The 230,686-nt window shown below is 49.5% G+C and carries 161 protein-coding genes, 4 tRNA genes and 1 riboswitch (1 of these 166 only partly in view); of the genes, 78 read left to right on the top strand and 87 right to left on the bottom strand.

Annotated features, from left to right (window positions below; genetic code table 11):
* The 5 genes from EL628_RS07085 to EL628_RS07065 all read left to right on the top strand — a co-directional run.
* Nucleotides 1–372, top strand: partial view of an ABC transporter permease gene (locus EL628_RS07085; RefSeq protein WP_126579262.1) — the 3' portion only. The gene continues 285 nt to the left of window position 1, outside the view; the window shows 372 of its 657 coding nt (coding positions 286–657); its start codon lies beyond the left edge, outside the window; it ends in the stop codon at nucleotides 370–372.
* 13 nt (nucleotides 373–385) lie between these two features.
* Entirely contained in the window at nucleotides 386–1,042 is a 657-nt protein-coding gene (locus tag EL628_RS07080; protein ID WP_126579261.1) for an ABC transporter permease, read from the top strand.
* A gap of 84 nt (nucleotides 1,043–1,126) precedes the next feature.
* Nucleotides 1,127–2,080 carry an ABC transporter substrate-binding protein gene (locus EL628_RS07075; RefSeq protein ID WP_126579260.1) on the top strand — a complete coding sequence of 318 codons (954 nt, stop codon included), beginning with the start codon at nucleotides 1,127–1,129 and terminating at the stop codon, nucleotides 2,078–2,080.
* A 190-nt stretch (nucleotides 2,081–2,270) separates the two neighbouring features.
* On the top strand, nucleotides 2,271–3,179 hold the full coding sequence (locus EL628_RS07070) for an LLM class F420-dependent oxidoreductase (protein ID WP_126579259.1): 909 nt from the start codon (nucleotides 2,271–2,273) through the stop codon (nucleotides 3,177–3,179).
* Nucleotides 3,180–3,208: 29 nt separating this feature from the next.
* Complete coding sequence (locus EL628_RS07065) at nucleotides 3,209–3,661, top strand: TIGR03668 family PPOX class F420-dependent oxidoreductase (protein ID WP_126579258.1); 453 nt, start codon at nucleotides 3,209–3,211, stop codon at nucleotides 3,659–3,661.
* On the opposite strand, the gene EL628_RS07060 is transcribed toward EL628_RS07065, so the two are convergent.
* On the bottom strand, nucleotides 3,658–4,236 hold the full coding sequence (locus EL628_RS07060; protein WP_126579257.1) for a 3'-5' exonuclease: 579 nt from the start codon (nucleotides 4,234–4,236) through the stop codon (nucleotides 3,658–3,660). The genes EL628_RS07065 and EL628_RS07060 overlap by 4 nt on opposite strands.
* Nucleotides 4,237–4,419: 183 nt before the next feature.
* Between EL628_RS07060 and EL628_RS07055 the strand changes: the two genes are divergently transcribed.
* Nucleotides 4,420–5,454 carry a hypothetical protein gene (locus tag EL628_RS07055; protein WP_126579256.1) on the top strand — a complete coding sequence of 345 codons (1,035 nt, stop codon included), beginning with the start codon at nucleotides 4,420–4,422 and terminating at the stop codon, nucleotides 5,452–5,454.
* 8 nt (nucleotides 5,455–5,462) lie between these two features.
* Here the strand turns inward: EL628_RS07055 and EL628_RS07050 are convergent, their stop codons facing one another.
* A complete protein-coding gene (locus tag EL628_RS07050) occupies nucleotides 5,463–6,377 on the bottom strand; it encodes a cation diffusion facilitator family transporter (protein ID WP_126579255.1) in 915 nt (304 codons plus the stop codon).
* A gap of 478 nt (nucleotides 6,378–6,855) precedes the next feature.
* Between EL628_RS07050 and EL628_RS07045 the strand changes: the two genes are divergently transcribed.
* Both EL628_RS07045 and EL628_RS07040 read left to right on the top strand, forming a co-directional pair.
* On the top strand, nucleotides 6,856–7,641 hold the full coding sequence (locus EL628_RS07045) for an RNA ligase family protein (protein ID WP_126579254.1): 786 nt from the start codon (nucleotides 6,856–6,858) through the stop codon (nucleotides 7,639–7,641).
* A gap of 40 nt (nucleotides 7,642–7,681) precedes the next feature.
* Nucleotides 7,682–8,833 (top strand): AAA family ATPase, encoded by a 1,152-nt coding sequence (locus EL628_RS07040; protein ID WP_126579253.1) that lies wholly within the window; start codon nucleotides 7,682–7,684, stop codon nucleotides 8,831–8,833.
* A 150-nt stretch (nucleotides 8,834–8,983) separates the two neighbouring features.
* On the opposite strand, the gene EL628_RS07035 is transcribed toward EL628_RS07040, so the two are convergent.
* Together EL628_RS07035 and EL628_RS07030 are read right to left on the bottom strand one after the other, a co-directional pair.
* Complete coding sequence (locus EL628_RS07035) at nucleotides 8,984–9,994, bottom strand: protein DA1 (protein ID WP_126579252.1); 1,011 nt, start codon at nucleotides 9,992–9,994, stop codon at nucleotides 8,984–8,986.
* Between the two features lie 11 nt (nucleotides 9,995–10,005).
* A complete protein-coding gene (locus EL628_RS07030) occupies nucleotides 10,006–10,890 on the bottom strand; it encodes a GNAT family N-acetyltransferase (protein WP_126579251.1) in 885 nt (294 codons plus the stop codon).
* Between the two features lie 209 nt (nucleotides 10,891–11,099).
* Here EL628_RS07030 and EL628_RS30110 point away from each other — a divergent pair, with 209 nt between their 5' ends.
* Entirely contained in the window at nucleotides 11,100–11,270 is a 171-nt protein-coding gene (locus EL628_RS30110; protein WP_170211133.1) for a hypothetical protein, read from the top strand.
* 72 nt (nucleotides 11,271–11,342) lie between these two features.
* Here the strand turns inward: EL628_RS30110 and EL628_RS07025 are convergent, their stop codons facing one another.
* A complete protein-coding gene (locus EL628_RS07025) occupies nucleotides 11,343–12,305 on the bottom strand; it encodes a DMT family transporter (protein WP_126579250.1) in 963 nt (320 codons plus the stop codon).
* A gap of 316 nt (nucleotides 12,306–12,621) precedes the next feature.
* On the opposite strand from EL628_RS07025, the gene EL628_RS07020 reads away from it, so the two are divergent.
* Nucleotides 12,622–13,902, top strand: coding sequence for an alkaline phosphatase family protein (locus EL628_RS07020; RefSeq protein WP_126579249.1), 1,281 nt, complete (start codon nucleotides 12,622–12,624; stop codon nucleotides 13,900–13,902).
* Between the two features lie 113 nt (nucleotides 13,903–14,015).
* Here EL628_RS07020 and EL628_RS07015 read toward each other — a convergent pair whose 3' ends face one another.
* Both EL628_RS07015 and EL628_RS07010 read right to left on the bottom strand, forming a co-directional pair.
* Entirely contained in the window at nucleotides 14,016–16,910 is a 2,895-nt protein-coding gene (locus EL628_RS07015; protein ID WP_126579248.1) for an ABC transporter permease, read from the bottom strand.
* Nucleotides 16,910–17,599: an ABC transporter ATP-binding protein gene (locus EL628_RS07010; protein ID WP_371859666.1), complete on the bottom strand. Its 690-nt coding sequence runs from the start codon at nucleotides 17,597–17,599 to the stop codon at nucleotides 16,910–16,912. The genes EL628_RS07015 and EL628_RS07010 overlap by 1 nt, the downstream gene beginning before the upstream one ends.
* A gap of 1,248 nt (nucleotides 17,600–18,847) precedes the next feature.
* Here EL628_RS07010 and secD point away from each other — a divergent pair.
* From secD to EL628_RS06995, 3 genes are all read left to right on the top strand, one after another.
* Nucleotides 18,848–20,218, top strand: a complete 1,371-nt coding sequence (gene secD / locus EL628_RS07005; RefSeq protein WP_126579246.1) for a protein translocase subunit SecD — start codon at nucleotides 18,848–18,850, stop codon at nucleotides 20,216–20,218.
* Nucleotides 20,219–20,227: 9 nt separating this feature from the next.
* On the top strand, nucleotides 20,228–21,661 hold the full coding sequence (gene secF, locus EL628_RS07000) for a protein translocase subunit SecF (RefSeq protein WP_218028880.1): 1,434 nt from the start codon (nucleotides 20,228–20,230) through the stop codon (nucleotides 21,659–21,661).
* A 143-nt stretch (nucleotides 21,662–21,804) separates the two neighbouring features.
* On the top strand, nucleotides 21,805–22,740 hold the full coding sequence (locus tag EL628_RS06995; RefSeq protein ID WP_161975321.1) for a VOC family protein: 936 nt from the start codon (nucleotides 21,805–21,807) through the stop codon (nucleotides 22,738–22,740).
* A 38-nt stretch (nucleotides 22,741–22,778) separates the two neighbouring features.
* On the opposite strand, the gene EL628_RS06990 is transcribed toward EL628_RS06995, so the two are convergent.
* The 3 genes from EL628_RS06990 to EL628_RS06980 all read right to left on the bottom strand — a co-directional run bounded on the left by EL628_RS06990 (nucleotide 22,779) and on the right by EL628_RS06980 (nucleotide 25,833).
* On the bottom strand, nucleotides 22,779–23,420 hold the full coding sequence (locus EL628_RS06990) for an HD domain-containing protein (RefSeq protein WP_126579244.1): 642 nt from the start codon (nucleotides 23,418–23,420) through the stop codon (nucleotides 22,779–22,781).
* A gap of 333 nt (nucleotides 23,421–23,753) precedes the next feature.
* The gene (locus EL628_RS30745; protein WP_126579243.1) at nucleotides 23,754–24,332 is read right to left on the bottom strand and encodes a CHAD domain-containing protein; all 579 of its coding nucleotides are present in this window, start codon (nucleotides 24,330–24,332) and stop codon (nucleotides 23,754–23,756) included.
* Entirely contained in the window at nucleotides 24,325–25,833 is a 1,509-nt protein-coding gene (locus tag EL628_RS06980) for a Ppx/GppA phosphatase family protein (protein ID WP_126579242.1), read from the bottom strand. Before EL628_RS06980 ends, EL628_RS30745 begins: the two co-directional genes overlap by 8 nt.
* A gap of 444 nt (nucleotides 25,834–26,277) precedes the next feature.
* Here EL628_RS06980 and EL628_RS06975 point away from each other — a divergent pair.
* The 3 genes from EL628_RS06975 to EL628_RS29640 all read left to right on the top strand — a co-directional run bounded on the left by EL628_RS06975 (nucleotide 26,278) and on the right by EL628_RS29640 (nucleotide 27,034).
* Nucleotides 26,278–26,361, top strand: a tRNA-Leu gene (locus EL628_RS06975).
* 172 nt (nucleotides 26,362–26,533) lie between these two features.
* A tRNA-Leu gene (locus tag EL628_RS06970) sits at nucleotides 26,534–26,617 on the top strand.
* Nucleotides 26,618–26,746: 129 nt separating this feature from the next.
* Complete coding sequence (locus EL628_RS29640) at nucleotides 26,747–27,034, top strand: DUF6022 family protein (protein WP_136626704.1); 288 nt, start codon at nucleotides 26,747–26,749, stop codon at nucleotides 27,032–27,034.
* Nucleotides 27,035–27,264: 230 nt separating this feature from the next.
* Here EL628_RS29640 and EL628_RS30275 read toward each other — a convergent pair whose 3' ends face one another.
* On the bottom strand, nucleotides 27,265–30,849 hold the full coding sequence (locus EL628_RS30275) for a hypothetical protein (RefSeq protein ID WP_176589862.1): 3,585 nt from the start codon (nucleotides 30,847–30,849) through the stop codon (nucleotides 27,265–27,267).
* Between the two features lie 463 nt (nucleotides 30,850–31,312).
* Here EL628_RS30275 and EL628_RS06955 point away from each other — a divergent pair, with 463 nt between their 5' ends.
* Nucleotides 31,313–31,849: a hypothetical protein gene (locus EL628_RS06955; protein ID WP_126579241.1), complete on the top strand. Its 537-nt coding sequence runs from the start codon at nucleotides 31,313–31,315 to the stop codon at nucleotides 31,847–31,849.
* Nucleotides 31,850–31,898: 49 nt separating this feature from the next.
* Here the strand turns inward: EL628_RS06955 and EL628_RS06950 are convergent, their stop codons facing one another.
* A complete protein-coding gene (locus EL628_RS06950) occupies nucleotides 31,899–33,236 on the bottom strand; it encodes an MFS transporter (protein ID WP_245994018.1) in 1,338 nt (445 codons plus the stop codon).
* 391 nt (nucleotides 33,237–33,627) lie between these two features.
* On the opposite strand from EL628_RS06950, the gene EL628_RS06945 reads away from it, so the two are divergent.
* The 4 genes from EL628_RS06945 to EL628_RS06930 all read left to right on the top strand — a co-directional run bounded on the left by EL628_RS06945 (nucleotide 33,628) and on the right by EL628_RS06930 (nucleotide 37,717).
* Nucleotides 33,628–35,253: a hypothetical protein gene (locus EL628_RS06945; RefSeq protein WP_126579240.1), complete on the top strand. Its 1,626-nt coding sequence runs from the start codon at nucleotides 33,628–33,630 to the stop codon at nucleotides 35,251–35,253.
* A 265-nt stretch (nucleotides 35,254–35,518) separates the two neighbouring features.
* On the top strand, nucleotides 35,519–35,920 hold the full coding sequence (locus tag EL628_RS06940; protein ID WP_126579239.1) for a GntR family transcriptional regulator: 402 nt from the start codon (nucleotides 35,519–35,521) through the stop codon (nucleotides 35,918–35,920).
* Between the two features lie 4 nt (nucleotides 35,921–35,924).
* A complete protein-coding gene (locus EL628_RS06935; RefSeq protein ID WP_161975320.1) occupies nucleotides 35,925–37,013 on the top strand; it encodes a DUF1648 domain-containing protein in 1,089 nt (362 codons plus the stop codon).
* Nucleotides 37,014–37,309: 296 nt separating this feature from the next.
* The gene (locus tag EL628_RS06930; RefSeq protein WP_126579237.1) at nucleotides 37,310–37,717 is read left to right on the top strand and encodes a hypothetical protein; all 408 of its coding nucleotides are present in this window, start codon (nucleotides 37,310–37,312) and stop codon (nucleotides 37,715–37,717) included.
* An 899-nt stretch (nucleotides 37,718–38,616) separates the two neighbouring features.
* Here the strand turns inward: EL628_RS06930 and EL628_RS06925 are convergent.
* From EL628_RS06925 to glpK, 4 genes are all read right to left on the bottom strand, one after another.
* Nucleotides 38,617–40,227 carry an alpha-amylase family protein gene (locus EL628_RS06925; protein ID WP_218028879.1) on the bottom strand — a complete coding sequence of 537 codons (1,611 nt, stop codon included), beginning with the start codon at nucleotides 40,225–40,227 and terminating at the stop codon, nucleotides 38,617–38,619.
* A 245-nt stretch (nucleotides 40,228–40,472) separates the two neighbouring features.
* Nucleotides 40,473–42,152, bottom strand: coding sequence for a glycerol-3-phosphate dehydrogenase/oxidase (locus tag EL628_RS06920; RefSeq protein WP_161975319.1), 1,680 nt, complete (start codon nucleotides 42,150–42,152; stop codon nucleotides 40,473–40,475).
* Nucleotides 42,153–42,251: 99 nt separating this feature from the next.
* The gene (locus EL628_RS06915; RefSeq protein WP_126579235.1) at nucleotides 42,252–43,181 is read right to left on the bottom strand and encodes an MIP/aquaporin family protein; all 930 of its coding nucleotides are present in this window, start codon (nucleotides 43,179–43,181) and stop codon (nucleotides 42,252–42,254) included.
* Nucleotides 43,182–43,327: 146 nt separating this feature from the next.
* Nucleotides 43,328–44,836 carry a glycerol kinase GlpK gene (gene glpK, locus EL628_RS06910; RefSeq protein WP_126579234.1) on the bottom strand — a complete coding sequence of 503 codons (1,509 nt, stop codon included), beginning with the start codon at nucleotides 44,834–44,836 and terminating at the stop codon, nucleotides 43,328–43,330.
* A gap of 570 nt (nucleotides 44,837–45,406) precedes the next feature.
* Here glpK and EL628_RS06905 point away from each other — a divergent pair.
* The 5 genes from EL628_RS06905 (at nucleotide 45,407) to EL628_RS06885 (ending at nucleotide 52,644) form a co-directional block, all read left to right on the top strand.
* Nucleotides 45,407–48,238: a serine/threonine-protein kinase gene (locus EL628_RS06905; RefSeq protein ID WP_161975318.1), complete on the top strand. Its 2,832-nt coding sequence runs from the start codon at nucleotides 45,407–45,409 to the stop codon at nucleotides 48,236–48,238.
* Nucleotides 48,239–48,511: 273 nt separating this feature from the next.
* Nucleotides 48,512–48,880, top strand: coding sequence for a response regulator (locus EL628_RS06900; protein WP_161975317.1), 369 nt, complete (start codon nucleotides 48,512–48,514; stop codon nucleotides 48,878–48,880).
* A gap of 344 nt (nucleotides 48,881–49,224) precedes the next feature.
* The gene (locus EL628_RS06895) at nucleotides 49,225–49,899 is read left to right on the top strand and encodes an RNA polymerase sigma factor (RefSeq protein WP_126579231.1); all 675 of its coding nucleotides are present in this window, start codon (nucleotides 49,225–49,227) and stop codon (nucleotides 49,897–49,899) included.
* Entirely contained in the window at nucleotides 49,896–51,299 is a 1,404-nt protein-coding gene (locus EL628_RS06890; protein ID WP_126579230.1) for a WD40 repeat domain-containing protein, read from the top strand. Before EL628_RS06895 ends, EL628_RS06890 begins: the two co-directional genes overlap by 4 nt.
* 19 nt (nucleotides 51,300–51,318) lie before the next feature.
* Complete coding sequence (locus tag EL628_RS06885) at nucleotides 51,319–52,644, top strand: ABC transporter substrate-binding protein (RefSeq protein ID WP_161975316.1); 1,326 nt, start codon at nucleotides 51,319–51,321, stop codon at nucleotides 52,642–52,644.
* Nucleotides 52,645–53,145: 501 nt separating this feature from the next.
* Here the strand turns inward: EL628_RS06885 and EL628_RS06880 are convergent.
* Entirely contained in the window at nucleotides 53,146–53,970 is an 825-nt protein-coding gene (locus tag EL628_RS06880) for a mechanosensitive ion channel family protein (RefSeq protein ID WP_161975315.1), read from the bottom strand.
* 325 nt (nucleotides 53,971–54,295) lie between these two features.
* Between EL628_RS06880 and chrA the strand changes: the two genes are divergently transcribed.
* Entirely contained in the window at nucleotides 54,296–55,534 is a 1,239-nt protein-coding gene (gene chrA, locus EL628_RS06875; RefSeq protein ID WP_245994016.1) for a chromate efflux transporter, read from the top strand.
* A gap of 135 nt (nucleotides 55,535–55,669) precedes the next feature.
* On the opposite strand, the gene EL628_RS06870 is transcribed toward chrA, so the two are convergent.
* The 3 genes from EL628_RS06870 to EL628_RS06860 all read right to left on the bottom strand — a co-directional run bounded on the left by EL628_RS06870 (nucleotide 55,670) and on the right by EL628_RS06860 (nucleotide 57,186).
* Nucleotides 55,670–56,182, bottom strand: coding sequence for a hypothetical protein (locus EL628_RS06870; protein WP_126579226.1), 513 nt, complete (start codon nucleotides 56,180–56,182; stop codon nucleotides 55,670–55,672).
* Nucleotides 56,160–56,426, bottom strand: coding sequence for a hypothetical protein (locus EL628_RS06865; RefSeq protein ID WP_126579225.1), 267 nt, complete (start codon nucleotides 56,424–56,426; stop codon nucleotides 56,160–56,162). Before EL628_RS06865 ends, EL628_RS06870 begins: the two co-directional genes overlap by 23 nt.
* A 160-nt stretch (nucleotides 56,427–56,586) precedes the next feature.
* Nucleotides 56,587–57,186 carry a hypothetical protein gene (locus EL628_RS06860; RefSeq protein WP_126579224.1) on the bottom strand — a complete coding sequence of 200 codons (600 nt, stop codon included), beginning with the start codon at nucleotides 57,184–57,186 and terminating at the stop codon, nucleotides 56,587–56,589.
* A 266-nt stretch (nucleotides 57,187–57,452) separates the two neighbouring features.
* Here EL628_RS06860 and EL628_RS06855 point away from each other — a divergent pair, with 266 nt between their 5' ends.
* On the top strand, nucleotides 57,453–60,053 hold the full coding sequence (locus EL628_RS06855; RefSeq protein WP_126579223.1) for a tetratricopeptide repeat protein: 2,601 nt from the start codon (nucleotides 57,453–57,455) through the stop codon (nucleotides 60,051–60,053).
* A gap of 53 nt (nucleotides 60,054–60,106) precedes the next feature.
* Here the strand turns inward: EL628_RS06855 and EL628_RS29735 are convergent, their stop codons facing one another.
* Nucleotides 60,107–60,277 carry a hypothetical protein gene (locus EL628_RS29735; RefSeq protein ID WP_161975314.1) on the bottom strand — a complete coding sequence of 57 codons (171 nt, stop codon included), beginning with the start codon at nucleotides 60,275–60,277 and terminating at the stop codon, nucleotides 60,107–60,109.
* Between the two features lie 2,032 nt (nucleotides 60,278–62,309).
* Here EL628_RS29735 and EL628_RS06850 point away from each other — a divergent pair.
* From EL628_RS06850 to EL628_RS06840, 3 genes are all read left to right on the top strand, one after another.
* Nucleotides 62,310–63,731 carry an MFS transporter gene (locus tag EL628_RS06850; RefSeq protein WP_126579222.1) on the top strand — a complete coding sequence of 474 codons (1,422 nt, stop codon included), beginning with the start codon at nucleotides 62,310–62,312 and terminating at the stop codon, nucleotides 63,729–63,731.
* A gap of 39 nt (nucleotides 63,732–63,770) precedes the next feature.
* Nucleotides 63,771–64,547, top strand: a complete 777-nt coding sequence (locus EL628_RS06845) for a hypothetical protein (RefSeq protein ID WP_126579221.1) — start codon at nucleotides 63,771–63,773, stop codon at nucleotides 64,545–64,547.
* 85 nt (nucleotides 64,548–64,632) lie between these two features.
* Entirely contained in the window at nucleotides 64,633–65,679 is a 1,047-nt protein-coding gene (locus EL628_RS06840; RefSeq protein ID WP_126579220.1) for a methyl-accepting chemotaxis protein, read from the top strand.
* A 123-nt stretch (nucleotides 65,680–65,802) separates the two neighbouring features.
* Here the strand turns inward: EL628_RS06840 and menE are convergent, their stop codons facing one another.
* From menE to EL628_RS06795, 9 genes are all read right to left on the bottom strand, one after another.
* A complete protein-coding gene (gene menE / locus EL628_RS06835) occupies nucleotides 65,803–67,368 on the bottom strand; it encodes an o-succinylbenzoate--CoA ligase (RefSeq protein WP_126579219.1) in 1,566 nt (521 codons plus the stop codon).
* Nucleotides 67,369–67,376: 8 nt separating this feature from the next.
* Nucleotides 67,377–68,492, bottom strand: coding sequence for an o-succinylbenzoate synthase (menC, locus tag EL628_RS06830; RefSeq protein ID WP_161975313.1), 1,116 nt, complete (start codon nucleotides 68,490–68,492; stop codon nucleotides 67,377–67,379).
* A gap of 140 nt (nucleotides 68,493–68,632) precedes the next feature.
* Entirely contained in the window at nucleotides 68,633–69,451 is an 819-nt protein-coding gene (gene menB, locus EL628_RS06825; RefSeq protein ID WP_126579217.1) for a 1,4-dihydroxy-2-naphthoyl-CoA synthase, read from the bottom strand.
* A 116-nt stretch (nucleotides 69,452–69,567) separates the two neighbouring features.
* The gene (gene menH / locus EL628_RS06820; RefSeq protein ID WP_218028878.1) at nucleotides 69,568–70,419 is read right to left on the bottom strand and encodes a 2-succinyl-6-hydroxy-2,4-cyclohexadiene-1-carboxylate synthase; all 852 of its coding nucleotides are present in this window, start codon (nucleotides 70,417–70,419) and stop codon (nucleotides 69,568–69,570) included.
* A gap of 4 nt (nucleotides 70,420–70,423) precedes the next feature.
* On the bottom strand, nucleotides 70,424–72,232 hold the full coding sequence (menD, locus tag EL628_RS06815; protein ID WP_245994013.1) for a 2-succinyl-5-enolpyruvyl-6-hydroxy-3-cyclohexene-1-carboxylic-acid synthase: 1,809 nt from the start codon (nucleotides 72,230–72,232) through the stop codon (nucleotides 70,424–70,426).
* A 7-nt stretch (nucleotides 72,233–72,239) separates the two neighbouring features.
* On the bottom strand, nucleotides 72,240–73,727 hold the full coding sequence (locus EL628_RS06810; protein ID WP_126579216.1) for an isochorismate synthase: 1,488 nt from the start codon (nucleotides 73,725–73,727) through the stop codon (nucleotides 72,240–72,242).
* A gap of 357 nt (nucleotides 73,728–74,084) precedes the next feature.
* Nucleotides 74,085–76,550, bottom strand: a complete 2,466-nt coding sequence (locus EL628_RS06805) for a DNA polymerase domain-containing protein (protein ID WP_245994011.1) — start codon at nucleotides 76,548–76,550, stop codon at nucleotides 74,085–74,087.
* 979 nt (nucleotides 76,551–77,529) lie between these two features.
* Nucleotides 77,530–78,012, bottom strand: coding sequence for a CoA-binding protein (locus tag EL628_RS06800; protein WP_126579215.1), 483 nt, complete (start codon nucleotides 78,010–78,012; stop codon nucleotides 77,530–77,532).
* Between the two features lie 35 nt (nucleotides 78,013–78,047).
* Nucleotides 78,048–79,355 carry an O-acetylhomoserine aminocarboxypropyltransferase/cysteine synthase family protein gene (locus EL628_RS06795; protein ID WP_126579214.1) on the bottom strand — a complete coding sequence of 436 codons (1,308 nt, stop codon included), beginning with the start codon at nucleotides 79,353–79,355 and terminating at the stop codon, nucleotides 78,048–78,050.
* 305 nt (nucleotides 79,356–79,660) lie between these two features.
* Between EL628_RS06795 and add the strand changes: the two genes are divergently transcribed.
* Nucleotides 79,661–80,722 (top strand): adenosine deaminase, encoded by a 1,062-nt coding sequence (add, locus tag EL628_RS06790; RefSeq protein WP_126579213.1) that lies wholly within the window; start codon nucleotides 79,661–79,663, stop codon nucleotides 80,720–80,722.
* 298 nt (nucleotides 80,723–81,020) lie between these two features.
* Here add and EL628_RS06785 read toward each other — a convergent pair whose 3' ends face one another.
* Together EL628_RS06785 and EL628_RS06780 are read right to left on the bottom strand one after the other, a co-directional pair.
* Nucleotides 81,021–81,971, bottom strand: coding sequence for a diacylglycerol kinase catalytic domain-containing protein (locus EL628_RS06785; RefSeq protein ID WP_126579212.1), 951 nt, complete (start codon nucleotides 81,969–81,971; stop codon nucleotides 81,021–81,023).
* Nucleotides 81,972–82,021: 50 nt separating this feature from the next.
* Nucleotides 82,022–82,894, bottom strand: a complete 873-nt coding sequence (locus EL628_RS06780; protein ID WP_126579211.1) for an SPFH domain-containing protein — start codon at nucleotides 82,892–82,894, stop codon at nucleotides 82,022–82,024.
* 244 nt (nucleotides 82,895–83,138) lie between these two features.
* On the opposite strand from EL628_RS06780, the gene EL628_RS06775 reads away from it, so the two are divergent.
* Nucleotides 83,139–83,549, top strand: coding sequence for a hypothetical protein (locus tag EL628_RS06775; protein WP_126579210.1), 411 nt, complete (start codon nucleotides 83,139–83,141; stop codon nucleotides 83,547–83,549).
* Nucleotides 83,550–83,592: 43 nt separating this feature from the next.
* Here EL628_RS06775 and EL628_RS06770 read toward each other — a convergent pair whose 3' ends face one another.
* Nucleotides 83,593–85,737: a protein kinase domain-containing protein gene (locus tag EL628_RS06770; protein ID WP_126579209.1), complete on the bottom strand. Its 2,145-nt coding sequence runs from the start codon at nucleotides 85,735–85,737 to the stop codon at nucleotides 83,593–83,595.
* Between the two features lie 299 nt (nucleotides 85,738–86,036).
* Here EL628_RS06770 and EL628_RS06765 point away from each other — a divergent pair, with 299 nt between their 5' ends.
* The 4 genes from EL628_RS06765 to EL628_RS06750 all read left to right on the top strand — a co-directional run bounded on the left by EL628_RS06765 (nucleotide 86,037) and on the right by EL628_RS06750 (nucleotide 87,422).
* Nucleotides 86,037–86,423 carry a response regulator gene (locus tag EL628_RS06765; protein ID WP_126579208.1) on the top strand — a complete coding sequence of 129 codons (387 nt, stop codon included), beginning with the start codon at nucleotides 86,037–86,039 and terminating at the stop codon, nucleotides 86,421–86,423.
* 169 nt (nucleotides 86,424–86,592) lie between these two features.
* Nucleotides 86,593–86,679, top strand: a tRNA-Ser gene (locus EL628_RS06760).
* 5 nt (nucleotides 86,680–86,684) lie between these two features.
* Nucleotides 86,685–86,756, top strand: a tRNA-Trp gene (locus EL628_RS06755).
* Nucleotides 86,757–86,831: 75 nt separating this feature from the next.
* The gene (locus EL628_RS06750; RefSeq protein ID WP_126579207.1) at nucleotides 86,832–87,422 is read left to right on the top strand and encodes a class I SAM-dependent methyltransferase; all 591 of its coding nucleotides are present in this window, start codon (nucleotides 86,832–86,834) and stop codon (nucleotides 87,420–87,422) included.
* A gap of 15 nt (nucleotides 87,423–87,437) precedes the next feature.
* On the opposite strand, the gene EL628_RS06745 is transcribed toward EL628_RS06750, so the two are convergent.
* From EL628_RS06745 to EL628_RS06730, 4 genes are all read right to left on the bottom strand, one after another.
* Nucleotides 87,438–88,685, bottom strand: a complete 1,248-nt coding sequence (locus tag EL628_RS06745; RefSeq protein ID WP_161975312.1) for a sensor histidine kinase — start codon at nucleotides 88,683–88,685, stop codon at nucleotides 87,438–87,440.
* 293 nt (nucleotides 88,686–88,978) lie between these two features.
* On the bottom strand, nucleotides 88,979–89,935 hold the full coding sequence (locus EL628_RS06740; RefSeq protein ID WP_126579205.1) for an MBL fold metallo-hydrolase: 957 nt from the start codon (nucleotides 89,933–89,935) through the stop codon (nucleotides 88,979–88,981).
* A 29-nt stretch (nucleotides 89,936–89,964) separates the two neighbouring features.
* A complete protein-coding gene (locus EL628_RS06735) occupies nucleotides 89,965–92,193 on the bottom strand; it encodes a sensor histidine kinase (protein WP_126579204.1) in 2,229 nt (742 codons plus the stop codon).
* A 723-nt stretch (nucleotides 92,194–92,916) separates the two neighbouring features.
* Nucleotides 92,917–95,169 carry an ATP-dependent Clp protease ATP-binding subunit gene (locus tag EL628_RS06730; protein ID WP_126579203.1) on the bottom strand — a complete coding sequence of 751 codons (2,253 nt, stop codon included), beginning with the start codon at nucleotides 95,167–95,169 and terminating at the stop codon, nucleotides 92,917–92,919.
* Between the two features lie 881 nt (nucleotides 95,170–96,050).
* Between EL628_RS06730 and prfA the strand changes: the two genes are divergently transcribed.
* From prfA to EL628_RS06710, 4 genes are all read left to right on the top strand, one after another.
* Complete coding sequence (prfA, locus tag EL628_RS06725; RefSeq protein WP_126579202.1) at nucleotides 96,051–97,127, top strand: peptide chain release factor 1; 1,077 nt, start codon at nucleotides 96,051–96,053, stop codon at nucleotides 97,125–97,127.
* A gap of 409 nt (nucleotides 97,128–97,536) precedes the next feature.
* Nucleotides 97,537–100,746: an efflux RND transporter permease subunit gene (locus EL628_RS06720; RefSeq protein WP_126579201.1), complete on the top strand. Its 3,210-nt coding sequence runs from the start codon at nucleotides 97,537–97,539 to the stop codon at nucleotides 100,744–100,746.
* A gap of 429 nt (nucleotides 100,747–101,175) precedes the next feature.
* Nucleotides 101,176–101,919 carry an HAD family hydrolase gene (locus EL628_RS06715; RefSeq protein WP_126579200.1) on the top strand — a complete coding sequence of 248 codons (744 nt, stop codon included), beginning with the start codon at nucleotides 101,176–101,178 and terminating at the stop codon, nucleotides 101,917–101,919.
* A complete protein-coding gene (locus EL628_RS06710) occupies nucleotides 101,916–102,605 on the top strand; it encodes a hypothetical protein (RefSeq protein ID WP_126579199.1) in 690 nt (229 codons plus the stop codon). Before EL628_RS06715 ends, EL628_RS06710 begins: the two co-directional genes overlap by 4 nt.
* A gap of 276 nt (nucleotides 102,606–102,881) precedes the next feature.
* On the opposite strand, the gene EL628_RS06705 is transcribed toward EL628_RS06710, so the two are convergent.
* The 6 genes from EL628_RS06705 to EL628_RS06680 all read right to left on the bottom strand — a co-directional run bounded on the left by EL628_RS06705 (nucleotide 102,882) and on the right by EL628_RS06680 (nucleotide 108,523).
* The gene (locus EL628_RS06705; RefSeq protein WP_126579198.1) at nucleotides 102,882–103,061 is read right to left on the bottom strand and encodes a hypothetical protein; all 180 of its coding nucleotides are present in this window, start codon (nucleotides 103,059–103,061) and stop codon (nucleotides 102,882–102,884) included.
* 67 nt (nucleotides 103,062–103,128) lie between these two features.
* On the bottom strand, nucleotides 103,129–103,872 hold the full coding sequence (locus tag EL628_RS06700) for a cysteine hydrolase family protein (RefSeq protein ID WP_126579197.1): 744 nt from the start codon (nucleotides 103,870–103,872) through the stop codon (nucleotides 103,129–103,131).
* 123 nt (nucleotides 103,873–103,995) lie between these two features.
* Nucleotides 103,996–104,733 (bottom strand): NUDIX hydrolase, encoded by a 738-nt coding sequence (locus tag EL628_RS06695; protein WP_126579196.1) that lies wholly within the window; start codon nucleotides 104,731–104,733, stop codon nucleotides 103,996–103,998.
* Nucleotides 104,734–104,855: 122 nt separating this feature from the next.
* Nucleotides 104,856–105,800, bottom strand: coding sequence for a hypothetical protein (locus EL628_RS06690; RefSeq protein WP_126579195.1), 945 nt, complete (start codon nucleotides 105,798–105,800; stop codon nucleotides 104,856–104,858).
* Between the two features lie 1,265 nt (nucleotides 105,801–107,065).
* Nucleotides 107,066–107,467 carry a hypothetical protein gene (locus EL628_RS06685; protein WP_126579194.1) on the bottom strand — a complete coding sequence of 134 codons (402 nt, stop codon included), beginning with the start codon at nucleotides 107,465–107,467 and terminating at the stop codon, nucleotides 107,066–107,068.
* 675 nt (nucleotides 107,468–108,142) lie between these two features.
* Nucleotides 108,143–108,523 (bottom strand): hypothetical protein, encoded by a 381-nt coding sequence (locus EL628_RS06680; RefSeq protein WP_126579193.1) that lies wholly within the window; start codon nucleotides 108,521–108,523, stop codon nucleotides 108,143–108,145.
* Nucleotides 108,524–109,578: 1,055 nt separating this feature from the next.
* On the opposite strand from EL628_RS06680, the gene EL628_RS06675 reads away from it, so the two are divergent.
* Nucleotides 109,579–112,728: a helicase C-terminal domain-containing protein gene (locus EL628_RS06675; RefSeq protein ID WP_161975311.1), complete on the top strand. Its 3,150-nt coding sequence runs from the start codon at nucleotides 109,579–109,581 to the stop codon at nucleotides 112,726–112,728.
* Nucleotides 112,729–112,878: 150 nt separating this feature from the next.
* Here the strand turns inward: EL628_RS06675 and EL628_RS06670 are convergent, their stop codons facing one another.
* A complete protein-coding gene (locus tag EL628_RS06670; RefSeq protein ID WP_126579191.1) occupies nucleotides 112,879–113,565 on the bottom strand; it encodes a hypothetical protein in 687 nt (228 codons plus the stop codon).
* Nucleotides 113,566–113,954: 389 nt separating this feature from the next.
* Between EL628_RS06670 and EL628_RS06665 the strand changes: the two genes are divergently transcribed.
* From EL628_RS06665 to EL628_RS06645, 5 genes are all read left to right on the top strand, one after another.
* A complete protein-coding gene (locus tag EL628_RS06665) occupies nucleotides 113,955–115,130 on the top strand; it encodes a hypothetical protein (RefSeq protein ID WP_126579190.1) in 1,176 nt (391 codons plus the stop codon).
* A gap of 90 nt (nucleotides 115,131–115,220) precedes the next feature.
* Complete coding sequence (locus EL628_RS06660; RefSeq protein ID WP_126579189.1) at nucleotides 115,221–115,595, top strand: histidine triad nucleotide-binding protein; 375 nt, start codon at nucleotides 115,221–115,223, stop codon at nucleotides 115,593–115,595.
* 10 nt (nucleotides 115,596–115,605) lie between these two features.
* The gene (locus EL628_RS06655; RefSeq protein WP_126579188.1) at nucleotides 115,606–116,778 is read left to right on the top strand and encodes a glycosyltransferase family 4 protein; all 1,173 of its coding nucleotides are present in this window, start codon (nucleotides 115,606–115,608) and stop codon (nucleotides 116,776–116,778) included.
* Entirely contained in the window at nucleotides 116,775–117,929 is a 1,155-nt protein-coding gene (locus EL628_RS06650; RefSeq protein WP_126579187.1) for a glycosyltransferase family 4 protein, read from the top strand. The genes EL628_RS06655 and EL628_RS06650 overlap by 4 nt, the downstream gene beginning before the upstream one ends.
* A gap of 31 nt (nucleotides 117,930–117,960) precedes the next feature.
* Nucleotides 117,961–119,076: a glycosyltransferase family 4 protein gene (locus EL628_RS06645; protein ID WP_126579186.1), complete on the top strand. Its 1,116-nt coding sequence runs from the start codon at nucleotides 117,961–117,963 to the stop codon at nucleotides 119,074–119,076.
* Nucleotides 119,077–119,197: 121 nt separating this feature from the next.
* Here EL628_RS06645 and carB read toward each other — a convergent pair whose 3' ends face one another.
* The 4 genes from carB to EL628_RS06625 are packed head-to-tail and all read right to left on the bottom strand — an operon-like array spanning nucleotide 119,198 to nucleotide 125,696.
* Nucleotides 119,198–122,446 carry a carbamoyl-phosphate synthase (glutamine-hydrolyzing) large subunit gene (gene carB / locus EL628_RS06640; RefSeq protein ID WP_126579185.1) on the bottom strand — a complete coding sequence of 1,083 codons (3,249 nt, stop codon included), beginning with the start codon at nucleotides 122,444–122,446 and terminating at the stop codon, nucleotides 119,198–119,200.
* Nucleotides 122,443–123,540: a glutamine-hydrolyzing carbamoyl-phosphate synthase small subunit gene (carA, locus tag EL628_RS06635; protein ID WP_126579184.1), complete on the bottom strand. Its 1,098-nt coding sequence runs from the start codon at nucleotides 123,538–123,540 to the stop codon at nucleotides 122,443–122,445. The genes carB and carA overlap by 4 nt, the downstream gene beginning before the upstream one ends.
* A gap of 32 nt (nucleotides 123,541–123,572) precedes the next feature.
* Nucleotides 123,573–124,613, bottom strand: a complete 1,041-nt coding sequence (locus EL628_RS06630; protein WP_126579183.1) for an N-acetylornithine carbamoyltransferase — start codon at nucleotides 124,611–124,613, stop codon at nucleotides 123,573–123,575.
* A gap of 18 nt (nucleotides 124,614–124,631) precedes the next feature.
* On the bottom strand, nucleotides 124,632–125,696 hold the full coding sequence (locus tag EL628_RS06625) for a P-loop NTPase family protein (RefSeq protein ID WP_126579182.1): 1,065 nt from the start codon (nucleotides 125,694–125,696) through the stop codon (nucleotides 124,632–124,634).
* An 813-nt stretch (nucleotides 125,697–126,509) separates the two neighbouring features.
* Between EL628_RS06625 and EL628_RS06620 the strand changes: the two genes are divergently transcribed.
* Nucleotides 126,510–128,393, top strand: a complete 1,884-nt coding sequence (locus EL628_RS06620; RefSeq protein WP_126579181.1) for a TOBE domain-containing protein — start codon at nucleotides 126,510–126,512, stop codon at nucleotides 128,391–128,393.
* A gap of 62 nt (nucleotides 128,394–128,455) precedes the next feature.
* Here the strand turns inward: EL628_RS06620 and EL628_RS06615 are convergent, their stop codons facing one another.
* Nucleotides 128,456–130,258: an N-acetylmuramoyl-L-alanine amidase gene (locus EL628_RS06615; protein WP_245994009.1), complete on the bottom strand. Its 1,803-nt coding sequence runs from the start codon at nucleotides 130,256–130,258 to the stop codon at nucleotides 128,456–128,458.
* A 715-nt stretch (nucleotides 130,259–130,973) separates the two neighbouring features.
* Nucleotides 130,974–133,880 (bottom strand): phosphoenolpyruvate carboxylase, encoded by a 2,907-nt coding sequence (gene ppc, locus EL628_RS06610; protein WP_126579180.1) that lies wholly within the window; start codon nucleotides 133,878–133,880, stop codon nucleotides 130,974–130,976.
* A gap of 580 nt (nucleotides 133,881–134,460) precedes the next feature.
* On the opposite strand from ppc, the gene EL628_RS06605 reads away from it, so the two are divergent.
* The 7 genes from EL628_RS06605 to EL628_RS06575 all read left to right on the top strand — a co-directional run bounded on the left by EL628_RS06605 (nucleotide 134,461) and on the right by EL628_RS06575 (nucleotide 147,311).
* Nucleotides 134,461–136,026, top strand: a complete 1,566-nt coding sequence (locus EL628_RS06605) for an APC family permease (protein ID WP_126579179.1) — start codon at nucleotides 134,461–134,463, stop codon at nucleotides 136,024–136,026.
* A gap of 195 nt (nucleotides 136,027–136,221) precedes the next feature.
* Nucleotides 136,222–137,205 carry a serine/threonine protein kinase gene (locus EL628_RS06600; RefSeq protein WP_126579178.1) on the top strand — a complete coding sequence of 328 codons (984 nt, stop codon included), beginning with the start codon at nucleotides 136,222–136,224 and terminating at the stop codon, nucleotides 137,203–137,205.
* 835 nt (nucleotides 137,206–138,040) lie between these two features.
* Entirely contained in the window at nucleotides 138,041–142,561 is a 4,521-nt protein-coding gene (gene gltB, locus EL628_RS06595; RefSeq protein ID WP_245994008.1) for a glutamate synthase large subunit, read from the top strand.
* Between the two features lie 441 nt (nucleotides 142,562–143,002).
* Nucleotides 143,003–143,785, top strand: a complete 783-nt coding sequence (locus tag EL628_RS30105; RefSeq protein ID WP_126579177.1) for an RpnC/YadD family protein — start codon at nucleotides 143,003–143,005, stop codon at nucleotides 143,783–143,785.
* A gap of 198 nt (nucleotides 143,786–143,983) precedes the next feature.
* Nucleotides 143,984–145,366, top strand: a complete 1,383-nt coding sequence (locus EL628_RS06585; RefSeq protein WP_126579176.1) for a hemolysin family protein — start codon at nucleotides 143,984–143,986, stop codon at nucleotides 145,364–145,366.
* Between the two features lie 118 nt (nucleotides 145,367–145,484).
* The gene (locus EL628_RS06580) at nucleotides 145,485–146,375 is read left to right on the top strand and encodes a J domain-containing protein (protein ID WP_126579175.1); all 891 of its coding nucleotides are present in this window, start codon (nucleotides 145,485–145,487) and stop codon (nucleotides 146,373–146,375) included.
* 24 nt (nucleotides 146,376–146,399) lie between these two features.
* The gene (locus EL628_RS06575) at nucleotides 146,400–147,311 is read left to right on the top strand and encodes a dihydrodipicolinate synthase family protein (protein WP_161975310.1); all 912 of its coding nucleotides are present in this window, start codon (nucleotides 146,400–146,402) and stop codon (nucleotides 147,309–147,311) included.
* A 20-nt stretch (nucleotides 147,312–147,331) separates the two neighbouring features.
* Here EL628_RS06575 and EL628_RS06570 read toward each other — a convergent pair whose 3' ends face one another.
* Both EL628_RS06570 and EL628_RS06565 read right to left on the bottom strand, forming a co-directional pair.
* The gene (locus EL628_RS06570) at nucleotides 147,332–148,384 is read right to left on the bottom strand and encodes a hypothetical protein (protein ID WP_126579173.1); all 1,053 of its coding nucleotides are present in this window, start codon (nucleotides 148,382–148,384) and stop codon (nucleotides 147,332–147,334) included.
* A 292-nt stretch (nucleotides 148,385–148,676) separates the two neighbouring features.
* Nucleotides 148,677–149,657, bottom strand: a complete 981-nt coding sequence (locus EL628_RS06565; RefSeq protein ID WP_126579172.1) for a zinc ribbon domain-containing protein — start codon at nucleotides 149,655–149,657, stop codon at nucleotides 148,677–148,679.
* Nucleotides 149,658–150,001: 344 nt separating this feature from the next.
* On the opposite strand from EL628_RS06565, the gene EL628_RS06560 reads away from it, so the two are divergent.
* On the top strand, nucleotides 150,002–152,143 hold the full coding sequence (locus tag EL628_RS06560; RefSeq protein WP_126579171.1) for a sensor histidine kinase: 2,142 nt from the start codon (nucleotides 150,002–150,004) through the stop codon (nucleotides 152,141–152,143).
* A gap of 43 nt (nucleotides 152,144–152,186) precedes the next feature.
* The gene (locus EL628_RS06555; protein ID WP_126579170.1) at nucleotides 152,187–152,669 is read left to right on the top strand and encodes a response regulator transcription factor; all 483 of its coding nucleotides are present in this window, start codon (nucleotides 152,187–152,189) and stop codon (nucleotides 152,667–152,669) included.
* 108 nt (nucleotides 152,670–152,777) lie between these two features.
* Here the strand turns inward: EL628_RS06555 and EL628_RS06550 are convergent, their stop codons facing one another.
* The 5 genes from EL628_RS06550 to EL628_RS06530 all read right to left on the bottom strand — a co-directional run bounded on the left by EL628_RS06550 (nucleotide 152,778) and on the right by EL628_RS06530 (nucleotide 159,880).
* Entirely contained in the window at nucleotides 152,778–153,923 is a 1,146-nt protein-coding gene (locus EL628_RS06550) for a serine/threonine-protein kinase (RefSeq protein WP_126579169.1), read from the bottom strand.
* A gap of 163 nt (nucleotides 153,924–154,086) precedes the next feature.
* Complete coding sequence (locus EL628_RS06545) at nucleotides 154,087–155,358, bottom strand: FHA domain-containing protein (RefSeq protein ID WP_126579168.1); 1,272 nt, start codon at nucleotides 155,356–155,358, stop codon at nucleotides 154,087–154,089.
* A gap of 159 nt (nucleotides 155,359–155,517) precedes the next feature.
* The gene (locus tag EL628_RS06540; protein WP_126579167.1) at nucleotides 155,518–156,723 is read right to left on the bottom strand and encodes an FHA domain-containing serine/threonine-protein kinase; all 1,206 of its coding nucleotides are present in this window, start codon (nucleotides 156,721–156,723) and stop codon (nucleotides 155,518–155,520) included.
* A 323-nt stretch (nucleotides 156,724–157,046) separates the two neighbouring features.
* A complete protein-coding gene (locus EL628_RS06535) occupies nucleotides 157,047–158,000 on the bottom strand; it encodes a ribose-phosphate diphosphokinase (RefSeq protein WP_126579166.1) in 954 nt (317 codons plus the stop codon).
* Nucleotides 158,001–158,032: 32 nt separating this feature from the next.
* Complete coding sequence (locus EL628_RS06530; RefSeq protein ID WP_126579165.1) at nucleotides 158,033–159,880, bottom strand: S9 family peptidase; 1,848 nt, start codon at nucleotides 159,878–159,880, stop codon at nucleotides 158,033–158,035.
* 514 nt (nucleotides 159,881–160,394) lie between these two features.
* Here EL628_RS06530 and EL628_RS30220 point away from each other — a divergent pair.
* Together EL628_RS30220 and EL628_RS06510 are read left to right on the top strand one after the other, a co-directional pair.
* The gene (locus EL628_RS30220) at nucleotides 160,395–162,788 is read left to right on the top strand and encodes a beta-sandwich domain-containing protein (RefSeq protein ID WP_174719955.1); all 2,394 of its coding nucleotides are present in this window, start codon (nucleotides 160,395–160,397) and stop codon (nucleotides 162,786–162,788) included.
* Nucleotides 162,789–163,176: 388 nt separating this feature from the next.
* On the top strand, nucleotides 163,177–164,286 hold the full coding sequence (locus tag EL628_RS06510) for a lipase family protein (protein WP_126579164.1): 1,110 nt from the start codon (nucleotides 163,177–163,179) through the stop codon (nucleotides 164,284–164,286).
* A gap of 161 nt (nucleotides 164,287–164,447) precedes the next feature.
* Here the strand turns inward: EL628_RS06510 and hisG are convergent, their stop codons facing one another.
* On the bottom strand, nucleotides 164,448–165,326 hold the full coding sequence (gene hisG, locus EL628_RS06505) for an ATP phosphoribosyltransferase (protein WP_126579163.1): 879 nt from the start codon (nucleotides 165,324–165,326) through the stop codon (nucleotides 164,448–164,450).
* Nucleotides 165,327–166,307: 981 nt separating this feature from the next.
* Here hisG and argH point away from each other — a divergent pair.
* The 5 genes from argH (at nucleotide 166,308) to EL628_RS06480 (ending at nucleotide 172,039) form a co-directional block, all read left to right on the top strand.
* Nucleotides 166,308–167,723, top strand: coding sequence for an argininosuccinate lyase (gene argH / locus EL628_RS06500; RefSeq protein ID WP_126579162.1), 1,416 nt, complete (start codon nucleotides 166,308–166,310; stop codon nucleotides 167,721–167,723).
* A 5-nt stretch (nucleotides 167,724–167,728) separates the two neighbouring features.
* A complete protein-coding gene (locus tag EL628_RS06495; protein WP_126579161.1) occupies nucleotides 167,729–168,994 on the top strand; it encodes an argininosuccinate synthase in 1,266 nt (421 codons plus the stop codon).
* A 230-nt stretch (nucleotides 168,995–169,224) separates the two neighbouring features.
* Nucleotides 169,225–169,962, top strand: a complete 738-nt coding sequence (locus tag EL628_RS06490; RefSeq protein WP_126579160.1) for a metallophosphoesterase family protein — start codon at nucleotides 169,225–169,227, stop codon at nucleotides 169,960–169,962.
* Nucleotides 169,963–170,052: 90 nt separating this feature from the next.
* Complete coding sequence (locus tag EL628_RS06485) at nucleotides 170,053–170,790, top strand: metallophosphoesterase family protein (RefSeq protein ID WP_161975309.1); 738 nt, start codon at nucleotides 170,053–170,055, stop codon at nucleotides 170,788–170,790.
* Between the two features lie 211 nt (nucleotides 170,791–171,001).
* Nucleotides 171,002–172,039 (top strand): PP2C family protein-serine/threonine phosphatase, encoded by a 1,038-nt coding sequence (locus EL628_RS06480; RefSeq protein WP_126579158.1) that lies wholly within the window; start codon nucleotides 171,002–171,004, stop codon nucleotides 172,037–172,039.
* A 31-nt stretch (nucleotides 172,040–172,070) separates the two neighbouring features.
* Here the strand turns inward: EL628_RS06480 and EL628_RS06475 are convergent, their stop codons facing one another.
* Nucleotides 172,071–172,637 (bottom strand): L,D-transpeptidase, encoded by a 567-nt coding sequence (locus EL628_RS06475; RefSeq protein ID WP_126579157.1) that lies wholly within the window; start codon nucleotides 172,635–172,637, stop codon nucleotides 172,071–172,073.
* Between the two features lie 223 nt (nucleotides 172,638–172,860).
* Here EL628_RS06475 and EL628_RS06470 point away from each other — a divergent pair, with 223 nt between their 5' ends.
* A complete protein-coding gene (locus tag EL628_RS06470) occupies nucleotides 172,861–173,442 on the top strand; it encodes a nitroreductase family protein (protein ID WP_126579156.1) in 582 nt (193 codons plus the stop codon).
* Nucleotides 173,443–173,559: 117 nt separating this feature from the next.
* Here EL628_RS06470 and EL628_RS06465 read toward each other — a convergent pair whose 3' ends face one another.
* Both EL628_RS06465 and mscL read right to left on the bottom strand, forming a co-directional pair.
* Nucleotides 173,560–174,093 carry an adenine phosphoribosyltransferase gene (locus tag EL628_RS06465; RefSeq protein ID WP_174719954.1) on the bottom strand — a complete coding sequence of 178 codons (534 nt, stop codon included), beginning with the start codon at nucleotides 174,091–174,093 and terminating at the stop codon, nucleotides 173,560–173,562.
* Between the two features lie 328 nt (nucleotides 174,094–174,421).
* The gene (gene mscL, locus EL628_RS06460) at nucleotides 174,422–174,961 is read right to left on the bottom strand and encodes a large conductance mechanosensitive channel protein MscL (RefSeq protein ID WP_126579155.1); all 540 of its coding nucleotides are present in this window, start codon (nucleotides 174,959–174,961) and stop codon (nucleotides 174,422–174,424) included.
* Between the two features lie 727 nt (nucleotides 174,962–175,688).
* Here mscL and EL628_RS06455 point away from each other — a divergent pair.
* The 3 genes from EL628_RS06455 to EL628_RS06445 all read left to right on the top strand — a co-directional run bounded on the left by EL628_RS06455 (nucleotide 175,689) and on the right by EL628_RS06445 (nucleotide 179,921).
* A complete protein-coding gene (locus EL628_RS06455) occupies nucleotides 175,689–177,434 on the top strand; it encodes an ABC transporter ATP-binding protein (protein WP_245994005.1) in 1,746 nt (581 codons plus the stop codon).
* The gene (locus EL628_RS06450) at nucleotides 177,431–179,191 is read left to right on the top strand and encodes an ABC transporter ATP-binding protein (RefSeq protein WP_126579153.1); all 1,761 of its coding nucleotides are present in this window, start codon (nucleotides 177,431–177,433) and stop codon (nucleotides 179,189–179,191) included. Before EL628_RS06455 ends, EL628_RS06450 begins: the two co-directional genes overlap by 4 nt.
* A gap of 121 nt (nucleotides 179,192–179,312) precedes the next feature.
* On the top strand, nucleotides 179,313–179,921 hold the full coding sequence (locus tag EL628_RS06445; protein ID WP_126579152.1) for a hypothetical protein: 609 nt from the start codon (nucleotides 179,313–179,315) through the stop codon (nucleotides 179,919–179,921).
* Between the two features lie 319 nt (nucleotides 179,922–180,240).
* Here EL628_RS06445 and EL628_RS06440 read toward each other — a convergent pair whose 3' ends face one another.
* Together EL628_RS06440 and EL628_RS06435 are read right to left on the bottom strand one after the other, a co-directional pair.
* The gene (locus EL628_RS06440) at nucleotides 180,241–181,371 is read right to left on the bottom strand and encodes a V4R domain-containing protein (protein WP_126579151.1); all 1,131 of its coding nucleotides are present in this window, start codon (nucleotides 181,369–181,371) and stop codon (nucleotides 180,241–180,243) included.
* A gap of 940 nt (nucleotides 181,372–182,311) precedes the next feature.
* On the bottom strand, nucleotides 182,312–183,451 hold the full coding sequence (locus EL628_RS06435; protein WP_126579150.1) for a hypothetical protein: 1,140 nt from the start codon (nucleotides 183,449–183,451) through the stop codon (nucleotides 182,312–182,314).
* A gap of 348 nt (nucleotides 183,452–183,799) precedes the next feature.
* Between EL628_RS06435 and rlmB the strand changes: the two genes are divergently transcribed.
* On the top strand, nucleotides 183,800–184,555 hold the full coding sequence (gene rlmB, locus EL628_RS06430; protein ID WP_126579149.1) for a 23S rRNA (guanosine(2251)-2'-O)-methyltransferase RlmB: 756 nt from the start codon (nucleotides 183,800–183,802) through the stop codon (nucleotides 184,553–184,555).
* 90 nt (nucleotides 184,556–184,645) lie between these two features.
* Complete coding sequence (locus tag EL628_RS06425) at nucleotides 184,646–185,653, top strand: hypothetical protein (protein WP_126579148.1); 1,008 nt, start codon at nucleotides 184,646–184,648, stop codon at nucleotides 185,651–185,653.
* Nucleotides 185,654–185,743: 90 nt separating this feature from the next.
* On the opposite strand, the gene EL628_RS06420 is transcribed toward EL628_RS06425, so the two are convergent.
* The 9 genes from EL628_RS06420 to EL628_RS06380 form a co-directional block, all read right to left on the bottom strand.
* Nucleotides 185,744–186,481, bottom strand: a complete 738-nt coding sequence (locus tag EL628_RS06420) for an SDR family oxidoreductase (RefSeq protein ID WP_126581886.1) — start codon at nucleotides 186,479–186,481, stop codon at nucleotides 185,744–185,746.
* A 14-nt stretch (nucleotides 186,482–186,495) separates the two neighbouring features.
* Nucleotides 186,496–187,872: an FAD-binding oxidoreductase gene (locus tag EL628_RS06415; RefSeq protein WP_126579147.1), complete on the bottom strand. Its 1,377-nt coding sequence runs from the start codon at nucleotides 187,870–187,872 to the stop codon at nucleotides 186,496–186,498.
* A gap of 149 nt (nucleotides 187,873–188,021) precedes the next feature.
* A complete protein-coding gene (locus EL628_RS06410) occupies nucleotides 188,022–188,789 on the bottom strand; it encodes a hypothetical protein (protein WP_126579146.1) in 768 nt (255 codons plus the stop codon).
* A gap of 86 nt (nucleotides 188,790–188,875) precedes the next feature.
* Nucleotides 188,876–189,181, bottom strand: a complete 306-nt coding sequence (locus tag EL628_RS06405; protein WP_126579145.1) for a hypothetical protein — start codon at nucleotides 189,179–189,181, stop codon at nucleotides 188,876–188,878.
* Nucleotides 189,182–189,422: 241 nt separating this feature from the next.
* On the bottom strand, nucleotides 189,423–190,895 hold the full coding sequence (locus tag EL628_RS06400; RefSeq protein ID WP_126579144.1) for an NADH-quinone oxidoreductase subunit N: 1,473 nt from the start codon (nucleotides 190,893–190,895) through the stop codon (nucleotides 189,423–189,425).
* 81 nt (nucleotides 190,896–190,976) lie between these two features.
* Entirely contained in the window at nucleotides 190,977–192,569 is a 1,593-nt protein-coding gene (locus tag EL628_RS06395) for a complex I subunit 4 family protein (protein WP_126579143.1), read from the bottom strand.
* 10 nt (nucleotides 192,570–192,579) lie between these two features.
* Nucleotides 192,580–194,766 (bottom strand): NADH-quinone oxidoreductase subunit L, encoded by a 2,187-nt coding sequence (gene nuoL, locus EL628_RS06390; RefSeq protein ID WP_126579142.1) that lies wholly within the window; start codon nucleotides 194,764–194,766, stop codon nucleotides 192,580–192,582.
* A gap of 4 nt (nucleotides 194,767–194,770) precedes the next feature.
* Nucleotides 194,771–195,121, bottom strand: a complete 351-nt coding sequence (nuoK, locus tag EL628_RS06385) for an NADH-quinone oxidoreductase subunit NuoK (protein WP_126579141.1) — start codon at nucleotides 195,119–195,121, stop codon at nucleotides 194,771–194,773.
* A 5-nt stretch (nucleotides 195,122–195,126) separates the two neighbouring features.
* The gene (locus EL628_RS06380) at nucleotides 195,127–195,648 is read right to left on the bottom strand and encodes an NADH-quinone oxidoreductase subunit J family protein (RefSeq protein WP_161975308.1); all 522 of its coding nucleotides are present in this window, start codon (nucleotides 195,646–195,648) and stop codon (nucleotides 195,127–195,129) included.
* A gap of 409 nt (nucleotides 195,649–196,057) precedes the next feature.
* Between EL628_RS06380 and EL628_RS06375 the strand changes: the two genes are divergently transcribed.
* Nucleotides 196,058–198,334, top strand: a complete 2,277-nt coding sequence (locus EL628_RS06375) for a protein kinase family protein (RefSeq protein ID WP_126579139.1) — start codon at nucleotides 196,058–196,060, stop codon at nucleotides 198,332–198,334.
* 189 nt (nucleotides 198,335–198,523) lie between these two features.
* Here the strand turns inward: EL628_RS06375 and EL628_RS06370 are convergent, their stop codons facing one another.
* On the bottom strand, nucleotides 198,524–199,849 hold the full coding sequence (locus tag EL628_RS06370; protein WP_161975307.1) for a calcium:cation antiporter: 1,326 nt from the start codon (nucleotides 199,847–199,849) through the stop codon (nucleotides 198,524–198,526).
* Nucleotides 199,850–200,434: 585 nt separating this feature from the next.
* On the opposite strand from EL628_RS06370, the gene EL628_RS06365 reads away from it, so the two are divergent.
* The gene (locus EL628_RS06365; protein ID WP_126579137.1) at nucleotides 200,435–201,055 is read left to right on the top strand and encodes a hypothetical protein; all 621 of its coding nucleotides are present in this window, start codon (nucleotides 200,435–200,437) and stop codon (nucleotides 201,053–201,055) included.
* A gap of 579 nt (nucleotides 201,056–201,634) precedes the next feature.
* Here EL628_RS06365 and EL628_RS06360 read toward each other — a convergent pair.
* Nucleotides 201,635–203,620, bottom strand: a complete 1,986-nt coding sequence (locus EL628_RS06360; RefSeq protein ID WP_126579136.1) for a glycoside hydrolase family 15 protein — start codon at nucleotides 203,618–203,620, stop codon at nucleotides 201,635–201,637.
* Nucleotides 203,621–203,931: 311 nt separating this feature from the next.
* On the opposite strand from EL628_RS06360, the gene EL628_RS06355 reads away from it, so the two are divergent.
* A complete protein-coding gene (locus EL628_RS06355; RefSeq protein WP_126579135.1) occupies nucleotides 203,932–204,786 on the top strand; it encodes a hypothetical protein in 855 nt (284 codons plus the stop codon).
* Between the two features lie 198 nt (nucleotides 204,787–204,984).
* A complete protein-coding gene (rbp, locus tag EL628_RS06350; protein ID WP_126579134.1) occupies nucleotides 204,985–205,329 on the top strand; it encodes an RNA-binding regulator in 345 nt (114 codons plus the stop codon).
* A gap of 119 nt (nucleotides 205,330–205,448) precedes the next feature.
* On the opposite strand, the gene EL628_RS06345 is transcribed toward rbp, so the two are convergent.
* Complete coding sequence (locus EL628_RS06345) at nucleotides 205,449–206,411, bottom strand: aldo/keto reductase (RefSeq protein ID WP_126579133.1); 963 nt, start codon at nucleotides 206,409–206,411, stop codon at nucleotides 205,449–205,451.
* A gap of 723 nt (nucleotides 206,412–207,134) precedes the next feature.
* Here EL628_RS06345 and EL628_RS06340 point away from each other — a divergent pair.
* A complete protein-coding gene (locus EL628_RS06340) occupies nucleotides 207,135–208,166 on the top strand; it encodes a gluconeogenesis factor YvcK family protein (RefSeq protein WP_126579132.1) in 1,032 nt (343 codons plus the stop codon).
* Nucleotides 208,167–208,265: 99 nt separating this feature from the next.
* On the opposite strand, the gene EL628_RS06335 is transcribed toward EL628_RS06340, so the two are convergent.
* Nucleotides 208,266–209,777: a gamma-glutamylcyclotransferase family protein gene (locus tag EL628_RS06335; protein WP_126579131.1), complete on the bottom strand. Its 1,512-nt coding sequence runs from the start codon at nucleotides 209,775–209,777 to the stop codon at nucleotides 208,266–208,268.
* Nucleotides 209,778–210,013: 236 nt separating this feature from the next.
* On the opposite strand from EL628_RS06335, the gene pdxR reads away from it, so the two are divergent.
* Both pdxR and EL628_RS06325 read left to right on the top strand, forming a co-directional pair.
* Nucleotides 210,014–211,597, top strand: coding sequence for a MocR-like pyridoxine biosynthesis transcription factor PdxR (gene pdxR / locus EL628_RS06330; protein WP_161975306.1), 1,584 nt, complete (start codon nucleotides 210,014–210,016; stop codon nucleotides 211,595–211,597).
* A gap of 313 nt (nucleotides 211,598–211,910) precedes the next feature.
* A complete protein-coding gene (locus tag EL628_RS06325) occupies nucleotides 211,911–212,246 on the top strand; it encodes a DUF5522 domain-containing protein (RefSeq protein WP_126579129.1) in 336 nt (111 codons plus the stop codon).
* A 44-nt stretch (nucleotides 212,247–212,290) separates the two neighbouring features.
* Here EL628_RS06325 and EL628_RS06320 read toward each other — a convergent pair whose 3' ends face one another.
* Entirely contained in the window at nucleotides 212,291–213,103 is an 813-nt protein-coding gene (locus tag EL628_RS06320; protein ID WP_126579128.1) for a CHAP domain-containing protein, read from the bottom strand.
* 201 nt (nucleotides 213,104–213,304) lie between these two features.
* Complete coding sequence (locus tag EL628_RS06315) at nucleotides 213,305–214,354, bottom strand: CHAP domain-containing protein (protein ID WP_126579127.1); 1,050 nt, start codon at nucleotides 214,352–214,354, stop codon at nucleotides 213,305–213,307.
* A 499-nt stretch (nucleotides 214,355–214,853) separates the two neighbouring features.
* Here EL628_RS06315 and EL628_RS06310 point away from each other — a divergent pair, with 499 nt between their 5' ends.
* Entirely contained in the window at nucleotides 214,854–216,173 is a 1,320-nt protein-coding gene (locus tag EL628_RS06310) for a S53 family peptidase (RefSeq protein ID WP_126579126.1), read from the top strand.
* 132 nt (nucleotides 216,174–216,305) lie between these two features.
* Here the strand turns inward: EL628_RS06310 and asd are convergent, their stop codons facing one another.
* From asd to EL628_RS06265, 9 genes are all read right to left on the bottom strand, one after another.
* A complete protein-coding gene (gene asd, locus EL628_RS06305; protein WP_126579125.1) occupies nucleotides 216,306–217,379 on the bottom strand; it encodes an aspartate-semialdehyde dehydrogenase in 1,074 nt (357 codons plus the stop codon).
* Between the two features lie 11 nt (nucleotides 217,380–217,390).
* Nucleotides 217,391–217,858 (bottom strand): DinB family protein, encoded by a 468-nt coding sequence (locus EL628_RS06300; protein WP_126579124.1) that lies wholly within the window; start codon nucleotides 217,856–217,858, stop codon nucleotides 217,391–217,393.
* A gap of 60 nt (nucleotides 217,859–217,918) precedes the next feature.
* Nucleotides 217,919–219,412, bottom strand: a complete 1,494-nt coding sequence (locus EL628_RS06295; protein WP_126579123.1) for an aspartate kinase — start codon at nucleotides 219,410–219,412, stop codon at nucleotides 217,919–217,921.
* 143 nt (nucleotides 219,413–219,555) lie between these two features.
* Nucleotides 219,556–220,884 carry a homocysteine synthase gene (locus EL628_RS06290; protein ID WP_126579122.1) on the bottom strand — a complete coding sequence of 443 codons (1,329 nt, stop codon included), beginning with the start codon at nucleotides 220,882–220,884 and terminating at the stop codon, nucleotides 219,556–219,558.
* Between the two features lie 75 nt (nucleotides 220,885–220,959).
* On the bottom strand, nucleotides 220,960–222,111 hold the full coding sequence (gene metX, locus EL628_RS06285; protein ID WP_126579121.1) for a homoserine O-acetyltransferase MetX: 1,152 nt from the start codon (nucleotides 222,109–222,111) through the stop codon (nucleotides 220,960–220,962).
* A 448-nt stretch (nucleotides 222,112–222,559) separates the two neighbouring features.
* Nucleotides 222,560–222,679, bottom strand: a riboswitch (SAM riboswitch).
* A 158-nt stretch (nucleotides 222,680–222,837) separates the two neighbouring features.
* Complete coding sequence (locus EL628_RS06280; RefSeq protein WP_126579120.1) at nucleotides 222,838–224,019, bottom strand: thiolase family protein; 1,182 nt, start codon at nucleotides 224,017–224,019, stop codon at nucleotides 222,838–222,840.
* A 325-nt stretch (nucleotides 224,020–224,344) separates the two neighbouring features.
* Nucleotides 224,345–228,454 carry a beta-sandwich domain-containing protein gene (locus EL628_RS06275; protein WP_126579119.1) on the bottom strand — a complete coding sequence of 1,370 codons (4,110 nt, stop codon included), beginning with the start codon at nucleotides 228,452–228,454 and terminating at the stop codon, nucleotides 224,345–224,347.
* A gap of 535 nt (nucleotides 228,455–228,989) precedes the next feature.
* A complete protein-coding gene (locus EL628_RS06270) occupies nucleotides 228,990–230,024 on the bottom strand; it encodes a glycosyl hydrolase (protein ID WP_126579118.1) in 1,035 nt (344 codons plus the stop codon).
* 328 nt (nucleotides 230,025–230,352) lie between these two features.
* Entirely contained in the window at nucleotides 230,353–230,604 is a 252-nt protein-coding gene (locus EL628_RS06265) for a PLDc N-terminal domain-containing protein (RefSeq protein ID WP_126579117.1), read from the bottom strand.
* Between the last annotated feature and the right edge of the window lie 82 nt (nucleotides 230,605–230,686).

Below are 230,686 nucleotides of genomic sequence, written 5' to 3'. Positions count from 1 at the left end.
CAGCTGGTTCTGATCCGCAATACAGTGACGGCTATCGATAGCGTCGATCCACTTTTACTCGAAGTGGGACGGGCGATGGGCATGAATAGCTGGCAGTTGCTCTGGCATGTAACGCTGCCTCTTGCACTCCCTGTTGTAGTGGCCGGTATTCGTATCGCAACTGTCACCTCGATTGGTATTGCGACACTGGCTTCGCTGGCAGGACAGGGTGGATTGGGCGATGCGATCTTTAATAGCCTGAATACATTTGACTACGATTCGATCATTGGGGGGGCGATCTTAATTGCTCTCTTCGCTATCGTTGCGGATCTCCTCTTGTTAGGAGTACAGAGATTGCTCAACCGCGGACGCGGCAGTGTCTCGCTATCTTAGAAAGGGGAGTGCGATGTTCAATGCTGTCTGGAGCTTTATTACGAATCCACATAGCGATTTTTTAGGCCACACGCTTGACTATCTACGGCTATCGGCGATTCCGATTGTGCTCTCGCTGCTGATTGGTGTGACGCTGGCGGTGCTGGTCTCGCGCAGTGCGATTGCAGCCTTTATTGCGGTCAATCTCAGTGGTCTGATGCGCGCAATTCCAGTCATTGTCTTTATTATTTTGATGCTTCCTATCTTGAAGACTGGTGAGCGCCCGGGCTTGATTGCATTAACAATTCTGGGTATCCCTCCCATTCTCTTGAATACATATACAGGTATCCGCACAATTGATCCTGCTATTATTGATGCAGCTCGTGGCATCGGTATGACGAACTGGCAGATCCTGCTTCGCATTCAGGCTCCGCTAGTTCTCCCGGTCCTTGCCGCAGGCACGCGCACAGCAGCCGTTCAGATTGTGGCTACCGCAACGCTGGCAGCCTTTACGGGCGGCGGCGGCTATGGTGCCTACATCTTTGATGGCATCAGTACGTTTAAAAATGCTGAGATTCTCGCAGGGGCTATCCCTGTAACGATCTTGGCACTCTCGGTTGAGGTGCTCACAAGCGGGCTACAATGGCTTGTGACTCCGGCTGGTTTACGAGTTAAAGCTCTTGCAGAGTAGCAATGGCTTCTCACTATAAATGGTCTGTCTTTTTGTCTATTTTATTGTAGTACACTCTTGTAGTACAATCTTAAGGAGCATTTTATGTCATCACTGACTTCCCATGTATGGAAGGCACGCAAGCTCTCTCTTGCCTCGTTATTATTGTTGATTCCTATGCTGATCCTCTCTGCCTGTGGCGCTGACTCCGGTTCAACAACAACCCAGGATAAGGGGTCCATCACGATCGGTGGAAAGAAAGATGCTGAAGCTGAGCTATTTACCGAGCTGTATACTCTAATTCTGGAGCACAAAGGCTTTAAGGTGAACTCTAAGCTGGCGTTCGGTAATACTCCTCAGAACTTCGCCGCTATCAAAAGTGGGGATATTGATCTGTATGCCGAATTCACCGGGACGGCTTTGAATATTCTCAATCTGAACTCTACCTATGATCCTCAGAAGGATTATGATGCCATTAAGCAGCAATACAAAGATCAGTATAAAATTACCTGGCTGGATCGCGCCGCTGATCTGAACGATGGCTATGCTCTGTGCATCAATAAAAATGATCCTCAGACTCAGGGTATTACGACCATCTCTGAGCTGGCTTCCAAGGTCTCTCAGTTCCAATTGGAGACGGCCAGCGATGGCACTTCATTTGTGGATGGCCTGAAGAAGACCTACAACTTCGATAGCAATAGCTTCAAGAAGACTGAGACTGTAGACTATTCGGTCGCTCTGACCTCTGTTGGCAGCAAACAGGCTCAGGTTGCTGTCTGCTATGGGACCGATACTGGTGTGGATGCTCAGGGTCTGAAGTTCTTACAGGATGATAAGAATGGCTTCCCTGCCTTCAATCCTTCCCCTATCATTCGTGATGAGGTGTTGAAGAAATATCCTGAGATTGCAGACGATCTGAATCCGTTGGCCAAGGTGCTGACGACCGATGTCAGTATCTCACTCCAGAAACAGCTGGTTGAGAAGCAGAAGAGCGAGTCACAGCGTCAGGCGCTCAAAGATGTCGCTACCGACTTCCTGAAGAGCAAAGGCCTGCTGTAAACGTTCTTTCAACGTTCCCGGCACGAAGCAGCCCTCCCTCATTTGCACCACAGGAAAAATGAGAGAGGGCTGCTTCATGCCGGGAACGGCCTTTGCCGCTGAAAATAAGATATAATGTAGTGCTATCACTCTTGTCGATTGGATCTCTCGATAGCTATGAGAGCTTCCGATGTTCAGTAGGAGAGAAAATATGCGTCTGGGAATACAAATCCCTAACTTCACTTATACAAATGGTCAGGCACAGCTTGGCGATACATTTGCACAGATTGCCGAACGTGCAGAGCGCGCTGGCTTCTATAGCCTCTGGGTCATGGACCACTTCTTCCAAATTCATATGGTAGGACCTGCTGAGAATGAGATGCTGGAAGGCTGGAGCGCTCTCGCCTTTGCTGCGGCTCGCACCAACCGGATTAAATTGGGAACAATGGTAACTGGAGTTACTTATCGTCATCCCGGCCTGCTGGTCAAAACCGCGACCACGCTCGATGTGCTCTCGCATGGCCGAGCCTATTTTGGTGTGGGGGCAGCATGGAATGAGCAGGAGCATGCCGGATTAGGAGTGCCATTTCCCCCACTGGGCGAACGCTTCGAGCGCCTGGAGGAGACGCTCCAGATCGCTCACCAGATGTGGAAAGGCGATGAAAAACCCTTTGAAGGCAAACACTATCAGCTCACTCGTCCCCTCAATTCCCCTCAATCTGTCCAACGTCCCCATCCTCCCATCCTTATCGGTGGCACAGGAGAACGGAAGACCCTCCGTATGGTGGCACAATATGGGGATGGCTGCAATCTCTTTGCTCGCCTGGGTAAAGAGGGACTACAACAGAAGCTGGATGTTCTCCGTGGACACTGTGAGGCCCTGGGCCGACCCTACGAGGAGATTGAGAAGACGACGCTCGATAGCCTGAAGATTACACGCGATGGCCGCAATGGCTCTCTTTCAGCCAGCGCCGCGATTGACCTCTTTGGCTCATTGGCCGAACAGGGGATTGATCAGGCTATCTTTAGCCTACAAAACGTTGAGGATATCGAGGCCTTTGATATACTGGCCACTGAGATCGTTCCCGTCGTCGAGAAGATCGCTGTGGCTGGTCGTTAAACACGACTTTTAAAAAGGGGATAGTCAGCATGGCACAACGCACGCTGCTCACAGCACCTGAAGAGGCCTTTGTACAGCGGCAGCGTGTCGCCAGGCTGGCTACCGTAGATGAGCATGGGACGCCTTATCTTGTCCCCATCTGCTATGCATACCAGAGACCTGACTTCGCGATTGCCCTCGATGAGAAGCCCAAAACCGTTGCCGTCACTCAGTTGAAACGCGTCCGCAATATTCTTCTCCGCCATGAAGCGACGCTCTTAATTGATCAGTATTCAGACGATTGGTCACAACTGGGCTATCTGCAACTTTTCTGCCATGCAGACCTGATCAATCCCTCTGATGAGCGTCATAACAAGATGCTACCACTCTTGCGAGCACGCTACAGGCAGTATGAAGCTATGAATATTGAGCAGTCACCTATGATCCTATTGACACCACATCATATTACCCCCTGGGGACCCGCCATTTCGCTTCCAACTTAATCCTCGTCAGACAGCTCTTCCTCGCTGGGGATCTTCTGCAAAATAGTCTTCAACAAGGCGGCTGTATTCCAGGCATCATCATCTCCACGATGGTGCGTACCCTCGGGAGTTAGTTGAGCCATCTTTAGTGCCGCCATCATACCGATCTCTCGCGGGAGCGCATGCAAGAGGGCAAAGACGGTTTTCAGGTTCAGATGGCGAGAATTGAAAGGGTACTCAATCTTTCTTGCAAGACATTGCTGCTCAATAATGATCCGATCATAATCACCCCAGCTCGCCCAGACACGTTCTTTGGAGGCATACTCTGTACGCAATATGTTGCAAGCTTCAGCAAAAGAGATCCCCCCATCCACCTGCTCTTGCGTTAATGTCGTTAACTTTGTACAGAAAGGACTGACGACCGAGCGCTCAGGTCGAATTAAGAGGCTCCGTTTTTCGCCCCTGGTGTGCGTTGAGACCTCAAAAGGGCAGATGCCGATCTCAATAATCTCGTTCTCCTGTCCCTCTGGCACAGCACCATCCCAACAGGTTGCCTCGATATCAATTACTAGAACAACATCCAATAACTTTTTCATTGAAAATAGTGCCTTTCTTCCTCAAACTATACAAAACCATCAGGAATATGGTGTAATATGATCGGGTAATACTATGCACTGACGACAATGAGGAATTTCATAGTATTCCATTGCAATCATCTTTTTGGCCATGTACATTCTCAACCATACATGTATTCCCTGTTTATAAGGAGCTTCACATTTATGAATTGTCGCGTCTGCAATGCACTGTTACCACAGGGGGCAGCCGTCTGCCCACAGTGCGGAACCCGGATCAATGCCTATGGATTCCCAGCAGGCCAGCCACAACAACAATCTCCTCAGGTCGCAACGAACTATGGCTCAGATCCCTATAATGTCTTGCAACCTCCTCCTCCTCCTCCATACTATCCTAACGTACCACCAACTACTCCTCCAGTACAGCCAAAGAAAAAGAAGAGATCGTTGTGGCTCTACATTGGTATTCCGCTGATAGTCATCATGGCAATCTGTGGTCTGGGTGCCTATGGTCTGACAAAACTTGTTCAATATGGTACAGATATCTCTATTCATGAGACCGCTACAGCACAGGCAAACCAGCTAACTCCGACCCCTGGTTCATCACAGACCCCTACTCCCACGAATACCAATGCATTTACCCAGGCACTCCCCGCCGGAGCTACGCTACTCACACATGACACCATGGAGAATACGACGTCTGGCAATCTCTGGAGCAACTCAAGCACAACCAGCAAAACGAATGCGAATGATACTTATGCCTGCGGCTATAAGGATGGTAGCTATCATATTACACGCACAATCAAAGGAAGTTTATCTTGCCGGGCCGATGCAACAAATCTTACATTGAGTAATCTTGCGATCGCTGCCAAATTGTCTGTTGTCAAAGGAGAACGCATGGGGATCCTTGTCAGACTCTCACCTGTTCCAGGAAAAGGGTATCTCTTTTTTACAGATATTGAGGGCAACTACAATCTTGATCTGATCAACTATGCTTCGACCACCAATAACTTCACTGTCCTGACAACAGGTCAAAGCGCTGCCATTCATACTGGCCTCAATACAGAAAACGAACTGGGCTTGATCGCTAATGGAAGCACGTTAAGTCTCTATGCCAACGGACAGTTTCTGAAAAGTTTTACTGATACGACCTATACGACCGGTCAGGTCGCTGTCTATGGTGATAGCGGCATCGGCGATTTCGATATTCAGGTCACCGATGTGAAGGTCTGGCAGATCTAGACGAGATTTCACTCTAAGAGCGGTGCACGATCCAATTCGATATCAGCAAAGGTCAATGGATCTTCTTTTGGCTCCAGGTGCGTAAACACAGTACATTCAGGCAGGGCCGTCCGTATTGCTATCTCGATCTCTTCGCAGATCGTATGACCTTTAAGGACGGTCCAGCTCCCTGGCACAATCACATGGAAAGAGACAAAACGGCGCGAACCAGCCGCTCGACTGCGCAGTGCATGAAAACTAATCCCCTGCTGCCGATAACGCTCTAAAATGGTCTGGATCTGCGCCTGATCTTCCGCTGGCAAGGCGGTATCGAGCAGGCCCAATCCTGTCTGCCTTAAGAGCTTGACGCCGGTCCAGATGATATTCACTGCTACCAGCAGACCAATAATAGGGTCGAGGATATCCCAGCCCGTTATGACAACCAGGGTTACTCCAATCAACACACCAACGGTTGTATAGACATCAGCAAACAGATGGTGAGCGTCGGCCTCTAATGTGATTGAGCGCTGACGTTTTCCTTCACGAAGCATAAACCAGGCGAGAATACCATTGATGAAAGCTCCAGCCACAGAGAAGGCCAGACCAGGTCCAACCTGCTCCAATTTGACGGGATGGAAGAGATGCGGCACCGATTCAACGATGATGACCAGGGCCGCCACGAGGATGAGAGCTCCTTCAACCCCGCTCGAAAAATATTCAGACTTCGTATGTCCATAGGTATGGTCTTCATCTGCTGGACGAGCCGCCAGGGTCAGGGCCCATAATCCAACCAGGGCCGCCACCAGATTGACCACCGATTCGGCTGCATCCGAAAAGAGCCCCACTGAGCCCGTTAAGTAATACCCAATAAACTTTAAAGCCATTGTTACCAGGGCAGCCCCTACCGACAGAAGCATATAAAATCTTGGCGAGCGTTGCGTCATGACCACGTCCTTATCTATAGATATAAGCTTCGCTACATAGCGACTATTTATCTTACCACGCACAACAATACGTAGACCGATGTTCTTTACCCTTCTCAACCACGTGCGACTGTATCAAACGAAGATCAAACGATCAAGCGAGGTCTGGAATTTGTCTAAAAAATATGCTATAGTATTATGCGTAAACTATACAGTTTTACTTACTACTTACCCGAGAAAAAGGATTCACAGGCTACCTATATGTAGTTGCACATATCCTCTTATTCCGGCATACTAGCCGGCTCATACGCATCTTCCACTACCTGGAGTCTCCCTATCTCCAGAAATGATGGCTATGGGTCAGGCGAACAAGACGGCCTCCCAACCCGCTCTGTCTGCCGCATAATTTCTCCTTCTAAGAAATTTTGAGAGTCTCTTGCTGATCTCTGTTTGAAGGTATGCAGGGATGAGCTTCTGTGCAAACAATGAGGATAGCTCTATGGTATCGATCTATAAATATCCCCGCACGCCCCATATCGAAGGCTCTGGCCTCCAGTACGGCGATGATGAACAGACAATTTTGCCCATGGCAGCATTGCTCAATCGCCATCTGGTCATTGAGGAGAAGATGGATGGGGCCAATTGTGCCATTAGCTTCAGTGATGATGGCACTTTACTCTTACAGAGTCGTGGACATTATCTCTCCGGTGGCCCACGCGAGGCGCAGTTTAGCCTCTTCAAGACCTGGGCTTATAGCTACATGCTGCCACTCTATGAAGTGCTCGGCGAGCGCTATATTCTCTACGGTGAATGGCTCTATGCCAAACATACTATCTTTTATACTGAGTTGCCGCACTACTTTATGGAGTTCGACCTCTATGATAAAGAGCACGATCGCTTTCTAAGCACCGTTCGCCGACGCGAGCTTCTGGCTCTCCTTCCCTTTATCGTCTCTGTTAAAGTGCTTTACGAAGGTCAGATCGAGTCTTGCGAAGCCCTGTTAAAGTTGGTTGGACCCTCTCATTTTATCGGATCAGATCACCTTGAGATCCTGGAACAGATCTGCCAGCAGAAAGGTCTGGCTATCCAGCAGATCCTCAACGAGACAAATACCAGCCTTCTTATGGAGGGGCTCTATCTCAAAATTGAAGATGATGATGCCGTTCAGGAGCGCTATAAATATGTCCGAAAAAGCTTTCTTCAGAGTATCCTGAGCTCCGAAAGCCATTGGATGGAACGCCCAATTATCCCCAATCAATTGAGCCGTGACGCATCTCTGTTCTAAATTAGTAGTCTTTGTTTAGCAACCTTTGTTAGGAGACTATATGAATATCCATACTATTCATCACGCTTTTTTTTGCCCTTCAGGTCCTCTCTGGTCACTGGATTGGGATAGTCTGGTCCAGACCTTTCCCTGGTTACAGCGAATGGCCGGTGTGCCACAAAATCCAATCTATCACGCGGAAGGAGATGTTCAGATCCATACCCGGATGGTGGCTGAGTCCTTAATCTCACAAGATGAATGGCGTCAGCTGTCACTGGTCGATCAAACGTTGCTCTTTGCGGCTGCCTTATGGCACGATGTGGGAAAACCACTCTGCACAAAGATCGAAGAGGATGGAAAAATCACGTCGAGAGGACATGCTCGCAAAGGTGAACAGATTGCCAGGCAGTTACTCTGGACTGGTGAGGAGTCCACTCCTATCCTGCCTTTTGCTCAACGCGAATATATCGCGGCTCTGGTACGCTTTCACGGTCTCCCTTTACAATTTCTCGATAAGTATCAGCCAGAACGTATGCTTCTGGCTGCCAGCCTGCACATTCGTCTGGATCATCTGGCTTTGCTGGCTGAGGCCGATGTATATGGACGCATCTGTGCCGATCAGCAGGAGCTGCTCACACGCGTTGAGCTCTTTCGCTCCTATGCCCAAGAGCTTGGCTGCTATACTCAGCCTTATCCCTTTGCCAATCGCCAGGGCCGCTTTGTCTACTTTCAGAAGGAGCAAGGCGATCCCACTTATGAGGCATACGAACAAGCAAAATTTGAGGTGGTGCTGCTCTCAGGCTTGCCAGGAGCGGGCAAGGATACCTGGATTCGTAGCCATCTGGCTGAGTGGCCGATGGTAAGTCTTGATTCCATTCGACAGGAACTCAAGATCGATGCAGAAGGTCCACAGGGGCTGGTGATACAGACTGCAAAAGAGCGAGCGCGGACCTACCTGCGTCGGAAGCAGAGCTTTGTCTGGAATGCGACCAATATCAGCAAACAGTTGCGCCAACCGTTGATTGAGCTCTTTACAAGCTATGGAGCTTCTACCCGTATTGTCTATCTCGAGGCTCCCTTTACAACTATTCTGCAACGCAATCGCGAGCGAGCAGCCAGTGTGCCTGAAGCGATCATCTACAAATTATTGCATAAGCTGGAGGTCCCTGACTTAACAGAAGCTCAACAGGTCGATTATTATACAGAAAGTTGATCTTCCCCAAAGCCTATCCAGATGGCAGGGGAGAAAGATGAAACAGAACCATCAGGTGCCTCGTTCTTCAACGAGCCACCATCCAGGGTGTGCTCTCTCCATCTCATCGCGACAAAAGCATACAAGTACGAGGGGATGAGAGAGAGCTGGTTACATTTTCTTTGTTGTTTGCAGATTTGAGAGGAAACGCGCAAACCCCTCTCGATCCGCAATAGCTTTCACGCGCCGAAATCCGTCTCCATAGACAGGATCGCGATTCTGCTCAATATTCTTCGCAAAGTAGGCGCTCTCAGCACCTGACTGGCCTCCATAGTAGCGGTAAGCAAGCAGTTCGCAAAAACCTTCCTCTGCCCAGGAAGGAAGTCCACGTACCTCATGGACAATCAGCCAGACATGGCCCAGTTCATGAGCGGTTACACCCTGAAAAAGGACGGAGGGCATCCCATGCAGCACAGAGACGCCATCGATATCAGTCTTGAGATACTGTCCATTCCGGGTATAGGTTGTGCTCATCGTTACGCCCAATGAGTGGGGATCATGGCGCTCTTTTAAACGCTCGGATAATTTCACACGATCACATAACTCAAGACTGATCGGTTGATTATGATAGAGCAGGCCCTGCCCGTTCATCCAGCGTACAACCTGACCAAACAGGGGTCTGGCAATACTAATCTCCTCAATTGCGGTCGAGCGACAGATCTGGCAGCGTTGCAGGTCTGAACCATGTTCCTGCTGTGCTGGTGGAATCAAACGTCCACAGAACTGGCAGGCTGGAAATTGTTGCTTGTGCTCTTGACAAAACTTGTTGCCCCACTGATCGACCAGAAACTCTCCCATCAAAGGCTTATTGCAATAGGTGCAGCGAGGAACGACCGTATTCTGATAGCAGGACTCATGATAAGAGGAGTTTGTCCTGGGATCAATCACATATTTTCCACTTAATGGCTGACCACAGGCGGCGCAGCGAGGGAGAATTGTATTCTGATAGCAGGTCTGGTGATATGGCGCATCATTGTGCACCATAAAGCTCTCACCCTCAAAGGGACGCTGGCAAGCCGCGCAGACAAAATGCTGTGGATGCCAGGTCGCATTTAAAGCGGTAATATACCGACCCTGAATAGGCTGACCACACTGTTTACAGATAGGTGTCGTAGCTTGCATACACACATCCTTTAAGCAGATGGAAGATCAATCGCGTAATAATCAAAACGACTGGTTACGGCAAAACCACAGGAGGTATAGAGCCCAAGCGCATGCTCGTTCTCTACGGCCACTTCAAGGGCAAACGAACGATAGCCTTCGGTTAGATAGTGCTGGATCACCCAGGCCAATAACTGTCGTCCGTAGCCACGCCCACGATACTCTGGTAGCACTCCAAAGCCATAAATGAAGATTGTTTGATTGGAAATGGACACATCCAATTTGCCAACCACGATATTATCTAGCTCAACCACAAAGTACTGGCGCTGTTTGTCTTCTAAAATCGCCTCGGTATACCACTTGACCTCGCTCTCAAGCATATTGAAAGCAAGAGCTGTTATGCGGCTCAAGATTGGGAGGTCGCTTCTGTTAATAGCACGAAAGTGCAGTTGTGGGCTAAAGCTTTCAGGAATACGAGGCTCTCCCATCACCATCTTATACTCAGAATGATCAGATCGTGGCTGTAGCTTCTCCGCAAAGCCTTGACCAGATTTCGAAATATGCTCAACAATTAAGAGCAATACTTTGAGCTGGCGGCGCTCACACTCTACAAAAGCTGCCTGGTAAAGCTGAGTAAAGATGCCTTTTCTGCGATGGTCGGGGTGCACCATCCCACTTAGCTCAGCCTCTTTAGCATTAAAACTAAAGATAGCAAGAAAGCCAACGAGAGCTCCCTGATCATAATACAGAAAGTCATTTGTTAATTTGGTTGGACGGCTTTTGAGTGTCTCCCAATTCAGTTTAAGATCCAGATGCTCATATGCATTGCAGACCTGCGCTAACTGCTCAATCTCAGATAATTCACGTGTGGTCAATCCCTGAGCGGGATAAAGCCCATGGCGGTCAGAGCTTCTCATCAAAGTCCTTTTCTACCTCTATCGCTATTCGTTGAGAAATCCATCTCAATATGACATAGTTGAGAAATCTATCTCAATACGACATAGTTGAGAAATCTCTATCAATAAGTATATCTCACTTTCCAGTAGGATTGAACCTTTTTGGCGGGCGTAAACGTGTCATAACTACCATCAGTTCTTAAGCTCCAATGTCAAAGGAGGAAACTTTTATGCCAGAGAAAAAACCTCTCAAAGGTGTAGGAGAAAAGGAAGAGCGACAATACGAACACATTAAAGAGTCCGCGCAAAAAAGTGGTCGTTATGGGGATAGGGCAGAGGAAGTGGCCGCTCGCACTGTGCTGAAACATCATAAAGAAGAGCACCACAAAAAAGGTCAGTAAAAAACAGGGGCGTTTTCGAACCCGCCCCTGCTTTTTTGTCCTTGCTCACCATCAACATCTCAGCTTCACAAACTACTTACCAACAATTCCCATACGGGGATCAGTAAGCGGGCCATGGTCATCAAGAGCCTGTGCCGTCAGACGGTGAGTTGAAACAAGCTTTCCATATTGAGAGATAGCGATACCAACCAGCGTAATCAGTGCTCCCACCCACTGTAACGGTGTCATCCCTTCATTCAGCAGAAAGCTGGCAAGTAACATGCCTAGCAGTGGTGCAAGATAACTATAAATGGTCATACGGACGACACCGATATGAGCAATACCATAGTTCCAGAGAAGATTAGCCCCCGCAGTACCACCCAGAGCAGAGAAGAGAATCGCGATCCAGGCCTGCCAGGGCAGGTGCATCAGTAGACTCCCGTTTCCACTCGCTGCTCCTAACGGAAAGAAGAAGCAAGAGCCAAAGATGATGGTCCAGGTTGTTACACGGGAAGAGGAATAGCTCATCAGCGTTCTTCTATTTATCAGGGGTGCTGTGCCAGCTAGAATGCCAGATCCAATCACCAGCGCAAAACCCAGCAGGCTCTGTGAACTGAGCATCAATGCACTCTTTTTGCCCAGCACCACCCCTAAAACACCGAGACAGGCAACGCCAACTCCAAACAACATCAAAAAATTCAAGCGCTCTCTTGAAGCAATTGAGGTAAGAATCACCATAAAGGCGGTGGTAAACGCCGTCAGCAGCGCAACCATTGAGGCATCAATAAAATGCGATCCATACAGAAAACAGATCTGCTGTGCGCCAAAACCAACCAGACTTGCGACAATCATCCGTCTGACAGCAGGCCAGGTGACCCGAATCGAGCCTTCCATTGATCTTAACAGACAGACCATCGCAATTGAAGCAATCGCAAAGCGCAATAAGCCCAGCATAAAAGGAGTAAGATAAAATAACGCAATTTTTACAGATGTATAATTGAAACCCCATAAAAGACTGGCACCCAAAACGGCAAGATCGGTACGTTGTACTTTCATAAACCCAACCCCTCTTTGGTTGGAGACGGAAGATAATTGAACCTTCTGCTACCCTACTGCTTATTGGCGGTTTATAAAGACATATGGAAGAAAATGAAACAAAAAAACGGGCGTCCACCGCCAAGAAGAGACAAAAAGAAATAGTCCAGTATTCTGGATACTTATTCAGACGAATGATAGAGATAACTGGCTACAAAATTTTAGCGTGTTTCTCAGCAAATTCTAAGATTCCAGAAGATTCGTGATATACTGTTGCATAGTCAACGGGCACTCTTTTTCAGCGAATATCTCATTGCTTTAGGAAGCAGGATTGTATATGCTCAATTCGACATCAATCAAGGTGGTCAACCAGGCAAAGTTTTCACAGCGCTTTGTACGGCCATGCTATGCTTCATATTGCTTCTCGAGTATTCCCGCAACCATTGATTTTCTTCTGACTGGCACCCCCCAGCAGACTCTGCCGCTCGATGTCTTTGGCAAACTACCAACGAGATACAAAAAAGTGGTCCTGCTCTTCATTGATTCCTTTGGCTGGCGCTTTTTTGAGCGTTATTCAAAGCGCTATCCTTTTCTCAAGGCCTTTCTTCAGGATGGTGTGGTCTCGAAGATGACTTCACAGTTTCCTTCAACGACGGCTGCACATGTCACTTGTATCCATACTGGGCTCAATGTTGGGCAGAGTGGCATCTATGAGTGGAGTTATTACGAACCGCTTGTGGATGATATGATCTCCCCCCTCCTGTTTTCGTATGTAAACGATAAGTTCTCACACGAGACGTTAAAACGCTCTCCACAGCCAGCCGCCGCCTTTTTCCCCAGACAGACTTTCTATCAGATGCTCCAGAGCAAAGGGATTGAGAGTCATGTCTTTCAAAATGAGAATTATACAACTTCAACCTATTCAGAAATTGTGTTCCGTGGCTCTCAGGTTCATCCCTACCGTACTCTACAGGAGGCTCTCCGTTCTCTTAGCCAGGTGCTTCTCTCCCCAACAGAGAAACCTGGCTATTATTTTCTGTACTTTGATAAGATCGATACCACCTGCCATAACTTTGGCCCTTATTCAAAACAGCTCGATGACGCAGTCGATGTCTGCCTACGCCACCTCAATGATATTCTCTATCAAACGGTCGCTGGCAAGTGCACTGATACGCTATTACTGATGACTGCTGATCATGGTCAGGTAGAGGTCAATCCACAACAGACGTACTATCTCAATAAACAAATTCCCAATATCTCACGTCTGTTCAAAACGAATAAGCGCGGCAGTGTGATGGTCCCGGCTGGCTCAGCTCGCGATATGTTTCTCCATGTAAAAGAAGAGCATCTCACAGCCCTGGTTCCAGAATTGCGCCAGCGCCTGGATGGGCGAGCCGAGGTCTATCTGACACAAGATCTGATTGCACAGCAGTTCTTTGGTATGCAGCCCCCCAGCTCCACTTTTCTTGATCGCGTAGGAAATGTGGTCATCCTTCCCTATAAACATGAAACGGTCTGGTGGTACGAGGAGGGCAAGTTTGCTATGCATTTTCAGGGTCATCATGGCGGCCTGACGCCTGAAGAGATGGAGATCCCCTTTATGGCCCTCTCACTCTAAAAGCTCCCTTACGTCTCACAATGTAGAGAAGAAAGGCGGATCATTCATCGGCAATTGTGAATGATCCGCCTTTCTTCTCTATTTAGAACATGAGTCTGGAAGATGAGTCTCTGCTATTCGTAGCGTAACACCTCCAATGGTCGTACGCGAACAGCACCCCAGGCTACGAGCGCTGCCGTCAGCATAGCCAGGGCTGCCGAACCCAGAATCAATCCCAATGAGACAAGACTGCTGACTGTAAACGTGGATTTAAAGACATAAACACTTAGCAGCCAGGTAACGATAGCGACAATGAGCATCGCCAGTAGCGCACCAACGCCTCCGACAAGACCGTTCTCCAGCAGCACCTCACTTAAAATGGTGCGACTGGTATAGCCTACTGATTTGAGAATACCAAGTTCTCGCCGCCTCTCAAGCATGGCTAATGCGACAGCATTGGCAATAATGATAATGCCCGCAATCAGTGAGAGTGAGGCGATTGTGGTCAGGGTCAGCAGGATATCGTTCAACAACTGATCAATGAAGTCGCTGATACTGGCAAGATTGAGCACAAAGGCGTTAGGAACGGTATTGCCAATGATGTCAGTAGCACTATTGAGCTTATCGGGATTAACCTTGAGATAAAAGATGGACTGACTAAAACCTGCTGGCAAGAGCTTATTGACGCTATCGGTTGTGCCCAGAACAGGATAGAGCCCCCCTCCAAAGGTCGTGACATTCTTATAGATGCCAACAACGGTTACTGTATCGGTCGTCACGCGGTCGACACTGGCAAGCGTAATCTTATCTCCAACTTTCAGGTGGAGTGAATCACTCTTCGCCAGTTCCGCTGAGATCAAGACATTGCTGGTCCCCGCATCAGCCAGGGCAAGGTTGCGCCCCTGCACAATCTTGACGGTAGATTTATTAGGAATCTGGTTATTCCCAACATCATAGCCCTCGATCCCGCTCAAGAAGTAAAGAGCAGCCATCCGTTGCACTGAGCTTGATGAGTTATCCCCACCAGTTTTCTTCGGCAACACATCTTTGATTGGCCTCCCATTTACTGAAATGGGCGAAGACGAGACCAGTGAGTGCTGCTGATAGGTGCTCAGACCAGGCAGCCCTGGGAGCTTATTCTGGAGCTTTGTCGTATCGGCATTGGAGGTAATGGCAAAGACGTTATAGTTGAGTGAGTTGGTCAGAAGCTTGTTCACTTGATCGCGCAGATTCTGGCCAAGGACGAGAATCAGGCCGATGGTGAAGATGCCAACGAACAGGGCCAACATGGTCGTTGTGGTACGCGCCCGCTGTCGCCCTAGATTGCGGAACGCCATCTTAATCGTCGCTTTCCAGGTTCGTGGCAAGAAGACGACCACCAGTCCGAGCAGTGAGACCGCCAGAAACAGGACGCCAAAACTGGGCAATAGCCAGTAGATAACTCCTGAAATGACCAGAGCCCCCAGAATCAGTCCCAGATAGCCAGCATTGAGATTCTCCGGGACAGGCAACTTGCTAATGAGCAGAATAATCAGCCCAAAGAAGATACTTAGCAGAGCCAGGAAGAGGAAGGTCCCATAGACTGAGACGAGGCCCAGCACAATATCATTATTCAGAATGACGATAGCTAGCCCACAGAAGAGGATCGAGAGCACGAGCAAGAGCACACCAGTCAGGACAAAACTGCTGGCACCTCGCCCCTCAGGCATCTCACGAATCACATTCAATGGACGGATATTAGCTGCCTGGACAATTGGTAACAGACCAAAGATGAGGGCTGTTACCAATCCAATCACCACACCACCGCCAATCGTTACACCATCCAATAAAAACGGGATGGTAAGCTGAAAGGTCTGCTGAACAAGGTTACGCACCAGATAACTGACCAGAGTTGCAGCCCCGGCTCCAATAATTCCTCCGATCAGACCCAGCATACCCGCCTCCAGCCCAAAAAGCAGATACAGATCAAAGCGACGATATCCTGTCGTCTTGAGCATCGCAATCTCTGTCTTGCGGCGCGATAAGAGGACCTGCATCGTATTGACGATACCAACTCCACCAATCAGCAAAGCCAGAAGACCAGCAATCTCCAGGAACTTACGAATATTATCAATGGTATCCTGCTGCTGTTTGAGGGCATCATTGGCCGTCTGGGTATTGGCAATCGGAAATTGGTTCTGAATTTTCTTAGCGGCCCCATCAATCTGAGCAGCAGGGGCAACGATATCAATCGTGTCATAGACAAGCTCGCTCCTGGCCCCCGTTCCGGTCTGAGGAGAGGATGGCGTAGCATCAGACGGGGCAGTTCCCTGCGTGCCTTGCGCGGAAGGTGCTCCCCCCTGAGTTGCTCCCGCAGGCTGAGCTCCAGGGGTGGGTGAAGAGCTCGGCGCAACTGGCTGTACTGCTGCGTTTTTATAATCATTGATCGAGAGCAGCATAGCGCTTCCGGACTGAGCAAAGACGCCCGAAGCCGTGACAATACCAGCGATCTGGGCCTTGATAACCCTCCGATCGCCAGTCCTTCCCCCCATATGAATCTCAACCGTATCGCCGATCTTCTTTTTATACTGATCGATAAAGGGCTGAGTGACAATAATATGCTTATCTTTAAGAAGATCAGCCACATTTCCATTCGCCGGACTGGTAAAACTGGGCTGATTGACGACTGGATAGTTCTGAGGATCAACGACACGAACGCTAAATGAGGCTCGTAACGAGAGCTGAGCACCAGTTGAAGCCTGAGTAGTAATCAACGCTGTATAGTTATTGATCGAGCCGTCTTTTTTGAGCTGGTCAAAGTAGGCCAGATCGCTCTGCGTAAAGGGCTGATTCTGCGAGGTAACAGCGATATCGCCTCCATTGGCGTCTCGTACATTACTATTAAAAGCATTATTGATCATCAGACCAACAAGCTGCAAGGAGACAATGGCCATCACGCCCACGGCAACGCAGAAAATGGCCAGCACCGTCCGCTGTCCCCCACGCACAAGGGAACGCGAGGTGTAGTTAAAATAGATGGAGGCTTTCATTATTGGGTGATTCTCCCCCCAGTTGTATCGATTGTCGCAACCAGTCCATCAACGATACGAATAGCACGATCGGCATGCGAGGCTACAGCCGGATCATGGGTTGCAATGATAAACGTCTTCCCCGTCTGCTGTCGCAGGTCGGCAATGAGCTTCAGCACATTCTCGCCGTTGCGCGCATCCAGGTTGCCAGTGGGCTCGTCGGCAATCACAATGGCTGGATCAGTTGAGAGCGCACGAGCAATGGCCACACGCTGCTGCTCACCACCTGAGAGCTGACTGGGCCGATGATCCAGACGATGGGAAAGCCCAACCAGTGCCAGAAGCTCTCTGGCTCGGCTAGAAGGTGAGCCAGGATGTTTGCCTACATAGAGAGGAACTTCCACGTTCTCTTGCGCCGTAAGGGTAGGGATCAAGTTAAAAGCCTGGAAGACCATACCTATCTTCTGATTACGGACGGTAGCCAGCCTCCCCTCTGAAAGATGCGCAATATCGACGCCATCAATGATCACTTGACCAGCCGTCGGATTATCCAGACCGGCGATAATCCCTAGCAAGGTACTTTTTCCTGAGCCAGATGGACCAACGATAGAGACAAAATCCCCCTTCACAATCTGAAAGCTGATTCCTTTCAGAATATTGATCTGTTCTCTTCCCAGTGGAAGCGTTTTTGTAATGTTCCGCACATCCATAACAATGTCTTTAAGCCCATTATCCGCCACCTCTACCCCTGTATTCGATACAACAGTCGTCTCATCCATGGAAGCTAAAGCTCCTTCACCTGATACAGCTACACAATCATGCGATATATCGTTATATAAAAATGACGCAACTCCCCTCCTAAACAGGTACTTAAAAACAGATACTTAAAAGGTAGGAGAGATATGATGTGGACGCACCTTTTCTCTGTTGAAAGGCGAGAAAACGGCGAAGTCTTCCGCTCAGCGGTAGTCCACCATATGGACCTGCAAGTGATATGCTTGATAATCTCTCAATCGAAAGCAATCCTTTGCATGGTACATCAGAATAAACCGGCTTGCAAATTGAACTTTCCTCTCTCCCATCTTTGTAATGTGCCTTCACTCACAATAGAGCACCATCGCTTATATCTCATCAAAATACTGCCTCACAGCCCGCTCACAATAGTATCTTCAAAATTACGCGTAACGCTCCATATATCTACTATCTATCCACTATGCGAATGATCACAGAGTGGTTTGTAGATAGCTGTCATGAAAAAAGCATGGCGAGCAACATGAAAGGGCCAACCAGTGATCCATTATTACCAGGCCTCATACAGGAAAAACGGGCCCTTAAGTAAAAGGCATGAGATACAAAATATATTTTAAAAGCACAGAGGGAAATAGTACTGCCTACAAAAGGTTTGCCCGCTACCAGTAATGTATGTTATCCTTACGCTAAGCACAGTTATTCCTTTCTCTTTCTGTACACCGGTGTGCAAACAGTAAAGGAACATCGCAAACATTCTATCTATTGGACCCTCACAGTCCTCTTACCAGCAACATAGATGGGAATGCATTTAGAGAGGCGGCACACAGGACTCATCCTCAAAGAGAAAGGTCGGACGGGGTTGCAACTTTGTTGTTTCCCAACAAGGCCAATACGCAGCCAAGTATAACGACAGAGGCCCACCTGGCTGTATACTGATAAAGTAAGCATAGAGTAGAGAGGCCTGTTTACGCCGCGCGTAAAAAAATGCCTGGATCACTTTACCTGTCCTGTATGCTAATGCCTTCTTCTACAAGGAGGAGAAGACAGGATAGGCAACAGCAACCAACTATGCTATACTGCACAGAAAATAGTGTGGCGCATTCTGCGTTCTAGTCAGGGAATGCACTTTGTTGCGCCCTGAGGAAGATCATGGGAGCGTCTCGGTGCGCTTCCCAGAATACGACAGCCGAGTGAGAGGAAATTTATCTATGCGGCGAGGAACACTCACACTCCTCATCATCATTATTTTGTTAGCCGCGGGCGCAGCATTCGTCAACTTCTGGCCTAATGACAAGCCCCTCTATGGAGTAAAAAATCCGTTTACGCTAACATTAGGACTGGATCTGCAAGGTGGAACGCGTGTCACGCTCCAGCCTAAGCCCGGCACTTCTCCCACATTAGATGAGATGAATAATGCTCGCAATGTTATTGAGAACCGAATCAATGGTGGCCTGGGCGTCAAAGAGCCCAGCATCCGTGTGCAGAACGGAGCCACTCCCAGTATTGTAGTTGAGCTGCCACAATTTAGTGGTAACCAGCAGGACTTGATCTCAAATCTGCTGAAATCGGGGCATCTTGAGTTCTGGGATACAGGCCCTCAGGGATATGTTGCCAACAAAACACCCTTTGACCCCACCCAGTATACTCAGTACAATCCCGGCAACAAGCCACTCTTCGAAGGCAAAGACCTCGATCCCAATCAGCTTGCGATTGGACAGGATCAGACCGGAAAGGTTGCCATTGAATTTGGGATGCAGGGCAGCGCCTTTGGACGGCTCAGTAGTTTTACCGCAGCCAACATTGGCCATAATATGACAATCACTCTGGATCGTAGTGTTGTCTCTTCAGCCGTCATCCAGGGTCAGCTCCCCGGCCATGGTGAGATTAGCGGCACGTATACAACACAAGAAGCCAATGAGCTCCTGAATGTTCTCAAGTATGGTGCTCTGCCGGTTGATCTACAACAGGTGAGCGAAGAGAATATCGGTGGCACACTGGGCACCCAGGCTATCGATGAAAGTAAGGTCGCTGGCTTACTGGGCATTGGCGTAGTTATGCTCTTTATGCTACTCTACTATCGCTTGCCGGGCCTGCTGGCCGACCTCGCTCTGATCATGTATTCTCTGGTCACTTTCGCTATCTTTAAGATGATTGGCGTGACTATGACCCTCGCGGGTATCGCCGGTTTCATTCTCTCAATTGGTATGGCTGTTGACGCAAACGTGCTGATCTTTGAGCGTGTCAAAGAGGAGCTGCGCGATGGGCGTATCCTCTCATCAGCAATCGACATTGGTTGGAAGCGCGCCTGGTCGTCCATTCGCGACTCAAACTTCTCAACGATGATCACCTGTGCGATTCTTTACACCTTCGGTCAGAACTTTAACGCAACGCTCATTACCGGTTTTGCGACAACCCTGTTCCTTGGTGTTGTTATCAGTATGTTCACCGCCATTATTGTGACCCGTACTCTGTTGAACCTGCTGATCCCCACTGGCGTTATCAATCACCCCGCTCTCTTCGGGCTGCCAGCAAATTCAATCCCTGCTGCAACCCTGGCGCGGCGGAACAGTTCGGTATAGGAGGCTGCCGTGTTCAACCTGGTTAAACATCGTTACTGGTTTCTCGCAGTCTCGCTGATTGTGATTATCCCTGGCCTGATCTCACTGATCGTCTTTGGCCTCAATGTCGGTACCGACTTCCGTGGAGGAAGTAGCATCAATCTGCGACCACAGACCACTCTGACCGATAAGCAGATCCACGATATGATTGTAGCTCCACTGGGACTGAAAGATGCGCAGGTCGTTCGAGGCACTGATGCCAAGATCGCTGCTGGCACAACGGCCTGGATCAAGCTCAATACTCAGATTGATAACAACGTCAATACAGCTCTGCAAAATGCGCTGGATAAGAAGTACAGCGATACGAAATTGACGTACGATGTCAGAAATCTGACTGACTCTGGTGAAAAACCTTATACGCTGATCACTATCAGTGGCTTTAAGTCGCCTCCCAATGAGTCCGATATTAAAGATGCGCTGAAGAATCTGCCCAAAACAACGGGGGCAACCGTTACCGCCAGCGCTACTCCAACGGCTGCTGCAACTCCTGGTACTACTCCTACTGCTCAGGCCACACCTGCTGCAACAGGTACTCCGACTGCAACAGGCACGCCCGCTGCGACTCCAACAGCTACACCTGCTCCTACGCAGGGCACGATCGATGTCAATGTTGATGAGGTGAAGATTGGGACAACAGCTCAGTCTATTAATATCATTACGCTGACAAGCATCAAGGCCACGAAGTCTGACGACAAGAGTGCAATCACGACAGATACGTTGCAGGAGACGATTCTGCAACATGGTGGTCCATATGTACAGATCCTTGATAGCACCGAGATTGGTGGCACCATCGCTCAGCAGACTGAGGTCTATGCGGTCCTGGCCGTTCTGGCGTCTTCAGTCCTGATTCTGCTCTACGTCTGGTTTGCTTTCCGTAAGATTCCCAAAGCCTGGCGCTATGGAGCCTGCGCCATCATCGCTCTGCTGCACGACGTTCTCGTCGTCCTGGGTGTCTTCTCGATCCTTGGACACTTCTTCGCCATTCAGATCGATGCTCTGTTCATTACGGCTCTGCTGACCGTGGTCGGTTTCTCAGTGCACGATACCATTGTGGTGTTCGACCGCATCCGTGAGAATATGCGCCGCCGCTCAACGGAGTCCTTTGATGAGGTTGTGAACGCCAGCCTGATTCAGACGATGGCTCGTTCTCTGAATACTTCGCTGACAGTGCTCTTTACTCTGCTGGCCCTGACGCTCTTTACGTCGACCAGTCCCACCGTCCATACCTTTACGCTCACGTTGCTGATCGGTATCTTCAGTGGAACCTACTCGTCGATCTTCAATGCCAGTATGCTCCTGGTCATCTGGGAGAATGGCGAACTGCGATTCAATCGCAAACGCAATGCTGTCGCAACCGCCGACGGTCGCCGCGAGAAGCGCGAATTAGCCAGCACACGTAGCTAAAGGACTTTTTGAGAGCGAAACTCTCAGATCAATGTAAGGACCGATTGACAGACTGTCTCCCATGAGGCGACAATACCAGTCAATCGGTCCTTTGTTTGTGCAAATATATGCGTTACAAATATTCACAGGACAGGAGGGGCTCTATGATAACGGGCTTTGACCATGTGATTATCGGCGTGAATGATCTTGAGCAAGCAACTGAGGTGTTTCAGAAACGGCTCGGGCTCGCAGTGAGTGGAGGTGGAACCCATCCCTTTGGCGGGACTGCCAATCGGATCATCGTCATTGGAGAGACGTATCTTGAGCTGATTACCGTACAGAAGCCTGCTGAGGCCCAACAAAGCATGCTGGATCTCCTGGCACAAGGGGATGGCTATTTCAATTGCGTGTTTGCTTCAGATGCCATTGAGGCTGATAGCGAGGCCATTCGCACTCGTGGCTATCAGATCATCGGGCCCAATCCCGGCGAGCTTCGCAGTGGATCCGGGCGTACACGTGGCTGGATTCGCACCGATGTCGAGCGGCCCGATCTGGCGCAGCGCTACCCTTTTCTCATTCAACACGATAGCAGCGGCGAAGAGCGACGTTCGCGATTAGCTGGCTGGCAGGCCCCACCCTCTCACCCATTGGGAGCCCGGAGCGTCTTCAGCACCACCCTTGCAGTACAGCATTTAGCCGATGCATCTCACCGCTTTCAGCAGATCTATGCCTTTCCTGCACCCGCACACACATCTTCTGAACCTATCTGGCCAGATGTGACGCTCCACTCTTTTCCTTTGGGAACAGGTGAGCAATTTTTTGAGCTGGCTTCCCCCCATTCCGCACTATCGCAAGGCAGAGAAGATGTCGCCGAGGAGCAGATAATCCAACAGAGGATAGAGCACCAGGTGCAGCGTTGTGTCGAAGAACGAGGAGAGTATCTCTGTCGAATGACGCTCACAGTAGAAGATCTGACGCAGGCGCGCCATTATCTCGAGCGTCAGAATGTTCACTATCTTTATGAAACGTCCAGTAGACCTGCGATCTGGATCGATCCGCAGGACTCATGCGGGGCTCTTATTGTACTCATCCAGCATTGATAGAGCGTCCTGTACGCTCTACCATAGTGGCAAATTGATCAGGATTGGCTCATGAGACGCAGTTTGCAATGAAACATCTTCTCGAACAGATCAGCCTTTTCATAAGCATGCTGCATCTCAACCTCTAGATCTGCCAGAGGACGGACCCAGAGCTGAATGGTCCAGATATCTTTATCACAGGCTGGAAGGAAGGATGCCAGGCGTAAGACGCGGCCATCGTGATTATAGTCCAGAGCATCGGCTACACGCAAAAGAGCTGCCAGAGTTGAGACACGCTTCCGAGCTGCACCAGAGAGTACAGCATACTCTTCATGCTCTTTACTTGGCAGAGCACGCCGATGATAACGCGCAATACACGCGATCTCATAACGCTCGCTCTCACTAAAATCGGGCAACGGAGCCTCTTTGATCAGACGAAAGGAATGCTTATGATGACGTCTTGCCTCTACTAGCATCCCTGTATTATGCAGAAAGGCGGCTCTCTCGAGCATCTGGCGCTCTCGCTGTTTCCCTTTGTGCAATGGCTGCGTAGCATCAAAGAGCTGGCTTGCCAGTTGCATCACATGCCGGGCGTGCGGCCAATCTTCTACAAGCAGTCCACCACTCAGGCGCATCTCTTCATCTGTTGGCTGATCATAGTGTTGCCAGGAGATCTCTCCTAGTGATTCTTGCATCATCATGTGCGGTTTCCTTCTCAAAATAAACACAGTTCTTCTTTCGACTCAAACATTCGCTTCAAAAAGTGCTTCTGTGTTACGTCGCAGTCTGGCTACCATGGCTCTCTCAGCTTCTTTTCAGACGAACGCACAAAAGTGCACGTCACATTCGTGAGCTTTCGAAAAGAGAGCATAACTGCAACGGATCTACGACTTACTACTCCATTCTTTCAGAGTGCTCTTACTTCTCCTTATTTATCCTTATCCACTCTCAATCTCTCTACCACCCGCTCTTTCCAAAAAATTGATAAAAATGAATATAGTATCTATAGAGCTCTTTTTTATAAGCGTCCCAGGTCACCCATTCAATTGGAGAACTTGATGGTAAAAATCATGCCCTTTCAGCTGATACCAATGCTCTCTAAAGGTAAGGTAGAATGCTTTCCGCTTCTGCTGCAATTTCTGTAAAAGGATCTCCAGACCCTGCCGCTCCACAGCTGTTGGGGCCGCATGGGGAGCTAATAACTGTGAGACCAGGGCTGGACTAATGCTAAACATGCTTTTTCCCGGCTTGCGCGTTGAAGAGAGAAGGGCTTCTTCATAGCCTGTGCCTCCATCCAGACTCCCCAGCCGTAGACGTAACAGCGCAATCAAGACATCTGTATCGTGCAGATTGCCCAGTTCCTCTTGTATCTGCTCAACTTCTGTCAGGAGAAGAGCGGCATCTTCTGGCAATGCTTCTGCAAAGATCTCCAGCGTATAGCGCAAACGCTTGGCTGCAATGCGCAGATTATGCAGATTGGCGACCTCATAGGGCTCGTCGACATACTGCTCCCACTGGTAAAACTCTTTCAGGCGCACATGCAGAATCTTTTCTGCATTCTCAGCCACTGAAGCAGAAAGAACAAGATCTGCGACTGGTTTCGCTTTAGCCATGTTGATCCTCCTTCAGAAAAAGCTTCTCTTCAATCTGTCTTCGTAGCTCATGGTGATCCAGTGCCGATAAAAAGCAGGACAGCTTCTTCTGATACCGCTGGCGCTCAGCCTTTAAGTGCTCGATGAACCAGTCCAGACCAGCCTGTTCGACAGGATCGGCCTCTGCCAGACGGCTCTGCATGTTCAGAATCATCACATCTGTATCACGGGCCAGACCCAGATTACCGGCCAGAATTTTCACCTGTCGATAGACTTTTTTGAATTCTTTTGGCTTACAAATAGCTTCGTAAGCATCCAGTGCTGCTCGCAGACGGCGTGAAGCCACGCGCATCTTATGAACTGCCTCAATCTCTTCAGACTCTATCACTGCATCACGCCATTCGAGCATCTTCTCTGTACGGTCCAGAATGACTCTCCGCCCGGCTTCTGCAAAGGTTTCTCCTTCTCGCCCACCTTCTTCAGTCTGCTTCTCTAGCTGTTGAGAAACCTGTTCTGCTCGCTGCTGAACCTGTGCCAGCCACTGCTCTCCATAACGCGCGTACGCGAGAAGCACACCCTCGCGAATTCCATAGGAGCTCACTTCAATCTGCTCAAGTTGGAAGCGCTCCAGGACTGCAACCATGATCAGCACACCTGCTAAAAGAATACGGGCTCGCTTCGGCTCAATCTGATAACGCTTTGCAATCTCCTCAGCTGGCAATGCACAGAGCAATCCCTCACAGCGTACAAGATCTTCATGCGTTAACGCGAGCTGATCCTCAGGATGTCCAAATGCCCGTTGTGCTAACAAATGAACAACATTGGCACTCCCACCAGTAGCCAGTAGGATGGGGGGAGCATCTTTCTGCTTTATATCCTGAAAGAAATTGGCAAGAAACGTACGAGCAGCCGTCAGATCTTCTGATGTAGGAGGATCGTTCGTTAAATAACGATCATGAATCACCCCTGATCCTACAGGCAATGAGGTATGCCAGATAATCTGCAGCTCTCTGGCAAGAACAAGCTCTGTACTTCCACCACCCAGATCCATCACACCTATGCGCTCTGGCTGCTCCTCGCGCTGCGGTAGCGCATAGGTAGCACCGTAAAAGGTAATTGTGGCCTCAACCTCACCCTCAATGAGCTGCACTTCAATGCCCGTTTCTTGCTGAATAGCTGCCAGGAAAGCCTCGCGATTGCTCGCTTTCCGAATTGCTTCGGTCGCGACAGCAAAGATTCTGGTAGCTCCATACTTTTCACCCAATGCTCGAAACTGCTGCAACGTAGCGATCGTGAGCTCTTGTTTCTCTCCTGAGATCGCTCCTGTAGCATTCACACTCTCACCAATGCGCACTAATCGTTCGTCCACAGCCAGAATCTCTATCTGTTCTGAGCAACAACGGGCTACTACGACTCGTAACGTATTGCTACCGATATCTATTCCTGCAGCAACCTCATTCACAGGTTGAGAGAGAGCAGGTTGCTCCTGCACCTCCCCAGGTGGCACATTGTTTATGTGCATGCCAATAAACCCTTCTACTCCAGCCTATTCTGTGAGCACAATGGTACAAGCAACAAACGATCATTGGAACTTAACATTATTATAACATTTGTGACACATCCTTGCTGCTTGCTCGCTCTCTCCCTTCACAGCGTGCTCGGCGCCACAAAATTATTACCAATCCTCTTCAAACGCTCTTTGTACCTTCAGTACCAACAAGCTCATCCATAAAAAGGAGAGAAGAGAGGCTCAAAAAAGCGTCGGCATCAGGAGAGGAGGGAGTACTTTTTTCCCGGTTACTAGGACTCTTCTCCCGGTTCGTACAGCTCTTAGGAGAGAAGAGAACGAAAAAATCAGGCCACGCTCTCAGCGAGAAAATTTTGTTGAAATAAACTCTTGACATGATACAAAACTTACGTTAAGATAACCCTATCGCACGAACGATCAAACAAGATCAATGAACTGGCCGAAGTGGTGAAATTGGTAGACACGCAACGTTCAGGGCGTTGTGCCTTAACTGGCATGGGGGTTCGAGTCCCCCCTTCGGCACTTCTCTTAACTAGAAAGCACTCAAGTATTTTGCTTGAGTGCTTTCTTTTCTTCAGCTAATGACAAGCCCTTCTTGCAAAGATCGAAAAAAGTGCTTGACAACCCACAATACTTGCTGTATGATAAGCCCATCGAATGACAGACGAGATACAAAAACTCGCACTGGCAACTGGCCGAAGTGGTGAAATTGGTAGACACGCAACGTTCAGGGCGTTGTGCCTTAACTGGCATGGGGGTTCGAGTCCCCCCTTCGGCACCCCATATTATATATGAAGAGAAAGAACCCGCTTCAGAACAAGCTTGAAGCGGGTTCTTTCTTTTTGCTTTCTACTTGCTTTTCCACCCTAGAACACTGATCAAGTAATGGAGTGCAGAAAGCCGTCTGTTGGATGTAGGAGTAGCTGACGAATTAAAAGAGGCGGGATTCACTTGCAATCCAATGTTCCCAGGCACGTTTCCCCTTTCGCGAGAACAATGGGGGCCACAAGAGGAGCGCGAACGTCGCTCCTGGTGTGTGTTACATCAGCAGCAGACAGAGGATCTAGGGACACTGGTCACATCCTTTTTTCATGACCATACCAGGTTTCGTATTCCTCGGCAACCAGTCATACTGGCATCTACATTAACAGACCACACAATCATTGCTCAAATGATCGAAAAATCCGCAATATAACTGATTTTCAAAGATACAAGAAAAGAAGTTGAGAACGACGCTAGAGTAACATACCTTCTATTGTCTCAGAAGACAAAACCCATCATTCCAAAAGGTGAGTGGAGTGACAACTTCTCTGTAGCCACTCCACTCTTTCAATAAAAGCTCACTTTCAAGCCAGGGTCAAACGACACCATCAGGCCTAAGGCTCAAAACAAGCAACTCTTACCTGCAATATAACACTACCCAGACTAGAGATAAGCTAAAATGTTTATCTCTTGATCAGGGTCGCTACCCGTAAATGGCAACCCTGGAGAACTATTGTTGCTGTTGTTGTTATTGTTGTTATTGTTGTTATTGTTGTTGTTCTGGTTGTTCTGATGGTTGTTGTTCTGGTGGTTGTTGTTCTGGTTGTTCTGGTTATGATCATTGCTATTGCTGTGATTGTTGTTGTTATTTTCAACAAAAACGGTATCAATAGCAATATTATTCGTATCAAGATTGCCCGGAGTACTCACTACTGCTACATCTGTAACACTAGGCACAGCATCATTGGTCAAGGTCGCTGTGATTATGATTGGAGGTAAGGCCTCACCAGCATTTACTGGATATGTCCCCACATATGTGGCAGTAATCACTGCCGGGCTTACAGTTGAACTAAAGTGAATATCCCAGTCGGACCCGTAAGCATTCAAATCTTTTTCACCCACAGGAATAACATCTGACACAGTGATAGAATTAAACTGCACTACAGCAGCCGCATCTTGTGAGTTAGCAACACGAAGAACATAGGTAACCTGCTGTCCTATCTGGAAATTTTCACCACCCTGATTTACCTTAGAAATCGTTAGATCAGGGTCTGTCGGTGTGCTATACGGCGTCGCTGTTGGTGTACTATACGGTGTTGCTGTCGGCGTACCATACGGTGTTGGCGTTGGCGTACCATACGGTGTTGCTGTCGGCGTACCATACGGTGTTGGTGTTGGCGTACCATACGGTGTTGCTGTCGGCGTACCATACGGTGTTGGCGTTGGCGTACCATACGGTGTTGGTGACGGCGTTGGCGTACCATACGGCGTTGGTGTTGGGGACGGTGTCGGTGTCGGCGTCGGCGTCGGTGTCGGTGTCGGCGTCGGTGTCGGTGTCGGCGTCGGCGTTGGGGACGGCGTCGGTGTTGGCGTCGGTGTTGGCGTTGGGGACGGCGTCGGTGTTGGCGTCGGTGTTGGCGTTGGTGTTGGCGACGGCGTTGGCGTCGGTGTTGGTGTTGGCGACGGCGTCGGTGTTGGTGTTGGTGTTGGCGTCGGGGACGGCGTCGGCGTTGGCGTTGGTGTTGGCGACGGCGTCGGTGTTGGCGTTGGCGTCGGGGACGGCGTCGGCGTTGGCGTTGGTGTTGGCGACGGCGTTGGTGTTGGCGTTGGCGACGGCGTCGGTGTTGGCGTTGGCGACGGCGTTGGCGACGGCGTCGGTGTTGGCGTTGGCGACGGCGTCGGTGACGGCGTTGGTGTTGGGTATGGCGTTGGTGTTGGGTATGGCGTCGGTGTCGGCGTTGAAGGACATGATGTTTGATCAACAGCCTGATGGATTGTTCCGGGCGTATTGGATTGCAAAAGCACAATCTGATTTACGATCGGCGGAATATTCAGCGGAATATTCAATGTCAGGTTCGCCAGAGCGGTATCCGAAACGCTACTGGGACAATCAAGAATAGTGCCATCCACCAGGAAAGTTGGAAAATTAATTGTTACCGGGCTCTCGGCTGAAGGAATCCGTCCATCCAATAATGAGAGAAGGCTCGTTGTATAGGTGAACGTGGCCGTCCCATTGCCGTTTTGGTCGGGAGTTGTGGAACCCGTCAGCGCCCAGCCAGACGATGACGAGGCAGCATCCAGATGTACATTCGTATATCCTGTGGTCGCATCGATAACATTAAACGTCAGCAGTGACGGCAAGCTCAGTAATGCTGCCGGAAGAATGCCCACAATGGAGCCGCTCAAGGCAATTTGCTGTTGTACTTGCGCATTCACATTAGCTGGCGTGGTTGCGCTCGCTGGCGAAACCGGTGACTTAGTAACTGAAAGTCGAATAAGATTATCCAGCGTCGGTAAAAGCGGAGGCTCCGTGGCAGTGGCTGTTGCCGTTGCCGTGGCTGTCGCTGTTGGCGTGGCTGTCGCTGTTGGCGTGGCTGTCGCCGTTGCCGTGGCTGTCGCCGTTGCCGTGGCTGTTGCTGTTGCCGTTGCCGTTGCCGTGGCCGTGGCCGTGGCTGTTGCTGTGGCCGTTGCCGTTGCCGTGGCTGTCGCTGTTGCTGTCGCTGTCGCTGTGGCCGTCGCTGTTGGCGTTGAGGGACATGATGTTTGATCAACAGTCTGAGTAATAGTTCCGGGCGTATTGGATTGTAAGAGCACAATCTGATTCACGATCGGTGGAATATTCAGCGGAATATTCAATGTCAGGTTCGCCAGAGCAGTATCCGAAGCACTGGCAGAACACCCAAGAATTGTGCTATCTACCAGGAAGGTTGGAAAACTTAGCGTTACTGGGGTGAGAAGGGAAGGGACATGCCCATTTAGCAGTGCGAGAAGGCTCGTTGTATAGGTGAATGTGGCTGTCCCATTCCCATTTTGATCAGGGGTTGTCGAACCCGTCAGCGCCCAGCCCGATGCTGATGAGGCCGCATCCAGATGCACATTTGTATATCCTGTGGTCGCATCGACAACATTGAACGTCAGCAGTGACGGCACGCTCAGTAATGCAACTGGAAGAGTGCCCACAATGGAGCCGCTTAATGCAATTTGCTGTTGTACTTGCGCATTCACATTAGCTGGCGTGGTTGCGCTCGCTGGCGAAACCGGTGATTTTGCAATTGACAGTCGAACGAGATTATCCAACGTTGGTAAAAGCGGAGGTTCCGTGGCTGTTGCCGTGGCCGTGGCTGTTGGACTTGGCAGCTCCGTTGCTGTGGCCGTCACAATCTCCGTTGCCGTTGCTGTTGGCGTCGCTGAACATGATGTTTGATCAACAGTCTGAGTAATAGTTCCGGGCTTATTGGATTGCAAGAGCACAATCTGATTCACGATCGGCGGAATATTCAGAGGAATATTCAATGTCAGGTTCGCCAGAGCAGTATCCGAAGCACTGGCAGGACAACCAAGAATAGTGCTATCCACCAGGAAGGTTGGAAAACTTAGGGTTACTGGAGTGAGAAGTGAAGGAACATGTCCATTTAACAGTGCGAGAAGGCTCGTTGTATAGGTGAATGTGGCTGTCCCATTCCCATTTTGATCAGGGGTTGTCGAACCAGACAATATCCAGCCAGACGATGACGAGGCAGCATCCAGATGCACATTTGTATATCCTGTCGTCGAATCGACAACGTTGAACGTCAGTAATGATGGCACGCTCAGTAATGCCGTCGGAAGTAAACCCACAATAGAGCCGCTCAGGGCAACCCTCTGCTGTACCTGCGCGTTCACATTGGCTGGGGTGGATGCACTCGCCGGTGAAACCGGTGACTTGGCAACCGTAAGGCTAATGAAATTATCAAGAACAGTTGAGAGTACCTGTGAGCTTTTCTTCGTTCCCTTCTCTTTCGTACTCGCTGCTTTTACAGATGGGCTTAAGCCTTTTGTAGAGATAGTCATCTCGGGTGAAGACTGAACCTTTTTCACCATTGATGCTGCATGGGTAAATGGAGGATTCGTTACTCCACGAGCAGCAATAGCCGCCTTACCAGCAAAAAGTGTTAGCGCACTTCCAAAAAGGATCAAACAGATTAAGATCACTCTAAGCACTGGACCAGATCGAGATGCCTTGCTCCGGCTATCTTTAATCTTCCACATCTTCATTCTTTCTCCAAACTTTCTACATACTGGTATTTTAGAGAGCCTGGCACAGGCAAAAAATAGAGTATCATATTTTGCCATTTATGCGGCTACACTCAAAATTATATACATGCCATGAATAAGTAGATATAGAAAATTATTTAAAAATAATCATCTATATTACGCATTAAGAATTAGTAGATACAAGAAAATCACTTGAAAAGATTGGCTGCAGCTCTATTGGACGTGGGACGCAATGCATAGCAGACTACAAATGATAGCCATGGCTTTGAATAAAGCCAGATGCTCAACTTTTTGTCCTGGCATCGCGTGATATAAACAGAAGGAAAGTGTGTTCTGCAAAAAATGTAGGACGGGATGGAGAGGCTCACCTGAATGCTCTCTATTGTGGAAAAAACATACGACGCTTCTACGGCCACTACAACAAAAGACAGGCCAAAGCAGAAAGGTGAAAGAATTTATGACTGCTCTCTACAGAGATATGACAAATACTACGTTAAGCGAGACTGTTGATCGTCTGCTGAACCCACAGAATGAGGCAGGGCTCGATGTGTATCGCAAAGCATCTCTTCTTGGTCTGACCACAGGTCTGCGATCAATGCTGCCTCTGGCATTGCTGGCTCGCTCTGAAGAGAAACTCCCAAATCCCAGATTGAAAACATTGACGATGGTCCTGGCCATCGGTGAAGTGATTGGCGATAAACTCCCCACTACTCCCAGCAGACTCAAAACCGGGCCACTGGTTGGCCGATTGATAATAGGGGCAATCGCTGGCGCTTTTCTCTGCCAGCGGGCACATCAATCACCAGTCATTGGAGCGGTCCGGGGTGCTCTGGGCGCAGCTATTGGCTCGATCGCAGGGAGCGCCTATCGCTCGTTTATGCCATCTTTCACCGAGATTCCAGATATCTTCTGGGCAGCTATTGAAGATGCAGCTGCATACTCACTTGGAACGTGTGCTGTAACAAATAGTGAGAATGCTGCCAACGCACTCTAGCGATGACAGCATTCTCACAAAAATGATGTATAAGCGTCGGCTGGATGGTTCATTCTACCGGCGCTATAGCCTCTGGTTTCTCTTGACGTAACGTGCCCAGGCGGCGCATCTCTGGCCAGAGCAATGCGACAGCAAGGACAACGATGATCGTACCAATTCCTCCACCAACCACTGAAAACATCGGACCTAAGAGCTGAGCTGTCAGACCCGATTCAAAGCCACCCAGTTCATTGGAGGCTCCAATAAAGAGTGAATTGACAGCTGAGACGCGGCCACGCATCTCATCTGGTGTTCTCATGAGCAATAAGGTTCCACGAATGACTACGCTGATGTTATCCAGACCACCAAGACAGAACAGCATCGCGATTGAGAGCCAGAACCATTGCGAGAAACCAAAGATAATGGTTGCAATGCCAAAACCTGCCACCGACAGCAACAAAGTACGTCCAGCATGCTTAAATGGTGGTCGATGCGCCAGTAACAAAGCCACGCAGACCGCTCCTACCGAAGGCGCAGCTCGTAGCAACCCCAGCCCGGTCGGCCCCACATGCAGAATATCTTTAGCATAGATTGGCAACAATGTAGTCGCCCCACCTAGCAGAACGGCAAACATATCCAGTGTAATGGCCGCAAGAATCACCCGGGTCTTGCGCAAAAAGCTTAGACCTTCGACGATTGACTGCCAGGTCGTCCCCTCGCTCTTCGGCACTACCTTATGTTGATATCTCATCTGCAAGAGGCTGATCAAAATCAGAAAGAATAAGGCCGCTATTGTGTCTATAATATAGACCAGACCCGCACTATGAAAAAGAGCGATAATAATTCCACCTAGACCAGGACCCATCACTGAGGCCAATTGCCAGGAACTACTACTCCAGGTAGATGCATTCTCAAATGCCTCTTCTGGAATGATCTGTGATGTCAACGCTGAGCTAGCTGGACCATCAAAGGCATTTGCAACTCCCATTAAGAAGAGACAACCATACATTAAAAAGATCGAACCATGACCATATGCGAGCAAGGCCAGGCCCAGAATAGCAAGAACTGATAGTAATTGACCACATTGAATAATTCGTTTACGATTATATCGATCAGCTACATGACCAGCAGGGAGCGAAAAGAGAAATACTGGAATAACTAAGACAAGGCCAATGCCTCCTAGCACAAGAGCTGACCCCGTACGCTCGTAGAGGTCCCACCCCAATGCTACCTCCAACATCCTTGTACCTATCGAAGAGATAAAGTTTCCACTAATTAACAGACGAAAATCACGAAAACGTAATGCAAAATAGGGGTCATGAGTGGCTACTACCGGCTCCGTCACAGGAGGTGATACCGCCGAAGCACTGACCTCAGTCTCCAGCGTATCTTTGTCGAAAAGACTCACGTTGTTTACCTCGTTGAACTATTTCTCCGCTCTTCTTCCTGTTCATTCCATCCACAGCAGAGGAAGAAGATCTCCACTTCGGAGAACTGTTGACCTTACAAAACTATACCATATCAGCCAGAACTCTCCTATACAAAGATCTCATACAAAGATCTTGCATGCTTCCTAATGTCTACAAGAAAATACTCACAAATTTGAGAGAGCTCATAGATACACTCGACAATTTTCAAATAATGTATTAGTATGAGGTGGATATATACTGCTGCGATTACATTACCAGAACATACTATTTTTCAAATAGAGCAATCAGCAGAGAGGGGAATGTAAAAGTAGTGGTAGTAGACAGTTCAAACACGTTGTGCGCCTTCACTGGAATGTGGGAGTGAATTAGATGAATAAGTTTTCCTTTGGGCCTACTGACGAAGATGGCGGTAAACACGATCCCTGGCCACCACAAGCTCTCCAGCATCTATCGACCAATAAACAAAAAAATCTTCGTGAACGATGGTATGCCTTGACCACTCCTGCTATCTCATTACCCGATCCAGATCGCGCCCAACAAGAGCGCTTGCGCCAGAGCCGCCACACAAGCGTTGTGATTCTGCTGCTGGCCATTCTGACTATCGTGCTTGGAGCAAGCTGTGCCCTCTTACAACAATATTACCTGCTACCATTATTCAGCCTGCAATTGGCCAGCCTTTGTATCGGCCTGATCTTTAATCAGCGCGGCAACACAACAACGGCTGGTATTCTTGTGGTGACTGGAATTGAGTTACTCATTGCTGGAAGCCTCCTCTTGTCTGGAGATCTGACAGGCTCCGCATTGGGGATCTATGATCTTCTGATCTTAAGCGAGCTGGCTGCTCTTGTACTATTGCCGCTCTCCAGTATTTTCACTATCGCTGCGCTCAATAGTGCCTTTATTGCCGCAGATCTGACGCTACAACATTCGGCCGCCAATCTGACTATGATCCCACTTCTGTCACGGGTGGAGATTTATGCTCGCCCGATTCTGCTCCAGATCGTGGTGGCTTGCGTTGGCTATTTCTGGGTCCAGAGTCTGAAACGTGCCCGGGCTCGCGCCAGGCACGCGGAGGATGTTGCTTCGCTTCAACAGGAATTGGTAAAGCAGTACCATGTTATCAATGAAGAGAAACGGCAACTTGAAGGGGGTCTACAACAACTGGTAGATCTCTTTCATCGAGCAGTTACAAGTGATCTCTCGGTTCGAGCTCCACTCTCTTATAATGCTCAACTTCGCAGCCTTGCAGTCTCGTTTAATACGCTGTTAGTACGCTTTCAACAGGCACAACAGGCGGAGATAGAGTGGCAGAAAATGGGCCCACGCCTTCAACGAGCCAATCAATTGGAATATGCTTTGAGCGTTACGCATCACGAGGTGCTCCGTTTAACCTCCCTTGCTCGCAAAGCGAAAGCACAACAACAGCCATTCCTGATTGGCAAAAGTAATAGTCCGCTTCTTGATCCTCTCATTATTGAGCTCGTGGGTAATTATATCCAACCTCGCTCAACACAAGAGGCGTTGCCTCGCACCGATAAGGTTGAGAGCGTTCATCAAGCCACAAATCAACGTCTTGAAGAGATGGTCCAGCAGCTCCGTCAACCCACCAGTGGGCCTCTTTCATCTCCTGGCACCACTGGCCCTTTAACTGGGGGACAGCAGGCATATTCATCCAATCATGGCTATACCACATCTCAGCAGATACCAGCCTATCAGTATCCTGCTTCAGGAACGCGCATACCGACTCAGGGCTCCCCTTCCGCACATGGACAGCCTGGTCAGCCCACAAGCCATTCACATGCCCAGATCTCGGGACATGGGTATTCAACGGCACATCTGGCCGCTTATGGTCAACAGCCCGTTCAGTCACCTTATATAACAACGCCTCTTCCATATCCTGGCCGGTCCGAGGAACAGAGAGCACGATCCCATTCAACTATCTCTTCACCAGACTGGTTGACGATGCCACTACCCATACCAGAAAATCAGGACTGATCATTTCGCATACTCACCTCTCATAAGGGTGTTTCTGGACCAGATCCCCCTATTATCTCTGCACAGCAGCCTGCCTCTTTACGACGCACCAATAGCTGCCGGGCAAAGATAGTAGGGGAATCTACTGTGCTCAATCACAGATGACCTTTTCAAACAGAAACATTGCCCTGGTAGATGGTTGCTTTAGCAATATAACATATTGCAAATTAGCGATCTCTGTGTTATATTCAAAGTAGAACAAAGAGGCTGGAAGAAAGGATCATCAATGCTCTTACTGATCGAAATGGATAGCGCAAAACCGCTCTACCAACAGATTCGCGATCAGATTGTCCGAGGAATTGCCTCTGGTCAATTGCAGGCTGGAAGTAATTTACCTCCAATTCGACAATTGGCCGCCGATTTCGGCATTAATCTTCATACAGTGAATAAAGCCTATGAGCTCTTACAACAAGAGGGCTTGATCGAACTAAAACCAAAGATAGGGGCTGTGATTAAGATTCAGCCCACCCTGCCCGAAGCTTGGGACGACAATCTGAGCAACTTGCTGGCTGAGGCTGTTGCACACCAGATTCCGTCCGCAGACATCATGGAGCGATGCCGCACACTTCTCGCAGAGCTAGTTAAGCAACGTGCATACGGGACGCACGTCTTTGAGAAGGATGAGTAATACGATGGTTATCGAATATGTTCTACCTATTCTGTTGTTCTGTCTCATTCTCGTTCTGTTCTGGCTTATGCCATCCTGGATGCCTACCGATCTTCCTTTCGGTGTACGGGTTCCACCAGAACGAGAACAAGATCCAGCCATTTATGCCACACACAGCATGTATCGGCGCGGTCTCCTCATCAGCGCCGTGCTGCTTGCACTCTTGAGCACTTTAGTTGGAATCTTTACATCATTCTTCTGGATTGGCACTGGTAGCATTCTGGTGCTGGTAGCTTTATCGAGCTTCAATTATTATCGGGCTCATCGCCGTCTGGCACTGGTAAAAGCGCAGGAGAATTGGTATGCGGGCCTCCGTCAAGCAGTGGTAGCAGATACTGAGCCACATGTTCAGCGGCCATACTTCTGGCTCTGGCTACTCCCTTCTCTGGTGCTTTTATTGCTCATGTTTAGCATAGGCATAGCACGCTATCCTGAGCTACCCGCAACTATTCCAACGCATTTTAACGCTGCTGGAGAGGCTAATGCCTGGACACCGAAATGGCCCGGAGCCTTCTATCTTCCGCTCCTCGCAACGGTGTTAACAAGCTTTTTTGCCCTGGTTGCCTGGTTCATTCCAGGTTCGCGTCAGGCGCTTAATCCTATCAACCCTGTGGCCGATAAGGCTCGCCAACAGGATCAAGGCCAGCTCTGGAGCGCAGTTCTCCTCCTGACTGGTGGCTTTGTTAATGCTGGCCTCCTGATTGCTGCATTCATGACCTGGCAGTTGCTGCCCGCCAATACGCTGATAACCCTGCTGATATTCCTTATAACGCTCTGCCCTATCTTGCTCATTGCCATTGCGGCAACGGTTGCAGCACAGCGTACACGCAATCTGCCCCATGTCGCCAATAATGGCTATGTCTTGCGCGATGATGATCGCTATTGGCAGGCCGGGCTCTTCTATGTTAATCCAGATGACCCTTCACTTATGGTTCCCAAACGCTTTGGCATCGGCTGGACTCTCAACTTTGGACATCCACAGGCCAGACTACTGATCTTTCTCTTTGTTGTGTTTATGCTTGTGATCACTTTCCTGCCACTCATCCTTCGATAATTTCATACGGGGCATTATCAGATTAAATATAACAAATTGCAAATCTTTCACCACAGGAATATGCAGAGCTTTATGCTCTGCATCCCTTTCAGAGACTTCGACCTGTATCCGAGAGGAATGGGAGAGAGGCTCCAATTGACATCCCTCTTATCCCTATGGTAAGACTTCAGTGCATACGCAACGAAAAGCTTCGCTTATCTTGCGGCTGAACTGCCGGCGTTCAGTAAACAAGCTAGAGCATTCTAAAGATGTGGTCTTGTCGAGCTTGCTATTCAGGTAGCAAGAAAGGAACGCTTATGCGCCACCATTTCTATCTCAAAGTACTGGGTCTTGCTCTCTGGTGTGCCCTCACTGTTGTGACTGTGACTACGACTGCTCATGCCAGTGCAACCACACATAGCTCATCAGCGACAACGCACTCTCTCGCAATCCAACAGACGCATTCAATTGCCAACAACGAGGATGAGGAGAAATATCGGGAAGGCTATCGGGATGGGTACCGGGAAGGCTACCACGATGGATGGGAATATTGTCATATGAAGAAGGGCGAAGAGGGCCATAAGCATAAGCACTTTAAAGAAAGCAAGTACGAACGTGGCTATGGCGATGGCTACGATAAAGGCTTCCGCAGAAGCTATCATGAGTGCAAAGAACATGAACACGATCATGACCATGATCACGAGCATCAACACTCTCATAGTTAATGCCCGGGCCAGCATGTGGGGAATCCTGACTCTGTATCAGGATCCCCATCACGCAAAGACCCCTCCTATACAGTAGAGAAGGTTGCTTGTCTTCTTCCTAAATTTCCCGTTCCGCCATGCCAGCCCCTCCATAACATCCTTCCCCATTGTCCATTGTCCACTCGAGCTATGGAGGCGCTCACACAGCGGAGGGGGAACACAGGAAAGAGACAAGCTACTTTCCCTACTTGACAGCTTTTTACGTGTGAAATAGAGCAAGATACAACAATACAAGTAGGGAAGGTCGCTTGTCTCCTTCCTAAATTTCCCGTTCCGCCATGCCAGCCCCTCCATAACATCCTTTCCCATTGTCCATTGTCCACTCGAGCTATGGAGGAGCTCACAGAGCGGAGGGGGAACAGTGGAAAGAGACAAGCGACTTTCCCTACTTGAAAGCTTTTTACGCGCGAAATAGAGTAAGATACAACAATACAAGTAGGGAAGGTCGCTTGTCTCCTTCCAAATCGTGCAGCTCCACCATGCCAGCCCCCCCATAACATCCTTCCCCATTTCCAGTTTCCCGTTGAGCTATGGAGGGGCTCACACAGCGAAGGGGGAACAGTGGAAAGAGACAAGCAACTTTCCCTACTTAACAGCTTTTTACGTGTGAAATAGAGTAAGATACAACAATACAAGTAGGGAAGGTCGCTTGTCTCCTTCCAAATCGTGCAGCTCCACCATGCCAGCCCCCCCATAACATCCTTCCCCATTTCCAGTTTCCCGTTGAGCTATGGAGGGGCTCACAGAGCGGATCCCGAACACAGGAAAGAAACAAGCGACTTTCCCTACTTGGAAGTGCATGATGTGTATTTTCTTACATCAGTGAGTGTGAGAGAGGGCACACACGTTGATCAGAGCAGCTATTCAAAGGGATATTGAACACCTTCCGGTGCGTACCATTTGTACTGTACGTGCTCCCCATCAATGCTCCAATAGGCAGGTGTAGTGTTCTCTTGCCAGTCCAGAGGCTCGATCGGAGGCCGCTGCTGAGAGGCGATCAGAAAAGCATTGCGCAAAGCCTTCTCTTGCATTGGACCGATAGCATCCGGGGCTGCTGAGACAAATAATGGTGTCCCACTTCGCGCCAGAAGATCGAGCCACTGCTCATTCAAGGACCAGGGAACCTGTTGTGTCAGCCCAACACAGTCGGCATCGACGGCAAAAAAGGTTCCTTGCTGCGGCATACGGAAGGCCAGCGTGTTGATGCCCATCTTACGCGTCCGCTCCCAATCACGTCCACTGGTATCATCGCCTGTACGTTGAATAGCAAAGATGCCTGCGGCCAGATGTCCAACCGTATTACAACCAATCACCAGAGCATCACCTGCCGCCCGAGCAATGGTTCGATAAAACTCCAGGATAATTTCGGCGGTGGTCTTACTTGTATCAGCAAAGGACCACCCTGGCACAGTGAGCCGCGTTTTCATTTCAAAGCCCCACCGACCAAAAATATCGTAGGTACTAAAATCATGTTTGATCAGTTCATACCCCCAATCGACCAGACCCTGGATATCCTGTCTCACCTGCTCAAGAACCGCTGGTTGACTGGGATCAAGCATGACTCCAGGGGTGGTATAGGCATAACGACCTGCCTCTGGGAGATACCAGGACTCTGGTAGTTTCTCCGAGGTCAGCAACGGTCGCATCCAGATACCTGGCCGCGTCCCCAGGTCCTTCATCTCTTGCGCTAAACGGCCCATATCAGGGAAGTGAGCATTCCCAAAGCGCCAGGGGCCACCATTAAACTGACCGAAATTACTTATCTGCCAGCCATCATCAATGACCATAAAGGGGCGATTCTCGCTCTCAGGGGCCAGTGCTGCAATCAATTTAGAGTCATCCAGAATCTCTTGATGAGAACTGTTTCCGTATGCATAATACCAATTGTTCCCGCCATAGACTGGCTGTTTGGGCACAATGGGATTCGGGCAGAGCAGGCGACAAAAAGCCTGTGCCACCTGAAAAGCTCTCTCGCCCTGCTCTCCTGCGTGGGTAACAATCTGTGCCGCCAATAGCTCGCGCCCACCTAGCCGTACTCCGTTTCCACCATTCCGAACGTCGATCCACAGACTAATCCCCTGCGCATCGATCTGCCAGAAACAAAAAGCATTCGCTCCCGTTTTGACACCATATCCGTATGTATGATCATCCCTGGAGGCTAAAAAGTACCAGGGCATAATACGCTCATCAGCCATTGAACGCCAGCTCATATCTCCATAACCACGCTCCCAATGATCACCTAAATAGGTAAAGCCAGATGGGATCGCCATCTGCCAGCGTAGTCCGATTCTCTTAATGGCTTTATCTGGTGCCTGGAGATAGATATGCCGCTCATTCCCCTGCGGCACGATTCTCACCTCCAGACCACTGGCCTGCCAACTCTCATTGGGCGCTTGAGTAAGAGCAGACCAGCCATCCTCTCTCTGGACGTTGACAAGATCAGGGGCGCGCAAAATATCGAAATAGCTCATGTTTCGTTTTACCTCTTCGTTGTTCGATAAAATAGGGCTTCTTTGCTTTTAGCGAAAAAACTTCTTTCTAATCACAACGATGGACAGGCAAAATATTCACTGCTATGAATAGATCGTGTTGAAGCTATCATAGCGAGCCAACACCCACGACCGTTATCAAGAGAGCCAGCACAAAACAATCAAGACTCCATCAGCAGGGATGAAGTCTTGATTATTGGCAACCACCAACGATGAAGTCACAAAAACTAATGACGTTCGGCCAGTTCCTGACCATGAACGACGGCAAGATAGCTCTGCGCCTGAGCATTCTGCTCTGATGGCGACCAACCATGTTCTTTCGCCATCAAAGCCACAACGTCATCAACAAATGTCGTCCCTTGATGCCAATCTTCCAGAATAATCGAAGTGCGACGAGCCATAAAGTCGTAGGGAGTCATCGCCATCTCATACTGGCAGGCATAGGGGACCTCTGCCCGGATATAGGGCAGATCATCCACAAATGGCTGAGCAAGCGATGGATCTTGCTCGATCAGCTTGAGGATAACAGCGGCTTCTGTACCATAGCTATGACCCAGATGCTTGATGATGGATGGTTTAAGACCAGCCTGGGCACCACGACGATTGATATCATGCTGAAGACGATTCCAGCCTGCGCTCCCCTGCAAAGGCAGGTTAAGAGTAGGATGCACAGGTTTGGCACCATCGCGCTGACTAATCACATCAATCGCATCCTGCGCCATACGGCGATACGTGGTGAGCTTCCCACCTGTCACAGTCACCAGACCAGAAGACCCCTGTAAGACGACATGAGTGCGAGAAAGCTTGGCCGTCGAACCACCACCCTTGCCAAGCTTGACCAATGGGCGATAGCCTGCATAAGCACTGATGATATTCTTCTCCGTAAGGTTGACAGAGAGATAACGATTCAAGTACTTCAGCAAATAGGCAATATCTTCTGCCGAGGTGGTCGGATGATCAAGATCGCCAGTGCCGGTATCTGTAGTTCCAAAGACTACGCGCGACTCCCAGGGCACAATAAACAGAATACGCTTATCATCAGTCTCGGGTAGAACGACCGCCGAGTCTCCAATTGCGAGATCTTCACGCGAAAAGACCAGATGCACCCCTTTACTGGGCTCAATCTTGACCATTGCCTCCTCGCCCGTCAACTCTTCCACTTTGTCGGAATAGACTCCCGTGGCGTTAATGATATGACGAGCATAAACAGCATACGTCTGACCAGTCAGGGCATCGCGAACATGAGCACCGCGAGCAAGAGGCCCTTCCATGATAAATGAGGTAACCTCTGCATAATTGGCAATGGTCGCCCCATACTGTGCTGCCGTACGCAGAATAGCCATTGTCAAACGAGCATCATGCGTCTGTGCATCGTAATAGGTGAAACCTTCTTTGAGCCCTTGTGTCAATAACATCGGAGCAAGTCGCTCTACATCCGCAACCTTCAGGCGGCGATGGCGACCAATAGCACGCTTACCAGCCATAAGATCATACATCCAGAGCCCTATATCAAGCATAAACCCCAGACCAACTCCACCTGGAGTCGTAAAAGGCATGCCAACGGGATGCCGATCCCCTTCATAGAACGGAAGCACAAACTCCAATGGCTCAACCAGGAAGTTAGCATTCTGGACCAGGAGCCCACGCTCCACCAGAGCTTCATGGACCAGCGAGAAATCAAAGTTCGGAAGGTAACGAATGCCGCCATGAACGAGCTTGGTGGATTTGCTACTTGTTCCACTCGCAAAGTCTGCCTTCTCAACCAGGGCTACTTTGTAGCCGCGCACTACTGCATCCAGCGCCACTCCAGCCCCTGTAATTCCACCACCAATAACAAGAACGTCGTAACGCTTGCTCTCTAACTCTGAGAGATTACGTACACGCACCACAGATGATAGTGTTTCCATAGCAGCATCTATGAATGTGCGGATAGCTCTTCCCTCTTTCATTGAAAGAGAGCTCGTCCGCACATTCATCCTTTCTCATTGAATGCTTAGTAAGCCCAACTATTCCATAGATTCCCTTACAGATCTTCTACGTGTATCAGACGATCCAGGTTCTCGAACAGATTCACCGTGGGTAATGGTATCCCCAGACTGCGTTGCTCTACGAGCATCCAGGACTTTTCCAATAGTGTAGTCATAGATGAAGCCACCCGCTACTCCTCCTAAGAGAGGCGCAACAATCGGCACCCAGGTATAGGATGTGAGGCTTGCTCCACCAGTGACCAGTGCAATCCACAGGCGTGGGCCAAAATCACGAGCAGGATTGATCGCATACCCGGTATTCAAACCAAACGAGAGGCCAATGGCCGCAATTAAAAAGCCAATAATCAAGGGATTAAGGTTGGCCTGCACCGGCTGGTTTCGACCATCGGTAATGGCAAAGATCAGACCAACTAATAAAGCGGTTGCGATAAATTCTGTACAGAAGGCTCCAAAGAGACCAACAAAGGGTCTGGGGGCCGTATAAAAAACACCACCTACAGACTGGGCAATATTTGGCAGAGGCTCTCCTCGTACAGCCTTAGTAATAATATAGTGCTGAATCGCTCCCTGGTACACTGCGTAAAGGATAGCTGCCGCCACAAACGCTCCCAGTAACTGCGCTCCCATATAGGGCAGAATCTTATTGGTAGGCAATTTTCCACGTGCAGCCAGAGCCAGCGTTACCGCAGGATTAAGATGCGCTCCACTGACGGCTCCCGCCACATAAATGCCCAGCATGACGGCAAATCCCCACCCAAAAATGATGACGGTCCATATATTCGCAAAGGGCGTAGAAGCTCCACCAGTCCCCGTAGTGGTAAACAAAACAAATGTGGCTACACACCCATCACCAAACAGGATCAGAATGAGGGTTCCCATAAACTCGGCCAGGGCTTCACCTAACGTACCTGATAATGCAGGGGAGGCGGACCTCGTTGTGTTTTCCACGAGCTACACTCCTTTTCAAGTAAACACATCCGAACAAGATGACGTATCGTTGACTTTATTTATGATTGAGTGTAAAAGGACGATGCTACAAAAAGGTGAGAGAAGGAAGGAGCCAGCGCAAGAAAAAGCTGGCTCCTCAGCCGAGTTCAGGACTCCTGTACCCAATCCAATGAACGTTCTACAGCTCGCTTCCAGCCAGCATACAGGCTCTCACGTTCATCTTCGCTAATCTTTGGTTCAAAGGTGCGATCCAAAGCCCAGTAACTGGAGATCTCTTTCTCACTCTTCCAGAAGTTAACGGCAAGGCCAGCAAGATAGGCTGCACCCAGGGCGGTCGTCTCGGCAATCTTTGGTCGCTGTACAGGAATACCCAACACATCGGCCTGGAATTGCATTAAGAGATTATTGACCGATGCGCCGCCGTCCACGCGTAAGGTTGTCGCTTCAACTTTACTATCATTCGCCATCGCTGTCGCAACATCTCTGGTCTGGTAGCACATGGCTTCCAGGGTCGCTCGAGCGATATGGCCCATGGTGGTGCCACGGGTAATGCCCAGAATGGCACCGCGAGCTCGTGGATTCCAATGGGGTGCACCCAGCCCCACAAAAGCTGGTACCATATAGATGCCTCCGTTGTCTGGCACCGATAAAGCCAGCGACTCGACCTCAATGCTACTCGTTATTGCCTGAAGACCATCGCGCAACCACTGTACAGCCGCTCCTGTGACAAAGATACTTCCTTCCAGTGCATAGGTGATCTCTGGTTTCTTAGGATCGCCAAGGCCCCAGGCTATTGTGGTTAGAAGACCATGCTCCGATTGGATGCCCTTCTCTCCTGTATTCATCAAGAGAAAGCTTCCAGTTCCATAGGTATTCTTGGCCATACCAGTCTCATAGCAGGCCTGCCCAAAGGTCGCGGCCTGCTGATCACCTGCAACACCAGCAATCGGTAGAGCAGCTCCAAAAAACTCAGGATCGCTCTCGCCGAAGATTGAGCTCGATGGCATAACGGTCGGCAGCATTGAGCGGGGGATATTCAATTCCTTCAGGATGACATCATCCCAATCTTTAGTATAGATGTTGAAGAGTAAGGTACGAGAGGCATTTGAATAATCTGTCACATGTGAACGACCTTTGGTGAGTCGCCAGATCAAAAAGGTGTCAACGGTCCCAAAGAGGAGCTCGCCACGTTCGGCCTTCTCCCGCGCCCCTTTGACGTTATCGAGAATCCACTTGACTTTGGTGCCTGAAAAATACGCATCTGTTACCAATCCTGTGCGCTCACGGATCTCTTTATCAAAACCTTTGGCAGTCAGGGCATCACAGATTGGCACCGTCAGGCGGCTCTGCCAGACAATAGCATTAAAAATGGGCTTTCCGGTGGTCTTGTCCCAGACGATGGCCGTCTCACGCTGGTTGGTAATGCCAATGGCAGCAATATCATAAGCCTTTGCCTCCACCATGCTGACCGCACGTTGAGCGACACTCAGTTGAGTGGACCAGATAGCTTCGGGATCATGCTCGACCAGACCAGGGGCAGGATAGATCTGCGGGAATTCCTTTTGGGCAACACTGACAATTTTTCCATCATGATCAAATAAGATTGCACGCGAACTGGTCGTTCCTTGATCTAGACTGAGAACATACCTTGCCATGGCCAACCTTCTTTCTATCAGGCACCCTGCTCTGGTGCACGCTACAACTGCTCTGTTCTCCTGGCAATAGGCGGGGCCAACCTTCTCCCTACACTCCTATTTTAACGTGTATGGTCCATTCTCTTCTGATGACTCATTTGATGGGTTTTGAGGACATAGTTGCTGCCAAAAGGCATAGTCAGATCATACTCAGAAATGTTGGACGTTGTCAAGAAATGCTTTCAGTATTACTGAACTTTTCATTGATTTTTAGTTGAGGGCCATCGCCTGCACCACTTCAATGCCCCTGGATAAAGCGCAGGCTGCCAAAAAGCTACACGATTGGCTCTCCTTTGTGGGAAGAGGGGGTGGGAGCGGAAAGTGCTCCCCTCTTGCCCCATTCCCCTTATTCCCTATATAATGAACTCCAATGGGAATGAACGCCAAAAACCGCACCGGGCTGAAATAAAAATGTGATGGTACTGCAAAGCGTTGATCCTGAAGACGCAAGCAACTGACGAGGAGCCCCCGCGCATGTATGCCGGGGAGTCTCCATCACTAAAACTGTTCCAGGTAGAAGAGAGGGAGCATTTGGAGAATACCGATCCTCTAATCGGGCAGCGCATCGACAATTATCGCATTATCGCGCCAATCGCTGCCGGTGCTGCTGGTATTGTCTATCGCGCCCAGCACCATTATTTACACGAACGAGTTGTGGCCATTAAGCTCCTTCATCTCTTTCTTTCAACACCCGATGAGCATGAGCAGTTCTTGCGTGAGGCTCAGATGCTTGAAAAGCTCAAGCATCCCCATATCCTCCCACTGCTAGACTTTGGCTTCTTTAAAACGCAGCCCTATCTTATTACGCCTTACGCCGTTGGTGGGTCACTTCGTCAACGGCTGAAGCAACAACACCTTCCTGCCTGGCAGTGGTGCTTGAAACTGCTCACTCAGGTGAGTGAAGCACTCCACTATGTTCATCAACAACAGATTATTCACCGCGATCTCAAACCAGAGAATATTCTCCTGTCTGAGAGCAGTGAGGCTCTGCTGGCTGATTTCGGGATTGCGTCGATGCTATCGACAAAGAGTATCAAGTTCACTCAGATTAGTGGGACACCCACGTATATGGCCCCCGAACAGTTTCGGGGCAAGATCAGTATCCAGAGCGATCAGTATGCGCTGGCCTGCATTGCCTATGAACTGCTCACTGGACGCCCACCTTTTGAGAGCGATAATTTTATTTCGATGGGCTTCCTCCATACATCCGAACAGCCTGTTCCGCCCAGTCAGTTGAATCCTGAGGTTCCTTCCTCCGTTGAGCAGGCGCTTCTAAAAGCATTAGCGAAAGATCGCAATGATCGCTTTGAGGATGTGCTGCTCTTTCTTGAGGCACTCCAGACTGATGCGTTTGTTGAAACGACCGTCAAGAATAATCATACCGATCCTCCAAAGGCTACCTCCCACGCAACTGCTCAAAGCGAACAGCAAGCAACCGATACGTCAACTGTCCGTCATGAGGAGTTTTTGACGCAGGCGATCGTCTCTACGGAGTCTTTGCAAGAATGGCTGAATCAAGCGACTCTCTGGCTGACTGAGGATGACTATTCGGCTGCTCTGGAGGCTTATGAACATGCACTTCAGCAAGATCCTACCAATGCCGAAGCTCTGGATGGAAAGGCTCAGACGCTCTATCTTCTCGGACGTTTTCCTGAAGCTCTTGAATCCTGCCAACTCCATGCCTATTATCATCCCAATAGTGCGCTGGCTCATTATAGCCTTGGAATCCTCCTTTTTCGCCAGGGCCGCTATCAAGAGGCGCAACAAGCTCTGGAGCGAAGCATTCAATTAGATTCTCAGGATGAGGATACCTATCTCTGGCAGGGTCAGACGCTGCATGCGCTGAAACGCTATGAAGAGGCCGTCTGGGCCTTTAAGCAATCTATTCAGCTCGATCCTACCAATGCCGCCGCCTTACTCGGGCTGGGCTTTAGTCTTCTGCAATTGGATCGTCTGGAGGAAGCCCTGGCGATCTTTAACGATGCGCTCAAGATTGAAAGCTCCCACAGTGATGCCTTACTCACAAAGGCTCAGATCTTGCAACGTCTCCAGCGCGGGGCCGAAGCCCTTGCTATCTACGATCAACTCTTAGAGATCGAGCCTGATCATGAAGGGGCTCTCCTTGGAAAAGCTAATCTGCTCGCTAATCAGCAGGACTATGCTCAGGCGCTGGAGCTCTACAATCAGGTCTTGGAGAAGAATGATCAACAATGGGAGGCTCTTCGAGGCAAAGGTTGTATCCTCTACATGCTCCAACGTCCAGAGGAATCTGTGACCTATCTCTCCCAGGGTTTAACCGTCAATAGAAGCGATCATGGTGCTCTTACCGTCAAAGGGCTGGCTCTCCACCAGTTGCAACGCTATCAGGAGGCCAGTGATGCTTTTCAATCCGCTCTGGCGCTTAACCCTCATGATGAAAAAGCTCAACAAGGTCTGAATAAGGCAAAAGCCGCCTTAAAAGCTCAGCAGCAACAGACCAAACGTCGACAGAATCGGATTACCGAGCTGCGCCGCAAAGGACAGGAACAGGAGTTGCTTGGCCGCTCGCGTGAGGCGCTCAAATTTTATGAGCAGGCACTCAAACAAGATCCTCAGAATGTCCTTCTGCTCATCGATCAGGGGAATGCTCTCTACAGCCTGAAACGCTATCGCGAAGCCCTGGAATGTTATGACAAGGCTCTAACCCTTGAGCCGGAAGCTCATCGCGCCTATTATGAAAAAGCGATCGTCTGTGAAGAGCTTGGTCGTTCAGATGAGGCTTTAACTGCTTACGAACACGCTATCAGATACAATCCCAAGGATACCCTCTATCTGGTCCGGCAAGGTCTGCTCTTGAATAAACTGCAACGTTTTCAGGAAGCTCTCCCTATCTTTGTCAGGGCTCTGCAGATTAAACCTGATTTTTCTTATGCCCTTCAGGGGAAGGCTGAGGCACAGCTCAGCTTAAAACGGTATCGCGAGGCTTTATCTACTTATGATCAGATTCTACGGCATGATGGACAGAATGTGGCCGCCCACAATGGGCGCGGCGATGCTCTCTTCTTCCTGCAACGCTATGTAGAGGCATTACATTCACATGAACGCGCCGCTCATCTCGATGCCAGGAATATGGCCGCCTGGTACGGCATGGGGATCAATCTCTATCAACTGGAGCGTTACACAGAAGCACTGGCCGCCTACAATCAAGCCCTCAGTCTCTATCCGTATAACGCCGTTGTTCTTACAAGCAAGGGTCGGACTTTTGCTGCAATGGGCCGTTACCAGGAGGCCATCGCACTTTATGATCAGGCCCTGACGTTCGAACCCGATAATCAACATCTGCTGCACCTCAAACAGGAGGCCAACCAACAAAACCAGCCCTGAAGAGCTCTAGTAACTTTAGATACTAACCTCTTTATCTGGATAGCTCTGACACACAAGATTATGTCATGACCAGCAGCGCTTGAAAAAGTACCTGACAGCAAACGTTCAAAGTCAATCGAACATCTTCTGAGCTTCCATGGAATTTTTGACCACCAGGACTCTTTACCTCTACTATAAGAATAGCAGATGGACTTTTGGAGTCAATGCGTGACAGAAACTACCGAACCATTTATACTCTCTATACGATTTGATTATTTATTAAGGAGGGATACCATGGGCAAGCTTATTCTCGTGGTGGATGACGATCCTGATATTCGCGAGATACTCCAGAGCCTGTTAGAAGATGAAGATTATCTTGTTGAAGTGGCATCGGATGGAGAGGCCGCCTTACAAAAAATGGAGTCTGGACTTCGACCTCATCTCATCTTGCTCGATCTGCTTATGCCTCGTATGGATGGTATGACATTCGTGCAGGAAATTCAAAATCGCAATCTGCGCCACTCCCTTCCAATTATTTTGCTGAGTGCTCATGCTCGCTCCAAAGAACATCTGGGAAAGATTCATCTGGATGGCTTTATGAATAAACCATTTGACATCAATGCACTTTTAGCTCTTATAAGCACTCTCATTAACCGATCTTGATTCACGATCAGACCACAAAATAGAGAAGTAGACCCTCCCCATCCTGGATGCCTCTACTTGTTATGCATACAATCTCTCTCTACCCCTCAAATTCGCCCCAAAATCCCAGTAATCGCACCCTCCTTTAACGTTTTCTCAGTAGCAACATGTTCTTTGCCTGTATAGATAATCCCTGGCTACTGAAAGTCTGACTCTTATTACGTGTTCTGCAATCTTTCCAGGTTCTCCCCGACCTGGATTACAATGCAGCATACCGTCAACTTTTGGTTAACAAGAGAGAGATCTTTATCTGGGGGGATGCATTAACTGGCAAGAGAAAACTTTGGCCGAAGGGAGTAGGGATCTTGGATTCAGATGATTTCTCTAAGGGCAATATGGATGAGAAAAATCTCTCACCACACTTTCAGGATTTATTGCTCAACGATATTCATATGAAAGAGATCACTGATTTCTATGAAGAATATCACCAACGTGCATATATTGTGGCGCTTGCAAAATGCCATGATAAAGAACTTGCAAAAGATGCTATGCAGGAAGCTTTTACCTATTTCGTGAGGCATTGGTCTAAATATGGTCAGATGGATAAATCCACGCGTGTTAGCCATTTTTTTCGCTGCGTTAGAAGCCGGCTTATTGATATGGTACGCAAAAAGGATTTCAAGTGCTCTTCATTGCAAGAGTGCAATGAATATGATGATGCCTTAATCCAGCTAGATGGCATTGAAGAGCTGTATGATGATACGTCCATCGATCAGGAAAGACCAGTACCACCCAGAGATATGGTGAAAAAGGGCATGTTCAACCCATATATTGAAGAGGCATTAGCCAGACTCGCTCCAAAGGAATTTGAATGCCTTCTCTATGCAGTTCAGGGGTTCTCCACTGAGGAGATTGGAGAACTCTTGCAGTTAAAAAAAAATAGCGTCAGCAGTTATATCTCTGAAGCTAAACGAAAATTAAAAAAGTTTTACCAGCCTCCTAAAAAGGCTTCTCAGCCGAGGAAAGGACCTCAACCATGAAATTTTCATCTTCTTGTGAAGATTGGAGCGAGAAGTTGGCATTTCGGATGGAAGATCTTTCTCCTGAAGAGCTTGCTGGTCTTCAGGTTCATATCACTACTTGCCTGGCCTGCCGAGAACAATTTGAAGAATATCAGGATATGGAACAAGACCTACGGGAGTACGCTCAAACGCTACAGGCTCCCGATATTCTAGATATACTATTGGCTACACGTTACGAACAGATCCAATATGAACAACGCCGCCGAACAGGGGTCTCAAGGCTATTAAGACCCCTGTATCAACGATGGCAGCCGCACAGATCAGCAACGCGCGATCGCCCTTCCAGTCTGTGGGAACAAAAAAAGGTGATCTGGGCTACAATGGGGATTGCATGTCTCTTGCTGACGATTAGTATCCCTTTTGTGACAACGTACTATACAAGAAAATTTGATAATGCCTGGGCTCATCCTATGGCAAATAAACAGTTTTCCCTGAAATTACCATTGATCCATCATGGCTGGGCTCATGCTATCGCCTGGTCACCTGATAACAATTATATCGCTTCCCTCTGGGACGATGATAAACTACTGGTGCTCGATGCCCACAATGGTAATACCGTTATGGAGGAGCCTTCAGGCTGGGGCTCTGCTCTGGCCTGGTCTCCTGACGGCACAAAGATTGCGGCCATTGGTAGCAACGATCTGGTACAGATCTGGGATTTTTCCCATCGGCTCAATACGGCTCTACTCTCTTATAAACAGCACTCACTCCCTGTCAATGCTGTTAGCTGGTCACCCGATGGCACAAAGATCGCTTCTGCTAGCGATGATGGCACCGTCCATATCTGGAATGCACAGACGGGCGCTGATATCGCGGTCTATCAAGAACATGCGTCACGGGTTCGCTCAGTTGCCTGGTCCCATGATGGAAAATATCTTGCATCTGGTGATGAATTGGGCAAAGTATTTGTATGGGATGCAACGACGATCAAGACACTGGTCGTTTATACTGGCCATCGAGGGGCGATTACTACCGTTCTCTGGTCCCCAGCCTCAGCGGGCAGAGCGGCTGATACGTCAATTGCTTCCGCAAGCTATGATGGTACTGTACAGATCTGGAACTCCTTGACGGGCCAACTCATGCAGCCAATTTATACCAGTCATAAAACGGCACAGGACCCCAACGGGCCCATCTTCTCTATCTCCTGGTCGCCTGATGGAACAAAGATGGCTTCTGCCAATTACGATGGGACGGTTCGCGTCTGGATGATCCAGAATGATAAAGATCTCTCGATCTATCCTGATATTGCGGATATCGCCCGAAATCGTTCGAACTGGGTCTTCGCCATTGATTGGTCCCATAATGACAATCGCATTGTTTCGGCTGGGGCTGAGAACATTTTTATCTTCCAGCCTTAAGTACCAGGAGTTTAAGAGGATGGAGATTGCTAAACGAGATGCACTCACTGAGTTGGTAACATTAGTGAGAAAAGGGCGGCTCTCACGCCGTTCTTTTCTCGTCCGCACAGCTCTGCTTGGTCTCTCAACGACGACTGCTACATCGTTGCTAGCCAGTTGTGGAGATAGCCCTACCGCCCCTATATATCTCGTCTGGCAGAGCGAATATGATATCTCCGGGGTGTATCAGCGAATTGTAGACGACTTTAATGACTCTCAAACGGCCATCCATGTGATCTTTCAACTCGGACCTGGTGGCTCCAGCGACCAAACAGCAATTGAGCGTAATATGCTGCGCTCACATAGCACTGCGGTGGATATCTTCTCAATTGATGTGACAACGCCGCCGGAATTTGCTCAACAGAAGTGGTTGGTGCCAATTACCGAAGCACAATGGCCTCTTTCCGAGCGTCAAAAGTATCTTTCATCGCCATTAGAGGCCTGTATGTATCAGGAAAAGCTCTGGGCGGTACCCTTTAGAATGGACGTTGGGCTTATCTACTATCGTACTGATATTATCAACACGCCTCCTAATTCCTGGGAAGAGCTTACTGCTCAGGCCAGAGAACATATGGATGCTCAGCATAAAGGCTACGTCTGGGAGGCTGCTCAGTACGAGGGTCTGGTCTGTAATTTCGATGAGGTTCTCCATGGCTTCGGTGGGTCGGTCTTAGATCCCGAGCATGATCAGATTGTTACAGTCAATAGCCCTGAAGCTGAGGCAGCCTTAAATCTCATGGTAAGCTGGATTGGGACGATCTCTCCATCCGATATCTCCACCTATACAGAAGAGGTAGCACGCAAAACCTGGGAGATGGGAGAGGCAATCTTTATGCGCAACTGGCCCTACGCCTATCCCAGTACACAAAAAACTGACTATGCCCACAAATTTGCGATTCATCCCATGCTCTATGGTGGCTCCAATCGCACTGGTCATTCCTGTATCGGCGGCTGGCAGCTTGCAATCAATGCCGCAATTAGCAGAGCACAGCAGGAGGCAGCCTGGCAGTTTATCCACTATATGATTAGTGAACCAGTGCAAAAGCTGGCCGCTCTCCAGGCAGGCTGGATTGTGACGCATCAGGATGTCTATCGGGATAAAGAACTGTTGACAAAATATCCTTATTTTAAAGAGTTAACTCCTATTCTCAAAACGGCATTGCCACGCCCCAGGACACCTAAGTATGATGCGCTATCTACTGCTCTTCGTATCCACATACGTCAAGCCCTTACAACAGATCGCAAACCAGTCCCTCAGGTATTGAAAGAACTGGCCAGCGATCTGACGACGATCCTTACTTCCTGATGGGCGCTGGAACAAAGGAACGGCAAACGCTTGTCCGATCCGATAACTACACCATCCATCATGACGTCATTTGCATTTTTACCAGGGCGCGTTGTTGGCCCTCTCTCCTTCGGAAGTGACAGAGCATAAGTGGCAACTTTTTTCGGCCATCATAAATGATGGGCCCTCCTCTCTCAGGCAATAAATTGCATCTTATACGCGATTTATCACCTGAGGATGTAGGAGGTCACAGAGCATAAGTGGCGACTTTTTTCGGCCATCATGAATGATGGGCCCTCCTCTCTCAGGCAATAAATTGCATCTTATACGCGATTTATCGCATAAATAATGTAGGGCCCATCATTCATGATGGCTATCGTGACCCACTACACCCTGTTCCACCCTTCTCACCTCTACGGCTTGCTCCCTTCTTGACGCGCCCATCATGAATGATGGCCGCCGTGACCCACTCCACCTTATTCTACCCTTCTACGGCTTGCTCCCTTCTTGATGCACACGTCTTCATGATGGCCGATCCTGCTGCATGTCGTTGGAGAATGGGGGCGGTGTCTGCTGCATCTGATACTGGTTCGTCATATGGCCTGAACGGGGATAGCCGCTCTCTTGATTTGTCTGAAGCGGTGTAGTATAGCTCTCAGAGCTACCACCACTCAACGCTGCCTCTGAACGGTCCAGATAGCGTTTAGCTGAATCGCGTCCTCCCAGGCCAAAGGCCAGTCCAAAGGCCAATGCAGCCCCACCTAAAATGGCTGTGAAGAGTGTCTGGATCATTGCTGGAGCAATCTGTAGCTGGTAGAGGGCCAGGAGGGCGATAAAACCAAGGATGACGTAGCGTGTAATGTTGGCAAAAAGGTTGGGGTTTCCAAATCGACCACTCGCTGCTGCTCCTCTTACAATGTCTGCTGCCAGTTTAGCCAGTAGCCCTCCCACAAAGAGGATGATGATGGCTATAAACAGGTTAGGAATATAGCTAATCACCTTGTCCAAAAGCGAGCTGACGCTGGTCAGGCCCAATGCATCAACTGCTGGCACAAGAAAAACCAGGAAGACAAACCAGTAGACGATCTTGCCTAACAGATCCGGTGCATCCATCCGCAATCCCATCTGTTGCTCAAAACGCGTCAATCCTATTCTGCTAGAGATCCGATCAAAACCAACTTTACGCAGTAAGAATGTAACGGCTTTCGCTAGAGCACTCGCGACAAGCCAGCCAATGAGTAAGATGACGAGGAAGCCTAATAATTTCGGCACAAATGCAAACAGCAGGGCCAGGGCCGCTGCAAAAGAGGAGACAATGGCGCTCCCCCAATCAGTAACGGTACTCATAAGCGAACTCCTTTCCCAACACCACAAAACCAGACTGTACAATGAAAACAAGGTAACACTTTCTTCACTACTAAAAAGAGCAAAGAGACTCAATCTGTAACTTTTTTGTGTTTGCTTCTGTCTTATACATGATCTTATATACAGATGACTCATGCAGTTAAAAACTCTTTTATTCAGGTCAATGCAGTCCGGTTAGCACCAAAAACGGGCTCCTCTTATCCCTATAAGTGAGCATGCATACTTGTCTTGTCCAGGTCAATCTGGTACGTTCTGAATAAGATTTGTTGTTGGCTCAGGCTTGTAAACGATGGAGGAGATACCTTTTGTGAATGATAGCCGCTCAACCTTAGAAGCTTCTCTTCACTTGAACGAACATCCCCAGGGTTCGTTTCTGGAGGTCCTGGGGACGTTTACCAGGCTAGGCCTGACCTCCTTTGGCGGACCTGTCGCCCATTTAGGCTACTTCCGACAGGAAATTGTCGTCAGGCGTAAATGGTTGGATGAGGCTTCATATGCTGATCTCCTGGGTCTGTGCCAATTTCTGCCCGGTCCTTCCAGCAGTCAGATGGGGATCGCCCTGGGTATGACGCGAGCTGGAGTCTGGGGAGGCCTGGCTGCATGGCTGGGCTTTACGCTCCCGTCGGCTCTGCTATTAACTCTCTTTGCCTATGCCTCAACTTTTCTCACTGGTGCAACTCAATCTGGCTGGCTGCATGGTCTGCTGGTGGCTGCTGTGGCCGTGGTAGCACAGGCTGTCTGGGGCATGGCAACGAGCCTGTGTCCCGATCGACCTCGAGTTACCATAGCGATTCTCTCGGCTGCATGCATTCTCCTCTGGCCATCGGCTCTGATTCAGGTTGTTGTGATAGTAGTTGCCGGTCTGCTCGGTTGGCGGCTCTTTCAGGGAGCACATGCAACAAATCCAATACGACTTCCTCTTATGCTCTCACGTCGGTTAGCTCTCTGCTGCTTAGGGCTCCTATTTGGACTCTTAATTGGGCTTCCTCTCCTTCGGCACTTTACACATTCGCAAGCTCTGGATCTTTTTGATACGTTCTTTCGCACAGGCTCTCTGGTCTTTGGTGGTGGTCATGTGGTCTTGCCTCTTCTACAACGAGAAGTGGTACCGTCAGGATGGGTGAGCAATGAACAATTTATTACTGGCTATGCCGCAGCTCAGGCCATTCCAGGGCCCTTATTTACGTTTTCTGCATACCTGGGGGCCGTGAGCAAGCCCGCTCCCAATGGCTGGGCTGGAGCACTGATCGCTCTTATCGCGATCTTCTTGCCTTCATTTCTGATGGTTATGGGGATTCTCCCATTCTGGAATCATTTGCGCGAGATTGAGGGTTTTCAAGCTGCTCTCCGTGGCATCAATGCTGCGGTGGTGGGTATTTTATTGGCGGCTCTCTATCAGCCAATCTGGACAAGCGCGATCCACGCTCCCATTGATGTGGCTCTGGCACTTGTTTTCTTTGGGCTTCTGGTCTTCTGGAAGGTCCCATCATGGGTGGTGGTGATCGTGGCTGCTATCGCTGGAGCAGGTACAAGTTTTCTTGTGTAAAAAGAAAACAAAACGAGGTTGGAAGCGTGGGTACGACGCTCCAACCTCGTTTTGTTAACAGAGGGTAGGGGTAGGTAGGGACAAAAGGGTCGCAGTAGGTTTTCTGTTCGCAACACTCTTTTGAACACTGGATGGCTAGCGGCTCATAGCCTCTTCACGGATCGATTGTCCGCTCACGAGCAAGATATAGCCGGTGGCCAGAATCGATGAGATGTCTATGCCAAAGGCGCGAATCTTGAGCCGGGTACGAGAGAGGGCACAACGGATTGGCCGCAGCTCTTGATCCCAGGTTCCTTCAATTTCGGCCTGCTCCAGACGCTCACGACCGCGAGCCGTATTGGCTTCGCTGATCTTGCCATCACCGTAGAAGCTTCCATAAAGGACTTCATACGGGCAGTAATAAGGAAACATCTCCAGCAGTGGCATTAAGACGCTCATCTCTGTATTGGTGAATTGCTCTTGACGCACCAGGCGCGGCATCCCATTCTCACAGGAGAGATAGGAGAGCGTCCCAAACGTGGTATTCAGAACCAGCGTATGGCCTGCGGGTAAGGAATCCTGCAATGAGAAATGAAGGATCTTTTCATTGGCCAGGCTCGGATATTCCGCCACCTGTTTGGGCTTGTTACGCAAGTAAACTTTCTGCATTGTAGTATCCCTTCCTGCTAGTCTGTGGATGGATTAATTTTAAACGCATCTTTGCTGGGACTCGACCCACGCTACCACTCATCGCTACCTGAGGGTGATGGTTCGAAGTCACTGCTGGAGTCAGCTCTGTCTCCAGAGAGGTGCTTGCAACTTTTTTTGTTAAGATAAAACGTAATGAGACCATTAGTTTTGCTGGTGCTTGTGCTACTCTTTTCACGGGAATGCGCATCGTATAGATTGCCATCAATAAAACCTCCTTGTGCAACAAGGGTAACTTCCTTGCTCAGTACCTGCTTAATGACTTTCTGATCTAACGCAATCCTGCACGGCACTCTTTCTTGTCGGTCGAGGTCTTGCGCCCCGCGATCCCTGCGGAGCACAAGACCTCGACCGACAAGATGTGGCTAGGCATTCATGACAAGATAAGAGAAAACAACGGGCGTCACATGACCAGCTTCAGCAACGGTCATCAGATACCCAAACCCAATTCCACCGAGAATCCCTAAGGCCAATAGAGCTATCAGGAACCAGAGCAAGCGACTTTGTCTACGTTCATGTTCCTTCTGCTCACGCAACTGCGCCGACAGATCTCCGCTCCTTCGCCTGGCCGTCGTATTTTTCGTGAGCTCCACCCGATGTTTAAGCGAACCAGAAGCCAGTTTCATTGATGGAATCAGCTCGTGCTGTGTATATGCCAGAGGCTCAGTGTCACGCTGAGTGGCTCGCGAGCAGGCTTCCAATGAAGAGAAGACATTAAAGCCCTGACGACGTGCCCACTGTCGAAGGCGCTCGTTGCTGCTAATCACCAGATTGAGCGTATTCTGTTGCTGAGCGCTGATGCGACGAAGTTCTAGAAGATCGCCTGGGCGCCGAATGGTATCCTGCTCTGGCAAGATCATGACGACTGGTTTTCTCTGTCGAGCCAGCCAGCGTACAATATCGCCTTTCTCATCGCCAGGTTCCACCAGAACGGCGGCTCGGGTCTGATTTACTTCATATTGCATTTTGCACCTACTTCTGTTCTGAACCTGGTTGACTCTTGCAACACTGTATTATCCTAAAAGCTCGTTCACTCCATCGACAAGCTTCACTACAATGCTCTGAATAACAAAGCTATGATTTTTGATTAACTACTAGAATCTAGCATGTTTTCTATGCTAATTATGCCAGTAAATGGGGTATACTTTTAAGGACATTCGTTATCATTCACTTTATCAGTCTTACTTATCATCTTTATCATCTTATGCCACGGAAGGTTTGGTGACTGTGGATGCGTAATACAGAACTACCATCTCAACCTCGACTTCGCCTCGCCCAGGCGCGAATTGTCCGCAATTTATCTCAACAGGCCCTGGCTGACGCGATTGGGACCAATTATGTGAATGTGAGTCGTTGGGAACGTGGCATTACCAAGCCAAGCCCTTATTTTCGCACTCAGCTCTGTAAGTTCTTTGAGAAGAGTGAGGTTGAGCTGGATCTTGTTCCTGCATCTGCCGCTACGACTCCAGCCAGAGCAAATACCACAACCAGTCCAGATCACACTGAAAAAGCCGTTCCATCAGTTCCAACGCAGCCATCAGCCCTGTATGATCCTGCAATCCCACTCAAACCGGGCATCGATCTGGTGGGGCGCGAGCAGGATCTGTATCAGGTAAAGCAGCAGTTATGCGCTCCACAGCAAGTGGCAATGACAGCCCTCAATGGCTTACCCGGTGTTGGTAAGACCACACTGGCCATTACGCTGGCTCATGATCCACAGGTGCGTGATCACTTTCAAGATGGTATCCTCTGGGCTGGTCTGGGACCTCAACCCAATATTCTCGGTCTGCTGAGTCGTTGGGGCCACCTGCTAGGTATCTCGTCCAGTCAGATGGAGAAATTGAGTAGTACCGAGGCCTGGGCCAAGGCCATTCGCAATGCTATTGGGACACGCAAGATGCTCCTGGTCATCGATGATGCCTGGCAACTGGAAGAGGCTCTCACCTTTAAGGTTGGTGGACCGAACTGTGCTCATCTTGTCACCACACGCTTTCCATACATTGCTTCGCATATGTCGATCAATGGGACGATTCTTTTGCAAGAGCTTACAAAAGAGGCCAGTTTCAGATTGTTAGAGATGCTGGCACCTCAGGTCGTGACGCGCGAGATTCAGAAGGCCGAGACTCTCGTTCAGGCCGTAGGCGGACTCCCATTGGCTCTTACACTCATCGGTAACTATCTCCGCAAACAGGCCTATAGCGGGCAGTCCAGACGCATCAGTGCCGCCTTAGAGAAGCTTAATGATGCCGAAGTTCGGTTAGGCATTGAAGAGCCACACGTTCCCGCCGAGAGCCATCCCAGCCTGCCCATCGAGACCTCACTCTCTCTGCAATCTGTGATCAATGTCACTGATCAGCTACTCACTCCGGCCACCAGGACAACGCTCTATGCGCTCTCGATCTTCCCCTCCAAGCCAAAAACTTTCTCTGAAGAGGCGGCTCTGGTCATAGCTGCCTGCACCATTGATGAGCTTGATGCTCTTTCGGATGCGGGCCTGTTAGAATGCACTGGCGGAGATCGCTATACCCTCCACCAGGTCATTGCCGACTATGCCCGGGTCCACCTCAGCGATCCACATCCCATGCAAAGGCTGATCGATTATGTCGCCTCCCATGTCGAAGCACACAAAAAAGACTATGAGATCCTTGAACAGGATAACCATCTCATCGAAACCGCCCTCGAAGCTGCCCTCGTACAAGACAAACAGACTGAGCTAATTCAGATCACCAGCGCCTTTGCACCGTTTCTTATACTAAGAGGTTTTTATAGACAGGCCGAATACTATCTACAGAAAGCTCATGAGGCTGCCCTCCAGCAACAAGAGCCCAATGGCATCGCTGGTACCTTTCTTTACCTGGGCGAGGTCTCTCAAAAACAAGGTAACCTCGCCCAGGCCGAAAATTACTTCCAACAAGGCCTGGTCCTCGCTCGCCAGACTCAAAGTCAGGAACGTATCTGCACGCTCCTGAATGATCTAGGTTGGGTCAATTTAAAAAAAGGGGGCTTCGCACAAGCTGAGGCCTATCTACAAGAAGGGCTCGCTCTGGCGCGGCAAATTCAAGACCAAGAACAGATCTGTAGTCTCTTAAAAATATTAGGGTCTGTTGCAGCTGGACAGGGTATTTATGAGCAGTCAGAGAATTTCTTACGAGAAGGTTTAACAATTGCTAAACGAATTAACGATCGCGAACAAACCTGCGTTCTACTTATTAATTTAGGTGCAACCGTTGGAGGCCAGGGCAGGCATATAGAAGCAAAAGCCTATTACGAAGAAGGTCTAGAATTGGCTCGCCAACTTGGCTTAAGAGAACAAATCTGTGTCCTACTGATCAATCTAGGAGATATTGAGGCAGAAGAAAATCATTATAAGCAAGCGGAAGCGTATTTTAGAGAAGGTTTACGCTTGGCAGAACAGATAGAACATCGTGAATGGACAAGCGTTTTATTAATGAATTTAGGAATGATTTCACAAAAATCAAATGACTATGAACAAGCTGCTAATTACTTGCAACAGAGTCTTTCTTTAGCTCAAACAATTGGCAGGCCTCGTATAATTTGCATGGCTTTATATGAATTTGGACAACTTAATTTAGTGCAAAGGAAGCTTAATAATGCTAAGCACAATTTTGAGGAAATGCTAGAAAAGGTTCCATCTGGAGACCAAGAATCATTGGCATTGGCATATTACGGTCTATCAAGGACACTTGCCAAACTTGGAAACATCTTAGACGCGAAAAAATTTGGAGAAGAGAGCTATCGGACTTTTAAGGCAATGGGATATAATAAAGCTAAAGAACTGGAAAATTGGTTAGAAAACATAGAAAAGATTTAAAATTTTAGCCGAGTGGCTTATCGTCAATAGATAAAGCCACTCAATCTGAATAACTAGAAGTGCCACTGCACATCTGGAGTAACATGTGGTGTAGAAGTTGGAGTCACGCTGGGGCTAGTTGTGCCGGCGGCGTGGCTATTCACCAGGGGTGAGAGAACGATGACGGTTGCAATGACTAACAGGGCGATGATGGGAAGCAGCCAACGCAAGTACTGTTTACGCATGAGTTCGATTCCTTTCCTTCAAAAGTGGGAGGCGAGACCGCTTCCTGACGATAGTAAAGATCGTCTGGCCCGCTCTTCCCATACATTAACGGTGTAAGTTCAGTCAGGACGCCTTATTCTGCCTGGTAGTAACCTTTTCCTGATTGGGACTCGCTACAGCCCTGATCAGGGGGCTCTACCGCGCTCTGGTGAGGGGAAACGAGTCGGTTCTGGCCTCGGAGCCCTCTGTTACTCCGCGCCTGGTAGAGTCTCGGCTCTACCTCCTCGTGTCCGCGCTCGCTATGATCGGTCTCTCTGCGCACACATCCAACATTAAAATGGCGCGTACCGATCTATCGATCAAATAGTTACTGGAAGACAAGGCCGAACCCATGCATTCGTTCGTGCTCCTCTGTCCCCCCCTACCAATGAGACTTCTACCTGTACGTCGCTGTACCGCTTCTACTCATCCTTCTCATATTCTCTAAAACACTAAGTCAGCGAAATAAAGAAAGAATTGAAGGCTAGTAGTACTAATCACCAGTTGCGATCATTGCCACTAGAAGTCTTATACCACAATTAGTAGATATCATCAGTAGCTACAAACCGTATAGTATAAGATTTTTTTCAGATCATCATCTTTGCCTCAACTCTTCAAAAAAAAGTACTATCTCTCCATGCTCTCTTTTATCAATCTGTATAGAATGGCTCTACAGGCCGATGTAAGCACTATACCAGACAGCTAAACAGACCAGAAAGGAGGCGTTTTCTCCAAAAAGTTGACGATTGAAAAATATTAAAATTTTATTAAGATGACAAAACATCGCAAAAATTTGGGACGTCATGCCATGCGTAACCCTATCCACTCCCATTGTACAGGTCTCTCCTCGTGCCAGAAAAGATATTTCAGAATTAAAATTTATGTGATTAAGAAAAATTCTTATACACACAATTGATGATAACAAGCAGGGCGTCTCCTTTCTCCATCGTGAAGCTCCGCTATGCCAGTCTCACCATTGTGTCCTTTCCCGTTGAGCTATGGAGGTGGGACCATGGTGGAGGGGGAACGGAGGAAAGAGACAAGCTACTTTCCCTACTTTACAGTGTTTTATGTTTGTAAAGGTGCACTATGCCACAATACAAGTAGGGAAGGTCGCTTGTCTCCTTCCACATCTCGAAGCTCCACCATGGTAGCACCCCCATAACATCCTTCCCCATTGTCCATTGTCCACTCGAGCTATGGAGGGGCTCGCATGGTGGAGGGGGAACAGAGGAAAGAGACAAGCGACTTTCCCTACTTTACAGTGTTTTATGTTTGTAAAGGTGCACTATGCCACAATACAAGTAGGGAAGGTCGCTTGTCTCCTTCCACATCTCGAAGCTCCACCATGCCAGCACCCCCATAACATTGTTTCCAATTGAGCTATGGAGGGGCTCACAGAGCGGAGGGGGAACGGAGGAAAGAGACAAGCGACTTTCCCTACTTGGCATTGCATGATATGTTTTTTCTCTCATAAGATAACAAAAAAAGGAGGAGAGAGCTGCTCGTCTCCTTCTTCATGGTCTCTCGCTATGGTCTCTCGCTGAGGAGAAAATGTGGGAAGAAAAGAAGTGCATCATTCGTTGAACGTTAGCAGAACAAAGAGAGTTGAAGAAGACTGGCCATCATGAATGGACATTCACCATCTGGAGTGAAAAATGGCCCTTTTTTAGAAGAGCTAATGTTGCATATATATATCTGCATACCGATTCAATTTCTTTATATTCTTCATAAAAGAGAAGGACTAATTTCCTTTATATTCAAACGAATTATAGTGATGATATTGTATTTAATATTTTATTGTGGTAAAAATAGAGCAAGTGAACTTTTATTTATACACATTCGGCTGTGTTTTATGGAAGAGGGCTGTGCGCTACTAGCGGTTTAGCATTTTTTTCGATTACGCATTATACATCGGCTGCTTGATGGCAGCATTTTTGTATATGTCATCTGGTTACACTATAGAGTTACCATGTAGAGTTACCATATAGAAAGGATTCTTGTAGAAACGTTATGGATTATCATTCGTCATCTTCCACGACGCTCCCGTCTTCTCATGATGAGCTCTCTTCTGCTACCGCTCTGGTGGCTCGCCTTGAACGCCTCCCTTTCTTTGCTTTTCATCGGCGCTTGCTGATCTGGCTGGGACTGGGGCTCTTCTTTGTGGCCTTTAATACGCTGGTCGTCTCCTTTACGATTACGGCTACTGGATCAGCCTTCCAATTTGATCCTAATAAGAATGCTCCTGCCGCTGGCACGTTGATTGCCCTGGGCTTCCTGGCGCAGGGGGCAGGTGCAGTGGCCGCCGGGGTACTGGCTGAGTACTATGGTCGCAAACGGCTGGCGGTGGCGGCGTTGCTGCTCTCAGGCATAGGAATTATTGCGGCCTTCTCATGGTCGCTACCATCCTTAATTATTTTTCATACACTACAAGATCTAGGAATTGGTGCTTTCCTTCCGCTAGCACTAACCTGGTTTGTAGAGTATGTTCCTGCGCAGTCACGAGGCAAGACAGCTATCCTGCTAGCTACTTTCTATATCTGGGGCGACTTCCTTCTCCCTGTGCTCTCAACACGTGCTACGGCTCTCTTCGGAGCCGATGGCTGGCGAGCACTCTTTGTCTTTGGGGGGGCTGCACCCGTTCTCTGCGCACTTGCGATCTGGTTCTTGCTGCCGGAATCGGTTCGCTGGCTGGTTAACAAGGGAGACGAGGGGCAGGCTCAGCAGCTTATTACAAAGCTTGAAGCAGAGGCCGAAAAACGCAAGATCACGCTTGCCGATCCTGCGACAACTCGCTATTCGGCTGATACTCATCCCACACGACTGGGTGAGCTCTTCTCATCAACATATCGACGCTCAACAATCGTGAGTTGGACGCAGTGGTTTGTATGCTATTTTATTGCAACGGCCTTCTCAAACGGGCTTCCAACTCTCTTCGTTGCGATTGGCTATCAAAAAATATCGCTTCTGCTGATTATTGCCTATGGAACAGCCTCGCTGTTGATGACCTATGGGCTGGCCTTTATCTGGAAGCGCAGTGGTGCGCGCAGATTCTTTTTGAGTGGCAATTATCTCTCTTTCATCAGCGCTGTGATCGGGGCTATTCTGGTGGGTATCTTCCATCTACACAATGGTCTGCTCTTTATTGCCGATACGTTCACTGCGCTTGGTGCTTTTGTCTCAGTTGCTGGCCTCTATCTCTATACGGCCGAGCTCTTTCCCACGCGTATACGCGCCTGGGCACTCTCAACTAGCCGTGGTATGCAGTGTTTAGCTACTCTCATTGCACCATTCTTGACAGCTTACCTAATCGCTACGTTCGGTCTGATCAGCATTTTCGTGCTCTTTGGCACTCTGACTTGCGTTGGATTGCTGGTTTTCTGGCGCTATGGACGTGAGACGCGCCAGGAGATACTGGAAGAGCTGGCCAGCTAGGAAATCCATAAAGAAGAGTAAAGGGTGTGGGAGATTTCTATGTATGAGATCGAGATAGAGACGCTTCTCTATATACTGGGTGGAAGAAGCGGTCTGCTGACTGCAAATATTCACTCTCTGCCAGGCTGCAAGGGACGCTGCCAGGCTACTATCCAGCTATTAAGAGGGAAAATTACCGCTTGCACCGTTGTCGATAGCCGTGGGCAAATGATAAGCGGACAACCAGCATTTGGGCTCTTACAGCAAAAGGTCTTTACATGGACATACACAGAACAGGCTATACCCAGTCAACCTATCCCCCCACTCTCCGATTTCTCGGGCCAATCATCTTCAGCCGGGCCCTCGCCTCAGTACGAGCAGGCAAAGCAGAACTATTCGCCATATGCTACCGATAGAGCTGGCTCACAACAACCATTTCCAGACGAGCAATTGGGCGGGGCAGCTCCATCTCCCAACAAACCTGGGCCATCTCTCCCCGCCAGACCACGACAAACATTTCCAGGTGAGCGATCAGGAGGGCCATCTCAGGCAGATAAACCTGGATCATCTCCACGCCCATCGCAGCCGTTGAATCCAGAGAGGCCTTTACCACCTCTTCCGTTGCCCTTTCAGGAGATGATCAAGGCTGTTCCTAAACGGGCAATACAGCCTACTGCGCAGTTTGTCCAATCCTGGACACATGCACAGCGCTCGATCTTTCGTCTGGTAGATGGCAAGCGCTCTCTAGAGACGATCGCTCAGATTCTTAATCAAGATCTAGAAAAAGTTCTTCCAGTTGTTGTGGATATGTTGAAAATTGGATGGTTGACGTTGTAACGATATCTGTTACAACCCGTAGGGCGTATCCTACAACTGGTGTATGAAACAGACCTCTGTTGTAGAGAAGGGATTGCTATATTTCATGCAAAATTTTGAACAATCAATCACACCCAGAGAACAGGATGTCTGGTCCGAAAAAGTCTTGCCGCGCCGACAGGAGGTAGAGGCTGAACATCCAGGTTGGCTCAACTGGTGGTTTCGCTTCACTATGCCTAAAACGCCAACTGCTCATGCCTCTCTAGAGAAGCGTGAGGCCTATCGTCGGGCGCGGCTTGTAAGCTGGATGCTTCTATTACTTGTTGCTTTTTCTGCCCCTTCCATTGTCGTTTCGCTCCTTCATCCCTCGACATTCGCACTGGTACTGTTTGGAAGCATTGCCTTTTTCGTTGGCCTGACTTTGATCCTTAATCGGCTGGGGCTCTTAGCCGTTGCAGGGTGTATTATAGTGGGCCTCTATACTGTTGGCATGGCGATCTCTTATCTGGCACTTCCACACGGTGTCGATATTTCTAATGTCATTGGCTATGATATGCTTCTCATTGGACTCCTGCTGGCCGTTGCCTTCTTTCCACCCTGGAGCGTCTTTCCAATTGCTCTCTTCAATAGTGCTTTTATCTATCTGGACTATAGCTATGAACGCCATACACCACAGGTCGATCAGTTTATTGCTCAACATGGCTTTTCTATTGGTATTGAACGATCAATCGGGCTCCAGATTATCGCGGCCATCGTTCTCTATTTATGGTCTTCCAGCGCCAATCGGGCGCTCCGACGAGCAGATCGAGCCGAGGTGATTGCACGCTTACAGCATGATCTGGCTGAGAAAGATCGTGATGCTGCGCTCCAAAAAGAACGCCTTGATTACAGTATTCAGACCATTGTGGAGGTGCTCACTCACTATTCCAATGGTGATTCCAATGCTCGCATCCCACTTACACAGGATAATACGCTCTGGCATATTGGTGGCGCAATCAATAATCTCTTGGGAAGAGTGCAACGACTCCGAACGCTTGAGGCTGAGGTAGAAAAAGCTCGTCAGCTTCAACACTATGCTCGCCAACTTGAACGAGACAATGCGGCTCTGCGTGCGAATCAAGCCAATCCATCAAGTGGACCACTCTCAAGATAAGCTACGTACAAGCCATTTACCAGACACGCGGCCAGTCTCCAAATTGCTGGAGACTGGCCGCGCTGTAGAACAATCTAAGTTCATAGAGAGGGGCGATGTATTTGATACGATAGACACCAACAATTACGATGATGAGGGTGGCCGCAACTTGTTTAATTCGCGGCGCAGAAGTTTACCGGAGGCGTTACGTGGTAGCGGTCCAACAATATACAGAGCACGTGGGACTTTATAGCGAGCCAGGCGCTGTTCTGTATAGGCCAGAAGCTGCTCGGCTGTAGCAACACTTTGAGCCTGCAAATGCACAAAGGCGATAGGGATCTGCCCCCATCGGGTATCCGCTTGCCCACAGACTCCCGCCTCCTGGACGTCTGGATGTGCAAGGAGCGCTGCCTCGATCTCTGCTGGATAAATATTCTCTCCCCCTGAGATGATAAGATCACTCCGACGATCCAACACATACAGATACCCCTCTTCATCGAGATAGCCAATATCACCTGTCGAAAGCCAGCCATCGACAATGGCTTGAGCGGTAGCCTCGGGACGATGATCGTAGCCAGGGGTAATACCTGGTCCCTTAAGACAGATAATGCCTGGCTCATTAGGGGCAGCCACTTGTCCTTCATTGCGAATACTGAGCTGTACTGGCAGTAAGGGACGGCCCGCCGACCCAAGCTTACGGAGAGCATCGCCGGGCGCAAGCGTGACCGCCTGAGAAGCGGATTCAGTGAGCCCATAGGTCTGTACAACAGGTATCTTTCGGGATGCACAATCCTCTAATAAGGGGCGTGGAGCCGGTCCACCACCCAGTAATACGCAGCGAAGAGCTTCTGGATAGCGCCCTCCAGGCTCTCGTGTATCCAGTTCAGCGAGCATCCGCTGCAACATAATTGCAACCACCGAGATAATCGTGACCTTTTCATCGATAAGGGTCTGATTGACTACTGCAGGCTCAAATTTCTCCTGAAGAATCACACTGATACCATTGATCACACTACGCATCAGGATTGACAGACCCCCAACGTGAAAGAGCGGCATACAGGCCAGCCAGATATCATCCAGTTGATGGCCAAGATTAAGGGCGGAGCCAACGGCATTCCACCAGTGCATCCCATAGGTCAGTACAACTCCCTTGGGCGTTCCCGTTGTACCAGAGGTATACATGATGGCCTGGGTGTCCGCCAGGTTGATAGTCCAGTTTAGCGGTGCAACTGACTGGACCGGTCTCACAGAGAATGGTAATTGCTGATCAACAAGGGGGGTGAGTCCAACTTCTGGTGATGGATGATGAAGAAGGCCCAACGGGAGGTCAGGCAGCAGTTGCGCAAGCTGACGGGCCAGATCTTGATGGGCCAGATCGCTAAGAAGAGCTATGGCCTGCACATCTCGTAACTGCCAGCTAAGTTCTTGTGCCGTCAGCCTTAGATTAAGAGGCACAAGGATAGCCTTCAGGCGCATCAGGGCATGCACACAGGCGACATAAGGGAGGCCACTGCCCGTGAGGACAGCAATACGGCTCTGAGCGCCAATTCCGGCCAGCGCAAACTTTTCTGCCAGAAGGGTTGCCTGACGATCCAGTTCGCTAAAGGTCCAGCGCAGTCCATTGCAAGCAATAGCCAGATGTTGCGGTCGATTTTCAGCACTACGAGCCAGCCAATTTGATAAGATGGTCGATGAATCGGTTGTATTCATGGCATCTCTCATCTGTAATACTTCTGTAGAGCAACGCGATCCAGGGTAACCCCCAGGCCCGCTGCATCTGGAACGAAAAAGTTGCCGCCTGAAATAACTGGTGTCTCAACGATAAGATCATCAGCCAGAAGATTGAGCGTTGCGAGACCACATTCCAGCGTTATCTGCGGCGTGGCGGCTGCAAGATGGAGGGCGGCCATAATTCCAATCCCACTCTCAATACTGCTGGTAATCACACATTGTACGCCGCGAGCACTGGCCTCTTGAATGATCTGTTGACTACTGCGAATTCCACCCGCCAGTTGTGGCTTAATGATCAGGATATCAGCCGCCTGCATCGACAGGACACGATGGGCACTGGCAAGATCTGAGACCGCTTCATCAGCAGCGATCGGGATAGGAACAGAGAGCCGCAGCGCTCTCATTCCTGCAAGATCCTCGGCTTTGATTGGCTGCTCGATATACTGAATATCATAGCGGGCGCAGGCCATAAGAAAGGATTGTGTATGAGCGATATCCCAGGCTTCATTTGCATCTAACCGAAGTTTAATTTCAGATCCAATCGCTGCCCTTACCGCAGCAATACGCTTAAGATCTATCTTTGGCTCATGACCAACCTTTAATTTTAGGCACTGAAAGCCTGCCTCAACGGCCATCTGCGCTTGCTGAACCGTCTCTTCAAGGCTCTGAGCTCCAATGACGGTGTTAACCGCAACAGAGGATCGTGGCTCCGCGCCTAATAGACTACTGAGCGAACGCTGTTGCACATGCGCTGATGCGTCCAGAAGCGCCACTTCCAGCCCGAACAGGGTCGAACCAGATAATGGCGTCTGATACAGCAGATGTAATGCCTCCTGTAGCGAGCATCCTTTCATCTGTTCGAGAAACTGAGGCAAGGGCTGAAGAGCCTCATCCAGGTTCTCACCACGAAAACCCGGCAGAGGCGCAATCTCACCAAGTCCCGTCTGCCCTGCAGCAGTCTGTAGCTCAATAATAGCCCCTGTACGTCCAAACAAGGAGCCATGCGCTGTACGAAAACCGGTTGGAACAGGTATCTGATAGGGCCAGCATTGAAGCTGGGAGATCCTAGTAGCTGCATCACCAGACGATGTCTCTCTATTCAATCGCGCATCCTCCACAGCAAGTTCCAATATGCCTGAATAAATGAACCAGGATAGCTTGCTTGACTCAAAATGGTCTCTTTGTTCTGATACCTATCAACAGCTATCCTGGCAACCCTGGCTGGGCTCTTCTGCCACAGCGCTTAGGGGAGGCGAGGGAATTTTGAGAAATCTGGTTTGCGCTTCTCGAGGAAGGCGTTCTTGCCCTCTTTCCCCTCTTCGGTCATGTAATAGAGCATAGTGGCGTCGCCAGCCAGTGCCTGAATACCAGCCAGACCATCGGTATCGGCATTAAAGGCGGCCTTGAGAAAACGAAGGGCAATGGGGCTTTTCTCCAGGATCTCTTGTGCCCATTGAATGGTCTCTTCTTCCAACTGTGCCAGCGGCACAACTTTATTGACCAGCCCCATATCTAAGGCTTCCTGAGCATCATACTGGCGGCAGAGATACCAGATCTCGCGGGCTTTCTTATGACCAACAACGCGAGCAAGATAGGTTGCACCCCAGCCTGCATCAAAGCTTCCAACGCGTGGGCCTGTCTGACCAAAGCGTGCATTGTCTGCGGCAATCGAGAGATCACAGAGCAGGTGAAGCACATGCCCACCACCGATAGCATAACCAGCGACCATCGCAATCACAGGTTTCGGAATATATTTAATGATCTTCTGTAGCTCAAGTACGTTAAGACGCGGCACCCCATCAGTACCAACGTAGCCACCTTCTCCACGCACCCGCTGATCTCCTCCAGAACAGAAGGCCAGCTCTCCCTGACCAGTGAGAATAATCACACCAACCTCTTGATCATCGCGACAGAGGTTAAAGGCCTCAATAAGCTCGTCCACTGTCTGCGGGCGAAAAGCATTACGTACCTCTGGCCGATTGATCGTAATCTTGGCCATGCCTTCGTACTTCTCAAAAATAATATCGGTATACTCTTTTACTTGTTGCCATGCTACTGACATTAGCTGTGCTCCTTATACAATAGCGCTCATTTGGTATGAAGCGCAAATATCACAAGACAAGACAAGACATGTATCTGCATTTCATCTCTGCCGTCGGCAGACATGTGCTGGTTCTATCATAGCACTGATTGACAGAACGCCTGCACATGGATAAGAAACGCTGCTGGCTGCTCGAGATGAATCGTATGACCAGCCTCTGGGATGATCTGTAACTGTGCATGCGGCAGGCTTTGTGCCATCTGACGAGCAATGCCGCAGAACTTCTGATCCAGAGCTCCTGCTAACAGGAGTACTGGAAGATCGAGCGTTGCTAGCTCCATATGGAGGGCTGGTTGTGCTCCTGTGCCAATGCCGCGCAGACTATTGGCAAGCCCGACAGCACGATTTTGCATCCGCTGCGCATGAAGCCTCTCTCTAATAGCTGGTGAAAGGTGCTGCTGCGTGGCAAAGAGAGGAAGCCGCTCCCAATCCTCAACAAAGCGAGCAACTCCATCTTTTTCTATCCGTCCGGCAAGCGCTTCATCGCTCGCTCGACGCTCCTCTCGCTCGACTGCGGTGGACAAGCCAGGGGAGGCGCTTTCAAGAATCAGAGCGCGAAAGTATCCCGACAATGCACATCCCAATGCGATACGCCCTCCCATCGAATAGCCCAGCAGGATTGCTGTTCCCGCCTGAACACCGAGCTGTTGCAAAGCCAGGAGCACGTCCGTCCGCACATGATGCATTTGATAGCGCTCAGGATCGTCCGGGGCAGAAGATCGGCCATGTCCCAACATATCCAGAGCAATAACCCGCAGACCAGACTGCATCAGTGGCGAGAAAAAAGGCAGCCAGTTGTTGGCGCTACCTGTAAAGCCATGGAGCAGGACGATTGTTCCTCGCTCTGTCCCTATGCTCGCTTGCTGAAGAACGCTCAGCTCAGTTCCATTTATTGATAGCAATTCGTGCTGTGGTTCAGTTAGCTTCACGTTTTTAGCTCTCCTGTTGCAGCTCCGATTCTAGTGCTCGCCAGAGCTGACGATGCAAACTCACATTGCTGGCACGATCGGTCTGTAGCTCCAAAACTTGCAGCCCCTGCTCCTGAAGCGCAGTACGAAAGCTGTGGCGGAAAGAGCTCCAATCGGTAATGCGTTGAAAACGGCCACCATACATCTGTACAACAGGTGCAAAATCGAGGCCAGTGGGTGTGCCAAACAATTGCTCAAAATGTTCGGGATGCTCTGCTTGCGGCAAGAAGGAAAAGATTCCGCCACCATCATTATTGATCAGGACGATAATCAGATGAAGCTGATGCAGGCGAGCGGCTAAGAGTCCGTTGAGATCGTGGAAGAAAGAGAGATCACCAATCACCAGGACTGTTGGCTCTTTTTGAGCAGAACTGACTCCAAGAGCACTCGAGACAACTCCATCAATACCATTGGCACCACGATTGCCCAGAACGCGTACAGGATGAGCCACATTCCAGAAAAATGTATCGAGATCGCGCACAGGCATACTATTACCAGCAAAAAGCGTTGCGCCCTCTGGTAAGAGCGAGGCCAGTTCACGAAAGACGCGGCCCTCAAAGAGCGGGGTAAAATCCTCAATCACCCGATGGAGCGTCTGACGCGTCACCTGCTCAATCTTCAGCCAGCTCTGGAGCCAGCGATTGACCACTGGTTGATCGCCAAGCGTTTGCAGGAGCTCCCGACAGAAACTGGCGGGATCAGTATGCAGCATCTCTTCAGCCAGTTGCGTTGGTTCTTCCCAGCCAGATTGCCCATCCACCACAATCTGTGGACAATGAGCATACTTTTTCAGATAGAGCAGTAAGGGCTTGGCAACGGGCATTGCTCCAAAGCGGAGAACCAGCTCAGGCTCATGGGTATCTGTAAAAGAATCCAGACGTAGAAAAGCATCATAGCTTGCGATAATGGGGCTCTGCTCAGGTGTCCCTGAGCGTAGCTGCGACAATGGATCGGCCAGAAGCGGATAGCCGAGGCGAGCCGCAAGCTGAAGCAAGGGCTGCGTAAGCTCGGGTTGCACAATCGGGCCAACAACAATCAAACCTCTTTGAGAGCTTTGCATCTGGTCTGCTAACCGCGCAATAGTCTCAGCCGAAACTGAGCCTAGGGGAGCATCAGAGACAGCAATATAGGGAGCATTCTCTGAACGGCCCCCCCAGGCGAGTGGATCGCGCAGTGAAGAAGCTAGCAGAGGTTGATCAGCCTGAGGATTGGGCGTGAGGGGCTCACGAAAAGGGAAATTAAGATGCACAGGACCTGCAGGTACAGCCGTCGTCAATGCAACCGAACGATTTGCAAGCGTCCGAATATAGCGAAGTGCCGGATTGGAAGCTTCCGGAAGAGCCACCTCAGCAAACCATTTCACATGGGTGCCATAAAGCCGGTTCTGGTCAATCGCCTGTGGAGCACCACAATCACGTAGCTCATGTGGTCGATCAGCAGTCAGCACCAGCAAAGGGATATGTGTCAGATGTGCTTCTGCGATGGCAGGAAAGAAATTTGCAGCGGCAGTCCCCGACGTACAGAGCAGCGCAACAGGCTGTTGGAGCCGTTTAGCCATCCCTAGCGCAAAAAAAGCTGCGGAGCGTTCATCGACATGCATCCAGACGCGAATAGCAGGCTGTTCAGCCAGCACAAGCGCCAGCGGCGTTGAACGAGAGCCTGGACAGATCACAACATGATGCAGACCGGCTCGCTGCAACTCATCCACAAATGCAGCAACATACACATAGGTAGGATTGGCGGGATTGCCGTCGGTAATTGCCATCTGGGACATCTTCTCTTTATTCCTCTCCGCTCAGACCACGCAGCATCACTTGTAGTTTTAGACAGGACTCAGCATATTCGCTCTCAGGATCAGAATCAGCCACAATACCACAACCAGCAAAGAGGGTGGCCTGATGACCATGAAGGAGTCCTGAACGCAGGGCAACCGCAAACTCACCATTGCCCGTATGCCCGATCCAACCAATCGGCGCAGCATACCAGCCACGGTCCAACTGTTCCAGTTCACGAATAGCCTCTAAGGCTGGCTGGCGAGGCGAGCCACCAACAGCTGGGGTTGGATGAAGATCCTCGATCGCTTCCAGAATACTATGTCCTGGCAGCATATCGCCAGTGATCGGTGTTTGTAAATGTTGAATGTTCTTCAATTTTAACAGATGTGGCGCATCTCCAACCCAGACACGCGAACAGAGAGCTGCCAGCGCATTCTGAATCGTTGAGACGACCACATGATGCTCGCCTTGATTCTTCTGGCTATGCAGAAGCTCCTCGCCCAACTGACGATCTTCCTCTTCTGTCTTGCCACGCGGAGCAGATCCAGCCAGGGCCATCGTCTGAATCTGCCCATCAGCCCCACAGACCAGCCGTTCTGGGGTTGCCCCTACAAAGTACTGCTCTTGTCGCTGAATAGCAAACACATAGGCAACGGGATAGCTCTCGCGCAACCGCTTCAGCGTCTGTATCACATCAAAATCCTGCCTGGGATTGGTCACACGAACAGCACGAGCCAGCACCGCTTTTGCAAATGCCCCCTGCTTGATCCGCTTCACAGTAGCAGCGACCTGTTCCATCCACAGGTCAGCAGATAAGAGATCCTCGATCTGAAGCGAGGGAGCAGGCAAGCGATCAGTCTCTTGCGGTAACGTCCTGGCAAGAGCCTGTTCCAAAGTATGCAGGTGAGCGCTGATCTCGGCGGTGAGAGAAGCGATATCAGCGTCGGGGGCTACCTGCAAGTTGATCGTCAGAGCTGCGCAGGTCTCATCACAATGGAACAGCAGATAGGGCAGAAGTAAGAGACCATCGGGAAAGGCCTGCCAGAGCTCAGTGGTTGGAGTGAGTGGGTCAAATGTGAAACCACCAAAGAGCAATGGCCCACTGGTCCGATCTGGGATAGCTGCGCTTCCCTGACCCAGAATAGCCTGGGCCTGGAGTTGACGCCAGATTTCAGCCGCTTCCTGCACACAGGATTGGCCAGTCGTCTGAATGGTTGCCGTTGCGCCCACACCGACCAGTGCTCGTTGCTCAGAAGGCCGTTCCCAATAGAAACATTCACCCAGGTGTAAAGTATGAAAGGCCTGAAAATACTGGAGCGGATCACAGGGGCACACTGCATGGGTGAAGCTAGCAAGCACTGGCTGATGAATGGTATTGGCCCGTTCGCTGGCCTGTTGCAATATCTGTTGTAAGCGTAATTGCTCCCACGCGTCAGCAGGCCAGATAGGCGCTGGCGACTGCGGAAGAGCAGCATTAGTAAAGGTTATATCCATTTCTCACCATGAAGACATTTGAATAAGATTTTTAAGATGAGAGACCATGCAAGCCAATCTGAACTATAAGAATGAAAATCATCTTCTTTCCGCAATGACAGGGCCGTATGTTTGATAGATATCTTCATATGGCCTGCCCGTATCATATGCGAAACTGGTCTTTGACCCGTCAAAGAAGTATTTGTAGCATGGTTGCATCTTCAGACACAGAGCAGCAATCTCTAAGAGTTGGAGCTAGACTGACGGGGCGATTGCAATGGTGATGAACGAGCCGGTAGCCAAAAGCAATGCCTGTAGTATTATAGCACGGCCTGTGCAAATGGATCAAAAAGCTTTGAGGTGAGAAGGATGTAGCGGCTAGAGGTCCTGCGAACAACGAATCCAGCGCGGCTGAATATTCTCAATCGGTTCGTCAAAGAGCCCTGGTTGCGCATCAATGCGGAAGAGCTGCTCAAAATCCGCTGGCTCAAACGCTTTACGCAAACGAGCTGCATAAGAGGTCACCAGCACATGCAGATAATGCTCGACATCATAATCACGGCGTTTCGCTACTTCAGCATGCTGTGGCAGATTGGTAGGAGTTTGAGATGAGCGTCCAGTACGCACCCGCTCACGCCAATCATCGCTCACCGGAGCCTCTTCTGTCTCATCAGGCAGCCAGACGACTGTTTTGTTACGTGCTTTATAAAAGCGGATGCGCTCCCCCGGATACCAGTGAGTTCGGCCAGCATTCAGAAGAGCCTCGTAAGCCTGTTCCTGATGGGTTGCTCGTGTCAGCCGATAGGCCTCTGGCGTTTTTGAGAGCCGAACACGGGTGGCGAGATCGGAGGCCGTAAATTGACGCTGACGCAACATCTGTACTGTCTCCTGATAGGCATCTGCAACCCCCTGGATATCCCCCAGAAGAGCACACTTCAAGGCCTTGCGCAAGAAGCGTTCGCCAAAGGGCTCGGCTCGACTGGAGCGTAGCGCCACGCCATGAACAATCAGCCCTCCATCGTAGGTGAGTAAGGCATAGTTTTTAACTTCGTGGCTGAGCATGGCGCGATAACGCCCCTCATATTCTAATCGTATGCCCACCGGCAGCTGCGCTCCAATCTCACTGACCAGCTTGCGCTCCTGTTCAACCGTCCAATCTGGTGGAACGGCAAAGTAGACGCCATCAGTATCGGCCTCAATTAAGGCCATACCGCGCTGGCGTAACGAATCGAGCACCTGAGTGAGGATAGTACGCCCCCGGCGCGTGACTTCACCTGCGGCCTGCCCATCTGCGAAGAGCGCCATGGAACCTGCACCCATGTAGCCATAGGCTGCGTTGATTAAGATCTTCATGGCGGCCTGGGTTGCAATATGAGGATTGGCCTCGCCTGAAAGGTCAGATATAGTCTGAGCCGCTGCTTTATGCGTCAGGCGAAGATCGGTTAAACGCCCTAAAATACTGAGCAGAACACCCAGGCGATCACAGGCAGGTCCAATCTGGAATGTACGCATCAATGATGGATACAGCGAGGCAACATCGGCCTTAACTACGTGTTCAGCGACTCCCTCTGCAAAGAGATGAACCGCTCCGCCCTCGTGCAGACCATCTTCTGCGCTCTGTTTTGCGGCCTGGTACGGCAGGGCAGCACCAGCCCGCAGGTAGCTCCGCACCAGAATTGGCTCAAGAATCCCCATCGCAGGACCAGCCGAGGCCAGCCGTTCGTAGCGGCGAGGCGCCATGCCAGCTAATGCAAAGGGGGCACCCAATAGACGACGAGAGAGTCCATCCACCTCGGTCACATCATCCAGAGCATACTGACGAACCAGCGCTGGCTGACTACGGTAGGTCTCAAAGATCTCTGCGCCTTCAATATAGACACGTTCAGGAGAGGCAATGCCAAAATAGCGAGCAACATCTTTGAGACCATAGCTGGGCATATCACGAACGACATAATCATGACGGCGGACAGCGTCCAGTGTATCGATCAGCTCTCGTCCAGCTACGCTATAGCGCGTCCGCTTACGAGCATCGGGCCCTACTGCAAGGGTCTCGGGGTAGCTCTCCAGCACCATTGAGCCGCCACGGCGACCAATCTCCAGCGAGATCCCATGGGCCATGGCACGATGTTCTAGAAAAGGAAGATCAAAACCAAATAAATTGTGATTTTCGATGATATCAGGATCTCGCTCCTGAATGATCGAGCAGAGTCGGCTAATGAGAACTGCCTCGTCGTCGGGCTCAGGAGCATCCAACACCAGCTCAAAGCCCTGATTATCGCGAATGGCCACCATAAAGATGCGCCCACGGTGAGGGTCGAGGGCAGTCGTCTCAAGATCAAACTGGAGACGATGGAGATCTTGATAGTTCATACCTCGAAAATAGACTCTCCCTGTCCCCATCAGATACTGCTCAACAACTCCCACGCGATAATAGTCATCGCCAATCTCCATCAGACTGTTCAATGGCTTTTTCAGGCGCGTGATGGCCCCGTTGAGGATCGCTTGCTCAAGCGTTGGCAGATCGCGCGCGAATACAAGATAGCTATAAGACTTCTCAGGGCCCTTCAACTTATGATAACGGACCAGGACTTTGCCCGGCTTCCGTTCATTCACTGGCTGGAGTGCATCGCCAAGGTGAGCCAGATCTCGCAATGACGTTGCTAATACCCAGGGACGATACTGTTCAGTATGATTGACGATCCGCCCATTGATACGCTGCCAGATAACGGCCTGCCCATCACGCTGCGCCCAGACCGAGACAATGCCAGGCATTGGGTCCCAACCAAACAGATATTCATCCTCTCTCTGCAAAGCAGAGGCTACCTGCACCTTTGAACGTGCCAAACGAACACTCCTCACACTTCAAACAAACGTATGTTCTAAGCATACCATGCAGTTGAGATCCAAAGCAAGCCTTTCCAGAGCATAGCTTCCCATTGAGCCATGGAGGGGCTCACACAGCGGAGCCCAGAGAGTGGAAAGAGACAAGCGGCTTTCCCTACTTTACATTGTTTTATACGCAAAATATATCATGATATGATAAGACAAGTAGGGAAGGTCGCTTGTCTCCTTCCTGATCGTGCCACTCCACCATGTGAGCACCACCATAACATTATTTCCCTTTCTCATTGAGCCATGGAGGGGCTCACACAGCGACAGGGGACGAGAGGAAAGAGACAAGCAACTTTCCCTACTTTACAGTGTTTTATATGCAAAATAGATTATGATATAATAAGACAAGTAGGGCGTCTCCTTCCTGATCGTGCCATTCCACCATGCCCGCCCCTCCATAACATCCTTTCCCTTTCCCATTGAGCCATGGAGGGGCTCACCGAGCGGAGCAGGAGCAGTGGAAAGAGACAAGCAACTTTCCCTACTTTACAGCATTTTATACACAAAATAGATTATTATGTAATAATACAAGTAGGGAAGGTCGCTTGTCTCCTTCCTGATCGTGCCACTCCACCATGCCCGCCCCTCCATAACATCCTTTCCCATTGACCATAGAGGGGCTCACACAGCGACAGGGGACGAGAGGAAAGAGACAAGCGGCTTTACCTACTTTACAGTTTTTTATATGCAAAATAGATCATGATGTGATAAGAAAAGTGGGGAGTCTCCTTCCTGATCGTGCAACTCCACCATGTGAGCCCAACCATCACATCATATCCCGTTTTCCGTTTCACGTTGAGCTATAGAGGGGCTCACACAGCGGAGTGGCAACAGTGGAAAGAGACAAGCGACTTTCCCTACTTTACAGTGTTTTATACGCAAAATTGATTATGATGTGATAATAACGTCTCCTTCCTCAAACGTGAACTCGCTATTTGAGCTTCTTTGCCAGAATAATCCCTGTATTGAGCCCGATCGTATTGAGTCCACCAAAGAAGCGAGCATGTTCAATCTTGACACAACGATTCTGCACAAAGGTCAGACCAGCCTCGTGGGCAATACGCCCCGTCTCATCGTTCTCAACACCTAATTGGAGCCAGAGCACGCGGGCCCCAATGCGGATTGCTTCTTCAGCCAGAGCTGGAGTCTCCTCGGCCTTACGAAAAACATCAACGATCTCAATCTCTTTCCCCGCTGCCTGAGCCTCCGTCAACGAGCGAAAGACGCGCTGCCCCAGAATCTCTTTCCCTGCATAGCGTGGATTAATAGGGATGATCTCATAACCTGCAGCTTGCATATAGATAGCCACAAAATGGCTTGGCCGATAGGGATCAGCCGAGAGACCAACAATCGCGATTCGTCGATAGGTCTGTAGAAGCTTGAAACGCTCATACATATCTGGATTTGTGGTCATAGCATCTCCTTGTTCCTGATAAACCAGCCATTCTACTAACCAATGGATTCAGAGGACTTTTTAAGCGCCAGATCAAGATCCCACAGAAGATCGGCGATATCCTCCAGACCAACCGAGATGCGGATAAGATCTGGCGTCACGCCACCTGCCAGTTGATCCTCCATTGAAAGCTGTTGATGAGTCGTGCTGGCTGGATGGATAATGAGGCTACGTGCATCGCCCACATTGGCAAGATGCGAGAACAGGCGGACAGTATTAATCACCGTTTTTCCAGCCTCATAGCCACCCTTCACTCCAAAGGTAAAGACCGCTCCCTTGCCAGAGGGAAGATATTTCTGAGCCAGCGGATAAGCAGGATCGTCTGGAAGCCCAGGATAACGGACCCAGCTTACCGCCGGATGTTCAGCCAGAAAATGCGCAACCTTAAGCGCATTCTGACAATGACGCTCCATGCGCAATGAAAGCGTCTCCAGACCCTGTAACAACAGGAAAGAATTAAACGGACTCAGACTCGGGCCAGTATCGCGCAACGTCTCTACACGAGCTTTCATAGCAAAACAGAAATCGCCAAACGTCTCATAGAAGCGCACGCCATGGTACCCTGGAGAGGGGTCCACAAAATGTGGAAAGTTACCGTTATCCCAGGGAAATTTCCCACTATCGACCAGAACGCCAGCAATCGAGGTGCCATGGCCCCCAATAAATTTGGTGGCGGAATGGACGATAATATCGGCACCATGCTCAAATGGGCGGCACAGATAAGGAGTGGCAAACGTATTATCTACAATCAGGGGCACACCTGCCTCATGGGCGATCTGCGCGATAGCCTCAATGTCAAGGATATCGCCGCGTGGGTTGCCAATGGTCTCACCATAGAAGGCGCGCGTGCGAGGAGTCAGGGCTCGCCGATAATTCTCTGGATCGGTACTATCGACAAAGATGGTATGAATCCCCCAGGTCCGCAGCGTTAGATCAAACTGCGTATGGGTTCCACCATAGAGGCTGCTCGATGAAATAAGCTCATCACCTGGTCGGAGCAGCGTCATCATAACGGCCATCTGTGCAGCCATGCCCGAGGCAGTCGCTACTGAGCCAACGCCTCGCTCTAGAGCCGCAACGCGCTCCTCAAAGGCCGCCGTCGTTGGATTCATAATCCTTGTATAAATATTGCCGAAGCGTTGAAGCGCAAAGAGATGGGCAGCGTGATCGGTATCATCAAATACAAATGAGGAGGTCTGATAAATGGGGACGGCGCGGGCCCCGGTCGCAGGATCAGGTCGCTGGCCCGCATGCAGAGCCAACGTATCAAATCCAAATTGATGATCGCCATCAATTTCAGGCATACCGTATTCTTCCTTTCTGGACTACACAATGCTCGTTCACCTTTATCATATCACCCCAGAACTGAGGCGCTCCTCTCCTTCCATTGAAAGATGTTTCCCAATTTTGTTGGAGACCTTCATAAAAGGGCTTCACCACTGGAGATGAAAAGCGTCCCATTGCCAGAAGAAGCCTCCAGTACTCATCTCCTGGTATCCTATCATCTTAAAACTTAGCAATCTGTAAGCTTAGTATTCTATAATCATAAGAATACACATCCTGAGGCGTTACAGTTATTACTATACATAGCACTGGAGCACGAGATATCATGAAATTCACTTCACAGATCGAAACATATCTTCAACGTGTGCCCAAGGCAGAGCTCCATGTCCATCTGGAGGGTGCCATTGCGCCAGCGACGCTTCTTCAATTGGCCGAACGCAATCGAGTCGATCTACCAGTCAAAAGTGTGGCCGAGATGCAAGACTGGTTTCGTTATCGCGATTTTGATCATTTTATAGAGATCTTTGTGGCAGCAACATCCTGTCTGCGCACAGCTGAAGATTATGAACTGATTGCCTATGAATTCGGGGCCACGATGGCGCGTCAGAATGTTCGTTATGCGGAGATCACTTTCTCGCCCAGCACGCACTACTTTTTATTAGGGCTCTCACATGAGATCTATTTTACCGGTTTACAGCGAGGCAGAGCGCGAGCACAGAAGGATTTTGGGGTCGAGATGCGCTGGGTCTTTGATCTGGTACGTGTGAACGAGGATGAGCACCGAAGAAGATGCGCTGATTATACGACGGCTGTGGCAATTGAACTGCAACATGAAGGGGTCGTTGCGATTGGCCTGGGAGGGGCCGAAGTTGGAAATCCACCCGAATGGTTTGCACCATGGGTCGATAAAGCGCGAGCCGCTGGCCTCCATAGCGTTCCACATGCAGGCGAGACGGTCGGGCCCGAGAGCGTCTGGGGAGCTCTACGCACCCTGGGAGCCGAACGATTGGGACATGGAGTCCGGGCCAGCGAAGATCCCGAACTCGTTGCCTATCTCGCCGAAAAGAAGATCCCTATTGAGGTCTGCCCTACCAGTAATATCTGCCTGGGCGTCTATCAAAGCTATCAGCATCATCCCCTGCCAGCTCTGTATGCAGCCGGGGTCCCTGTCACGATCAATACCGATGATCCGCCGCTCTTTAACACCAACATGAATCATGAAGTAGCCGTTCTGGCCCGTGAATTCCAATTGGATCTGCCAACCATCAACGAGATCCTCCTCAATGGTGTCCGTTATAGCTTTCTGCCTCCAGCCGAAAAGCAGCACCTTGAAACACGTTTCAAACAAGAGATGGAGCAGCTTTCCCCCATACCTATCAACGAATAGCATCTGCAAAGATGTTTCACCACAGCCATCATGAATGGTGATTGCCTCACAAAGAAGACAGATGGAACCCAAAAACGGAGATCTCCTTCTTTCCAGGTGACCCACTCCGCCTCGTCACACCCTTAAGCGATAAATTGCCTATCATCAGCGATTTATCGCTTAAGTCGGTAAGGCCCATCATTCATGATGGCCGTCGGAACCCACTCCGCCTCGTCACCCTTTCATCTCATCATGGCCGTCGGAACCCACTCCACCTTGTTCCACCCTCATCTCCTGACCATCACACGCAGGTGCTTCTTTAAGCAATTGAACTTTTCATCAATACATGTGCCTTGCGTTCGGCCAGACCAATGCGCGCGATCGTCCCCGTATTAAAAGGGAGATAATCGGCCTCAATACCATCACTAAAGATGATACCTTCATTGGGCATCTGAGATGTAATAATAAGCTCCTGTCCAGCGGCAATCTGACCAAAAATGATCCCGGCGCGGCTCGTTTTAGAGATGAATGGCTCGCGCACCGTAAACCAGAGCTGCTCTGACTCCCAACCTAGAGCAATCTGCTGAGAAGATGGAGGCTCAGACGGTGCTCCCCCATAGTATTGCATCACTCCCCATGCTCCCTGCACAATCGAACTCAACCAGCCCGTACAGCCCGCACCGGTTGAGATAATCATGCCACTTGAGCTCTGTTGCTCAGTACGTCTGGCATAGGTCAATTGATAACGGGCCGAGCTATGACTGCGCGACCCCATGAACAGATCGTTCACTCCATAAAGAACCTGCCCATCGTTGAGCGTCGCCTTCACCATTGAGATCTTTTTATGTGGCGTCTGTCCACGCAAAATGGTGCTCAGATAGGCAGCGATATCAGCGACAACAAAGGGAAGCAGAACCCCATCGATGCGCTCTGGATCAGGGTTGATAGCCATGATCATCTGCTGATCCAGATATTTGGCTGTATTGATCACCAGCCCATCAGGCCCTACAGTCATCACCAGATCATGCTCAGAGAACTGATAGAGAGGAAGAAAATCACGATCAATAAACTGACTCTTTATCGATCGTGGCAGGCTCTGGCGAATGCTCTGTACAGCTGCCTGATAGCGCCGATCAGCCTGCTCATAATCGACAAAAGAGACGCCATTCTGCTCAATATAAAAGCGAGCCTGCTCGCGCGTATTTAGACGGTAGACCAGCTCTTCCAGGGCCGTCTTTTTTGTCACAACCACAATACGTTCAATCGCCATAGAGATCCTCTCTGCATTATCACAACACGCTCTCTCAGTGAAAGAGAAGATTAGCGCGACCCGGGTTTTAAGAGCTGCTCAAGGATCTCAGAGCTAATCGTCAGATTGCCAATTTTCTGAGCGTTCTCGGCAAAGTCGCGGAAAGCCAGGCCCAACAACTGCTGAGAAGTTAACTGCTGAAAAGGTACAAGGCGAATCTGCTCAGCCGCAGCCTCAAACTCAGCCTCCTGACGCGTATTCTCACCCTGCAACTTAATCAGCGTCTGACGCCTCTCCTCTAGAGCAATCGAGGTAGCTAACTCATTCTGTTTAATTTTGCGCTCTTGCTCCACAGCTTCAGCCCGACGAGAATAGATAGCCTGATCGGCCCGCCTTTGCAGGGCTTCGCGATGCTCAGCCTCCAATGCCTTTGTGGTCTCAGGTGTGGCTTTGACGGATGAGAAGAACAGGCTATCGCATGTAATACCACGCTCACTAAGCTCGTTGGCCGAACGCAGCTGGTCAAAAACCGAACTGGCGATCCGCTCAGAGCTACGGAGGGCATCCTCCAGCGTCAATTGGCGCAATTGCTGTCGAGTATGGGTATGTACAATCTCTATTAAACGCTCATTTAGCTTGGCCTGCCCCTCAGCTTTGTAGACACGCGTCTGCGGCTGAATTGTAAAGTTAAATTGTTCAGCCACTGTCTCAGGAGCAACAACATGATAGGTGATAAGCCCCTGCACAGTCACTGGTTGAAAATCAATGGTAGTTTCATTAAAGACAAAGCGAGCATCAATAATTGAAGTCGGAAGAAGCGCAATCGAGGTGTTTGGAACCCAATACCAGAAAGCCTGGCCCGCACCCTGACGCACAACCTTTCCATTTGTATAGGCTAAGACATATTCAGTAGGTTCAGCTTTAAAGTATGCATAGAGTTTCATAAATGTTTCGCTCCCTTATCTGCCTGGACCTTATTTTGACTTAGTGTACATATCACACTAACTAATATACCTGAGTTGGGGAGGAAAAGTCAAGCTTTCTGCATATGAAAAAGTGGCTGCTTTACCTCTATAAATCCAGGGATGGTTGAAGTGTGAACGATGTCAGGATAGAATAAGAAAAAATACGTATAGATCGGCCTGTCATAGAGCAGGAAGGCTCTATACAATTGGAGAGTTACGATAGATGAACGAACTGGTTGAAGCAACTGAACTATCCAGCAGACGGGAAGGGCCCGAGAAAGCCCCACCATATCGCTCCTTTTTGACCCTCAGCACTCGTTCGCTGGCCATTCTTGCCCTGCTGGCGGGGGTCATTCTCCTGGGATATGATCTATCTTTTGCGACGTCCGCTCATGCCCTCATCTCAGCTACTCCGTTGCTATTGATTGGAGTAGCCTCATTGGCCTTTCTACTTATCCTGCGCCCCAGACCGTTGGATCTGCTAAAAGCTCTGATCGTTAGCGTAGCCTTTATACTGTGGGGAGTAGACCAGTTATTGCCAGCAGGGTGGTGGGCCACGACCCTGGGCGATATCGTGATTGTACTCTATGTGATCGATCTGGGGTGGATGCTGCTTTCACAACGAAATGCTTAAAGCGATTACCACTCATAACAGATCGGAAATGAATAGATTGAGATCATGAGATGGCAGTCCAGGGATGCCAGGCTCCATCAAACCAGACGTGACCCAGGACATTATCTGTCCGACGCAGAGAGACTTCGATCTGATTGGTGGACCAGGCAACAGCACTGGGTGAGACGGTCGCAAAAGTACCACCAAGGTCTTCCCAGGGAAGCCAGGCAGAGCCGTTGAAGCTAAGATGCTGCAAGGTATTCGATGGGCTCAGGACAAAGACGTCCAGCAGATTCGGTCCTCGTGAAGTCGCAGACGGCGTGCCAACAAAGCTCCCCCCCAACGATTCCCAGGGATGCCAGTTTCCATCAAACCATGTATGTCCCAGCGTATTATCCATTGCACGCACAAAAACATCCATCCGACCCGGTGCCCAGGATGTTACAGTAGGACCAGAGGCCAGTTGCCCTCCCAAAGGAGCCCAATCGTGCCAGGTAGCTCCGTCAAAGCTGCGCTGCCAGAGTTGATTATCGAGGCCGCGAGCAAATGCATCCAGCAAACCAGGAGATTGCGCGACCGCCGCCGGGTCCGACGTAATGACGCCCGAAAGGTCATCCCAGTTGCGTGGCGTACCATCTATAAGTTTATGCTGCAATGAACTGCTGGCACTACGCACAAAGAGATCAAACACCCCTGCGCTGGAAGAAGTTCCCACTGGATCATAGGTCAGCGATTCCCCTAATGTCTCCCAGGGATGCCAGCTCCCATCGTAGCTGCGATGCCAGAGCGTGTTGTCAGCGCCACGAATCAATGTATCAATAAAGCCAGGACTCCGTGAGATAAGAGTGGGACGTGAATTGGTTGCGTTAATAATCGTCTGAATAGTCGCGGCCTGCGCGGTCGCTGTAGCATCGGGTGTACTGGTAGCGGTGGGCGTTGGGGCTGTCGTTGCCGTAGGCCGCACACTGGTTGGCGAAGGATCTGTATTGGCCTGACTTGAAGATTGCGTCACTCCATTCCAGATGGCTTCAGCACTGGCGGCAGCGACAAGCGAGACAGCAATAGCAGCAGCTCCCAGCCCTATCACCATTTGACGACGAGAAAGTCGAGCTCCTCCTGTCTGAAGAGGGGGAGGAGAGATAAAAGATGGGGGCGGTGGAGATTGCAGATTGCGCGTAATAGCTGGTCGTATGGGCGCTTGAAATTGTGGCGCACCAGTAATGCGCGGATTCGTGGTAACTGGTTGTGGACCCGGAAAAGGCGAACCCGCAATAGTTGCCGAGGCATACTCTCCTGAGAGAAGGCCGCTATTGCTGCGTGGCTGTGAGGGCATATTTGATGTTGCAGGTAAAAAGAGCTGGCGCGAAGGGGTCTGAAAAGAAGAACGTGAAACTGGCTGAGCCGCCGCTAACTCCAGAGCCTCTGCAAAGTTCTGGATACGTGGATAACGTGCCTGTGGCTCTTTCGCCAATGCACGCATAATGACAGACTCAACCAGTGGGGAGAGCGAAGGAATCTTCTCGCGCAATGAAGGAGGAGGCGTCTGCATATGCTGGACCGCGATCTCCATCGTCGAGCCATTGAAAGGGGGAACCCCACTCAACCATTCATAGATAATAATCCCTAGAGCATACTGGTCACTGGCCGCAGACGCCTTCCCGCTAAATTGTTCGGGCGACATATAGATGGTCGTTCCAATCATCTGAGCCGTTTCATGCTGAGCGGTTGCCGAACTGGTAGTGGTTGCTATACCAAAATCGCTCAACAATAACATATTATTTTGACCAATCAGCATATTTCCCGGCTTCACATCGCGATGGATGATCAGTTTCTCATGCGCATATTGGAGAGCCGATGCCATCTGATTGACATAGGGCAAAAGAGTCGGAAGAGGAATCTGTGTCCCTAGTGGATGCCGCTGGCGCAGAGTCCCATGTGGCGCATATGCCATGACAAGATAAGGAGTTGTCCCTTCAATCCCAAATTCAAGCACTGGAATAATATTTGGATGCGAGAGACGAGCAATAATGCGAGCCTCCTGCAAAAACTTTTCCAGCGTCTCATTTGCCAGATGCATATGTAAGATCTTGATCGCAGCGGGGGTCTGGAGGTAGATATGCTCGCCAAGATATACATCGGCAAAGCCTCCCTGCCCAATGAGTTGAGTTAATTGATAATTACCTAATTTTTGCCCAATCCAGTCAACCATGTCTGAATATGCCTCCAAAGACCGATCGCCAATCAATACGAATCTATCTTGCTCCTTATAACACAACTACAGTTCAATTGGCAAAATAATCCCTACCTAATAGGAAAAAAAACTTCTCGTTCGGCATCTCTCCAGAAAAAAACTTCTCACTCAGAGGCTTATAGACAATTCATCTCACAAAATATGAGCTTGCTGATAAATCATGCTTCAGAATCATTGAAACTTTTCCACCTTATTCTTCGTCATAATAAGCTATAGGCAAGCACTGTCTGCTTGAGCTTATAAAAGAGGAGGGATTCATGGTCAGCCAGCGCTCTTCAATGGAAATGAAGACTATTCTTGTTGTCGAAGATGACCCTTTCGCCGGTGAAGTAATGCAGCTTACGCTCTCAATTGAGCTACCGCATCACACAAAGCTGGTAACAAGTTCCCGTGAGGCCCTGGAAGTAGTCAGTCATCAGCAGGTGACCCTCTTTATTATCGATTATCATCTGGCCGATATGAATGGGATTGATCTGTCAGACGTACTTCATCGGAATCCCACCCATGAACATGTACCAACCATCATTACCACTGATGATCTTACCCATCATCAACAGGCTCTGGCTGAACGATGTTTAATCGGCATACCTAAACCGTTCGATCTCGATCGGCTCATCGAGACTATTGAGCATGTCGTTGGTTAATGTATGATGCCTGAACCGTTCATCCAAACAGTAAGAAAGAGTCCTTGCGATAATGCAGGGCCTCTTTTTCGTTGGCCTAAAAAATTTGCTTGTAAAAGGTGTTGACAGAGCGGTAGCGGTATGGTATATTCTCTGTGCGCACATCTGTTTAAGGACTGACGCGCAGCGGGGAGAGGTCGCATAGTGGCCTAGTGCGGCGGTTTGCTAAACCGCTGAAGGAGCAATCCTTCCGAGAGTTCGAATCTCTCCCTCTCCGCTCATAGGGGAGTAGCTCAATGGTAGAGTCCACGTCTCCAAAACGTGTTGTTGCAGGTTCGAGTCCTGTCTCCCCTGCCCCTGAAGAAAGCCCTTCCTCTCTTAAAGGGAGGAAGGGCTTTCTTCTTTTTTCCTCCAAGGTCAAAGAGTGTTATGCTTCAATACAACCATAATAACCATTATGCAGATCTCCTTCTAAGCCAGATCCCTGCTCATTGTCGCAATGCTCTGGATATTGGATGTGGTGATGGCGGTTTTACCAGGCGTCTGGCAGAGCGATTCGGGATCGATGTAATGGGGATTGACCCGGATCGTATGATGATCGAACAGGCACAGATGAAAACATGCAACCCGAGTGTTCATTTTGTCGAAGCCGACTTTATGCATTACGACGTGAATAATCAGTTTGACTTCATCACAGCAACGGCCTCGCTGCATCACATGCCGTTCGAGCCAGCACTTGAAAAGATGATCTCGTTGTTGCGACCAGGTGGTGTCTTAGCGGTGCTTGGGGTGTTTCGTGAATCAGGCCTGACGGACATGGTCATTGCACTTGCTGCCATTCCAGTGAATACCTTCTTTGCTCTCAATTATGGCTGGTCTTACAGCGGAGCACCAACGAAGCCAGCAGAGATGTCTCTGCAGGAGATTCGCAATACTGTTTCTATTCATCTACCTGAAGCACGTATCCAGCGGCTGTTGCTTTGGCGCTATCTCCTGACCTGGCAGAAGCCACAGGCGTAAACGCGTTCCTGCCTCTCAGGCCTTATAGGGAAGCTTTACATAGAAGGTGCTACCCTCCCCAGGTTCAGATTCGCACCAGATAGATCCTTCATGCCGCTCTACGATATCTTTAGCGATGGCAAGTCCGAGTCCCAGGCCATGTTTTTTAGAAGCTTCTGCATCAGGAGTGCGATAAAAAGATTCAAAAATATGCTCTAAATGGTCACTGGCGATACCCTGCCCTTTATCGCTTACCATAAGCAGCACATGATCTTTCTCCGCTCGCACGACAACAAGCACCGGCGAGCCATCGGGCGAATACTTTAAGGCATTGCTAACAAGATTAATAATGACTTGTGAGATCCTATCTACGTCAATCTCTATTTTAACTGGCCCGGCAGGTACATCTAACTGAATCTGCCGGATTGTCAGCAGCCGCTGATCATCGACGACATCCCGACAGAGATGGCGGAGATCACAGCTCCTCTTGTGTAAAACAGTCTTACCTGCTCGAATACTGCTTACATCCAATAACTCATCTATCAGACTGGTCAAACGGCCCGTCTGCTCATTGATGCGCTCAAGAGCCAGTTCAACGCCTTCAACATCTGAAGTACTTTTTGCCTGCTTCGAGATACGCCGTAGCATCATCTGCGCCTGCCCACGAATCGTCGTAATAGGAGTCTTCAACTCATGTGAAGCAACCGACAGAAAATGATCCTTACTTTGATCAGCAGCTTCGAGCCGTTTATTGATCAGCTCTAACTCGCGTGCATACTCTTGCAGATCCTGTTCAGTAGCCAGAGCTTGCAGGCGAGCTCGCTCACGCTGCGATGTAATGAGGGCAATGGTGAGGCCAGAAAAGACAAATGGCAAGAGTTGAACAGTCGTATGCCAATCATCAAATAAGTTGGAGATGGCCGTAACTCTCTCCGGCCAGGTATGATCAAAGAAGGCAAATGAATCCGTTAAAAAACAATAGCCCAGGCCGATCGTGCTTAAGATGAGGGTAAACAGCGCTGGCCCGGTCCCCCACAGGAGCGCGGAGAAGAGCACAGCTAGCATAAAAAGCGTGGCGGGAAACTGAAAATGCCCGAGGAAATGTTGTAAGAGGAGAGAGCTCAGTAAGAAGAGGCCAACCAGAAACACGGCAGTGAGATACCCAACCATTGGATGACGCCAACGTGGGATTTTGGCAACATACCTCCTCCGCAATTCCACCCGCTGCTCCAGACTCATCTTTTTTACACTATGCCTCTTTTTGGCAGTAAGTTTCGTTTCCACTACGTTCATCTCTCCGCTCGTGGATGCCCATACTTTCAGGCATGGGAAAGGGGGCCAATACGAAAGGCTAACCCACTTTAATACAGCTCTTACTATTTCTTGTTGCTCATCCATTCGTCAATGGTTGTAGTTTAACATATATGGCGGAGGTGGGCAACCTTGAGAGAGGGAAATAGCATACATTTATATAATTTTATACACAAAAATTAATTTTATCACTAACATGCTATTCATTGATTAATCAACTAAGCAAAGATGAAGATAAAAATAATCTATGCATAAAGCGCAAGGTATTACAACTGGACCAGTGCAAAAGCTTCCTGCATACGGGCATCATGGTGAGGAATAATCGGAACCTCTGGATGACGAAGGGAGAAATGATGCACGTCAACTAATGTCTGACGAGCCAATTTAGGATCGATCGTCACTTGAGACCACAAAAAAGGATGAGAGGTGGCGGGAAGGAGATAATTCTCCGCAACAAAGGCTGCATCTGCAACCAGAAAGAGACGAGATCCATTGGAACGATTCACAAAGAGACCTACCTGACCGAGCGTATGCCCTGGCAGGGGAACCACAATCAATGAGCCATCCCCCAACAGATCAAAGCTAGAGCGAAAACCTTCGTACGCTGGTCCTGCACAATCAAAGAGATCAACTGGATTCTTGCCCATCAGACGGCTAACCAGACCATCGTTCTGCGCAAATAATCCCTGCCAGGCTGCCGTATACTCCAGGCGGTTAATCCGCAATGGCACGCCAGGGAGATCTGGAAGACCTGCAACATGATCCCAGTGCAAATGGGAGAGCAAGACAAAATCAAGCTGATTGGCTGGAAGACCACGCTGTTGAAGGTGCTGGTAGAGCGGACGCTCTAGTTTAAACTTCCCCAGGGTCTGCTTAAAATACCAGGACTGGTCCAGCAGAAAGAGAGGAATATCCGTTGACAGACCCGTATCAAATAAGAACGTAGCCTGTGGATGGCGGATCAAGACTGCACTATAGGTAATGACACGCGGCATGCAGGAGAATGAGCCGCGCACAGCCAGACATTCTGGTAAAGTTACGCTCCCACAACGCAAAAACGAGACCTCAATCTCAGGATATGTCGCAGTTTTCAGAAGTTTTCCACTCGGCTGTACATAGTGATCAGCGACCAACTGCTGTGGTAAAAAACTTTGAACAGCATAAGCCACTCCAACCGTACCTACCGCCATTCCACCCCAGACCAGAGACCGACGAAACTTCATAAAATACAGAGCCCCCTCTCTTACTGGTTCTACCGCTTAGAGTATTCTGTGTACAGAATACTCTCTTTCATTGGTAATGTAAACCAGAATGTAGAACCTTGACCAGGAGTACTATCCACACCTACCTGCCCATGATGACGCTCAATAATTGTCTGACTAATATGCAAACCAAGCCCTAACCCGACTCCTGAACCACTCTGTACACTGATCCGCTGCGATTGGTAAAAGATGTCCCAGACTTTCTCAATCTCCTCCGGTAACAGGCCAGGCCCATAATCCTGCACCAGCACACGAGCAAACCGCCCATCTTCATGTTCCTCTATCTGTAAAGAGACATGGACGGGTTGATCCACACGCGAATATTTCAAAGCATTACTCAAATAGTTTGTCACAACCTGAGCAATGCGATCACGATCGGCAAGGACGGCAATCTGCTCTACCTCTGGCAGATGCAGATCAATCCGGCGACCACGCGTGGCTTTATGTTGCTCTGGAATGGTCTCTTGCAGGATGGCTATAAGATCACATGGTTCCTGGCGCAGGTGGAGTTGTAAACGTCCAGTCTGAATACGTGAGATATCAATGAGATCCCCAACCAGGCGGTTGAGCACATCGATCTGTCGCTCTGCTTTCATGAGCATACCTCTCATATTTTCGACTTTCTCAACGTTCTCATCGGACATCTCATCGGTTCGACGCAACATCGCCTGTATACGGCGCAATGAGAGCTGTACGTTCGCTTTAATCGTTGTAAGAGGCGTGCGCAACTCGTGACTGGCCACACCCAGAAACTCTTCCATACGCAGATTGGCTTCGCGCAATGCAACTTCTCTCCCCTGCGCCTCTGCTCGTTCATTTAAGAGGCGTTGGCGCTGAAATACCAGGGCAGAAAGCTGTGCCACTGCGCTCGCCAGAGCTCGTTCGCTGTCGGAATAGTGATGACGTCCCTGCCCATCAGGGCTCACAGGCCCGTAATCTAGATTTAAGATGCCAATCAAACGCTCTCCAATACACATCGGAGCCACCAGTATCTTATCAATCTGATAGGGATTAGGGAAGCTATTATACGGAGGCTGTTGAAAATCAAGGAGAAAGACTTCGTTATGCCGCAAGCGATCGACAATTGCTGCATCCATCTGATGTACATAGGTGACATTTCTTCGTTGTGCTCGCCACCACTCTTCCAGTTGTTCAGGCGGGAGCCCTAAGACTGCCAGAGGACGCAACTCTTCACTTTCTTCATTCACAGAGAAGATGCTCACACGTGGACAATCCAGAACACTACAGGTCAACGCAGCCAATTTTAAGGCAACTTTGTCCTCTTGCTCAGCGCTCTCAGGAAGCGCTACCAATGCTTCCGCCATCGCAATAAGCCCTTCTAAGGCCTGCTGAGTGCGACGCTCAAGTGCTCGACGGCGTGTTACATCATGCGCAATAAGGACGGCTCCTGTAATCTGACCATACGCATTGCGCATCGGCGAACCACTAATACTTACTGATACTTCATGATTCAAGCGATCATTCATCATCACATCGAGGGCGGTTGGTCCCTTAAGAACTTCCCCATTCAAGAGGCGATGGACGGGTGACCGGTCAGGTTCCAGTGGCTGGCCATATTCATCCCGTAATGCATAGTGCATGGCTCGCTCTGTGGGATCAAGAGACAGATGCTCGGGCCAGGTCTCCAGAGGAAACAGTTCATAGGCCGCTGAGCTCGCATAGACTACCGATCCAGTCTGATCATAGACCATGATCGCATCAGCCATGGCCGACAGGATCGCTTCTAACTGACTGGCATGGGCCATCGATTCTGCCTCAACACGTTTGCGCTCAGAAATATCCTCAACAACAGAGATAAAATAAAGTGGTCTGTTCATCTCATCTCGCACCAGCGAGACTGTCAGGTTAATCCAAATAATTGAGCCATCTTTGCGAATATAGCGTTTCTCCAGCGCATACGTTTCACTATGACCATCCAGCAGACTCTGGACAAAATTCAGATCAGTTTCAAGATCATCAGGGTGAGTTATCTCTTGAAAAGAATGAGACAACAGCTCTTCATGGCTATAGCCAATAATGGAACATAATTTTTGATTGACCTGGAGCCATTGGCCTTGAATGCCCACAAAAGCCATACCTACAGCAACATGCTCAAATAGCATCTGAAACCGCGCTTCACTCTCTTTTAATTGCTGCAGTAACGCACTTTTAGCATCTTCTGGTGGCTCTGGTCTGAATGTATTATGTGATGAAACCATATTTGCTCATCTGGCATGTTCTACTTGTACTTGATCATGCCAGTGCTCTCCCCCCTTCTGATTTAGAGAAAACGGATTGTAGAGATGCGTAATGCGCATTCAGATGCTCGAAAAGAAACAAACAGTTGATAGAATTCTTTTAGAAGATTAACAGGCTTTCCTTTATGCAAACTCAGTGTAACAAGATCATTGATACAAGTCAACACGGCCACTATCTGCACAATATGAAGAGGTTCAGGGTAGAATGCATCCGTTAGCTTGTAAATAGTTTCCTCGCTTGATGAAGCATTGTCGATGCTAAACCACCATTACTGTATACGATTAACGCTAGAGAACAGATGCAAATGCTCTTCCGTTGGATTCCATCCAGGAGCCCATGGAGACCATCCAGAGAACAAATTATTGCTCGTTGCTTATGAAGGTCCTCAGACACTATAATCTACAACCTCATAAGCAATGTATCGCCTGAACACGTCGTGCCCATCATTCATGATGGCCGTTGTGGCCCACTCCGCTCTGTTCCACTCTTCTGAACACCATACGAAACATCATCATAAACGAATAGCCCTGCACGATTTAGCGTATAATCGTGCAGGGCTATTCGTTTATGATGGCTGCGGTGAAGCCGCTCCGCTCTGTTGCACCCCATAATCATCATACAGGATGCTCTACGGCAACGGCCTCGCTTCTTTATGCACACACCATCAAGCTAACCTTCTGGCTTTATGCAAGTTCGATACCTTCTTCTGGTCGATTGTTATCTCTGGCCTCAACGACAATCTTGTCGTCCTGTACACGAAGGAGTGCACTTTGACCACTGGCAATTTCACCTGCCAGTAGGGCATCGGCTAGAGCATCATCAACGTAGGTCTGAATGGCTCGGCGTAATGGACGAGCACCATACTCTTCATCGAAACCCTCTTTCAGGAGGAAGTCACGAGCCTCTTCAGTCACCTCTAATTCAATGCCCTGATCGGCCAGTCGTGAGCGGACTTGATTGAGCAGCAGCTCGACGATCTTGTTCAGCTCATCTTTCGCCAGCGAGTGGAAGACCACGATCTGATCGATACGATTGATAAACTCCGGTCGGAAAAACTCTTTCAGACCATTGATGGCTTTCGCACGCATCGCTTCATGTCTGGCATCGCTTACCTCACCCTTACGAGCAGAGAAGCCAATGCTGGCAGCGCGCTTGAGATCAGCGCTCCCGGCGTTGCTGGTCATGATGACGACAGTGTTCTTAAAATCAACTGTTCGTCCCTGACCATCGGTCAAACGTCCATCATCCATAATCTGCAACAGCGAATTAAAGACTTCTGGATGGGCTTTCTCCACTTCATCGAGCAGGATCACGCTATACGGACGGCGGCGAACTTGCTCGGTGAGCTGCCCACCATCGTCATGGCCAACATATCCCGGAGGGCTACCAAACAGGCGCGAGACCGTGTGGGGCTCCATATACTCCGACATATCCAGACGAATCAGGTTCTCCTCGCCACCAAAGAGCTCCGCAGCTAACGAACGTGCAAGTTCAGTCTTACCAACGCCAGTTGGGCCAAGGAAGAGGAACGATCCAATGGGACGACGAGGATCTTTCAGTCCGGCACGAGAACGGCGAATGGCACGAGCTACAGCGCTAAGGGCCTCATCCTGACCGATGACACGCTTGCGCAGATCATCTTCCAGATTCCGCAGATTCTGGCGCTCGCTCTCCAACATCTGGCTGACAGGGACCCCGGTCCAGTTCTCCACTACGTGAGCAACGTGTTCAGGAGTAACCATCAATGCCACCATATTGGCGCTCTGCTCGCGAGCAGTCTCCAGCTGGGCCATTACCCGCAGCTCTTGCTGGCGCATTCTGGCCGCATTCTCATAATCTTCTGCATTGGCCGCAGCCTCTTTTTTCGCCTGGATCTCAGCAAGCTCTTGCTCAAGTTCAGAGATTAAGAGTGGGCTGGCTATCCCTTTCTCCATGGCCTCTAAACGTAAGGCAGAACTGGCCTCGTCCATCACATCGATAGCTTTGTCCGGCAAGAAACGATCATTAATATAGCGATCAGAAAGTTTAACGGAAGCCTCAATGGCCTCGTCGGTGATGCTGATCCCATGATGAGACTCATAGTTAGGCCGCACGATGTGCAACATAGCGATAGCCTCTTCAACCGATGGCTCTCCAACCATTACAGGCTGGAAACGACGCTCAAGAGCCGAATCTTTCTCAATATGCTTACGATACTCATTGAGGGTCGTTGCTCCTATACAGCGCAGTTCGCCACGGGCCAGGGCTGGCTTGATCATATCACCAGCACCAACCGCCCCCTCAGCCGCACCTGCACCCACCACCGTATGCAACTCGTCAATAAAGACGATGACTTCTGGAGCCTGCCGCAGTTCCTCCAGGATCGATTTGATTCTCTGCTCAAACTGTCCACGGAACATTGCACCAGCAACCATTCCACCAATATTGAGCGAAACAATACGCTTACCACGTAAGGTCGAAGGGATATTCCCCTCCTGAATACGACGGGCCAGGCCCTCTACAATAGCGGTCTTACCTACACCGGGCTCACCAATCAGGACTGGATTATTTTTCTGACGACGTCCGAGAATCGTAATTAAGCGACGAAGCTCACGCTCACGGCCAGCAGCCGGATCAAGCTTCCCCTCCGAGGCTTCGCTCGTCAGGTCACGTCCATATTGATCTAAGGTTGGGGTTTTACTATGTTTAGCCTGCCGTTCAGCAGTCGCAGTATTCACACTACTCGCGCCACCAGAGGCAGCTGCTTTGTCAGCATTGGCAGAGAAACCAAAGGGAGCACCCGAGAGACCCTGACCATCAAAGCCACCCAATTGTCCCATCGTACTCATCAGCTCATCAACACAGGACTGACAGAGTAAATGCGACTCACGTCTGCCATCTACCATCTGATCGACACGAACGCGAGCGGGATTTTTTTGACAACGTTCACATTTCATATTTTTTTATATGCTCCTCACTGTCATGCAGAGAAGTCAGGGATGATTTCTCACATGTCTTTTAGCAAAAGATTCAGGTGACTGCTAATATTCTAGCACAGATATTCTCTGTTGTCTAGCACTCTATCCACTTGATTGCTAATTCATCATCTATAACGTCGATGATAGCTGGTTTATTCCCCCAAATCCCAGGTTGTCAAAATTTCTGGTGTTTTCTCTAGTACGCATCACAAAGGGAACTGGTTACGCTCATTCACACCTTTTACAACAGGAAAAAGAACTTTTTTCTGCTTGCATTTTGTGAAGAGTTCTTGCTATCTTCATCTCTCTTCATGATGGGCGATGAGTGCTGCCTGCTGTGAAAACACCATTGCTGATTGCTTTCATCGGACGCAAAAAAGTGCTATACTAGCTAGCATGAGGCAATCTATGTTTAGTATCTTCAATGCGCATATTTTATCGGGAAGCGAACGCGACTTGTTGAGTCCCCGCCTGACCGCAATGACAGAGAGCTACCTTTTAACCGCCGGGTAGCGAGGCCTCACTATGCCCCTTCTTCACAACCACTCTGGTGCTGGCTCTGTTTTTTATAGAGTTTTTTATATAAGAGTTTTTTTATATAAAGGAAGGCTTCGCCTCTTGCTCTTCTCTGCGCTTACGATCTCTATTGGTTCAGGGCACTGATCCACTACATAGGCCAGGGCACAGGCAGATGAAACAGATCGGCTCAAGGCATCAAGGTGAGAGAAGAGAACAGAATGAACCTGATACACAATGGACTTTACAATACGACAGACAACCCCATTCGTTCTAACCTTGCATTATGCTGCTTCCTGATCCAGTGGCAGCCAGGCGAATGGTGAGATACCGGGAGGCAAATCATGGATTTCATGGGTAAACTGGCCAGTCTGGCCCGCCGCTATGAGGAACTAAATACTCTGATGGCTCAGCCAGAGGTACTTGAAGATATTCAGCAGCTCCAGCGCTATGGACGCGAACATTCAGAGCTCGAAGAGGTGGTCCATAAGTACAATGAGCTACAAACAACTGATGCTCAGATCGCCGATGCTCAAGAGATGTACGATAGCGAAGATGGCGAGATGCGCGAGATGGCCTTTGAAGAGATGGAGCAGCTAAAACAACACAAAGAGCAGCTTCTGGAAGAGGTGAAAGTAGCTCTGCTCCCCAAAGATATTATGGACGAGAAGAATGCTATTGTGACGATCCAGGGCGGAGCTGGTGGCGATGAAGCAGCTCTCTTTGCTGGTGAACTCTACCGCATGTATGCTCGCTATGCCGATACGCGCCGCTGGAAGATCGAGATTCTCGATGCCAACGATACTGAACAGGGTGGCATTAAAGATATCACGTTTGTGATTAAGGGCAAGGGGGCCTACAGCCGTATGAAATACGAGGGTGGCACCCATCGTGTTCAACGCGTCCCTCTGACAGAGGCGAATGGCCGCATCCATACCTCTACAGCCAAGGTGATCGTCCTACCAGAAGCCGATAATGACATCAATATTGAGATCAAAGAGAATGATATTCGCGTCGATGTCTATCGTTCGACCGGGCATGGTGGACAGAGCGTGAATACGACGGACTCCGCTGTACGTATTACGCATCTCCCCACTGGTCTGGTGGTTACCTGTCAGGATGAGAAGTCGCAGCTGAAGAATAAGACCAAAGCTCTGGGCGTGTTAAAAGCTCGGTTATGGGATCTGGAAGAGGCCAAACGTCAGGAAGAGTTGAGCAAGAATCGCCGCTCTCAGGTTCAGACCGGTGATCGTAGCGAGAAGATCCGTACATACAACTTCCCCCAGGATCGCGTTACCGATCATCGCATCGGTCTGACACGCCACAATCTCCCAGGGGTGATGAATGGCGATATCGACGAGTTTATCAATAACCTCGTGGCCGTCGATCAGGCCGATAAACTCCAGAATATGTTTGTCTAATCTAGACGGTTGGCTTCACTATCCACCAGACAGAAGAGGCTTGCTCCCCTTGGTGAAGGAGAGCAAGCTTTTTTTATCTGGCAAGCTCCTCCAAAATCAGGGATTTCCCTGAGCATATTTATCACTTGATAACCTAAACTACTAGTGATGGCACAAACTCACACGTTTGTGATATCTATTAACGTAGACACAACTATATTATGTACAAAATCGATTGGGAAAGCAGGCTGCACCCCTGGCGCAGGGAAGACCTGCCCGCGCTGTTGACAATGATGATCTCCAGCACACAAAAAATGGCCTGGCGGCGATAAAGAGGTCAAAAGCCAGAGCCCTATTCCACATCTTGCACTCAATCTTCTGAACTGCTGTGACAAGATATATCTGGATTTTTTTATCTCAGGAGTAGCACATGTCGTTTTTATCACGATTGAGTATGGCCAATCGCAGCCTCGTCGCTCTTGCAGCGATTGCAATTCTGCTGATTGGTGCATACATTATTCCTTCACTGAAACAGGAATTGTATCCATCCTTACAATTTCCAGCAGTTACGGTTGTCAGCGTCTATCAAGGTGCCTCACCTTCGATTGTTGAACAGGCCGTAACAAATCCCGTTGAACAGAGCATTCAAGGGCTACAGGGAATTCAACAGACGACCTCTTATTCTAATGAAAGTACGTCTGTTATTATTGTTGAATTCAACTATGGCACTGATCTCAGCAAAGCGCAGCAGGATCTCTCTGGCCGCTTGAGCAATATCCAGAGCACGCTGCCAACCAATGTAACGCCGAAGGTTCAGGCGTTCAATCTCTCTGATCTGCCCATTATCTCTATGGCGGTCAATGCCGATGAGAATCAGCAACAGCTGGCTCTCGATCTTAAAAAGCTGGCTGTCCCTGAGCTGGAAGGTATCAATGGTGTTGCGACGGTAAAAGTGAATGGTGTTCGCGATCAGATTGTGAATATCACGCTCGATCCTGCCAAACTAAAAGCAACTGGTGTCAGTGCCAGCCAGGTAACCGGGGCACTTCAGGCGAATAATATTACATTGCCTGCGGGTGAGCTGACCGCCAATGGCCAGACGCTCTCGATTCGTGTTGGCAATACGTTCAAAACTATCGACGATCTGGCTAATCTTATTGTTGGCAGCAGTTCTTCAGCGAGTGCTGGGGCTGGCGCGGGTCTCCCCGGCGCGGGCGCGGGAGCGGGAGCCGGTTTCCCTGGAGCCGGCGCTGGCACTGGTACAACGACTGCTCCTCCTACGGCAGTAGCCCCAACGTTTATTAAGCTGGGTGATGTTGCTACTGTGAAAGAGGATCTGGCTCCCTCTTCAACCATTACGCGTACAAATGGAAAAGAGAGCCTTGGTATCTCTATTACAAAGACTACTGACGGCAATACTGTTGCTATCTCAAAGGATCTGCACGATAAACTTTCGGATATTGAGCAGAAGCTGGGCCATGGTGCAAAGTTTACGGTGATCTCTGATCAGGCTCCTCAGGTTCAACAATCGGTTGATGGTCTGGTTAATGAAGGTCTAATCGGTGCTGGCTTTGCGATCCTGATTATCCTGCTCTTCCTCTTCTCGATCCGCTCGACATTGGTAACAGCTATCTCGATTCCGCTCTCGATTATGATTGCGTTGATTGGTCTCTGGATCGGCAATTACTCTCTTAACCTCTTCACTCTGGGTGGTCTGACGATTGCCGTTGGACGCGTCATCGACGATTCGATTGTGGTACTGGAGAATATCTATCGCCACCTGAATCTTGGTGATGATAAGAAGAAAGCTGTCTATGAGGGTGTACGCGAGGTAGCCGGAGCGATTACAGCCTCGACACTGACAACGGTAGCAGTCTTCCTGCCGATTGCCTTTACCTCGGGAATTGTGGGTGAGCTGTTTAAACCCTTCTCGGTGACGGTCACTATCGCGCTCCTGGCCTCTCTCTTTGTGGCTCTCACGATTATTCCAGTTCTGGCTTACTGGTTCTTAAAGGCTCCTAAAAACGTCCAGGCCCATAATCATGAGGAACACGAGAAGCCCAGTGTGCTGGAGCGCATCTATGTCAGCATTCTTGGCTGGGTACTTAAACATCGCGCAATTACGCTGGTCGTGGCGGTGATCTTCTTTGTGGCTTCGATGAGTCTGGCCGGACTACTGGGCACCAATCTGTTCGATTCCTCTAGCTCCAGTTCCTTTACCATTACGCAGACGTTGCCCGATAATAGTAGCATTGATACGACAAATGCCGCCGCCGCTAAGGTTGAGGCTGTTCTACATGATGTCTCTGGTATTAAGTTCTATCAGGTCAATGTTGGTTCAAGCGGCTCGTTCCTTTCGACGGGAAGCACAACCAACAAGGCCAGCTATACGGTCACAACAGACGATAATGTCAATACAAAGAGCGTTCAGGATACGGTGACCAATCGTCTGAAGGATCTGACTGATGCTGGCAAGCTGGTGGTCGCTGCCAGCAGCGGTGGCTTTAGCAGTTCTAATCTAAGCATCAATGTGCATGCAGGCGATGATGCCACTCTGGCGGCAGCTTCACAGCAGGTTCTGGATGAGGTTGCAAAAGTACCAGATACGACGAATGTTGCGAGCAATCTCTCCAATGCTGCTCCGTTGATCGATGTCCATGTGGACCCCGCCAAAGCAGCAAAATTTGGTCTGACTGCGGCCCAGGTTGGTCAGTCGCTGCGCCAGATCTACAGTGGTAGCACCAGTACGACTATTACGCTCAATGGCAATCAGCAGCAGGTTGACGTCTATCTGGGAGCTCCTGCCAATACGGTCGAGGCCATGAAGGCTATTCCGTTGACTACGGTGGCCGGGACGATTCCGCTGTCCACGGTTGCTGATGTCACACAAACGCTGGGACCAACTCAGATTACGCATATCGCCGGTGCTCGTACAGCTACGATCACAGCCGATACAACTAGCTCGAATACTGGTGCCATTACAGCGGATGTGACACAGCGTCTGCAAAAATTACATCTGCCCGCTGGTGCTTCCTATGACCTGGGAGGTATCTCTTCCAGCCAGGCTGAAACCTTCCGGAATCTGGGACTGGCTATCCTGTTTGCGATTCTTCTGGTCTACCTGATTATGGTTGCAACCTTCCGTAGTCTGGTCCAACCATTAATCCTGTTGATCTCGATTCCGTTTGCCGCCACTGGCTCGTTGATTCTGATGGCGATCACACATACCGCCATCGGAGCTCCAGCTCTGATCGGCCTCCTAATGCTGGTTGGTATTGTCGTAACCAACGCGATTGTGCTGATCGATCTGGTCCATCAGTATCGTGATAAGGGTCTGGATGCCTCTCAGGCAGTGCTTGAAGGTGGTCGCCGACGTCTGCGTCCGATTCTAATGACGGCTCTGGCGACGATTCTCGCGCTGGCTCCAATGGCTCTCGGCTTTGATAAGTCGAGCGGCTTTATCGCTGGCCCTCTGGCTATTGTTGTCATCGGCGGTCTGACTACTTCAACGGCATTGACGTTGATCCTGGTCCCGACACTATATACACTGGTCGCTGGTGGTCGGAAGAAGAACGTGGCTGTCCCACCAACTCCTCCGGTCGCCGAGCCCCTGCCGATCGCAGCAGGTCAGGCTGACTGATCACTCTCATTCCGCAACAAACACCGGCACCGATGGTAGAAACCATCGGTGCCATTTATCTATGAGAGAGGTTGTCTCATCATATTTTGTCACATATACAAATTTTACATTTAATATAATTCAAAGTAGGGAAAGCCGCTTGTCTCTTTCCTCTGCTCCCACTCCGCTCAGTGAGCCCCTCCATGGCCCAATGGGAACATAGGTCATGGGAAGGGATACTTTGGTAGATCTGCGTATTGAAGTTGCGACAATGTGAACCACACTCGTGGGAAGATATTACATTGACACTACCATGGCAACATGCTAGACTTCAAGTTGACACCCATAAACATGAGGCAGTGATAATAGCAGAGAGGGGGGTGGGTGCTCATTGATGTGCTAGCGGGCACGTTCTGTACAGGATGTGTTCTAGACAGGTAGCGCGGTTTCATGAAATTTGAACAACCACAATCTATCCGCACAATTTTTCTGGATGCAGGCTTTACCCTCTTACGCCCTTTTCCTTCTATTCCCGAAATCTGTCAGCAGGTCTGCCGACAGCTTGATCTCCATCTTCATCTCGATCAAGTAAAAGCAGGGGCCGAGGCCGCTGAAGACTTCTATTTCCGCCAGAATAAGATGGCCAAACATATCTGGGCCGACGAGCGTGCGATTAACGATTTCTGGACTAGCTATTATACGATGCTCCTGCGCCCCTTTGTGGAAGAACAGGATGAGGCCCGCCTCTATCAACTGGCATCTGCAGTCAATCAGGAGTTTACCAAACATACAAGCTGGGAGCTTTATCCCGATGTCCTGCCCACCCTGGAGGCATTGCAAGCCCATGGCTATCAATTAGGGGTTATCTCTGACTGGGGGATCGCGCTAAGCTCTATCCTGCACCATCATAAATTGAACCGCTTTTTTGATTGCCTGCTCATCTCAGCAGCTTCCCGACATGCCAAGCCATCACCTCAGCTCTACGAGATGGCTCTCCAACGCGCCAATGCCATTGCAGATTATACGATCCATATCGGAGACTCTTATATTTATGATGTTCTGGGCGCTCGCTCCGTCGGGATTACTCCTATCCTGCTCGATCGCTCAGGCACTCTTCATGCACAACAGGTCGACTGTTTGCTTGTTCATTCACTGACTGGACTCCTTGATCTACTGGAGGTAGCACAACCTTGAAAGAGACGACACCAACCCGCAGCACCTTGCTCTTGACTGGTCTGGCATTAGGTACAGGAATGGCCTTATTGACCGCGCTGGTCACTACTATTCGCCAGGAGATTCGTCATCGTGGCTATCCGTCATGGGAGGAATGCCAGTGCGATTTTAAAGTAAGTAAGACTATTTTTCAGGTCTGGCAGAGTAGCAATGAGCAACGTGGAGAGACGATTGTCTCTGAGGAATGGGGCGTCTATCTCGTTAAACCCGCCCAATGGCTGAGACGTTTGATGCATTATAGCGCTCAGGTCATTGCAACGCTCAATCCACGCCAGCGCTATCTTGAACGCGTTACTCTCAGTCCTCAGGAGGCCTATCTTCTGGCAGCTATGCTTCATGCTAATGTCTCAAATGAGGATCTGAGCGACGAATATACGTCTGAACCATCTTATGTGATCTGGCGGCGCGAGGTTCTCCATTTTCCAAAACACCTTTTTGATTCGTGCATTCGCCGCCTCTATCCAGTACAGATCTCACCAGAACGGCTCCATCAGGCTCAAGGGCTCCCTGTTCTCTGGGACCCTCAGACAAGCCTGCCCTTAGCCACTGAGAGTAATCTGCTGAATGCCCCTCTGGGCACGCGTATTGATTGCGTCGGCTGGTCCCCTGCACAGATTACGTATTGCACTGCTCGCCTGAATGGCTAAGGGGTAGTCTGCAGCCATCATGAATGATGAGCCCTACCTTTTTGTGCGATGAATTGCATCTCATTTACGATTTATCGTATAAACCCATCATTTTCGATGATTAACGTGGTACGCGTTCATCATGAATGATGGGACCTAAATTTTTGTGCGATGAATTGCATCTCATTAGCGATTTATCGTATAAGCCCATCATTTGCGATGATTGACGTGGTACGCGGCCATCATAAATGATGGGCCTTACCTTTTTGTGCAATAAATTGCACCTTTATAAGCAATTTATTGCTCAATATCGCAGGGCCCATCATTCATGATGGCCGTCGTGACCCACTCCACCCCTTTTCCACCCTCATACAATGTATTACATTCCATCGTCGATTTATCGTATAAACCCATCATTTGCGATGATTGGCGTGGTACGCGGCCATCATAAATGATGGGCCCTACCTTCTCGTGCAATAAATTGCACCTTTATAAGCGATTTATCGCTCAATATCGTAGGGCCCATCATTCATGATGGCCGTCGTTACCCGTTCACCTTGCGCACGACTTCGATCCCATTCAGGTACATATGATATAAAAAGATCAGGTTCAGGACATCCCCATCGTGGGCCAGGGCACCGATCTCTTGCGCAACCTCGACCGGCGTGTCATAGGTCTGGACGGCATTGGCTGGTACGATGACACGCAAAGGCAGATTATAAGCATTGGCATGCAGCTTTAAGTGCATCGCGGTCTGATAGACGCAGAGGTCGGTGCAATCGCCAACTACTATGACGGTACTCAGATCCTTATGCTCATCTAACCAGGCCGCTAGCTCAGTACCATGGAAGGCATTTAATGAGTTCTTGGCAATGGTTGTATATAAATGGGCAAAGGGCAGGTTCGCTAACTCTGGAATGTTCTCGGCCTCGCTGGTATTGACCTGACAATGAGGCGGGAAATCGGCAAATTCAATGGACTCTGGTGTGTGGCTATCCTGCGCCATGACAAACTGTCGGACGCCAATACGATAGGCCTGCTCAAAGACGTTGACAACTTCTGGAATAATTCCTTTGACCCGCGAACTTGAAAGTGGTCCCTCATGACAGAAACCATTGACCATATCAATGCTAAAGACGGCCACTTTCCCCTGCTCGGCCTCGGTTTGCAGACTCTGCCAGCTCAGATCACTCAACTGCTGCTCCCAGCTAGCAACGGCAGTGAGAAAGGGCGCTGAACGCTGCAAAAACTGCTCAACTGATCGGGTATTCTGCTCCAATTGTTCCATCAGTCTCCACTCCTTATGTGATGCAATTTCTCGATCTCTTCACGAAGAATACAGGCTACTTCAGAAAAAATGTGGCATTACCTGGATAGATTACAAATTGGCTATACGATGTTCTAGGAGAGTTTAGAGCTTGCTTTCGGCCTCGGGATTAAAGCGATAGAGCCGCGCAGGCCGATGGGTCCCTTCCATCTTTTTGGCTCCCGTGTCCTCTAGAATGTTGGTCGAAAGAATCTTTTTACGGAAATTACGCTTGTCCAGCTTCTTATGCAGGATAATCTCATACACCCACTGGAGCTCCCGTAGGGTGAATTGTTCGGGCAGAAGGTTAAAGGCAATTGTTGTGTATTCTAGCTTGCCACGCAGACGGTTCAATGCGTATTCAACGATCATCTGGTGATCAAAGGCAAGCGGAGGGAGATCATAGACGGAGAACCAGCCCACATCTGTGGCGTCGCTGGCAGCGGAGACCTGTAATAATTCTGAGTCTAATAACGCAAAATAGACAACGGTGATGACACGTGTACGAGGATCACGACCAGGATTGCCGAAAGTATAAAGTTGCTCCAGATAGACGTCTTCAACACCCGTCTCTTCCTGCAATTCCCGTTTCGCTGCGGTCTCTAACGATTCGTCCATGTTGATAAAGCCACCAGGGATAGCCCACATTCCTTCGTAAGGCCAGGAACGACGCTTGATCAACAACATCTGAAGGTCGCGCTGCCTGAGGCTCATCATTAAGACATCGACTGTTACCGATGGCCGCTCATACTTCGCCGCATCATAATTATGCGGGCCCTCTTCGGACTGCTCTTCCTCTTTCTGCTCGTTCATTGCCTCTTTCCCATTGCTTGACTCTTCCATTCGCTTGCTCTGCCCTTCTCTCTAAACCCTGCCCCAATGACAGGGTTCCTATTAGTGTATTCTTTACACTAATATACTCCAGCCGGGAAGAACTGTCAAGTAGAGAGGCAATCCTGGTACGGCTATCCTCTCTGGATCTGCTGCCTGACGAGTTCAATCAGGGATTCGCTATCCTCATATGCATCATTAAAGACGAGTGGCTCACCTTTGATACGACGAAGTTTATAACTCTTCCTCTTTTTCTTTCTCTCTTCTACTATGAGAGGTCCTTTTACCTCATCCCAATGAAGCACATCTACGACTTTCGGGTAAATCACAATAAGACCTTTTGTGCAAACAAGAAGGGATGCTGGGATTTCCCGAGCGACCATATGTTTCATAATCAACCATTCAACACCACTGAAAAAACATGGAATAATACCAACAAGCCCGACTGAGAGCCTGAGTTGTGGATCTTGAATCTGACCTTGAAATACTTCGGAGAGAAAAATAAGAATCGCAGCAAGCGCGAAAAGGAGGACACAAATTACCACTCTGAGCAACATATCCCTATACGCTTGCCAGATACGTATCCACTGTGGGCGCATGTCATAGCATGCGAGCGGTTGACCAACTTGATGGAGCTCTGCCAGCTGATAGGCTGTTACCGGAAGCTCCGTTTTCTGTTCAGGCTCAGGGGAGTTCTCCTCTTTTCCTACTGAAGCATAAAAATCTTTGTATGCTTTTATAAGTGCGTAAATACTTTTTGAAAGCAATATCACCCCTACTAAAACCAGTAAAGTCACTGCTATGTATGTTGCTACGTATATTGCCGGGTTCAGCTTTGTCTGGCTCGCATTAAGATTGTCCTGCGTATGATAAATTACAGCTATACATTGATTTCCACTCGAAATTGTACCAGGTCCGCATTCATGATCAGTATCACTTTCACGTCCATCTCCACTACTACTGCTATTGCCGCCACCTGGAGGTGAGAGAGGACACAATCCATGATCATTGACAGAACATTGTCCGATTGGGTCCGTCTGGGTCTCAAGCTTTCCCTTGAGGTAGGCATCAAGACGCATGCTCTGAGGCTTGCCCTCGACGCTGTCAGGTAAAATGAACTGGCTGACGCCTGGGACAGAAGAGCTCTCATGGTCGTACTCTACTCCAGTACGATCATCACTATACGGTCTCGTAACGCCTCTCTCAATCCTCAAATATCCTTTCTGGTAGCTATTGCGCTCATAAGATCCAAAAAACTGAGTATCTATCAAGCTGGCACTACGCTCCGTCTGCAAGAAGCTCCTGGCCACACTACCCTGACCATGAGTCTGCAAGAGCCTCGCTTGTGAAGCTTCGCTCTGACCTTGCAGGGCGGAAAAAGGAATAACCGTAGCAAGAACGAAAAACGTCACACAAAGTATCAGGCCGGACAACACATGCCTGATCGCTTGCCAGCCGTGTAGCCACTGCGGGCGTATGTTGGAGCAGGCGAGCGGTTGACCATCTTGATGGTGCTCCGCCAGATAATAGGCTCCAGGCTCCATGAATAACCTCCTTGGATAATTATGATGAAATATGAAAATGCATCATGTTTGTATCACAATGCTCTCGAAGTGGCGCAGTTGGTAACAAAATAATTGTTCGTTTCCAACTATCCCCTATTTGGCAACTAACAGCTTAATGAATAGAGATAGCACATAATTAAAAGATAATATTATTATCATTATTGTTAACAATATTGTAATATTAAAAAATGGTATATCAGAGTATATATCGGTTGAAAGATTAAAAAGCTCGAATCCAGCTATAAAAGAAAGAGGCACAGAAAATATGCCCCGAAAAAGATCGAATAAACCTGGTTTTTTATACCAGGTTTCTACATGCTTGTCTGCTCTCACTCTTATAACAAGGGTGATAAAGAGAAATAAAAGAACAAAGCTTAGTGCCCATACACAGAAAGAAATAAAGTTATCGTAGCCATAAATATAAAGAGAAACAATTAATGGTATCGATAAGGGCAGCGTTCTTTGATATTCAAACCAGGATAACGGGTAACTTGAGGTTATCCCTCTTACATATCTGACTTGAGTCTCTTGTCTTTTCATCGTGTTCACACCTTCTGTAGCAACCACTTGCTCACGATGTACCTTGAACAAGTGGTACCGTTCACTTTACTCCTTAAGAAAGGAGCTTAACTTTGCTATCTACACTGGTCCAAACCAATTGCATTCACACATGTCTGATACTCATCTTTTTTACTCATCATATTGTGATATGTTCTGCAAAGCTCTTTACTATCGTTTTGATACCATCGACAAAACGTTCGCGCCAAATCGTCGTCCACTCAGGCCAGAACAGGTCGCGTCTGCATCGACGGGCCCGTGGTTTGTTGCACCTCCGCACTGTTGCCGATATACGTGGTCGTGGTCGTGTTGCTACCTGAGGTGGTCTGAGCGACTACGCGGTTCCCCTCACCATCATAGAGATATTTGGCCGTCGAACTGGGCGAATTGGGTTTGTCCTGCCAGGTTGAAAGGCGTCCTTCAGGATCATAACCCAGTTGCTGACCAGTCTGCGTGCCAGTACAGGTAGTGGCACTGGTCGGTGCGCGACAGATCATATTGCCAGCCAGGTCATAGGAGGCCGTGTAGCCATTGGCCGCAGCAGTGACGGCATGTGGATGCTTACTGTCATCATAGGTATAGCCGCCTGCAGGACTATGATTGACTGGTCTAATGATCGCCACGATATAATGATATCGTTTGTCCGGTACCATTATAGGAAATTACTATAGAATAGCGGTAATTAATGCCAAAAGTAAAAAATCAGTCCTACTATATCCACTATACTGTGGAGCAAACAAAGAAATAAAAGAATATGGTGATCCATTTTTTCATTAAAAATGATATCCCTAGAAAATAGTGCGAAGATAATAGTTGTAATAAGTAATCCCAAAAAAGGAAATGCAAAGACAGGATAATACTGAAAATGCTTTAAACTCATGAAAACGCTAATTAAAGTAAAGATATTAAAAATGGGGTAAACATATCTTTCAATCTTTTTCCATTCTGCTTTTTTCATCACTTCGTTAGATCCTTTTCTGCTAAGTATTTCGCTCTTTTTCTCAAAATTCTATTATATATTCAACAACACAGCCTATTTTATTCAGAGGAACAGCATTTTTGTGCTGTTCCTCTGAATAAAAATTCACTTGGTGAAATGTATTCTTACATGCAGATACCTCTTCAGCCGTAAAGCACCAGTTCATAGTCACCGCAGTTCGATTACATCGCGTCGTCCATACAGTGACCGGTTGATGAGCCATCTTCAAGGAAGCTTTCTTTCCTATCGAGCTCGGTTTTTGATTTCGCCAACACTATTTTAGTGGAGAGCTACCCGTTCGATATCATCTGATTATCTCTTAGTCGAAATGAGGCATGTCAACTTCATCGAAAATGAAAACGCCTTCATGCCCATGAGTCCCTCCACCTGTCAAAAACCAATATTGAAATGTAGTCTTGCTAGACATATCGATAAGCAGTAAGAATGATTCCTGAATGAGGCTCATCATGTGACCAACAATAATACTGATATCCGACCGGCATTGGACATCTTTTCGTAGGAGACGGACCATCACTTTCGTAAAGCCAGGCTCTTGCTCAATATGAAGGATTTCAAGGTCCGGAACAAGACCGTCGATATTCCATATGTCGATCCTAAAACCGGTATCATCACCGGGTTCATACTTCCAATCCGGAAAAGTGGCTCTTACTCCTTCTTTGAGATGATTTCTCAATTTCACTTGCTAGCTATCTTTGTCAAAAGGACTTTGTATCTTCTTTCATTCTCCTAAAAAGCATCAGTATCAAACTCCTCAAAGGTCTCGTTAAATGGATTCGTATAAGAAGGAACTGGCAATCTTTTATGCAGTGCTCCCGATGAAAGATCGTACAGGCTCCTGGTGCTGAGGCCAACGCTGGTTTGTCTATCACTTACCTTATGGAATGTGAGTCCATCTCATCTTTCTGTTTCTTTAAAAAAAACAAATCAATGGTACTTGCTGTGATGAATATAAAGGATTTAAAAATAGAAAAAATGCAAAGAATATACAATATTATTTTTAGATACAAATAATGCGTATCTGAAGAAGAGCTACTTACCGAACTCAAAGAAATTATTAAAGGTATAATCATGAAATAAGTCATATATACTGTTATCGGATAACGCTGATACCAAATTTTTTCACTACTTTTTTGAGTTCTTTCTTTCAAAACATCTCCTATAATTAAAAGAGGAAGATCTATTAATGACAAGATGAGTGTTGTATATAACACTACATTGAATATGATGGAAGCTATAGTTAGTATCAAAAAAAAGAGTATAAAAGAGTTTCTGATCAGTACTCTGGTGCGTTCCATAATCGTCTATCCTCACTTGATGATGACTTCTCTCACTGAAAATAGGATACCTATCCCGACTTTGAGTGGGGGCAATTGGTTCTATTTATTTTGCTTGCCAGATCACTTGATTTTAGCCATATCACCTGCACAATCAGAAATAAAGACAAAACTCAGCTATAACTATCCCATACAAGCAAGCTTACTGTCAAGAACGTTTGCAGGGTCTCATCGCGCTTCCCGTTCCTGGTCGGTCCTCTGGCGGCTGAAAAGGTTCTTGCATCGAAAAGCAGCGCCAAAAAGAGGAAAAGTTACGAGCAGAGGGACAACCGGGTTTGTCCCTGACATCCCGCTGTGTTATACTGCTCATACAAAGAAAACACCTGTTCAAATAGAGAACGTGCATCTTTTATTTCTTGAGGCTCGTAATCACCACTTTTTAGGTTTAAGGGAGAGGCACATGCCAGATGTAGGGCAGCAGCAGATTGGACAGTATCTGGTGACGGATCTGCTGCGGGCGAGTTCTACCAGCACATTTTTTATTGGGACTCAGCGCAAAAAAAAGATTATTCTAAAAAAACTTTCTCTTCCACTCCCAACAAATGAGAGCAAAGAGGCTTTTTTGGCTCGCGCTCATCAGCTCAAGAAGTTGAAGGATCGCATGATTGTCAATATTCTTGATGCCAATTTTATTAGCGATTTTGCGTATCTGGTGATGGACTACGTGGATTGGAGGAGTCTGGGTGAGCAGTTTCCCGCTGGCGAACAGCTTGCCCCTGATCAGGTGAAACAGATTCTCTCTCCTATTGCCGGGGCTCTCCATTATGCTCATGCACGCAATATTTTTCATGGGAATCTTCATCCTGGCAATCTGCTCGTTGGAGAGCGCAACACAACATTGCTTGCTGAGTTTGCGCTGACGCCTCCAGGCTTTTCTCCTGTCCTTGATGAGGTTGATCTGGCTCTTCCTTATATGGCTCCTGAACAATTGGAGGGTGAGGTCAGTGCCGCTAGCGATCAATATGCGCTGGCTGTGATGGTCTATGAATGGCTCTGCGGACGACGCCCTTATTCGGCCAGTGAACGTGCTGGTCTGTTGCAGGCTCAACTGGGCCAAAAGATTACGCCACCAACAAGTTTGAATCCTGCTGTCTCCCCTGCTGTAGAAAAAGTCTTGCTCCAGGCTCTAGCGCTCGAACCTGAACAGCGCTTTCCACATATTCAAGCTTTCTCTGATCACTACCTGAGCGCTCTGATGGGCTTTGCGTTCAAAACTCCTCAGCCAGCAGCCCGTCCAGCTAAACGCGTGCTCCCGAAAGTATCAGAGGCTCCAGAAACTCCAGAGGCTCCAGCAGAGCCCGAGCCCCTCAATACTGCTCCACCTCGCCTGGTCATACCGGACAGAGGAGAAAAAGCTACAATTCCTTCCCTGAAAGCCCTTCCCAATACTCCACGTCTGAGCACTCTTGTCCATGAGTCTGAAGCTAACTATGTGGAGCAAACACCTATTCCCGATGAGCCGGTAGAGAAGGTGAAGGAGCCACGCAAACGAAGAACGCTCTTAGAAGATGATGATGACGATAGGCTCTTTCCAGAATCTATGCGCGATGGGTTTGGGGAGTCGCGACTTCTGTCTAAGGTCGTCTCCGATCTACGCCAGGGTGGTGTTCTGTCGGAAAGCCTGCCTGGCTATGAAGAGCGGCCCGCTCAGGTGGAGATGGCCTCGCTTATCTCACGAGCCATTACCGAAAGCACGCCAGCGATTATCGAAGCCGGTACAGGCACAGGCAAATCGCTGGCCTATCTGGTACCTATCGTGCGCTCAGGCGAGGTTGCGATTGTCAGTACCGCCAATAAGGCGCTGCAAGAACAGCTCTTCTATAAGGATATTCCTTTCGTCCAGCGCTATATCAAACCATTCGAGGCCGCTCTGGTCAAGGGAGTCAATAACTACGTCTGTCTGGATCGCGTAGAGTCCGAACGGACAGGGATGCAGTTTTTTACGAAGAATCGCGATTTCAATCGCTTGCTTGAAATGACGCTCGATCCAGACTCCAAATTTAATGGTGATTTTGAGACGCTGGGCTTTCAGCTTCCCAATGATATTCGCAGCCGCGTTGCTACTGATAGCGATCAGTGCGCCTGGAATAAATGCGCTTATTTTGAAGATTGCTATGTCCATAAGATGCGAGAGCGAGCCGAGCGAGCACAGGTCATTGTAGTCAATCATACGCTGCTCTTGCTGGATGCGGCCCTGGGCGGTTTCTTGCTTCCCGAACGAGATCTTATCGTCCTCGATGAGGCCCATCATCTGGAGGAAGAGGCTACGCGATCGTTTACGATCAGTGTGGCACCTGCACAGATTCAGACGCTCCTGGCGCAACGTATGCTGAAGGATCACACTCTTCTCCATCTGCAAGACGAGACCATGCGTACAGCTATGCTTATGTGGTCGCGCTTAGAGCAGATCACAAACTTTGGCTTCAAAGGTCGCGCCAATCTAGAGGCTCCCATGGAAGAGGGGTTGCGCCTGGCGACCGTGATCTCCGATCTGGCGGATTCGCTGCGCAAGCAACGCCCCAAAACCCTGGACGAGAAAGAGGCTCCACTCTACGATAAGCTGCTCAAACGGACACAGAATCTGGCTGAGAATATCCGTACCATCTTCTCTGTATCAGCGCCAGATAAATTTGTCTACTATATAGAACGAATCGAAGGTTCAGCGTCCAAAGGTTTTGTCTTGCAGGCATCGGCAGCCCCCCTGGATGTGACCTCCTGGCTCAAAGAGAAACTGTTTGATAAGTGCAACGTCATCAGCACCTCTGCAACCCTGGCAACCATTGGACCCAATCCCGTCAAGCCGCATGAGAAAGGTCCAAACTTTGCCTATTTCCGCAAACGGATCGGACTGGACCCACAAGAGCGACCAGACGTGCTGGAACATATCCTTCCACTGGCCTTTGACTATGAACAGAACTCGTTGCTCTACCTGCCACGGCACCTTCCGCCACCCACATTCGGCGAGGGAGCCGATGACTATATGCTAGATATCGCTCGCGAGATGTACAAACTGGTCAAGATCTCACGTGGACGAGCCTTCTTGCTCTTCTCCAGCAAGCGTATGATGGATCGAGCCTATGAGCTTATGTCTCCCCATCTCCCCTACCCACTCCTCAAACAGGGCGATATGACCCGCCTGGAGCTGACAAAGCGCTTCCGTCAGGAAGAGGGGGCGGTGCTGTTTGGATTAAAAAGCTTCTGGGAGGGCGTGGATATCGCTGGCGATGCTCTTTCCCTCGTGGTCATTGATAAACTGCCCTTTGATCCGCCCGATGATCCCGTCCATGAGGCCCGCGTGGCGCAGATGAAGGCCGCAGGCGAGAACTGGTTCGGAACCTATGTCCTTCCCCAGGCCGTGCTCCGCCTGAAACAAGGTATTGGACGCCTGCTCAGAACGCGCGAGGATCGTGGAGTCATGGCCATTTTAGATACACGCCTCCATACCAAAGGTTATGGACGTCAGGTGCTGGATGCCATGCCACCAGCCCGCCGTACATCAAACATACGCGATGTCGATCGCTTCTTTGCAGAAGACAGGCCCGCATTCTAGTATAAGGGCCTGGCACTGCATACTGAGGGGCCATCTCTATGCCAATCCTCCATCCCAAGAACATTCTCTCACAGAGAACGGCATCAGAAAAGAAGAGATTGGCTAAAGATGGCCTCGACAAAGTTATGGCAAACTTAGCTTATCAGGAACCTAGAAGTTTGCACTATACACATAGGCAGCTACGCCTTCATAGGTGTAGGAAGGCAGATAAGCTCTGATATTCTGATACTCGCTATAGGAAGCGGTATAGAAGTGCTCGCCAATCGTGCCATTGTAGAAGCGGAACAACGGCACTGTGTATGGAGGATGGTACTCGATATCAAAGACAAATCCAAGATCGTTCTGTGAGAAACGACCATAATTGGCACCCTCCGCGCTATCATTGGTCGTAAACAGGTAATCTACCTTCGAGCGATCAGGGGCATTGAATGGATCACCATAAGGTGCATTGGTGAAACAATAGAACTGCTCAGCCGTATACTTGGTCTTCTTTTTCTTCTTCTTGCTTGAAGAAGTAAAAGGTGTATTGAAGGCGGACTCAGGCACAGAGGATGAAGTCAATACATAGAAGGCCGACGAATCTTCTAGCGAATAGCCATCGAGCAGATTCCCAAACCGTGATGGATTGAGCGTGAAAAAGTGCTTTCCGGTAGAAGTATTATAATAACGTTTTACCGGCGCAATACTACCAGAAGTTGAGGAAAACAGATCAGCAGGAGCAGCGCCAACCAGAGAAGCTGTGGCTACCGTCGCAGCAACACTGGCCATACCAGCTACAGAAGCCTTCAAAAACCCGCGACGGTTGAAGCTCTGAGTCGTCAAATCTTCGTTAAGCATACCAATATGTCCCTTTCAAAACGTATAACGCAGAATGAGTTACAGGCAATTTAATACGTAGGATTGTTTCTCCTAGATGACTCGATGGAAAAACTTACTACCTCTTATATATTAACCAGTCCGTCAAATCGCACATCTATATATTTTAAATGGAAGATGACATATTATTATTTAAAGAGCCTTTTCTTTATTATAACCACAGCCAATAAAGCCTGCAAATCCCCTCCACATCTGCGATGAATGGACATGTCCATTTCTCACCTTTCTCCAAATTCGCTGCTCATCCTCCACTAAATTTGGTGACAGACGTGGTACAACCTGATATACTATTAACGCATTCCGACGCTGATAATAGATCAGATGAATAGATGATACAGGGGAGTTCGCGCATGAGTAAGATCAAGATGCGCTGCGTTACCTGCGGCAAGTGGTTTCAGTCGGCAAATGCTAAAGAAGTCACTTGTCCCGATTGTACGCAGAAAGCCAGAAAAGAAAAACAAGCGGCAAAGAATACGCCACCGGTTGCTACTCGACCTGCTCCAGTAGCAAGCCCTGTTCAACCGAAGCCTGCTGCTGCGCCCAGGCCTAAGGCTACCCAACAGGGTGGCACGAATTCCTGGTTAGATCAACTAAATGATGTGAAGATCGCTGAGCCAGAGCCACCACCTCGACCAAAAGTCTCGACACCACCTCGGGCACGGGAGCAGCGGAGAGACTCTCAAAACGATGGTATGCGCGGACCACAAGTTGCACCACCTGCGGCTCGAGGGCCCAGCCGGGGTCCGGGAGCTTACCAGATTACTGGTGATGCACGCCTATCACCCAATCTGGGACAACGTCCCCAGCAGCCTCGTCCACCAATGCAGGGCACTCCTGGACAGGGTCCACGGCCTGCAAAACCATGGCAGAAAGAGGGGGCTCGCGGGGGGTTCAAAGGGAAACCCAGACCAAAGGGGCCAAGGCCAGCTCCTGCTCCCAAACCCAAACGCGAGAAAATACTCCCTCCTCCTCCATTTGTACCCACACCAGAGCAGATCCATCAGGTTGAGGAACGGTATCAAATCTTAGCTCAACCAACTGAGTTCGATGGTATCCGTACTCAGATCGCTCAAGAGGTCGGCATTCCCAAAAAGGCCGTCAAAAAAATTATTAAGGATCTGCGAGATCGTGAACAGATTCCTAGCTGGTGGGAGCTTCAGACATATAAAGGAAGTAGCGAAGAACTGGACAGGATTAAGGCAACCTATCTTCCTTATCTCCCAATCCCTCCTGTAGGAGTCCATAAATTGCTTGCTGATGCCCTTGAATTAAAGCCCGGAACCGTCTATCAAGCAATTAAGACGATTCGCACTGAAATGAATCTTCCTCAATACAATGACCCAACCGTCCATGGCGAAGAGATGGTGAAAAAATTCAAACCTGCAGAGCACTCTGACTCACATTCGCAGCCTGCTCAGGAGTCGCTTCCTTTCTCTGAAAGCCAGTTGTCTCCTGCATCTCCCACAGAGAGTCAGGGCACTCTGGTTCCTTCAACCCTTGAAGAAAGGACGCGTACGGCTGATTAAAGTAAGACATTAGTCATCTTCCATCGTCAATAACTAGCCAAACGAGGTGAATTGATAGATAATTCACCTCGTTATAGAGGGATTTTTTTTATGGACAATTGTATCTTTTGCCAGATTGCAGCGGGCAAGATTCCTGGCACTATCGTCTATCAGGATGATGAGGTGATGGCCTTTCGCGATATCAACAAACAGGCCAGAGAACACATCGTTTTTATTCCTAAACGGCATCTCTCGGCTTCTCTCGCTGATCTTAAGCCAGAAGATAGTGAGATCCTGGTGTGGATCTTGACCGCCGCTCAACAGGTTGCTCGCGACCTCGGTCTTGAACATGGCTATCGCCTGGTGACCAATTCGGGTCCCGATGCCACTCAATCGGTCTTCCATCTACACTTTCATCTCCTCGGTGGCGAACAGCTCACTGGCTGGTTAGGAAGTGCACATCAACCTGGAAGAGAAGAAGCATAAAGGGACTTTCATGCGTATCGCGATTGACTACACAGCAGCTATTCGTCAGGGGGCAGGCATCGGTGCCTATGTACGCAGTCTGGTTGCTGCTACGCTGGCGCTGGATACTACAAATCAATATACGCTTCTGGCCAGTGGACGCCCGTCTGGGGATCGTCCTTTTCCTCAGGGGGAGCATATACGGAGCCGGAACATGTTGATTCCAGACCGCTATCTCAATATTTTGTGGTATCGATGGCGCACGCCTTTGCCTGCTACGCTCTTCTCGGGGGCAACAGATATCTATCATGGACCCGACTTTACTCTTCCTCCTCTTCCCAAACATGTGCGCAAGGTCGTGACGATCCATGATCTGGCCTTCTTAGAACATCCTGAATATGCTGTTCCGTCTCTCGCTGCCTATCTACGTAAGGTGGTCCCACAGGCCGTAGCACAGGCCGATGTGGTGACCACTGTCTCTCATGAGGTGGGGCGCACGCTGATTAAACACTTTCAAACTCCTCCGGAAAAGCTGGTGGTCATCCCCAATGGGGTCAATCTACGGACGTTTCGCCGTATTACTGATCCTTTGATTCTCAATGCTACACGACACAAGTTTGGTCTGCAGTCGCCTCTCGTGCTGGCTGTTGGGACCCAGGAACCACGCAAAAATCATGTCGGTCTGATCAATGCTTTCTATCAGGCTCAAAAACAAAAACATGGCCCTGCTATGCTGGCAATCGCCGGGGGAGAGGGCTGGCTCTATGAAGAGACGCGCCAATTGGTGGCAAAGCTCCAGTTAGAAGAAAAGGTGCGCTTTCTCGGCCGTGTGAGTGAGCTTGAACTGGTAACGCTGTATAGTATGGCTGATCTCTTTGTCTTCCCTTCTTTCTTTGAGGGGTTTGGGATTCCTCCTCTTGAGGCAATGGCCTGTGGGGCACCGGTTATCACCTCCAATCTCTCTTCTTTACCTGAAGTGGTGGGGGATGCCGCTCTCCTGGTCAATCCTTATGATACTGATGCCATTGCGTCATCTATGCTCCAGGTCCTCGGTGATGAAATACTACACGCAGATCTGCAACAGAAGGGCTATTCCCATGTCCAGAAGTATACCTGGGAGAAGTCCGCTGAACGGCTGCTGAAAACGTATCAGCAGCTCTATCAGGGGCAGACTGATTTTTCTAACGAGGGGGCATTTCTGTGAAAATTGGGATCAACGCGCAATTTCTACAATTTCCAACCAATGGTAGCGGCCAATATATGCTTCATCTCCTGGATGCGTTCAGACAGATTGATCAGCAGAACGACTATGTGCTGCTGGGCTCGCGACCAGTTCCACTGGCAACGACCCTGCCATTTCCCTACTATGTGAGTTCGTTGCCTGGTCTGATGAGCCGGAATGAGAATGTTGAGAAGGTGGTGTGGGAACAGTTTACTGCTCCCGCAGCGGCACGCAAGGCGGAAGTGGATCTCTACCATGTTCCTTATTTTGCTCCCCCCTTGCTTCCACGTACTCCAACGGTGGCGACAATTCATGACGCTATCCCTCTGCGATTGGAGGCGTATCGACCCAATCGCAAGATTAAGACCTATATGAGTCTGGTGGCACAGGCCGCCCACCGCATCGACCGCATTATTACTGTCTCTGAACATGCTAAAAAGGATCTGGTAGAATCGCTCTCGATCAATCCTGAACGCATTCGCGTGATTTATGAGGCGGCTGGCGACGAGTATACTCCAGTCACTGATGCAGAACAACTGGCCGCAGCCCGCGCTCGCTATGGCCTGGGTGAACGCTATATCTTTTATTTAGGTGGCCTGGATCAGCGCAAAAATGTTCCACAGCTTGTGCGCGCCTTCGCTCACTTACATGCTCAGATTGGCGATCCACAGCTTCAACTCCTGATCTCTGGCAATCCTGACAAACAACAAGGTCTCCTGTTTCCTGATCCACGACCGGTTGCGGCAGATCTCGGTATGAGCGGCCAGATTATGTATCGTTTTGTAGAGGATGCCGATAAGCCTGCTATCTATAGTGGTGCCAGCCTCTTTGTCTTCCCTTCGCTCTATGAGGGCTTTGGTCTGACGCCTCTGGAGGCCATGAGTTGTGGCGCACCTGTGGTCTGTTCGAATCGTACTTCGCTACCAGAAGTGGTGGGAGATGCTGCTTTAATGGTTGATCCTGAGAATACACGGGCCCTTTCCGAAGCTATGGCACGTGTGCTCACTGATCCACTGCTAGCTGCTGATCTGAAAGAACGTTCGCTGGCACGTGCCAGACAGTTTAGCTGGCGCAAGGCTGCTCAAGAGACTCTGGCCGTCTATGAAGAGGTTCTGGCAAAAAGGAAACCATAAGAACAGGTTCTAGCAAAAAGGAAACTATACGATGCGCGTCTTGATGCTTTCAAAAGCCCTGGTGGCTGGTACTTCACAACGTAAATTGGAAGAGATTGCGAAATGTCCAGGTGTTGAGCTGACGCTTGTCACTCCCCCATACTGGCTCAGCGATGATGGAAGTCAACAGAAGCTGGAACGCCTCTATACAACAGGCTATCAGATGATTGAAACTTCGATGAAGCGTAATGGCAATTTTCATCTACACTCGTATCCCGAATTGGGCAAGATTATGCGTGAAGTTCGGCCTGAGATCGTTCATATCGATGAGGAGCCTTATAATCTCGCGACCTGGCAGGCGATGCGCCTGAGTAAACAGCTTAAGGCCAAAGCTCTGTTCTTTACATGGCAGAATCTCTACCGTAAATATCCTCCTCCGTTCCGCCAGTTCGAGCTCTATAATTATCACAATGCCAGTATGGCTCTCGCGGGCAATCGGGACGCCGTCGATGTGCTCAAAAAGAAGGGCTATCAGGGCCCTATCCGCGTTATCCCTCAATTTGGTTTTGATACAGAGATCTATAAGCGCGCCACCCCACGTCCTCTACGACAGCCTTCTGATCCGTTTACCGTGGGCTTTATCGGTCGCTTAAAAGAGGAGAAGGGTCTGACGCTGATCGTTGAGGCTCTCAGTCTGCTACCAGCGAATTGTCGTGCGGTCTTTGTTGGGCATGGCCCGATGCGCAGTATCCTTGAGGAACAGGCTCAGCGCCTGGGTGTGACTGAGCGCGTGACCTTTAAAGAGAATGTGCCAAGCTATGAGGTGGTCAACGAGATTCAGCAGTTGGATGCCCATATTCTTCCCTCACTCAGTCGCCCCAACTGGATTGAGCAATTTGGCCGCATTCTGGCCGAATGTATGTCGTGTGAGACGCCCGTTATTGGCTCCAATAGCGGCGAGATTCCCTATGTGATTGGGGATGCAGGCCTGATCTTTCCTGAAGGGAATGCTCAACAATTGAGTGTTGCCATTAAGAAACTAATGGATGATCCAGAGCTCGCCGCTGAACTGGCTCGCAAAGGTCGCCAGCGAGTGATTGAGAATTATACTCAGACTCAGATCGCCCGTCAGACCTATGATGCCTATTGCGAGATGCTCAAAGCATAAGTGTGTTCTTCACAGGCATACTCAGAGCCCCCGCACCATCTGGTGCAGGGGCTCTGAGTATGCTTGCTTTGACTACACTCTGAATATACGATTATGCTTCCATGCTTCCATAATAGGATGCCTACACGCTTACCGACAATGCCTGCACATCCTGAGCTTCACTGTCTCCACGTCCTTCCTGTGTGGGCATGTACTCATCCCACGCAAGAATTGGCAATGTTGAAAGGCTCTTGTGGGCAAGGGCGCTCAGAAAGAGTCGCATCTGCTTCACTTTCATGATTAAAGGAACATTGCTATCAATTGCCAGTCGGCGCAGTTGATAATTCTGATCCAGATCGCGCTGCATCTTGCCACTGACAATCACGATTGCCAGATCACACAGGTGCTCACGGAAGATCTGCTGCACCGTTCGCTCTCCCTCACGCTCTTCTCCAAACAGAACGGGGACGACTTCCAGACCATGCCTCTGTAAGAACGTAGCTGTCTCGTCAGTCGCATAGAGAGGCAGCTTCAATGCTTGCAGGTGCTGGAGGCTCCCTTCCAGAGTGCTCAATTTATCCTCTCCACTCAGACTGAGGAAGATCCCTTTCTGAGGAATATGTCCGCCTGTGGCCAGTTGCGCTTTGAGATAGGCCTCTTCTAGATCTGCTCCAAAGCAAGCTACTTCACCCGTTGAACCCATCTCCACACCTGGCATGGGATCTGCCTGAGGCAGGCGAGCATAGGAGAACTGAGGTGCCTTGATCGCAATGAATTCCCCCTGCCGCACGTGAAGTTCGAGCAGTTCTTCTGTATAAAGAACCTCAACAAATAGCTCCATCAGATTCACTCCCGTTCCCTTAGAGATAAAGGGAAAGGTCCGCGAGGCACGCAGATTCATCTCGATGACGTAGACCTGCTCGTCTTTGACCAGGAACTGAATATTCACCGGCCCCGTTATATTGAGCTGCTCGGCAAGTTGACGACCGGTCTGAACGATCCGCTGCTGAATGGCCTGCGAGATGCTCTGCGGAGGTAAGACAATGGTGGCATCGCCTGAATGTACGCCGGCATTCTCAATATGTTCCGAGATGACAAAGGCTTTGATCTGACCATGCTGCGCGATGGCATCAAATTCAACCTCACGCGCATATTCAAAGAACTTCGAGACGGTGACTGGATGCTCCGGTGAGAGAGCTGCGGCCTGCCGGGTATAGAGCAACAGCTCGTCCCGGGTATCACAGACTTTCATGGCGCTTCCCGATAAGACATACGAGGGCCTCACCAGCACTGGATAACCAACCCGCTCAGCAAATTCACTGAGCTCTTGCTGAGAAGTAAACGAGTTCCATTCTGGCTGCTGAATACCCAATGTATCAAGCAAGGCAGAGAAGAGGCTGCGGTTCTCGGCCCGATCGATATCTTTAGCCTTCGTTCCCAGCAGCAGACAACCATACTCCTCTAAGGCCCGCGCCCGATTATTCGGCGTCTGCCCACCAACCGAGACGATCACTCCCTGGGGCTGCTCAAAATCATAGATATCGGCAATCCGCTCAAACGATAGCTCCTCAAAATAGAGCCGATCCGAAACATCATAGTCGGTTGAGACGGTCTCCGGATTGCTATTAATAATAATGGCTCGCTTCTGCCACCGCTTGAGCGCCTCAACTGTGCTGACGCTGGTCCAGTCAAACTCTACCGATGAGCCAATATGATAGGGCCCTGATCCCAACACGATGACACCAGCCTGATTGGTTGGTTGCAGATCATTGTGCTGCGCATTGTAGGTCACATAGAGGTAGTTGGTCTCCGAAGGGAATTCCGCGCTAAGCGTGTCGATCTGGAGAATGGCAGGCACTACGCCCAGGGCCTTTCGCTGTGCTCTAATAGCCTGCTCGCTCTGATTGGTCAGGGCGGCAATTCTGCTATCAGAGACACCTAGCTGTTTGCTCTGCCAGAGAAGTTCTTCCGTGAGCGTCTGAGCACTTTTTAGCTCACGCTCGACGGATAGAATGGTCTGAATACGTGAGAGAAACCAGGGATTGATGCCAGTCAGATGATAGATCTCTTCAATCGATGTGCCCTTTTGCAGAGCATGGGCAATGGCAAAAGGACGCTTAGGAGTAGGGGTGGTGAGATAGTGGTACGCCTCGGACTCTGAGGAGAAATAGTCATCTGGTGCTACAGCCCCCTCACAACTCTGCTCAAGCATACGAATGGCTTTTTGATAGGCTTCTTCAAAGGTGCGCCCAATCCCCATCACTTCACCCACTGACTTCATGCCAGTGCCGATAGTCTCTTCGACCCCTTTAAATTTAGCCAGATCCCAGCGTGGAATCTTCACGGCCAGATAGTCCAGGCTCGGCTCAAAGCATGCCTGTGTCACACCTGTGACTTTATTGGCAATCTCTGGGAGACCATAGCCCAGGGCAATTTTGGCAGCTACATACGCCAATGGATACCCGGTAACCTTACTTGCAAGTGCTGAGCTGCGCGAGAGCCGCGCATTCACTTCAATCACATAATATTCCTGGGAGAGAGGATTCAGCGCATATTGAACATTACATTCACCAACAATCCCCAGGCTCCGCACAATGGCAATCGCCGCACTGCGCAAGAGATGATACTCTTCATTGCTCAACGTCTGGCTGGGAGCAACCACGATTGATTCACCCGTATGGATTCCTAAAGGGTCCATATTCTCCATATTACAGACAGTGATGCAGTTATCATAACGATCTCGTACAACTTCGTATTCAATCTCTTTATAATGATGAAGATACTGCTCAATTAAAACCTGGGGAGCAAACGAAAGGGCATTATTCACAATCTGGCGAAGCTCTTGCTCGTTATGGGCAATTCCTGAACCCTGACCACCAAGCGCAAAACCAGCCCGAATCATCACTGGAAAGCCAATACCAAGCCCAATCTGAAGCGCATCGGACAGCGTTGTTGCGCTCTGGCTACGCGGCGTTGGAATGGCTATGGCATGCAGATGCTCCGCAAACTTCTGACGATCTTCTGTCAGCAGAATCGCCGAGATAGGTGTGCCAAGGATCTGGACGTGATGCTTCGCCAGAATCCCCTGTTCATGCAGTTCAATGCCACAATTCAGAGCCGTCTGACCACCAAATGCTAACAGAAGACCATCGGGCTGCTCGCGCTCAATCACTTGCTCGACAAAGTAGGGGGTCACAGGCAGAAAATAGACGCGATCCGCCAGGAGTTGTGAGGTCTGAATCGTTGCAATATTGGGATTGATCAGAACCGTCTGAACACCCTCCTCTTTCAAAGCTTTTAACGCCTGCGATCCAGAGTAGTCAAACTCTCCAGCCTGCCCAATCTTCAGAGCTCCTGAGCCCAGGAGCAAGACTTTCCGTGGCTGTGTCATTTCGATGTCTCCAATTTTTCCAGGAAGTAGTCAAAGACCCATTCCGTATCGGTCGGTCCTGGAGCCGCTTCAGGATGAAATTGAACGGACATAAACGGCCTGGACGAATGGATAATCCCCTCATTAGTTCCATCATTGGCGTTAACAAACCAGGGGGTAAAGCCCTCTGGCACCTCACCAACGGCAAAACCATGATTCTGGGTTGTAATAAAACAGCGCTGGGTTCCTACCATCTGGCAGGGCTGATTCTGACTGCGATGCCCAAATTTCATTTTATAGGTATCGCCACCAGCCGCCAGGGTCAACAATTGATTGCCCATACAGATGCCAAAGGTGGGAATAGTATTCTCAAGCGCGGTCTGAATCGTCTTGATGGTTGGAGTGGCAAACTTTGGATTGCCAGGCCCATTAGAGATCAACAGGCCATCAAAAGACCACTCGTTTCCTGACTCAAAGAGCGGATAATCCCAGGGTAGGACGGTCAGCTCAACATCGCGCTTTAAGAGACATCGAAGGATATTCTGCTTCGCTCCACAATCAAGCAATGCCAACTTTTTTCGACCTGTCCCCAATTTCAATACGCTCGTGGTCGAGACATGAGCAATCTGATTCTCTTCATTTGGATCATAGAATGGGATATCCGACTCAAAAACGATCTTGCCCAGCAAAGCACCTGAGTCGCGAATATGCTGGGTCAACAGGCGTGTATCTTTAATCTCCAGGGCTGGAATCTTTTCTTGCTTCAACCAGGCACTTAAGGTCATAGTGCTCTGTGCATGAGAAGGCGTATCAATATAGTTGGAGACAATCAGGCCGGAAATGTGAATACGATTATGTTCCCAAAACTCTGGTAGTGGGACCCCATAATTGCCAGTTAACGGATACGTTAAGATCAGTAGCTGTCCGGCAAACGAGGCATCGGTCAGGGTCTCAGGATAGCCAACCATGCCTGTGCTAAACACTACCTCACCAGCCTGAGCCTGCTCATACCCAAACGAACGTCCCTCGAACACACTCCCATCCTCTAGCACAAGGCGACCATGAGTGACCGAATGGTGAGAATGATCAGTGAGAGAGATTATTGGAGTTGTCATACCTTCCCCCCTTTTTCCAGTTGAACACACTTTTACAGTAATGTTGCAAGCAATGCCATCTGCGCCCACATGCGGTTCTCCGCCTCATCGATAACGATCGACTGTGGACCATCCAGTACGCCTTCACTGATCTCTACATTTCGTCTCACGGGGAGGCAATGCATAACATGCGCCTGATCAGTCAACTGAAGTTTGGACTCATCGATAATCCAATCCTGATGTTGAACGCGCAGTTCTTTCTCTTTCTCCCATTGCCCATAATATTTTAACGCCCCCCAACTTTTAGCGCAGACGATCTGCGCTCCCTCGAGAGCTTCATCTTGATCATGAGAGATCGAGAAACGACCACCACTCTGTTCCGCCCGTCGTTGAGCAACGGCCAGGATCTCTGGATCAAGCTCCCATCCCTCTGGATGGGCCACCACGACGTCCATCCCGAGATCACAGGCCGCCAGCATCTGAGAATTGGGGGTCGCCATGGGCAGTGCTTTGGGATGATAGGCCCAGCTCAACACATACTTCTTGCCCTGGGTCTGACCCAGCTTCTCTTTTATTGTGACCGCATCGCCCAGTCCCTGACAGGGATGATAGACGTTGGATTCCATATTAATCACGGGCACCGTGGCATATTTCGCAAAGCTCTTAAGAACGATATCCTGCTTAGCTGTCTCCCAGGCTCCAACCTTTGCGCTCTCGGCTGACTTCGTGACTAGCTCACTGCAACGGATTGCGATTCCATCACAATAGCGTGAGAGGACCGGAGCGACCTCTTTCACGTGCTCAATGGTCGCTCCGTTCATCACAATATTATCGCGATACTCAAAGGCCCAGGCCCCCTCGCTACTGATATCCAGTGCCTGACCGCCCAGCTTAAACATAGCGGTGGCAAACGAGACACGCGTACGCACCGAAGGATTAAAGAAGAGGGTTGCCAGTGTCTTGCCAGCCAGACTGGCCTGGCTCTGGCCCTGCTTTAACTTCAGGGCCAGTTCGATCAACTGTTGAATCTCTTGCAGAGTCAGATCAGCCGTATTCAGGAAATTGCGCTGTGATAGCGCCTGCAATTGCACCATTGATTCACTCCTGATTGGCTAGGCAACTGACTCAGATGGCTCAGGCTGAGTTTGTTTGAGGGCGGCTAAGTTCTTCTCAATCAAATGGATCGTCTTTGGCATCGCATGCTGATTGCTCTCAGCAGGAACATGCATATGCTGCTCAACATAGAGAACGCCAGTATCATTGTTGACCGCAGGACCGGTAATCACGGTGACCTCAACGCCATACTGTTGCATAATCTGGGTTGCTCCCCAGGCTCCAACCAGGTCGCCCGCACCCACAATAAAGGCGCAGATATGCTGCTGAATCTCTTTTGATTTAATAATCTTATCCACATGATATTCGCCGAGGATGCCATCGCCAAATTCGGCAATGATCAGATCAGGCTGACTCTGATTGACTTCATGCAGGACGCCCAAAGCGACCTCTACGACTTCGGTCGCATCATTACAGGTTGAGGGCAGACCTCCATCCATAAAGCCACGCACAGGATAAGCGCCGGCATCTTGAATCTTGTCTAGATCCTGGGTTGAGGCAACACCCGATAGCTTGACGCCAGCAACGTTCAGGCCCTGCGCTTTGAAATGCTTGATGAGCTTGCAGATAGCGGTCGTCTTGCCAATATTCATGCAAGTGCCCACTACACCAATAATCGGTGCACTCTGAGGAAGTTGCTGCTTGCGGGCAATCGACTTCTCTTTAATATTGAGCTGCTTACCATCCTGTATCAGAGCTCCCAGAACGCGCACCTGAAGCGGGCGGCCCCATTCTTCGTTCAGACCTTTAATATGACCGACAACGCCGCTCTCACAGAGATAGTAAAGAATATCGCCTACGGCCAGATGGGAAGGGATATCGCCGCTATATTCGCGTAGGGCCCGGCGTTTTCCCAGCACTGCGGGGATAATATCCCCCTCTACCAGAAAGCCAATTCGACCACTGGTATACTCAAACAGATTGTTTTTACCGGTATCGGAGAGAACCTCAACCACAATTACCGCCCCTTCCTCAAGGAGCATCTGATGGCTGACCTCAACGCTGGAGGGAAGATCAAAACTGCGGACAACGGAGGGAATTTTGGACAATTGAATCTGTTGCATCTCACTGCACCTCTTCTTCCTGACTATTTTTGTTCCTTGTCGCTTTCGCTATCTCAACTGGAGCGTGTCCGACAGTACGAGAAAGAACAAACAAAAGACTGGGAATTTTGGAAGGCGCGAGGCATAAAAAAATCTCGCCCCCTCCAATCAATGTTGAAGGGACGAGAATAGCGAGCTGGAAGCAGAAACGTCTGCTCATGCGCGGCTACACCCGTGGTGCCACCCCGATTGTCACTATTATGTGCGCTGTCCACCACTCTGTGTCCTGGAAATAGTGACCACTTTTTCCTGGTTATAATCGTACGTGGGAACCACCCACCTGTCCTACTTGTCCCCACCCCCTATTCTAGGAGAATCTAGAAAAGAGAGAGAAACTTTCTTCGGTCAGCCGCTCACGAATGCGTTCTGATAAGCACTAGCCCTTCCGAACTTCCACTCTGCTTCGGATCGCTGTTGGCCGTGACTCACATACTATTTTCGATCAACACGGGTCTAGTATTTTCTTCTTACTTCGATCAATGATACCAGCAAGAGTAAGGAAAGTCAACGAAAAAAGGCACAAATAGAATGTGAGTCATGCACACTCTCCACTTCCATCGTATAGCATTTTCCTACAACCATCCTCTCGCGAATGCTTATCCTGGTAAAACTCTACAATGAGACGAAGCAGATCTAAATTTTTTATCAGAATCTGCTCGCTCACCTGCATTTTTCTTGACAAAACAAATAGCTATATGTTATATTTTATTATAACAGAATGTTATTGCTGTGCAATATACCCAGATATGCGAACGTTAGAGGAGCATTCTCTGTATGATTATCTTCCTGCTGGCTCTTATTGGCGCTCTGATTGTGATGGCGATTCTCAGTATTGGTCGCCTGAGCTTTGGGCGACAGGATCGCTTTGATTCCCGTAAATTTGGCTCATGGTTTTTAGCCTACTTCATTTTTAACTACGTGTTCTGTCTGGCTATCCTCTACTTTGGTCTGCCAGCGTTAACTGGACCCTTCTGGGGCTGGCAATGGGTTGCCTGGCCTCTGTTTATTAGTAGTATCGTGAATCTCTTTACCTCTGGAGTGACAGGCGTCAATGCACTGGCGACTGGGATTGGGACGCTCTCAAACGCCAGGCGGTCTCTCTCTGCGACTGGTTCACGTCGAGGCATTGCAGCTGGACTGTTTGGGCTTCTGATGGTAGCACTGTTGGGGGTTGTAGCCACAGTGTTCATCACGATCTTTACCACCTGGTTTGATGTTAATGCCAAAGCTCTGGCCGCTATCCCTAACGTAAGAACAGAAACGACTGCTTCACTCCCTCAGACTGATCCCAATCATATTGTGCTGGTAAGTGAGAGTGTTGCATCCTATAAAGGGCAGCAGGTGCTGGGCTCAACGGGCCAGAATCTTGGTTCCGCTTATAATATTGATCCCGCCAGCTATTCTTTGCAGTCTATCAATCATCATCTCTATTATGTGGCTCAATTAAGCTATAACAATTTTTTTGTCAACCTATCGCATCCAACCACCCCGGGCTTTGTGATGGTGGATGCAGAAGACCCTCAGCAGCCTCCACAGCTTCACACTGAACCTCAGGCGGCTATCAAGTATCTGCCGGGGGCGATCTTTAATCAGGATCTCCTGCGGTATGTCTACCTGAGTGGCTATACCTATGGCAATCTAGTCGATCCTACGTTGGAGTTGGATGATAGCCTTCATCCTTATTGGACCATTTCGCTGATGCAACCATCACGAGGATATACCGGCAACACGCTCAGTGAGGTGCTTCTGGTCAATGCGAATACAGGTGAGATCAAAAAATATGCTCCTCAGAATGTGCCTGCCTGGGTTGATCGTGTGATGCCATCTGAGACGGTCTCACAATATCTCCAGTGGTGGGGACTCTACTCCAATGCTCCCTGGTTTAATCCTTCCGGCGCAGGCCAACAATCGCCATCTGGAAGCCCTGAGCTACTCTACAATAACGCCGATCAACCAGTCTGGCTCTTGCCCATGACCTCAGCCTCTGCCAACGACAATTCCAGTACTGGTATCTTCCTCTTTGATACCCATAAGAATCAGGCAACGTTTTATGCAAAGACGGCTGGACTGGGTATTGGGGATAATGTACAGAGTACGTTTCAATCCACGCGCGCCAATATTCGCAACTATAAAGTTGCTTCGGTTCAGCTCTACCAGATCTATAATACGCCAACCTGGGTAGCGATCTACGTTCAGACCACGAGTAGTGGCGACATTTTTCAAGCCGTTGGATTAGTCAATGCTCGCGAGCTCAATGGTGGCAATGTCCAATTTGAATCCTCGCTCTCGGCGGCTTTAGCGGATTACCAACAGTGGCTCTTACAGCCGGGAAATACTGACAATGGTGGCAATATCAGTGGGAGCACGAAAGGCCCCCAGACTGTCACTGGTAAGGTTCAGCGTATCTCTTCTATAACACAGGGAAGCAACACAGTCTACTACCTGAAATTAGATGATCAGGGGACGATCTTTACCGCTAACCTGAATCTCTCGCCCAAACTGCCCCTGGTACAACCCGGCGATACGGTTACGGTTACCTTTAGCAATAATGGTGGTTCGGTCATCAATGTCAGTGCCATCGATGACACAGATATTACTATTGGCGCAGTCGGCACTCCAGGTGCCACACCAACAAGAACGGCGCTTCCTGGACGCTAGACGCTAGTTCGTTCACTATTAAGGGGGGGCGCATAGAATGTTATTGCGCCCCCCTCTTCTCATCAGTCAGGCATGACAATAATCGAGCTGGCAGGAACCCAGGCCTGGCGATGGTTGTAGTTAATCTCATACCAGAGATTCGTTGTCCCATCTTCAACAGAGGTCTGGCCCGAAACAAAGATCGCTCCAGTGGTCGCAGTTCCAATCACATCACTGCCACTCAGAGGCCGACCATAGACCGAGATTGTTCCCTGACCTGCGCCAGTAAAGTTCACCAGCGCCACAGGTACTCCCAACCCTGCAGTTGCAGCCCCTGGCGGAACAGCAAGCCAGGCAAGATGTGCTGTCTGCTGCAAGCTCGCTGGGAACTGATCCGACTCGCCATACCAGATAGCATACATCGTATCACCAGTACCGGCTGGATCTTTACATCTGGCCAGATAATAGTAACTCATATTGGTCTCGATAGTGCTGGTCTCATCGGTAATGTCACCTGGTTCAAGCTGAGGGATCAGCGGAGTGGCCGTACTGGGTCCAGTATGCAGGAAAAAAAATGCAAAGTTATCAGGTGTCTCACTTCCATTCCCACCCAGGGGTCTCTCGTCAGAATGTGGTTTTAACGTGATCACATGTTCAGCGGCATGTCCAGTTGGATACTCGACGCCCCGCCGATGAATCAGCTCAAAGTAATACGTCCAGAGCCAGTATGGGCCTGGATCGACATGATTTGTCGTCTGATGAGGCGAGGGAACGGTCCCATGTCCCACAATATGCTCATGATCCAGAGGTATCTGGTATTTTTTCAACAGATAGGCGGTCAATTTAGCTGAGCTCAGATATTGCGCAGCGTTATACCAGAGAAAACCAGTGGCATCATATCCGATATGCTCAATACCAATTGAACGCTGATTGTACCAGTAATTGCCTACATGATAACCAACATCCTTATCATGAAGGAGCTCATAGACGGTGCCATCGGTATCTATTACATAATGAATGCTCACCCCACTATAACGATTCTGAAACACTTGTAAGGTCTCTTGAAGACTCCCCTCAGTATCATGAATCGCAACATAACGCACTGGCAGATCGTGAGGGCGATTAGAGCTCTCATAGGTGCAACCAGGATAGACAGCCGCCGCAGGCGTACAGTCAAAGATTGCAGGATTAAGAATACAGTCAATTGCATCAGAATAATCGACCGCAGCATCGCGCTTACAACCTGCTGGCAAGGTGCCTGTTGTTACAGCATGAATAGTCATGGCTGTGCCTGTGTTGGGAGTCACATGCTGCGGAGCCAGCACCACGACTTCCCCACTCTCAGTTTCGACACGAAAACCTGTCTCAAGCACCCCGTACAGAGCATCGGCATACTGAAGCGCAGCTGTACGCGTTCCAGAGTGACTATATTCAGCTACAACTCCATACCAATCAGCCAGTGTGGAGGGAAGGGTGTGAGTAGGGGAAAGTTGAAGAGCCTCGTCATGCAGAACAGCTGCACCACCACGGATATTCGTTGGGAGATCTTTCTTCAAGCGATCAACCACAACCCCCAGGTCCTGGGCAGCTTCATCCAACGTATCACCATGTTTATTTTTTATGAGATGCATACTACCATAGCCGCCATCAACGCTGGGCTGGCCATGATGATTACTAAACTGCCCCTCAAGATAGGCCAGAGCTTTCAATAGTTCAATTGGCACGCCTGAAGCTTTTGTCGCCTGCACCAGAGCCTCATTAACAGATGATGAAAGACTGGAAGGAGAGGCCTGCACAGGAGTGGAGAAGCTACCAAAACACCAGGAAGACAGAAGAGCAAGCAACAATAACCTGCTTGCCCGCCGCAAAACAAGGGTGCTCATCATGCTGCGAATTCCCCCAAAGATAGAACCCGACACACAGAAACGCCAGAATACTATAAATATATAAAAACTATTTTTTAGAAACTCTCACTCATTTTGCTCAAAATGGCATGAGAGCAATAGTTCCATCCTACCATAGTACGCAGCAGACTGCCGCTCATTTTAGGGTTCTGGATGGGAAAAAGAAAGAAAATAGTTATTTTTTATACCAGCATCTAAGAAATGAGGACGATCCTGTGATCCAATCAGCTCTCAAAAGTGTGAGCCTCAATCATTGAATATGTAACCTTCCCTACGTTAAGATTATCATAGTGAATAGATAGTGTTACTATCACACTACCAGTCAAGGCGTAAGGTTGAGTTGAGAGGATAAAGAATTAATGAGCATCAATAAACAGCAGAATGCTGATTCTTTTGCACGTAAATATGGAAATGTAATTACTATCGGCCTTTGGATTGTAGCTCTGTCTTCACACGCTATCCTCTTGCCAAAATTTTTTCACGACATCTCTGAGAAGAAGCACGCAGCCTAGCCTCCCCAACGCCGGGCATTTTGAACGCTGAAACTGGTCTCCCACTTCCGAGGGACGCCCAGAGAATATAAAGCAGAATACAAAGAAATGAGCGGTAGTCTTGCCTTGTTGGCAACCACCGCTCATTTCTTTTTCGTTAATGGATACTCCTGAGATACTCTGACGGCAACAACAATGCTAGCGCATTAGCCTGTATTGCGCACGCCTGCTGCAATGCCATTGATCGTCAACAGGACAGCATATGTAAGTCGGGCTCGTTCACGCTCTTCTGCGCTTGCCTGTTCTTCTTGCTCAGGGTCAAGGGTGAGAGGGCCACCCAGTGCTCGCAGACGGCGTAGCAGACTCACCTGGAAATAGCTCAACGGATCAACATAGGGATTACGGCGTCGAATCGATTCTTGCAGCACCGGAGCGTTATCAAGCAGATCGCGCTCTTGCAGAATCAGAATGACCATCTTTTGCGTACGCTCATACTCATCATGAATCAGAGTCCAGATGCGCTCGCGCAGTTCAGCATCTTCAACAAGCTGCGTATAATATTGAGCAATCTGCATATCTGCCTTAGCCAGTGTCATCTGCAAATTATCCAGAAAGGCACGTAAGAAAGGCCATTGACGATACATCTGCTGAAGGGTCGTAAGATGTGCAGGATCGGCCAGAATATAGTCCTCCAGAGCGCTACCAACACCGTACCAACTGGGGAGAACGATTCTGCTCTGCATCCACGAGAAGACCCAGGGGATAGCTCGCAGATCCTCAATCGCTTTACTCGCCGAACGACGCGCAGGCCGTGAGCCAATATTGAGCCACCCTAACTCTAAAATGGGCGTCGCCTGCTCAAAAAATTTGATGAATGTCGGGTCTTCATAGATCAGTTGACGATAACGCCGATAGGCATGCTGAGAGAGCTGGCTCATAATCTGCTCCCACTCAGGTGTGGGACGGGGGTGAACCTGCGTCTCCAGAATCTTTTCATCGGAGACACTGGCCTGAGCAACGCCTGCAACCACCAGCTCCATATTGCGTAGAGCGATCTCATGCAGACCATATTTGAAAGAGAGCATCTCACCCTGTTCGGTAATGCGAATACGCCCATTGACGCTTTCAGGTGGCTGCCCAAGAATTGCTTCATAGATCGGACCACCACCACGACCAATTGCACCACCACGGCCATGGAAGACCGTAATCCCCACAGCATACTCTTTCCCCAATACAGCTAAACGGCGCTGCGTCTGATAGAGCTCCCAACTGGAAGTCAGAATGCCTCCGTCTTTGCTGCTGTCCGAATACCCCAGCATCACCTGCTGCTGTCTCTGGCAGGTATCTAAATACTGCTTATAATCAGGATGAGTAAAGGCAGTAGCCAGGATCTCAGTGCAATCATTCAGGTCCTTGACTGTTTCAAAAAGTGGGACAATGGGAAGATTGGTCAGGCCAACCTCTTTACAGAAAAACTGAACCTCCAGCAGATCGCTCAATGTATGCGTCATACTGATGATATAACAGGTAATGGCACGCTCACCAAAACTTTCACGAGCCAGCCTGATCGTGCGGAACGTCTCAACGATATGTCGCGTCTCAGCGCTTACAGCAAGGTCAGAACGAATTAAGAGACGAGGATCGCGCAACAACTGCTCTAAAACAGCGATCTTCTCTTCTTCTTCTAGAGAACGATAGCCTTCTGCACGCCAGCCCGACGCTCGCAGAAGATCATCCAGGGCAGCCGCATGCCGCTCACTATGTTGACGTACATCCAGCGCAGCAAAATGAAAACCAAAGACTTCCACTTGACGAATAATCTTAATGAGTACTCCCTGAGCCAGATCATACTCTCCATCGGCCAGCAGGCTCTCATGGATGAGATGCAGATCCGCCAGGAGCTCCTGTGCATTACGGTAATTGTTATGTTTCCCACTGAGCTCTTCCTCAGTTGGACGAGGCGCAGCAATCCAACCTGGCCCATGAGGCGCATCATCGATCACAATCGTATTCAACAGGCGCTTCCACATAAAGGACAGCTTTGCGCGATAGGGCTCCAACTTTAACTGCGGACCAAGCTCCTGCGTATATGCAGGCAGGCAGGACATATCGTAGGCCAGAGACTGCTGGAGATCTGACGAGACATGTGTATGGACGCTTGATTGCGAAAACTCTTCGGCCAGCGATCGAATTGCAAAACGATAATGGCGCAGAAGATGGCTATGCTGAAGATTCAGGGCATCCAGCATTGTGGTTGGGCCAACAAAAGGGTTGCCATCCTGATCGCCACCAATCCATGATCCGATGCGCAATAATGGAGGAACCTGAACGCCTGGATAGTCCTCGTGCAAGAGCTCCTCAAATTCGGCGTAGAGCTCAGGCAGCGCTTCAAACAACACCTCATCCAGATAATAGATCCCCATCTTTACTTCATCGATGGGCTGAGGTCGTACATGGCGAATCGCATCAGTGCGCCAGAGCAGATCTACCGTTGCATCAAGCTGGCGCTGCCACTTCTGCTGCTCGCGTCCAGAAAGTTGTTCATCATGTTGCTCCAGGAGCTCGGCAACGCGCCGGGACTTCGTAATGAGACTTCTTCGCGTAGCCTCGGTGGGGTGAGCCGTAAAAACGAGATCAATCGACATCTGCTGTAAGAGCTCTTGTAGCTGCTCGGGAGCAACATGGTTCTGCTTAAAAAATTCAATGAGTGCTGCCAGCGAACCATGCTGCGGCCTGGTAGCCTGCTCCTCTGAGATACGGCGGCGGCGAATGCGTTGATATTGTTCGGCTGTATTGACAAGATGAAAATAGACTGTAAAAGCTCGAATCACATCAATCGCAGTACCGAGCTCACAGCGCTCGACAGTCTCTTCAATTTTGTGCGAAAGCTCCACGATTTCAAGCTGCAACAGCTGAAGCTCCTCCGGATTGGCCTGTATTACCTGATCAGTACAATCACGCAAGCGCTTACAAGCTCGGCGCAAAAGCTCAACCATTTCAAAAACACTGGAGTTGCCATCGCGCTGGATCGCTCGCCCAAGAGCAGTGGCAAGGATACGGATATCCTGGCGCAGCGGAGCATCTTTTTCTCGAAGGTAATCTTGTTCTGGCATTCTTTATCCTTACAGAGTGAGAGACAGGCATTGTCTGAGAAGCTGAATAGATAGAATAGAATGAGTATAGGAAAAACTCGGCTGGCTCGGCGGTGCGCCACCTATTCATCCCTCATTCTAACACATTCTTTCGCACTCACATGAGGACGTTCTCGCCATAAAAGGATAGATAAAATATACAAATCTTTGCTTGAGCTAAATTCACCAAAACGACAGGGTGATTAAAGCCTTTTATAATTTCTTGAACGATTTCAGGGGGTTTTTTGATGGCATTTTGACTTCTATTTGTGCACATTGTACAAATAGAAGTTCATTAGCTTCAGCTATTTTGTCTCTTATTTTCTTTCTCAAAGATTCTTATACTCTGCTTATTAGTAGTTTTGACCATATTGATGCGGGTCTGTCGTGCAGATCCTCTCTCTGTTTTGCTGACAGATCTTCTCCAGTAGAAAGAGATCTGAAGAAGTCGCAACGAATGCGACTCTGACTCTTTATATCCAGCCACGAGTGCTATGTCGTTTGGTAATGATGCCAAAAATGTTTTGATTTGAGAGACATCGACAAAAAGGAGCACTACTACATGGCAGCTCAAGCCTCCAATGACACAGGAATGAAGCCCACGCTTGGATTGACAGGGGTCACAATCAATGCAATGGCATTAATTGCTCCAGGCGCATTCCTATGGACGACATTCGCCTCCCAATCCGTCACTGGTGCCACAAGCATGTGGGCCTCGGTTTTCGTTGCGACGGTCATTGCCTTATTGACAGCAATTGCCTACGCTTCGCTTGCCAGACGGTATCCTGAAGCGGGAACAGGTAGCTCGTATTACTTTGCTGAGGCCTCAGTTCTCCACAAGGAAGAGCACAAACATTTCAGATTTGCTCGTCTGAGTAAGTTTATCGTAGGTTGGGCTTCACACATTTATTACTGGGTCTATCCTGGCGTAATGGTAGCCTTTATGGGCAATGTCATTGCCTATATGATCCAATTTTTCGATCCGAGCTTTGGTACACCACTACAACTTATTATTATCTGCGTTGTGTTTGCTGCTATCGTCGGAGCCATTGCCTTTATCGGTGTAAACGGATCGACTATGGCAAATATTGTCATCAATGTCATCCAGATCCTGGCCCTTCTCGTCTTTGGCGTGATTGCCATTATCTTCCGTCTTCAGCATCCAGAGCTCAATTATGTTCATCCCAATGCTGGTAGCGTTCTGATCCCTCATAATTTTAACGATCTGCTCTTCCAATCCACGATTGCAATCCTGCTGGTGGTAGGTTTTGAATCAGCTACAGCCCTTGCCGCAGAGTCAAAAAATCCCCAGCGCGATATCCCTCGTGGCGTCATTCTCTCTCTGATTATTCAAGCTGTTATCTTCTACTTCTTCGAGTACTTTGCAGCCAACTTTGTGGTTGGCGATTACTATACTGCTAAGGATGCCACTGGCCACACGATCACCGGGTTTGCGGCTGCTGGTGGTGCGACTGCCCCAATCGGTGATATTGCCCGCTTTATCGGCGATAAGATGTTCGGTGGTGGAACTGCCTTTGCAGCAATCCTTGCTCTGACAGTCGTCATTGCTCTGGTTGGAACGGCTCTTTCCTGCTTGAATACGGGTGTTCGCGTAACGTATGCGATGGGAAAAGATTCTGAACTGCCCTTTGTCTTTGGCTTCCTCCATGGCAAGTACCGTACCCCTCACGTGGGCGTCATTGTGCTGACCGTTATCTCTGCCATTATTGGTGCATACGGCGTTTTGAACGTCAATAATCTCACTCAGGTGGCTCTGATCTCGAATATCGGGACGTTTATTCTCTATGGCATGACCTGTATCATCTGCATCATTGCTTTTGCAAGCGTTCCCAAGCGCGGCCTCTTCTCTACTCTTATCGCGCCACTACTGGGTGCGATTCTGAATATTGGTATGCTCCTGGGTGTCATCTACTATGCCATCACTCAGGGTGGATCTGCTCAGACCAATATTATCATTGCCGCAGTCTTCTCCGTTATCTGGCTTGTGTTTGGCTTTGCCTTCCTCTTTGGACGTAAGCTCATCTCCGGAGTTCCCATCTTGCATCCAGAGGACTACAAAGCAAAACAGGTCTCTGATGAGACAAACGTTTCCATCAGTGCCGAGTAAAAAACCTCTCCATCTCGCTTCCTTCTGAATGATCTTCAGGTACCTGCTGGCAGTGTCAGCAGGTACCCCTTCTACGCTATTGACAATCACAAAAACTCTGGGCACTTTTACCCTTGGTTCCTCTGCCCTTCTTATGCTATACTTGACGCGGCAGGTAACGCTTGGCTTGAATAAGAAGAAGATTGTGCAAAATATATGACGTCAGTACTTGCGCCAGATACACAGATCGATCACTATAAAATTATTCGTCAGTTAGGCCATGGCGGAATGAGCCGTGTCTATCTGGCTAACGATGTCAATAATCAGCAGCTGGTGGTTTTAAAGTTCCCCAATGATGATCTGATTGGGAATATTGGCGTCTTCGAACGCTACAAACGTGAAGCAGCCATCGGCCACCATATCTCCCATCCCTATGTGCAACGTTTCTTCAATATCGATGAACCTCGTAGCGAAGAGTATCTCGTGATGGAGTATATTAAGGGCCAGACGCTGCGCGAGATCATTGAACATGCCAGTTCCAATCCGCTCCCAACAACTGAGGCGCTTCGCATTACCCGGCAGATCTGTGAAGCACTGGACTATTGTCACGAGCATGGTGTCTTTCATCGCGATATTAAACCCGAAAATATTATGGTTGAAGAGGATGGCACCATCAAGATTATTGATTTTGGGATCGCTCTCCTCGAAGGGGCCAGGCGCGTAACCTGGCGCGGCCTCACAAATACCGTTGGCACTCCCGATTATATGGCCCCCGAACAGATCCGGGGTGAGCGCGGCAGCGCAAGCTCCGATATCTATGCTACCGGGGTGATCCTCTATGAGCTACTCTGCGGCCACGTGCCTTTTGAGGGGGAGAATGTCTTTGCCATTATGAATCAACATGTGACACAAGATCCACCTTCTATCCTCGATTGTCAACCCACTCTCTCGCCCGAATTGGCAACTGTGGTCATGAAAGCAATTCGTCGCGATCCTGACAAGCGCTACAAAACAATGAAGGAGATGCTCCACGCTCTTCAGAACCTTGACGAGATCACGCCAGTTGCCTACGAACCCGAAAAAGCTCAGATGAGTAGCTGGAAACAACAGGCCATTCTCGCAACGTTGATTATCATTGCAATCTGTCTGGTCGTCATTGCCTTTGGCGTACTGGCACAGCTCGCTCAATCAAACCATTAAGCCTCTACAATCTGATAACGGGTAGCTCTTAAGACGTTCGGAAGCTCTTCGCATGAGCCAGGGCCAGGATGACACGTCTTGCAAGTGATCATTGCCTCATGCTGTATAAAAAGGCAGTCACCCGATCATGGACCACACAATAACGGCTGGCTTCAATCAGGTCATAGTCACTCCATCTGCACCATCAATTCATATGAGATTGCCTCCTATCAATGAAACAATCATCACTTGCCGCCTGCACCTCTTTCAAAACTATTCAACTGGCTATTTCCAACAGATATGATAGAACATATCTGGCTGAAAGTGTATTTTTTATACAACTAAAAATTCAATTGCTGTCATGCAGGCTGGTGACTTTTTTTAGCCTTTTGCTTGCTTATTGAAGCGACAGTTACGCCTGACGCAGCTCTTTATAAGAAAAATCAGCAAAGCCGGTCTTGAACAGACGGAGCCTCAGCCCCTATTTCCTCGTGCCAGTTATAGTAGGGCCTGAAAAAAATGGTTGAAAGTATACTATCCCAAAAGGACCAGTATAGGCACTTTCACTATACGGAAAGCTTGTTGATACGCTCTGGTGTATGCTATACTTTTTCCACAAATGGTAGTGTCACCTGATCCACAGAGCTATGATGCTCTACCCTTCTCAACGATAAGAGAAAAGGCGTGCTCCCTGTGTCTTAGTTCGTTGAGCTTTGCTCCTCTTGTGAGTACCCAAGTACGCAATCAACCCAGACCTACTGTACTCGACGATCACTGTCCGCTCGTCGTAACTCTCCGGCTCCGGAGCAGGCGCCCCTAAGCATTGACCAGATAGTCTTTTTTGGGAGAGCAATGCATGACGCACACGCATGATGTTATCAATCCGGCGGACGCAATGTATCCACTTTATGATAGCCGATGGGAACACGATGCCTGTGGCACGGGTTTTCTCGCGCACGTTTCTGGCTTAGCCAGCCACTCCATCGTTCAACATTCCCTTGAAGCATTGGCCCGTCTGACGCACCGGGGGGCTCAGGATGCAGATGCAGAGACCAATGATGGTGCTGGCATTCTGACTCAGATCCCACACGCATTGTTCCTGGCTGAGCTTCAAGAGCAGCAGATCTCTTTGCCTGATGCAGATGATCTGGCTGTTGGCATGTTCTTTCTACCCCCTGTTCGTAGTGCTGCATTGCCTCAAAGCCGTCTGGTGATTGAAGAGACGCTAAAAGAGAGCGGCCTGATTTTCTTAGGGTGGCGTACTCCGCCTATCGATTATAGTGTGTTGGGAAACCGCGCCCGTGAACTGGCTCCGACTATTGAGCAAGTCTTACTGGCACGCCCCACGTCCCTCTCTCCTGAGCTCTATGCCAAAACTCTCTATCACGCTCGCCGCGTGATCGAACAGAAGCTCAATGAAGCTCAGATCACCGATTGCTATGTTGTCTCACTTTCTCATACGACGCTGATCTACAAAGGTCTCCTGGCTCCCAATGAGTTAGCTGCCTTCTATCGAGACCTCGATGATCCCCGCTATGAAAGCGCTATGGCTATCTTCCATCAGCGCTATAGTACTAATACTATGCCCGCATGGCCGCTAGCTCAGCCCATGCGCTTGATCGCTCATAATGGTGAGATCAATACGGTACAGGGCAACCACAATTGGATGCAGGCTCGTGAGGGGACAATGGCCTCTCCACTCTGGGGTGAGCAGGTCTCTGATCTCTTGCCAGTCATTCCCCCACGTTTAAGCAGCGATTCTGCTCAGCTCGATGCCGCTCTCGATCTTCTGACAGCCTCTGGTCGCTCGGTACTCCATAGTATGCAGATGCTGGTTCCGCCAGCATGGGAGAATGACGAGTCTCTGGATGCAGCTCAACGCGCATGGTGTGAGTTCCATGCCGGCCAGATTGAGCCCTGGGATGGCCCTGCCGCTCTGATGTTTAGCGATGGCCGCTTTGTGGCTGCTGCTCTGGATCGCAATGGTCTCCGCCCTGCTCGCTATGTGCTCACAAAAGACGGTCTGCTGATCGTTGCTTCTGAGACTGGCGTCGTTACGCTTGATCCGGAAAATATTCTGGAGAAGGGGCGGCTTGGGCCTGGTGAATTGCTGGCCGTCGATCTCGAGCGTGGCCTCTTCCTGCGCGATCAGGAGATTAAAGAAGAGTTGGCTCAGAGCCAGCCTTATCAAGAGTGGCTCTCTCGTGGTCTGACACGCCTGGCCGATCTACCGGTCAGCTCTGAAGAGGCCGATCAGGGTGATCTCTTTGCACGTCAACAGCTCTTTGGCTATACCCATGAGGATGTTGAGATGGTGCTTCGCCCGATCCTAGCCGAGAATAAAGAACCTACGTGGAGCATGGGTGACGATGCGCCAATGGCTGCACTATCACAGCAAAATCGCTCGTTTTCGGATTATTTCCGCCAGCGCTTTGCTCAGGTAACCAATCCACCCATTGATCCTCTCCGCGAACATATTGTTCTCTCTCTTGACTGCTATCTGGGTGCTCGGCAGAGCCTGCTTACAGAGACAGCCGAGCACGCACAGCTCCTGCATCTTGAGACTCCTCTGCTCACCCCTGCTCAGTTAAAGACGATCCGCCAATCCGCTCATCTTCGCTCACGTACCCTGGATACGACCTTTGCACTCTCTTCCGGTCCCTCGGCTCTAGAGGCAACGCTCGAGCGCCTGGAACACGAGGCCGTAGCTGCAACTGAAGAGGGCATTACCTTGCTCATCCTCAGTGATCAGGATGCTTCGCTCGACTGTGTAGCGATTCCAATGGTGATTGCGGTCGGTGCGGTCCATCGTGCTCTGGTTCAGCGCCGTCTGCGTAGTCATGTCTCGCTGATTGCTGAGACCAGTACGATCTGCGATACCCATCAGACTGCTCTGGTCCTGGGCTATGGGGCGGAGGCTGTTGTTCCTGTGCTGGCACTCCAGAGCGTTCAGGCTCTGGCTGGCGAGCGCAAGCTGGAACATATTACACGTGAACTGGCGGTTGAACGCTACCTTCATGTGGTACAAGAGGGCCTGTGCAAGATCATGGCACGCATGGGCATCTCAACCATCCGCAATATCATTGGCGCAGGGCAATTCGAGGTGGTAGGTCTGGCCCCCGAATTTGTTCAGCGCTGCTTTGCTGGCTCAGCGATGGTGGCTGGCACTGTGACGCTAAACGAGATCGCTCAGCGCTTAATCAAGCATGTAGAAGGTCTGAAGCAGGAGCAGGTTCCAGCTGATACGGCTGCTCGTAGCAAACGCAAGCTGGTCGATGCGGGCCGTTATCGCTTCCGCCGCGATGCCGAATATCATGCTTACAATCCGCTGATTATTCGTGCTCTGCAAAAAGCTTCGCAGACTGGAGCGACTGAAGACTATGCCCAATATACCTCTCTGGTCTATAGTCGACCATCCACGGCTCTGCGCGATCTGCTCACCTTTAAAGGCCGCAATCCCATTGCTCTTGACGCAGTCGAGTCAATGGAGTCGATCCGCGCTCGCTTTGTGGTCTCAGCTATGTCGGTAGGTGCGCTCAGTCCAGAGACACATAAGACGATCGCTGCTGCTATGAACAGTATTGGCGGTCGCAACAATACTGGTGAGGGTGGCGAAGATCCGGAATGGTATTCCGAGACCCTTGATGGCTATCCCGTCAGCAGTAAGATCAAACAGGTGGCCTCGGCTCGCTTCGGCGTGACCACTGAATACCTGGTGCGGGCTCAGGAGCTTGAAATTAAGATGGCTCAGGGCTCAAAACCTGGTGAGGGTGGTCAGTTGCCTCCGGCTAAGGTGACCCCTTTTATTGCCCATCTGCGGCATACTGCTCCAGGCGTCTCTCTGATCTCGCCCCCACCGCATCATGACATCTATAGTATCGAAGATATTGCGCAGCTCATCTATGATCTGCACCAGGTGAACCCGACCGCACGCGTTGGCGTGAAACTGGTCTCCACTCTGGGAGTTGGCACGATTGCTGCCGGTGTCGCCAAAGGGCATGCCAATTATGTGTTGATCAGCGGCCATGATGGTGGAACAGGGGCCTCCCCAATCCAATCCATCAAACATGCTGGACTCCCCTGGGAGCGTGGACTGGCTGAGGCTCAGCAAGTGCTGGTCAAAAACGGTCTGCGTCAGCGCGTCAAGGTCCGTGTTGATGGTGGCTTCAAGACTGGTCGCGATGTTATCGTTGGTGCAATGCTTGGAGCTGAAGAGTTCGGCTTTGGTACGGCTGCCCTGGTTTCACTGGGCTGTGATATGGCTCGACAGTGTCACCTCAATACCTGTCCCGCTGGTATCGCTACCCAGCGCGAAGATCTCCGAGCCAAGTTCACTGGACGACCACAATTCTTGATCAATTACCTGACGCTGGTGGCCGAAGAGGTTCGCCAATGGCTGGCTGATCTCGGCTTCCAGAGCCTGGAAGAAATTATCGGACGCGGTGATCTGTTGGAGAGCAAAGAAGAGAATAGTGTGGATCTCCGTGATCTGCTTGTCTCGCTTCCAGTCATCTCTTCTCCAGAGATCCATTCTTCCCTACCACAATCGCCCGTTGCTGAACGCTTGCTGAACGAAGCAGAGCCAGCTCTGGAAGGGAAGAGCAGCGTGATTACCCAACACGTCATTCACAATTATGACCGCAGTATTGGGGCCAGTCTGGCTGGCGAGATCGCACGACGCTATGGCAATCAGGGCCTGCCAGGAGTGAGCATCACCTGCAACTTCCAGGGCTCTGCTGGCCAGAGCTTTGGTGCCTTCAATGTTCCTGGCATGCGCTTAATCCTCAGTGGGGATGCCAACGACTATGTTGGAAAGAGTATGACAGGCGGTCAGATTGTCATTGCTCCGCCAGCTGAGTCAACCTTTGCCTCACAGGAGAATACAATTCTGGGCAATACGGTGCTCTATGGAGCTACTGGTGGACAACTTTTTGCCGCTGGCCGCGCAGGCGAGCGCTTTGCTGTCCGCAATAGTGGAGCCCTGGCTGTCGTTGAGGGTGTAGGCGATCATTGCTGCGAATATATGACGGGTGGGATGGTCGTTGTCCTGGGTGAGACTGGACGCAACTTTGCTGCTGGCATGTCTGCTGGCGTTGCTTATGTGCTCGATCTGAATCATTCGTTCTCTGAGCGCTGTAACACTGAGATGGTGGATCTCCAACGCATCGATTCACATCAGGAGCTCTCGGCTCTGCATACCGCACTCGTCTGGCACGCTCGCAAGACGCACAGCAAATATGCACAGGACCTGCTCAATCAGTGGGATCAGATCAGTAGCAGCTTCTGGCGCGTACAGCCACGCGGCACGACCACCTCTGCCACTGATTTTATCACAACCAGCGAGCATGATGACTCAATGGTCAGTGCCTCCCACTAAGAGTGGAATAGGCAAATAAGACTACTTCGTTCCTTTTCATCTTCATCTTCATTGAAGGAGTGGCAATGCTGCCACTCCTTCTTTTTTTCTATTTCCAACCCACAAGATCCAATCGTTTCCTTGAAATTGCCCCCTGCTGGACTTGAGGGACAACTAAAATTCCTGTGCTTTGACCACTAAAGATTGATCTTTTGTTCTACCTATGTTATCATTCTAAACAGGCGGATGTGGTTTTGTAGAGGAGGTATCACCATTAAGCAGATTAAGAGCGAAAAAACAAACGGCGGTCAGATTCATCACCCATACGACAAGAGCTTTAAACATCTTGTTGGTAGAAATCCCCAACATTTTCTCGCCTGGCTCATTCCCGGAGCCACTCTCAAAGAGGTCCTTCCTATCGAATTTCAGAGTCGAACGTTCTCAGTTGATTTCCTCGGGAGAATGGAAACTGATGGCGATGAAGAACTGCTTCATATCGAGTTTCAATACTGTAAGGTTGAGGGCATGGGTGAACGCTTAATGCGTTATAATAATCTTATTAGGGAGCGGCACAAATGCTCCGTTCGAAGCTGGGTCATCTATTTCATTGATAAAGGCGAGCCCGAGGAACCACCATTAGTGCTTCGTTACAAAAATGGTCAGGTCGCTCACGTCTTTCATTATGAATGTATCTGCCTTTGGAAGCTAGATCCAGCCGAATTGCGGCAAGTTGGGCGTGAAGGATTGCTACCACTGTTGCTATTAACCAGAGGTAATGCCAGGCAGGAAGTTGTTGATGAGATCATCCACACACTGACAAAAACAGGACAGGAAGAGCTATTAGCAACAACCAAAGTACTCGCATCTTTGGTTCTACCAAAGTCCAACGAATCTAGAAATTGGCTGAACTGGAGGTTTACCATGATTGGTGATATTCTTCGCCAGACAGAGGCTTATCAGGATTTCCTTGAAGAGGGTCGTCAGGAAGGTCGTCAGGAAGGTCGGCAGGAGGGTCGGCAGGAAGGTCGGCAGGAAGGTCGGCAGGAAGGTGAGCTGATGGCATTCAAGAGTATCTTGATTCAGCAAACACAGCTTAAGTTTCCCATTGAAGCACCACAATTGAAAGAAATCATCGAAAAAATGCAAGATCACGATCTGCTTAAGCATGCCGCCCAGCAGATGGTGATTATCAAGACCGCAGCTGAGCTCTGGAACATGCTTACCGGCGAAGATAGAACACGATAAAGCTCTTGCTCTCCAACGATCAACAGCTGTAGCAGGTCTATACGCCCCCTGCAGCTGTTGATCGTTACATGCTCATCACCACGTCTCTTCCTCTGGCTTAAAGCCTTAAACTAGCTGCTTGCTATGCTGCCTCAGGGCGTTGGATTTTTTCGCCTGGTCGGTTTATAATAAGCGCGTAAGCTGGATTGTAATCAAAGAATGGAAGATACTGTGGATCTGAACGCATTGTTGGGATTGGGAGCAGTTGTGCTGTTGGTGGCTGCGAATGGCTTTTTTGTTGCCTCCGAATTTGCATTGGTGAAGATTCGTTCGACACGGATCGATCAATTAGTGGCGGAAGGCAATCAACGAGCCAAAACCGTCCAGATGCAGATTCATCATCTGGATACCTACATCGCTGCCACTCAGCTCGGTATTACGCTTGCTAGCCTGGCCCTGGGTTGGGTTGGTGAACCCGCCTTAGCCCACTTGATCGAGCCCCTCTTCGCCTGGATTGGTGGCCCAACAGCTGCAACACTCTCGCATACCCTTGCTGTGATTATAAGCTTCAGTCTGATTACGGCCTTCCACATTATTATGGGTGAGCTGGTTCCCAAATCGATTGCTCTCCAGTTAAGCGAAGAGACCGCTCTCTTTGTTGCTCGACCGCTCCTCATTTTTGCACGCGTGTTTCGGCCCTTTATTCATTTAATGAATAGCATCGGCAATGGTGTCGTTCGTCTCCTTGGTTTGCATGTCAATAGCGAGCATACAGCGGTCCATTCTGTTGAAGAGCTCGAAATGCTGGTGGCACAGAGCCGACAGGGGGGCATCCTGGATGCAGGTGAAGAGGCTCTTCTCTATCATGTGTTTGACTTTGGTGATAAGACAGTACAACAGGTAATGCTGCCACGCACAGAGATCGTTGGCGTCCCTGTGACCATACAGTCTCAAGAGCTCCAGGCACTCTTCGCTCGTGAACAATATACCCGTCTGCCTGTCTATGAAAAGACGTTGGATAGTATCATTGGGATGGTCCATCTGAAGGACGTTTTTTCGTGGTTGCAGAATCATAGCCCCTCTGATCTTTTTGATCTGCGCTCACTTCTTCGCCCATTGCTTTATGTCACTGAGGTCACGACGATCGAAGCCACTCTTACACAGATGCGCAACAAACGTATTCATCTCGCTATCATTATTGATGAGTATGGAGCTACAGCTGGTATGGTCACAATGGAAGATATTGTTGAAGAACTGGTGGGTGAGGTTCAGGATGAATTTGATACTCAGGAGCGTGGAGTACGACCAGAAGTTGAACATTCTCCCGATGGTAGCTGCTCAGTAGATGGTTTGATGTCGCTCGACGCCTTCCGTGAACAGTTTGGCTTACAATCCGATCATTCCCATGCCAACACATTAGGCGGCTACATTTTTGAACAACTGGATCGGCTGCCTCAGGTTGGCGATACTATTCAGGCCAATAGCTACGTCCTGCGTGTGGAAGAGATGGATATCCGCCGCATTGCTCGCGTTCATGTCTCACATCTCCCACAAGCTTCTACTCAGGATGATCCCTTATCATCCACACCATTCAGCGAATAATCTAGTTTTGTCATCACTACAACCTTTGTGTGCTTGATTCGTTTATCTTTTAGAAGAGACTATTTGTGCTGACTACTACTTAGTTTGAAATAAGACGTTTATCAAAATCGTGCTAGAAATGAACTCTTTTACTGATTACTATGAGCTTCTTGGGGTCCCTGACTGGGCTGCTCCCTCAGAGATCAAATCTGCGTTTAAGAAGCTCGCATTACAATATCATCCCGATGTCTATAAAGGTGAGGATGCCCATGAGCGCATGCGCATCCTTTTATTAGCGTATAAGACACTTAATGACCCTGCCAGTCGTGAGCAGTATGACATTGAACGGCGGGGTCACCTGCGCAAAAAACCTCTCCAGCAACAGGCGTTCCAGGCTCATTCTGTTCACACTCCCTATCCTGGCAATCGGCAACCCGATAGTACAGATATTACACCTGGTGCTCGTCGCGACCGTCAGCGCTACTATGCTTTCCCAGATTTTCAGACCGGTCAGGTGACACATTTCGATCTCAGCACGATAGATTATACTTTATCGCCTCTTGATGGTCGCACATTGGTACAGCATGGTCTCTTACGAGGGATGAAGCCCCAGGTGGATAAGGCCACGTACTATTGTCATCGTTGTACTTATCGCTGGCCGCTTCCAGCCCGAGCTATCCCTGACCTCTTGCCCGCCTGTTGTCCACGCTGCTCGGCTCCCGATTGGGCTGAGCTGCTCTTATTGCGTTGTGTTCACTGTCATGCGGTCTTCGAGAGCGAACAGATTCATTATGCTATCGGGGGCTATAATTATGGAAATAGTCATTCTGATCTTTGTCCACCTTATGAACTCTTTCCGCTCTGTCCCTATTGTGGCAAAGCTCATTGGGCACCAGCTGAAGAGATTCGTGTCAGCGAACTGCGTCTCAAAGCAGAGCGCCGCTCAAATCTCGTGCGTCTCCTTATCTATAGTAGTATTTTCGTTGCTATTATCGTCTTCGGCGGTCTTCTATTTGGACTCTTACGTTAAACATCCATAGCAAGGATAATGATTATGCCAACTGCCTTAGGAAAAGGAATCTATCCACCAGTCCTAACTTTTTTTACCTCACAAGAAGAGCTTGATCTTGGCACCCTACGACACCATATCCACCGTTTAGCTGAGAGCGGTATTGCAGGCTATGTCGTGATGGGCTCAAACGGCGAGGCTGTCCATCTTACAGATGATGAACGAGCTCAGGTTATTGCAGCAGCCCGTGCAGAAGTTGCCCTCCAATCTCGCACGCTCCCACTTATCGCTGGCTGTGGAGCACAATCTACACGCCTGACAGGTGCCCTCTGTCAACAAGCAGCTGACGCTGGAGCCGACTTTGCTCTGATCTTACCCCCCTTCTACTATCGCGGACAGATGACACAGACGGCGCTCTACGAACATTATCAAACAGTAGCCGAGCAGAGCCCTTTGCCAATCTTGATCTATAATATGCCTGCCTGCGCAGGTGGGCTTGATCTGGATGCTGAGTTCATTATTCAACTGGCAGCTCATCCAAATATTGTTGGAGTCAAAGATACCTCGGGAAACATTGTTAAGCTTGCTCGCATAGCAGCAGCTGTCCCCGCAGATTTTCAGGTCTTTGCCGGCAATGCCGATATTCTCCTACCATCCCTTGCCTCTGGTGCCGTTGGATGTGTAGCAGCCTTCGCGAATATTTTCCCAGAACTCGTCTGTAAGGTTCAGCTTTTATTTGAGCAAGAGAAGCTCACAGAAGCGAGCAAACTTCAGGCCAGCCTGATAGAGCCTAATGCTGCCGTCACGAGCCGCTATGGCGTTCCTGGACTGAAATTTGCCCTTCAGCAGCTCGCTGGCTATGGAGGTATCCCTCGCAGGCCTCTCCTACCATTAAATGAACTTGAGCAGCAAAAGGTTTTAGATAGTATTGCGCCAATTCGCTCAAGTTCAGACTAAAAATATTGTGAGGCTGAGAGCTAGCCAACGGTAGGATTGGGAGTTGGATCAGCCTCAGCACTCACTGTGAAGGTCACAATCTGCGCCAATTGGGCATCTGTACAGTTGGAGGTTGCACACCAGTAGAGCTCAACTGCTCCTTGACCTGGGGTGGTATACACTGTCGAAAAATAGCCGATGGTATTCTCTGGTGCATGGGCAAAAAGAGCTGTATTGATCGGGCTACGATCCAGATACCAGATGGCCTTAATCGTTCCTGGTAGACCCTGTGATTCAATCCCAAAGACTATGTAAATCTCTTGCTGCGTAGTAAAGGTTGTCGCTGGTTGGGTCGGGTTATAATTATTATCGATCTGGGTGCTCAGCTGCGGATCAACCAGGGTGTTTCCAGCGCTCTCTTTCACCAGCTGACCCGAAGGACCATACTGGGCTGTCGATACTGGCACTACGGTTGGGCCACTGGCAACTCCATTGGTAAAGGGATTTTTGAGCGAGAGGAAAAAGATAATCAGCCCGATCAGGCTTACTACCAATAACGATAACCCTATATTTCCAAGAATAAGCAGAACCCTCTTACTATTACTGCGAGGGAGATCCTCCAGCATCTCGTCCTCAAGATCAGATTTCTGCGGTGGATGCATTACTTCAGCTGAATGAATAGATGGAAGCGCCAGTGTGGGCAGCTCCCTCAGGTCTCTTTCTTCTCTTCCAGAAACCTGTGCAGGACTGGACTGACCAATGGCTGGAGTTGCAAGCGTTGGTAGGTCCTCCAGCTCCACTTCTTCGCTATCTGGAATCTGGGAAGGGCTCACTACTTGAGTCGCAATAGTACTGTAGGCAGCAATATCAGCCTCTCCCGATCGTGCAACAGTACCTTCATTAGAGGAGACATTTGGGAGTGCTAACGTTGGCGCATCACTCACTGCTTCATCTTCAACCTGATCTGTAGCTATTCGATCGTCCTCAGGGGTTGGATAAATGATGTAAGGACGATAGGAAATCTGGCGCATACCGCAGCTTGTACAGATGAGTGTCTCTGGTTTTAAGGGTGTATCACAAGAATAGCAGTTCATCACAGAAGGACCTCCAGTAAAGTCCAGAATAGCTATTTGATAAGAGATAAGTATGCCTATGCTATAAATCTATATCAGGTTCATAGAGATAACCACAATAAAGAGCTCTAAGCTCTACTATAGCATGGACTTATATTCTTGTGTAGTGCGAAAAAGGATAAAAGCCTGCCATGACGATTGCTGTCATTATGGCAGGCTTCATCTCCGTTCACTCTCTTTCTTGACCTAACTACCCTGGCAATGGCCATGAGAGATGTCAATTATGAGAACTGCATTCTGAGAACTGCAACGGTTATTCACTAACCGTAAAATCAAGTTTTTGAGCGAGAACCTGATCAGTACAGTCGGTGGTACTTGCCCAATAGAGCTCAACTGAGGCAGGACCAGCTATACCAGGATAGAAATAGGAATAGGAATACGGATAAGATGCCTTCATTGCGACTTGAACATCCGTATCTTTGTCATGTTGTCCATTGAAGGTCCATTGAAGACAGACGGCACCAGCCTTTCCATGAGGGTCTGCCTGCCAGGCGACAAACACTTGCTCATTGACCTTAAATGTGGTTTCAGGCTGGCTGATCTTGCCCGTTTTTTCATCGACGGCACTGGCCATCTGAGCCGTAACGATATAATCTTTGCCAGGTAAATTTGTGCTAGCAGTAGGCGTCGCGATGGCAGTCTTTGCGGGTGTGGGGGTTGCAGGGGCTGTGGTTGGTTGAGTCTGTGCTACTGGTGTGGTGCCGGAGTTCGTTGAGCCTTGCGTTACGTCTGAGTGTGAGGATAGACCTTGCGCAAGAAAATAGATCACGAAAAGAAGGATGCCACCCAGAACCACACAGGCTCCTGCAATAAGAAAGCCCCTCGGCATCTTTTTTTGTTGCCCTCGAGAAGATTGTGGAACGCTTACAAATGGCAGTGGCTGTTGGGGATACGGACCTGGATAGCCTGGCGCTCCTTGATAAGGTCCCTGCTGTGCAGCAAATGGCTGCTGGCCTGGATAATTACCCTGTTGCGGCGGCCAGTTCTGCTGCTGCACTGGTTGGGCACCCTGTTGCGGCGGCCAGTTCTGTTGCTGCACTGGTGCTCCCCCCCACGCCTGTGGTCCCCCCATTGGTGCCTGTTGATTAGGTGGATACACACCTGGTTGTGCAAAAGGTGCATCTAGCTGTGAAGACGTGTTTGATCTTTTTTCACCACCACTGATGGCTACACCACAGCGGGGACAATGGGTCCGTGATGGTGAGAGCGGCAATCCGCATTGTGAACATCGCATACTACGATTATTCTCCCTTTTTGAACGATGGCCCCATGCTGGGCTGTATCATTCACTCTACCATGCTACGCCGATTTATTGTCAATATATTTTGCAAATTCTTCCATTTATAGGAAGAATGTCAGTTAACCTTGAAACACATTCTCAGCCATGGTTATGATTAAACGATTACCTATGCATAGGGCGATGGGGTTGTACTTGACACTATCAGATCCCACCACTACAATACAGTTAATAACGAAGATGATAAATATCAATAAGCTCATCATACGGCTCGTATGATGAGTTGTACTACTTTTTAGACCACCACAAAGGCCACATATTTAGGAAGGTGTACCGTAACAGTGGGCAATGATCAAGAGTCTTTACAATTACAATTGCCTCGCTTACAAGCCTGCTTACAGCACGTTTCAGGCGAGAGCCACGGGCCAGAAGAAGGCAGCGATGCCTGGCTCCTGTTAAATGGGCTAAGCGCGGCAGACGAGCTTCATGAAGAGACATGGATAGCCCACTTTGAGCAATCTGGTCGCTGGTTGGCAGAGCAGGGTGGAAGGTTGGATAGCCGCATCAGTAGCTTACAGCTTTACGTAGATGCTCTCTCAACTGAATTACAGGCAATCTATGCAGAACCGGGGCAGGCGGCTCAGCTCATCAAAGCCGTAGGGCTGCTCCATCACTTACAATCTCAAGCTGCTATTGCCTTAATTCAGGGCTATCAGAGCGTCACTGATCAGTATCGGCTGGAGAGCAATCTCACGACGCAACACCTTGAGCAGCGACTGATGGCCCTCCAGCGCGTCAATGGGGTCAGTAATTCGGCTATCGATCTGGATCAGACGCTCGAGATCACGGCACAGGTCATTGCAGAGGAGCTTCATGTCGAACTCTGCTCGATCTTTTTTTACGATGATCTCCAACGGGTGCTGACGCTTCGCGCGACAAATGGTCCTCGTCCTCTCGGTGGTATGCATTTTACACTCCGCCTTGGAGAGGGATACAGTGGCTGGGTTGCCGATAAGGGTCGCCCGCTTATTGTCAATGATGCGCTTACCGATGCAAATTTTTCATCAGAGGCTCACGCCTATCATACTGATTTTCGTGGCTTGATGGCTCTCCCTATTATCTTTTTTGGCAGTGCCGAACGCTTGATCGGGGTCATTAGTGTTCAATCCAGCGAGGCGCGAGATTTTACACGCGACGAGATCAGTTTTGTTGAGGTTGTTGCGGGCATCATTGCGATCAATATTGAGAATGGACGGCTCTATGAACAGACGGATGAGCAGTTACGGCGCAAAGTTCATGAGCTGGCCACGATTCACCGCGTCTCATATATTATTGCCTCAACCCTCAATCTCAGCGAGGTCTTGCAGATTATTACGACGCAGGCCGTTCACCTCTCAGGTGCCGAACGCTCCTGTATTTTTGAGCTCGATCCTGATCGACAACGGCTAGAGGTGCTGGCCCACTATGGGCTTGATAGCAATCTGGTCGCTCAGATGCAGATTGGCGTTGGCCAGTGTTGCGCCGGACGCTCTGTGCAGACGGGTCGCCCGAGTATGGCTGTCGATTGCTTCCAAACGGATGAGACCTGCTTTCTCCATAACGATCCTTTTGTATCACCTGAGATTCATTCGGTTCTCTGTGTTCCTCTGAAGGTCAAGGATAAGATCCTGGGCTGTATCTGCATTTATAGCAGCCATCGCCACCTCTTGAGCTCTGAACAGATGCAGCTAGTCATTACCTTTGCTAATGAAGCCGCTATTGCTATTGAAAATGCCCGGCTCTACGAAGAGACACGCCATGCCTCTGAGCTAAAATCAGTCCTGCTCCGAGAGCTCAATCACCGCGTGAAGAATAACCTTGCAACCGTTGCTGGTATTCTTTCGTTACAACGACGGCGCAGCAAATCACCCGATATTCGTAGCACTCTGGCTGAAAGCGTCAATCGTGTCCAGGGTCTGGCTGCTACTCATGATCTCCTTGCCCATGAGGATGTAAGCGAGGCTCGTATGGACGATATTGCACGCAAAATTGTCGGAGTGGCCAACGCAAATCTCTGCCCTCCCGATAAATACCTCACGTTCCGCGTGGATACCAGCCCGACTATTATCCCCTCACGCTCCGTTACGGTTCTGGCTCTCGTCATCAACGAGATGATCTCTAACGCTATCAAACATGGCCTGGCAAAAAAGTCGACCGGGACAATTACGGTTAAAGGCTGGGAGGAGGAGGGCATGGTCATTATGCAGGTCTGGGATACAGGGAGTGGACCAGATTTTGAGTCGATCGTTGATGAGCAAGGAGAGACCAGCGGTGAGGGATTGGGGCTTTCACTCATTAAACATCTTATTAGTGACCTTGGTGGAAAATTTGCTCTGCGCCGCGAAGCACTTCCCCTTGGAGATGAGGCGGATGCTCCCCTCGTCGAACAGACGGTAGCCGAGGTCCGTTTTCCACTTGTCAGACGCAATCGTATCTCCGCTTAAGAGAGCAGAGTATCACGGCGAATAGATCGGAGAAGCGCCAGATATGAACGAAGCAGAACAGGCAAGAAGAATTCTTCTGGTTGAAGATGAAGCAGCTCTTCGACAGGTGTTATGCTTCTTTCTTACTCAGCAGGGCTTTGAGGTACAGACGGTCTCGAATGATCTGGAAGCAATACAGACCATTCCCAGATTTCAGCCCCATCTCATTATCCTGGACCTTATTATGAAGCCAGGTTCGGGCTGGGAGGTTCTCCAATGGCTACGGCGGCAGCAGTTAACACCACAGCTTCCAGTTCTGGTCATCAGTGCTCTTGTGCATCTCTCAGAACAGCTACAGGGCTTTGAAGAAGGGGCCATTGAGTACCTCACCAAACCAACTCAACCCAGCATCATTGTTGAACGTGTACAAACGCTCCTGGCGTTAAACGTTGAACAGCGAATCGCCTTACAACACCAGCGTCTGGTTGAACAACGGCAAACGGTCAAACGTCTTCACGCCGCTCAGCCCGACGAATTTGTGTATTGAAAACCTATTAAACATATTGAACAGCCAGACCAGAATCAGGTTGGATTTGAAGAGTCAGGCCACCCGGTGACAGAACAAAAAAATCGACCCTCATCGGGTCGATTTTTGCTATGTTACCAGAGGTTGACCACATTTAGTACAGAAACGATTCCCCACTGGATTCGGCTCACCACAGATGGTGCACTGATTAAGCAGATAGCCGCAGCGGGTACAATAGCGCATTTGAGCACGATTGAGATTATGACAATTAAAACAGGTATAGAGCAACGGTGGTTGCCGATTCTCCCCCTGGGAAGAGGTCCGGGGTAAAGAGCCATAAGCATTGCCTGCTGGCCCCATAGGAGGTGGCTGCTGGCGTGGCGGATAATACGCAGGTCCAGGAGTTGGCGGGAGAGGAGGCGTACTGATAGCCAGAGCCTGTTTCAGCGCATTCCCCATCTCGCGAGCAGTCTGATAGCGTTGTTGAGGATTCTTCAACAGAGCCGTCATAATAATCTGTTCTAAAGCTGGCGAAAGAGTTGGATTAATAGACCGTGGCTGTGGGGGCTGTTCATAGATATGGCTATGAGCCAGAGCGGGGTAATTATCAGCCACAAAAGGAGTTCGCCCCGTCTGGGTCTCAAACAACATTACTCCAAGGGCATAAATATCAGCACGTCCATCTACCGGGCCACCCTGACACTGTTCAGGAGACATATACTCAGGTGTCCCCACACCAGCTCCTGGACGGGTCAGAGAATGATCTTGCGTACTGGCCAGAACCTTTGCAATACCAAAATCTGAGAGAATTGGTCGTCCAGACCGATCCATCAATACGTTGACTGGCTTAATATCACGGTGGATAATGCCCTGCTCATGGGCATACGTGAGCGCATCAGCCAGTTGGGTAAAAATCGTCACAACCTCTGCCGTGTCCATGGCCCGACCCAGCCGAAGCAACTGATCCATCCGTTGCTTTAGCGTACCACCATCCACCAATTGCATCACAATATAAAGATGACCATCCTGCTCATTGGCATCATGAACGGTCACAATATTGGGATGAGAGAGTCCGGCAACTAATCTGGCCTCAAGGTTAAAACGCTCAACGAAGTTCCGATCCGCGGCATACCAGGGCGGAAGAACCTTCACCGCGACATCTCGTCCCAGATTCTCCTGATGCGCTTTATATACCCTGGCCATACCACCCTGTCCAATAGTTGTCAGAATGCGATAGTTGCCGAGCATTTTTCCTATCAGATCATCTTGCTGCATGATAATATGATGCCACGCATGCGTGGTCTGCCTCTCCTCTGCTGGATTTCAGAGGCGGAGCTGCAGGTAAGCACCCGTGGCACCGTTTCCTCTCTAATTGACACTGTTGGAAAATCTCTGGCAGTCCTTGCTCTAAGCATACAAGCCCTGCCTCTACCTGTGCTTATTTACGGCCAAAGACAAGGACGGTCTGACCAAGTTGAACACGATCGCCCTCTTGCAACTGATAGGTCTGAAATTTATTTACCAGTTGTCCATTGACCTTTGTGCCGTTGGCGCTCCCTTCGTCTTTTAGCATGTAGTTGCCATTCCCCATATTTACAATGGTGGCATGCAAGCGTGAAACCGCCAGATCTTCTAAGAAGATATCGCTCTCACGGCTGCGCCCAATGCTTAAAGATTCTTTGCGCACCTCAAAGATACGTCCGGGCTCTTTGCCCTCTTCTACACGTACATATCCTAATGCTCCACCCAGACCTGGCTGTATTCCAGGCTGAGAGACGCCACGTAAGACGGTCTTATCGCTATCAGCTGGCACACCAAAGCCCCCAGGCTGTGGCCAGGCTGCATTGGCCGCTGGCTGAGCCTGCTGAAAAGGTGCTGCTGGCTGGTTCCAGGATTGGCCCGAACCGCCTCCAAAAGAGGCTGGCCCTTGCTGAGCTGGCTGACCCCACGACTGGCCCTGGTTCGCCTGAGGCTGAGCCCATGCATCCTGGGCGGCTGGTGCAGGGGTCTGTTCCCATGGCTGGGCCTGAGGATTGGCTGCACCCCAGGGATTACTCTGCTGGGCTTGCTGCTGAGCAGGCACATTCGCTGGCTGGCCCCAGGGATTGCTCTGCTGCTGGGCCTGAGCCTGCTGGCCCCAGGAATTATTCTGCTGCTGAGCTTGCTGCTGGCCCCACGGATTGCTCTGCTGCTGGGCGGCTGAGGCAGGGGCGGCTGCTCCCCACTCATTTCCAGGCTGAGACTGCGCCTGAGCCTGCTGACCCCAGGGATTACTCTGTTGCTGCTGGCCCCATGGCTGCTGAGCCTGAGGCTGGGCCTGCTGGCCCCAGGGATTATTCTGCTGCTGCTGAGCATCAACATTGGCCGCACCCCAGGGATTACTCTGCTGCTGCTGAGCCCCTACATTGGCTGCCCCCCAGGGATTAGCTGGCTGACCCCCTGTACTGGGAGCCCCCCAACCCGCAGGTTGTTGTGCCTGCTGCTGTCCCCAGGCAGCATTTGAGCCAGCCTGTTGCTGCCAGGCAGCGGCAGCATCAGGTTGGCGCTGCCAGTCCGCAGGCCTGCCTGCTGGATCAGAATCTTTCTTTTTACCACTGCGAAAGAGAAAGATACCAGCGATTAAAAGAATAAGGGCCAGAACAACTGCTGCGCCAGCAATAATCGTTGTCTGCAAAGCAAGAACGAAAGCTAGTGCCCCTTGCGCTATCATAACAGTTCACCTCTTAAAGCGTAGGGGCGGCATCCCCTCTCGCCATCCAATCAGGCCGGAAAGCAGGCCAGGCTGGGACGAGCTTGTTGCCACCCGATCTCATCGGGTACCTCATAGCGGCACCCCTACAACTGCGACTCAGTCGTTGTACACCACATTCTATCGCGCTTCGAAACGAACCTCAACACTTCCAAAACGGAGCAGGTCTCCATCTTTAAGTGTACGCTCCTCATGTGGTGTCAAAGTTACTCCATTTAAGCGAGTCTTGTTGAGAGCATTCAGGTCTTCAACGGTATAGGTGCCGTTCTGATTGCGCAGATAGGCATGCCGCCGTCCGACCGTTTTATCTGCCAGGCTAATTTCTGGGAAGATCCCCAGAGTTGGGTCCTGACGACCCACGACCATCAGTTCATTCTTTAAGGGGATAATTTGCCCATTAGAGAGAACGATAATACGAGCTTCTTTAGGCGGCGCTGGCCGCGATGGCCGCACGCCTCCTCCATCCGTGATTGGTCTCCCAGGCCCCCGCTCTACAATAGCCTGAATCTGCTCAAGAGCGGTAATAAACTCCTGAGGAGTTGCAAAGCGCTCGGCAGGCGACTTCGCCAGAGCCTTTTGCATGAAGGGGTCCATCTCCATGGGCAGATCTGGCCGTAGACGGCAAACAGATGGGATCTTATCATTGATATGCTTTAACACAATGTCAACGGCGGTCTCCCCTTTATACGGTGGGTAGCCGGTCAACATTTCAAACAGGACTGTAGCAACCGAATAAAGATCAGAACGCGTGTCGGCGGAACGCCCACTCTCGGCCTGTTCGGGCGAAATATAATAGGCCGTCCCCATAAATACATTAGATTGTGTTAATGTCACGGTATCCCGACCACGGGCTAGCCCAAAGTCGGTAATTTTTACCATATCCTTACTATTGATAAGAATATTTTGAGGTTTGATATCCCTATGCACTACCCCCTGTTTATAGGCCGCCTCTAACCCCTCCGCGATCTGTCGCGCATAGTGAAAGGCTCGCAATGCGTCCATTGGGCCCTGATTGACCATAAAGTACTTGAGACTCTGCCCATCAATATAGTCCATTACAATATAGTGCATATTGTCATCGTTTCCATAATCAAAGATCCGCACAATATGCGGATCACTGAGATTTAAGAGGATATGAGCCTCTCGCTGGAAACGCGCTAGCAGTTCGCCGTCATTGGAAAGTTCGAGATGCATGACTTTGATGGCATAAATACGATTATCATTCAGGTCGCGCGCAACATAGACTGTGGCAAAGCTTCCTCGTCCACGTTCATCGATGAGCTTATAACGACCCCTTATGACACGCTCAATCATGTCACCGTTCATAAAATCCCTTTCTGGATACCCATTCCCTCAATAAAGAATGGCAGGAAAGAAAGGCACGCCCTGAGGCGGAACATTTTTGCGTGGGAATACTCAAAACCCTTCATGCAAGCACACCAGGACACGTCTGGTCAGACACTCATTAACCAATAAGCAGCCCGGCCTCCTCTGTGCAACCATCGCTGGCTACAGGCCCCTAAAAAGACCTGACTGGCTTGAACTCCTTTAATAATAGGCTACTGCTCGCGGCTACATTATACACTATCCTTTCGGTTGTGTCATGATGCTATATATAATGGCTAGCAGATCTCTATCTGTCAGAGACTTTAACCAATACTGTAGAACATTTCACTAATACTCTCTCTGTTATGGATGCGCTTAATCGCTTCGCCAAACATCGAGGCGGCTGAAACGACCTCGATCTTGTGATTAAAGGTGACAGGCTGGTTCTCAACACTATCCGTAATCAACAGTTTTTTTAATGGGCTACGCTCCAGACGCTCTAATGAGCCTTCGGCAAAGACTCCATGCGTAATGGCCGCATAGACTTCACGCGCTCCATAGTTAATCAGTTTCTGAGAGACGTCGGCTAATGTTCCGCCTGAAAGGGTAAAATCATCAACAACGATGGCTGTTCTCCCTTTGACTTCGCCAATGATCTGGAGGATCTGGGCATTCTCATTATGAGCGACTCGCTCTTTGTAGGCGATTGCGATGGGCATTTCTAGATAGGCGGCAAAGCGTCTGGCCTGATGGGCAAAACCAACGTCGGGCGAGACAATCACACTCTCTCCCAATTGAAGCGCCTTGATTCTCTCACCCAATAATGGAAGCGCATAGAGATTATCGACAGGGATATGAAAGAAGCCCTGAATCTGTGGCGCATGCAGGTCCATCGTGACAACCCGGTCCGCTCCCGCTACCTCGATCGCATCCGCACAGACACGCGCTCGAATCGAGACGCGTGGCTCGTCTTTCTTGTCTCCTTTCGCATAACTAAAATAGGGTATGACGACTGTGACGGTCTCAGCACCAGCTCGCTTAAACGCGTCTATCCAGAAGAGGAGCTCCATAAAGGTGTCGTTAGCCGGAAAGACGGTCGATTGGATGATATAGATTCGACGCCCACGTACGTTCTCTTGAATACGCACAAAAATATTGCCATCCGAGAAACGTAACGTCTCACTCTTCCCTTGCGCAATCTGCAAATAGTTACAGATGCGCTCGGTTAGACGAAGGCTCCCACTGCCTGCAAAGACCTTGATAAGATCATCTGTCATAGCTTGCCTCCCCCACTACTTGTGACCCGAACTCAGTCTTCGTACCGCCCACCCAGATGGGTCGCCAGAAATTTTTCGGCTGCTGCGTAAAACTTTAAGCGATTGGCAGGTTTGGCAAAACCATGCCCTTCATCGGGGAAAAGAAGATATTCGTAGCTAATGCCTTTGTTCTTCATGGCGGCTACTATCTGTTCAGATTCCTCCTGCTTGACACGTGGATCGTTTGCTCCCTGAGCAATTAAGATGGGGATCTTGATCTTATCAACAAAGAACAATGGGGAACGCGAATGTAAAAATTCTTCGTCCGTGTCAGGATTGCCCACACGTTTATACATATCAGCGAGATAGGTCGACCAGTAAGCTGGAAATGACCGAATGAGCGTGACAAGGTTGCTCGGGCCTACAATATCTACTGCACAACAGAAGAGATCTGGGGTAAATGTTGCTCCGACAAGGGCTGCATATCCCCCATAAGAACCACCATAGATTGCAACACGTCCGGCATCTGCAATGCCCTGCTCCACTGCCCAGTTGACAGCATCAACCAGATCATTGTGCATATTACGGCCCCACTCTTTATTGCCTGCATTCAGAAAGGCTTTCCCATATCCAGTCGAGCCACGGTAATTTATTTGCAGACAGGCGTAGCCGCGATTTGCTAGCCATTGGGCTTCAGGGTGATATCCCCAGGCGTCACGATGCCAGGGACCACCATGCACGTTAAGCACTAATGGCAACTGGCTCTTCCTCTCACCAGCCGGGACCGTCAAGTAGCCATGGACAATTAAGCCATCTCGAGCAGTAAAGGTGATCGGCTCCATCTGGGCCAATGTATACTTACTTAATGCAGGCTGGTTATCAAACAGAAAGACTGCGCTCTGCTTTTTACGATCATAGACATAGTATGGCACAGGTCCATTATCTACGACAAATGCTATCAGCCACGTTGTGTCGGCATTGTCACGGCTGACCAGCGAGAAATCACCCTCATGAATATCATGAATACGGTCAATATCCAGTCTGATACTCTCATCCAGGACAGTCCATTCCATACGGTCTTTATTAAAAGCTACAGCCTGAATCTCGTGGGTGTCTGGATGGATAATTGCCCCTCCCACATCATATTGTGGGTCTTCGGCCATCACCGTTATCTCTTCCGTCTGAAGATCCATTTTTAGCAACCGACCAGCATTAACGCCTCGTGAGTCAATCAGGTACAGCATCTGACCATCCAGACTGAAACCAACAGGCCCGCTCGTCAGGACATCATCGGTATTCCATGTCAGCAGGCTCCGCCAGGGAGCGCTCTCTTCGTCGCGGATGAGGAGCTCCATACTCCCGTCGGGCTGGGCTGCCAGGGCCCCTCGGACGCGAAATTGTGCATCAATGACCCATTGAGCAATGGTACCTGGGTTCTCAGCGATGCGCCGCAGCCCACCTGTTGTCAGATCTAGATGATAGACATCGTGCACTTGAGGATTCTCTTTATTCATGGCAATAAGCAGTTCATTCGGAAAATGCTTATCTTGATCCAGAATCTGTACCTGTACATCCTCAAACGGCGTCAGATCGCGTGTCTCTTCCGTCTGAATGTTGGTTGCATACAGACGCCAGTTCTCGTTGCCACCAACGTCCTGAATGTAGAGAATATGCCGATTATCAAAAGCCCAAAAATAAAACCGTACTCCACGATCCGTATCTCTGGTCACTGCATGAAAATCATCACTCCCAATTGTGCCGACCCAGACGTTGAGTACACCCTCCACTGGAGCAAGATATGCCAGATGCTTCCCATCAGGCGAAATACGCGGACTCGTTTTCTCAGGATTCCCAAATAGTACGGTCCTGGGAATCAATTCAGTCTGTGAAAGTGTCGCCATTTCTGCTATCCTTCTAAATGTAAACTGCCTTCCGCATAGAAATGTAGTACTAAATGACTGTCTCCCCAAAGAGCCTCATCGTCAGCTTGTGAGCACAACTTCTGAGCGCAAACTGCCACTAACAACACGATTGAACCTCTGAATGTTTTCGCTCTCTTTTTGCCTGGAAAGCATAGCTGACCTTCTCCTCTCCATGAGATGACCCTTGAAACGAGAGAAATTTTCTCCTCTCCTTCTTAGGATACTGCAATGGATACTGCAATGAAGTGAAAGAATGGGCACTATCTCTATTACGTTCTACAGGCAAACATAGTTAGGCGGACGCCTGTCGAAATTCATAAAACCTTAACCACCTTGTAGTACCTCTCTACTACCTCATCCTCAGAAATGGCAAATGATCAAAAATACCATGTAACATACTTCATTGAAGCACTTTGACATATTTCTCAACAAACAAGTGTCCTATTAATCGTTACATTCGAATATATAACACACAGGAGATGGTAAAGAGAGTATGGATCTGTTAACGAGACCACCAGCGCATGGCAAGCCAAATGCCATCAAGTATGGGGCAAGACGCCGTGGACCCTTCTCTCCACTGGCACTGGTGAGCATTGTAGTGACCTTGTTGATCGTAGTTGGAGCAAGTATTTTTTTCTTTGTGCGTCCGCTCTTCGGCTCTCACGCTGCCGCTGTCAATGCAGATTGCACATTGCTTGTTCCCCCCAATCCACTTTCAGCAGAGGGTCTGGCCACTCCCTATCAATTGGCTCCCCTCGATCCAGCCAATGGTCCCTGCAATGAAGCCAATGCCACGCAGGCAGCCTTTGTGCAGGGAGCAGTGATCGATCCCGCAACCGGACAGATTAGTATCTATAATCCACTCGTCGTTGATCAGGGCAAAGAACCTGCTATCAAACCGGTTGTTCCACAGCTACCGGCCAATGGCATCGTTGGACTCTGGTTCGGTTTTAATGGCGGGACGCTCACTCTAAAAGATTCCAATGGTAGTCTCCAACAAGGGACATGCGTCAATGGCACCGATGGTACCATCTTTGGTCAGTTCGCCTATTGTAACGCCCCCGCTTTTTTCCAAGCTGCACGTCAGGCGATTAAAGCTGGCAAGCTCACACCGCCTGCTTTAGGAACGGCTAAAGATGGACAGCCCTGTCCAACTGTTCGCGATTTTAGTGTTGTCGATCAGGATCAAAGCGATAATGTGACCACAACCTATCTGATTAATGGCGATGGGCAGACTGCTCAGATGAACGCTGCCAATAGCATGGCGCTACAGAATGCTCAGACTCAGGTGAATGGCAGTGATAATCGTCTGGTCTCTATTGCGTTGGATGGAGTGCTGGGCTGTACTCCCTGGAAAGCTCCTGATCTCGCTGATCCAGGGCAGATGATCACGGCACTCCCTCTTAATGAACTGATGGCGGCAACGCATCAGGCCGCACCAGTTGCGCTCGTACCATTGATTGATCCCATGACGCTGAATAATGGCAACGCTGATCTCAATAAAACCAATGCCTATCGCATTGGCGTCGATCAGAAGCCCGCTGGAAATCAGAATGCTGCCAGTGGCAAGGCTTATTGTCAGCAATTGCTTGATATTGCGGTTCCTCGACTGGTGCTCGATGCTCCTCTTACCGTCAAAGGAAATGCTCCCGATCCAGCCGTCGGCAACACGCTCTTTACATTCTTAATTCAGCGCTTTGTAAATGCGTTTGGCGCCGATAACCTCAATTGTGTCCAATTATTGGGCAAAGCCGACCCACTAGCCACAACTCAGGATGGCAATGGCGTCGCTATCAGTGCAACGCTCAATGGTCAGCCCATCAATACAACACCTGCAACAGGGACTGGCACTGGCACTGGCACTGGGACCGGGACTGGCACTGGCACTGGGACCGGGACTGGCACTGGCACTGGCACTGGGACCGGCACTGGTACGATGGCTCCAAACTGTAATATCAATGGAACCGCAGTCGCTGGTTGTATGGGGACAACAACCATCAATGGTCAGAATTGTACAGTGGCATTTGCTAACGGAACGGTAAATCTCCAATGTGCCGCTACTGGCAAAGGGACCGGGACAGGTGCTGGCACTGGCAATACTGGGACTGGCACCGGCACTGGCAATACTGGCACTGGCACTGGTAATACTGGCACTGGTAATACTGGCACTGGCACTGGCACTGGCACTGGTAATACTGGCACTGGCACTGGCACCGGCACTGGCACTGGCACTGGCACCGACACTGGCACTGGCACTGGCACTGGCACTGGTAATACTGGCACTGGCACCGGCACTGGCAATACTGGTGGAGGACAGACTGCTATCTCGTTACCGTTCAACAATACAGCCATTAGCAATGATGGTGATCAGCAAGGGGCCAATTTTGATAGCCTGGGCATTAGCTATTCAGCTCAAGCACTTCAAAACGCTGGACTGACCCCTGGTGGTATGGTGACCTTCAACGGTGCGAATTTTGTCTGGCCAAATGTTGCTGCGGGACAGCCTGATAATGTTGTCGCACAGGGCCAGAAGATTGCGATTACTCCTGTCCAGGGTGCGACGACGCTCTCGTTTCTGGGTGCTTCAGGACTTGGACCTGCCACTGGTGAGGCAACCATTACCTATACCGATGGCAGTACTCAGGATTTTCAACTGGCTTTTAGCGATTGGACCTTGAATCACAATGGTTCGGCGCCTCTGGCCAATAATCAAGTCGTCGCCGTTACACCTTATCGCAATGTCCCTCATGGTGGAATGCAGGATCATATGCCCAATATCTTTTATACAGATGTTGCGCTTCAGGCCGGAAAAACAATTCAGAGCGTCACACTACCAGGCCATGTCGATCGAGGCAATCTACATGTCTTTGCTATCACTACAAAATAGGATAGCAAAGTGGAGTGAAACAAACAAGCAAATAAGAAGCTCTCAGGTCTCTTGAGCTTACGGATGCTAAAAGGAGTCAGGAGCTTTGCTATCCAGACATGATTCAGAGGATCGTGGATAGCAAAGATCCTGACTCCTTCGCTACCAATACGTGTTGCCTGAGATCTCTCTATCTGCAAAATTGCTCGAAAATGCAGTTCTATTAGATATGGCTGTGTCTAGAATAGGGCTCATGCAAGCTTCAACTGGATCACTATTTAACGCCTTATTCTAGAGCGATGCTGGCTGGCTTTGTATGGCCCGGACTGGATCTTAAACTCTTTCATCTGGTCCCTTTGAGCGTTTCTTTATTTCGTTTATTTTATCGTTTAAGGAAGGATTCCTTATTATGCCACTATCTGCCTGGCGCAAAGGATTTTCGACGTCAAAGCTCTTCTTTCTGGCCCTATTGTCCAGTGGGCTGCTTCTCATTCTGTTTCCGACCCAGACTCTGGCTGCCTCTTCTTCAGCCCCTCTTCTCAGAAAACCTGGAGTACGCTCACTGGTAGCGCCGCGTGCAACAAATATTCATGAGAGCATTGTGGCTGTTCATGGCTTGAACGGTGGTGATGGTCCCTTTGGCAGCGCAACCTATGGTAGCCAGACGATGCCAGGCTGCGACACATACTGGGCCGATGCACGCACTTTTATGGCCAGCCAGTGGCCTGGCGACTTCCGCCAATTGAGCTACTATAACGAGGAGGTGAAAACAGATGGCTCGGGCTGCGCGGATAATGGAGCAGAGAAAACCTATTCCGCAAATCTTCAGGTGCAGACCTACCGCAGCCATTGCACAAATTTCTTTGGCGGCAATGAAGGCACAAACAATGAGGATATTAACCATCTTAGTTGCCTGCTAGCCTGGTATCTCTACTATAATTTTGGGCAACACGGCTGGCAGGTTATTCTGGTGGGGCACAGTATGGGAGGCTTGATTATCCAGCGTACGCTTGAGTTAGAGCAACAACGGAATGCAAACTTCCCACCATCAATTGGCAATGTCACCGATGCGATTACGTTCAATACGCCGCATGCTGGTGTCCTGCTAGCGGTATTTTCCTGCTTTGCCTGTCGTCAAGGACAACAGATGTATAGCAATAGCAATCTAATTCAGGATCTTACGGCTAATGGCAGACATCCTGATGCCGGAGGTACCGATTGGACAGTCATTGGTAGCGATTGTGATGGGCTGGTGCATTCAGATACTGCGGTTGGAATGGGGGCCAATCACAAGGTCATCTATGTCAATGACTCAGGCAACACTGCCTGCTACGACCATGGGAGCGCTCTGCACGATTTCTCGCTCCAATTGGATGGCCATGCACTCTATTGCGATACAACCTCTCCTTTGAGTAGCGATTGTGATGGAACCTCAGGAAATCATTGGACCAGTGAGCAAACAAATTATCCTCACGGCCTCTATGAGCTGTATCAAGCAACTGCCAGTTACTACTGGTGATAAAACAGGGCAGATTGGTGCTGCCCTTCTTTCTACAACTGTTGTTCGCTAAGCAATCCTGAACTATCGGGAGATCACTAGACAGAAAGAAACCTCTTGAGATTGACTGTGAGTAACCAGGCCTCACAGCTTCTCAGGAGGTTTCCAGTTCCAGGTCGCTCCTACACAAACATTTTTTCGATGGAGGAGACGAGAATCCCCTGCGCCCCGCGCCGCTTAAGCTCTTCAATCGCTTCCCAGAAGACATCCTCACGAATAGCGGTATGAACGGCCATCCACTCCGGATCAGCAGTCGGCAAAACGGTAGGTGACTTCAGGCCGGGCATGAGATTTGAGACGTAGTCAAGCTCATGGCTGGGCACATTCATCATGACATATTTGTACTCGGCAGCCGATAAGACGCCGCGAAATCTTGTAAGCAGACGTTCGATAATCGATGACTTATGGGTATTGGAGAGAGAATTTGGGTTGGCAATAATGATCGATTGTGACTCTAACACGGTATCAATAGCAACCAGATCGTTCAGCTTCAGACTGCTTCCAGTACTGACCAGATCGACGATCGCAGCCGCGACACCAAGCGCCGGTGTAATCTCCACGCTCCCGCTAATGGGGATAACGTTAACGGGAATATCCCGCTCGGCAAAAAAGCGTTGCGTACTATTGGGATACGAGGTCGCAACTTTACAGCCAGCCAGCTGTTTCACATCACTGATGCCACTATCGGCAGGGACCGCAACCATGAGGGTGCACTGACCATAGTTGAGCGGCATGAGCTCCTGAACATTTTTCTCGGCCTCAACCATCAGATTACGGCCAACGATGCCAAGATCAACCACGCCCTCGGCAACATACTCTGGAATATCGTCATCGCGCACAAAGAGGATATCCATCGGAAAATTCCGACAATTACTAAACAATCTCTGCTTGTAGGCATCAAATTGTAGGCCAACTGTGCGTAAGAGATTCCGTGTATCTTCTGTTAAACGGCCATCCTTCTGAATGGCTAGTTTAAGGTGATCTCCATTTAATTTCACCATGGCTAGAGCACTCTCCTGTCTTGATAGTTCCAACTCGAATCTTTTAGTCCATCCACTTTATGGCAATAAAAAACACCTTCCATTCCCTCAACAACTGAGGAACGAAGGTGTATCCGCGGTCCCATCCTCTTTTCTGCCCGGCAGGAGCAGACTCTCATTCTAACACTTACCCGTTAATGGTAAGGATTAGCAGCTCTGTATAACGGATGAGCCGATCCGCTGTGCTTCTGCTACCAGCTTTTCGCACAAGGCTCTCGTGGTGTGTTCGGTCGCCGACAACCCTGGACTTGCACCATCCTCCAGGTCGCTGCTGCTGTCAGTTCAGCCTACTGCTCCTCGATCCAGACGCCTCTTATCTTTTCAGTCTAAGTATATAAATCATAACGGCTCAAAGTCAAGAGACCATTATGTGTAAGGTATCTCTCATTCGGCTCTCAATTATAGTCAGTGCTGATTTGACTTTTCATAGAGCTGCTGTTATGCTAATAGGCAATATCAAAAGATAGTATAACCCGTGTTGATCGAAATTAGTACGAAAGCAGCAGCCAACAGCGATCCGAAGCAGAGTGAAAGTTCGGAATGGTCGGGCGCTTTCAGAACGCATTCGTGAACGGCTGGCCGAAGAAAGTCTGTGTTGTGTCCCCATTAGAGTTGTTCACAACCAACAAGTAGGGCAGGTGGGTGGTTCCCACGTCAAAGCAAACCAGGGAAAAAGTGGTCTTCCAGGGTTCTCGCTCTCATCAGAGCCACTCTTGATGGCAAGGTCAGACGAGAAAACGTGTAAGACAATTAGGGTGGCACCACGGGTGTGTTTGGGAGATTGTTCCCTCGCTCTCGTCCCTTCAATGTTTTAGAAGGGGACGAGATTTTTTTTATCCTCTGCGTCTCCTTCCATGACCATTGACTTTGAAGGAGTCTCCATCTCATGGTACGATCTGCTACTCATTGCACTTCTTTTCAATCGCTGGAGGGAGGGGCTCTATGAGCAAATTATGGCAAAAGGGCTATAGCGTTCATCAACTGGTCGAGCGCTATGAGGCGGCCCAGAATAGCCTGCTGGATACGCGGCTCATTCGACATGATGTCTGGGGTTCGCTCGCTCATGTGACGATGCTCCATCATATTGGTGCTCTGAACAATGAAGAGCTACAGGAGCTTCAGAATGCTTTCCGTGAGGTTTTAGCACAGGAGAGCACGCACGAGTTTACCGTCCAACCTTCCGATGAAGATGTTCATACCAGCATCGAGAATTATCTGGCCACCCGGACAGGAGCCAGCGGGAAGAAGATTCATCTGGCTCGCTCCCGCAACGATCAGGTTCTCGTCGATCTTCGCCTGTATGGGAAAGAGCAGCTCCATCTCATCGCTCGGCGCCTGCTGGATCTGAGTGCGGCCTTTCTCGCCTTTGCCCGGGCTACCATTGAGGTTCCTCTCCCTGGCTATACCCATATGCAGCGCGGGATGCTCTCCTCAGTTGGCTTGTGGGCGACCAGTTTCGCCGAGGCCCTCTTAGACGATGAGCAGCTCCTGGCGGCAGCATATCAGCTCAATGATCAATCTCCGCTGGGCTCTGCCGCAGGCTATGGCGTCCCCTTACCCATCGATCGCCAACTGGTCGCAGATCTCCTGGGCTTTGCGCGTGTGCAGAATAATGTGATCTATGTGCAGAATGCCCGTGGCAAGATCGAGGGGGCCATCGTTCAGGCCTTGATGCAGATCATGTTGGATCTCAGCAAATTTGCTCAGGATGCGCTCCTCTTCACTACCAGTGAATACAGCTTTCTGCAAGTTCCTCAAGAGCTCTGCGATGGCAGCAGTATCATGCCTCAGAAGCGCAATCTCAGCATTATGGAGCTCGTCCGCGCTCGCACTCAGACGATGCTCGCACTACAACAGCAGATCCTGGGGATCGTCTCCGGGCTCCCCTCTGGCTACAATATGGACTATCAAGAGACCAAGCGACCATTTATGGAGGCGCTCGATCTGGTCCAGGAGAATCTCGAGATCTGTACGTTACTTGTCAATAATCTTCAGGTGAATGAAGAGAAGGCTATTGCCGCCTGCACCTTTGAACTCTTTGCCGCCGACCGGGCCTATGAGATGGCCTTGCAAGAAAACATCCCGTTCCGCGATGCGTATCGCATCGTAGGAAAAGAGGTCACAGCACAACTTGATCAGCAGCTTCCCTTCCCCGTAGAGAGTAAAGAGCAGCTCGTTACACGCCTGCGAGCTCGCAATCATCTGGGTGGGGCTGGCAATCCTGGTCTGTCCCAGGCGGAGCAGCGCCTCTCCACAGCTCAAGCTAGCTGGGATGCTCGCAGCACAACTTTTACACAGGCTATTCAAGCGCTGGTTGGAACCACAACGATACACTTCGCAGAAACTGAGGAGGAGTAACATCTATGGGCACTGTTGTACTCGCTTATTCTGGTGGACTTGATACGTCCGTTGCGATCCGCTGGATCAAAGAGAAGTATGATCTGGATGTCATTGCCGTCACGATTGATGTTGGGAATGATCGCGATCTGGAATCGATCGCCGAACGCGCTCGCAAGACGGGTGCCGTCAAAGCCATGATTATCGATGGCAAGACCGATTTTGTACGCTATTTTGTCTGGCCCGCTCTCCAGGCTGGTGCAATCTATGAAGGCCAGTATCCTCTGGCTACTGCACTTGCTCGCCCGCTCATTGCTCGTCTGCTGGTTGAGGTGGCGCGGCAGGAAGGGGCTGTGGCAGTGGCTCATGGCTGTACTGGCAAAGGCAATGATCAGGTCCGCTTCGATGTCTCCATTAACACACTGGCCCCCGATCTCAAGATCATCGCCCCTGTACGCGAATGGAGCATGACCCGCGATAATGAGATCGCCTATGCGGCTGAGCACAATATTCCCATTACCGTGACCAATGCCAGCCCTTATTCTTTTGATCAGAATCTCTGGGGACGCAGCGCCGAATGCGGCGTCCTGGAAGATCCCTGGGCCGAGCCACCCGAAGAGGTCTATGGCTGGACCGCCAATCCCGATAGCGTCGGGCATCTAGAGCCCACGTATGTGGAGATTACCTTTAAACATGGTATCCCGGTAGCGCTCAATGGCGAGGAGATTGAAGGGCACACCCTCATCGAGACGCTTAACCACGAGGCTGGCAAATATGGTATTGGCCGCATCGACCATGTTGAGAATCGTCTGGTTGGTATTAAATCACGCGAGATCTATGAAGCGCCCGCCGCTACCGTCCTGCATGCTGCCCATAATGCACTGGAGACGCTTACACTGAGCCGCGATCAGGTCCGCTTCAAAGAGAGTGTTGCGGGCGAATATGCGCGCTTGATCTACAATGGGCAGTGGTATAGTGCTCTGCATCAGGATCTGGCAGCCTATGTTCAGAGCACACAGCGCTTTGTCAGCGGCACGATCCGCGTCAAGCTCTCCCAGGGCCGCTGCGCTATTGTTGGACGCAAATCTGAGCATTCGCTCTATAGCCATGGCCTGGCGACTTATGATAGCGGCGATCAGTTCGATCATAACGCTGCTCTCGGCTTTATCAAGCTCTGGGCCCTGCCTCTGAGCACCCAGGCTCAGGCTCAACTGCTCCCATCTGTTGGCTTCGAGGGGAATCTACTCGATAGTGGGAAGACAAAGATCCAGGTTCCAGCAGAGAAAGAGTAACGTGCTATTGCACTCACTGGCACGTTACGTTCATCCCGTTCGCTAGTTATAGTTGATAGTGGTCCTTCATCGTTGACCTTATTCTAAATACACTGTTCTGCGGTGGAAGAGATGTGGCATCTGCTTTGGGCTGGCCCACACCATTTTCTACCACAGAACTTTTTTTTACTGATCCCTGGCAATGTACTGGTAATGTACTGGTCCCTAGCAAACAGAAAGGACGTATCTAGATGCGCCTGGCACTAATCTCTGATATTCATGGCAACCTTACTGCGCTCGAAGCGGTCCTTGCTGATATTGCTCAGCGGCAGATTAAAGAGATTATCTGCCTGGGTGATGTCAGTACTGGTGGACCACATCCTCGCGAAGTCTTGCGGCGCATCCAGGCCCTGGACTGTCCTGTGGTCATGGGAAATAATGATGATTGGGTCCTCTCGCCTCGCCTGCGCGACTGCACCACTCAGACCGCTCAAAACAATCAGGATATTAATCTCTGGTGCACGCAACAGCATACTAAAGCCGATAAAGATTTTATTCGCACTTTTCATCCGAATATCAGCTGGCCCCTTCCAAATGGGAAGATTCTGCTCTTCTATCATGGTTCGCCCCGCTCATTTAGCGAATTTATTGTTCCGACCACCCCCAATGAGATCTTTGAAGAGGCTTTTGCTGGCTTCGAGGCCGATATTTTTATTGGCGGCCATAGCCATATGCAGATGTTCAGGCGCTATCGCAAAAAGATTGTGATCAATCCTGGGAGTATTGGGCGAGCGATGGATCGCGTCTTCCCACTGGAAGAGGTACGCCATTCTCCGTGGGCTGAATATGCGATCCTGACCATTGAAGATGGGGGGCTCAGCGTCGAACACCGCCATGTCCAATTTGATATCCATGCCTTTATTCGCGACATCCACACCAGTGGCATGCCGCATGCTCAATGGCTCGTCGATAAATGGAATCTTCACTAGCTCTTTTCTTCTCACAATAGACCATCTATAACTCTTTTTCCCTTGAATCGTAAACAGAGAGGAATGTGCTTATCAAGAAAGGATGTAAGGATGCGTCTGGCACTTATCGCTGATATTCATGGCAATATGACTGCTCTAGAGACCGTCCTCTCAGATCTCCACAAACGGTCAGTAGATCAGATTATCTGTTTGGGAGATGTGACGGCTGGCGGAGCTCAGCCACGTGAGGTCTTGCGCAGTATCCAGAAACTTGGTTGTCCCGTCATTATGGGCAATAACGATGCCTGGCAGATCAATCCTCGCTTGACAATCAAAGATAATCTCATTGATGCACATAATCAGGATATTAATCTCTGGTGCTCCCAACAATATACTGAGAGTGAGAAAGATTTTCTTCGTACCTTTCAGGCTACCGTCAATTATCCCTTGCCAGGTGGCAAGAACCTGCTCTGTTATCATGGTTCGCCCCGCTCATTTCGCCAATTTCTGAATCCAATCACTCCAAATGAAACGTTAGACGAGGCCTTTGCTGGCTATACGGCTGATATATTTGCAGGCGGCCATACGCACTTTCAGATGTTTCGCCGCTATCGTGATAAATTAGTAATCAACCCTGGCAGCGTTGGTATGGCCCTGAATCGCGCATTTCCACTGGATGAGACCCGCTATACCCCCTGGGCCGAATATGCGATCCTTACGCTGGAACAGGATGAGGAGGGCGTTGAGCTCCGTCGCATCCCTTTCAATCTACAGGCTTACCATCAAGCTATCCTGGCCAGCGGACTCCCACATGCCGAATGGCTCATTGATGAATGGACTCCACGTTAACGCCCAGCCAAAACCTTGACAATCCTCTCTTTTTCAGTTACTATATCGTCAATGGATATATCCGTTGACGATATAGTAGATAGCTGCTGGAGGCTACGAAAAAGCTAACCTGAACCCCAGGCCATACGTACAGAAGAGGGGCTCTGTCTCATCGACACGAGAGAGTGGGCTCTTGCTCTGATTAGTGGTAAGGAAAGGTAGCGTAAAACGTATGGCATCTACACATTGGGCACTGGTCTATTCTGAACGGCTCTACGCAGTTCTTCTGGCTATCTATCCGCCTGATTTCCGGCGTGATTATCAACAAGAGATGCTCCAGACGTTTCGAGATTGCTGCCGAGACGCACTCAGTCAGGGAGGATTACAGCAGATCCTTTCTCTCTGGGGTATCACATTCTTTGATCTCTGTCGAAGTGCATCAATTGAACATATGATACAGCTAAAAAAAGCTTTTCTTCCCACAGAGGAGTATGCAATGGCTCAAACCTCTTTCTCTCTTACGATAGCCCAACGAAGCGATATTGGTCTCAAACGTAGCGCCAATGAAGATAATCTTATCACTGTGCTCCCAGAAGATCCCCATCTAGCTGCACAAAAGGGGGCTCTGTTTGTCGTGGCCGATGGCATGGGCGGCCAGGCAAAGGGGGATATTGCCAGCGAAAAGGCAGTCACGACGATTCGCGATAGCTATTATCAAGAGGCTGACCTGGATATTCCAGCCGCGCTCAATACAGCCATCCAACGCGCTAATCGCCTGCTCTATAAACTGAATCTTCAGCAGGAAGCCACGCTCAAAGAGGTTCATGACAAAGGGATGGGCACCACTTGCGTGGCAGCGGTAGTACACGAGAAGACGCTCTACATTGCTAATGTTGGCGATAGCCTGGCCTATCTTGTTCGCGATGGCAAGCTGCAACAACTGGCTGAAAATCATAGCTGGACGGCTGAAGCTGTGCGCCATGGTATCCTCAATCAGCAAGAGGCCGATGCGTATGGAGCAAGCAATGTCATTACACGCAGCCTCGGGCACTCAATTGTCACAAACATCTATCAGACTTCCTATGAAGTTGTAGCCGGTGATATTCTTGTTCTGTGTACCGATGGCCTATATTCACAGGTGAGCGAGTCAGAGATAGTTGAAACAGTCAAGCGCTATAGCCCCGAGGAGAGTGCTCAGCGCCTGATCGATCGCGCCAATGCCAACGGTGGACCGGACAATGTCACGGCGGTAGTCGTAAAATTGGCTTAGGCTCCTATAAGCCTCTAACGATTGTCTAACTTCAGGGCTCTACCACTACGGGTGTCCCCAGAGGAGCCCATTGGTAGAGCCTGGCAGCGGCATCTAGAGGCATGCCTATACAGCCATGAGAACCCGTCTGGAGCCCAAATTCGGGATCAGTATGCCAGGTATTCGTGCCAGGTCCATAGATGCTATGCCAGGTGGTATCATGCAGGAAGAAGCCGCCTGGACGAAATTCCATGGCATAGTTGATATAGGTGGGTGGGTACCAATTGGGTGAACCCTCGGGCCAGGGAGATGTAAAGGTGGTCGGATGCTGCTTCAAGAGAATATGATACAGCCCCAGTGGAGTCGGCAGCTCGGGCCGCCCCGTCATGACCGCCGTAGTAAAAACCTCTTTCTCTCCTTGATACGCATATAACCACTGCTTCGATAGGCTGACTACAATCTTCTGTCCCTCCCCCTGTCCCTCCGGCCCGGACTGCGGCTGAATCTCGGCTGCTTTTACACTCATTGAGGCAACTGGAAGGCTATAGGCAATGATCTGGATGGCAAGTAGCAACATACATGCGGCAAGCAAGCTGGTTTTCATGCAGAAACAACGCATCACACCACTCCTTACTGACGGACATTTCTCGACCTATAGTATAAGCAAGCAAGTTGTGAGACTGCAAACACGACAACAATGCTGGTCAATCTCTTCTTGCTGAGTATCGATATATCGCTTATACTGATGTCTGAAAATGGTTCACACTATCCAGCAGAGTAGACGCTCTCGCCGCTAAGAAAAGGGCGAGGGAAGTTCTGGATAGAGAAGAAGAGAGAAACGCATGACGATATTTGAGACGATCCGCCAGCGCCGCAGTATTGGGAAGATGACTGAGCAGAGCCCCACACGAGCCCAGATTGAGCAGATTCTGGAGGCGGCCACCCATGCCCCCAATCATCATAAGACGGAGCCATGGCGCTTTGTAGTGCTGGCTGGCCATGCACGCGAGGAACTGGGCACAGTAATGGCCAGTATCCTTGATAAGCAATTGAGTCAGCAGCAATTTGAGAAAAGAGATGCCCTACTGGATAAAGAGCGTCAGAAGTTGCTGCGCTCACCGGTGGTGATTGTTGTTGCTTCAGTTCATGCGGAACAGGATTCCCGCATAACGGAGATTGAGGATTTCGCGTCGGTCGCAGCTGCGGTACAGAATATGCTCCTGACAGCTGAAGAGTTGGGGCTGGCTGCTGTCTGGCGTACGGGGGAAGCAGCCTATAGTTCGACCGTTAAAGAATGGCTCGGCTTCTCGGGGCGAGATCATCTGGTGGCCTTCCTCTACCTGGGCTATCCTGCCATCCCCAGAACCGAGCGACAACCAGTCCCCGCCACCAACAAGACACGCTGGCTGGGCTGGATCGACTAGATCTTTCTCTATACCTCACGCTTATAAGATGCCTGAGCTTGAGAGCAGATATGATGGCGATTACAGGGTACGAGAGGGCCGCATCCATTGTAAATAGACGCCGCCCTCTCTGCTCTCTTAATATTTGATGAGAGCAAAGACATCACGACCTTCCAGGCGCTCCCGACCTTTCAGAAAGCCCAGTTCAACCAGGAAAGAGATGCCCGCAATATGACCACCCAGCCGCTCCACTAGTTCGATAGCAGCCAATACGGTTCCGCCAGTCGCCAGCAGATCATCTACAACCAGGACGCGCTGGCCCGGCTTGATGGCATCTGTATGGACCTCAACCACGTTGGTGCCATACTCTAACGCATATTCAACGCTCGAGGTCTCAGCGGGCAGCTTTCCAAATTTGCGCACAGGCACAAAGCCACAATTGAGCAGATAGGCAAGAGGAGCCCCAATAATAAAACCTCGGGACTCAACGCCAACGACGGCCTCAATGCCCGCCCCCGCATAATGGGCAGCAATGCGATCCAGGGCCGCATGAAATGCCTTAGCATCCTGCAATAAAGGGGTAATATCCTTAAAAAGGACACCTTTTTGCGGAAAATCAGGAATATCGCGAATGTGATCTTCCAGGCGAATCGGCTCAGATGTTGACGTCATAAACACTCTTCTCCTCTGTATAAAACTGACCACCAGGTCAAACAGGTGCCTTGCCTTTGCACTCACTATCAGGTCAAAAAAAATAAGCACTTTTATTTATCGCGCGAAGAAGAATCTTCACACCTTTTGCAGTATACTCTAGTCCAACCAGCACTCGCAAGGAACGGCATACACTCTTTGTAAGCCCTGCAACATGGTTTGAGGTGGGGAAAACCCCACCTCGATCTTCTTCCGGGCTCTCATTTGTCTCAGATGCGCTGGCTCTGTTTATCAATACATGCCACAAAATCAGATTCTGAATGGCTATCTTATTCGGACTCTATCCGGACTATGCACGCTGACCGCGCACAGCCTGGCTTGAAGGAACTTCCACTGGTGGCAGTTGCGCCGTACAATACGCACAGCGGGTAGCCTTTAACGGGACAGTACTCAAGCAGAAAGGACATTCGCGTGTCGTAGGTGCCTCGGGCTTTTTCGGACGCAAGCGATTATAGCGATCCTGAAGTGTGTTGATTGGTTTAATTACTAAAAAGTACACCACTGCTGCGGTTAAGAGAAAACTAATACATACACCCAGGAAATGCCCTATCATAAAAGAGCCACGATGAAATGTATCAAGGTTACCAATGTGGGTAGCAGACCCAATTAATGGTTGCAGCAAATCTGTGACAGCTGCTTGCACTAAACCATTAAATGCTGCACCAATCACGACGCCAACTGCAAGATCAACGACGTTTCCACGAAGCAGGAATTTTTTAAAGTCACCCAGAGTGTCAAAACCTGCATGTAATCCGCGACCACCATACTCTTTTACCGAACCTAGTAATTTATCGCGATCAAAAAAATTCGGATTTTTCTCGCCGTCCATGGACTCTCCCTCTACTATCTCTTACTTATGCTCTTACTATCGAACTATGACGATTGGATGCTCTCCACTATCTCTTACTTATGCTCTTACTATCAAACTATGACGATTGGATGCTCTCCACATTGGGTAGACACAAACAAGCATTGGCGCGTGTGTATGTTAGAGCTTGCCCTGATTTTATCACGCTTTCGCCGCTATTTCCGTTGCACCATGCACATACGGCCAGCAGAATACAACGCATCGATATTTTTCTCTCTAAGAGCTTAGCATATGGTCCCGCTCTCTGGATAGTGTTGTGGTCCATTTGTGTCACGACGAAAGAAGGCTTGAGAAGCGTCAAAGAGAGCTTCATAACCTTGCTTTCACTGTTTTCTTATGTTAAACTTTTCATGGTAGAAAAATACTACCAGAGGAATAGTACATATGTCTCAAAACAAGCATAATTGCGGCACACCCGCCCTCTAAGAGCTCGCCCGTCTTAGTGTTGCCTCGTTAAGAGCCACGATCTCAATGAGAGATCGTTGGACTATATTGTATCGCCTTCTACCCGCAAGCCTGGCCATACATAGCATCCCTCTTATCCTGCTCACATTACCACTGGCACGCTTCTGCCTGTGGTCTCTTCATGTCTTTATCTCCAGCTTCTCAGGTACCACAGGCCTTACTCTGCCTGTTTCTCTTCTTTTATGGTGATACACATTTTCACATCAGAGAAAGGATGAAATTCGTGAAGAGCTCAAACCTCAATGGACGAGATCTACTGTTCGTCTATCTGCGCCCTCAATGGTGGCGCGTTCCTGGTCTGATCTTCCTTATCTTCGCTGGCATTGGCATTCAACTTATCAATCCACAGATCCTGCGCTATTTTATCGATAGCGCTCTTGGCGGGATCTCTGTTCAGAATCTGATCAGAGCTGGTTCGCTCTTCGTTGGTCTGGCCCTGATCCAACAACTGGTCTCGATTGCCTCAACCTATGTCAGCGAGAATGTTGCCTGGACGGCAACGAACCAGTTGCGAAGCGATCTCATTGCACACTGCCTTCGGCTCGACCTGGCCTTCCATAAGGAGAAAACCTCCGGAGAAATGCTGGAACGCGTCGATGGGGATGTGAATACGCTGGCCAATTTTTTCTCACAGGCTGTCATCCAGCTACTGGGGAATACGCTGCTCGTGTCAGGTATTCTTGTCCTCTTCTTTTTAGAGGATTGGCGCATCGGACTTACTATGAGCCTGTTTACACTGGTCTCATTCGCCGTTCTGATCAGCATACGTAACGTTGCGACCAGATATTGGGTGCACTATATGCAAGCCAGTGCCAATTTTATGGGCTTTCTTGGGGAGCACCTGGCGGGAACAGAGGATCTGCGCGCCAATGGTGCAACTGGCTATGTGATGCAGCGCTTTTATCAACTGCTTCGGCCTCTCTTTGAGAGTAGACGCAAGTCCAGTCTGGCAGGCTATAGCATGTGGATGGTGACGTTATTCCTCTTTGGGCTTGGCAATGCTCTGGCACTCCTCATTGGGGTCTATCTCTGGAATGCCAGGATTATTTCGCTGGGTACGGTCTATATTACCTTTTATTATGTCAATCTTCTAAATGATCCCTTTGAACAGATTCGGACTCAACTGCAACAATTACAGCAGGCGGCTGCTGCGGTTGAGCGCGTAAAGCAGCTCTTTCAAGCCCAGCCTACGATTATAGAGCAGAATATAGCCTCGCTCCCCGCTGGTGCACTCTCCGTCTCTTTTGAAGAGGTGGAGTTTGGCTATCAACCAGAGACACCCATTCTTCAGCAGATGACCTTCTCGCTTCCCGCCGGGCAGGTCATGGGCATACTGGGACGGACTGGTAGTGGCAAGACAACACTCGCTCGCTTGCTCTTACGGCTCTATGATATTCAGAGCGGCAGCATCAGACTGGCAGGAGTGCCCATTCAGTCTGTCAGTCAACGCGAGCTACGCCAGCATATCGGGATGGTGACACAGGATGTGCAGCTTTTCCATGCTACGGTACGAGCCAATCTCACATTCTTTGATCACACGATAAGCGACGAACATATCCTCTCGGTCCTGGAAGAGATCGGGCTAAAGCCCTGGCTCAACGCGCTTCCTGAAGGGCTTGATACGCTGCTAGGCTCGGATGGCGAGGGGCTCTCCGCTGGCGAGGCGCAACTCCTGGCCTTTACCCGCGTCTTTCTACATAACCCCGGACTGGTGATTCTAGATGAGGCCTCCTCGCGCCTCGACCCTGCAACTGAACAATTGATTGAACGGGCAGTTAGCAAACTGTTTCAAGGGCGTACTGGCATTATTATTGCCCATCATCTGGCGACGCTTCAACGAGTTGATCGCATCCTGTATCTCTCAGATGGGCATATTCTTGAACAAGGTGAACGGGCGGAACTGGTTGCAGATCCCACTTCACATTTCTCATTGATCCTTCAGACTGGTGGAGAGGAGGTCATGGCATGAAAACCTATCAACATATGTGGCGCTTGATACGCTATCGTCCCAGGCTCTATATCGTCAATGCAGTGCTCTGGATTCTCATCCATCTCGCGCCGATTGTCCCCGGTCTGATTGCTCAGCAGTTTTTTAATACGTTACAGAAAACACAACATCTTGACCCTACGCTCTGGACATTGATTGCACTACTCATCACAACAGCTCTCGCTCGTATCTGCCTCATCTTTTTTGGTGGTCTTGTTGATACAACCCATCGCTTCTCGATGAGTGCATTACTACGCAGAAATCTCCTCGCTCGCATTCTTGAGCGGCCTGGAGCACGTGCAGTCCCTCATTCCACTGGCGAAGCTCTTAATCGCTTTCGCGACGATGTAGGGCAGGCTGAAGACGCAATTAGCTGGACACTTGATAGTATTGGAACAACATTGTTTGCAGGGATTGCGATTGTTATGTTGCTGCGCTTGAATGCGCTTGTGACGCTTCTGGTCTTTGTTCCGCTGGTTGGAGTGATTGCGTTGGCACAGGCTATGCATACACGTCTGGAGAGGTATCGTAGGGCCAGTCGTCAAGCCACTGGTCAGGTTGCCAGCGCCATTGGAGAGATCTTTTCAACGGTACAGGCCATTAAAGTTGCGGCGGCAGAGCCCTCAGTCCTCGCACATTTTCAGTCTCTCAGCGAAGATCGTCGCAAAACAATGCTGCGAGATCGCGTACTGGAGACCAGTATCGAATCAACAATTGGGAATACCGTAGGATTGGGAACAGGGCTGATTCTTATCCTGGCGGCTCAGGCTCTTCACAACATGCAGTTAGGAATTGGAGATCTGGCTATCTTTATCTACTATCTGGCCTTTGTCAGCGACTTCACACAATTCTTTGGGCTCTTCCTTGCACATTATGCTCAGACGGGTGTTTCATTTCAGCGCATGGAAGAGCTCTTGCAAGGAGCCCCTGCGCAGCGTTTGGACGAGGCTCACCCTCTCCATTTGAAAGGAGCTCTTTCACTCGCCAGTCAGAATAGAGAGCTCCCCACAGAGCCATTAGAACGCTTAGAGGTCAGAAATGTAAGTTATCATTACCCGGACACCGGGCGTGGTATCAGTAACATTAGCTTTGCCCTCTCAGTTGGGTCCTTGACGGTCATTACCGGGCGTATCGCTTCAGGCAAGACAACGCTCCTACAAGCATTGCTCGGCCTACTCCCTAAAGATACTGGTGAGATCCTCTGGAATGGCCAGATCATTGACGATCCAGCCACATTTTTGACTCCGCCGCACAGTGCTTATACCGCCCAGATTCCGCGCCTGTTTAGTGCTTCATTAAAAGAAAATATTCTACTGGATCAACCAGAAGAGCCCATTAGGCTTCAGCAAGCCCTGCATACAGCCGTTATGGAGCACGATCTGGAGCAGCTCGAGCATGGCCTTGAGACGATGATTGGCACCCGAGGCGTCAAATTATCCGGTGGACAGACACAGCGCAGTGCAGCTGCCCGTATGTTTGTCCGAGCAGCCGAATTACTGGTCTTTGATGATCTCTCTAGCGCTCTCGACGTCAAGACTGAACAGCTTCTCTGGCAAAGGCTTTTTACACAGCGCCAACAGACGTGTCTCGTTGTCTCCCATCGTCGCACAGTGCTCCAGCAGGCCGATCAGATTCTGGTCCTGAAGGATGGCAAAGTTGAAGCCTGTGGAAAACTTGCCACACTCCTCCAGACCTCAGTCGAGATGCAAGCACTCTGGCATGGTGAGTTAATAGATTGATAAAAATTCTTTGACAGCTTCAGAAGTTATATGTTACTGTTTAGGCAGAAGATCTTTTCAGATCTCGTTATGTAGATAAAAGCGCAAAGTTATACATGGGTTTTAAAAGGAGCAGACATCTATGTGGCCATTTGATCAATTCAAACAGCACATCTACCGGCAGTATGCTCAGGCTTACGATACAGGTGACTATAGCGCATGCGATCCTAATGAGGCAATGGGGCACCTTCAACAATTTATGCAAGGGGCACCCGTCGATCTCCAACATAGAGTGTATCAACAGCACTTCGAGCAGATGCCCTATGAGCATCGGGCTATTCTGGCGCAACAGATGCCGCCTCAGTATGCAATGGACCCCAATGATCCATCATCAATGAGTCAGAGTTTTGCTCGCATGGGCCGTGAGCAGCCACAGCTACTCCAACGTCTCTTCAGTCATCCCATCCTGTTGGGTAGCGGGATCGCCTTAACAGCCCTGGTCGCGAAACATGTCCTGGCACACCACTACCAGCATGGCGATGGACAATCCTATCCTCAGTCCCAGTATGCCCAGGAACAGCCTATCTACAATCAAGCTGGCTATAATCAGGGGTACCAACAGGACAACGAACTACGCCGCGAATTAGCTAACGAGCGCCGCCAGGAACAGGAGCTCCGCCGCGAATTACGCGAAGAACGTGAGTGGGAGCGAGAAGAGCGGCCCCGGCATCATCATCGCGAAGAGTTTTAGGTAGATAAGCATAGTCAGGTTCAATTCCTGTCCGTCTGACGAGAAGATGGTCTCTCTCCATCCAGATGCCCTAAAAGGCTGAGGAAAAGCGCTTCATCCGTTGACTATCAACAGAACAATGCGTGGGTGAGATGGCCATCGTCAGGAGGCGACAGGGCGGGGCAGACCATCATGAGGAGAGCAACAGGGCGAATGGGTCGCCACGGCCATCATGAATGATGGGCCCTCCCCTCTTATGCAATAAATCGCTTAGGGGGTGCAATTTATTGCATGAGAGGGGAGGGGCAGGGTTTAGGGTTAAAGAGATAATGGTTTTGCGCTATGCTGGCTTTAGATGAAAGACACAATGGCCTGTGTGGGTCTGAGCGCTGCATTCAATCTCTTGTACCTGCCAATGTTGCCTGACTTTGCCAAGCTCCAACACCTTCTCAAATGTGGTTTGCCAGACAAAGCAAGAGGGTCCAGAAGCGCCCATGAGTCCATAAGAAAAGAGTGTGCTGTAAAAAACTACGACAAACGATCCATCTTCCAGACGCTTCCACTCCACCATTTTTTCATCGCGCAACGCATTAATCTCATTCGCCAATGTTGTTAACAACGTTCGCAGCGTAAGATCCTGCCCGATCATCTTTGGAACCCGCTGCATCAGAAAAATGAGCGTTGCTCGCTGCAAGATCTCTGCATCAATATTCTCTATCCATTTATTAATTTGCTCAACTGGTTGGATGGGATCAGCAAACATCACAGCACGGCAGAGACAGGTTGTATACTCGGGTGGAATTGTAAATTTTTCAGCGATCAAGGACTCGTCAGTACGAAATTGAGCCAGCCCTACATCTGGTAGCAGAAGCTCCCACTGCTCAGCAGACAGAGTGCGTCTCGCTGCCTTAAGCTGCTGCTGAAAATGCTGTGAACTTGAACGTCGCTTACGAGCTATACGTGGAGCCAGACCCCATTCGGGCAATTTATCTAGTACGAGAGCATGCTCTGGCGGAATAAGCGAGAACTGCGCATCTGGCAGATACTCCCAGAGCACATGCAAAAACCGACTGGCCGCTTTAGAGACACGGTGCGTTACAGAAGACATCGTCTCATCAGCCATGAGCAGATTCCCATCGGGAAGGTGCAGATTAGCCAGTGGCATAATAGGAGTCTCGCGCCGCAGATCCTGGATAAGCCGCTGATAAAAACGAGGAAATAGAGGATTAGCAGCCTCTTCCTGCTGCCCCAATAGAATTATATGTGGCTGAAAGTGTTCTTGTAGATAACGCTCAAAAGCTTGATAGATATTATTAGCAACAAATGCACGCATACCCGCCAATGTCACCAGGCTGGCCAGACGCTGCTGTCGGATCTCATCCGCATCAATAATGAGAATAACATGCTCTCTGGCACGAGCTAGTGGATCAAAAGAGAGGGCAAGCGGGGTTTGTTGAGCCGGAAACTTCATTGTAAGAGCCTCGTTGAGAAATGATTGATGCTGTAAAACTAAAAAACCAGATCATCAATCAATCTAAATAGAATAGTACTGCCTGATAGTATAAATGAGTGTAGCCATTTATCTATAAAAAGTCAATCTTCACTTTAACAGAGGGGGCGATTTACATTGTGGCGCTGCCTCTTTTTATCGAAATAGCCAATCAAAGAAGGTGTGTCTCTTCCCTACTCTGCTATGTGAGCCCCTCCATGGCCAATGGGAAAGGATGTTATGGAGGGGCTGGCATTGCGGAGCTTCGCGATTGTGGAAGGAGACAAGCAACCTTCCCTACTCGTATTATCATCTTAAACACATAACGCAGCATTATACTATGTAAAGTAGGGAAAGTCGCTTGTCTCTTTCCTCTGGTCCCCCTCCGCTCTGTAAGCCCCTCCATAGCTCAATGGGAACAGAGGTGATGGGAAGGAATGTTATGGTGGGGCTCACACAGCGGAGCTTCACGATCTGGAAGGAGACAAGCAACCTTCCCTACTTGTATTATTATATCTTGGTCTATTATGAATATAAAACATTTTAAGTAGGGAAAGTCGCTTGTCTCTTTCCTCAGTTCCCCACTCCGCTCTGGTCACCCCTCCATAGCTCAAGTGGAAAACGGAAAATGGGGAAATAAAGCTATGGAGGGGCTGGCATGGTGGAACTTCGCGATTGTGGAAGGAGACAAGCGACCCTCCCTACTCGTATTATCATCTTGAGCACATAATGCATTATTATGCTATGTAAAGTAGGGAAAGTCGCTTGTCTCTTTCCTCTCTTCCCCACTCTACCATGTGAGCCCCTCCATAGCTCATCTGAAAAAGATGCGATGGAGGGGCTCACAGAGCAGAACTTCACTATCTGGAAGGAGACGTGAGGTCATCGAGGCGTAAGGGGGTTAAAAACATGCAACATCGCGCTAGACCGGGCGAATATGAAAAATGCAGTGCCCTGTATGAGTCTGGCAGCTACACTCAATCTCACGAATTTTCCAATGTCCCTGCACATTCGTCAATTCTAACAGCCGCTCCAATGCCACACGCCATCCATAACAGATCGGCTGGTCGCCACCAATAGAACCATAAACATAGAGATTACTATAAAAGGCTAGCAAAAATGACCCATCATCCAGCTGTTTCCAATCGGCCAGTTTCTCGCCACGAATCTTTATATTATCATTCATTGTATTTTTCAGGAGCGACTTCATCCAGCCATCATGACCAAAGAGTTTGGGGATCTGCTTCATAATAAAAACGGTCATACCACGTTGCGCAATATCATCAGTCATGGCATATGACCAGGCGCGTATCTGTTGAAGAGGATCTTCAGGCTTAGAAAACATGACAGCCCGCGTCAGACAAGTCGTCTGCTCAGGAGGAATCGTATATTGATCCACCATCGGAGGCCAATTCTCTTCAGAGCGATACTGGCTTAATCCAACATCGGTCATCAAAGTGGCCCATTGATCGGCTGGAATCAGAGGTTTCGCCGTTTTCAGTTGTTGGTGAAAATAATTAGAGCTCATTCGTCGCTTACGTGACACCACAGGCTGCATACCAAACTTCTCAGGCAATACTTCGAGAGCCAGTGTATGTTCGGTCTGAATCAGCGGAACTTGTGCAGTAGGCACCACTTGCCAGATCATATGCAAGAGCCTGCTCGCAGCTTTGGAAAACTGATGCACAGTTGGAGAGATTGTCTCATCAGCAACCAATAAGTTACCATCGGGCAGATGGACCTGCCCCATAGGGAGAATCGGCGTTTCCCGCTGGAGATCCATCCGCAAACGCTGATAAAAACGGTTAAATAAAGGGGTCGTCATCTCCTCCTGTTGACCAAGCAGAATAGCTCGTGGGGAAAAACGCTGCTGTAAATACCGCTCAAAAGCCTGGTATGTACTCGAAGAGACCATTGCACGCATCCCTGCTAGTGTCACAATGCTTGCCAAACGTTGCGCCCGCACCTCATCTGCATCAATAATCACAAGCACATGTTCACGTGCACGAGCCAACATATTTGTAGGGAGACCTGATGATTCCTGTCCTGGTGTAACTATCATCTTACGTTCCTTGTGGAGGAAAAATAACAACCACAGCGTTTAAGGCCAACCACAGCCACCTCGTAGTTTGTTGCCTCGAAGATAGCTGTCCTCAAATGCGGGCAAAAAATAAGTTATAAAACAATTAAAGTTTAACTAGTTGTTTATAAAAAGTCAATTTTACCTGAACAATCTTCCCCAAAAGCGCTACTTTTGATGTGAGGGCGGAAAATAGCCCTGGTCCGACAGGAGGAAACGCTGAAATATGATATACTTCCTCAGATGAAAACCATCTTCTTTTCGTGGTTGATGGTGCGCTCCAACGGGGCATGGTTATTTAAAAGATAAGAATACTAAGTAAGAGGTTGTATGCCTGAATATATCTGGGGCCGTAACCCCATTCTGGAAACGTTGCATGCAGGGCGGCGGGTCAAAAAAATTTTACTCGCAGAAGGTATACGCGAGGCTGGTGCGATTACCTCGATTGTTCAAGAGGCTGAACGTCAGAAGGTTCTCCTTGAGATTGTACCTCGTCATCGTCTAGATCAGTTGAGCCGCAATGCTGTGCATCAGGGCTGCCTGGCTCTGGTAGAAGAGCGTCGTTATGCGACTGTTGATGAGATTCTTGCCTATGCCGACAGTCGGAATGAGCCTCCATTTCTCCTTATTTTAGATGCCATCCAGGATGTCAATAATCTCGGATCACTTATGCGCACCGCCGAGGCCGCAGGGCTCCATGGAGTCGTGATTCCAGAACATCGCGCCGCTGAAGTCAATGCAACGGTGGTGAAAAGCGCAGCTGGAGCTACTGAACATCTGCTCATCGCCCAGGAGACCAATCTTACCCGTACGATTGAAGAGCTGAAACGCCAGAATATCTGGGTCGCTGGTCTGGCAGGTGAGGCCAAAACGCTCTATACTCAAGCCAATCTTACGGGCCCCCTGGCTCTTGTCGTTGGCAATGAAGGCAAAGGGATTAGCCGGCTCGTCCGAGAACATTGTGATCTCTTAATCAAACTTCCTATGTATGGTCATATCAATTCACTTAACGCTGCGGTCGCAGGAAGTATCGCTCTTTACGAAGCTATTCGCCAACGCGATGCCCTGGCCGCTAAACAGAAATAACAGGGCGCAAAGGTCAGTCTCTGTTACGAGCTCTCGACCGATAACGTTTATGTTTATAATTGATGTTGTGTTCTCAGGGAGTTGAGTACTGTGTTCAAAACTTTCTTCAAACGTATTGCGTTGCTCTTGTTTGCTGTAGCCAGCGTCTCTCTTCTTATTTTACTCTCGACGCCTGCTACTTTGCTCCATGCTGCCAGTAGGGTAAGCGCTGATACGACGCCGACGCCTTCTGCAACGGCGACTACGACTGTAACGCCTACTGCAACGGCAACTACAAGCACTCAGACAGTATCACTGAGTATGCCAAATACACAAAGTCTACTGGGCCATCCAGGCACGAAAATCACTGTGACTGGCACAGGATTTACACCTGGTAGCACAGTCAATCTGTATACAACCCTTAATTCCTCAACCTGCGGCGCGAATCAGGGTCTCTCACCTTTAGGAACAAATAATACCGCTTCTGTTCAGGCCGATAAAACGTTCTCGCTGTCAACCGTCTGGCCACAAAATGCGGGGCTTGCGGCTACCTCGTATTATATCTGTGCGGTCTCAGCTAATGCGCCCGATGAAAAGGCGGTCTCGACTCAACAGTTCACTGTAGCTCAAGATGTCACGGTGACGATTGCACAATCTGCGGTGAATCCTGGCGATACGATTATTATTTCTGGGCAGAACTGGGTCCCAGCTCAAAAGCTCTCGGTGGGCCTTGTCTCCAATGGCAGTACTGATATCACTCAGGCTATTGCCAGTGGAAACGTTAAACCTTCCACTAATGGTGATTTTCAAACGACGTTGATCTTGCCTAAGGATATTCCTAATGGGGCCTATACAATTATTGTCGTTGCCACAAACGAGCCCACACTCAAACTGGTGAAGGACAATTTTATTACGATTGGCTCTTCGGTAACTCCTACTCCTACGACTGGTGTTACACCAACTGCTCAGGCCACACCTACACCCACGCCTGCGGCTGATACTACTTCCAGTGGCGGTACCTCCGGCACGACCATTCTGATCTTTGCAATGGGCGGGCTCGGCATTATCCTGGTCATTATCGGCATTATTATGCTCTCCGTCTACTCACGCCATAATTAATCGCTTCATTGTTACCATTCATGATGGCACGTGGGGATTGATCTTTCCACAACCATCATGAATGATAAGCCAGCACCCAGATGCCATGACCTAGAGAGATAGCTTCTTAAAGATGCTCTCTGGAATGCTTTTGATGATCAGCATAATGGGCCGCCAATAGCCGGGGAGATACACAATATCTTTCCCTTTGAGCATAGCCTGATAGATTCCCTGTCCCACCGCATCCGGCCTGGCAAAGAGGAGACCTTTTTTCATACCAGCTGTCATAGGGGTATCGACAGTCCCCGGTTTGATGGTGACAACCGCAACATTCGCCTTCGCCAGACGATTGCGCAGACCCTGTAGGAAGGCGCTGACTGCCGCTTTCCCAGTTCCATACACATAGTTACTCTGACGCCCACGCTCGCCTGCTACAGATGAAATCACAGCGATACAGCCATGGCGCTGCTGCTCAAAATAGTTGGCACTAATGGTCAAGAGTGAGACAACACTGATAAAGTTTGTGTTGAGCTCTTGTAAGGTCTCGGCTACGCTGAGCTCACACTTCCTCTGATCTCCCAATGTGCCATGTGCAATCAAAAGCATATCCAGCCCTCCCAGGGCTGCGATGGCTTCATTCAACAGCGCTTCATGACGATCCAGTTCGTTCAGATCAAAGAGGCCAGTCTCTACCCTTCTGGCACCACGAGCCTTGAGATCATTAGCTACTACTGCCAGCTTACTTTCTGTACGTGCAACCAGGAAGAGCTCAGCTCCGTCTTTTGCAAAACACCTTGCTGCCTCATGGGCCAGAGCAGAGGTTGCTCCAAGAATTAAGACTTTCATGATTTCTTGTCTTTCCACTAGAAAATGTTGTTGCTTCTACTGGCTACAGGAATGGGCTCCTCAATTGAAGAGGAGGTGACACGACGCCAGAAGCTTGATGAAAATTTAGGATCGATGTACTGGGCAAAGTTCTGCCACTGGGGGTAGTAGGTCTGAAAGCTCTCCGGACTCATACGAGCGTCCTTCGCTGGATAGACGACTCCTCCACTCTGGATAATACAATGGTCCAGGTCATCCAGCAGGCGTAAGGTCTTGCGCCCGTGATACGAAAAGTCGAGGGCCAGGGTCAGCCCTGGACGGGGAAATGAGAGCATGCCAGGTGATTTCACTGCTCCAAAGGTCTTGAGAACAGTCAGGAACGAGCCCTCGCCAGATGAGCGGATGCGACCAAGTACTTCCCGCATAGCCTCCCGCGCCGTCTCAAATGGCACCACAAACTGATATTGGAGGAAGCCGCGTTTCCCATACATCCGATACCATTCATAGATCGAGTCTAGCGGATAAAAGAAAGGATTATAGGGCACTACTTTATGCATCTCTTTGCTCAGTTGTACATTGTGATACAGCTGATTAAAGGCTTTAATGGTCAGAGAGTTCAGCACAATTGATGGGAAATCAATTGGAATAGCGAGAGGCAACGGCTGTCCTGGAACCTTCTCATTTAAAGCTGGATCTTGATTATTGTTGCCACGCATAAAACGACCTCGACATAAACGATCTCCACCTACCAGGAGATCGACCCAGGACATCGAGTACTCATACTTCTGGTCGGATTCTTCCGAAAGCGCAAAAAATTCATCTAGTGATTCAAATCGAATTGATTCCATATCAATATATGGGTTGACGATACGCTTTAACTGGAATTCAGCCCAGAGAATCAATCCTGTTAAACCCAGCCCACCAATGGTCGCACAAAAAAGCTCGCTATTCTGTGTCGGTGAGCAGATCAGTTGTTCGCCGCTGGAGCGTAAAAGAGCAAACTGCGTGACATGGCAGCCAAAGGTTCCGGCTTTATGATGATTTTTTCCATGCACATCATTGGCGATTGCTCCTCCCACCGACACAAATTTTGTGCCCGGTGAGACTGGTAGAAACCAGCCATGCGGTACAACGACGTCCAGAATCTGCGCAAAGGAGACGCCTGCCTCGCAACGAATCAATCCTGTTGCAGGGTCAAACGATTGCAGCCGATTAAGATGATGCATATCCAGCAGGATACCACCATCGTTTAAGCAGCTATCTCCATAACTACGACCATAGCCATAGGGAAGAATGGACAGCTCACATTGCGATAGATCAGGAAGCTCATCCCGCCAGTAGGGGGTAATGACGTTTGCTGGTCGGGAGATTGGATAACGCCCCCAGGAATGTGGGGCAGGTTGTGTCTGGTCCATACACTATCTATTCCTTAACGGTTGGTTTCTTCGATCAAAAAGTCATGGTTTTCTTTCAGTATAGCATGCTCACTTGAGTTTGAGCCAACAAGAAGGCCGTCTTCCCATATGCAGGAAGGCGGCCTTCTTGTTGGCTCAAACTCAAGCGATTATTTCTTCTTTGCCAGCTTATTGATCTCATGCAGATCTTTGGCTGCCGCATGGAGATCTTTATGAATGGTGGTCTCAGCCTGATCCAGCGTCTTTAGATTGGTCTCGTAGACATCGCGATGATTGTTATAGTTATCTACAGTCAACTGAGCAATCGCAGTCTGAGCAACATCGATCTGGGCCTCAGCCTCGGTCAGGTTGCTCTTATAATCGGTAAAGTCCTGCTTGGCCTGATCCTGCTTATCGGCTGGTACCTTATCCAGAGTTGACTCAAGCTTGGACTTCAAATCCTCCAGAGTGTCGCGCAACTGAAGCTCAACATCCAGATGCAGACGTTTGGTATCACGAGGAATCACTACAGCAAAAATACGGAACTGGGTATAAATGGTTTTGGCCTCTTCACGAGCCGTTTTCGCATCGGTCGTGGCATCAATCTTTGTCTTTAGATCGTTTAAACCATCTTTATCCGCTTTGATATTGCCCTGGAGATTATCAGCCTCGGTGTCCGAGATATGATGCTTCTGCTGGAGATCGGTCACCTTTGTAGAAAGCTTCACCAGAGCGTCCTGGCGCTCCTGAATACGCTGATCAGCAAAGGTAATCACACATTGTACATCCTTAGCACCACAGCTCTGATTGGGCTTTGTGTCCTGCGGAGCGGCCAGAGCAGCGCCTGAAAGAACAGCGGTTAAGGAGACAGCAGTTAACATACTGGCTAAAGGTAAACGGCCCGGCAATTGACGAACCAGTTGAGAAATCTTCTGCATTGAATCAGCCTCTTTCGTAATAAATGTCGTATTGTATCGATCCATTGGAAACTATACATTCATAGATGAACCGAAGATTCGATCTGTCAGGGAACCTGATTTTCGTCTTCGCTATTTTTTGTGCTGGTTGCTGTGGCGACATCATTTTTGGTCCCATCCAGCGAACCCAGAATATCCTGTACCTTCTGATCCCCATCGTTAACCTGGGTCGCAGGGTCGCTAGAGGTAGCCGTTGGGGTAACCTGGGTACTGCCTGTATTCTGGCTGGTAGTATTGGTAGAACCGGTTGGTGTGCTCGATGCGGCCCCGCCACAAGCGGTCAGGACACAGAGCAGCAGCGCCAGCAGGCCGATCACAAGCAATGCCTGCATACGACGTGAAAATCCACGCATGAATATTCCTCTCCTCGCTTCAAACCATTTTCAAAAGTATCATTGTCATAATTGTCATTGTTATCAATATGAAGGTCTCATCTCACCCTTCTGTCCTGCTCGCCTTCACAGCTCTTATTCTAGCGTAGAGATTTCAAGACTTTCTCAAGACAGTCTAAAGGTTTGCTCTATCTTTTCTCTCCAACACGCAAAAAAACCAGGAACGTCAGGCGTTCCTGGTTTTTTTGCGTGTTGGAGAGTTCTATTTGAGCAAGAAGAGCAGGCTCTGAGCCGCTGGCGTCGCGATATTCAGAACAAACTGAACTGCAACCGTTAAGACAAGCAGAGCTGCCGTCGCCAGCACCATAGAGGTGCTCAAACCCCAGGTTGGCGTGATGCGCTCGGTTTTGCCTGGCTCGTCAAAGAACATGGTCTTGATCAGACGACCATAGTAGACCAGTGAGACGATGCTATTGAGCAGCGCAACTACGACCAGCCACTGCTGGCCCAGATTCCAGGCCGCTGTGAAAAGCACAACTTTGCTCAAGAAGCCCGCCAGCGGTGGAATACCAGCCAGCGAAAGCAGACAGAAAGCGGTACAGACGCTCAACAGAGGCGAGCGCTTCCACATCCCACGGAAATCATCGACTGTCTCGCCACCAGTAAGATTGGCCAGAGCAATAATGCCGCCAAAGGCACCCAGGTTCGTGATCACATAGATCAAGATGAAGAACAACAGAGCGGCATTACCGGCAGCATTATTACTCGCCAGACTGGCAACAAACCCGACGAGCAGATAACCAGCCTGCGCAATGCTCGAATACGCCATCATACGACGGACATTCTTCTGCACTGCCGCCACCAGATTCCCCAGCGTCATGGTCATGACGGCAATAATGGCAATGACCAGCACCAGTGAAGTCAGATTCACCTGACCCAGGCCGCCATAGATGAAGACGCGGATCAACGCGGCAAAACCAGCAGCCTTGGAACCTACGGAGAAGAAGGCCGTTGCAGGAGCAGGCGCACCCTCGTAGATATCAGGAGCCCACATATGGAAAGGCACCGCTGAGATCTTAAAGCCAAAACCGGCCATAATCAGAACGTCCGCAACGATCACCAGCAGGTTACCATCATGCAGGCTGGTCTTGAAGGTCTGTGCAATACCAACCAGATCAGTTGTACCGGTCAGACCATACAGCAGGGCAAAGCCATACAGCAGGATCGCTGAAGACATACCGCCCAGCAGGACGTACTTCACCGCAGCCTCAGAGGACTTGGCACTTCCACGCAGCATACCCGCCATCACATAGAGCGGAATACTGGTCAGTTCCAGTGCAATGTAGATCGTGATCAGCTCGCCTGTACTGGCCATAAACATCATGCCAGCAACCGAGAAGAGCATCAGCGAAAAAAATTCGCCATCAGCCTTCACATACTTGCCCACATAATCGTACGAGGCCAGAATCATCACGGCAGCTATGAGAATAAAGATAATATTAAAGAAGATCGCATACTGGTCAATCACCAGCATACCAAAGAAAGCCGTTTGTGGCTTTGTATAGGTTACTGCCTGCGCAATCAAGAAGGCCGCAGGTACAATCAAGCCAATCAACGCGGTTCCAGCAATGATTACACGGCGTTTCACAAACAGATCTACCGTCATCACCACCAGAGCCAGCAGCGTGACCGTCAGCGCCGGCGCTAGCAGGTAGAGATCAGACACTCTAAACATAGTTACTCCTTACCCCTGGACACCCGTATGATCCGAAACAAGGCAGGCCTCGCTCGGATCATTTTCACCAGGGGCATATACCTACTTAATACTCGCCACAGCCTGAACGATCGGATGCAGGCTGCTAGTAATCACGTCAATCAGCGGAGTAGGATAGACACCTACAAAGACGATCAGACCCGCTAGCGCAAACAACGGAATCAGCTCACGAGGCGAGGCGTCGGGCAGCCAGTTCCACTTGGCATTGAAGGGACCAAAGAAGACACGCTTGATCATCCACAACAGGTAGGCAGCAGTCAGGATCATCGTAAAGACTGCAACAGCTGTTGGAATCGTCCAGATGCGGAAGCTGCTGGTGAAGACCATATACTCAGCGACAAAACCAGCCAGTCCAGGCAGTCCGAGAGAAGCCATGGCGGCAAAGGTAAAGAGCGTCCCAAGCATTGGCATCCGCTTGGCCACACCACCAAAGACCTCAATCTCACGGGTATGAGCCTTATCATAGATCACACCAACGCAGAAGAAGAGCAGTCCGGTAATAATGCCATGGCTGAACATCTGTAGGGTCGCTCCAATCAGAGCCGCATCGCGGAACGTCTGATCACCAGCCCCCTGGAAGATTCCGTTGCCAGCTCCAACAGCAGCCGCAACCCCCAGGAGAATGATCCCCATATGGCTGACGCTCGAATAGGCAATCAGCTTCTTCATATCCTTCTGCACCAGACAGATCGCCGCGCCATAGATGATATTAATGACGGCAATGACTGCCAGCCAGCCAGCAAAATCATGTGCACCGCTGGGGAAAAGGGTCAGGCAGAAGCGGATCAGGCCATAGGCACCCATCTTTAGCAGCACGCCAGCCAGCAATACGCTGACCTCGGTAGGAGCATCTGTGTGTGCATCTGGCAGCCAGGTATGGAATGGGAACATTGGAATCTTCACTGCAAAGGCCATAAAGACCAGCAGGAAGGCCAGCAGTTGCGCGCTAACCGTAATTCCCAGGACGGTCGCATTGCCAGTCAACAGATTTCCAGTCTGAGAGAGCATCGTCATGTCGCCAGTATGGCGGGTAAAGTACACGAACAGGAAGCCAGCCAGCATAAACACACTGCCAAAGAATGTGTACAGCAGGAACTTCCAGGCTGAGTAGATACGGCCTGGGACGCCATGTTTGATGGCATCGCTGCCCCAGATACCGATCAGCAGGAACATCGGAGCCAGCTCAACCTCCCAGAAGAGGAAGAAGAACAGGATATCCAGCGCCATAAAGACGCCCATCACGCCAGCTTCCAGGAAGAGCAGCAGGGCGAGATAGTTCTTGACATCCTTCTTTTCCCAGCCACCGATGACGGCCAGCATGGTCAGCAGGCCATTTAAAACGACCATCGGCAGGCTCAGACCATCGACTCCCAGAAAGTAGTCAATCTTCAGGTTCGTGGAACCGATATTGAAATTGATCCAATTGGCCTGCACTGCATAAGGGAGGTGTTGCAGATCACCGAAACCAGTTCCCTTTGCCTGGATGATAAAAAACACCACAAGGGTGAATGCAAACGTTAATGCTGACGCCCCGAGGGCAGCCCAGCGCGCCCACTTCGTAGGCAGAACATAGACTACCAATGCACCGATCACCGGCAGCAGGATAATCCATGTCAGCAGATTCTGAAAGATCATCAGTTTATCCTTACTTTACGACGGTTGTGACCAGCACAATGACGAGCACAGCTAAGATAGCCACACCACCAAAGAAACCAATCATATAGGACTGTACTCTACCAGTCTCCAGGTGGCGCATACCGCGACCCAGACCAGTAACTCCCTGCGCAACCCCGTTTACAACACCATCAACGATATAGGTATCAAACAACTGCGCCGCTCGGGAGATGCCACCCAGCACCAGACCCTGTGCAATCCAGTTGTAGAGATCATCGATGTAGTAACGGTTAAAAAGAATGCGATGCGCGGTCCGCAAAACTGCATTTGACTCGACAAAAGAGCCAATCTTTGCAAACTCAATCCGACCATAAATGCCCAGTGCGATGCCCAGACCCACAAAAGAGACCAGCACACCAACCCAGGTATCCGGGCTAGACAGCAAACGGACAAAATCCAGATTGTGGATCTCTTCACTACCAGGAGTGGCATAGGTGAAGAAATTAAACCAGTAGCCAGCCAGAACCGAAGGAATAGTCAGCAGCAGCAGAGGAATGGTCATCGTCCGAGGAGACTCATGGACCTCACCTGTTCCACGATAGGTGCCACCCCATAGACCAAAGAACTTCCCCTGAGGTCCACCAAAGGCCAGGATAAAGGCACGCAGCATGTAGAAGGCCGTCATACCAGCGGTCAGCAGCGTCAGAACGTAGATACCCCAGTTCTGATGCTCAAATGCCAGCCCGATAATCTCTTCTTTACTATAGAAACCGGAGAAAAATGGGAAGCCAGAGATTGCCATCGTTGCGACCAGCCAGGTGAAAGCCGTAATTGGCATTCGTGTCGCCAGACCGCCCATCAGACGCACATCCTGAACCTCTTTGTGCATCGCATGGTGGAGACCATGCAGCACACTACCAGCGCCCAGGAAGAGCAGCGCTTTGAAGAAGGCATGAGTGAACAGGTGGAACATACCAGGACCAGCACCATACTCCGGACCCGCAATACCCAGACCAGCAAACATATAGCCCAGCTGACTGATCGTCGAGAAGGCCAGCACACGCTTGAAGTCCGACTGCACCAGAGCAATAGTCGCCGCAAAGAAAGCCGTCAGTGTTCCAACCCAGGCCACCACCTGGAAGGCAATTGGATCAGCCGAAGCAAAGAGAGGATAGGTACGAGCAACCATATAGACGCCAGCAGCAACCATGGTCGCAGCATGGATCAGCGCACTGACCGGTGTCGGACCTTCCATAGCGGAGGGCAGCCAGGTATGCAGAGGCAACTGAGCGGATTTACCAATAGCGCCACAGAAGACCAGCAGCATAGCAACAGCCAGCAGGCCTTTATCCATATGCTGAACGCCTGGCAGAATCTTGCTAAACTCGAAGGAGCCCGTATTCACAAACAGGATCATGATACCGAGAATAAAACCGACATCACCGATACGGTTCATCACAAACGCTTGCAATGAAGCACCGGCGGGGGCAGGACGCTGCTCCTCTGGTCTGGCTCGCTTATTGATCCAGAAGCCAATCAGCAGATATGAGCTCAGACCTACCAGTTCCCAGCCACAGAAGATCACCAGGAAGTTCTGTGCAAAGACAATCACCAGCATTGAGAAGGCGAACAACGACAGGTAGGCATAAAAACGCGCATACCCTGCGGAGTTCTCCATATAGCCCTGAGAATAAAACTGGACGAGCAGAGCAATTGTCGTCACCACCACCAGCATCGTAATAGCCAGATGATCAAGTTGGAAGGTGATAGTGTAATTCAATGTACCGAGGTTCAGCCAAGTATAGCTCAGAACCTGAATTGCATACTGCTTGCCATCTGGTGACAGTTGACGCAGAGCATCGGGGAACACAAGAGAATGGATAAGTAAGGTCCAGGAATACAAACAAGCCAGGGCCATAATCGCAATTGCTGCGTAGGCGCTAACTTTAGCACCAGTCGACAGAGCCGGGACCTTCGGGTCCTCATCGTCATCCAGACCGTGTGCATCGTGACCGTGATCTGCTACAGCATGATCGTCATGACCATGGGAAGAGCCCGGAAGCTCGTGAGCATCATGCGAATGATGATCATCATGCGTCGTTGTCGGAGTCGCTACGCGTGGGCGGCTAAGCAAGTCCCAGACGCGTGTGCCAAAGATGATGACAGCGAAAGCGAGCAGCGGTGCGAGCAGAATTGTCCAGGAAAGTTGATACAACATCGATTCACCACTTCATCATATCGATCTCGCCAACATCCACTGTATCACGTTTGCGATAGATCGCGATAATCATCGCCAGGGCGACCGCCGCCTCTGCCGCAGCAACAGTGATAATAAAGATAGCGAAGATCTGTCCAGTCAAATGTCCGGCATAGTTGCCAAAATCTCCGGCAACCGTGGCGCTTTTTGACTGATTAAAGAACGAAAAACCTACCATGGTGATATTGACGGCATTCAACATAATCTCAATGCCCATCAATACGGCGATTGCATTGCGTTTAGAGATCGCCCCATACAGTCCAATGCAAAACAGCACAGCACCGAGGATTAAAAAGTGATCGAGCGTCAGTCCCATATCGTTTAATCCTCTCTACCAATCACAATGGCACCCACAATCGCCACCAGCAATACAAATGACGCTATCTCAAAAGGGAGCACAAAGCTGTAGGTTGTTGGGCTATAGAGCAGTTGACCAATACGTACGACATTGTTGACTGTGGACTGCACTCCGTTGCCAGTTCGCGCAATAGCGATCGAACTGTTCAGCAGGGCATAGACGATGGTACCACCAACCAGCGCACAGATGACCACAGCGGTGGGCCACAATCGATTGGTCGGATTCGTGCTGGTCCGGCCAGTAATACGTGTTAGCATCAGCGCAAACAAGATCAGGATGCTCACCGCGCCTGCGTAGACGAGAATCTGCACAATGGCGATGAACTCAGCATTGAGCAGCACGTAGATACCGGCTGCCATTGCAAAGAACGCAACAAGTGCCAGAGCACTATGCACAATGTTGCGAAACGCTACCACCGACAAAGCCAGGCCCACCAGGAGCGCGGCAAAGATCCAAAACAGGACGGTGGTTAAATCCCAGTTCATAAAAATACATACCTCCGGTATATCGGATCGTAAATTCAGGCTCATGCCAGAGGAAGAATGTACATCCAAATTTGTTGGTTATCTGCTACTCGTTATTGTATCATCCTCTACCCCATGACGTAACATCAGCATAGAAGGGGGGTGATAGAAAGCGTGCATTGTCCCTTTGGGATTCTAACAAAATGCGCCCTTTATGACAAGGGTTAGTCCGACTAAGATGATGGTACTATTCATTTCACTCTCCCCCTTTGCCTTCCCTTATAGTACGGTGCATCTCCTTGCTTATGGCATATTTGGCCCTGGTACCTATGACCTCCTGCCTACTGGCAGGCCCAACCCCACAGACGGCGCTTCCCTTATGCTATAATTTCCAGAGAAGTAAATTTTACACAAAAGGCGTATTTTTGGCATGAGCGCAACACACTCAACATCTGAACAGGGCCATTTCGATAGTCTTCTTTGCAAACGTTGTTCCACAACGTTACCACCTAATGCCCTTTTTTGTGGCAAATGTGGCGAGCGCGTAGAAATACAGAATGGGAGCAATCCCAGGCTTCAGCAGACAATCGCTACTCGTTATCGCATTATGTCGTTGGTACGCAGGCGCTCATCTTCTCAGTTGCTCCGCGCCTTTGATACTCAACATCAACGCTCCGTGATTATTCAGGATATCGATTGCAAAAGTCTGGCCCCTCTATCCCGCACCCAGGTAATAGCGGCACTCCAGAAAGAGTATGATCTTTTCCAACAGCAGAATATAGCACACATTATCCCTTTTATAGATATACAGTCTACACCCGATCATGTCTATTTGATCTCACGATGGAATCTCAATCAGAAAGATGACCGTACGGCGACGGCCAGTAAAGCCAATCAATTGTTAACATTAGAGGAACTGTTGCAGAGTGGGATCGGCTTGCCCGATGAACAGGTGGCAATCTCCTGGGTCCAGCTCTTTAGCAAGACGCTGGCTCAACTTCATCGTCAACAGATCTTTGTGGTTGAACTCGATCCTCAGTCGATCTTTGTAAGCGAGCCAGGCTACGCTGCACAACCAGCACTGGCCGTCTCCTGGCTCCCGACGGAGCTTCGTCAGCAACTCTCTCCTCTTGCAGCTGAGGGAGGTCCTTATCTGGCCCCTGAGGTGCTCCAGGGTCAGGTAGATGCTCGCTCAGATATCTATAGCCTGGGGGCAGTTCTCTATCTCCTGCTCACCGGCACACCACCACCAGATGCAGCAACCCGAGCCCGGCTGCCTTTACCTTCCCTCCATGAGCTCAATCCACGGATCAGTCACCCTCTTGAGACCATTATTACTCAGGCACTCTCGCTTGAACCTTCAGATCGCTATCAAAGCGCCGATGAACTATCTGAGATCCTTTTTCGCTTAGGCTTAAATATGTTGGCTCAGCAGCAAAGTCGCCAGAACACTGCCCGTATGAGCAAAGGTTCGGCACGCACCAGAACGACAAAAGAAGAGATACTGATCACTTCTACTGAGGCCGATCATAAAAGCAACAAGGAGCTCACAGACGTTAGTACATCTGAAGAGGCTACGATCTCGGTTATCCCCCTCCAGGTTCAGTTGGCGCGGCGCTATCTGTCTAAACTGAAAACCGGCGCGTTGGGGACGGGCGAGATCCCTAAGAGGGAGGCTTTCGTGGAAGAAGGGCAGGGCACACCCATTCCCATTGAAAAACAGACACCTACTGGCACGACTGTTGATGATCTTCAGCAGGATTTATCACCATCCGAAAAAGGTCTGAGTAAGAAGAAAGTAGCGAAGGTCTCACCTTCTCCATCTGACGCAAAGAGTGGTCATCACTCAGCTACTGATACTGTTCATCCTTCAACGACTCCTTCTGCTGAGGAGAGGGCCGCCAGAGCCGCCGAGGAGATCGCTGCTCTGGACACCGTTATTGTGCCCGATGGACAACGCGCTCTTGCAGCCGCACATCTTCAGTCTGTTGCTGAGGATGTGTCCACAGGTGCGCAGGAGACTGAGGATGTGTCTACAGTGACGCAGGAGACTGAATCGTCGGTTCCATCAACCGAAAGTTCTGCTGCTCTACAGACCGAACAGAGCTCTAAAGAAGATGCAGTGACACGGCTGAAAAATTTCTTTACTGGACCTTTACCCGCCATTCCACGCACCAGCCTCCCCAAATTGCCCATTCCTAAGCTCGCTGGCGAACAGAGACAGGGAGATACAGCGCTCAAACGTTTGCAGCGCTTTCTGGTGGGAGAGCAGGTTCAGCAGACGAGCTCAGCGGCGCTAATCGAGACGCCTTTGCGTATTCAGCCGAATCAGGGCTATTCTATTCGCATCCACATTATGGGGCGCAATTCTCCAAAAGGTGAGGGTAGCAATGCGTCTGGACTCGGTAATCTGGTTGAAGGGGAGATAGCTCATATTGAGGTGCGTTCAGCTCTCTATCAGAACTATGCCTACATTGTACAGCAGGCCGATGTGCGGATTCCAGCTGAAGGCTTTGTTGCTGAAGTCACGATGCCTATGCAGGCCTGGACCAATGGCCCCAATGGACGCCGCGAACGCCTGCATGTCTTCTTTATGGATGCGGCCCGCAATCCTCTCTATGAGAAACCATTTGTGATCGAGCTCTTTATCTCACACCTTGTACAGTCCGGACGCGAAGGCCATAATGTGCTCTCAATCCCGCTGTAATGTGAGAGCACCAGGATTGTACTGTGCTAGATATGGGTGGGGGTCAATTTATGCAGAGATACAGAGGTGATGCTCGTTATCCTACAACCGTCGTTCATGGTATCTGCTCTGTGCAGAAGACAGGTTTGATGTAAAACCTTCCCTTACTTTGCTCTATACAGATATCATGAACGACGACCAGGGGCAGCTCTAAAAACGGGCGCTTCCAAACATAAAGACGGTTCCACCCATCATTGCATAGAGCAATATCAGCAAAAATCCTTCCAGCCAGACCAGTTCACCATCCTTGGTAATCTCGCTAAAGAGGAAGGTTGCCAGGGCCAGCACACCCAGTTCCAGAATACTAAAGACCAGATCCAACCGTACTGGCATAAACAGACTCACCAGTACAAGGATCGGGGCCATTAATAATGCAATCTGAATCGATGAACCCGCTGAGGCCGCAAGCACCATGCCCATCCGCTTATCCAGTGCCATCGAGATAGTATTAAAGTACTCTGGTAGGCCGCCAATTAATGGTAGGAAGATCAATCCTACAAAAGCCGAATTCCAATGCAGTACCTCAGCCATGGGTTCGATCGAACCCACGAGAATCTCAGACAGAATCCCAACCCCAATCGTTGCACCTATCAGCAGGAACAATCCTTTCCAGAGAGAGGGGCGCGCTTGCTCATGTTCTTTCCCTGCTGCCGTTACTTGCTGACCAGAGATAGCTGCAACAACTTTCTCTGGACTACTTGTGGCGACCGCAACCGCCTCCGGCGCAACCTTTCCGTTGGCCTCATGAGTGACAATAGCATTTAAGGTTTTATCGATGCTCTTCAACACACCAGTCTTCCCTTTTTTGCCATTTGCCAGTACATGCTGTCGATAGGATAAAAGCCGTAAAATCGCTACTTCAGAGCGCGGTCCCAGCAGTGGCTCAAACTCCTCCTCCTCTGATCCACCTTTATCCCCTACCCGAAAGACGCTATAGAGAATCGAGGCCACATATCCAACCAGCAATAGAATCGCAATAAAATCCGAGAGCAACACTCCTCGCTCGATGATCTGAGCCTGATGGGTATGGCTGGCCAGCAGTTCAGCAACCGTGGGAAGCAGTAGACCACCAATACAGAGAGCGAAGAGAGAGGAATATTGATTGGCAGATCGGGCATCAAACTCTTGCCGGCCATGCTTAAAACCGCCCACACAGACAGCTATACCCAGAACCAGCAGGGCGTTGCCCAGAATAGACCCGATAATTGAGGCACTGACGACCTCCACCAGCCCCTTGCTTAGAGCCAGAATACCAATAATCAGCTCAGTAGCATTCCCAAAAGTGGCAAAGAGAAGTCCACCGATCTTCTCTCCTGTATGCTCGGCCACATCCTCAACTCCCTGACCAATTAATGCGGCCAGTGGAATGATCCCCAACGCAGCTATTACAAAGAGGAGTAATGGCGGTATGGTAAAAAAAGATAACACAAAGGCGAGTACAGAAAAGAATAATAAGAAATACAACCAGCGTGGCATGCAATCCTCCAAAAACATAGTGTGATGGGGTCATACCCTCCCAATCCCATCGTCTTCATCATTAGCATCTACCTGCTATCTATACTCTACACTCTAGACAGCGGCATTCAGTTGCAGAAAACCACCTCACAACGGTTCTTATCCCCTCTTTAAAAACGCATACGAGAACGCTCTATCCAATTACGGGGTTCATTGTAGGACTGATTGATGTTCATTAACCACAAGAAGTTCAAAGGTTCCTTAGAACAGGTTATAGGTAGGCTTCCAGTTCCGAATTGGTCTTGTTGTGACAGGTGGAGTTCCGGCAATAAGAAACGTGGCTCGGGAAAAGCAATGTCATTTTAATAAAAAAGAGCGTCTACAAATTTTTTAGGATCAAGTGAAACTCGATACTGAACATCTTCTCCTGGCTCTATCGATTAGTTACGCTTGATTGACAAAAAAAATGAAATTAAGTAAAATAACTCTGAAACATAGAATGATAAAAAAAACGCAATTGTCTGAAGATTACTATAACAAGCGACTGGTTTACTTGTACACTATAGTTGGAATCTGCAAAGAGCATCTAATCAAGGAGATGGCTTTATGGTTCAGTCTTTTATGAGAAAATTCTGCGTTCTGTGTGCTCTCACGATCCTTTTAGTAGCTTGTACTCAGCAGCCATTATCTTCTCAACATCCTTCAGCAATAGCCACTTCTGCACCAACGCTAGCGACACTGCGTCAGAGACCACTTCAGCTTCCCAGGATTTCCACTGATCAATCTTGTCCAGTATCATCTGCCAGACAAATTGATGCTGATTCTCCGATTACTATAGGAAATGGCCCCGCGTATGCAGCTATTGGGCTATCTCAGCCTTCCCAACAACCTGTCCTACTATTTACAGATGCACAACATTATGCAAATGGACAGAGTCAGGGCTGGGGTGGAGCTAAAGTCCGCTGGATAGTCCGTTCCAGTTACTATGGCCCTCTCCTCATTAGAGGTTCCCAACTCGATAATTCGCATCAAATCCGTTTTGATGAAGGGCTACTTTCAGAAATTGCCTTAACAATTCCACAGGGGAACTCTCAACAGTGGTATGATCGACCTTCAGATACACGTCTACAGGTGCCTGGATGTTATGCTTACCAGGTAGATGGAGTAGGCTTTAGTCAGATCATTGTCTTCCAGGCCGTTGTTGAAAAGCAGCAGCCTCCTTTCTAAGCCTTAAGTTGTACAATGCCAGCCCCTCCATTGCATCGTTTCCCATTGAGCTATGGAGGGGTGACCAGAGTGGAGCAGGAGCAGAGGAAAGAGACAAGCGACTTTCCCTACTTTACAGTGTTTTACGCGCGAAAAGGAACAAGATATGACAAGACAAGTAGGGAATGTCGCTTGTCTCCTTCCAAAATTTCCCATTCCGCCATGCCACCCCCTCCATAACATCCTTTCCCGTTTTCCCATTGAGCTATGGATGGGCTCACAGAGCGGAGTGGGAACTGAGGAAAGAGACAAGCGACTTTCCCTACTTTACAGTGTTTTACGCGTGAAAATGAACAAGATACAACAAGACAAGTAGGGAAGGTCGCTTGTCTCCTTCCTAAATTTCCCGTTCCGCCATGCCAGCCCCTCCATAACCTCCTTTCCCATTTCCCGTTTTCCCATTGAGCAATGAAGGGGCTCACACAGCGGAGCAGGAACTGAGGAAAGAGACAAGCGACTTTCCCTACTTGACATGTGATAATGTATTTATTCATGCACGAGGTACGAAAAAAGTTATGTGTTTAAGAATATATGTCACTGCTATGCCTGCAAAGACGCCTGCAATTTCTGGTAACGGCCAAGATACCAGCGGATAGTTAGCACAAATTCGGCATGGCTCCAGGTCAGAGGCGAGACACTTAATGGTTCGCTCGTAAATGGATTGACCTGTTCTGCCATGACTCCACTTAGAAGAGCATGGCTACGTACCCATTCTAATAGGGGCAGGGCCTGCTGTAACTCATCCAATGTTGTGGCATGAGCAATACGATATTGAGCCAGCCAGAGAGTACAGATAAACCACGGGTTTCCCTGTGCCTGCGTCAGATCATGGGTCACTTGATAGTAATAATCGTTCTCATAACGGGCCATCCCACCCACTCCCGTTTTGGCCCAGAGCGTCTGCTCTAGCTGCTGCATCGTGCGCTCTATATGTGGATCGCTGGCGGGCAACATACCAAATTGGAAGACGGCTGCAACGCTGCTATCTAACGTCGTATCTCTACTAATAGAACCATCTTTCGCAACATTGATCATACGTAGAAAGTGGCCGCGCTCTTCATCCCAGAGATAGACTAACACCGCCGCTTTAATCTCCTCTGCCGCCTGACGATAGCTGTTTGCCAGTGCCTCTTCACCAAACAGGGCTGAGAAACGAGCAGCGGCATCCAGACCAGCATAGACTGCTGCCGTAGTATAGGTCAGAATACCACGCCGCTCCTCCCACAGATCATAAGATGAGGCTGGGAGATGCGTATGAGGCTCTCGATAGCTGATCAGAAAATCTGCGGCTGGTGTAATGAGGGTTCGGTAATGTGGCGCGACGAATTCAATATCATGAAAATGATCATAATGCTGCCAGAGGCTATAGAGAACCAGCGCAGTCTCATCTTCTTGAATGGGGAGCTGCGGCTGCCCTTCTTTATCAATCCAGGGATGCCAGCTACTCCCCCAGGAGCGATCCGGGTTATATTTGTGGAGCAGGTAGCCATCCGGAGTGAGAACAGCATTACAGAAATCGTAGAAATTACGGGTAATCTCAGAATAGCCTGCATGGCTCAGTGCATTAGCGACCAGAGCCCCATCGCGGGGCCACATATAGGAATAGCTATCGCGCGAGAAATGCTCAACATCGGCATCGTTGGCGGCGATGATAGCTCCCCCCGCATCAATCTGCGTTCGCAAGATGAGAAGGCTCTGCTTATAAAGCAGAACAAGTTCAGGCGCGAGATTGGCAAAGCGCTGCTGATCTTTGTTTACCCAGCTGCGCCAGTAGTTAGCCGTACGCTGAAGAAATGTCTGCGCACCTCGCTCGATTAATGAATTATTGAGCTCCACAACCTCCGTCAGGCTTCTTCCCACCGCCAGCCAGTGGTACGCTTCAACCATAGCCTGCTCCCCAACAGTACCCAGGTACAGAGCCGATGTACCATCTACCGATCCTTGAGCAATGGGGTTTCGACCCAGCTCTCCATCCTCTGCATCACGCCATGTCCCCTCGGCACCATTGAACTCTTTGATGCCCGTCGCCCAGCTACTAATGCCTGCCTGCGATCCAAATTGCCCATTTTGCAGAAAATAAGCGCTCTCTTTATACGCTACCAGCGATTGGGCCGCCGGGTAATAAAAGACCGTATTTCCGCCGACATCATTATTGATATACCAATCATAGTGAAAAAAGATCCGCACTTCACGAGGCCGATTAGCGAGATTCGTTACCCGTATATGACGCACAAAGATTGGTCGGTAGAAATCAACGGCATCACGAAACTGAACCTGTACTTGTAGACCTGAATGGATAAGTGTTACCTGAGTTGCCAGCGTCTCGGGCTCGTAACGCAGTTCACGCTGCCATTCAAGAGCACCAAGCCACGCAAAAGCCCCATCAACCCAGATGCCCGTCTGCGAAACATTGCCAGCTGTATGGAGCTCTTGACCCACATGCGGCCAATAAATATCGCGCAGGTTATAATTTTTATCAAAATTGATCAATAACTGACCATTCCCCAATGGTAAATCTCTCGGCATCGCCTTCTATTCTCCTTAGCACTTCTCGAGCACTTCTCGCTGACCGCTTCTCTACAAAAAACATGTTCTGAAGAAGCATGTTCCACATCTTCTCTATCATAACTCATACTCAATAAGATGACGTTTATCGGACAAAGAAATAGGGCTTAAAACGGCCCCATGATTCCAAGAATCCTATCACTATGAAACCATGAAAGAGACACCTTGCACAATTCACATTTCTCTGGAATACTCTTACAGAGAAGTTTGTTCTTTTGAAGAACCATTTGGATCACAATTTCGATCACCATTTTATTCACAAAGGTACACCGATGAAACGTAGTCTACTAGCGCGGCTCCGCTTAAATGGTGCTGGCTATCTGCTTAGTGCTTTTTTATTCATTATCTGTATCCCACTCTATCAGATACTTGTGCTTGCGCCAACCGGGTTCAGCGATGCACTGAATGCAGCAGGCAATGGCCAATTTACTGGCTATCTGAGCTGGCTGCATACACATAATCTCTTGTTTATAGGCTATCGCCTGCTCTTATTGATCGCCTTTGCACTTCTGTTTAGCCTCCCATTCTCACTCTTCCGCATTATTGTGGCTCAAGAGCTCCTGGGACAACAGGAACGAGCGGCTGAACTGGAGAATGCTGAGACCGCTGAGAGCACTGAGAGCACTGAGACAGCACCTGAAGAGGAACTATCACAAGCAGAAGACCTGCCTGAAGATGCCTGGCGAGGCAAAGGTTTTATCGTTCTTGCAGCCTGGTCGGGGATGATTGGCCTGGGCCTCTATCTCTTAGTCACACTGATCAGCACCATCTATTTTGTCAGCCTCGGGACTGGCTATACGCAGGGCTCTACTCAACCATCTGCTATCGCAACCTTTGCCAGCCTGTTTGCAATTCTGAGCAATACCGTCGCCATTGGCCTGATCGCGCTCTCCACCTTTTTCTTTGGCGTCATGATTGTTCGCGCACGAGATCTCTGGCCAAAAATGTGGACTGCCTTTGGTTATCTCGCCCTCGTCGTAACAGCACTATTGAGTGGAAGCGCCGTTGCCATTGCCAGCGCACCTGTCACAGGCCAGAGCCTTCTTACAACACCAGCCACGCTTCTCTTTGCCGCCTGGACACTCTGGTTAGGAAGCATGCTAGTCCGTCTACAGCCCGAAGCTTGAGATTAAAAAACTATGTTTGACGCTATTTGAACCATAGTACTTCAAGATGATAAAATTGACAGCAGGAAGGGGAATAATGAGCCACCCCTCCCTGTTTGTAGAAGTAGTATGACATCACATAGCGAATTGTATGCTTCTGTGAGAAACGGTTTCTTCGAGCAACAATGGTTTGGACGATGTCATGACAGGAGCATACATATGAGACTCTACGTTGGTGGCCTTCCTTATCAAACAACTGAACAGGAATTAATCAGCCTGTTTGAACAGGCCGGACAGGTCAGTTCAGCGACCGTCATTATGGATCGAGAGACGGGCCGCAGTAAGGGATTTGGCTTTGTGGAGATGGACAATCCACAGGATGCCCAGTACGCGATGGAGCGCTTGAATGGTTCAACACTGGGCAATCGCACTATTACGGTAAATGAAGCCCGCGAGCGCCCCGCTGGTGGCGGCGGCGGCGGCAACCGTGGTGGTGGCTATCAGAACGGTGGTGGCGGACGTCGCTATGGCGGCAATCGCGGCGGCGATCGCGATCGCTACTAAAAAATCCTCATCTATCTGGCGGTACTCTCACAATCGTCACGAAGAAATTTTAAGGCCAATAACAAAAGCAGATGGTGCAAGAAAGAACTCTTGCACCATCTGCTTTTTCTGCTACCACGTTACTTTACCCACTTTTCAGCGGCTTTGGCAATCTCTGCCTGTTCCTCTGAACTCAAACGCCAGCCCAGTGCCTCTGCATTCTGCTGTGCCTGTTTCTGCGTCTTTGCACCTGGAATGGGAATTATCAGGCTATCTTTATTCAGTAACCAGTTCAAGGCTACCTGCCCCACTGTCTTATCGTGAGCCTGCGCTGCACGCTCCAATACTTGAAAGAGTGGCTCCATTTTCTCAAGCTCATTTGAACGATAGGCTTTCTGTAGACTGCGTGGAAAGGCTGGTCTGAGCTGCTCTACCCCGGGGCGGAATTTTCCTGTCAGCAGACCCTGCTCAAGAGGAGAGTAAGCAATCAGAGTAACCTGGAGCTCTCGACAGACATCCAGTACTCCATTGGCCTCAGGCTTACGATGTAACAGGCTATAATGTACCTGATTAGATGCCAGCGGAATCCCATAGCGCGCCAGACGAGCATGAGCCTGACGCATCTGCTGAGCATTATAGTTGCTTACACCAACTGCCCGCACTTTTTTTGCTCTCACAGCCTCTGCCAGAGCATCCATCAAAGCATCAATACTCAGGAATGTATAGGGCCAGTGAATCTGATACAGATCAATTGTAGAGACGCCCAGGCGCTCTAAGGTCTTATCTAGAGCCGTCAGAAGAGCCTTAGCAGACAAACGGGTTGGCAATGGCGCAAATTTACTGGCAATCAGAATCGGCTGCCCATCCTGTCGCAAACATTCACCTAAGATACGCTCAGACTCTCCATTGCCATAAACCTCGGCTGTATCAAAAAAATTCAGGCCAGCAGCCAGACAAGCTTGATAGGCTTGCGTGACATCCTCTCGCGTATAACTTTTTCCATAGCCCCAGAAGCCTTTCTCTCCCCAACTCCAGATCCCCACTCCGAGCGCTGGAACTCTTATCCCAGTATTACCAAGCTGGCGTTGATCTACTTGCAGCATTCTTAACCTCTTATAACGATACCGATAATCAAGCAAAAAATAAAGACAAGCTATTCTGTATCTCAGAAGGCTTTCTACTAGACTATACAACGAGACGCAGGGTAACTGCGTCTCAGGTATCATTGTGACTGGAGAGCATCTTCATAAAAGCAAACACAAAACACACGCAAAAAAAACGGCCCACCTATAGCCTCTACCACCGCGCCCACAGAGTGGCAGAGAGATGGTCCGCTATGAACAGTATATATCAATTAAAGCATTTACACAAGAACAAAGCTTGAATGGAAAAGCACCAGTTAGCAAGCGAGTACAGTAATAAATTCAAGAAAAGGTTACGTCTATCTTTTCCGGTTACATATTATAAGAACAAGCAGGCTATAAAAAAGAGAAAACCAGGGAACGTGAGATAGTTTGTAAAAAGTGAAGAGAGAAGGAACAGAAAATAGCTTCTTGCATGAGTTATTCAGTCGTGGTAGACTGTTCTGTGAAAGGCTAAAGAAGTCAATGCATGAAAAATCAGATAATCTATTTTGATATTTCTGTGAAGGCTTTTAAACTTTTCACAATCTGCTATGATTAAAAACATATCCTCTCTTTGTCTGCTAATGAAAAGCGACCACAAAGAGTTAACGTACTGTACGTCTAATTGTAATAGAGGAACGCGTCGTGAGTGAGGAACGTACGATCAATCTCAGACCTGAAGTCAACCAGAGGAGTTACACCATGGAGCGAAATAATCGCGGGGGAGACAAATTTGCAGGACGGCGAATTGTGACTATTGGTGGAGGCTCAGGGACCTTTTCACTCCTTTCACATCTAAAAAAATACCCTTTTAATATCACTGCAATTGTCACAATGTCTGATAGTGGTGGTAGTTCGCGAAAATTGATGGATGAATTTCGTCGCCAGTTACCTCTAGGAGACCTGCGAATGTCGTTGGTCGCGCTGGCCCGGAATGGAGCTCTCTGGCGTGAAGTCTTCATGCATCGTTTTGAACGTACTGATACAAGCTCTAGTGAACAGGGCGGTGGTGGAGTTGGTGGCCATAGTCTGGGTAATCTGATCTTAAAAGGGCTACAAGATATTAACAACGATGATCTCTTGCTCGCAATTGAAGATGCACAGGAATTGTTGGGGACCGCAGGAAATGTCCTGCCCGTCACACTTGCGCAGACGACCATCTGTGCTGATCTGGAGGATGGGACGTCAATCTGCGGGGAGACCGACATAGATACTCGTGGTAAAAAACATCCTGAAGCGCTTTCACCTATCAAACGCTTACGGCTCATGCCTGAAGACGCACCTGCCTGTGCGCAGGCCATTCGAGCTATTCGTCGTGCAGACACTATTGTGATTGGACCTGGCGACCTCTTTACCAGTCTGATCCCAAATCTTCTTGTTCCCGAAATTGCACGTGCCGTACGAGAATCAGATGCGGAAAAGGTCTATATTTGTAATTTAATGACAAAACATGGCGAGACAGATGGCTATAAGGCTTCGGACTTTGTCAATGAGATCCATCATTATCTTGGGGCACGTGTTGATCGTGTCCTGGTCAATGACAGCTCCTTCCCAGTTGATGTGCTCAAAACATATCATAATGAACAGAGCGAGCCAGTTGAGATCGATACAGCACGTTTAGCACGCCTTGTTCCCAATCTTGTGGTTGAACAGTTGCGCCTGGAGGGCGATTCGCTTGCTCGCCATGATCCTGAGCGTGTTGTTCGCGCTCTGTTCCATACCGAAGACTTCTAACGCATGCGATCATAGAGATCACAACAGAGCATAGATAAGAGGCTGCTGCCAGATTGACTTTGACACCAGCCTCTACCATTCAAGCAATTTCTCCTGACGTTACCGCGCAAAGATCCATCCTTCACAATACCCTGCAAAGGCCGCAACCAGCAAAAAGAAAGGCATATGCTGCTGAGCACTATCCCCCATGACAAAAAAACCACTGGTCAGTAATAAATGAGCAAAAATAGCAAGCAAAGCGCCAATAAAAGGGCGCGTAAACCAGGTGATAATAACAAAGAGTGGTGGGCTCTCAAAATGCACCGAGCGAAGGCTTACAATACAGCTAATACAGCCTCCTAACAATCCATATAACATAATTAACCAGGGAACGTCCAGGAGCATGAAATGATTATTTAAGACTCCATTGCCCATCCCCATGCCCTGAAAAACAGAGAAGGTCAGGACGACCAGCAACAGCAGCGCGAGATAGAGTGCGAAGAAGATAAGCCAGCGCTGCATAGGTACGACCGAGATAGGCACGAGCAGTTTTGGTGTTGGACTGATCCTTGAAAGCATTGACTCTTGCTCGCCAAAGGTCGGCAATGGTTCAGTATCTGCCTCCATGCTCCTATGAAGATCAGCATGAAGATCTGTATCGGTCATGGTATGGAAAGAGCTTCTCTCGCTCCGCCCTTGCTCCTCTGGTAAAGCCTCTGGTAAAACAGAAGGTGGAACCATGGTAGGAATCTGCGCTGACAGGCTCGTCAGTCCATATTGTCTGATATACCGCTCAGGTAGACGCTGTTTACGAGCAATTGCTGTCAGGCGTTGAATAAATTGTGTATCGCCGCTCCATTGATCAACGGAGACGAGATGCAGTTGTTTGCAAGCAATATCAGTGGCAACGTAAGCAACGCATTCGATCTCTCGGTCACTCTGTTTTTCATGCACTACAACCTGTTCTCCTTTAAAAAATTTTTGTGGCTCAATAGCCGCATGGATGGTATCTAGCAACGATGGTTCGTTATCCTTGCTCTCTCTAAGCTGTTGGGGAACACGATAAAGCACTCCCCAGACCTCATCACCCACTTGAGCGCTAGGTACAATCGCAGCCAGAGTGGGCCCCATGCCTCCATGCATCTGTTGCGCCCCCAGCATCAGGCTATAGCCACGCAAGACTGCTGGCCCTGCTGGAAGCGCCTGGCCACTCAGCCGCTCCGGGCTGTTCAAGATGGCTGCATCCATCTCCAATCCATACTCAAATATTAGTAACTCTTCTGGCCTCTTCTCTTCCGCACTGGACGGAGAAATATGCTCAATTGAGCCAGCCTCCGGCATAGGCTCCGCAGTACCTGGGAGGGGGGAGGCCAGCTCTTCTGGAAGGGGAGGAGCTGAAGGGGCTATCGTGGGAAAACTGGTTCCGGCTTCACCTTGCTGTGAACGCTGTGCGAGACCACTGGATGAGATCATCGCTTCAAATGAGAGTGGCCGTGGCGTGTTGCTACGCACGATGGGCACTCCTGGAGCAACCTCTTCTATCTCAGGCTCTTCGTCTGCCTTGGCGGAGAACGAAGGCTCTTGGTAGCGTTTCGGTTCTGATTGCCTGGGCGGTACTTGATTCTTTTTCAACACCACACATCCTCTTCTTTGATACAGACCCGCCGATATCAAAATAACAGCTTCTATTACTTAGGATAACGAAAAGTCGCTGTTTTCCCAAATGAATAGGACAAGTGGGATATCTAGATCAATTTCTTATCTACTATGCGCAGATTGGCTGAGGACAAAGGGAGCCAATTGGCGCTTGTCTTTCCTTTGTAAGATGGGTACACTAGAAAGATATGCAGCCAATTGAGGAGAAGATTATGCGCCAATCTCGTTCAATTCCATCATCCTTACCGCCCATTACGGCCTCTATCCATTCTCTTGTGCAGCTTGAACGCTCAAGTAGTACGCCTCTCTATCGCCAGATTAGCCAGGGTCTACGGGAAGCGATTCTTACTGGCACACTGGCTGAAGGAACCCGACTACCAACTGAGCGGGCTCTGGCTCAGGAACTGGCAGTCAATCGCACGACAATTATGAATGCTTATAATGAATTGGCCAGCGAAGGCCTGATTGAGGGTCATGTGGGACGTGGCACGCTGGTCAAACGGACGTATTTTCATGCTCATGATGATGAATATATGAATGATGAGATGCCCTCCTGGCTCTTTGGCCTGGCTTCTGGTGAAGAGGTGCTGCCCGATCCTGATGCGCGTCTCTTAAGCGATCTCTCAGAATTAGGGGGACAACGCGAGATTATCTCTCTGGCTCAGGCTACTCCCTCCAGTACGATGCTGCCAGCCGAGCTCATACATACGCTCATGAATGATGATCTGCTGGCTGATCGACAAAGCGCTCTGGGCTATTGTCCGGTTGAGGGCTCGCTCCCTCTGCGCCATCATATTGCAGCCCAGATGAGACAACGTGGAGTCTCTGTCGATGTGCAGAATATTCTTATCCTCTCTGGCTCAACTCAGGGTATTGGACTGATTGGACGCTTTCTCTTGCAGCCGGGCGATGAGGTAGTGGTTGAGGTTCCAACGTATCTGGGGGCCATTCAGACCTTTCGTGCACTCGGAGCTCGCGTGATTGGTGTCCCAACTGATCATGAAGGGATGCGCGTTGATCTGCTCGAGTCTATCCTGGCACGCCGACAACCACGCCTGATCTATACGTTACCCACATTCCAGAATCCAACCGGGACGGTTCTCTCGCCTGAAAGGAGGCGCAGATTATTGCTGCTCTCCAAACGCTATCAGATTCCAATCCTTGAAGATGATCCCTACAGTGAGCTCTACTTTGGTTCAGAAAGACCACAGCCTCTCAAGGCTCTGGATAAACACGGTCATGTGCTCTACCTTAGCACGTTCTCTAAGATTTTAGCACCTGGACTCCGTGTAGCATGGCTAGCTGCTCCTGAGCCGGTCATTGAACGGCTCTCTCTCCACAAACAGGTCTTTGACCTTAACACGAATGCACTGGGCCAGTGGATCGTTAATAAGCTCTATGAACACGATCTCCTCTCGACTCATCTGAGCCATGTTCGTCAGAACTATCAGCAAAAGCTTCTGCTTATGCTTCAAACGATTGAGAGATCCTGGCCAACAGGGTATCGTATCTCTATTCCTGCGGGGGGAATGCATCTCTGGTGCCGTTTGCCCGGTGAGATGCGGGCGCGGACTCTGTTGCGTGAAGCGGCTCAGGAACAGGTCGTCTTTATCATCGGCGAACCTTTTCATGTAGATGGGGGAGGCCATCAGTATCTGCGCCTGAGCTTTGCCTCGCCAACCGAAGAGCAACTCGTTACAGGGATTGAACGTATCGGAAAAGCTATGCATCGTCTTCAGAGTAGACGAAGTGCCTCAACGGAACAGAGCCATAGCGATCGGCTCCCACTGGTCTGATCCATCTCATACGCTCGCAGAAGGAGTTACTCTTTCTCTTGTGATAACAAAGATGAGCGTATAATCACAAAGACAATAGCAAGAGCCAGGGTCACTTTTTTGTGAGGGAGACGCCAATGCCGCTCTAGAGCTTGTGCCAGCTGGCCTATTCTCTTTTTCACAGCTCACTGGTATGCAAAATACCATGTCAAACATCTTGTCGCGAGTGGTCTTTTTCAGCTACAATACCCAACAATATATTTCGATCTCCACCATAGAGTGGAAAATGAATGGGACACGTTGAAAATCTTCACAGGGCAAGAAAGAGTGTGCAATGTTAATTATGCGGAATGAAAACGACTGGGAGGTTAGTAGCGATGGTCTCTTTGTGGCAACTCGCGGTTTCCTTTCCCGCCGTGGCTATTGCTGCGCCAATAAGTGCCGCAATTGTCCCTATATTAATTGGCGTCAACGCTCCGATTGGCAACCCATTCCAGCAGAACAGGTCAAACGAGCCCGCGTCTCAATGAAAGCATTAATCGGAGCACAGGAACAACTGCACTATCACGAACAACAGCTTCAGAGCTGTTGTTCAGATGAGCAAAAAGAGCACTCGCAGATGATTGAACACTATCAAACTCTTCTGGCACACTGGCTTCCTACTAGATAAGTGCTCTCTCGACTCAATCTCATCGTTTAAATAAAGCTGAGCTACTATTTCCAGATAAAGCTAACCCCTGGCCCTGGCTTAAAAGTCCAATACGTTGTGATACCCCAATTGTTTTGCCAGTTCCAATTACTTGTGTAAACACTGCCATCGGCATTGATACGCTCGACAACGGCAACATGCCCGACCCCACCAGCTCCCTGCACACCTGGCTGTAACACGATAATTGAAAGGCCATTGGGATTGGGCTGCGAGGAGACCGTCCAATGAGCAGCCGAAGCACCAGCCGCCCAGTCCCCAGCATTCCCCAGCCACGATACCCAGACGCCAGTTGCATCATGATAGCGCCAGCTTGCCCAGGCCGTACATTGGCCACCATAAAAATGATTCCCATCATTATTTGTCAACACTACAGTGGGCACACCTGCGTAGCTGCCTGGACCGGCATCATAGCCATCCTGCATGACAACAGTTGCTGTTGCCTGCTGAGACGAGATCTGAGAGAGATTATTGGTCCTCGCCTGGACGCTTTGTATCCGACCCGAAAAAAGTGGGAAGAGCAAAGGATGTCCACCTTCCCCAACTGGTAGAACTGATAGCAGCACGCCAAGGGAGGTCACAGCTACTGTGCAACAGATGCCAACATTCAGCCACAGACGCGGGCCCACCGGTTTTGGGGGCCGCAGGGGAAATGAGCTTTTCTTGCCTCGTCCACGAATACGCACTGGCTTACGGAGTTTATTCACACCAACTTGCTCACTCAACGGCTCTACTGATTGAGGAACAACAGGTAATAGAACAGTCTCTACAGATGGCTGATCCTGAGGATGAAGTTCCTCTTCCTGAATAGTTGATGACATGCCTCACACCTTTATTCAATTTCTTTTATGAATACAATATACTTACTTACGCTCTCAATTCCTAAATTCTAGAGAATACAGATAAAATGTACCTGGTATACCCTTAAAAAGTCAAAGAATAGCTCCATCAATAGTATGATGGAGCTATTCTTTGAGATGGAAAAGTAAGAAGGTGCCTCTTCTATTGACGCCAATTCGATCTTACGCGCCAGGGTACCAGACGAATGAGACGCCACTGCCAACGCTAAAGTCGACCCATGACTCTCTCCCCCAGTAACCGGCCCAGTTCCAGTTACTCGTACTTACTGTTGTTGCGGTTGTGCCAGACTCTACGACGGCCACATGCCCATAGTAGCCTGCTCCCTGTATATAAGGCTGCAAGACGATGATGGAAGGGCCATTAGGATTGGGCGTATTTGATACGACCCATCCATTATTGATCGCTCCCCACTTCCATTCGGCTGCATTCCCGAGCCAGGGGACCCAGTGGCCAGTTAATTGATGATAGCGCATATTGGCCCAATAGGTGCATTGTCCATAAAAAAAGCGATTCAAACTACCAATGTCTGAGGCAGAAAGACTGCCCTGAGAGGTTGTTGGGGCAGAGTTCACTCCTGCATATGTAAGACCGCCTCCTGGATCATACCCATCCTGTGTGACGGCTGTGGCTGTGGCAATCTGGGCTCCGATCAGGGCATTATTGGTATTTTTGGCAGGCACCATACTGATTGGCAGGTTAAGTAAGCTTAAGCCACTGGCGTGGCCCGGTCCAATCGGCAGAACAGCAAATAAGGCTCCCACAACCAGCAAGACCAGCAAAATAGTTACTGTCGAATGCAAAAATAAACGCTTCCCCTGTGGTCTGGGTGGAAGCATAGTGCCTGAGCTCTTTTTACTACTTCCTCGAATGACAACCGGCGTACGCAACGAGGTTGTTGTAGGAGTAGCTGGAAGCGCTGGCACTGGCCCTGTCTGAATCTCCATCAACTGGCGATTCTCCCTACCATTGCCCGGCACTACCCCGTAAACTTCTGGAAGGGCTCGGCCATCATTGATAGGATTGGTTGCAGGAAAATTGTACTGAGGAAACTGCTGCGACGCTGACAGGGCCCCATCTGGTATCGCAGATGCATCAGGAAAAGACCGCTGCTCAACTGGCGAGTACTGGGCTATTCCAGGCATGGGAAGTGGAGAGGTGCCGCTCTGTTCCTCAATAGCAGTACGATTTTGACGACGCTTCACAGACAACATACGTAATACCTTCACTTTTTAGTAGTAGTACACCACAATGAGACTACCTGACACACAACTCACTCAGTACATATCCAGACTTTACCTAATTGCAGTCTTATCGGTCAAATTCTTACTCCTACTGTAGGCCTATAGTCCTACATTCTCACTACATTTCCTGCACTATGCACTTATTTCGTCCAATTTAATTACTCTCTGCCCTCTCTCAAAGGAGGGTGGAGGTGAGATTGTTATGATCATTAATGATGACTTTCTGCTTCATTTTTATGAAGAAAACGTCTTCTATCTGCTTGAAAGAAGCGGACTCGGGAATATGTTCTTGCGATGTATGAAGAGAGCACACTATGTAGATGGCAAAGTGCTCCATAGATTTGTGTTAAGATAGGAGAGAAATGCAAGGTAGAAACTCGAGGGGACTCAATATTCTGTTACTACCATTGAGCAGATATTGCTGTGCTCTGGGGATATTTTGAGCTATTCTGAAATTTAGGAGTGTAGAATGGATTGTCAAGCTCGGCGCCTCTGTCTGGTCCTCTTGTTCGGCTTGCTTCTGGCCTCCTGTGCAACCGCACCAGGGAATGCAAATGGTCAATCAACGCCTTCTGCGAAAACGATTACCTATCCACAGAAAATGGTCTGCCCCTCTCAACTTGCTGGGGTAAGCTATTATAGAGCGTGCTTAACACCTCAGGATATGCGCACGCTCTATGGACTCGATCCTTTGTATCAGCAGGGCTTTACGGGGAAGGGTCAGACGGTGATTGATATTGTCTCGTTCGGCAGCCCGAATCTTCAGCACGATATGCAGGTCTTTGATCAGACATTTGGTCTGCCACCGATTGATCTCCAGGTTATTTCACCCCTCAATGTGCCCGAATCTGACCCTCAACACGATAAAGGCGGCTGGGGACTGGAAACCGAGCTTGATGTAGAGATTATCCATGCGTTAGCCCCCGAGGCAAAGGTTGTGGTTTTGACAAGTCCTGTCTCTGAGACTGAGGGGACGATAGGATTGCCAGAGTTCCGCCAATTAATCCAATATGCCATTGACCATAAATTGGGCACTATTATCTCGCAAAGCTGGGGCGCTTCAGAATTGACACTGACTGATGAGGCGGGTAAACAAGAGATGTCGAAGTGGAATACACTCTTGCAGGATGCTACGACGAAACAGCATCTGACGATCTTCTCTTCCTCTGGCGATAATGGAGCAACTGATTACGCTGATGTTAATCATTCACAGATCGCAACAATTCCGACAACGAGCTTTTCCGCAGATTCTCCATGGGTAACGAGCGTTGGTGGTACACGCGTCCAACATAGTACCAGTGGACTGAGCGAGGTAGCCTGGGAATCCAGTGGTGGCGGCTTCAGCCGCTTCTATCAAACACCCTCTTATCAACAGAGCCTTGCCGGATCTCAACAGAATCTGTTTCAGAATCGTCGCGGGGTGCCAGATGTTTCGGCAGCTGGAGATCCATCCACTGGCATGGCCATCTATATCAATGGACAGTGGAGTCTGGCCGGAGGTACCAGCGCCAGCACGCCTGTCTGGGCAGCTTTGATGGCTGTCGCCAATCAGAAAGCTGGCCACCCACTGGGCTTTATTAATCCTGCCCTTTATCAACTGGGGGCCTCTTCTACCTATGCTCAAGATTTCCACGATGTGACTGAGGGGAATAATTCAAGCGTACATGGCAATACGGTTGTACAGGGCTATTCAGCCAGCACTGGCTGGGATGCGGTCACTGGCCTGGGTACGCCCAATGCCGCTAAGCTGATCCCGGATCTGATTGCTGCCGTCCAAACAACAAAATAGGAGCAGTCATGGTGAATGGGTCCTCCATCATTTATTGTTACAGTCGTAAATGATGGAGGACCCATTTATGCTGGTCACACAGGGCGCTATTGGGCTACCGCGTGGAATATCTGCACAGATTAAACCTTAAGGTTAGATAAGGCCTTTGCTGACACAGAGCTCTGCATTAAGAACAGAACCTCCTGCTGCTCCACGAATAGTGTTGTGACCGAGCATAACAAATTTGTAGCTGAGCAGAGGGCACCTGCGCAGTCGGCCCAGGGTCACAGTCATCCCATTCCCGGCATCCCGGTCACGAAGCGTCTGTGGACGATCTGGCTCCTGTCGATAGAGCAAGACTTTCTCAGGTGCACTGGGAAGCCCCAGCGTCTGTGACTCAGGCCGATAGCTCTCCCAGGCCTCGATAATCTCCTCAGGACTGACTTCATGTCCCAATTCAATGCTTGCACATTCCAGATGGCCTTCTCGCGTAGGAACACGATTACAGTGCGCGCTTACAACCAGCGGTGCATTCTGAAAGCCCTGCCCCTCCTGCCATGACCCCAACATCTTTAAGGTCTCGCTCTCCACCTTCTCTTCCTCACCACCGATATAAGGAATCGCATTATCGAGGATATCATAAGAGGGGAGGCCCGGATAACCCGCACCCGAGATCGATTGCAGCGTCGTAACAAAGGCTTTGCGCAAACCAAATGCCTCTTGCAAGGGCTTAAATGCCATGACAACTGGAGTAGAGGCACAATTGGCATTGGTCACAATAAAACCTGACCAGCCCCGCTCTCGACGCTGCTGCGCAATTACTGCCAGGTGATCAGCGTTGACCTCGGGGATCAGCAAAGGCACATCTGCGGCCATTCGGTGGCTCTTTGCATTGCTAAAAACAGCAGCCCCGGCCCGGGCAAAGGACTGCTCAATCTCGCCTGCGACTTCATTTGGAAGAGCAGAGAAGACAATCTTGACGGGAGGCAAGGCCTCGGGGCGACTTGGAAACACTGGCATGGCTGCAACAGCAGCAGGCATCTCGCTATTTGGAAAGCGCCAACGTGCTACCTCGTCATAACGACGCCCATTATGTCTATCTGAGGCCGCCAGACCAACAAGCTCAAACCAGGGATGATCCTGAAGCAGCTCGATAAAACGCTGGCCCACCATGCCCGTCGCACCCAATATAGCTACGGGGATCTTTTGTGCTGGTACTCTTCCCATCTTGTTTTCTCTTATTTTCTAGCCCATAATGCTTCTATTTGTTGACAATGTCCTTCTTCATGAGCAATAAATCCCTGGAGCATCATCCGTAATGTCTGTGGTCCATTGATCTCATGGATTCCGATCCGTTCCCAGGCCCCTGGAGCAATACCTTTCAGGGTGCGCACCAGTTCTGCCCTTCGGAGGGTAAAGGTCTGAAGAGACAGGTTTATATCCGCTTCAATATATCCTGCAAGCTCTGCCCAACGCCTCTCATCAAAGTCCATAAATGCTGGCCTCTCGCGTGTCAAAATCATTAATACACGAGGAGCAATAATATCGTCACTGGCTCGTATATGGGCAAAAATTTCTACGAGCGACCATTCACTGGCGAATGGATGACGTTCATAATCACTCTGATTACGTCCCTGTACAACTTGCTGAATGCGTTCAGGAATAGCCGCTAAACGATTGAGAAGATCAGTATAAAGAGTCTCCATATCTGACACCTTCAACCTCTCGAAATCATTTACCTCATATGTCGAAACCAGTTCGCAGATCTATGCCTTTAACAACGTCTCGTTCTTAACTGTCACGACGGCCTCTGGTCTGCGAACCAGTGGGATCACCGGCGCAACAAGATCACGATGTAGACAGCGTAACGCACGCTCGCTATCCCGATCTTCGACAATAAGGGTGATACCCTGCTCCGAAGCTCCGTTTGTTAACACTGGAATACGTTCACGAGCCAGAGCTGTAATCGCTCGTGCCGAACTTTTGGGATCTGCCGTAAAACCTGAACCAATACAGGCACAGGCCGCCAGGCCAGTCCGTGAACTTACCTTCCAGACTGCTTTATCCATGTCATGTTGCAAAAGAGCTACAACCGACTGAGCAGCCTCCTCATCAATCACAAATGAAAGATGATGACCAGACGACGAACAGATAGCCACTGGCGCTGCACCAGCCCGAGCGGCCAGCACAAAGACCTGACCGGCATTCTCAGGGGCTCCAAAGAGATCCGTACTCTCAACCGTAATTAAAGCCAGTTTACGTCGAATAGAGATCGCACCAGCTCCACTGGGACGACCGTCTTCCGGTCCAATAACTGTCCCACGCAGATGAGGACGAAATGAGTTGCGTACACGCACAGGAATATTGCGAGGGGCAATGGGAATCAAGGTGCGCGGATGCAGAACCTTTGCACCAAACCAGGAGAGTCGTGCCGCCTCAGCATAAGATAATCGAGGCAGAAGCTGAGCATTCGCCACCAGACGTGGATCGGCTGTCAGGACACCATCAACATCAGTATAAATAGAGACCTCAGCACAATCCAGGGCTGCTCCAATGACTGTCGCTGAATAATCTGAACCATTGCGTCCAAGGGTTGTCACAAACCCGGTAATGGTTCGTCCCATAAAACCTGCTGCAATCGGCACAATCCCTTGCTCCACCAGCGGCCTTACGACAGCCTGTGCATTTGCACGCGTCTCTTCTCCCAGAGGATCAGCTCCTACTACAACGCCAAACGGCTGTGAAGGATCGTGAGCGGGATGGCTGGTGATAATAATCTCTTTCCGAACTGGCTCGGCCTCCACTCCCAACTCACGCACAGCCGCAGCCACCAGCAGGACCGACAGTCTCTCACCCCAGGAGGCCACCGCAGCTGTCCGTAGATGTACCGCTTGCTTCTCTTCAGCCGCCTGTCGTAAGCGCTCAACATCCTGTGCGAGAGCCACAAAACCAGCCTCTAGCTCAATCTCTAATTGTGCTCGCCCTCGCTCCGAAGCGGTAACTTTCTCAGCAGCCTCTAGATGCTTCTGGCGCAATGTCGTGAGCTCTTGCTCATACTGCTCGCGCTCCTGGGAACAGGCAGCTCGAGCAATCCTTAAAAGCTGATCGGTAATACCTGACATTGCAGAGACAACGACTACAGGAAATGGCGTGGAGGGGTCCTTGAAAATGTCTGCGATAATTGCAGCCACACGTCGAATACGCTCTCCACTTCCTACAGATGTACCACCAAATTTTAATACACTGACTGTCTGTTCCATTCCAAACACCAACATTCTGACATGCTTGTCTTGCAAGTTGGAGGCTGGCCCCCACGCTACAAAACTTGTATGACTAGACTGAAAGCTTGTTTCTTTGTTCAGTATAAAAAGAACAGAAACAAGCTTTCAGCAAGAGCACGACGTTACGCGTTAACGGTTTCTCCTACATCAGCGACGGCAGCCTTCAGAGCCTGATCCAGATCCTCGAGCAGGTCCTCTACTGTCTCCAGGCCAATCGAGAGGCGGATAAAATCAGGGGTTACGCCTGACTCAACCTGTTCCTCTGGCGTCAACTGCGAATGAGTTGTGCTGGCTGGATGAATGATCAACGATTTAGCATCGCCGATATTGGCAAGGTGCGAGAAGAGCTCAATATGGCGGATCAACTGCTTACCAGCCTCCAGGCCACCCTTAATACCAAAGCCAACAATAGCTCCATACAGGCCATGCTCAAAGTACTTGGTCGCAAGCTCATGCTGCTTATGGCTGGCAAGACCTGGATAGTTCACCCAACTGACGGCAGGATGGCTCTCCAGGAACTGTGCCACACGAAGGGCATTCTGGCTATGACGCTCCAGGCGCAGAGGGAGCGTCTCCAATCCCTGAAGGAAGAGCCAGGAGTTGAAAGGAGTAATCGCAGGCCCGAAGTCGCGCAACAACTGTACACGCGCTTTAATAATATAGGCCAACGGGCCTACAGCGTCAGCATAACGGATACCATGATAGGCTGGATCAGGCTCGGTGAATCCAGGGAAACGTCCACTGGCTGCCCAATCAAACTTACCACCATCGACAATGACACCGCCAATAGAGGTGCCATGACCGCCAATAAACTTGGTTGCCGAATGGACGACGATATCAGCTCCATGCTTCAAAGGTTGAACCAGATATGGTGAAGGAATGGTGTTGTCAATGATCAATGGAAGACCATTCTCATGGGCCACAGCAGCCACAGCACTGATATCCAGCGTGTCCAGACGAGGATTTCCCAACGTCTCAGCATAGATAGCCTTGGTACGCTCGTTAATCGCTGCCCGGAAGCTCTCAGGATCGGTTCCATCAACAAACCGTACGGTAATCCCTAACTTCTCAAAGCTATAGCGGAAGAGCGTGTAGGTGCCACCATACAGGCTGGATGAAGCCACAATCTCATCGCCAGTACCCGCCAGGTTCAGGATCGCCAGCGATTCAGCAGCCTGGCCCGAAGCTACTGCCAATGCGCCAATGCCTCCCTCAAGAGCGGCGATACGTCGCTCAAAGGCATCCTGCGTTGGATTCATAATACGTGTATAAATATTGCCTGGCTGAGCCAGAGCAAATAAGTTGGCAGCATGCTCGGGGCTATCGAACACATAGGAGCTTGTCTGATAAATGGGAACGGCACGAGCTCCGGTTGCGCTATCTGCCGTCTCCTGTCCGGCATGAAGAGAAAGGGTCTCAAAACCATAACTCCGTTTGCTGTTGAGCGCCATGAGTAGTACTCCTTTAATTAACCTGCTACAAAAATAATACCTACTACAATCAGAATGAGATCGATCACATTCCAATTAAAACTGTTGTAATGCAATGGTCAGTTGATCCCAATCTTTTAAAAAGGCATCATGACCATGAGGAGAATCTAATTCAATATAGGTTGCATCACCACCAAGCGAGCGAACCTTCTCGGCCAGCCAGCGCACATGGGCCGCGGGAAACAGAAAATCTGAGCGAATACCAATCAAAAGAAGTTTGCTCTGCAAGCGTCGCAAGGCAAATTCGAGCGAGGGATAGCCTTCGCTGACATCATAGAGATCCATTGCCCGGCTGAGATAGAGATAGCTATTAGCATCAAAACGCTCAACCAGACGATTCCCTTGATGGTAGAGATAATTTTCGACATCAAAGCGGCCACCAAGTTCGGGGGTATTGGCGGGCGAAGGGGCCATAGCCTGCTGGACGGGCTTGCGTGCAAAACGCTGCTCCATCACCTCTTCGCTTTGATAGGTAATCATAGCCAGCATACGCGCAATCGCCAGGCCAGTACTGGGGCCGCTCCCAGGCCAATAATCGCCACAGTACCAATTGGGATCAGCCATAATCGCCTGCCGTCCTACCTCGTTAAAGGCGATGGCCTGCGCTGTGAGAGCGGCGGTCGCAGCTATCACAACAACCTTATCCATCAGATCCGGATAGAGGACTCCCCACTCCAATGCCTGCTGGCCTCCAATCGAGCCACCAGCAACCATTGCCAGATGACGAACACCAAGATGCTCAATCAATCGATGTTGAGCTCTGACCATGTCCCGAATTGTGATCACTGGAAAACGCATACCATAGGGACGACCAGTGCGAGGATCGGGTGAGGTTGGGCCAGTACTGCCATAACAGCTCCCAATCACATTGGAGCAGATGACAAAATAGCGATCCGTATCAAAAACACGACCAGGACCAATGAGGGGGTTCCACCAGGCCATTTTACAATTGCCTGGATGGGCCGGATCATGAGCATGGGAATCACCAGTTAACGCATGGGTAATCAGAATAACGTTGTCCCCTGTGTCATTCAGAGTTCCCCAGGTCTCATATGCAATGGTTACGGGACTGAGCGACCCGCCTTGCTGCAACGGCAAATGATCAAACGTAAATGTGCTTCCATGTGTCTTCGCCATATCCTTCATCAAAGGCTCCACCCGCTTAACATACTCTAATTGTGCTACCATTGCATGCTCCTTCCTGGAAAAATGGGAACAAAAAAACCCTCTCCCCACAGGGGCGAGGGGTAAACGTTATCGCGGTACCACCCTGGTTTGTTGAGACCTCACGGTATCAACCTTACTAAGTGTTGTTATGCTCTCGCTGGCAGTGAACAACACTCTGGCTGTAACGAAGCCCACGGCTCAGCCTACTAACTCTCTCTATCAATGGTCTTTTCATTTTCATAGGAAAGTGTTCAACTTGCAACTCAGAGGCCATCTTCAACCCTGGTACGGCGCTGACCTCTCATCTTCGTCAACTCTCTGTAGCCGCCCGTTGTGATCTACTCTTCCTCTTCAACGCATTCTTTGTCAATTTGTAATGTACGCACAAACTTCCTTGCACAGATCCTTCTTACTCAAAGAGGTAACAAAAAAGCCCTCCAACTGGGGGGCTCTGCGTCTTCGCGTCTTCCCCTCATCTTGTGAAACAGTTCTCACATATTTCACCGGAATTGGCACCCTGCTTAACAACATTGGAAAGCGGGTTGCCGGGCTTCATAGGGCCGTATCCCTCCACCTCTCTGGATGAGTATTACTGGATGTATATTTGGTTGTTTGTGTTCTATCTGTCTATTCTCTGGCTACGGGCCAGTCGTTTGTGTTTGATGTTACTAGGCAGTATACCCAAGAAACACACAAGAGTCAAGGATAGAACCATCATTTTCTAGTAGACAAATTGTCTATAATGACTCAGCCAAGCCGTTCAATAATCATCGCATTGGCCATGCCACCTCCCTCACACATGGTCTGTAGCCCATAGCGACCGCCCGTACGCTCCAATTCATTCAGCAGGACTGTGGTGAGACGCGCTCCCGAAGCGCCCAGCGGATGACCAACGGCAATCGCTCCACCATTCACGTTGACTTTCTGTAAGTCAAAGGCAATCTCATGCTGCCAGGCAAGCACAACACTGGCAAAGGCTTCGTTAATCTCGACGAGATCGATCTGATCAATGGTCATCTCAGCCTTGTCCAGTACCTTCCCTGTTGCTGCAATGGGGGCTGTCAACATGTAAATGGGATTATCCCCTGCCAGTGCGAAGGAGACAAAACGAGCTCGCGAAACGAGCCCCAGTTGCTCGGCTGTCCCACGTTCCATAATTAAGACGGCAGCGGCTCCATCGCTAATCTGCGAGGCATTACCGGCTGTAATGACGCCATCCGAGCGAAATGCGGGCTCAAGACTGGCGAGTTTCTCCAGACTGGTATCAAAACGAATCCCCTCATCGCGCTCAAACATGCTTATGCTCCCATCATCATGTCTGACCGGAATAGGGATAATCTGGGAGGCGAAACGACCCTCAGCGCTGGCCCAGGCGGCTCGCTTATGACTCTCAAGACTATACTCGTCCAGTTCGGCCCGGCTCAGTTCCCATTTCTGTGCAATGAGTTCAGCACTAATCCCCTGATGAACCAGCTTCTGATCATAGCGATCCAGCATTAAGGGTCCAAAGGGTTCACCAGGTCCCTGGGCAGAAGAGCCCATTGGAACGCGTGTCATTGATTCAACGCCACCGGCAATGACGATATCGTATGCACCACTCAGAACGCCTTGAGCGGCAAAATGGATGGCTTGTTGACTTGATCCACACTGACGATCAACGGTGGTGCCAGGGACAGATTCAGGAAAGCCTGCGGCCAGCACTGCACTCCGCGCGACATTCTGGCTCTGCTCTCCCACCTGGCTTACACAACCGATAATCACATCATCAATCAGTTCTGCATCAAGTCCTGTACGCTCTACCAGAGCAGAAAGCACTTGAGCCAGGAGATCGACTGGATGCCAATCCTTTAACTTCCCACCTCGCCGACCAATTGGCGTACGAACTGCCTCAATAATTACGGCCTCGCGGTCATTCCTTTGCATTGCCATCGTATCTGCCTGCTTTCTTCTTACACGATGAGAAAGGGGTCTTATTGCCCGCTCATCGCGTCCATCACTCAACAACAGTCTCAGTTCAACTGGCAAAACGTCAGCTTTAACGGATCTATTGATACACCATTATCCATAGTAAACCACAAGGAATTATCGACTACAAGAGCAAAAAAGAGCGTCAGTGCCCTCCATCCTCTCCTTCATGAAGACTTTATAAGCACAATCGCAGGTTTTTTTCAGAGACATCTAACCAAAATAAAGCCTCCAGCCTTTTCACGTACTTGCTAAAGGCTGGAGGCCTGTTTTGTCCGGATGGATAACGCTATTTCGTAGCCACTGCAAAGATATGCAACTGACCACCTGTCGTCGTCGAAGGCAGGGTTACACTCTGAACCGTCTTACCAGGGAAAGCGAGAGCAACATCAACATATAAGACTACGGGCTTATGCGCAGTCTCCATCCCACTCGTTGTGTTCCGATAGGCCGTTGTTGCTACAACCTTATTTCCATAAGCCGGGGGAGCCGTTCCATCCCAACCCAGGGTCCAATCCGACAGCCCTAAGACAAACGTCTGGGTGGTTCCATCAGTATACGTAATGGTTGCAGTTCCAGAAGTATTGCCTTCCGATGCAGAACCAAGGAAGGCCAATGTTGTTGCTCCCGTGACAGGCGTCACTGGCAAGACCTGACCTTGAGCAACATAATTGTTTGCCTGACCCGAAGCAGACGAAGGCCAGACGAAGCTCACACCATTAAAGGCCACCGTTCCTCCTGCTGTAATATTCACAGCAGCCAGAGCCTGAGCAGAATAACTATTGGAACCATCAAAGTGTCCTGCATAAGCGCTACTGTCATCGCTGGTACCACTGTTATTATAGACAGCCGGGGCCGGAGTTGGTGTCGCTGTTGGTGTCGCCGTCGCTGTTGGCGTTGGTGTCGCCGCTGGTGTTGGGGTTGGCGTCGCTGTTGACGTTCCACCAGCCTTCGTAGAGATAGCAAAGATATGAATCTGACCGCCAGTTGGGAGAGTCACACTCAAAATCGTCTTACCAGGATAGGCCAGTGCCACTTCAGCATACAAGATGGTCGGATTTTCGGTCGTATCCGCACCAGAAGGAGTATTGCGATAAGCAGTGGTCGCTACCACCTGATTACCAAAAGCAGTACCAGAAGACCCATGCCAGCCCAGCGTCCAGTCACTCATCCCTAATGTGAAAACCTGCGTCGTTCCGTCAATATACGTAATAGTAGCAAATCCACTATTATTTCCATTCATCGAAGAACCCAGGAACGCCAGCGTCGTGGCTCCTGTGACGGGATTAACGGGAACAACCTGACCATTGGCAACGTAATTGTTGGGGCTACCAGCTGGTGCATTCGGCCAGGTAAAATTGACTCCATTATAGGTAATGGTTGCGCCAGGTGTCACCTTCACAGCCGCCAGGGCTTGAGCAGAGTAACTGTTTGATCCATCAAAATGACCCGCAGTTGGATCACTGTCATTACTGACTCCAACATTGTTCAATGGTGGTGGAAGCAGCGTCGCTTTTGTCGAAACGGCAAACACATGAAGCTGGCCACCAGTCATTGTTGCAGGTAACGTAAGGCTCTGAACCGTCTTGCCGGGATAATTCAAAGTGACATCAGCATACAGAATGGTTGGCTTGTCAGTGCTCTGTTGACCACTGGGCGTATTCCGATAGGCTGTTGTCGCTACAACTTTATTCCCATACGCAGGAGTACTATAGCCTCCACCAAGAGTCCAATCACTTAAGCCAAGAGGGAAGCTCTGAGTGGTGCCATCGGTATAGGTAATAACAGCCGTTCCTGTACTATTACCATCAGTAGATGATCCGAGCACAGCCAGGGTGGTTGCATTGGGAACCGGATTAACTGGAATCATCTGACCTTTCGCTGCGTAATTATTGGGAGTACCAACCATTACATTGGGCCAGATAAAGTTAACGCCATTGTAGCTTACAGTCGCACCTGGCGTGATATTTACTGCGGCCAGAGCCTGAGCGGAATAGCTGTTGGTTCCATCAAAGATACCAGTTGCAGGAGCGCTATCGTCACTCGTCCCGATATTGTTATAGACAGCAGCCTGTGGCACATATTTTGTTGAGACGGCAAAAATATGCATGGTGCCAGGACCTGCTGTTGCTGGCAAAGTAACACTCTGCACCACACGTCCAGCCGCTAATACCACATCAGTATAGAAGGTAGACGTTGTCTGTGTCTGTTTACCTGCCTCATTATTATAGTATGTTGAGATCGTCTCAATACTATTATTGAAAGGGAGCGTCCCCGTCTGATGCCAGTCGGCAAAACCTAGCGTGAACGTCTGATGCGTACCATCAACATAATTGATTGTAGCCAGTCCCGAAGCTGCCCCATTGGCAGAAGCACCCAGGAAGCCCAGCAGATTGGCATTAGTAACTGGATTCACGATTGGAATCGTCTGGCCATTGGGCACATAATTATTAGGGGTGCCAGGGATCGCATTGGGCCAGGTAAAGACCATCCCATCATGAAAAGCGTTGTCACCAGGATTAAGACCTGCCACAACAAGCGATTGATACGAATAGCTATCCTTATTGCCATCGAAATCGCCTGTACCAGGAGTAGTATCGTCGCTGACAGCAACGTTGTTATAGGCTGCTGGGGGCGGTCCGGAAGGGGTTGGCGTAGGCGTTGGAATCGTCGTGGTCACATGAAGGCTATAAATTACTAATGAGTTTGCAGTTCCCACAAAAACTTCGCCATTCGCAACCGTTGGCGTACTAAACTTGACATAGCTCCCTAAACCGTCGCGAGCAGCATTCTGTCCACTATTATATAGCTCGGTCGCCAGATTACTGGCATCGTAGGCTCGCAGAACTGCATGAGGGTCAATTAACCAGAGAATGCCAGTTCCTGCCGCTGTCCCATTACTAGAGATAATGGGATTACTGCCTGTAAAGCTAAAACTCTCCGGCGTTTGGGAGGTTGCAGCAGAAGAAAGCAGTCCATTGGCATCCAGGCGAAAAGCACGCGTATTGCTACCAGAGCCCGAGAAATAGACATACTGGCCGTTTGGTCCATTCCAATACACTGGCGAGCTATAGATTCCTCCCATTGTGCCTGGAGGAAACTCCTGCAAAACACTATCAATTGCTGTGGTATTCGGTTCAGTCGACCCCTGTGTACAATCTAAATTAGGGTCAAAGGTGAATTTCCCTAGATTGTTGCTATCCAGCGTATAGATACGCCCTTCTTTTCCTCCACCATAAACCTTATTACCAATAAGTAAAGGTCCACCTGAGCCGAGATCAGTATCACGCTGCTTTAAACATTTATCATTAAAAGGCGTAAAATAATCTTGCAGTTGCAACTGGGGATTGAGTTTTAAAAAGGAATCGCCTCCGTCAGGGCCGGGTTTCGCCAGATCAGCATCGCCATTGCCAGACATAACATAGATGTTACCGCTGGCATCAGCCGATAAGCCTCCGCCTGATCCCCACAATCCAGCCCCTGAAGCATTCGGTGTATCGTTATACTGGTTAGACTGCTGAAAATTTGTGCCGTTAAAGGTGTAGCTGAGAATCCAACCATGGTAGGGATCAATGTCACAAAACGAACCAAAGGCAATATAAATCTGCCCATTTGCCATTACTAAGGCTGCACGCTGGCGCTCATGGATAGCCTGAAATGCCACAACCCCGTTGACCTGCCCAGGACCTGTGCCTGAAACCGCACCTTGCAGCACAATTGGCGTCCCTTTATCCAGACCAGTTGTCAGGTCAATAGCATGCAAGCGATAGACTACATTGCTGACTCCATCATCATTGGTAAAAGCTACCACGTACATGGTGTTGGTACTACTATCAATCACAGGAGTGCCAGTAATGCCAACTTCAGGGCTGGTATCACCACATCCTAGAAGCACTGCGGTCGAGACTGAAGTAGCTCCGTTACCCAGAAAGCTCCGCTGCCAGAGCGGGGCCATCGTCGTTGTCTGATCAGCATCAAATGCATAGATACTATCGTGTTCTGTGGCCACAAAGACTACGTTGTGGAGGTTGCCATTAATCGTCAGATTGGGAACGTATAACGGTTGTGCATACACCTGGCCATCCACAGGATAGGATACCTGTTTACCAAATTGGTTCACATTGACGTTATTTGTATTTAGAAGAGTTTCATTGGCATTTAAACCACTATGAGCATTGTCATTCTTAAAGCTGAGCACCGCGGTGTTGGCAGGGGCAGCTGCATATGCACTATGCACAGAGAAAAATGTCTGTACAAGCAATGACCCTCCCACAACAAACACTAACAGACAGATACTTATCAGTGAAAAGAAAAGGTTCCTTCTCCTCCAATGACGAACATGGATACGTGCGCCGAGTTTCTCAAAACCCTTCACCACCAATGGCTTTTGAGCCTGCATCCTGTGTCTCCTTACAATACTGATATATAGTACATTTCATATTCATTAAAATGAGGCAAAAAAGATACGATTAATGATATTTTAGCCCTCTGACGGCGAAAACAGATATTCCTCCTTTTACCAATTTTATCTTAAAAATTATAAAATTTGTATATTCTATAGTATTATGGGGAATTTCCATGCACGATAAAAAGCTCACTATACAAAAAAAAAGCATCAGTTCCAGGCGTGAAAGAGAGAAATACCTGCTACCATTGAACATTGTCAATCTTACGGCTGACTTAGATTGACCTTCCCGTAGTACGGTAAAAAACCAGATCAGGCTAAAGAAGTCTAGAATACTACTTACCATAAATGTGCTATCTGGTCAATTAGATAGGAATATTTCTTGCGGAAAACAATGGAAGATCAGTACAGATGAAGCCGCGAGCTCCGTTCCTCCACAGACAATGGAAGAACGGAGAGCTTAAAGATCCTCATGATGGTTCTGGCCCTTCTCATGCCTGGTCCTTCTCATACAATGAGGAAATACCGTCTAGTGGGACGGACATAATGGTCTCTTGACTCCTGATGAGGACGATTGACCTGGTTGATAGTGCTCAATCAGTGCTTGCGTCGCTGTCAATTGAGGATACGCTCTGGCCGTCGCAGTATCTAACTCATCCAATGATCCATAGCCTGCATTACTTGCCAGATCAAATTGATTGGCTAGAACAATGCCCCCTGCCCGCATTGCTTCAAGTGACTCGGTTGTAAACTGGCGCATATAGGGATCTTTGTTAGGAGTCTGGTGAGGCTTCCAGCTGTAATTCCATTCAGTGAGCGCTAAAGGCAGGGCCCGCCCCAACACTCCCAGGCTAGCAGTACGAACGAGAGCGGCGCTCTGCGTAAACTGCTCTATATGAGATGGACAGGCTTCGGGTGTCAGGTCGGTACATGGATACAGATGGTAGCTGATTGCGTCGGGCAAGCTTCCGCTCGCCTTCGCCACGGTGAGAAAACGCGTAATATAATCGATATTGGCAAAGGCAACCACAGGCCCAATAAAAATTGCCTGTGGATTGATCTTCCGCAATTGTGGAATATAGCGATTCCAGGATTGCCCGTACTCTTCAGGAGAAATGCCCGCATTATCTGGCTCATTCTCCCATTCATAGAGCCTGCAACGTGCCCCCAGGCTCTGTACAACTTGCAGAGCGTCCTGAGGTCGTAAGATGCCAAGACAGGCCGCTCCAACATCTTCTATAGCTGCAACACGTTTATCAGCATCGCCACTCGTCAATGGTGTGCGGATGACGGTAATTCCAGCCCCTCTCACCGTGGCTCGAATAGCCGAACTATTCCCCAATGTCTGTGGTGACCACTCCCAGGAGGCGTCATTGGCACCAAAGAGAAAAGAGGAGGTCCCATCTTTCCATTGTTGGGCTCCCGGTAGATGCACTCCTGCTAACGGCGGAACCTGCAGGCAGGGCACAATCCCTGTCTGCAGATCAGCCGTTAAGGCAAATAAAAGAAAAAATAAGAGAAATGCACCCACAATACCCATACGAAACAAAATAAACTTTTTCATGAAAAGTCTCTATCCTCGTACATACAAATCTACAGAATTCTTCCAAAATAGGGCCTTTTTCCTTTTTGAAAGCAAAATATACCTATATTCCATATATATATAAAATAGGGCCTGATAGCCACTGCAAGGCAGAGTAGATCACTCTGATCTCTTCTCCTGAGCGACCTTCAAGCAGATGAGTTTAGATCGCCAATATATAATACACTAATAGTCTGGATGTTAGCTAGCAAGCAAGTAATTAAATTTCCATAAAAAGAGGAGGAGGCTTCATAAAATGAGCCTCCTCCTTTTTTTATGGAAGATGGAAGTTTGACTGCGGGCAGAGATGTTAGTAGCTTGCTTGCCCAAACATGACACGGCCACGACGGGCCGATTTCTGTCCAAAAAGCAGGTACAGAAGTGGTCCAATAATGACTGGAATGGGCATGAGCCAGATAACTGCCAGCCAGAGAATCTTGCCCGCCAACGAATGGTCATCCTCAAACACCATGACGGTCTCAATAATATGTCCCACCAATGGCAAGAAGATAATCACCAGAAACAGAAGTGAGTTTGCCAGACAACCACGATTTCCAGACATAGAGATACCTCCTCTGATACCTTATCTATATATGATATCTGCTCTCTTTTGTAGAATATATCAAGTAGTAACCTTATTGTTG

This window comes from Tengunoibacter tsumagoiensis, assembly GCF_003967535.1.
In the GTDB taxonomy this organism is placed as follows: Bacteria; Chloroflexota; Ktedonobacteria; order Ktedonobacterales; family Ktedonobacteraceae; genus Tengunoibacter; species Tengunoibacter tsumagoiensis.
This window is presented reverse-complemented; position numbering and strand designations above follow the sequence as displayed.

What these genes read in the sequence shown, in the direction of transcription:
- EL628_RS07080 (WP_126579261.1), top strand. Translation starts at nt 386, where the DNA reads ATGTTCAATGCTGTCTGGAGCTTTATTACGAATCCACATAGCGATTTT.
- EL628_RS07075 (WP_126579260.1), top strand. Translation starts at nt 1,127, where the DNA reads ATGTCATCACTGACTTCCCATGTATGGAAGGCACGCAAGCTCTCTCTT.
- EL628_RS07070 (WP_126579259.1), top strand. Translation starts at nt 2,271, where the DNA reads ATGCGTCTGGGAATACAAATCCCTAACTTCACTTATACAAATGGTCAG.
- EL628_RS07065 (WP_126579258.1), top strand. Translation starts at nt 3,209, where the DNA reads ATGGCACAACGCACGCTGCTCACAGCACCTGAAGAGGCCTTTGTACAG.
- EL628_RS07060 (WP_126579257.1), bottom strand. Translation starts at nt 4,236, where the DNA reads ATGAAAAAGTTATTGGATGTTGTTCTAGTAATTGATATCGAGGCAACC.
- EL628_RS07055 (WP_126579256.1), top strand. Translation starts at nt 4,420, where the DNA reads ATGAATTGTCGCGTCTGCAATGCACTGTTACCACAGGGGGCAGCCGTC.
- EL628_RS07050 (WP_126579255.1), bottom strand. Translation starts at nt 6,377, where the DNA reads ATGACGCAACGCTCGCCAAGATTTTATATGCTTCTGTCGGTAGGGGCT.
- EL628_RS07045 (WP_126579254.1), top strand. Translation starts at nt 6,856, where the DNA reads ATGGTATCGATCTATAAATATCCCCGCACGCCCCATATCGAAGGCTCT.
- EL628_RS07040 (WP_126579253.1), top strand. Translation starts at nt 7,682, where the DNA reads ATGAATATCCATACTATTCATCACGCTTTTTTTTGCCCTTCAGGTCCT.
- EL628_RS07035 (WP_126579252.1), bottom strand. Translation starts at nt 9,994, where the DNA reads ATGCAAGCTACGACACCTATCTGTAAACAGTGTGGTCAGCCTATTCAG.
- EL628_RS07030 (WP_126579251.1), bottom strand. Translation starts at nt 10,890, where the DNA reads ATGAGAAGCTCTGACCGCCATGGGCTTTATCCCGCTCAGGGATTGACC.
- EL628_RS30110 (WP_170211133.1), top strand. Translation starts at nt 11,100, where the DNA reads ATGCCAGAGAAAAAACCTCTCAAAGGTGTAGGAGAAAAGGAAGAGCGA.
- EL628_RS07025 (WP_126579250.1), bottom strand. Translation starts at nt 12,305, where the DNA reads ATGAAAGTACAACGTACCGATCTTGCCGTTTTGGGTGCCAGTCTTTTA.
- EL628_RS07020 (WP_126579249.1), top strand. Translation starts at nt 12,622, where the DNA reads ATGCTCAATTCGACATCAATCAAGGTGGTCAACCAGGCAAAGTTTTCA.
- EL628_RS07015 (WP_126579248.1), bottom strand. Translation starts at nt 16,910, where the DNA reads ATGAAAGCCTCCATCTATTTTAACTACACCTCGCGTTCCCTTGTGCGT.
- EL628_RS07010 (WP_371859666.1), bottom strand. Translation starts at nt 17,599, where the DNA reads ATGGATGTGCGGAACATTACAAAAACGCTTCCACTGGGAAGAGAACAG.
- secD (WP_126579246.1), top strand. Translation starts at nt 18,848, where the DNA reads ATGCGGCGAGGAACACTCACACTCCTCATCATCATTATTTTGTTAGCC.
- EL628_RS06995 (WP_161975321.1), top strand. Translation starts at nt 21,805, where the DNA reads ATGATAACGGGCTTTGACCATGTGATTATCGGCGTGAATGATCTTGAG.
- EL628_RS06990 (WP_126579244.1), bottom strand. Translation starts at nt 23,420, where the DNA reads ATGATGATGCAAGAATCACTAGGAGAGATCTCCTGGCAACACTATGAT.
- EL628_RS30745 (WP_126579243.1), bottom strand. Translation starts at nt 24,332, where the DNA reads ATGGCTAAAGCGAAACCAGTCGCAGATCTTGTTCTTTCTGCTTCAGTG.
- EL628_RS06980 (WP_126579242.1), bottom strand. Translation starts at nt 25,833, where the DNA reads ATGCACATAAACAATGTGCCACCTGGGGAGGTGCAGGAGCAACCTGCT.
- EL628_RS30275 (WP_176589862.1), bottom strand. Translation starts at nt 30,849, where the DNA reads ATGTGGAAGATTAAAGATAGCCGGAGCAAGGCATCTCGATCTGGTCCA.
- EL628_RS06955 (WP_126579241.1), top strand. Translation starts at nt 31,313, where the DNA reads ATGACTGCTCTCTACAGAGATATGACAAATACTACGTTAAGCGAGACT.
- EL628_RS06945 (WP_126579240.1), top strand. Translation starts at nt 33,628, where the DNA reads ATGAATAAGTTTTCCTTTGGGCCTACTGACGAAGATGGCGGTAAACAC.
- EL628_RS06940 (WP_126579239.1), top strand. Translation starts at nt 35,519, where the DNA reads ATGCTCTTACTGATCGAAATGGATAGCGCAAAACCGCTCTACCAACAG.
- EL628_RS06935 (WP_161975320.1), top strand. Translation starts at nt 35,925, where the DNA reads ATGGTTATCGAATATGTTCTACCTATTCTGTTGTTCTGTCTCATTCTC.
- EL628_RS06930 (WP_126579237.1), top strand. Translation starts at nt 37,310, where the DNA reads ATGCGCCACCATTTCTATCTCAAAGTACTGGGTCTTGCTCTCTGGTGT.
- EL628_RS06925 (WP_218028879.1), bottom strand. Translation starts at nt 40,227, where the DNA reads ATGAGCTATTTCGATATTTTGCGCGCCCCTGATCTTGTCAACGTCCAG.
- EL628_RS06920 (WP_161975319.1), bottom strand. Translation starts at nt 42,152, where the DNA reads ATGGAAACACTATCATCTGTGGTGCGTGTACGTAATCTCTCAGAGTTA.
- glpK (WP_126579234.1), bottom strand. Translation starts at nt 44,836, where the DNA reads ATGGCAAGGTATGTTCTCAGTCTAGATCAAGGAACGACCAGTTCGCGT.
- EL628_RS06900 (WP_161975317.1), top strand. Translation starts at nt 48,512, where the DNA reads ATGGGCAAGCTTATTCTCGTGGTGGATGACGATCCTGATATTCGCGAG.
- EL628_RS06890 (WP_126579230.1), top strand. Translation starts at nt 49,896, where the DNA reads ATGAAATTTTCATCTTCTTGTGAAGATTGGAGCGAGAAGTTGGCATTT.
- EL628_RS06885 (WP_161975316.1), top strand. Translation starts at nt 51,319, where the DNA reads ATGGAGATTGCTAAACGAGATGCACTCACTGAGTTGGTAACATTAGTG.
- EL628_RS06880 (WP_161975315.1), bottom strand. Translation starts at nt 53,970, where the DNA reads ATGAGTACCGTTACTGATTGGGGGAGCGCCATTGTCTCCTCTTTTGCA.
- EL628_RS06870 (WP_126579226.1), bottom strand. Translation starts at nt 56,182, where the DNA reads ATGCAGAAAGTTTACTTGCGTAACAAGCCCAAACAGGTGGCGGAATAT.
- EL628_RS06865 (WP_126579225.1), bottom strand. Translation starts at nt 56,426, where the DNA reads ATGGCAATCTATACGATGCGCATTCCCGTGAAAAGAGTAGCACAAGCA.
- EL628_RS06860 (WP_126579224.1), bottom strand. Translation starts at nt 57,186, where the DNA reads ATGCAATATGAAGTAAATCAGACCCGAGCCGCCGTTCTGGTGGAACCT.
- EL628_RS06855 (WP_126579223.1), top strand. Translation starts at nt 57,453, where the DNA reads ATGCGTAATACAGAACTACCATCTCAACCTCGACTTCGCCTCGCCCAG.
- EL628_RS29735 (WP_161975314.1), bottom strand. Translation starts at nt 60,277, where the DNA reads ATGCGTAAACAGTACTTGCGTTGGCTGCTTCCCATCATCGCCCTGTTA.
- EL628_RS06850 (WP_126579222.1), top strand. Translation starts at nt 62,310, where the DNA reads ATGGATTATCATTCGTCATCTTCCACGACGCTCCCGTCTTCTCATGAT.
- EL628_RS06845 (WP_126579221.1), top strand. Translation starts at nt 63,771, where the DNA reads ATGTATGAGATCGAGATAGAGACGCTTCTCTATATACTGGGTGGAAGA.
- EL628_RS06840 (WP_126579220.1), top strand. Translation starts at nt 64,633, where the DNA reads ATGCAAAATTTTGAACAATCAATCACACCCAGAGAACAGGATGTCTGG.
- menE (WP_126579219.1), bottom strand. Translation starts at nt 67,368, where the DNA reads ATGAATACAACCGATTCATCGACCATCTTATCAAATTGGCTGGCTCGT.
- menB (WP_126579217.1), bottom strand. Translation starts at nt 69,451, where the DNA reads ATGTCAGTAGCATGGCAACAAGTAAAAGAGTATACCGATATTATTTTT.
- menD (WP_245994013.1), bottom strand. Translation starts at nt 72,232, where the DNA reads ATGTCCCAGATGGCAATTACCGACGGCAATCCCGCCAATCCTACCTAT.
- EL628_RS06810 (WP_126579216.1), bottom strand. Translation starts at nt 73,727, where the DNA reads ATGGATATAACCTTTACTAATGCTGCTCTTCCGCAGTCGCCAGCGCCT.
- EL628_RS06800 (WP_126579215.1), bottom strand. Translation starts at nt 78,012, where the DNA reads ATGACCACAAATCCAGATATGTATGAGCGTTTCAAGCTTCTACAGACC.
- EL628_RS06795 (WP_126579214.1), bottom strand. Translation starts at nt 79,355, where the DNA reads ATGCCTGAAATTGATGGCGATCATCAATTTGGATTTGATACGTTGGCT.
- add (WP_126579213.1), top strand. Translation starts at nt 79,661, where the DNA reads ATGAAATTCACTTCACAGATCGAAACATATCTTCAACGTGTGCCCAAG.
- EL628_RS06785 (WP_126579212.1), bottom strand. Translation starts at nt 81,971, where the DNA reads ATGGCGATTGAACGTATTGTGGTTGTGACAAAAAAGACGGCCCTGGAA.
- EL628_RS06780 (WP_126579211.1), bottom strand. Translation starts at nt 82,894, where the DNA reads ATGAAACTCTATGCATACTTTAAAGCTGAACCTACTGAATATGTCTTA.
- EL628_RS06775 (WP_126579210.1), top strand. Translation starts at nt 83,139, where the DNA reads ATGAACGAACTGGTTGAAGCAACTGAACTATCCAGCAGACGGGAAGGG.
- EL628_RS06770 (WP_126579209.1), bottom strand. Translation starts at nt 85,737, where the DNA reads ATGGTTGACTGGATTGGGCAAAAATTAGGTAATTATCAATTAACTCAA.
- EL628_RS06765 (WP_126579208.1), top strand. Translation starts at nt 86,037, where the DNA reads ATGGTCAGCCAGCGCTCTTCAATGGAAATGAAGACTATTCTTGTTGTC.
- EL628_RS06750 (WP_126579207.1), top strand. Translation starts at nt 86,832, where the DNA reads ATGCTTCAATACAACCATAATAACCATTATGCAGATCTCCTTCTAAGC.
- EL628_RS06740 (WP_126579205.1), bottom strand. Translation starts at nt 89,935, where the DNA reads ATGAAGTTTCGTCGGTCTCTGGTCTGGGGTGGAATGGCGGTAGGTACG.
- EL628_RS06735 (WP_126579204.1), bottom strand. Translation starts at nt 92,193, where the DNA reads ATGGTTTCATCACATAATACATTCAGACCAGAGCCACCAGAAGATGCT.
- EL628_RS06730 (WP_126579203.1), bottom strand. Translation starts at nt 95,169, where the DNA reads ATGAAATGTGAACGTTGTCAAAAAAATCCCGCTCGCGTTCGTGTCGAT.
- prfA (WP_126579202.1), top strand. Translation starts at nt 96,051, where the DNA reads ATGGATTTCATGGGTAAACTGGCCAGTCTGGCCCGCCGCTATGAGGAA.
- EL628_RS06720 (WP_126579201.1), top strand. Translation starts at nt 97,537, where the DNA reads ATGTCGTTTTTATCACGATTGAGTATGGCCAATCGCAGCCTCGTCGCT.
- EL628_RS06715 (WP_126579200.1), top strand. Translation starts at nt 101,176, where the DNA reads ATGAAATTTGAACAACCACAATCTATCCGCACAATTTTTCTGGATGCA.
- EL628_RS06700 (WP_126579197.1), bottom strand. Translation starts at nt 103,872, where the DNA reads ATGGAACAATTGGAGCAGAATACCCGATCAGTTGAGCAGTTTTTGCAG.
- EL628_RS06695 (WP_126579196.1), bottom strand. Translation starts at nt 104,733, where the DNA reads ATGGAAGAGTCAAGCAATGGGAAAGAGGCAATGAACGAGCAGAAAGAG.
- EL628_RS06690 (WP_126579195.1), bottom strand. Translation starts at nt 105,800, where the DNA reads ATGCGTCTTGATGCCTACCTCAAGGGAAAGCTTGAGACCCAGACGGAC.
- EL628_RS06675 (WP_161975311.1), top strand. Translation starts at nt 109,579, where the DNA reads ATGCCAGATGTAGGGCAGCAGCAGATTGGACAGTATCTGGTGACGGAT.
- EL628_RS06670 (WP_126579191.1), bottom strand. Translation starts at nt 113,565, where the DNA reads ATGCTTAACGAAGATTTGACGACTCAGAGCTTCAACCGTCGCGGGTTT.
- EL628_RS06665 (WP_126579190.1), top strand. Translation starts at nt 113,955, where the DNA reads ATGAGTAAGATCAAGATGCGCTGCGTTACCTGCGGCAAGTGGTTTCAG.
- EL628_RS06660 (WP_126579189.1), top strand. Translation starts at nt 115,221, where the DNA reads ATGGACAATTGTATCTTTTGCCAGATTGCAGCGGGCAAGATTCCTGGC.
- EL628_RS06655 (WP_126579188.1), top strand. Translation starts at nt 115,606, where the DNA reads ATGCGTATCGCGATTGACTACACAGCAGCTATTCGTCAGGGGGCAGGC.
- EL628_RS06645 (WP_126579186.1), top strand. Translation starts at nt 117,961, where the DNA reads ATGCGCGTCTTGATGCTTTCAAAAGCCCTGGTGGCTGGTACTTCACAA.
- carB (WP_126579185.1), bottom strand. Translation starts at nt 122,446, where the DNA reads ATGACACAGCCACGGAAAGTCTTGCTCCTGGGCTCAGGAGCTCTGAAG.
- carA (WP_126579184.1), bottom strand. Translation starts at nt 123,540, where the DNA reads ATGACAACTCCAATAATCTCTCTCACTGATCATTCTCACCATTCGGTC.
- EL628_RS06630 (WP_126579183.1), bottom strand. Translation starts at nt 124,613, where the DNA reads ATGGTGCAATTGCAGGCGCTATCACAGCGCAATTTCCTGAATACGGCT.
- EL628_RS06625 (WP_126579182.1), bottom strand. Translation starts at nt 125,696, where the DNA reads ATGCAACAGATTCAATTGTCCAAAATTCCCTCCGTTGTCCGCAGTTTT.
- EL628_RS06620 (WP_126579181.1), top strand. Translation starts at nt 126,510, where the DNA reads ATGATTATCTTCCTGCTGGCTCTTATTGGCGCTCTGATTGTGATGGCG.
- EL628_RS06615 (WP_245994009.1), bottom strand. Translation starts at nt 130,258, where the DNA reads ATGATGAGCACCCTTGTTTTGCGGCGGGCAAGCAGGTTATTGTTGCTT.
- ppc (WP_126579180.1), bottom strand. Translation starts at nt 133,880, where the DNA reads ATGCCAGAACAAGATTACCTTCGAGAAAAAGATGCTCCGCTGCGCCAG.
- EL628_RS06605 (WP_126579179.1), top strand. Translation starts at nt 134,461, where the DNA reads ATGGCAGCTCAAGCCTCCAATGACACAGGAATGAAGCCCACGCTTGGA.
- EL628_RS06600 (WP_126579178.1), top strand. Translation starts at nt 136,222, where the DNA reads ATGACGTCAGTACTTGCGCCAGATACACAGATCGATCACTATAAAATT.
- gltB (WP_245994008.1), top strand. Translation starts at nt 138,041, where the DNA reads ATGACGCACACGCATGATGTTATCAATCCGGCGGACGCAATGTATCCA.
- EL628_RS30105 (WP_126579177.1), top strand. Translation starts at nt 143,003, where the DNA reads ATGGAAACTGATGGCGATGAAGAACTGCTTCATATCGAGTTTCAATAC.
- EL628_RS06585 (WP_126579176.1), top strand. Translation starts at nt 143,984, where the DNA reads ATGGAAGATACTGTGGATCTGAACGCATTGTTGGGATTGGGAGCAGTT.
- EL628_RS06580 (WP_126579175.1), top strand. Translation starts at nt 145,485, where the DNA reads ATGAACTCTTTTACTGATTACTATGAGCTTCTTGGGGTCCCTGACTGG.
- EL628_RS06575 (WP_161975310.1), top strand. Translation starts at nt 146,400, where the DNA reads ATGCCAACTGCCTTAGGAAAAGGAATCTATCCACCAGTCCTAACTTTT.
- EL628_RS06570 (WP_126579173.1), bottom strand. Translation starts at nt 148,384, where the DNA reads ATGAACTGCTATTCTTGTGATACACCCTTAAAACCAGAGACACTCATC.
- EL628_RS06565 (WP_126579172.1), bottom strand. Translation starts at nt 149,657, where the DNA reads ATGCGATGTTCACAATGCGGATTGCCGCTCTCACCATCACGGACCCAT.
- EL628_RS06555 (WP_126579170.1), top strand. Translation starts at nt 152,187, where the DNA reads ATGAACGAAGCAGAACAGGCAAGAAGAATTCTTCTGGTTGAAGATGAA.
- EL628_RS06550 (WP_126579169.1), bottom strand. Translation starts at nt 153,923, where the DNA reads ATGCAGCAAGATGATCTGATAGGAAAAATGCTCGGCAACTATCGCATT.
- EL628_RS06545 (WP_126579168.1), bottom strand. Translation starts at nt 155,358, where the DNA reads ATGATAGCGCAAGGGGCACTAGCTTTCGTTCTTGCTTTGCAGACAACG.
- EL628_RS06540 (WP_126579167.1), bottom strand. Translation starts at nt 156,723, where the DNA reads ATGAACGGTGACATGATTGAGCGTGTCATAAGGGGTCGTTATAAGCTC.
- EL628_RS06535 (WP_126579166.1), bottom strand. Translation starts at nt 158,000, where the DNA reads ATGACAGATGATCTTATCAAGGTCTTTGCAGGCAGTGGGAGCCTTCGT.
- EL628_RS06530 (WP_126579165.1), bottom strand. Translation starts at nt 159,880, where the DNA reads ATGGCGACACTTTCACAGACTGAATTGATTCCCAGGACCGTACTATTT.
- EL628_RS30220 (WP_174719955.1), top strand. Translation starts at nt 160,395, where the DNA reads ATGGATCTGTTAACGAGACCACCAGCGCATGGCAAGCCAAATGCCATC.
- EL628_RS06510 (WP_126579164.1), top strand. Translation starts at nt 163,177, where the DNA reads ATGCCACTATCTGCCTGGCGCAAAGGATTTTCGACGTCAAAGCTCTTC.
- hisG (WP_126579163.1), bottom strand. Translation starts at nt 165,326, where the DNA reads ATGGTGAAATTAAATGGAGATCACCTTAAACTAGCCATTCAGAAGGAT.
- argH (WP_126579162.1), top strand. Translation starts at nt 166,308, where the DNA reads ATGAGCAAATTATGGCAAAAGGGCTATAGCGTTCATCAACTGGTCGAG.
- EL628_RS06495 (WP_126579161.1), top strand. Translation starts at nt 167,729, where the DNA reads ATGGGCACTGTTGTACTCGCTTATTCTGGTGGACTTGATACGTCCGTT.
- EL628_RS06490 (WP_126579160.1), top strand. Translation starts at nt 169,225, where the DNA reads ATGCGCCTGGCACTAATCTCTGATATTCATGGCAACCTTACTGCGCTC.
- EL628_RS06485 (WP_161975309.1), top strand. Translation starts at nt 170,053, where the DNA reads ATGCGTCTGGCACTTATCGCTGATATTCATGGCAATATGACTGCTCTA.
- EL628_RS06480 (WP_126579158.1), top strand. Translation starts at nt 171,002, where the DNA reads ATGGCATCTACACATTGGGCACTGGTCTATTCTGAACGGCTCTACGCA.
- EL628_RS06475 (WP_126579157.1), bottom strand. Translation starts at nt 172,637, where the DNA reads ATGCGTTGTTTCTGCATGAAAACCAGCTTGCTTGCCGCATGTATGTTG.
- EL628_RS06470 (WP_126579156.1), top strand. Translation starts at nt 172,861, where the DNA reads ATGACGATATTTGAGACGATCCGCCAGCGCCGCAGTATTGGGAAGATG.
- EL628_RS06465 (WP_174719954.1), bottom strand. Translation starts at nt 174,093, where the DNA reads ATGACGTCAACATCTGAGCCGATTCGCCTGGAAGATCACATTCGCGAT.
- mscL (WP_126579155.1), bottom strand. Translation starts at nt 174,961, where the DNA reads ATGGACGGCGAGAAAAATCCGAATTTTTTTGATCGCGATAAATTACTA.
- EL628_RS06450 (WP_126579153.1), top strand. Translation starts at nt 177,431, where the DNA reads ATGAAAACCTATCAACATATGTGGCGCTTGATACGCTATCGTCCCAGG.
- EL628_RS06445 (WP_126579152.1), top strand. Translation starts at nt 179,313, where the DNA reads ATGTGGCCATTTGATCAATTCAAACAGCACATCTACCGGCAGTATGCT.
- EL628_RS06440 (WP_126579151.1), bottom strand. Translation starts at nt 181,371, where the DNA reads ATGAAGTTTCCGGCTCAACAAACCCCGCTTGCCCTCTCTTTTGATCCA.
- EL628_RS06435 (WP_126579150.1), bottom strand. Translation starts at nt 183,451, where the DNA reads ATGATAGTTACACCAGGACAGGAATCATCAGGTCTCCCTACAAATATG.
- rlmB (WP_126579149.1), top strand. Translation starts at nt 183,800, where the DNA reads ATGCCTGAATATATCTGGGGCCGTAACCCCATTCTGGAAACGTTGCAT.
- EL628_RS06415 (WP_126579147.1), bottom strand. Translation starts at nt 187,872, where the DNA reads ATGGACCAGACACAACCTGCCCCACATTCCTGGGGGCGTTATCCAATC.
- EL628_RS06410 (WP_126579146.1), bottom strand. Translation starts at nt 188,789, where the DNA reads ATGCAGAAGATTTCTCAACTGGTTCGTCAATTGCCGGGCCGTTTACCT.
- EL628_RS06405 (WP_126579145.1), bottom strand. Translation starts at nt 189,181, where the DNA reads ATGCGTGGATTTTCACGTCGTATGCAGGCATTGCTTGTGATCGGCCTG.
- EL628_RS06400 (WP_126579144.1), bottom strand. Translation starts at nt 190,895, where the DNA reads ATGTTTAGAGTGTCTGATCTCTACCTGCTAGCGCCGGCGCTGACGGTC.
- EL628_RS06395 (WP_126579143.1), bottom strand. Translation starts at nt 192,569, where the DNA reads ATGATCTTTCAGAATCTGCTGACATGGATTATCCTGCTGCCGGTGATC.
- nuoL (WP_126579142.1), bottom strand. Translation starts at nt 194,766, where the DNA reads ATGTTGTATCAACTTTCCTGGACAATTCTGCTCGCACCGCTGCTCGCT.
- nuoK (WP_126579141.1), bottom strand. Translation starts at nt 195,121, where the DNA reads ATGGGACTGACGCTCGATCACTTTTTAATCCTCGGTGCTGTGCTGTTT.
- EL628_RS06380 (WP_161975308.1), bottom strand. Translation starts at nt 195,648, where the DNA reads ATGAACTGGGATTTAACCACCGTCCTGTTTTGGATCTTTGCCGCGCTC.
- EL628_RS06375 (WP_126579139.1), top strand. Translation starts at nt 196,058, where the DNA reads ATGAGCGCAACACACTCAACATCTGAACAGGGCCATTTCGATAGTCTT.
- EL628_RS06370 (WP_161975307.1), bottom strand. Translation starts at nt 199,849, where the DNA reads ATGCCACGCTGGTTGTATTTCTTATTATTCTTTTCTGTACTCGCCTTT.
- EL628_RS06365 (WP_126579137.1), top strand. Translation starts at nt 200,435, where the DNA reads ATGGTTCAGTCTTTTATGAGAAAATTCTGCGTTCTGTGTGCTCTCACG.
- EL628_RS06360 (WP_126579136.1), bottom strand. Translation starts at nt 203,620, where the DNA reads ATGCCGAGAGATTTACCATTGGGGAATGGTCAGTTATTGATCAATTTT.
- EL628_RS06355 (WP_126579135.1), top strand. Translation starts at nt 203,932, where the DNA reads ATGAAACGTAGTCTACTAGCGCGGCTCCGCTTAAATGGTGCTGGCTAT.
- rbp (WP_126579134.1), top strand. Translation starts at nt 204,985, where the DNA reads ATGAGACTCTACGTTGGTGGCCTTCCTTATCAAACAACTGAACAGGAA.
- EL628_RS06345 (WP_126579133.1), bottom strand. Translation starts at nt 206,411, where the DNA reads ATGCTGCAAGTAGATCAACGCCAGCTTGGTAATACTGGGATAAGAGTT.
- EL628_RS06340 (WP_126579132.1), top strand. Translation starts at nt 207,135, where the DNA reads ATGGAGCGAAATAATCGCGGGGGAGACAAATTTGCAGGACGGCGAATT.
- pdxR (WP_161975306.1), top strand. Translation starts at nt 210,014, where the DNA reads ATGCGCCAATCTCGTTCAATTCCATCATCCTTACCGCCCATTACGGCC.
- EL628_RS06325 (WP_126579129.1), top strand. Translation starts at nt 211,911, where the DNA reads ATGTTAATTATGCGGAATGAAAACGACTGGGAGGTTAGTAGCGATGGT.
- EL628_RS06320 (WP_126579128.1), bottom strand. Translation starts at nt 213,103, where the DNA reads ATGTCATCAACTATTCAGGAAGAGGAACTTCATCCTCAGGATCAGCCA.
- EL628_RS06315 (WP_126579127.1), bottom strand. Translation starts at nt 214,354, where the DNA reads ATGTTGTCTGTGAAGCGTCGTCAAAATCGTACTGCTATTGAGGAACAG.
- EL628_RS06310 (WP_126579126.1), top strand. Translation starts at nt 214,854, where the DNA reads ATGGATTGTCAAGCTCGGCGCCTCTGTCTGGTCCTCTTGTTCGGCTTG.
- asd (WP_126579125.1), bottom strand. Translation starts at nt 217,379, where the DNA reads ATGGGAAGAGTACCAGCACAAAAGATCCCCGTAGCTATATTGGGTGCG.
- EL628_RS06300 (WP_126579124.1), bottom strand. Translation starts at nt 217,858, where the DNA reads ATGGAGACTCTTTATACTGATCTTCTCAATCGTTTAGCGGCTATTCCT.
- EL628_RS06295 (WP_126579123.1), bottom strand. Translation starts at nt 219,412, where the DNA reads ATGGAACAGACAGTCAGTGTATTAAAATTTGGTGGTACATCTGTAGGA.
- EL628_RS06290 (WP_126579122.1), bottom strand. Translation starts at nt 220,884, where the DNA reads ATGGCGCTCAACAGCAAACGGAGTTATGGTTTTGAGACCCTTTCTCTT.
- metX (WP_126579121.1), bottom strand. Translation starts at nt 222,111, where the DNA reads ATGGTAGCACAATTAGAGTATGTTAAGCGGGTGGAGCCTTTGATGAAG.
- EL628_RS06280 (WP_126579120.1), bottom strand. Translation starts at nt 224,019, where the DNA reads ATGGCAATGCAAAGGAATGACCGCGAGGCCGTAATTATTGAGGCAGTT.
- EL628_RS06275 (WP_126579119.1), bottom strand. Translation starts at nt 228,454, where the DNA reads ATGCAGGCTCAAAAGCCATTGGTGGTGAAGGGTTTTGAGAAACTCGGC.
- EL628_RS06270 (WP_126579118.1), bottom strand. Translation starts at nt 230,024, where the DNA reads ATGAAAAAGTTTATTTTGTTTCGTATGGGTATTGTGGGTGCATTTCTC.
- EL628_RS06265 (WP_126579117.1), bottom strand. Translation starts at nt 230,604, where the DNA reads ATGTCTGGAAATCGTGGTTGTCTGGCAAACTCACTTCTGTTTCTGGTG.